Genomic DNA, 220,874 nt, shown 5'->3' on the forward strand with positions numbered 1-220,874 from the left:
AAAGTGATCGGCGTGCGGGGATGGATGCCACCGAAGCCTACACCACCAACGCCATCGGAACCGCCGCCGGAATCGCCGCAGGAGCAGCCCTAGGCGCAGTCGCACCAGTCATCGCAACAGCAGTACTTGCAACCGGCGCTGGCATGGCGGCCACAAGAATCGCTAAATGGACATGGAACAACGCCGCCAACAAGCCTAAAAGGAACCAAGAATGAAATATTGCGGAACAGTCGTATACTGGATGTTGCTAATCGCGGGATTATGCTGCATCCCTATTGGCCTCGCGGAATGTGAAAGTGTTACAGAATTAATTTCAATAGCCGGACTGCAAGTTTTTGGCGCCGGTATGTACATTTCTTTCGGCGCAGCAATGATTCCGAAGGCGATTCCTTCGAAGATGTGGAAATTAGAAAAAGGTGATTATTTCATTCAGCAGTATAAGGGCGGCTCGCTAATCTGGATCGGGTTTATCGGCGCTACTGTTGGCTTCATATTGCCTTTATTTTATCCGCATCTACTCTCCGAAATTAACCCAGGGCGCGACATTTTCGGCGGAATATTGTTTTTGCTTTTTAGCCCTTACCTCATAATAAGACTGCTCTTAATGCCGCATTATAACATCATATTCGAATTGTCTGACGATAAGATCACATTCGACCAAACCGGTTGGGTGTCAACTATTAACTATAAGGACATTTCTCGCGCCATTATCACAGCTAGGTTCTTTTTATTTCCTATGATTGAAATTTACGGAGATGGCACTCTCACAAGGGAGTATCATCCCATAACCACATGCCGCCAAAAGAGTATAAAATCCTTTCCTCCAATAGCGGGAGTGGCGTATGGCCATGTTGAATTAAAGGAATTTGTGAGAATTCTCGAAGAAAAAACACAAGTACCTGTCGAGCGAAAAGGGTGGGGGATAAATCGGTTTCTCGATTGATTCTGTAACCCCGGCTTGCCTGAATGGAAGATTGGTTGTCACGCTGCACAGATAGGTTCAGCGCAATCCACCTTCTCCCAGGCCGGATCTAGGATCTAATCCGGGTACTGTTCTAGTTCAGAAAGGACAGATGTACCACTTCCGTGAACTTGGCCCAGCGTTGCCATATATATTCCACACATTACTACCTCAAACTCAGCCAGGAAGAGAGTGTTTATTACCGGAGACATGATTTTCTTCGCCTATACCCCTTCATAGGGAATCCCTATCGACTAGAGTTAAGGATCGTTGAATATGGAATTAGACACCACTCAATGGGAGCCTCCACATGGTTTAATTATGAAGACATTAAAGATATTCAGACCAAGCCTATCGGAACTTTTAAAAATACATTCTCAGTCTACGGAAAGGGAACCAAAATAGCACGAACTGTTTTTTCCGGTCCTAAGGTCGAAGAAGTTAACTACTTAGATTTAAACGGCTTAGCGTTAGGGCATTATTCTCCCCAACAAATAGAGTCGCTCATCAAAGAACACACCATGCCACCTGCAGACACAACGCCTCCCTCGTCGTGAGTTAAGCTATACCCCATGAGCACTACCGCCCCGCGCACCGCGTTACTATTCCTCTCCTTCGGCGGCCCCAACAAGGCCGATGAAGTGGTCCCCTTCCTAGAGAACGTAACCCGCGGGCGCGGCATCCCCCGCGAACGCCTCGAGCACGTCGGCGAACACTACTTCACCCTCGGCGGCCGCTCCCCCATCAACGAGCAAAACCTGAAGATCATCGAGAACCTCGAGCAAGAGCTCCGCGCACGGGACCTCGACCTCCCCGTCTACTTCGGCAATCGCAACTGGGAACCCTATGTAGAGGACACCCTCCTCACCATCGCCCGCGACGGCATCGAGCACGTATATGTCTTCGCCACCAGCGCCTGGGGCGGTTACTCCGGCTGCGGCCAATACCAGGAGGACATCCGCCGCGCACTCACCGCCGTCACCAACGCCGGCGAACAAGCCCCCACCATCGAACGCCTCCCCCAATTCCACTCCCATCCCGCATTCATCGCCTCCTTCGCCGCCGCCGTGGACGCCGCCCGCACGTCGCTGGGTGACAAAGGAACCGACGCCGAGCTCATCTTCACCGCGCACTCCGTCCCTAACGTAGCGGACGCTACCGCCGGCCCCCACAGCTTCGGTGGTAACCTCTACTCCCAACAAGTATTAGACGCAGCCCGCCTGGTACAGCAAGCTTCCTCCTTCGCCAACCAGCCCGGAAGCTTCGCAGACCACGGCTGGACCGGGCGCCTAGCCCGCCACGAACCCGTCGGCGGCCGTGGAGACGGCCCAGCCCACACCGGCATTGATGCCGGTGTGGACTGCGGCGTCGGCACACCTCTCGATGTAGAAACCACCTGGCAATCCCGCTCCGGATCCCCCCACGTCCCCTGGCTTGAGCCCGACATCTGCGACCACATCGAAGCACGCGCAGCAGCCGGCAACACGCGCGGCATCGTCCTCTGCCCCATTGGCTTCATCACCGACCACATCGAAGTCATGTGGGACCTGGACACGGAAGCACAAGAAGCCGCCGACAACGCAGGCATCCCCTTCGTCCGAGTCGCCACCCCAGGACTCACCCCAGAGTTCGCAGCCATGATCGTCGACCTCTTCGAAGAATGCCGGCAGCCCGGAAACGCGCTGCTCAACACCGATAGCACGAGCACCGTGAGTAGGTTAGAGAGCTCTCAGATCGTGAGGTCGGCGTCGGGGATAAGGACGGAAGCACAGCAAGCCGCAGCAGACCTGGTCGCGCAACTCGGCACGGTCCCAGATTTCGGGCACACGCTCAACGGTCGCCCCTGCGCGCCCGGCTGCTGCGGTACGGACAAGGCGCTGTTCGACTGAGCTGTGCGCCGCTAAGAATTCGGCGCGGCGGTTTCTCCGCGTCGCGCTAGACCAGCAACTCCGCAATCTGAATCGTGTTCAGCGCAGCACCCTTGCGCAGATTGTCACCAGAGACAACCAGCACCAAGCCACGGTTATCCGGGATCGACTGGTCCTGGCGGATGCGGCCCACCAAAGAGTTATCCACGCCCGCAGCAGCCAGTGGCGTAGGCACATCAACCACATCCACGCCGGCGGCGTCGGCCAGAATCTGGCGAGCTTCCTCCGGGGTAATGGCGCGCTCAAACTCGGCGTGAATCGTCATCGTGTGACCCGTCAACACAGGAACACGCACACACGTACCCGCCACAGGCAGCTCAGGAATACCCAGAATCTTGCGGGACTCGTTGCGCAGCTTCTGCTCCTCATCCGTCTCATTGGAGCCATCGTCCACAAGATTGCCCGCAAACGGGAGAGCATTGAACGCAATCGGAGCAACATACGGGCCCAGATCCTCAGCAGACAACTGAGAACCATCGTGCACCAGCTTCTCCAGAACATCGATGTTCTCACGAGCCTGCTTCACCAGCGTATCCACACCAGCCAGGCCGGAACCGGACACGGCCTGGTAGGAAGACACGTGCAGACGCTTCAGGCCAGCCGCCGCGTGGAGTGGGCCCATCGCCGGCATGGCAGCCATCGTGGTGCAGTTGGGGTTCGCAATGATGCCCTTCGGGGTGTTCTTCGCCTCCTGCGGATTCACCTCGGACACGATCAGGGGAACCTCAGGGTCCTTGCGCCATGCCGAGGAGTTGTCCACCACGATCGCGCCGGCCTCCGCGAAGCGGGGAGCGTGCTCGCGGGAGGTGCCGCCGCCAGCGGAGAACAGGGCGATGTCGATGCCCTTCAGGTCCTCGGTGGATGTGGCGGCTACGTCTTCGATGACGATCTTCTCGCCGCGGAACTCCAGTTCCTTCCCAGCGGACCGGGCCGACGCGAAGAAACGTACCGTGTCAGCGGGGAAGTTTCGCTCTTCGAGGATGCTGCGCATCACGCGGCCGACCTGGCCGGTGGCGCCTACTACTGCGAGAGTGGTCATGGTTGGGCTCCTTGTGTGGGAAGTTTTGGCTGTTTTTACACAAATTGTTCGATCAAACCGCCAGATTTAGCCGATTTTTTGGCGTTTTGGTCGAACAATTTGCAGATGGGCAATTAAGAGGGAGACCTAGCGGCCGGTGCCGGCGTACACGGTAGCTTCTTCGTCGCCGCCCAGCTGGAAGCGCTCGTGAATAGCCACCACGGCGGTGTCCACGTCCGTGTCCCGGATCAGCACGGAGATGCGGATCTCGGAGGTGCTGATCAGCTCGATGTTCACGCCCGCATCGCGCAGCGCTTCACAGAAGTCCGCCGTCACGCCAGGGTGGGACTTCATTCCGGCGCCCACCAGGGACACCTTGCCAATGTGGTCGTCGAACAGCACGTCCTGCCAGTCAGCCTGGTTAGCCAGCGCCTTCAGCAGCTGCATCGCGCGGGTAGCGTCCTCGCGCGGACAGGTGAAGGTGATGTCCGTGCGGTTGTTGTCGATTTTGGAGACGTTCTGCAGAACCATGTCGATGTTGATCTCTGCGTCTGCCAGGGCGCGGAATACCTTAGCCGCTTCGCCTGGGCTGTCTGGGATGCCCAGAACGGTGATTTTTGCTTCGGAGCGGTCGTGTGCCACGCCGGTGAGTACTGCCTCTTCCACGGGAATGTCCTCCATTGATCCGGTTACTAGGGTGCCGATGTCGGTGCTGTACGAGGAGCGTACGCGCAGGGGCACGTTGAATGCGCGCGCGTATTCCACGCTGCGGAGCATCAGTACCTTTGCACCTACGGCTGCCATTTCGAGCATTTCTTCGAAGCTGATGGTGTCCAGCTTTTGGGCATCTTTCACGATGCGGGGGTCTGCGGTGTACACGCCGTCCACGTCGGAGTAGATTTCGCACACGTCGGCGTTGAGTGCGGCGGCGAGTGCTACGGCGGTGGCGTCGGATCCTCCGCGGCCGAGTGTGGTGACGTCGCGGGTTTCGCGGTTCACGCCTTGGAATCCGGCGACTAGGCAGATTTTGCCTTCGTCGAGGGCTTCTTGGACGCGGCCGGGGGTGACGTCCACGATGCGTGCGTTGCCGTGGCGTTCGGTGGTGAGCACGCCGGCTTGGGATCCGGTGAAGGATTGTGCTTCGGCGCCGAAGGATTCGATGGCCATGGCGACGAGTGCGTTGGAGATGCGTTCGCCGGCGGTAAGCAGCATGTCCATTTCGCGCGCGGGTGGGACGGGGTTGACTTGCTCGGCGAGGTCGAGCAGTTCGTCGGTGGTGTCGCCCATGGCGGAGCAGACGACTACTACGTCGTTGCCCTGCTTTTTGGTCTCTACGATCCTTTCGGCTACCCGTCGGATACGTTCCGCGCTTTCTAGTGAGGAGCCGCCGTATTTTTGGACGATGAGCGCCACAGGGGTCCACCTTTCGATGTTGTGTGCGGGTTGGGTCTACATAGTTAGGTCTAGATTACTGTGTCTGGTGTGAGTTGGGTAGCGCGGGGCTGGGTTTTTATTCCTTTTTATCCGACGCCGGGCGCACGTCCCCACCGCCGTCTCACCTATCCCCCGCTGTCCCATTTTTCACTTTCTGCACACTTTTCACATCTGTATCACGCGTGTCTAGTGTTATTCGTTCCTCAAGGCAACTACGCTACCTAAGCGATGTTTCACAACAATGCGCTGGCAGTCCTCTTTGCGCTGGGCTCTGCCCTGACGATCGCATGGGGAACTGTGGTGCGCCATCGCATTGCGAGAGCTGCGGGCGAGAACCGTTCGAACGCCATCATGGATGCCGTGAAGGTTCCTCTGTGGTGGGTCGGCGTGTTCAGTGCACTGTTTGGCTACTTTCTGCAGATCATCGCACTGTCTTTTGGAACGCTGTTGATCGTGCAGCCTATTTTGGTGCTGTCCTTGATGTTCACGCTTCCGTTGTCTGCGAAGTATGACGGCTTGCGCATCTCCAAGTCGGAGACTGCCTGGGCCGGGCTGTTGACCGTCGCCGTGGCGGTGCTGGTGATCCTGGGGAAGCCGAAGCCCGGCAAGACGGAGCCTGATCTGGATATTTGGCTGTGGTGCATCGGCATTGGGGTGGGCGTGATGCTGGTGGTCTACGCCCTGGCGGTGCGCCAGGCGCCGTGGGCGCGGGCGTTGCTACTGGGCTCTATTACCGGCGCGATCATGGGTTACTTGGCTGTGCTGTCCAAGGCTGTGGTGAATATCTTCGGCGCTTTTGGGTTGGTTGCGCTGTTGCAGTCCTGGGAGATCTACGGCTTGATTATTGCCGCGGCGTTGGGCACGGCGGTGCAGCAGGCATCCTTTAACGCAGGCCCACTCAAGAACTCCCTGCCAGCCATGACGGTGGTCGAGCCGATCGTGGCGTTTATCTTGGGATACATCGTTCTGGGCGAGAAGTTCCAGGCTGATGGAGAGCAGTGGATCTATCTGGGTCTTGCGATTGCGACGATGGTGGGCTCCACCATCATTTTGTCTCGGAAGTCCGTGAAGGCGTAAGCCTCACGGCTTGAGCGGCAGGGCGTTAAGCGCAGCGCGCAGCGCCGTAGCACCCCTCCATGAGCCGCAGCACCCCCATGAGGAGTACCCGCACGCCCCCACGCGCACCGCGGATTAAGCAAAAAAGTGTGACGTGCGCTATAGTGGTCAGCATGTTGACGCCAGCGCGCACTCTCCTTCTGTGCCGCGGCGGGGCTCAGGTCTAAGACATCAACGACCGGCACCCCGTCGCGGAGTTTGCTGTGCCGGTCGGATTCTTACACCCTCGTACACGTTTCGTACACCCTCGTAGTCAAGGAGCCCCAACACCGTGTCTAATGACAGCTTCATTTCCGCACCAGCCCGTATCACCAAGCCCGAAGGCGAGATCCCTTCCGGTCAGCCCGCATGGAACAAGCAGCGCAACTCCACCATGCCGAAGAAGCGCTACGTGCCCTTCTTCGAAGAGGTAGACCACATCACCCTGCCGGATCGTACCTGGCCTGATAAGACCATCGACCGAGCTCCTCAGTGGTGCGCCGTGGACCTGCGCGACGGCAACCAGGCCCTGATCGACCCCATGTCCCCAGAGCGCAAGCGCCGCATGTTCGAGCTGCTGGTCAACATGGGCTACAAGGAAATCGAGGTGGGCTTCCCCTCCGCGTCCCAGACTGACTTCAACTTCGTACGCGAGATCATCGAGAACAACATGATCCCGGAGGACGTGACGATCCAGGTTCTGGTGCAGGCTCGCGAGCACCTGATCCGCCGCACGTTCGAGGCCTGCGAGGGCGCGAAGAATGTGATTGTCCACTTCTACAACTCCACCTCCAAGCTGCAGCGCCGCGTGGTGTTCCGGAAGGATAAGGAAGCCATCAAGAAGCTGGCGACGGATGCGGCGGAGCTGATCAAGGAGATCGCGAAGGACTACCCGGACACCAACTGGCGTTGGGAGTACTCCCCTGAGTCCTTCACGGGCACCGAGGTGGAGTACGCGAAGGAAGTCTGCGACGCAGTGGTGGAGATCATGGATCCCACCCCGGAAAACCCGATCATTCTGAACCTGCCGTCCACGGTGGAGATGATCACCCCGAACGTGTACGCGGATTCCATTGAGTGGATGCACCGCAACATCAACCGCCGTGACTCTGTGATCATTTCCCTGCACCCTCACAATGACCGCGGCGAGGGCGTTGCTGCTGCCGAGCTGGGCTACATGGCGGGCGCGGACCGCATTGAGGGTTGCCTGTTCGGCAATGGTGAGCGCACCGGAAACGTGGACTTGATTACCTTGGGCCTGAACATGCTGACCCAGGGTGTGGATCCCCAGATCGACTTTTCCGATATTGAGCAGATCCGCCGCACGGTGGAGTACTGCAACCAGCTGCGCGTTCCAGAGCGCCACCCGTACGGCGGTGACCTGGTCTTCACGGCATTCTCTGGTTCCCACCAGGACGCGATCAATAAGGGTATTGACGCGCTGGCGGCGTCGGTCCGTGAGGGGGCCACGGCGAAGGATGTCACGGACGAGGAGCTGCAGGAGAAGCTGTGGGAGGTTCCGTACCTGCCGATCGACCCGAAGGACATTGGCCGTTCCTACGAGGCCGTGATCCGTGTGAACTCCCAGTCCGGTAAGGGCGGCGTGGCGTACATCATGAAGACGGATCACGGCATGGATCTGCCTCGTCCGATGCAGGTGGAGTTCAGCTCTGTGGTCCAGGCCGTGACGGATGCCGAGGGTGGCGAGGTCAACTCCAAGGCCATGTGGGACATCTTCGCTGGCGAGTACTTGGATCAGCAGAAGCCCATCGAGGCCATCAGCGTGACCGTGGAGGGTGCCCAGTCCGAGGGTGATGACGCGAAGGTCACCGCCCAGATCGAGAAGGACGGCGAGGTGCACAGCATCCAGGGCCACGGCAATGGCCCGGTGGCTGCGTACTGCAACGCGCTGGAGTCTTTGGGCATTCAGGTCGAGGTGCAGGAATACTCGCAGCACGCTCGTACCTCTGGAGACGACGCCGAGGCCGCCGCGTACATCCTGGCCGATGTGGATGGCCAGAAGGTCTGGGGTGTGGGTATCGCTGGGTCGATCACTCACGCTGGTCTGAAGGCTGTAACGTCCGCGGCCAACCGCGCCTTCAACTAAGAAGTAGCTGGGTGCTGGGCGATTGTCTGATCGCCCGGCACGGCACGTATCATTAGCCTTCATGACCTCTTCCCCGTCTTCCGCGTCCGAGTCAGAGCAGAACTCTGGATCTCGGGGTGCTCCGAAGCCTCGTGGTGCGCGGCAGGGTTCTTTGGGGACGTCGCGCCGCGGGGTTCGGAGCGCTGGGCGCCACGGTCGTACCGGCCGCCAGGGGCGTGAGGCGCACCCCGACCGTCACGTCCAGATCCCGTCTGTGGAGGAGGCTCCCGTGGTGTCCGTCAGCATCGCCACGACGGGCATTCACCCCACCACGGCGCGCATCGTTGCGATGTCCCTGGTGTTCTTCAGCGGGGAGTTTGATTACGACGACAGCGCCCTCACCGTAGGCGAGGAAGTCCTGTCCCTCACCCGCCGCTTCGACCCCGACGAGGATATCGGACCACAGCACATACACGGCTACATCCCAGATGACCTCCTGGAGGCCAAGGGGTTCCACAGCAGCGCAGAGATGTTGCGCCGTGCCCTGGATGGCCGCACGGTCATTGTGCATCAGGCCGGCATGACGTGGGGTTTCATTGCCCAGGAGTTCCGCCGCGCACAACGCATCGCAGCTCGCCACCGCCGCAACCGTACGCGTGGTCGCGCGCCTCGGAAGGTGGAGACTCCTCAACCGCTGCACATTATTGACACTCTCGGTAGTGCGCGCAGGCAGTCCATCGATTCGGTGGACCCTCGGCTTCGGGCGATTGCCGAGCAGTACCACATACAGGGTCACCCCAGCGTTGCAGGCCTTGAGGGGGCGATGATGCTGGAGGTGGGTGCGGCGGCGTCGGAAAAAAGGAATACAATCCCCGCCGACGATCTTCTGGAGGCCGACGCCCACCTCATCGCCCACCTGGCGCACGTCCAGGTGCTCAGCAGCGACGAATCGGACGGCATTGCTGTGCTGGATCCCAGCAACCTCATGCCGGACCAGTTCGGTATTCAGCGCTCCCACCAGCGTGTGCAGGCGGCGCGCGCCTCGCGGCGTTGGGTCAATCCCGGCGTGTGGACCCCCGGGGAGGCGCTGGTGCAGGGCATGGAGTTCGTCATCAGCCCGGACATCGCCACCAACCCCGACGAGCTGATCGAGAAGGCCACCGCCGCCGGGCTGGCGTATAGCGAGAAGCTGAATCGCCGCAGCTCCCTGGTGGTGTGCAATGAGAACTTTGAACTGCGCGGCAAGTCCATGCACGCGGAGCGCAAGAACATTCCGCTGATGCGGGACAGTGAGTTCCTTGAGCTGTTGGAGGATGTGCAGCCCGGGGAGCGCGAGCCGAAGCCGGTGCGGCCCGGCGTGGGCGTGCGGCCGAGGACGTCGTCTTTGTCGCACCGGGGTATGCGTCCGACGCAGCGCTCGGGGCAGGGTGATCGCGGTCAGTCCGGGCGTGGGCAAGGTGGCCGGCGGCAGGGCGGTCGCGGTCAGGGCGGCCGGAGCCAAGGCGGCCGGAGCCAGGGTAGCCGCGCACAAGGCAACCGCACCCGCGCCACCACCGCGAAAAAGAAGCCGGACATGCGGCGCAACCGCACTCACGGCCGCAACAATCGCACCTAAATAGCTCGGCGGCCGCGTCGCCTCCAGGCCTCACCCACAAACCCCCGTCAATTGACTAGGGTGGGGAGAGTGACTGACAACCCTCTCCTCAACACGGTGAAGACGCTCCGCTCGCGCGCAGCAATCATGGCTGCAGACGCGGCGACGTGGGCGTCGAAGAAAACAGGGCGCGGCGCCGGCGGCATGATCGGCGGCCTCATCGCCGGGGCGATCGACCCGAACCTGATGAGCAACCTCGGGCCCGACAAAACCGGCCGCCACCGCCCCACCGTCCTGGTCACCGGCACAAACGGAAAGTCCACGACCACGCGCATGCTCGCGGGAGCGGTGCGCAACGCGCGGAGCGTCGCCACGAACGAAGGCGGCGACAACATGGACGCCGGCGTGATTTCCGCGCTCCTGGCCGGGCGCGACCGAGACACCGTGGTGCTGGAGGTCGATGAGCTTCACGTTCCGAACATCGCGGACACGCTGGATGCGGACGTGCTGGTGCTGCTGAATCTGTCCCGTGACCAGCTGGATCGCGTGGGCGAGATCAACAAGATCGAGAATGTGCTGCGCGCCTGCGTGGAGTCCCGGCCGGACATGACCGTCATCGCGAACTGCGACGACGTGCAGGTCACGTCCGTGGCGTGGGATAGCCCGAATGTGGTGTGGGTGTCTGCCGGCGCCGGCTGGGCTGGGGATTCCACCAGCTGCCCGCGCACGGGCGGCCACATCGTGCAGACGCGTGATAGCAGTGGCCGTGTGCAGGATTGGCGTGCGGTGAAGCCTCTGCCGGATGGTCGTGAATTCCGACGCCCCACGCCCCAGTGGTCCGTCGATGCCTCCGGGCTCCACACTCCAGAGGGAGACGATATTCCGCTGTCCCTCACCCTGCCGGGCGATGCGAACCGTGGTAACGCGGCGCAGGCCATCGCCGCGGCCCTTGCCCTGGACGTGGGCGTGGACCTTCAGGAGGCCGTGGCTGCGGTCTCTGCGGTGGATTCCGTGGCCGGCCGCTACTCCACGGTCCAGTTCGGGGACCACTCTGTACACCTGATGCTGGCGAAGAACCCGGCGGGCTGGCAGGAAGCGCTATCCATGGTGGATCGCACGGCCGACTCCCTGGTCATCAGCGTTAATGGCCAGGTGGCCGATGGGCAGGACCTTTCCTGGCTGTGGGACGTGCGCTTTGAGAACTTCGAGGACATTCACGTGGTCGCCGCCGGCGAGCGAGGCACTGACCTGGCTGTGCGCTTGGGCTACGCGGGCGTGGAGCACAACTTGGTGAAGGATACCGTGGAGGCGATCCGCTCCTGTCCCGCTGGACGCGTTGAGGTTCTGGCTAATTACACGGCGTTCCGTGATCTGAAGCGTGTTGTGGATCGCGAGGGCCGCCCCTTGAATGGAGGACACTGATGACTTCCCTCAACAATTCTGTGACCATTGGGCTGATTTTGCCGGATGTGCTGGGCACGTACGGCGACGATGGCAATGCTTTGGTGTTGCGCCAGCGTGCACGGATGCGTGGCCTAGACGCGGAGATCCAGCCAATCACCCTGGGTGACCCCGTGCCTGACAACTTGAGTATGTACACGGTCGGCGGCGGTGAGGACGTCGCCCAAATTCTTGCGGCGGAGCACCTCCAGTCCGATGGCGGGATCTTCGGCGCTGCGGAGGCAGGACGTCCGATTCTTGCTATTTGCGCTGGTCTGCAGGTGTTTGGTCATTCCTTCAGGGCGTCGGGCCGCATGGTCGATGGGCTGGGGCTGCTGGATGCCACCACGTCCTCGCTGGAGAAGCGCATGATTGGCGAGATTGCGTCCACGCCTGCCGGTGGCACTACGAGCGGTACTACAGGCGGTACTAACGGCAGCACTCAGAGTGGCACTACGGGCAGTACCGAACTCACGCCTTCGGAGCGCATTGTCGCCCAGCTGACGGAACCCTTGACCGGCTTCGCAAACCACATGGGGGCCACGATCCTGGGCCCGGCCGCCAAGCCCCTGGGCAGGATCACCCGTGGAACTGGAAATACCGACGCCCACGGCGCATCACTCGCCGCCTCCTCTCAGAATGGCAGCGCAGATGTGTCGCAGGACGACCTCTCGAAGCAGGTGGCCTACGAAGGTGCGATCCAGGGATCCGTGCTGGCCACGTACATGCACGGTCCAGCCCTGGCGCGTAACCCCCAGTTGGCGGACGCCATTCTGGCAGAAGTCCTGGGCACCACCATCGACCAGCTGCCGGAGATGACCAGCAGCTTCGCTGAGCAGCTGGACGGCGAGGTGCGCCGTCTGCGCTCGGAGCGCTTGGGATAAACACAGCCCTCAAGGAGAAACACACCATGAGCATCACGTTCAGACGCGCCACCAACGCCGACAGGGAGTTCATCCGCCAGATGAACCTGGAAACCGAGACGTGGGGCGACCCCACCAGGGAACTAGGTGAGAATTGGCGCGCGGACGAAGTGCGTTATGTGGACCACTGGTCGGAGGATCAGGGAGGTGTGATTGCGGAGGCCGGCGTCGAAGATGATGACGGTACAGACACTCAGGCGACAGCATTGGGTGCGGCATGGCTGCGCTCGTTCACGGCGGAGGATCCCGGGCACGGTTTCCTCAGCGAGGAGTACCCGGAGGTCGCGATTGCGCTGAGCCCCGCCAGCACGGGCAAGGGCATTGGGCGCACGCTCATGACCAAGACGCTGGATCTGGCGCGGGAGCTCGGTGCGCCGGGGGTGAGCCTGTGCGTGGAAGATGGCAACGACCGGGCGAAGCACCTATACGAGTCGATCGGGTTTGAGCACGTGCGCAGGGACAGCACCGGCAGCTACTTTGTGATGCTGTACCGGTTCTAGGCGCGGCTAGTTCGCGGTGGATCCGAGCCGCAGCACGCTGCGCATCATGGGGATCTGCATCGGCACGCGCGCCACCGCAATGGCCTTGGCAGTGGTGCCGATCTTCGGGTTGCTGGTGGTGAGGTAGTCCACCATCATCTTGATATTGCCCGGCCACACGCCCGCCAGGAAAATCGCCGTGGCGGGGCCGACGACCGTGTGCAACGTGCTCCGCAGGGAAGGAACCGTGGCCGTGGTAAGGATCGACGCCCCCAGCCCAATCTCCATCACCCCACTGGCTAGTGTCCAGTCTCGTCGGGTGCCGGGCAGCTGCGCAGGCACGAGGGAGTCAAACGGTTTCGGCTTCACGAAATGCAGCACCCCTGCGCCGAGGAAGACGCTGGACCACACGGCCACGCGGGCAATGTCCGAACGGTCGAGTGTTGATGTGTTGCGGGAGGTGAGAGTGCGTTTATTCATGGGCGTGTTTGTCTCTGTGGTTTCTTAGCTTCCCACAATGGTCCGGCCGGCAAACGCGCGGGACAGCGTGAGGTCATCGACGAACTCCAGGTCGCCTCCCATGGGGATGCCGCTGGCCAGCCGAGAGACGGTCAGGCCGGGGAAGTCCTTAAGCAGGCGACCCAGGTAGCTTGCGGTAGCTTCGCCTTCGGTGTTGGGGTCGGTGGCGATGATGACTTCGGTGACGTCCGGGGCGTCGTCGTAGACGGTGTTGCCGTGCTCGTCGGGTTCGGTGAGCGCCACGTCTGGCAGGGCGCCGCCGATGCGCTGAACAAGCGCGGTGACGTTGAGTTCTTTCGGACCGATGCCGTTGAGGGGGTCAAGCGCGCCGCCGAGGACGTGGTAGCGGCCGCGGTATTCGGCAGTGCGCTCGATGACTTGAATGTCTTTGGATTCTTCGACCACGCAGACCTGGCTTTTATCGCGGCTGGAGTCCGCGCAGATGCGGCAGACATCCTCTTGGGAAATGTTGTGGCAGATACGGCAAAACGCCACTCCACCTTGAAGGCGTCCCAATGCTGATTGGAAGCGCTCAAGGTCTTCCGGCTCTACCTCCAGCAGGTGCAGCGCGATGCGCTGGGCGCTTTTCGGGCCGATGCCGGGGAGGCGGGAAAACTCATCAATGACGTCTTGAAGGGGGCCTTCGAACATAGTGAATCTTCACCGGCACGCAAGGATTGTGCCGGTGGTCAGTGAGAGTGGGTTAGAGGCCCAGGGAGTTCATGCCCTGGGACAGTGGGCCCATCTTCTCTTCGGCGAGGCTCTGGAGGTTCTTGTTGGCGTCCACGAATGCGCCGATGACCAGGTCCTGCAGGGTTTCTACGTCGTTGGGGTCCACGACCTGTGGGTCGATGCTCAGGGAGTTGATAGAGCCGGAGCCTGCCATTTCGATTTTGACGAGGCCGTTGCCGGATTCGCCGGTGACGGTGGAGCGCAGGATCTCTTCCTGTGCTGCCTGCAGCTGCGCCTGCATCTGCTGTGCCTGCTGCATGATCGCCTGCATGTCTGGCTGGGTCATTGTGTGTCCTTTCCACAAGAGTGTATTTCTTCCGACCACTGTACCTGTCCAGTCAGACACTGTGGTGTTCCGCGGTTCCGCGCGCCTGTCTTAGGTCACGCGGGTGCCGCCGAGGTAGGTTTCCACCATCTCGCTGGCAACCTCCAGCGGCCGCCGATGGTCTGCCTGACCTGTGCCTTTGTCCAGCTCTTCGACGTAATGTTGTTCTTCCTGTTCCCGCGCCTGCTCGGCCTTACTGATGTTATTTTCCCCCGACGCCGAAGCGCCGTACTCTGGCGGCGCCGCGTTAAAGGCGGCGTCGTCATAGTCGGGGTCAGCGGGGGGCTCGTCGGGAAGGGGAACGTCGCCGAAGCCGTTGGCGCGGTTGTACTCCACCTTCTCCTGTGCCTTTTTCATGCGGGCGCGCCAACCGGATTGGGGTTGCTGATCCCCCTGGGCATCCTCGCCGGATGCTGAGGAGGCGCTGTTCTGTTGCCGGTTCTTCAGCCGGTCGCGTGCCTGCTCGCTGGGCCTTTTGGCGTGGGATTCCGCCATCGCGCGCGCCCGCTCGAGGGCGCTGAGCGGCCGCGATGATGGGGCAGGATCAGGCGCTTGCTCCGAGGTTTGCTCTGGCGCCGGTGTCTCGCCTTGAGTCTGTGCGGAGGCCTGCTGTGCTGCTGGCGCCTGTTGCTGAGCCTGCTCTGGAGCAGGCTCAGCTTTTCCCGAGGACTCACCACCGTTCGCAGGCTCCACGCGCGTGCCGCCCACGAACGCGACAACGCGAAGATCGGAGTTGTTCTGCGATTGAAGGGCTCGCTGGAAGGCCTGCTGCGCTGCGTCACTGGAGATGTAGCGCGCCAGGGCTAGGGTGCTGTGGTCCACGTGAAGTTCACCGGCAATGCTCTGCTCAGCACGTGCTGTGGCGGAGCGCGCAGCGATCCACACATCCAGGCTGTCTTCCTTCAACGCCGCGAGCGTGCTCTGCCACAGCGCTGCATAGTCCTGAGAGGACTCCGGCTTAGCAGTCGGCTGCTCCGAAGTTGGCTGCGCTGGGCTCTGCTGTGGCACCTTTGGCTCTTGTGGCTGCGGCTCCTGTACCGGTGAGTCCTGCGGCTCCGGTACCGATGAGCCTTGTGGCTCTGGACGGCGCGAGCGGCGATTGCGGTCCATGATCTCCCGCGCCCGGCGCGCCTCGGAGACCTTGGGATCCTCGTTCGCATCCTGCGATGAGTCCTGCTGCGTGGCCTGCGGTGCTTCCTGCGCCGTGACCTGAGGCATCTCCTGAGGACCAGTGCCCGTTACGCTGCCCGATGCTTCGCTCTGCGCCCGGCGGCGCGACGGCCGTTCAAAACGCCGCGAGCCTTCCCGGCCACCAGCACTAGCACCAGCTCCAGCAGCGCGAGCGCCAGCGCCGCCACCCGGCGCCACCCCAGCACCAGACTCCAGCGCCTCCACACGCTGCGCCAACGCCTCCACCGTCATGCCCGCACCCGGCAACGCAATCCGCGCACACAGAATCTCCAGCAACAACCGAGGAGCCGTCGCACCCTTCATCTGCGCCAAAGACTCATTCACCAAGGACGCGCAGCGCGTCAACGTCGCCTGCCCCAGCGCATCAGCCTGCGCAGTCAAACCGTCCTGAGTTTCCTTCGGGACGTTCACGAGGCCGCGCGCATAGGCGTCGGGCACAGATTGGATGATCATCAGATCGCGGAAACGATCCAGCAAATCCTCAGTGAATCGGCGCGGATCGTAGCCTGCCTCGATGACATCATCGACCACGGTGAACAGGCCAGATTGATCCTGCTGCGCCACCGCCTCCACGGCCCGGTCAATCAAGGACGCATCCGTCACACCCAGCAGACCCAACGCCCGCTGATACGTCACACCCTCCGGGCCGGAACCTGCCAAGAGCTGGTCCATGATGGACAGAGAATCACGCGGCGACCCGCCACCGGCGCGGACCACCAGCGGATACACCGCATCCTCCACTGGCACGCCCTCATCCTCCATCACGCGGGACAGCAGGCTGCGCATGTCCGGCGGTGTGAGCAGACGGAACGGGTAATTGTGGGTACGGGAGCGGATCGTGGTCAGCAGCTTCTCCGGCTCCGTGGTGGCGAAGATGAAGATCAGGTGCTCCGGCGGCTCCTCCACGATCTTCAGCAGCGCGTTAAACGCCTGGTGCGTGATCATGTGCGCCTCGTCCAGAATGATCACACGGTAGCGGGACTCCGCCGGCGCGAAGTATGCCGATTCCCGCAGCTCACGCATGTCATCCACACCGTTGTGGGTGGCGGCGTCCATCTCCACCACGTCGATGTGCCCCGCCCCACCCGGCGCGAGGGCCACGCAGGAATCGCACACACCACACGGAGTGGACGTGGGACCCTGCACACAGTTCAGGGAGCGCGCCAAAATGCGAGCCGAGGAGGTCTTGCCGCACCCGCGGGGGCCGCTGAACAGGTAGGCGTGATTGATCCGCCCGTTGTCGAGCGCGATGGACAACGGCTCGGTGACATGCTCCTGGCCGACCACCTCAGAAAAACTGGACGGACGATACTTCCTATACAGCGCCACGGTGACTCCCCTCCCCTACTGTCGCCACAGATCGTTGACGTTGATGTTGTTTTCCACGATGTAGCGCTGCGCCGCGCCCAAGCCTTCAGATTCTACGACGGCGAACTCCTCGTCCGTCAGCATCACCAGCTGAGCGGGGACGGTCATGCGTCCGGGATGCGTGAACTCCTCCTGGGTCTCCCCGTCGGCGTTCTGCGCCACCTCCAGGATGTGCGGCACGCCCTGCGACCACACGAACGGAACCACCAGAACACCATGGGTGGCGGTGATGGAGCCATCCACATGACCCGCCAGCCCAGGAAGCGTGAGACCCGGCTGCGGGGAGCGTTCCATCGGGTCCTCGGAAATCATGGTGGCCGCCGTCGCCAGAAGGTCAGGCCCCACGCCCGAGTGGCCCTGGTGCACGATCAGCAATTCCACGCGCACGTCCGCACCGTCCTCGGATTCCAGGCCGGGGTCGATGCGGCTCATGTCCAGCGTCATCGCCACAGACTCCTCCGAGCCCTCCTCCCCGATGTGTGCCGAGGCGATGTTGAAGATGGGGAAGGACTCCCCCACCTGGCGGCTCACCACCGTCATATCGCCAGGCAGCAGGTCCTCCACCCAATAGAGAGTTTCCTTGATATTGATGGCCCTACCCCCTCTTACTCAGCGTTTTCTGCAGCTGCTTCCGCAGCCTCAATGGCTGCCAGAAGAACGCACGTTGCAAAGCCATCCATCGCCAGCTCCACCTGCTCAATATCAGGCATCGACGGAGCCAGGCGCAGATTGCGATCATTCGGATCCTGCTTCAGCGGGTAGGTGGATCCCGCCGCCGTGAGGGCAACGCCTGCCTGCTTCGCCAGCTCGACCACACGAGCCGCCGTGCCATCCACCACGTCCACGCTGATGAAGTAGCCACCCTCCGGGGTAGTCCAGCGGGCCACACCAAAGTCGCCCAAGCGGCGCTCCAGAATCTCGATCACGCGGTCGAACTTAGGAGCCAGGCTGCCGGCGTGCTTCCGCATCTGCGCACGCACGCCCTCCACATCCTTGAAGAACTGGTAGTGCGCCAGCTGGTTGACCTTGTTCGGGCCAATGCCACGCACGTTAGCGATGCGGTTGTACCAGTCCAGGTTCTCCTTGGAGGAGGTGAAGAACGCCACGCCCGCGCCGGCGAACGTGATCTTCGAGGTGGAGCTCAACGCCCAGAAACGGTTGGGGTTACCCGCCTCAGCCGCGAGGTCCAGCACATTGATGATCTCCGGGAACTCTGAAGTGAGTGTGTGGACCGCGTAGGCGTTGTCCCACATCACGCGGAAATCCGGGGCGGCGGTCTCCATGCTGGCCAGCTCCTGCGCGATCTCCCGACTGAAGGTCACACCCGTGGGGTTAGAGAACATCGGCACCGCCCACATTCCCTTCACCGCAGGATCCTTCACCAGCTCACGCACCGCGTCCATGTCCGGTCCCTGATCCGTCATCGGCACCGTCACCATCTCAAAGCCGAACAGCTCCGTGATGGAGTGGTGGCGGTCGTAACCGGGAACGGGGCAAATCCACTTGAGCGGACCCTGCTCCGCGGACCACGGCCGCTGCGAATCATTGTTACCGAAGGTGTAGCTCCAGTTGATGAGGTCGAATTGAATATTCAACGAGGACGCATCCGCGGCGATCGTCAGCTCAGGATCCACACCCAGAACCTCGGACCACAGCTGACGGATCTCTGCAATGCCCTCGCCACCGCCGTAGTTACGGGTATCCACGCCGGAGGGAGAACGGAAGTCCTCCCCCGGAAGGCTCAGCAGCTCCGTGGAGAAATCCAACTGCTCCGCCGACGGCTTACCACGGGTCAGATCCAACTGCAGACCGCGGTCTTTAAACTCCTGATACGCCTTGGTGACCTCAGCCTTCGCAGCAAGAAGCGCGGCGGTATCAACGTCATTGATACTGAGTCCTGCTGGGTTGGTGCGGGAATCGGACATGGAAGCCTCCTGTGGTAGAGCCTGTGTGAGCGTGGGCACGAACCGGCGCTCATCCCCCGGGTGTTAAGGGGGCTGTTGTGTGATCCTCTACAACGATAGTCGACCCGTCCCACATTGCCTATGGCAGCATGTTCGAACACCCGCCACCCACCGCGTATCGTGGGGTTTTGTTTTACTTCTTGAACTGCTGCTCGATGGAATCCAGCAACAGCATCGCGGAGTAGTAGTCCAGACGGAAGGTCTCACCTGGGGTGTGGTACAGCTTTCCGTTCTTCACAGCTGGGGAGGTGTTGAACGCAGGCTCACTTTCGATGGTCTTCTTCGTCTTCTCGTTGGACGCCACAGAAATCCAGGTGTCGCCCGGCAGGCCCTTCTGGATGTTCTCCATAGACAGCTTCACGATGTCACCGCGGTCCTTACCCATGGAGGTATCGCCCTTCACCTCGTCCGGAATGTCGGCCAGGGTGAAGCCCAGGCGGGACAGGATCTGGGACTGTGGGGACTCCTTGGTCAGAGCCGCAGCACCCGAGCCATCAGGGAACACGATGAATGGGGAGGTAGTGCCCTCCGGCACGGAGATGTTCTTCTTGACCTCCTCCAGGCGGGAATCGAAGTCAGCGATGATCTCCTTGGCCTTGGCCTCGTAGCCCGTCGCCTCACCGATCTTGGTGGTCACGTCCTGCCAGGACGCATCGGAGTAGTCCACCACCAGCACTGGGGCGATCTTGCGGAGCTTGTCGACCTGATCGAACACGGAGTCGCCGGAGTTCTTTGATACGACGATCAGGTCTGCGTCGTACTCAGTGGCCTTTTCCACATCCGGGGAACCGTTCTGCCACAGCTTCTCCACCCCAGCCTTCTTCGCCTCATCGGCCCACTGGTTGAAGAATCCCTGATCGTCAGAGAGGCTTGGGGTGTTCGGTGCGGCCACGCCCGTGGCAACCACAGGAGCACCCACGGCCAACAGCGCGCCGGTCAAGGTCGTGGAGGTGGAGACAATGCGCTTGGGCTGTGCGTCCAGCTTCAGCTCGCCATCATCAGTGGAGATGGTCCGTGGCCACTGAGCAGTCTCGGCGTTCGAGGAGCTGTCGGACGCAGACTTGGCGTCGGAGGAAGAAGAATTGTCCGAGCTGCTATCGGACGAGCAGGCAGCCACGCCCAGGCCCAAGGATCCGGCCAGAGTTGCGGCAACAACTGCCTTCAGACCGCGCATCCCGGCGCGGCGCTGGGATGGGCGATTCATGAGATGAGACATGAAAGTCCTTTCTAGTAAGGTACGTCGAAACAATGAAGTCTGAATGACGGCGCCGGCGCTAATTATCAGGCCGACGCGGAATCACCAAAGGAGTACTGGTGATCGGATCCTCGATCACCAGGGATGGAAGATTGAACACGTCCTCCATCAACTGCGCGGTCATCACCTCGTGGGGATGACCCTGCGCCACCACAGCCCCGTCCTTCATCACCACAAGGTGGGTGGCATAGCGCGTCGCCAGATTCAGGTCATGCAGCACGGCCACCACCGTGCGCTGTTGCTGCTCATACATCCGGCGGCACAATTCCAAAATGTCCACTTGGTGGGACAAATCCAGGTAGGTGGTGGGCTCATCCAACAAGACCGTAGGCGTATCCTGCGCCAGCACCAACGCCAACCACACGCGCTGACGCTGCCCGCCGGACAGCTCATCCACACTGCGATCCGCCAGGGCCGTGATGCGAGTCAGCTCCATCGCCTCCTGGACCGCGCGGTGATCCTCCCGGCTCCACTGCCGGAACAACCCCTGATGCGGCGAACGGCCCCGAGCCACCAGGTCACGCACCCGCATCTTCTCCGGCGCCACGGCAGACTGCGGCAGCAAGCCCAGCTGCTGCGCCAACTCCTTGGACTTCATGCTGTGAATGTCCCGCCCATCCAGCACCACGCTGCCTTCCGCGTGCTTATGGATCCGCGCAATGGAGCGCAGCAAGGTGGACTTGCCGCACGCGTTCGGACCGATGATCACGCTGAAGCCGCCCTCGGGGATCTCCAGGGACAGGTCTTTCGAGATCACGCGCTCGTCATAGGTGGTGGTGAGGTTCTTCACCGCGATGCGCGGCTGGTTGCTTGTCATACGCTCTTCCTCGATTCCACGATCAATAGCCCCATGAAGTACACGCCGCCCACCGCGGCCGTGACCACACCCACGGGCATGCTTTCCAACAGAGCCTGGCTGGCCATATCCGCTGCCAGCAGCAGCACCGCCCCCGCAAGCCCGGACGCCACCAGCGGCGCAATAGAAGCCCTCGCCATTAGCCGTGCAAGATGCGGCGCCACCAGGGCAATAAAGCCGATCGGCCCCGCGACGGTAGTGGCAATCGCCACCAGCGCAGTGCCCAAAATAACCAGCACGCCCTGCGCGCGCTGCGTGTTCGTTCCCAGCCCCGCCGCCAGATCCTGCCCCAGCTCCAGCGTGCGCAGGTCCCGCGAGCACAGCAGAATCAGCACCAGCACCACCAGCGTGGCGCTCAGCGAGAAGGTTGCGACGGACCATTCCGCCCCTGCCAGCGTTCCCGTCACGGCCCGCAGCGCGGCATACGCCGTGTCCGAATCCGCCTTGACGATCAGCCAACGGTTGAAGGACCCAATCATCGCGGAAATGGCGATACCTGCCAGGATCAGCCGCAGCCCGCCGAAGCCGCCCTTGAAGGACACCACGAAAATCACCGCGCCGCACAGCACGCCGCCCAGCAGCGCCGCGAAGGACACGCCCAGCAGCGAACGGCCGAACAGCACCACCGCCACCAGCACGCCGGCCTGGGCGCCCATGGTGAAGCCGATGATGTCCGGACTACCCAGTGGATTGCGCGTGATGGTCTGGAAAATCGCGCCGGCCACGCCCAGCGCCGCCCCCACGATCACGGCCAGCAGAATCCTGGGCATCCGCCATTCCAGAATCACCAGGCGCTGGCTACGCGTGCCGTGCCCGGTGAGCACGTTCCACACGTCGGCATAGCTTAAGGACGACCCGCCCACACCAATCGCGAAAAACATCAGCACCGCGCACACGGCCGCCAGCGCCAGCGTCACCGCCAGGGTGCGCGCGCTCAGCAGCACCGACCACCGGCTGCGCGAGCTCAGCAAGATATGCCCCGTGGGCGTCATATCCTCCGACGCCGAACCGTCCTGCATCGCACCCGTCGCACGCGAACTTCCGATGCTCATCGTCCATCACCCCGCATGCGGTGCACCATCAGCAGCAGCATCGGAGCACCCACGAAGGCGGTGAGTAGTCCCACGGACATCTCGGTCGGCCGGGCCAGCAGGCGGCCAATGATGTCCGCGGCCAAGACCAGGCATGGCCCCAGTACCACGCACAGGGCGATGATCCACCCACGGTGCGGGCCCATCAGCCACTGGGCCACGATCGGCACCACCAGCCCCACATAGCTCAAGGGGCCGGCGGCGGCCGTGGCGGACGCACACAACACGGTGATGGCCACCAACGCCACGGCGCGGGTGAGGGTGACGTTCGTGCCGAGGGCAGCCGCCGCGTCGTCCCCCAAGGCGATATTGGACAGGCCACGGATGAGCAGCACGGACAGGGCAAGCCCCACCACGATCGGGCCCCACAGGATAACCAGTGGGACATCCATGCGGGTCAGGGAGCCGACTTCCCAAAAGCGGAAGGAGTCGAACACGTCCGGTTTCGCCAGCTGGATCGCGCCGATGATGCCGCCGGCCGCGGCGGAAAACGCCACGCCCGCCAGGATCAGGCGGACGGGAGAGGCGCCGGTGCCGCCAGCGGATCCGACGGCGTAGACGAAGACCGTGGCCAGCAACGCGCCCACCAGAGCCACAAAAAACTGCTGCTGAGCGGCGGTCAAGCCCAGGTACGCGGAGCCCAGGACGATCGCCAGGGACGCGCCCGAGTTCACGCCAAGCAGGCCCGGATCCGCCAGAGGGTTTCGGGTGATAGCCTGCATGATCGCGCCGGCGACGGCCAGGGACACACCCACCGCGATGCCGATGATGGTGCGCGAACCGCGGAGGCCGTTGATGTTGTAGCTGTCCACGGAGTTATCCGGGTAGCGGAGGTAATGCCACACGTCGGCGAGAGGAATGTGGGAGGAACCCCAGACCATGGATGCCACGCAGGTAGCCAGCAGCAAGACGGCGCCGAGTACGACGACGAGGGCTCGTGGCACGGATACGCGCGCGGGGTCTCCTGCTGGGTCGTGCGAAGCCTGCGAGACCGCCGTGGTGGATGGGGGCTGATCCATAATTGTGGGAGTATAGTAAAGCGCCCCTTAGTTATGAAACCCTTACCTAAAGCAGGGCTGGGCTTACCCCCTTGCTGGCGGTGAAGTGACTCGTAGGAAGCCTGCGGAGTGCCGTGAAACCCCCGCGCGCACCGTGCGGAATAAGCCCCCATGACAATCCCCGCGCACTACCTAAAAACTAAAGGGACCCCGCGCACCCGTCAGAGCTCGTTGACCCTTGCTGCATTCCTGCCCTGGGGGAGTTCACAAGATACACGCCGCGCGGAATCCGGAGTTCAGCTTATCTTACAGGTCGGCAGGCGGGCAAACGGATCGACTGGCGGGCACCAGGTGGGCTACAGGTGAGCACCAGGTGAGCAGACCTTCCCACCACGCCTATAAGGCCACCATGGGAGTCGATTTGGTTTTTGGAGGAGTTCTTGTGTACCCTTTTTCAAGAACGCTCAAGCACGGCTCCCTGCGAGCAAGGTTTGAACGTTTGGCCTGGAGGATTCGACTAGCGGCCTATGTCACACGCCTGGAACGCGTGCGGGAGTCACATCCCTCAGGGGTTCAAATCCCCTATCCTCCGCCAGAAACTTGCCCCAGTTCAGCAATGAGCTGGGGTTTAGTTGTATCTGTGCAGGTGGGGTGCTGTTGTGACATATTCCATGCAGGACAATTTTAGACAATCCCCCGGCAGTCAAAGTTTGATCAAAATAATCGGGTTATGCGACAAAATGTGTGTCGGCTGTCAGCGTGTCGCAGGCGGATTGCGAGGCGTCCCGGCACAACCATAGGATTATTTCGCTCTTTCGAGATTTTGTCCTGGGGAAATGCTCAAGAGCTGCGACAAAGTCCTATGGTTGTGCCAGCGTCCTTACTGCCGGCAGGGCTGGCAATGTCCTAGCCGGTGCAGTGAGGACCGTCACGGCCACTGCACATGTGGATTACAGTCTTATCGACGCCTAGAAAGCGCGTCCCTGTTCACAACAGTAACCGACAGGTCTTTTGGAGTAGATTCCTGAGCTTATGAAGCTACCTAGATCGCCCAGTGAAGCGATTACCGAAAATGGCGGCGATCATGAACCAAAAAGTATAGTAGAAATACACCGGAAACTACCGCTGCCACTATTCCAATAATTATCCCATTCATAGCGATTTCGAATGCCAGCATAAGTATCACAGCCAAAACAGCAATACGAAATATGGCTACCTCTTTCTTATTGTTGTTATTCCTCATAATTCATCACCATAGTCGGATACAAGCAGCGTCGGAACCCATTCCGCTGCCCCGAACGCAGCATAGGCGCGGATGCATGTTGCACATGGCCCCTTCGAAATAACTTCTGGAGCGGCGCAGAAACCAGCACACGCCCCAGCAATTACGTATGCGGCTAGCCCGCCAATGCCTGCAGCGCCCGCGAAGCAAGGATTGACTGCTGCCAATGCTAGCACCTCTCTCCCCAAGCTGCAGAATGTCTTGGACCGACTTAGGCAACAACGTAAGGGCATTCCTACGCTTTGGAGACACGCTCTTCCCTGGAAGCCTGCAGGCTGGCGAGTTGTTGAGGACTTGCCTCATTAAGGTGAGCTTGAAGCGCTTACACACTTTCTTCAAGTGAAGTTGTTTTTATTAAACCGACGGGATAAGTGCTGGTTGTCTCTGCGGCGTCATTATCGATAGTTGCGGCCACTTTACCGTATCCGCCCACTGACAAGGTTTGAGTAGTAAGTTCGCGAAGTTTTCCGCCGTGGAACGCGGGGGTTTGAGAAGGACTCTTAATTACTGGACGTGCACCTGTGAGCGTTTGTGATGGTGGGGTGTGAGCTGCCATCGCTGCATACCACAGAGCGGCCTCATCACCGGGACATTCAGCATGTAGGTTATTTAACAAAGCCAATTCGCCTACTTTTCTAAATTGACGAAACGGCCAATATATTAGGGTTTATTTTTCGAAAATAGAGCCCGAAGCCCTTTTCCTTGTAGTTCTGGATTATTTTTCATTCGTTTTTTTAACCCGTTAGCGATGCCGATGCTGCCTCCAGCAAAAACTACAACTGCAGTTAGCCACAGTGGCATGATGCTCTCCTTTTAGCAGTGAGTGGATATCCATGTCCACAATACCGTTTCATCTGCAGCCGCCTTGGCTTCGATCTAGAGAGATGACAGCTGTTGATGCTAGCACTGAAGCGCCTCATGTTTCGTTCCGTGTGAATAGATGGGAAAACCTGCTCACACGGAACACAACTCGGGATACTTCGTACGGGCCGCGGCACAACCATAGGATTTTGTGGGAGCTCGCGCTGCAAAACCCCAGGTCGCGATTTCCTAAAGGTCACAAAGTCCTATGGTTGTGCCGTTGCCTTTCGACCGCGACCCACCTACCGTGAGTATGTGCAGCACGCTGCCGTACACCCCACCGTCGTGCAGTACGCGGCCAAAACCGTGCATTACGTCGCCACAACACTGCAGCACGCCACCACAACCGCACAGCACGCTGCCAAGACATCACATGGAGGAGAACATCACATGTCCCAAGGAGACCAGCACAATGCGCCCACGTCCTCTCCTCCCCAACCACACGCCTCCCAACCACTCGACTCCCAGCCTCACCCACCCCAGCTCAGCACCCTGGACAAGTTCCTACCACTGTGGATCCTGCTGGCGATGACTGCCGGCATCCTCCTCAGCACCTACGCCCCCAGCGTCCCGCACGCCCTAGAAAGCGTTACAATCGGCGGCACCAGCCTTCCCATCGCGATCGGCCTGCTGGTCATGATGTACCCGCCGCTAGCGAAAGTCCGCTACGACAAAGCCGCGAAGATCGCCGCCGATAAGCGCCTGATGGCCCTGTCTCTAGCACTGAATTGGCTGTTCGGACCACTGTTCATGTTCGCGCTCGCCTGGCTGTTCCTGCCTCAGGATCCAGAGCTGCGCACCGGTCTGATCATCGTGGGCCTGGCGCGCTGCATCGCCATGGTCTTGGTGTGGACGGATTTGTCCTGCGCGGATCGGGAGCTGACGGCTGTGCTTGTGGCTATCAATGCCGTGTTCCAGGTGCTGATGTTTGGCGTGTTGGGCTGGTTCTACCTGCAGGTTCTGCCGTCGTGGCTGGGTCTTGAGACCACGTCAGCGAAGTTTTCATTCCTGGCCATCGCCGCGTCCGTCCTCATTTTCTTGGGCATTCCGCTGCTGGCTGGCGTGGCGTCTCGCATTATCGGCGAGCGGACGAAGGGCCGCGAGTTCTACGAGAACGTCGTCATCCCCAAGATCTCTCCCCTCGCGCTCATTGGTTTGTTGTACACGATTGTGTTGTTGTTTTCTTTGCAGGGCCAGCAGTTGGTTGCACAGCCGTGGACGGTGGTGCGCGTGGCTGCGCCGCTGTTGATCTATTTTGTGGTGATGTTCGGGGTGTCACTGTGGGCGTCGAAGGCGGTGGGCTTGAATTATGCGCAGTCGACCTCGGTGGCGTTTACGGCTGCGGGTAATAATTTCGAACTGGCGATTGCGGTGTCGATCGGCACGTTTGGTGCGTCTTCCGCGCAGGCGTTGGCGGGGACGATTGGGCCGCTGGTGGAGATTCCTGTACTGGTGGGTTTGGTCTATGTGGTCCTGTGGTTGGGACCGAAATTATTTACCTCCGACGCCACAGCGCCCCATTCCCCAGCCCCACCCCAACGTCAACCTCGTCGGAGACATAGCTCCCCCGCTCGCGGAAGCTGAACACAGATAGCCTTCCAGTTAACAAACACGTAAACACAGCAAGAACTTATTGTGACAAAAGAGCCGCGCGCGCCGGCACTGAAGCAACGCGAGAAAGCAGCATCACTGCAGTTAGCAGCACCACGAGCGAGTTCCACGCGCGCCACTCGCACCATTCCGGCAGCATATTCTTTCCATATAAAAAGTGTTGTGGTAGCGGCATTCGGGCTTTACCCTCCTGAAGTAGATTGGCCCGCGCAATCGAACGGCCAATCGCCGTATTGTCCATTGACCACACCCTCATAGCGCGAGCCCACACTGTGAGCCACACACTGTGACCCCACGCCATGAGCCTTCGTCAGGAGTAACCATGTCCGTTTTCCGCCGTTCGGTTGTCGCATTAGCTGGAACCTCCGCTGTTTTAGCTGGTAGCTCCGCACTTCTTTCCGGCCCGCTCGCGCCCAGCGCGAACGCCGAAACCGTCACAGAGTCCTACCCAGAAACCCCCGCTATCAACCCAGCGCTGCCGATCATCCACACCTCCCACGGCAGCGACCACCAAAAGGCCAACATTTTGAACCCGAAGCCGGTCTGCAACGCGTGGGAGGACTACCGCACCGTGGTGTACAAGGCAACGGATAAGTTCATGCCTGCCGGTACGATCTCCACCACGAATCAGACGGACAAGGACATTCCGTTGCAGCAGGATCTGTCCAAGACCCAAAGCATTTCTGTGGAGGTCAATGGCGATCGCACGGAGACCACATCGGTGAATCTGGGTGCGTCGAAGGAGGGCGGATCTGCCGGTATTTCTCAAGAGATTGCCAAGAAGATCGGGGTCTCGGCGTCGTATTCCCTATCGTGGGAGGCAGGTCAGTCGATCGGGCCCTACAACGTCCCTCCGAAGCACACGGGCGAGGCCACGTATGGTTTCCGCGTGCTGAACATGACTGGTACGCAGCAGTACTGCAAGCCGAATGGTACGTGGTCCACGCCGACGTTCTGGTCGGCGCTGCAGCCGGTGAAGAACGAGGTGCGGGTGAAGCTGTATGACAAGCTGGCTGATTCTTACGCGCCGAACAAGGATGCGCAGAACACGAAGCCTGTGGTGCAGGAGTCCGAGAAGGATCCGAAGGCGGATGCGGAGGTCATCAAGGACACGGAGGTGCCTGTGGAGGGCGAGGTGGCGTCGGCGCAGCAGGGTGATGCCGAGGTTGCTGCGGATAAGCAGAAGAAGACCGACGCCGAAGCTCCCGCCAAGAAGGAGTCCGACAAGCAGGAGGCCTCCAACCCCGCGCTGGATCTGAAGCCGTTTTTGACGGTGTCCTCCGCGAAGGCCCCTGGTTTCGCCGGCACGGTGGCGCTGCACGTGGAGAATGTGGGCTCCGAGCGCTACTACGGCGACTTCCCTGCAACCCAGTTCAAGGTGCAGGTGAAGACGGAGGAGGGCCCGAAGGGTGTGGATCGTCTGATCACTCCGCGCTCGTCGAATGGTGCTCACATCCGGGACTTGGGCTTTGATGAGAAGACCTCCACCCGCACCTTTGAGGTGACCCTGGCGAACCCCGTGAACCCTGGTGAGAAGGTGCGCGTGGCGAACTTGGACTTCGGTGATGGCGGCACGAAGCTGGGTCGTGTGAAGAACTCGATCACGGTGACTCAGACCGCGCGCCTGAAGGGCGACACGTCCACGAGCAACGATCAGAATGTGAACTCCAAGAACGCCACGGTGAACGATTTCGGCAAGAAGCACCCTGGCATCTTCTAAACTTGGGGGTTATGACTGCTGATTCCCCTAACACTGGCGCCCCGGGCGCGAGCACCTCGAGCTCTGCGTCCGCGGGCGCTTCTGGCGCTGCGTCCATCGGTGCTTCTGGCGCTGCGCCCAGCGCCACCATCCTCAGCTCCGAGACCACAGACAACATCACCCTCCGCATCTCTGACGAGGGCATTGCCTACGTCCTGCTGGACCGCCCGGAGAAACTGAACGCCCTGACCATCCCGATGCTGAAGCGCATGATCCAGGTGTCCCGGCAGATTCAGAAGGATAAGTCCATCCGCGCGGTGATCCTCACCGGCGCGAATGGCAACTTCAGCTCCGGTCTGGACTTCGGGGCCGCATTCAAGAGCCCGCGGGAGATTGTCGCGAACTTCGCCAGCCGTCCATGGCGCGGCACGAATACCTTCCAGGAGGGGCCGTGGTGTTGGCGCCGGCTCGACGTGCCGGTCATCGCGGCGGTCCCGGGTTATTGTTTTGGGGGCGGTCTGCAGATCGCGCTGGCGTCGGATTATCGATTCACGTCGGCGGATGCGGCATGGTCGGTCCTGGAGGCGAAGTGGGGTCTGGTGCCGGATATGTCCGGCGTGCAGGCGCTGAAGCAGGTGGTCGGCGCGGATGTAGCTAAGCGGCTGTCCATGGGCGCGGAAATCATCACCGGTGCTCAGGCCGTGGAATACGGCCTGGCCAGCGAGGTGGCTGAGGATCCGTTGGCCGCCGCGGAGGAGCTGGCTCGGGTGTTCATCGATCGTTCCCCCGACGCCGTAGCGCAGTCCAAGAAACTTATCGACGAAACGTGGACGGCGGGGCCTCGGAAGACTTTCTTCTTGGAGCGTCTGCGTCAGGCGCCGTTGCTGTTTGGGCAGAATGCGAAGGTGGCGAAGGCGCGCGCGGCTGCCGCGAAGGCGGGGAAGAAGTTGCCGGGCTATAAGCCGCGTCGCTCGCGGCACGTGTTCTGAGGCGCGCAGGGCGTCGCGCTCGGCGCGCGGCGCGGAGTGTTATGGGGAAATGAAGTGGTCGGGGTCGAAGGGGACCGAGTCCCGCGGGAGCTTGCCCAGATCAAAGGACTCTAGAGCCTCGAGGAGCACGCGGTGGTTCCGGTCCGCGAGGCTCTCGGCGCTAGCAGCAGCCTCGGCAGCTGCGGCGTTCGCGGCGGCTCCCCCGGCTGCGGCGCTAGAGCTCGCGGCGGCTGTATCAGCCGGCGCGGGGGCCGCGCTCGTGGCGGCCAGACGCTCCGCGGCTCCCGCGGAGCCCGCGGCCGCGCCACCCAGCGAGCCCAGAATCCACTCCAACACCCGCGCCGACGCCCCCGGATCCACCGCCCTCAACTGCGCCAGCGTCACCGCCCCATCACGCTTCGCCAAACGCCTGCCCTCCGGCCCCACCACCAACGGCACGTGCACATACTGCACCTCCGGCAGACCCAGCAGGTGCGCCAGGTACGCCTGGCGCGGCGCCGAGCTCAACAGGTCGTCACCGCGGACAACCTCGCGGACGTGCGCCAGGGCGTCGTCCACAACAACGGCCAGATTGTAGGCGTAGTCCCGCGCATGCCCGCCGGCGCCGTCGTCCCCCGGCTCGCCCGGCGCGCACCCCGGAAGGATGTTCCCTCCCCGCCGTAGAACCATGTCGTCCACGTCCCCGGCGTACACCCGCGTTAGCGGGTCCGCCTCCGCCGCGAAAAGCTCCGTGACCTCCCACGATGACACGTCAGAGCGCAGCCGCAAGGCCGGCACACGCCCACCCCGGGAACCCCCGGCGGCCAACTCTTCCCTCTTCCGCCCGGCCTCCTCCACAGACAGGTCCCTGCATGTCCCCGGATAGCGCCCCGGGATGGCATGGGGTGCCCGCACTGCGTCCTGAATGTCCCGGCGCGAACAGAAGCACTCGTACACCAGCCCGCGCCGCTGCAAGTCCTGCAGCGCGGACTCGTAATGCTCATACGTCTCCTGTTGGCGCGCCACCGGCCCCACGAAGCGCAGCCCCAGCTCCTCCAAGTCGGCCCGTTGGCGGGAGGTGAAGTGTGGGGAGGTGCGCTGGGCGTCGATATCATCAATGCGCAACGCCAGCCTGCCCGCAGCGCGCAACCACGCGATCACGGCGGTGCGGAGGTTGCCGATGTGCAGGTCGCCGGAGGGGCTGGGCGCGTATCGGCCGGCGGGTTGGGTGCTGGTGCTCACTCCCCCAGCCTAACCCGCGCGCGTCGCACCCCGCAGTAGACTGGGTTCCCATGACCGCCGAACAGCGCCACACAGACACAACCTTCAGCTTAGGCACCCGCCTGGAGGAGGACACGCGCCTGCCTGACTCCGCCCCGCGGCAGACCGCCTCCGCCATCGACGCCGCCGGTAACCCCGTGACCAGCGTGAACACCGAAAACCAGGGGCATGGGCGCACCGGGGTGATTCACACGCCGCACGGCGACATCCACACGCCCGCGTTCATTCCCGTGGGCACGAAGGCGACCGTAAAGACCCTCACGCCGCAGCAGGTGCGCAGTACCGGGGCGCAGGCGGTGCTGTCCAACGCGTACCACCTGTATTTGCAGCCAGGCCCGGAGATCGTGGACCAGGCCGGTGGCGTGGCCGCTTTTGAGAATTGGCACGGACCTACCTACACGGACTCCGGCGGGTTCCAGGTGATGAGCCTGGGCGTGGGGTTCAAGAAGGTCCTGGCGATGGACACGAAGGGGCTGGATAAGAAGGACATTGTGGCGCAACAGTCCAAGCGCATGGCCGTGGTGGACGAGGATGGTGTGGATTTCCGCAGTGTGATTGATGGGTCGAAGCACCGGTTCACCCCGGAGGTGTCCATGCAGATCCAGCACCAGTTGGGCGCGGACATTATCTTCGCGTTCGATGAGCTGACCACGCTGGTGAATACGCGCCACTACCAGGAGCGGTCTGTGGAGCGGACGCATCGGTGGGCACAGCGCTGCCTGGAGGAGCACTACCGGCAGACTGTGCTGCGCGAGGATAAGCCGCTGCAGTCTCTGTGGGGCGTGGTGCAGGGCGCGCAGTACGAAGACCTGCGGAAACAGGCCGCGCGCGGCCTGGTGGAACTGTCCGACGCCGCAATTGCAGACGGGCGGCGCGGCTTCGGCGGCTACGGCATCGGCGGGGCGTTGGAGAAGGAGAACCTGGGGACGATCGTCAACTGGGTGTGTGAGGAGCTGCCGGAAAACATGCCGCGCCACCTGCTGGGGATCTCCGAGCCGGACGACCTGTTCACGGGCGTGGCCGCGGGGGCGGACACGTTCGATTGTGTGGCGCCGACGCGCCTGGCCAGACGTGGCGGGGTGTACACGTTGGATGGTCGGATGAACTTGACCAATGCGCGTTTCAAGAATGATTTTTCTCCCATCGACGCCGAAGTGGGCGGCGAAGTCTCCGAGAACTATTCGCGCGCGTATATCCACCATCTGTTGAAGGCAAAGGAGTTTTTGGCGGGGACGTTGTGCACGATGCATAACCTGCACTTCATGATCACGTTGGTGGATAACATCAGGCGGTCCATCGAGGAGGGGCGTTTTGTGGAGTATCGCGCGGAGTTTATGAGCCGGTATTACGGCGAGGGCTGGGAGGCGCGGCTGGGCTAGCCGCGCTAGTCGCGCGCGGCGCCCTCGTGGCGCGTGATCTTCCCGGAGCTAAACGCCTTCTCCAGGGAGGACCCCTCCACGTCCAGCGTGGGGAGTACCTTGTCCAGCCACTTCGGCATGTACCAGGTGGCTCGTCCGGCCAGGAGCATGAGCGCGGGGATGGCGGTCATGCGGATCAGGAAGGCGTCGAAGAGCACGCCGGCGCCGAGCGCGAAGCCGAAGATCTGAATGAACGGCAGGGGCTGGAAGATGAAGGACACGAACACCGCGATCATGATGAGCGCGGCCACGGTCACCACGCGCGCGCCGAGGCCGAAGCCGTGGATCACGGAGTCCTCGGTGGCGCTGTAGGTGTAGTCCGGGTCCTGCGCAAGGCGTTGGGATTCCTGGATATAGCGTTCCCTCATGCGGCTGACGATGAACACTTGGTAGTCCATGGCTAGCCCGAAGGTCACGCCGATCAGGAAGATCGGCATGAAGCTGATGAGCGGGCCGGGAGAATCCCACAGGTCCCACAGGCCTTCCTGCCACACCAGCACGGTCACGCCGAAGGCCGCGCCCACGGACAGCAGGAAACCGCCGGCGGCCATGAGTGGCACCAGCAGAGAGCGGAAGACCATCATGAGCAGCACCAGGGCCAGCCCCACCACCAGCGCGAGGTAGATGGGCATGGCCTTCTTCAGCGTGTCTGTGACGTCTTGTTGGATGGGGATCAAGCCTGTGATTCCCATGGTCACGCCCGTTTCGCGTTCGATGTCCGCCTGCTGTTCCCTCAGGGCGTGGATCAACTGCACGGTGGATTCTTCCCGTGGTCCGTGCACGGGGGTGACCACGAGCTGTGCGGTGGTGCCGTCCTCGGATTGTCCGACTAGCTGCGCGTGTTCCACTTCCGGGTTGTTCTGCAGCTGGTCCATCGCGTAGATGAACGCGGCCTGTTGTGGCGAGGCGGGCGCGTCCGCCGCTGCGTCTGCCTCCGGGCGCGCGTCCGCCCCGCCGATGTACGGCGCCAACACAGTGGCATCTGCCCGCGCGTGCTCAGCATCCACGAGCACCAGCATCGGAGCATTGCGGCCCTCGCCGAATCCTTCGGCGAGCAGGTCCGCCGCTTGCCGCTGCGTGGACGTGACACTACTGGTGGTGTCATTCGGCAGAGACAGCTGCAGGTTCAACGCCGGCAGCGTGAGCAGCGCCAACACCGCCATCACCACAGCCAGCGCCACACCGGGGAACCGGTGCACCAGCTTCACCCACCGTGTGCCCAGGTTCTCCTTCGTGCCGTGCACCTGCGGCCCCGTCGCGCGGCCGTCCTCCCGCACGCTTTCCCGCGGCGTGCAGCTCGCCTCGCTCTTGAACACCCGACGGCCCAGCAGCCCCAGCAGCGCGGGCAGGAACGTCAGGGACAGCAGCACTGCCACCAGCACGAAGGCCGCCGCGAAGTACCCCATCGCGGACAGGAACGGGATGTTCACTAGCCTCAGGCCCACCAGGGCCACAATCACCGTCACTCCGGCGAACACCACCGCGCTACCTGCCGTGCCGCAGGCCAGCCCGATCGCATCCGGCCTAGACCGGCCGAGCGCCAGCTCATCCCGGTAGCGCGCCATAATAAATAAGGCATAGTCAATTCCCACGGCCAGGCCGATCATGAGCCCCAGGGTGGGCGTCATGGAGTTCAACGGCACGAAGGCGGTGGCGCCCACGGTCAGGAACGCACCAATGCCCACGCCCACCAGCGCGCTGATCAGCGGCAGCCCCGCCGCCAGCAGGGACATGAACGTAATCGCCAGGATAATCAGGGCCACCACCACGCCCACGATCTCGGAGATGGGTTCGATCTCAATCGGGTCTCCAAATCCAGGCCCACCGATCTCCACGCGCAGCCCAGCATCCCGGGAGATTTGGGCGGCGGCTTCCACGGCAGCGCGGTCGGCGTCGGTCACTTCGGCGGGGAGGGCGACGTCGAAGGAGAAGGTGGAGGTGCCGATGGTGGCGTCGTCGGATAGGACACGTTGCGTGTAGGCGTCCTTGGTGGCGGTGGCTTTCGGCAGGCCCTGGTTGGTGAGTTGGTCCACGATCGCGTCCGTTTGCGCGTGGTTCACGGTGACGGGGTTGCCCCAGCGCAGGGTGCTGCCTAGTTGCGGCACGGTGTCCTTGATCGTCTGGGTGGTGCGGTCCATCGCCTCCATGTAGGCGGGTTCGTCCAGGCGGTGACCTTCGGGGGCTTGCCACACCATGTTCACGTCCGCGGACGCCGCCGGGTTGTCCGTACCGGGGAACTTGTCCATCAGGATCTCGGTGGCCTGGGTGGAGGGCACGTTGTTGATGGCGAAGATGTCGTTGAAGCCTTTTTGGAAGCTCAGTGCGCTGCCTGTCACGCCGAGAAGCGCGAGCAGCCAGACTAAGATGACCACCCATTTGTGCAGGTAGGACCATCGACCAACGTGAAAGAGGAATTGTGCCACGATCCCCACCCTACACGCGAGGCCTCACATCACCCGGTGGCGTGGCTGGGTATCGTGGGTGGGTATCGTGCCCCTGGTTGTTAAGAGTGTTGATGATGTCTGATGTCCCTGGCGAGTCCTCCCCCGCGCCATCCGCGCTGTCTGCGCTGTCTGCGTTGCCCGCTGGCCCCGATCATTTCCTGGAGATGACCGAACTGCTGCGTGCTGCGTGGGAGGGCCAGCCGTTTGTGTCCTTGCCGCAGGTCTGGGCTCAATTGGCGGGGCTGGGTGTGGGGTCCTTATCCTCCGACGCCGAACTGTCTCTTGCCCTCACCCACCTGTCCGAGTTGCACCCTTGTAGTGTGACGGCCGCTGGCGCGGGTGTGACGGTGTTGGTGGAGACGTGCGAGCCGGTGCGTCGGGTGACGTTCACGGCCGATGGGATGTTGATAGCGCGTTCTGGACAGATGCAGCCGGTGGTGTGGCCGGTGGGCCGGGTGTTGAGTTCACGGCCGGGTGGAGAGTTGGCGGTGGAGGATCGTTCCGGGTTTGTGCATTCGTTGGGGCGGGTGGTGCGCATGACCGTGTTGGAGAAGCAGTGGGAACTGTTCGGCGATACTGCGGGTGACACTGCCGGTGGTACTGCTGGTGGCACTTCCAGCGCTGTGGATCTGTCCGGGTGCTCGCGCTCAGCACTAGGTGGTGCTGTTTTTGTGGGGGTGTTGGATTCGGGTGATGTGGTGGTGTGTGATCGGGCGATCCAGGTGGTGACTGCTCAGCGGCGCTCGGCTTCGGTGGAGGTGCTGCGCGGGTGGCAGCGTGTGGTGGCCGGCCGGTGTGGGGAGCCTGTGGTGGTGCGTCTGGCTGGTGGTGAGGATCGGCAGGTTGGCGCTGGAGTGTTGACCGCGATGTGGCGTGTGGAGTGAGAGCTTCTCAGCGTGTAAGTACTGTGCGGTGGGGATGTGCTGCGCGGTAGGCACTGGGTGGCGCTCAGTGCATGGTGCGCATGGGTAAAGCCCACCGTCTGTCCACGCTGGTAGTGCGTGGACAGACGGTGGGCTTCATACCTTGTGCTTCAGCAGTGTCCGGCTAGCCGAGGGGCTAGCCCGCCGGGTAGTGGGTCACTACCCGGCGGTTACCGGGGTGAGCTGGTGTGCAGCTTTTTAGTTGTTGCTGTCACCTGCTGCGCTGTCTGCGTCTGCAGCTGGCTCCTCTGAGGTCTCTGCGGGTGCAGAGGCGTCAGGGGTCTCAGTCTCGGTTGGAGCGGAGGTCGACTGGTTGGCCTTCTTGTTGCCGGAGCCGATGTTGTTCTTCGGATCCTCAGCCAGCTTCTTCAGTGCTTCTCCGGAGCCGGTTGCGGAACCGTTGCCCTCCTTCTCAGGTTCGACTGGACGTCCACCCCAGTCACATCCCAGTGCAACGTAGGCGCTGGTTACTGCCAGGCCGGCTGCGATGATTGCACCTCCCAGCAGCTGACGCTGCTGTTCCATGGTCAGGTAGGTGTTGATGTTCAGTGCAGCTGGGACCTCGAAGTGAGGCAGGCTGATACCGAACTTCTGCAGCTCCCGAGTGATCGTGGAGTTGAAGTTAGCAGAGATGGAGTCAATCTGCTGCTGGATCTGTGGTGGGATCTTGATGAAGGACAGCAGTCCCAGTGGCACCAGCCACAGGAATGGGTTCTTGACATTCATCTGTGACGACGTGTCGAAGCAGTTCTCGAGCTTCTTCCAGGATCCGGAAGTATCTGGGTTAGTGCCAGCTGGCTTCTCTTCAACCTTCAGCTTCGCCTCGACCACATCCTGAGACTGATCAGGATAGGTCACCACAACAGTGACGTTCTGCTCACCAGGCTTAGAAGTATCCGGAGTCTTACCATCCTTGTACTCAACCGTCGTACCCTCAGGCAGCTTGTCAGCATCAACAATGTTGCCCTTCGGATCTGGGTTCTCGCCGACCTTAACGGTCTGATCCTGACCCTTCGGATCATTCTTGTCAGCATCAGTCCTGACCGGAACCTTAACCTCAACCTTGCCCTCAGGAAGATCCTTATCAGTGATGGTCACAGTAATCGGACCTTCAACATCAGCGCCCGGCGTGACGGTAACCTTACCGTCCTCACCAATCTTGGCAGGAACATCCTTACCATTCTTATCCTTGGCAGTAGCCGTGGTCTTATCGTCATTGTTCATGACAACAATACCCGTATCCTGCTCCTGACCAGACGGATCAACAGGCTTCACATTGCCAGAGTCAACCGTGGTTGGGTTCTTCTCAACCTTCAGCTTCGCCTCGACCACATCCTGAGACTGATCAGGATAGGTCACCACAACAGTGACGTTCTGCTCACCAGGCTTAGAAGTATCCGGAGTCTTACCATCCTTGTACTCAACCGTCGTACCCTCAGGCAGCTTGTCAGCATCAACAATGTTGCCCTTCGGATCTGGGTTCTCGCCGACCTTAACGGTCTGATCCTGACCCTTCGGATCATTGAGGTCGGCCTGGGTCGGATTCTCCTTAATCTGGAGCTCCTTAGTAACGGAGCCCCTCGGCAGGTCCTCGTCATAAATAACCAGCGAGATTCGTTCCACGACATTGGTTCCCGGAATGACGTAGATCTTTCCAGTCTCCTCATCGACCTCAACCTTGGGGTTATTACCTACTGCATCAGTAGCAACGATCCTGGTACCCTCATCTTTGTTGTGAACGACGATGCCGGTGTCTTGCCTATCCGTAGTTGGCGCAACAACCTTCGGGTCACCAGTCACATAGGTTTTGGTATCGAATGGATCCTTCGGGTGATGGTTCGGGCCAGTATCATCCTTATCTTTCACACCATCGCCGTCATCGTCATCGTCGATAACATCCGGGATACCATCGCCATCGGTGTCGAGATAGAAGACAGCGATTGCTTCGTCTTCTTCAGCGCCGTCAGTGTAAGACACAACGACCGGGACCTCAACAACCTCTTGACGAGCACCATCCTTACCAGCTTCAACGACATCAACGGAGATCTGGCCAGTCTCATCGTCGAGAGTTATGGTGTAGCCTTTAGGAGCTTCGAAGCCTTCTTTCAACTTATAGGAGGCAACGTCCTCGCCAGGCTTATTCTCCACGCCACCTTCCTTAGTCTTGTAGACCACGTCGGCGTTAGTGAGCTGGCCGGCAGGCGCCAAGTAGCCTGGCTTCTCAGTCTTCAGCTCTTCACCACCGTCAGGAGTGTAGGTGAAGCTCTTGCCTGGGTACTCAGGGGTGTAATCAGGCCCCTTTTCCTCGTCAGTTCCCTCTTCAATATCTGCTTCAGTAACTTCGAACGTTGCGATAGCGTAGCTCTTGTTACCGTCCAGCGTCATCTCTACCGGAACATCGAACACGCCAGTGAAAGGAATCTGCTGAGTCGGCTTCTCCGGATCACTCTTGGTCTTCGGAGCCTTGAACGTTACCTCGCCAGTGTCCGGATCGACCTTAAAGGCGTAGCCAAAGTTTTCTTGGTTCGTCAAACTGAACTTTTGGCCAGTAATGAAGCCCTCCTCATCCGTAATCCATTCAGCCTCGTCAGGCTTCACAGCTGCAAAGGTAGCCTCTTGCGGAACGGGTTCCTTCTCCACCTCAGGAGTCGAATTGTCATCGAGACCCTGAACTGAAGACAACGCGGTAGTGCCAGGCTTTAGTTTGACATCATCATAAAGAGGAACCTTTGCATCGACCTGTGCAAGGAAACTGTCAACTGCAATCGGGATGTCTGAGCGCGTGCCATTATCGTTGATCGAGTAAAGCGTCGCGGTGAATACAGTAGAATTCTGCAGATCCTCCGGCACCGTGATGGAGCAAGATGGCAACAATCCTCCGTCAGTAGGGACCAAGCCCTTACAGACGCTCGATTCCGGATTCAATTCCACTTCGTTGCCAGAACTATCCACGGCAGTCCACACGATGTCATATTTGGTGCCACCGAGGGTTGGGTAGCCACCTCCTTGAGTATCCACCTTGTCACCAGGCTTTGCGACATTAGCGGATGTATCATACTTCACTACTTGGAAGGTGGATTGAGCCAAAGTGTGGGCGAAATTCACTTCCCGCCATTCAGCATCGTCGGTATTGATCCCGACAGATACCCTCTCATCGTGAAGGTAATTGAATGCATTCCACGCAACGTCACCCAATTCCCTGTTCTTGTAGAAGTTACCGAAGTTAGACCCCACGCGTCCAGACCAGAATCCACCGCGCCAAGGATCAACTAGGCCTGCACCTTCAACAGGACCCAAAGTTCCGTCCTCCTGCACAAGAGAGACCATCATCCATTCCCAGTTGATGTGCTTCGAGCGCGCAGTAGAGGAAGCTTTACCCTGCCTAAAGTCTCCTGCCGACGGCGTGGAATCCACGTTATGGAAGTAGTTTTCCTGATCCGATGAGGCAGGCTTGAGTGGGACGCTTCCGGCTTGGTCCCAGGTATGGCCATAAGTTCCATTGAACTGGATAGTGTATTGACCATCCTGACCACTAGTCGTCACCACAGACTCAGCGATCCACGGAGTTTCACCATTCTTGTTCTCAGCAATTTGCTGCTTGATCCACTCCTGCAGCTTGGCCTCATACTCGTAAGTCCAACCGTCACCGCGCAGGCTCTTGCCCCCGAAAATGGTGCCCTTATTCTCTTCCACGTACTTCTTGATCTGAGAGATCGCGTGATCACTTAGATACGAAGCAACAACCTTCTGCCCACCAATGCCCCTGTCATTTTCGGCATCGTAAGACACAATATTCTTCCAGGCATTTGCCGGCGGAGCATACCCACCGTAATCCCAGTAGATGCGGCCAGAAAGCTGTCCCAGCTTATCCGTCCGATGCCGGGTATCATTGTCAGCCCAGTCTTTCTGTGGCTTATGGAGAACTTCCTTCTCTTCCTGGTTGTACTTAGGGAAAAGGAACTGATCGGCACCGGTTACACGCTCACCACGCCAGCGCGCGTCAATCGAACGATCCGCAACGAAGGTCTTGGGAGCTAGGATATTGGCATAGCCCCACCCAAAGTTGTACTTGTCTTTAAGATCCTCTGGGATCTCCACCCAGATACGAATCTTCTCACGCCACGTTGGCGCCACATCAGCGTTTGCACTGAAAATTCTGTTCCTGCCGGTAGCGTCCCGGAAATCCTTCATCTTAATCCGGTAGTTACCTTGGGCGTCGGTCACCGCATAATATACCGGAGAAACGGCCGGCCGAGGACCCTTGTACCCATCAACCCACTGAACAAAAACTTTGACGCCTTCTACACCAACATCCTGCTTGGTGTTGGAGGCGAAGGTAAGCGAGTCTTTACCTCCACCAGGAATGTTGCCGCGCTCGGCCCAAACCGTACCGGAAACAGTGTTGCGCTCACCCTCGTTGGCCGGAGAGTGAATCGCGTTCTTGCCGATTCCATTGATGTCCCCCAGCGGCTGCGGCGATGCAGAGGCACCCAGGTCGATGCCACCGTCTTGCGCGGAGGCCACCGGAGCCATGGAGTTGTTGACAACGACCACGCCAGAAGTGGCAATAGCTAGCGCGGCCACTGCGCCAGCGACCGACTTCATGCGGTCCTTAAAAGCCAGGCCCAAAACGGAGCTTCCGGCTGCACGGACATTACGTCCACGAAGATTAGCCATAACTAGTCCTTTGAAAAACGTCGCTAGCCTCCGCAGCGTGTTGCGCGGACAGAGACTAGCTCTTGCGAAGAACCCGACGTATGTAGGGAACGGCAACAACTTAATCACTTCCTAAGAAAAGCAACAACAGATTTCCCAGAGAACTGCTCCACCCTTCATCCTTACGGGGGTAAAAAATTATCACTTGAGTAACAGAAGCAACCATGAAAGCATCGGCGTGTCAGCATCAATGCAGGTCACAGCGGGTATAGCATATCCCCACAGGGGTAAAGTGAAATGAGTCTCATTTATAACCTTTCCTGTGGGATACAATAGGTATGGAAATATATTAAGAACGTGATTAAACTGTGATATTCTTATTATCAAATTCAAAATCCTCAGGAACGGGCCCAGGCACACGAAAAAGCCGATGGCCACCAACTCAACGAAGTTGGTGGCCATCGGCCTGAACAGAGCGAAAAACCGCTCACTGTGGGCGAAGGGGGACTTGAACCCCCACGTCCCGAAGGACACTGGCACCTGAAGCCAGCGCGTCTGCCATTCCGCCACTCGCCCGAGTGCGTTTGAAACAAACCGCAGAAGCTGCCGTAGCAACGAAAAGAAATACTAGCAGCACATACTCACAACACACAAATCGAGCCCCAAAACACCACAAAACAGCAGGTCACAGCGCACGCACGCCCCGCCACACGAACACGCACCCACGCCGCAAATATCTCACCTGCAGCAGCCGTGCCCTATACTAGGCAGCAATGCCTCAACACACCTCAGGCACACAGAAAGGTATGACATGGACTTGTTCGGACGCTTCAAAAAGCTGGACAACTCTCTGCAACGCGGCCTAGAAAACGGCTTCGCGCGCGTCTTCGGCGGCAAAGTAGTGCCCATCGAAATCGACGAACTCCTCAAACAACAGACCGAAGAGTCCATCATGTCCGACCAACACGGCAACCTCCTGGCCCCCAACACCTTCAACGTTGAAGTCAGCCAGCAAGACCTGGACAGCATGCTCGCCAGCCGGCCACGCCTCACCGAAGACCTAGCCGACCGCCTCACACGCTTCATCCGCAACCAAAACTGGACCACCACCAGCCCCGTGCTCGTCAACGTCACACCACAACCCAACCTCCACACCGGCCAACTCCGCGTAGAAGCACGCTTCGAAACCCACAACGCCCCCAACCCCACCACACACAACGCCCAGGCGGCAGCGGAACAGCAGTGGGACGAGAGGTGGGCGTCGGACAATAAAAATAACGAACAGCTCGCCGACCTCATCAACAACAACCAGCCCACCCACAACAACCAACCCAACCAGGCAGACATCGCCAACCCACCCACCAGCTACCCCGGCACCGAAGTCATCGCACAAGTAGCACCACATCAACCCACCCAAGGCGGCCACGGCTACACCGGCGAAAACCAAGAAATCCGCGTCACCCTCGTCCTCCGCGACGGATCCGACCGCACCTACACACTCAAAGACGGCGCCAACATCATCGGACGCGGCAACGGAGTAGACCTCCGCATCCCAGACACAGGAGTCTCCCGCCAACACGCCGAAATCCAATGGGACGGATTCGACGCAGTCCTCACAGACCTCAACTCCACCAACGGAACCTCCGTCAACGGAACCCCCGTCGACAACTGGCTCCTCGCCCACGGAGACATCATCGCCCTCGGCCACTCAGAAATCGAAGTGCAATTCAACTAAACACACAACCCCAAAAACATCTTTAAGGATGTCACCCGTCTGCAGTAGGCTGTTCACGTAAGCCCCCGCCCGGAACCCCGGACACAGAAGGAGTCAAAGGAACAATGCAGACCACCCTCTTACTGCTGGCCAAAATCGGCCTGCTGCTCCTCCTGTGGCTATTCATCTGGCTCAGCATCCGCGCACTCCGCAAGGACACCAACGACGCAGCCGGACTCAGCAAAGACCTCCAACCCATCCACGGCGGCCCCGGCATGCCCGCCCCGGCGCGACCAGAGCCACGCAAAGAACTCGGCAACAAACCACCACACAGCCTGGTCCTCACCACCGGACCACTCACCGGCACCACCCTCAAACTCAAGGGCTACACAGAAATCACCATCGGACGCGCCCCCACCTGCACACTCATCCTGGAAGACGACTTCGCCTCCGGCACACACGCGCGCCTGATCCGCCACGGCAACGCCTGGTACCTCGAAGACGTAGACTCCCGCAACGGCACCTGGATCGGCACCCAACGCATCGACCAGCCCGAACGGCTCTACGCAGGCTCCGAATTTAGAGTGGGACAAACCTCCGTAAGGATGGAACAGTGAGCACACTAACCCTCAACTACGCCGCCTACTCCGACCGAGGACTCGTCCGCGGAAACAACGAAGACAGCGCCTACGCAGGCCCACGCATGCTCGCACTCGCCGACGGCATGGGCGGACACGCCGCCGGAGAAGTCGCCAGCCAGCTACTCATCAACGCACTCCGGCCCCTGGACTCCCCGCTGCTGGACGAACCCACCATGCACGACAGGCTCACCACCCTGCTCGCCACAGCCATGGACGAAGGCAACCAGGCCATCGCGCTGCACGTGGACGAAAACCCACAACTGGAAGGCATGGGCTGCACCCTCTCCACCCTGCTGTTCCGTAATAATGAAGCCGCCCTGTGCCACGTGGGCGACTCCCGCGGATACCTCCTGCGCGACGGCGAACTGCAACAAATCACCAAAGACGATACCTTCGTGCAATCCCTCGTGGACGAAGGAAAACTCGCCGCCGAAGACGTCAGCAACCACCCGCAGCGCTCCCTGATCCTCAAAGCGCTCACCGGCCGGCCCGTGGAACCCACGCTCACCACCTTCCAGGTCAAAGCCGGTGACCGCTTCATGCTGTGCTCCGACGGCCTCTCGGACCCCGTCAGCTTCGACACCATCCACGAAGCCCTCTCCACCGGCACGCCCGACCACTCCGCCCGCCGCCTGGTGGAACTCGCGTTGCGCTCCGGCGGGCCGGACAATGTCACCGTGGTCATCGGGGACGTCATTGAATTCGACGCCGCCTCCAACCACGCCACAGACCCCTCCATCACCCTGCCGGCTGCGCCCATCGTGGCCGGCGCCGTGGCCGGGAAAGTCACGGACACCGAACGGCCGAACACCGCGGCCTCTCGCGCGGCCGCGCTGAACCTGCAGACCACCAGTAGGCCTGCGCAGAGTTCTGGGGATGGTGCTGGCGCTGGGGAATCCGCCAAGGCCGGTGCTGAGGACGGCACCAACGCTGGTTCTGAATCTGGGACTGATGCTGCGCAGAACAGTTCCAAGAAGTCCGCACAGGAAGCCGGCGGCGGTGCTGCCGATGCTGCGAGCTCTCAGGCCGCTGGCGCTGCGGCTGGCGCTGCCGCCGGTTCCCGCGCGCGCGGACACACCGGCGCGCGGAAGGCTTCACGTTCAAAGGGACGCGGGAGGGACGTGAACCTCGGCGTCGATGACGATAAAAACAGCCACCCGCGCACCGATGAACAACCAGCAGTCAGCGCCGAACCCGCCCGCGGCCGGAAGAAAAAGCGCGGCCTCACGATCGCGCTGATCGTCACGCTCGTAATCCTGGCAGGCCTCGCGACCAGCGGATACATCCTCTGGAACAACGCCAAGAACAGCTACTACGTTGCCGAAGAGGACGGCCGCATCGCCATCTACAACGGCAAGCGAGACAGCATCCTCGGCAACACACTCAACAGCAAATACCAAGAAATCTGCCTGGCGGAAAACCAAAAAGTCACCACCTACCCCGCCGGCACCAAGGCGCCGAAAATGGGCAGCAAGGACTGCCACCACTTCCGCACGGACGACCTGACCCCCGTCGCCCGCGGAGCCATCAGCAACCTCCCCAACACCAACTACGACGAAGCACTGAACCAAGTGCACAGGCTCGCGGAACGCACCCTCCCCGCGTGCGTCACACGAACATCCAACTCCAGCAACCCAGAGGACCTCACCACCCCCGGAGTGTCCTGCCGAGAGGTGAAGTAAATGCTGATCTTCCGCCGAAAAACCGAAGCACTGCTGCTGCTCGCCACCGCGGTGCTCATGCTCGTCGCCAACATCGCACTGGACCTCTCCCGCGCCAACGGAGCCGGCATCCCCCAAGGACCCGACGGGGACACCACCAACGCCACCATCAGCTCCTCCGCACTGACCGTCACCGGCGGCTTCTTCGCCATCTTCCTCATCGCACACCTCGTCCTGTGCTGGCGAGCCCCCAAGGCCGACCAGATCATGCTGCCCATCGTGGCGCTGCTCAATGGGCTCGGACTGGTCATGATCACGCGGCTGGACATGGCGACGGACTGGAACCTGGCGAAATCACAGATCATGTGGACCTTCGTGGGCGTGGGCCTGATGTGCGCCGTGGTGATCTTCCTCAAAGACCACCGCAGCCTGCAGAACTACACCTACATCATGGGCCTTGCCGGGCTGATCCTGTCCGCGCTGCCCATCGTGTGGCCCACCAGCCTTAATGCGGACGCCAACGTGTGGATCTCCATCGGCCCGTTCTCCATCCAGCCCGGAGAGTTCTCCAAACTGCTGCTCCTGCTGTTCTTCGGCGGACTGCTGATCCAAAAGCGGCGCCTGTTCACCGTGGCCGGGAAAACTTTCATGGGGCTGCAGTTCCCGCGTCTGCGTGACCTGGGGCCGCTATTCCTGGTGTGGGGCATTGCGCTGGTCATCATGGCCGCGCAAAACGACTTCGGCCCCGCGCTGATCCTGTTCGGCACCGTGCTGGGCATGCTCTACATGGCCACCGGGCGCGCCTCCTGGCTGATCCTGGGCTTCGGCCTGGCCGCCATCGGTGCGGTGGGCGTGTACCAGATCAGCGCCAAGATCCAGGACCGCGTGAACAACTTCGTGGACCCCCTGGCCCACTACGACGGCAACGGCTTCCAGCTCTCCCAAGCCCTGTTCGGGATGTCCTTCGGCGGCGTGACCGGCACCGGCCTGGGGCAGGGCTACCCCGAGAACGTGCCCGTCGCCCACTCAGACTTCATCCTTGCAGCCTTCGGTGAGGAGCTGGGCCTGATCGGCCTGGCCGCCATCCTGCTGCTGTACCTGGTGCTCATCAACCGCGGCTTCCACACCGCCATGATCGCCCGAGACTCCTACGGAAAACTCATCGCCGCCGGCATGGCGCTGACCATCACCGTGCAGATCTTCGTGGTCACCGGCGGTATCTCCCGCCTGATGCCGATGACCGGCCTCACCACACCGTTTTTGTCCCACGGTGGATCCTCCCTGCTCGCCAACTACATCCTGCTGGCGCTGCTGCTGAGGATCAGCGCCGACGCCCGCAGCGCCGCGGAGATCCGCAGTGCCGCCGAAGTCCGCACCCCCTCAACTCCAGGAGCTGATGCACGATGAACAAAGCAATCCGCAACGTCACCATCTTCGGCTTCCTCCTGGTAGTAGTCCTCCTGGTCAACCTGACCTACATCCAGGCTTTCTCCACGGACTCCCTGGCCAACAACCCGAAAAACTCCCGCCAGTTCCTGGCCGCCAAAACGCAACAGCGCGGCGCCATCACTGCCGGCGGGCAGCTCCTCGCGGAATCCACCGCGGACGCGCAGGGCTACTACCACCGCAGCTACCCCGCCAATCCCGGCACCTACGGCAGCGTGATCGGCTACCTGTCCGACCGCTACGGCGCCGCTGGCGTGGAGCTGTCCCAGAACTCCATCCTGACCGGCGAGGACCCCTCCCTCTTCGCCGCCCGCACCTGGGACCAGCTGACCGGCAAGAAGGTCGCCGGCGCGAACGTGGACCTCACCCTGGTCCCCGCCGTGCAGCAAGTGGCCTACGACCAGCTCGCCAACAACGGCTACTCCGGCTCCGTCGTGGCGCTGAAGCCGTCCACGGGCGAAATCCTGGCCATGGCCTCCACCCCGTCCTACGACCCCTCCACCATCGTGCAGGAGGACACCGAAGCTGCTGATAACGCGTTTACCGCCTATAACACCGACGCCAACAGCCCACTTTTGAACCGCTCCACGCAACAGATCCAGCCCCCTGGATCCACGTTCAAGGTCATCACCACGGCCGCGGCGCTGGCCGCCGGGGAGTCCCCGGACACATCCGTCACTGCGGCTCCGCAGATCACTCTGCCGGACACCACCACAACCCTGGAGAACTACGCCGGCTCCACCTGCGCCGGCGGTGGCACCACCACCCTGCGCCAGGCTTTCGCAGAGTCCTGCAACACTGCCTTCGCAGATCTGGTGAACCGTCACAGCATCGAGGACTTCACCAACATGGCCCGTGCCTTCGGCGTGGGTGAGAGCCTGGATAACGTGGGCATTCCCGTCGTCGATTCCAGGATCGGTGACATCCAAGATCGCGCCGCCCTGGCACAATCCTCCATCGGCCAGCGCGACATCGCCCTGACCCCGCTGCAAAACGCGGTCATCGCCGCCACCATCGCCAATGGTGGCCAGCGCATGGAGCCGCACCTCATCAAGCAGATCACCGGCGCGGACCTCTCCCCCATCCGCAAGACCAAAGCCAAGAAGGTCAACGACCCCATCACCCCACAAGTGGCACAGCAGCTCAAGGAGCTGATGATCGGGGCGGAGCAGCACGCCGGCGGCGACGCCTCCATCGCCTCCAAAACGGGCACCGCCGAGCACGGCGAGGACTCCCGCAACTCCAACCCACACGCCTGGTACATCGCCTTCTCCACCACCGCGGACGTTGCCGTGGCAGTGCTGGTGGAAAACGGCGGTAACGCTGGGCAAGGTGCCACCGGTGGATCGGTGGCAGCACCAATCGGCCGCGCGGTGATTCGCGCGGCAGAACAGGGGCAGTAAGCATGAGTACTGACGACAATCTCAATCCGACGAACCCCGGCGCGGGGTCCGTGGACCGCTCGGACATCGACCACTTGCAGCGCCTCCTCGGGCAGCGCTACCAGCTCCAATGGATCATTGGGCACGGTGGCATGTCCACCGTCTGGCTCGCCAAGGACACCAACCACACCCCACCCAAGGACGTGGCCGTCAAGATCCTGCGGCCCGAATACACCGAGAACACCGAGTTCCGCACCCGCTTCCGCAACGAAGCCGAAGCAGCGATGCGGCTCAACAGCCCCAACATCGTCACCACCTACGACTACGGCGAAGTGCACGAGGACACCGGCTACAAAGGCCTGATCTTCTGCTACATCGTCATGGAATACATCAAGGGTGAAGCGTTAGCGGACGTGCTCGGCCGTCAGAAGACGCTCTCCGAGCCGCTGGTCGCGGACCTCCTCGCGCAGGCCGCCACCGGCCTGGAGGAGATCCACCGTTCGGGCATGGTGCACCGTGACATCAAGCCCGGCAACCTCCTCATCACCACCGACGGCAGGGTCAAGGTCAGCGACTTCGGCATTGCCAAAGCCGCTGAAGCAGTCCCGCTGACCCGCACAGGAATGGTGGTCGGCACCGCCCAGTACGTCTCCCCCGAACAGGCCCAAGGCCTGAACGTCGAGCCGGCCTCGGACGTCTACTCCCTGGGAGTGGTCGGCTACGAATGCCTCGCCGGACGCCGCCCCTTCACCGGCGAGACCACCGTGTCCGTCGCCATCAAGCACATCTCCGAAGACCCCAGCCCACTGCCCCACACCGTCAGCCCGCAGATGCGCGAGTTTATCGCCATCTGCCTGCGTAAGGATCCCGCCAGCCGCTACGCCGACGGCAAAGAAATGGCCAGCGCCATGGCTTTGGTCGCCGACGGCCACCGGCCACCCCAGCCGGACCACGTCCCCAACGTGTCAGTGACCCATCCACTCACCGAGCAGCTGGGTGCCGTCGCCACCGGCACCGGCACCAGCGTGCCGCCCATGCAAGGGCCCACGCAGCAAGCCCCAGCGCAACAAGGGTCCACGCAGCAAGGCGCTGCGCAGCAAGGCCCAGTGCAGCGCAATGCCAACAACCCACGCAACAACTCCAACAACCAAGGACGCCCCACCAAGAAAAACAAAACCAACACCCCCCTCATCCTCACCAGCCTGCTCGCACTCGCAGCCATCGGCGTAGCCGGCTACCTCTACCTCGCCGACCCCACCTCCGACACCAACGACACCGAAACCACCACCATCACCAGCGAAATCACCACACCCGAAACCACCACCAGCCCACTCACCACCACCGAACGCACCACCCGCCAACGCACCACAGCCGAGACCACCACCTCAGACACCCCAGACACCAACACCACCACCAACGAACCCACCACACCCACCGAAGAACCCAGCCGTCCACAACCAACCACCACCCAACCCCCACACACCACCCGACCCCAAACACCTCCCACCAACCCCCTCCCACAACCCGACGACCCAAGCCCCAACAACCCACCAGCCGACAACCAACCATCGGCCGCGGCGATAGAAAACCTCGGCGTCGAAGAAGGAAAAGAACAACCCCCAGCCAACGACGCCTAACCCCAAACCCCCAACATGCACTAACATCGATAGGCTAGAGTCCCCACACCCCGGGTCACACACAAAGGAGCAACACCGTGGATCGCATCGGCACAACCCTCGGCGGGCGCTACCGCCTCAGTGCCAAAATCGGCACAGGCGGCATGTCCGTTGTCTACGCAGCCACCGACGAACTCCTCGGCCGCGACGTAGCCGTCAAAATGATGCGACCCGACCTCGCCCGCGACCACAGCTTCCTGGAACGCTTCCGCCGCGAAGCCCAAAACGCCGCGAAGCTCAACCACCAAGCCATCGTCGCCGTCTACGACACCGGCGAAACCCCCGAATACGACGAAGCCGTTCCCTACATCGTCATGGAACGCGTCCACGGCGAAACGCTGCGCGACATCATCCAAGACCGCGGCACCATGAGCCTCAGCGAAGCCGCCACCATCATGGCGCAAGTCTGCGACGCCCTCCACTTCAGCCACGAAGCCGGCATCATCCACCGCGACATCAAACCCGCGAACATCATGATCACCAACACCGGCATGGTGAAAGTCATGGACTTCGGCATCGCCCGCGCGCTATCCGACTCCTCCTCCGCCATGACGCAAACCGCCGCCGTGATCGGGACCGCGCAATACCTGTCCCCCGAGCAAGCACGCGGCAAATCCGCCGACGCCCGGTCTGACATCTACGCCGCAGGCTGCGTATTGTTCGAACTCGCCACCGGCCAGCCGCCATTCCAGGGTGAATCCCCGTTCAGCGTGGCGTTCCAACACGTCCAAGACCAGGTAAAAAACCCCTCCAGCGTACCCGGCATGCACCTGTCCAAGCGCGAGGCGCTGTCCCTGGACTCCATCATTCTGACCTCCATGGCGAAGTCTCCGTCCGACCGGTACGACGACGCCCAACAGATGGCCACCGACCTGCGGCGCCTCGCCGACGACCAGCTGCCGCTGGTCGCGCAGCCGTACACGGAGGAAGCGCAGGGCGATGGCACTGCGGGTGGTACTGGTGCTGGCGGCGCGGGCCGGGCCGGCCTTGCCGGCTTGGCCGGCGGTGCTGCCGGAGCCGCAGGCGCTGGATTAGCTGGAGCTGCCGGTGCAGCTGGCTCTGGTGCGGACGCTGCCGGCGCTGCTGGGGGCGCTGACAACAACCCCGAAACCACCATCCTCCCCACACAACAGCCCGGCGCCAACTCAGCCAATGCCTACCCAGAAACCGCCTACGACCAGGCCGGACAGAACACCTCCGGACAGCCCAGCAACCCCAACTACAACCACGCCAACCACACCGGAGCACCGTACGGAGGCCCGGAAGAGGGCGAGGCGGGCGTCGTAGAAGAAAAAGACAACGCACCACGCCGCAGCAAAACCACCATCGCCCTCTGGACCATCAGCACCCTCCTGTTGCTCGGCGCGGGCGGGTACATCGGCTACCGGGTCATCGACGATAACAACAGCAGCAGCAACAGCAGCCACGACGTCACCCTGCCAAAAGTCGCCAACAAACCACGCGACATCGCCGAAAAAGAACTCACCAACCTCGGCCTGAAAGTCACCACAGAAGAACGGCCCGACCACGACATCGCGCGCGGCAACGCCATCGGCACCGACCCCGGCGAAGGATCCACCCTACCGTCAGGCTCCACCGTCACGCTGCTCATTTCCGCAGGTAAAGAACTTACCGAAGTTCCCGACCTCACCGGCATGAACACCTCCGAAGCCTCCGACGCACTACGGCACGCAAAACTGCAGCTCAATTCCGAAGTGCGAGAAGATACCTCCGACGACGTCCCCGCCGGCAACATCATCACGCAAAACCCGCCGCAAGGGACGCACGTGTCTGTGGGAACGAAGGTCACGATCACCGTCTCCACAGGCAAGGAAAAAGCCACCGTGCCGACGGTTTCTGGTCAAGACCTGGACGACGCGCGCACCAAGCTTGAAGCAGCCGGTTTCAAGGTGACCGTCAAGCAGGTGGACTCGCCAGAGCCGCTGAACAAGGTGCTCAGCGCCTCCGGCGAAGGCCAGCGGATGGAACGGGACTCCGAAATCACCCTGACCGTGTCCCGTAACAACCAGATCTCTATGCCGAACTTGACCGGCATGAAGTACAGCGATGCTGTGGATGAACTGCGGCGCGCCGGCTGGACCGGCGGTGGCGTGGAACGCACTGAGACCAGCACAAACGACCTGCTGAAGGTCGATACCGTGGCGCACCAGTCCATCTCTGCAGGCACGACTATTGATAAGAACGCGCAGGTGCGCGTGGACGTGTTCGTGTTCGCGCTGCTGCCGTAGGCTTTGTGGCTGGTTGTGCTTGCGGCGAAGCTGCTGCCGTAGGCTTTTCTGCTGGCTACAAAGGGAAGTGTCTTAGAACGTAGTTTCGATGAAACGCGGTTTTCCAAAACCGCAGGTCAGAGAGTTTTGGATTTTTTGGAGGCTCATCGAGTCGACGTTCTAAGACACTTCCTCGTTGAGACGCTGCCGATGAAGCAGCGCTGCGCGGCTGGGAAACTGCTGCGCGGCTGTCATACAGCGCGCTGGATGGCACAGCATCTATAGAAGCTGCGCGCGGCGGCACTGCTTCGCTACCAGCAGCTGCCGCGCCGCGCTGCGCACCTACTTTGCGACAATATTAACCATACGGCCAGGAACAACGATGATCTTGGCGATCGTCTTGCCCTCAATATGCACTGCAACGTTAGGCTCGGCCAGCGCTGCCGCCTCAACCTCATCCTGGGAAGCATCCGCCGCGACCACAATACGGCCACGAACCTTGCCCATGACCTGTACAGGGAGCTCGATGGTGTCATCCACCAACCACTTCTCGTCCCACGTTGGGAACGGCTCAAACGTGATGGTGTCCGAGCCGCCCAGAATGGACCACATCTCCTCCGCGATGTGCGGCGCTACTGGGGACAGCATCTGCACCAAAGGAACCACAGCCGCGCGCGGCGCGCCCTCAGCCGCCGACGCGTACGTCTTCGTCAAGTAATTCACATACTCAATCAGCTTCGCCACGGCGGTGTTGTCCCGCAGCTCCGCATAGTCCTCGTGCACTCCGGCAACCGTGCGGTGCAATGCGCGCAGGTCGTCATCGGTCAGCTCAGCGTCGGACACCCGCGGCTGGCCCGTGGCCTCGTCCACCACCAGGCGCCACGCGCGCTGCAGGAATCGCTGCGCGCCCACAACGTCCTTCGTGGCCCACGGGCGCGACGTGTCCAGCGGCCCCATCGCCATCTCGTACACACGGAGCGTGTCCGCGCCGTAGCTGTCGCAGATCTCGTCCGGGGACACCGCGTTCTTCAGCGACTTGCCCATCTTGCCGTACTCCTGGAAGACCTCAGCTTCCTGGCCCACAACAAATCCGGACTTCTCCGCGCCCTCGGCCGGCACGTAGTAGAACTTGCCGTCCCGCTCCTGGACTTCCTCGGCGGGCACGTACACGCCGCGCGCATCCGTGTAGGCGTACGCCTGGATGTAGCCCTGGTTGTACAGGCGGTGGTACGGCTCGAACGAGGAGACAAACCCCAGGTCAAACAACACCTTATGCCAGAAACGCGAGTACAGCAGGTGCAGCACAGCGTGCTCCACACCGCCGACGTACAGGTCCACACCACCCGACGGACGCCCCTCACGCGGCCCCACCCAGTAGCGCTCGTTCTCCAGGTCCACGAACTTCTCGTCATTCGTGGGGTCGATGTAGCGCAGCTGGTACCAGGACGAGCCGGCCCATTGCGGCATCACGTTCGTATCGCGCACGTACTCCTGCGGGCCGTTGCCGTCGCCCAGATCCAGCGTGACATTCACCCACTCGGTCGCCTTCGCCAGCGGCGGCTGTGGCACGGACTGCGCGTCCTCCGGGTCGAAGCTGACCGGCTTGTAGTCCTCCACTTCCGGCAGCTCCACCGGCAGCATCGACTCCGGCAGCGCGTGCGCCACCCCATCCTTGCTGTACACAATCGGGAACGGCTCGCCCCAGTAACGCTGCCGAGCGAACAGCCAGTCGCGCAGCTTGTACTGAATCTTCCCATGACCTGCGCCGTTGCTCTCCAGCCACGCGATCGCGGAGTCAATCGCCTCCGCCTTGCCCAGCCCATTCAGGTCCAGCCCGGCGTCATTCTTCGAGTTGATGTGCGCCGCATCCCCCACGAACGCCTCCTGGCTGACGTCGCCGTCCAGCACCGCCACGATTGGCAGCCCAAACACTGTCGCGAATTCGTAGTCGCGCGTGTCGTGCGCCGGCACGGCCATGATCGCGCCGGTGCCGTACCCCGTCAGCACGTAATCGGCGATGAACACCGGCACCTCCGCGCCGTTCACCGGATTAATCGCGTGAACGCCCAGGTAAACGCCCGTTTTTTCCTTATTTTCCTGGCGTTCCAGGTCGCTCTTCGCCGCGATCGCCGCACGGTAGGCCTCTACCGCCTGAGATACCGACGCCGAGCCGTACGTCCACCGCTCATCAACCCCCTCATAGGCGCCCTCGCCAGCGGCTTCTACCAACTGATCCACCAGCTCATGCTCCGGGGCGAGCACCATGTACGTCGCACCGAACAGGGTATCCGGACGGGTCGTGAACACATCAATGCCGCCCGCTGGGGACTGGAACGTCACCTCCGCACCACGGGACCGCCCGATCCAGTTGCGCTGCATGGACTTGACCTTGTCCGTCCAATCCAAATACTCCAGATCATCGATCAGACGGTCCGAATACGCCGTGATACGCATCATCCACTGCTGAAGATTCTTCCGGAACACGGGGAAGTTGCCGCGCTCCGAACGGCCATCAGCCGTGACCTCCTCATTCGCCAGCACAGTGCCCAGGCCTGGGCACCAGTTCACCGTCGAGTTCGAGCGGTACACCAACCGGTACTCATCCAGAATCTCCTGCTTCTCCGCAGCGCTTAAGGTTGCCCAATCCTCGCGCTCAGCAGCCAGCTTCTCCTCCAACTCCGCAATCGGACGAGCAGCACCCTTCCCACCAGCAGGGTTCGTGGCCTCCGGATCAAACCACGAGTTGAAAATCTGAAGGAAAATCCACTGAGTCCAGCGGTAATACTCCGTATCCGTCGTCGCAATCGCACGGCGCTTGTCATGCCCCAATCCCAAACGCCCCAGCTGACGCTCCATGTTCTCAATGTTCGCCATCGTGGTCGTCCGGGGATGAGTGCCGGTCTGAACCGCGTACTGTTCGGCTGGGAGACCGAAGGCGTCGTACCCCAACGTATGAAGCACATTGGCGCCCTTCATCCGGTGGAAACGCGCAAACACGTCCGTGGCAATGTAACCCAACGGATGGCCGACATGCAGGCCAACGCCCGACGGATACGGGAACATATCCTGGATAAACTTGCGATCCTGCGGCAAATCCGAACCATCAGACAGCGGGCCAACAGGGTTCGCGGCATTAAACGTTCCCTGGTCAGACCAATACTGCTGCCACTTCTTCTCAATCGCAGCCGCGAGCTGAGGAGTGTAACGGAACGCGCTGTTTTCGGGGGTTGCGGAATTGCCAGGGTTAGTCATGTTTAGCCATTGTAGTAGACCGGGTTTACACTGGATAACATGATTGTCTTGACCGTGATCCTGGCAGTGCTTGGCGTGGCGATTCTGGCTATCGGCGCCGCGGGAATTGCCGGTATTTTGCCTGGTAACTCCGTGATTGGTTTGCGAATCCCGGAGGTTCGGAAGTCCAAAGAGATGTGGGTCATGGGGCACAAGATTGCCGGGCCGGCATGGGCCGGCGCGGGACTGGCGCTGCTGGGGGCTGCCCTGGTGTCCCTGAGGGCGTCCGGGTTCCTGTGGCTGATTATCGCGATGCTGGTGATCGGCGCTCTGGTGCTTCTGGGGATGGGTGCCGGGATGGCGGCGCATGCGCTTGCTCAGATCGATGCACGGCGTAAGGCGGCGGAGGCTTCGGCTGAGGGCGGCTGCTGCTCTGAGGATGGGGGCTGCGGCTGCGGATCGGCTGATGGTGATGCTGGAGCGTGCGGCACGGGTGAGGCTGGTGCTGGCGATGCGTGTGCTGATGGAGCGTGCGGTGACCATGTTTCTGCGAACGGCGCTGCTGCAGGTAGTGCTACTGCAGGTAGCGCTGCTTCGCAACACGGCTGCGGCTCTAGTAACCAGCCAACCGCCGCGGAATGTGCCAGCGGCAATGCCTGCGGCTCCTGTTCTTTGAATGGTGCCTGCGAAGGCGGCGGAGCTGCCTTCGACACCGCAGGCACTGCACGCGTCAGCACCGCCACCCCTGATGTGGCGGCTGCGCGTCAGGCGGCTGCTGTTCAGGATCAGCGTTAGAGGTCTGCTGCTTAAAGCTTGCTGTCTGATGCTGTCGCCGACAGCCAGCTATTCATACCTGATGCTGTCGCCAGCTGCCTGAAGCTTGCTGGCTGCTGTTTAGACCTTCTTTTTCACAGAGAGTGTCTTAGAACGTCGACTCGATACATCGCATTTTCAATGCCACTTTCCTGACCTGGGCTTATTGTATTCTCAGGAAAATCCATTCGACGTTCGCAGACACCCTTCGACATACAAACAGCAATCAGGCAGTGTTAGCGTACATCCTATGAGCACCACAGTCGTCGTCTGCGGAACCATCAACGTAGACACCTTCGTATCAGTCAACAAGTTCCCCGTCGCAGGCGAGACCATCATCGGTGAGCAAGGGCCCCAATCACTGGGCGGCAAGGGCGCCAACCAGGCGGTGGCCTGCGCATTGATGGGTCCACACACCGTGCTGCTCAGCGCTGTCGGCAACGACCCCAACGGCGACATGGCCGTCGCAGAACTCCAAGACCGCGGCGTGAATGTGGAGTATGTGGAGCACACCGATCTGCCCACTGGCCAGGCGTTCATCATGAACGACTCGGAGGGCGAGAACATCATCATCGTGACCTCTGGTGCGAATCAGGTGGTGAACCCGTCGCTGCAAAGGCCCACAGTCCAGCGACTACGGCAGCAGGGGAGCGTGCCAGTGGTCTTGGCACAGGGTGAACTCACCCCTGAGCACAGCGCGCTTCTGCCACGCCTGGTGCAGAATTCAGACTCCAGGCTTGTGTTGAATCTGGCGCCGGTGACCACGCGTGACCAGGACTTATTGCGCACCGCGAACCCTCTGATCGTCAATGCCACCGAGGCTCGTGACGTGCTGGAACTAGACTTCGACACGCCTATCGAGCAGGTGCTAGAACAGCTCACGAAACTATCGCAGTCGGTGGTCGTGACCCTCGGCGCGCAGGGCGCAGTGGTGGTCGACGAAGGCCGCTCGGCCGCAGAAGCCGTCTGGATTCCTGCGGTAAAGCTGGACCAGGTGGTTGACACAACGGGCGCCGGAGATGCCTTCGTTGGCACAGTCGCAGCCGCCCTGGCGGAAGGTGCGACTCTGGTTGAAGCCTGCCGCCTCGGAAACGCCGCCGGCGCTTTGGCCACGCAAAAGCGCGGCGCGGCAACCAGCTACGCAAACGCCGCTGAGGTGAAAGCCCTCGGAGCCCAGGCTCAGCAGCGCGACGCTTGACACCACAGCAGCGCGCCCCTGCTCACAGCCCACACCACAGCACCGCCCACATCGCGCCGCCCCTCGCAGCGCACCACAGCACCGCACCGCCCCTCGCGCCGCGCCGAAACTTCAGGCACCATGAATATCATGACTACCGATCAGCATTCACCACCACGCACACCGCAGAAAATCATTCTGGACTGCGACCCCGGCCACGACGACGCCATCGCCCTTCTCCTCGCACACGGCAACCCCAACCTCGACCTGTTGGCGGTGACCACCGTCGCCGGCAACCAAACCTTGGAAAAAGTCACAGCCAACGCCCGCGCCGTCGCGCGCGTCGGCAACATCCACGGCATCCCTTTCGCCGCGGGCGCGTCTCGCCCTCTGCTGGGCCCGCAGCTGATCCCGGAGGAGATCCACGGCGATTCCGGCCTGGACGGCCCAACCCTCCCAACTCCGAATGTGGAGCTGGCCTCCACGCATGCGGTGAATCTGATCGCGGAGATCATCGAGGCCCACGCCCCCGGCGAGGTGACCCTCGTCCCCACGGGCGCGCTGACCAACATTGCGCTGTTCGCGCGCATGTATCCGCACCTCGTGGAGCGCGTCGGCGGCGTGACGTTGATGGGCGGCGGCCATCACACGGGCAACATGACTCCCGCCGCGGAGTTCAACATCCTGGCCGATCCGGAGGCTGCTCAGATCGTGTTCGAGGAGCCGTGGCCTGTGACGATGGTGGGGCTCGACGTGACGCACCAGGTGCTTGCGGTGCCGGAGCGTTTGGAGCAGTTGAAGACTGTGGGCACGGATGTGTCCCAGTTCGTTGCGGAGTTGATTGAGTTTTTCGGCGCGGCGTACATGAAGGAGCGTCACTATCCTGGCCCGCCGATGCATGATCCTTTGGCCGTGGCGGCGGTGGCCGATCCGTCGGTGCTGCGGGTGGTGCGGGCGCCGGTTGCTGTGGAGACGCAGGGTGCCCACGCGCGGGGCCAGACGATCGTGGACCTGCGTCGTACGTGGAATGCGCAGGGTGGTGGGAACTCGCCGTCGTCGTTAGGAATTGCCGACGACGCCGAAGCCTCCGATTCAATAGTTCCCATCCCCAAGCATTACGTTGCGTGTGATGTGGATGTTGAGAGATTTTGGTCGGTTTTGGTCGATGCGCTGACGCGCATCGGTGACACAGGTTTTAGGGAGTAGAGCTTATGAGTGTTCATGAGAGTGTTGGGCGTGAGGCTGGCGTCGGGGCAATAAAGGATCCGGTGGATTCTCGCCGCGGCGGTTTACCACTGTTGATGGTGGTGTTGATTGCGGCGGCGGTGGCGTTTCAGCTGAATGCGTCGATGTTGTCTCCGGTGCTGAGCACGATGGCGCGGGAGTTGAACACGGATGAGGCGACGGTGGGGCTGACGCAGACCGCGTTTTTCACTGGCGGTGCGCTGTGCGGGCTGTTCTTGCCGAGGTTGTCCGACATCGTGGGGCGGCGGCGGATTTTGCTGATTATGTTGTCGGTGATGGCGCTGGGTGGTTTGGCCGCGGCGCTGGCTCCGAATATTGGGGTGTTGTTAGTGGCGCGTGCGCTGCAGGGTATTGCGGGGCCGACGATTCCGATGACGCTGATTATTTTGCGGAGCCAGGTGAAGAACGAGGTGCGCCTGGGTACCTTGATGGGCTTGATTGCCGCGATCAATGGGGGAGTGGCTGGTTTGGATGTGCTGGTTGCTGGCTGGATGGCGGACCATTGGGGATTCCGTTCGGTGTTCTGGCTGATCGCGATTGTGGGGGCGATTGCAGTGGTGTTTGTGGCGTTGTGGGCTCCGGAGTCTCGTCCGTCTGAGGGTGTTCGGATGGATTGGTTGGGCGCGCTGTTTTTGGTGGTGTCCGTGTGCGCTGTGACGTTGGCTGCGAATGAGGCCGGCAAGGCAGCGGCTGCGAACTGGGCTTTTGTGGTCGGTGCGGTGGTGCTGTGCTTGGTGATGTTCGCTGTCTTTTGGAAGTGGGAGAAGCGGCATGAGCAGCCGTTGGTGGCGCCGAAGTATCTGAAGCGTCGTCATACGTGGGGCCTGTTGTTGACGACGGTGTTGACGATGACGGGTGTGTTCGCTGCGGTAAATGGTGTGGCTGTGTCTTTGGCTCAGAACCCTTCGGCTGGTTTTGGTTTGAGTCCGAGTATGGCGTCCTTATTGCTGTTGACGCCGTATGCCCTGATTGGTTGGTTTGTGGGTCCGTTTGCTGGAAATCTTGCTCCGAAGGTGGGCTACGGGCGGCTGTTGCGCGTGGGTAATGTTTCCTCGGCAGTGCTGCTGCTGGTGCTGGCGCTGGTGGGCGTCCAGTCTGTGTTTGTGCTGGTGGCTGCGGTGATTCTGCTGGGTGTGACGTATGCGGGCATTGGAAATATTGTGTTGAACAACTTGGGTGTGGTGAACAGCCCGAAGGAGTACGAGGGTTTCTTGCCGGGTATGAACTCGGCGGCCTTTAACTTGGGTGCTGGTATTTCCTTCGCGATCCTTCCGGTGTTCCAGGTGGCCGGTTCCCCCGAGGGCGCTACGTCCTCGGGCGGTTACACCACGGCGTTCCTTGTGGCGGCTGGCATTCTGGCGCTGTCTGTGGCGAGCTCCTTCTTTATTCCGAAGAAGACTGCTGCTCAGGAAGAGGGCGAGATTGTGTAGCCTGCGGCTGCGCCGGCTGCTCGGGCTGCGCTGAGTGCCCCGGCGCGGCCGGCTTTGCGGGCTGCGCGCCCGCTGGCAGCTTTGCGGGCTGCGCGCCCGCTGGCGGCTGCGTGCGCCTGCCTCGCGGAGCTGCAGTGCGCGTGCCCTGCTGCGCAGGCTCGTACACTAACGCCGCTCCCGCCACGCTCTGCGGAGGCGCTGCCACGAGCGGCTCATCCGGAGCAAGCGGGTGTTCCGGCGGCAGGAACACCCGCGTCCGGTCGCCTTCCCACATCTCCTTCAACTGTCGATTCCACAGGAAGAAAATCGTCAGCACGATCGTCAACCCGGAAGAAAAGAGCACAGACTCCCAAGGAATCTCGGTGGCATTCACATCATTAACCTCGAAGACTCCACTCGAAAAAACCATCACATTATTGGCAATGTGCAAAGCCATCGGCAGCTCAAGGCCACCCGTCTTATGCGCCAGCAGAGCCATGCACGCAGCAAACACCGTGATGTCGATCAGACCCACCCAGTTGTAGTCGTGCGCTACCGTGAACAGCACCAACGGCACCAGATAACAAATCCACGGGTTGCGAACATACGCTCCCAAGAACTGGGGGAGCACACCTCTAAACACCAGTTCCTCCGCAATGGCCTGCGCAGGAACCATCGTAAAGACCACTATCAATAGGCCGAGGGCCTGAGGTTGGAGAACCGCGGCGTCGGGGCCATTATCGGCAATTGACGCCCCCCTGCCAATCAGGAACAGACCAAGAAACACAAACGCCATTCGCCACAACCCGGCCCAGAACAAGCGCCAACGCACTCGGCCGGCCACCGACCAGGCGAAACCCCACGCGCGGCCCGAGCCCAAGCGGATGCCGAACCAGCACGCAGGGATCAGAATCGCCAGGGACCCCAACAGGAAAAATATGAATACGGGATCGCTCATGTCATCCATGGGGAGTAGTGAATCGTCAGACGACCCGCTCTCGCTGGGGTCCATCATCAGATATACGACAACGAAGAGAAGAACGCTGAGCACTCCGTACAGCACCGCGGCGATTAGCAGCTCCAAAACAGGGCGCCACCAGCGATAACGCTCATTCAACAGAGCTACACGGTGGAAAGGAACCGTTGTCTCTACATAGGCAGAATGATGGAACGGAGCGGTCTGCACGGCCGGTGCTGCGTCATCCGGACGGGCTGCACGAGAGTTCAATTCGGACATGCACTTACAGTAGCAGGCAGGCTACACAGGCTCTACAGCGAAATCGAACACAAGATAACAGCGAGCTGAAAACGCTATCTGACCTGGCGTGTTCGAATACTTTTCGGCCAACTGCACACCAATGTAGGGCGAGGTCACTAAAGTAAATCCCGTGATGCAGACGAACCGAACTTCAGAACCGACGCAGCCCTCGCTGCTCAGCAGAATCCTGTCCTACCGGCCGGACCTGCTCATCGTGCTGATTCTGGCCGCCGTGGCTCTCGCGCTCATCGTTCCCGTGCGCGGGCAGGCCGCGGACATTGCAAACACCATCGTGACCATCGCGATCGGCTTTTTGTTCTTCCTCTACGGCGCGCGCCTCTCTCGCGAAGAAGCGTTCAAAGGCCTCATGCACTGGAAGCTGCACCTGCTGATTCTTGTGTTCACCTTTGTGGCATTTCCGCTGATAGGGCTTCTGCTGACGCCGCTGCGCGGACTCGTCGGCGACGACATGTTCATGGGCATCCTGTACCTGTGCCTCGTGCCGTCCACAGTGCAGTCTTCCGTGGCGTTCACCTCCATCGCGCGCGGACACGTGGCTGCATCCATCGTCGCCGCGTCGGTCTCCAGCCTGGCCGGCGTGTTCCTCACACCACTGCTGGTCCTGCTGCTGATGAGCACCTCCGGCGGCCTGCACATCGACGCATCAACCTTCCTGAAAATCGCCGTGCAGCTGCTGCTTCCGTTCCTGCTGGGACAGATCCTCCGGCCGTGGGTACACAAATTTGCAGCCAGCCCGCTCACCAAAAAAGTGGACCAGATCAGCATCGGCATGGTGGTGTACGTCAGCTTCTCGGACGGCGTGACCTCCGGGGCATGGTCCAGCGTCAGCATCTGGACACTGCTCGGCCTCATCGTGGGATCCGTTGTGTTTGTGTACGCAATGCTGTGGTTCACCAGCACCGTAGCCCGACGCCTCGGCTTCGACTACCGAGACCAAGTCGCCATCCAATTCGCTGGAACCAAAAAATCGCTGGCCTCCGGCCTGCCGATGGCAGCCGTGATGTTCGCCGGAGCGAACCTTGGCCTACTGATTCTGCCGCTCATGATCTTCCACCAAGTGCAGCTCATGATCTGCTCGGCTCGAGCCTCCAAGTATGCGAAGCGCTACGAAGCGTGGGAGCGGTCAGGTACTGGCAGTCCAACAACCTGGTAGCTGTCAGAAGCGTTTAGTCACCACGCAACTTATCCCCATTACGCTTCCGATAACCCATCCGAGGACGGAACCCCGCCGGATGCTTCATCTGCGCCACCGCATCCGCAATCACCAAACGAAAGCGAGGCTGCATCGGCGGCAATTGCGCCACCGAAAACCATCCCACATCCACAGACTCGTCATCTCCGACGATGGGTTCATCGTGGTGAGGCGTGGCGTCGTTTTTCATCACAGAAAGACGCATCGCAGTATCCATGTAGCTCGACACGTCCCCATTCGGATACTCCACCGGGCCCACCTGGCCCACGCCCAACAAGGCCTCCACCTGCACAGACAGGCCAGTCTCCTCCAAAACCTCCCGCACCGCCGCAGCATCCGGCTCCTCGCCAGGATCAACAATCCCCGTCACCGGAGTCCACTGGCCATTGTCCGCCCGGCGCACCAGCAACACCTCCGGCACCGCCCAGATCGGAGCGTCCGCCGGCACATCACGAATAACCACCGCCGTCACACCAGGCAACCACAACGGATCATGACCGATCTTCTCACGCAGCTTCACAATGAAATCAGGAGTTGGCATGCCGACCAGTTTAGCCTCATGTGCGGTGATAGCCTCCACAGCTGATGTCCACGACTGATGTTGTCCACAGCTCCGCCGGAAGACAGAATCACTCCCAGGCCAGGCCGCCACCGGACCTCTGCTTCGACGGAAAGCGATAGCCCGTCTGCGACAACTGCGCATGCAACTGCTTCAAATGTTCAATGTCAGCCCCCGACGCAAAACTCGCCTTGTCCGCCCGCACCACCACACACCCCGCGGCCATCAACGCCCGCTCGCGCGCACGCTCCTGCTCCACAGCCGCAGCAAACCTCACGGGGTCCCCGTGGCTGTACTTCTCCCGACCGTCGTACTCGCCAACAATCCCGTTCTCCCAGAAAAAATCCGCGCGACCCACGAACTCACCCGCCGAATTGTAGATCTTGACCTGCTGATACGGCGCCGGCAAGCCTGCCAGAAACATCTGCACCTTCCACTGGGACTCGCGAGGACTCTCGCTCAAACCATTAATCAAACGGCACGCCGTCCGGGCAACCCTCACCCCAGGCACTCCACGCAACTCATCCACCCGATCGACGAAATCTTGCTTGGTGAACAGTCCCTCACGGACGCACCACTCGGCAGCCACCACACAATGATCCAGGCCATGGTGCAAAGCGAGGTCGACTGCGGTTGTTAGGGGATCCGTCGCGGTCAGCCGGCCAAACTCCGTATGCACCACCGTCAAGCCACCGGACTTCGTCAGCGCCCGAGGACGAATGAACTTCGAACGACACGTATGAGCGGCGATGACCTCCGCACTGTCTGTGGGCTCCCAACCCACCAACGGCATCCCAATCGCAGCAGCGGCAGTTCTTCCCGCTAACGGACGCGGCTGAGTAATACGCGACGACCCAGCCGTCGCAGCAGCCATCGCCGCCGCCTGACGCTTCTTGCCCTGAGGGTCGCTCCCAAGCTCTTCCCACATCTGGACGCGCATGTACACGCCCGGCGCGAGCTGCCGGACCTTCCCCTGCTTCTTCAACCGATTCAACAATCGCTGGTGCTTCTTGCTGAGCTGGCTGACTTGGATCAGCGGTGGCCCCAGCACCAGCTGCCCGGTCGTTAATGACTCTTCTGAGAAGTTACTCATTCTGTGTTCCCCCTTGATGTTTATACGGTGCGGCAGTGCGTAGCCTGAGCAGCCGAGACAGCTGAGCATTTGAGACAGCCGATGCGGCTGAACCTGTTCACACTGCCGAGTCTCTACGAGACTCTGAAAGCAATTGTCTGTGCTGAATGAGGGATTGCGCTAGGGGTGTGCGCAAATTGTGGATAACTACTTATAGCAATATGCTCGTTCTCGGTTTTCTGTGTATTTAGATGTGGAAAATCTCTCAAGGCTATAGGGAGCAGTGTCTTAGAACGTCGACTCGATGAACCCCCATTTTCCAACACCGCAGGTGGAAAAGCCTGCATTTTTGAAGCCCCACTATCGAGTCGACGTTCTAAGACACGCCCCCAGGAAGAACGCTTCAAGATTCTTGGAAACTACAGTCAGCCTGCGCACATAGAAACCAGAGCCGAACGCAGTTGCCTTCCATCAGAAATCAGAGAAGCTCAACGACACGCACACAGTACCTATACCTACAGCAGTACCCAGCAGAAGCGTTGTGAAGATCAAGAAGCCGTCATCCGCCGTCAACTACACCGCGGAGGGAATTGTCAAGAGCTGTGAGCAAATTGTGGATAACTACTTATGGCAACATCCGTTCTTTTCCCCAGCATGTGTCATTAGCTGTGGAAAAGTGTTGCGCCATGCCAATGGCGCCTGACTGCAGCCTCATCTCAGCCGCACTCCACCCGACTGCAGCCATTCCTCCCCCCCCTCCTCGCAGCTATACCTCGCAGGCTGTCTTAGAACGTCGACTCGATGAACCCCCGTTTTCCAACACCGCAGGTAGAAAAATGAGCATTCTTCATGCGTATTATCGAGTCGACGTTCTAAGACGCAGCGCCGCCACCCCAGAACACACCCTCAGAAAACAAAGTTCACCAACACCGCATAAAACGCCGTCCCCAGCAGAATCGACAGCGTCGCGGACTTCCGCCATAGATGCAGCACCACGGTAAAAGCCAGCGCCAGCCCCACGGCCACATAACCGCCCGCCTCCGAGCCGCTGGAATGCACGGCGTACATCACCAGAATGGTCATCACGCCCACCGGCATCGCCAGCCCCAGCCACGCCACAATCGCGGAATCGCGCAGTTTACTCAGCGCCGCGAACGGCAGCGCGCGCAGCAGCAGCGTCACAATGAACACCGGAATCAGCACCGCGGCCACATCGCCGACGGTCACACCCAGCGGCAGCCCATGCTCGCCCAGATTCATCGGCTGCTCCACCGTCTGTTCGGCCAGCAGCCCCGGCGCCGTCGCGTGGTCGTTAGCGGTGAACATGCGCGCCTCCGTTTGTTCCCCATGTCAATATTTTGTCGACGCCAGGCGCCACATATCGCAAGATCAGTAACAAGAAGTAGAGTGTCATGCCGATCATGAGCATGTTGCTGGGGCTCACAACAAGTCCGATGAAGCCTGTGATGAGTGCGGTGATGGGGAGGGATACGTCGCGGTGGGTTTTGAAGGCTTCGATGGCGAGGACTGTGAACAGTGCGATGAGTGCGAATTCCATGCCTTTGATCTCGAAGGGCAGGGCTTGTCCGAAGAGGCTGCCGAGGATTCCTCCGCCGACCCAGCCGATCTGCAGCAGTACTTGAGCTGCGATGACGCGCGGTCCTGTCCATGCTTGGTGGTTTTTTGTGGAGAGCACGGCGTAGGTTTCATCGGTGAGGGAGTACACGCCGTAGAGGCGGCCTAGTCGGCTGGTGATGTTTCTGAGCGGGTAGTTGAGGGCGTAGAAGACGTGCCGGAAGTTGACGAGTAGTCCGTAGAGTGCGGCGCTGAGTGGGCCGACGCCCGCGGTGACCAGACTGACGGCGAGGAACTCCATGGATCCGGCGTAGATGACGAAGCTGAAGATGGGTGCCCACCACCAGGCGAAGCCTACTTGTGTGATGAGGAGTCCGAATGCGAGGCCGAGGGGGACCATGGACAGGGCGACGGGCCATACGTCGATGAGGCCTGCTTTCACCTCGGCGCGCCGGTCGATCGCGTGGCCATCAGTCCGGTCGATCGCGTGGCTGCCGGCTTGTCCGGCCTGACTGTCGGTGGGATCGTGGGGTGGTTGTTCGGAAGTCACTGGGTCCACTTTCTTAGGGTGGTGTGCATTCTCGGGTTTTCTGCGTACAGCCTATACCCGCCGGCTCAGTTCCTGAACGGGAAGCTCGCCCATGTGGACAGGAGGTTCTCCGGGAAGGGCCGCCTCCGCATCAGCGAGCGCCATATGTCCGCCGGCTTGGATGTGAAGACATCTTGAAGCGTTGCGTCTTGCGTTTCCAGGAGCCCGCCGTCAAGGAGGAGCTGCACGTGTTCAGTATCAAGCTTCTCAAAGCCACGGAACATCCGGATGCTCACAATGGTCGCACCATCCAGTTGATCCTTGAAGCCGGGATCACCTTTGTGCACCACCAGGCCCATGATTTCCCCGTCGACTCCTCCGTCGCTCTCAGGGTCGGAGTCTGGTCGCCGCACGTGTGCCAAAGCAATCGCCAGATCTTCCTCCCTGCCTCCGTTGAAGACCACTGTGGGTTTCGGCGCCAGGGGAGCAAGTTCGGGAAAGTGCTCGGCCAGCGGGATGTTCCACATTTCGCCCAGGCGCAGCGCCCAGAGTTGGCTCTGATCGCCGGGTGCGAGCCCCATCGTGAAGAGCACGTCGCTACCAACTTGACCTGGGCCGACGAGTTCTGCGGGATTGTCGTGGACGCGCCCAAATGCCTTGAAGGCGCTCAGCGCTTCTGCGTGCTGCGAAGATTGCGCCGCGAAGTCCTCCACCATGTCCGGGTTGAATATCAGGTGTGGGGAGGGGAAGAGGAGGTTTTTGATGTCATCCGTGCTTGTCATGATGTGCCCTACCTTGTGGCTTTACTGTGCCCTACGTTGTCCCTACGTTACGCGCCGTACCGACCCGATCGACGCCAACCTCGCCTCACCCTAGCCCGCGCGTTCTGCCCACCACGCGCGTAGTTCGGCTTCTGCGTCCTCTTCGCTCATGGGCCCGCGATCCAAAGCAAGTTCCTTCAGGAACGCCCAGGCTTGTCCGACCTCCGGCCCTGGTGTCAGGTCCAGGATTTTCATGATCGCGTTGCCGTCGAGCGCGGGGCGCACGGCGGCAAGGTTTTCCTTTTCTTGGAGTTCGGCGATTCGTTGTTCCAGCCCATCATAGGTGCGCTGCAGGCGCCGCGCTTTGCGCTCGTTGCGTGTGGTGCAGTCAGCTCGGACTAGGAGGTGGAGTTTCGGGAGCAGCGCGCCGGCGTCGTTGACGTAGCGGCGTACGGCGGAATCGGTCCATTCGGAGTTGCCGGCCTGCCCGTAGCCGTGGAATCGCATATGCAAGAAAACCAGTTGGGAGATGTCGCTGGTGAGCTGCCGAGAGTACTTCAGTTTCTGCAGGCGTTTGCGCGTCATTTTCGCGCCGACCACTTCGTGTTGGTGGAAGGTCACGCCGCCCTTGTCGGTAATTTTCCGTGTGGCTGGTTTGCCGCAGTCGTGCATGAGCGCGGCGAAGCGCAGTTCCAGATCAGGCTCCCAGCCGTTCTTTTTCTCCTGCTCAACGGCGTTTTCCAGCACGCGGAGGCTGTGCCAATACACGTCCTTGTGGTGGAAGTGTTCGTCTTGGGTCATCTTCAGCGCGGGCAGTTCCGGCAGGACGATGTCCGCCAGTCCGGTCTCCGTCATGAGCTCGAGCCCCTGGGCCGGCCGGTCGCCCAGTAGCGTTTTGTTGAGCTCCACGGCCACGCGTTCCGCGGTGATCCGGGACAGTTGTTCGTGCATAGTATGCATGGCCGTGCGGACGCGCGGGGCGACGTCGAAGCCGAGTTGCGCGACGAATCGGCAGGCGCGGAGCATGCGCAGCGGGTCGTCGTTGAAGGAGATCTGTGGGGTGGTGGGTGTGTCCAGGATCCCGGCGCGCAGGTCGTCGAGCCCATGGAGTGGGTCGTGGATCTGGTGTTCGCCGTCTGGCCGCAGCTCCACGGCGATGGCGTTGCAGCGGAAGTCACGCCGGATCAGGTCGCCGTCGAGGTCATCGCCGAACTGCACGGTGGGGTTGCGCGATTCGCCGTCGTAGGTGTCTGCGCGGAAGGTGGTGATTTCCAGCATTGCGCCATTAACCAGGGCGGATACCGTGCCGAAGTCGATGCCGGTGTCCCAGATCGTTTCCGCGTGGGGCTCCAGGATGTCGATGATCTGCTGCGGTCGGGCGTCCGTGGTGAAGTCGAGGTCGTGGGACAGGCGGCCCAGCAGGGCGTCACGCACACTGCCGCCGACGAGATACAGGCCGTGCCCGGCCTCCGCGAAGGCCGCGGCGAGGGGGAGGAGGTTGTGGTCTTGGTTTCGCAGGGCGACCCATGCGCGGGAGAGCTGTTCGGCGGGCGTGGCCGGCCGGTCCGCTGTCGGCTGGGTTGGCGTGGGTTGTGCCGGGTGCCGCGTGGGTTCTTGGGTATCCTGCGTTTGTTTCACATGGCGATTCTACCCGCATGTGGGTTGATCGACTATCCTTTATGGAATGAATGATAACGAGCGCTCACGGGGTGGCCAGTCGGGCCGCCAGGGTCGTCGCTCGTCGGTTGGTGCGTCTGGTCGTCATGATGATCGACGCCGAAAGCCCACTCGCCAACGCTCCCCCCACAAGGATGGGGCGTCCGATAGTGGCGGTTCTGGTGGCGACTCGCGTGGTCAGAAGCGCGGCACTAAGAACGCTAACACCAATAAAAACAACAGCCGCAATAGCGGCACTCACAACACCCGCAATACTAAGCGCAGCAGCAATAACGACAATACCAACAACAAAAGCAGCACTAATAGGAGCAGCAACAACCGGAACAACAAAAACAGCACGAACCGAACCGGAAACAATAAGAACGGAAATAACCGAAACAGCAACAGAAGCAACAATCACAACAGAAACAAAAACGGCAACAACAACCACGGCCGTCGTTCCCAAAACTCCCAGAGCCACCAGGATCCTCTCTATACTTCACACTCTGACCTGCCCGTTTCTGTAGAAACTTCCGCCGGCGGCCTGGTCCTCTCCGGACTCGCCGAGGCCGTCCAACCGGACGGATCCGTGGATCTATCCACGGTGTATGTTGCGTTGATCGGCCGCCTGGATCGCCGCGGCCGCCTGCTGTGGAGTATGCCGAAGGGCCACATTGAGCCAAATGAGTCCACCTATGTCACCGCCGAGCGTGAGGTATGGGAAGAAACGGGCGTGGAGGGCACCGTCTTGTCCGAATTAGGCACCATTGATTATTGGTTTGTCTCCGAGGGCATTCGCATTCACAAAACCGTTCACCACCATTTGTTGCGTTTTGTGGACGGCGAGCTCAACGATGAGGACCCGGAGGTCACGGAGGTGCAGTGGCTGCCCGTGAATCAGTTGGTGGAGCGGCTGGCGTACGCGGATGAGCGCCGCCTGGCCCGCAACGCGTTCGATCAGTTGCCGGAGCTCGCCCGCGCGGAGGCTCGGGCCGGCCGGGTCACGCCACGCTAGGGGAGTGCCATGGTGCTGTTTCCTTCTCCGTCGCCGTCTCTACACCGACGCCCACCTCTCGCCCCCACAGCCCGCACCCCCCTGCGGGCGTTGAGTGCGGCGGCGCTGGCGGCGTCGTTGATCGTGGCGGTTCCGACGGCAACGGTTGTGCCTGCTCAAGCCATGTACGACCCGCATGTGCAGGAGAACGCGGGCGTGTGGGCGAACCCGAATGGGCGGTCGACGGATCCGCAGCAGCAGGTGTCCGTGGCGATTGAGGACGTGCAGCCGCGGCTGGTGACGGCGGGGGACCGGAGCGTGGAGTTTAGTCTGCGGGTGCAGAATCATCGCGATACGCCGGTGGGGAATGTGTCTCTGCGGCTGCAGTCGTTGCCGGCGGTGCAGACGGCGGCGGGGGTGCGGCGTGCGTTGCTGTCGAATTCGGGGGAGTATCCGGAAGTCTCGGCGCCGTCGGATGTGGATGGTGTGGATTTTTTGGGGCCGGGGGAGCAGAAGACCATTCGGGTGCGCGTGTCCCGGGGGGCGGCGGGTGGTCCAGGCGCTGACACTGCCGGCAGTACTAGCGGCTCTGGCACGAGCGCTGGCTCCGACACAGCCGGCTCCGACAGCGCCCCCGACGTGACCTTCACCCTCCCACAGTTGAAGGACGAAGGCCCGCATCCGATCATGTTTGCGCTGATGGGGGACACTCTTCAGGGCACGCAGGACATTGTGTCCGTGGCGCGAACCACGGTCACGGTCACAGCACCGCCCAAGGAGGATCAGGCCCCCGCGCCGATGACTCTCGTGTGGCCGCTGTCCGCCGATACGGACGTCGCTCCCGGCGGAATGGGCGACGCCCCAGAACGCGCGCCGTTGGTCTTGCGCTCGGAGAACCTCGCGAAGGAGTTGGCCGACGGGGGTCGCCTGCGGGGCCTTCTGGACGCGTACCGGTCGGCGGGGGAGGGGCCGCAGGGGCGTGCGCTTCGGGCGTCGAGTTGCATTGCGGTGGACCCGGATCTGGTGGACACGGTGGAGCGGATGACCCACGGGTATCGGGTGGGGGAGCAGGATACGTTGATGAAGTCGCAGCCGCGGCGGCTGCGTGATTCCTGGGGCGAGATTTTCGGCACGGACGCCCCGAACCAGGTGGAGGGCACCGGCGTGGAGGATGCGCAGGTGTGGCTGGAGGACCTGCGCGCGCTGGTGAAGGACGCGTGCGTGGTGGTGCTGCCGTACGCCGGCACGGATTCGAATCTGCTGGCGGAGGGCGCGCCGGATCTGGCGCAGCGTGCCCGCGAGCTGGGCGTGGACGTGGTGCGTCGCGTGCTGGGCGTGGAGCCTGTGGAGGCCGTGAACATTCCCACGAATGGTTACGTGACGGAGAAGGGAATGGCGGCCGTGGCGGGGCAGACTGCCGTGGTGGCGTCCAACTCCATCACCGTGACGCAGGAGGCGCAGCTGCCGGAGCCGGATGACGCTGATGCCGATACCAACGACGCCGCCAGCGATGATGCCACTGACGCCGGTCAGGCGGCTGACGCTGATCCCGAGTGGGCGCGACGGCTCACGACCGTGGAGGCGCCGGCGGGGGCCGGTGGCGCTGGCGCTGCCGGCGCGGGCTTCACCGCGTTGCCCTTCTCCGATGATCTCGCGGCGGTGCTGCGCTCCACCGGCTCCCGCCCGGAGGTCGCGGGCTTCTCCAACCCGGACTTGCGCTACGACCCCACCAAGGATTCCCCCGCCGCGCGCATGGGTGATGCGCTGGCGGTGCTGGACCGGGAAGTGGCCTCCGGCAATCCTGTGTTGGCGGTTCCGCCGCATGATTGGTCGGTGTCCCAGGAGGACGCCGGCGCGTTCCTGGATGCGCTAACCAGCATGTTTGCTGAGCACCGGATCACTCCGGCGCCGCTGACGGACGCCGTCGCTGTGAGCGCCGGTGCCAGCGGCGCGCCTGCCGGCCCCGCACCCGCTCCCGAGCACCCCGCACGCCCCGAGCTCGCCAAGGGCACCACCTCCAGCCCCTTCGAGGACCCGGTCACCACGGCTCCCGAGTTCCTGGAGTCTCTGGCCCACGCCAAGGACGAGGTCATGAACCTGCGCAATGTCATGGTCAACGACGAACGCATCGCGCTGACCCGCGAGGTCTACACGCGTCCTCTCCTTCTGGACCTGCTGCGCGCGGCCTCCTCGGCCCGGGCGAATAACCAGGATTCCTGGGCGCACGAACGCAAGGTCGCGCACGAGCGCATCTCCACCGTCACGGACACCGCCCAGGCGTTGCGCTCCACGATTGCGCTGGTGCCTCCCGGCAATGTGATTACCCGCTCGTCGAATGGTTCGCCGATTCTCATCGTGGCCCGCAACGGCCTTCCGCTTCCCGTGCCGGTGAACGTGGGCTATCACACGGACGAGGGCCTGAACCTGCAGGTGCCAACGCAGCAGGTGATCCCAGCGGAAGGCTCGATCACGCTGTCGCTGCCCACCACCGAGGACTCGGATTCCGTGCGCCGCACCAACCTCTCCCTGTGGTTGGCGGACCCCAATGGCCAGCCGATCTCCGAGCCGGTGAGCCTCACGGTGCAGAAGACCCGCGGCCTGGGCGTGCAGGGCGTCCTCATCGTGATGGGCCTGTTGGTGGCCCTAGGCGTGGGGGCGAAAGTGCTGTGGTCGCGGCGTACCGCCAGCCGGCCCAGAATGCGCTCCATGCGAAAAGTTAAGAGCGGGCTGCAAAGAAACTGACCTATGAGACTCTAGTATGGTGATGTGACTTTCGAGCCAGAGCAGGATGACCCCCATACTGAATCAGCGCCAGCGGGCCTCCGCGGCCGTTTCCGAGACACGCGCCCTCCGGTGGTGTCGCGCTCGGAGGCGTCTGCGGAGCCGTCCGCGGGGCCATCGGGTTCCACCGCCGCCGAGTCCGGGGTGGGCCGTGATGGGTCGCGCCCGGCGTCGGGGGGATTTATCGCCGAAAAAAATCCCGACGCCAGCTCGCGTGACCACAGCGCGGGCGACGTAGCGAACGCGCAAAAGGCCAGCGATGAGGACGTGGTGCGCGCGGGTGGTTCGATGGCTATCGCCACCTTGATCTCCCGCATCACCGGCTTCCTGCGGACCGTGCTGATCGGTTCGGCGCTGGGGCCGGCGGTGGCGTCCGCGTTTAATACGGCGAATACGCTGCCGAACCTCATCACGGAACTGGTACTAGGGGCGGTACTAACATCACTGGTGGTACCAGTGTTGGTGCGCGCGGAGAAGGAGGACCCGGATAGGGGAGCGGCGTTCATCCGGCGCCTGCTGACCATCACCTTCACGCTCACGATCAGCATCACCCTCATCTCTGTGCTGGCGGCTCCGCTGCTGGTCAGGCTCAGTTTGGACGAGACCGGCCATGTGAACATCGGCATGTCCACCGCCTTTGCCTACCTGCTGTTGCCGCAGATCGTGTTCTACGCCATGTTCGCGGTGTTCATGGCGGTGCTGAACACCAAGGGCATTTTCAAACCCGGCGCGTGGGCGCCCGTGGTCAACAATGTGGTCACGCTGGCGGTGCTGAGTTTCTATCTGCTGCTGCCGCAGGAGACGAAGCTGCAGCCGCAGGATAGTGTGACGATCCTGGATCCGCATGTCCTGCTGCTGGGCCTGGGCACCACGGTGGGTGTGGTGGTGCAGGCGCTGATTATGGTGCCGTACCTGAAGAAGGCGGGGATCGATGTACGCCCGCTGTGGGGTATCGACGCCCGGCTGAAGTCCTTCGGCGGCATGGCGATTGCCATCGTGGTGTACGTGGCGATTTCCCAGGTGGGCTTCCTGTTGAATAACCGCATTGCCTCTGCAGCGTCTGCGGAAGCGCCGACGATTTACATGCAGGCCTGGCAGCTGCTGCAGGTGCCGTACGGCGTGATTGGTGTGACGCTGTTGACCGCGGTGATGCCGCGCTTGTCCCGCAACGCCGCCGATGGCGACGACAAGGCCGTGGTGAAGGACCTGGCCAGCGCCTCCAAGCTGACGATGCTGGCCTTGGTGCCGGTCATCATCTACTTCACGGCCTTCGGCACGGTCATCGCGCGGGCGCTGTTTGCCTATGGTGATTACGACGCGAACACCGCCGATATTCTGGGCTGGACCATCAGCTTCTCCGCCTTCACCTTGATCCCGTACGCGCTGGTGCTGCTGCACCTGCGCGTGTTCTACGCCCGCGAAGAGGTGTGGACGCCCACGTTCATCATCGCGGGCATCACCATCACCAAGCTAGTGCTGGCGTACGCGGCGCCACTCATTGCGTCCGAGCCTCGGCTTGTGGTGGTTCTGCTGGGTGCCGCGAACGGCTTCGGCTTCGTGGCCGGTGTGATCATCGGCGACCGTCTGCTGCGCCGCTCCCTGGGGCACCTGCAGTCCCGTTCGGTGTTGGTGACCAGCCTCTGGGCGGCGGGTGCCGCCGTGGTGGGCGCGTTCGTGGCCTACCAGCTGGACCGCCTGGTGATGGACATCCTGCCGGTGGTGCTGCGCCTGCTGCTCAGCGGTGTGGTGTTCCTTATCATGACCGGGCTGGTGCTGTCCCGCTCCAAGCTTCCCGAGGTTCAGCTTCTGGGCCGCACGCTGTCCCGGTTCCTGCCCGCGCGCTTCCGGCCCGCACACCTGCGCAGTACGCCTGAGCAGGAGGATGAGGAGCGCGAGCTATCTCCAGAGGAGTTCGCTGCCCGCGAGACCGCCGCTCTGGACCGCATGATGGGCGGCCAGTCCATGGGTGCCGGCGCGATGCTGCCACCGATGAACACCACCGCGATCCGGGGACCCCGTCTGGTGCCCGGCGCGCCACTGCTGAACGGCCGCTACCGCCTACTGGCGGATCACGGCGGCACACCAGCCGCGCGCTTCTGGCAGGCCACGGAGATGGCCACCGGCAAGACCGTGGCGCTGACCATCATGGACCCCACCGTGTGGGCGGATACGGCCAAGGCCAAGGACGACATTCTGCGCCGCTCCGCGAAGCTCAAGGAGTTGAAGTCCAAGGGCATGGCCACGGTCACGCGCGTGATCGACAACGGAAACGTTGTGGTGATTGTGGCGAAGTGGACGGAAGGCTCGCCGCTGGCGACGGTGGCGAAGACTGCGCCGGAGCCGCAGGCCGCGTCCCGCGCCGTCGCAACGCTGGCGGATGCCTGCCATCAGGCCGACGAACTAGGCATTGCCCTGGGCATCGACCACCGCGACCGCCTGCGCCTGTCCCTGGACGGAGCCGCATACGTTGCCTTCCCCGGCGTGCTGCCGAACACCACGCTGAAGCAGGATTCCAAGGGCATCGCCACGGCGCTGCGCGTGCTCATGGACCAGGTGGCCGCGGAGGACATCCCTCAGGAGCTGCACGATATTTACCAGGAACTGGAAGAGCTGAACGCCTCCCAGGAGGAGGTGGACTTCCAGGTCGCTGCCACGCACCTGCGGGAGATCGCCGGCGACACGGACGCCCCAGAGATTTCCGTCAGCGCGGACCACACGCCGTCGCCGAACCACCGTGCCGGCTTCGGCGCGGCGGCGAACGCGCCGGGCCGCTTTGCCAGTGCCGCGATTTCCGCGTTCGTGATTGTTGTGGTCGCGGCGTCTGTGGTGGTGGCTTTGCTGGGCTTCGTGGGTGGCAACCGCGAGGATTCGCCGATCACCCCGGATTCGATCCGCCAGGGTGCCCAGAGCGTGGCGGGCTCCACGGAGCCCGCCAGCGTGACCTTGAGCAACGCCCGCGAATGGCGCCCTGATACCGCCCGCGGTACTGCCGATAATCCGGAGCGCGCCCCCCTCATCATCGACGGCGACAGCGCCACCCGCTGGCAGTCCGATTCCTACCTGCAGCCGCTGGGACCCAGCGGCGCGAAGAACGGCATTGGCCTGATGGTGGATCTTCCGAAGGACACCTCCCTCACGGAAGCCACGCTGGCTGGCCTCACGCCGGGCATGCGCGTGGAGATCCGTGTGGCCGACGGGGACGTCACCTCCCTCGATCAGACCACGCTGTTGGCCACCCAGGACGTCACCGCCGAGGAGCACACGATCAGCCTGCCGGCATCCCGGGCCGACGATGCGGCCGGCGTGGACGGTCGAGACGGTGCAGCTGCCTCCGACGCAGCACGCACCCCAGGTACTTCTACAAATGGATCCACTCACACCACGGACTCCCAGCCTTCCGGGGGCGAACGCGGCGCCCGGGCCGAGGGAGAGTCCCCGAAGGCCAACCGCGTGATCTTGTGGATAACTAAGCTCCCTGACCCACAGGGCCAAGCAAGCATCGGCGAATTGTCCCTGGTCGGACGCTATCCCGGCGCGGCAAAACACAGCACCCCCACCCCCACAGCACCCGCCAATTAGCGCCCGCGAAGCCCGTCCCCCTGTCCTTCCAGCCTCCAGTTATCCACAGGCTGAGAAAGACAGGGGGACATTTATGTACGCCTCCGCTAGGGTTAAAAGCACAGCGATCGGGGGATCGCCACCAGCCGCCACACGAGGTGGTGGATACCAATACTGACAACCTTTGGGGGAGGGGAAAGACCCATGACCATCGCACTGCACAGGGCAATGATGGCGCCGATGAACCACGACGCTTGGCGTCGGGATGAAGAAAGATTGAGCATCGCACTCGACGACGTAGAACTACTACGTCGGCACCTCGACGGCCATCCATGGGCGTTCACGGCGCTGGTGCGCAGGTATCACCGGCAACTGTGGTGGGCGATCCACAGCAGCTGCGTACCCGCCGACCACCACATGGATGTCCTGCAAGAAGGCCTGCTGCGCATCCACCGCTTCGCGCGGAAGTTCCGAGGCCTGACGGCGGAGAGCACCTCCACGGTCGGCACGTGGATGGTCGCCATCATGCGCAACGCCTGCCACACCTTCCTGCGGGCACAGACGCGCCACGCGCCCAACCTGCCTCTCGAAGACAGCATCCTGCGCGTGGAGCATCGGGGTGGGGCTACGCCTCGGGCGACGATGCACCTCGCCGCGGATTCAGACAATGCGTTAGAGCGCGCAGTCATTCGGATGGATGTTCACCGCGCGCTCAAGCAAATGAGCCCGGAGCTGCGCGACGTGCTCATCAACACCAGCCTCAGGGGGATGAGCGTGGACGAGTACGCCCGGCGCGAAGGCATCCCCGTCGGGACGGTGAAATCGCGGCGCAGTCGAGCAAAAAAGCAGCTCGAGCGGCTGCTGAACCCTCAGGAATACTCTGTGGCCTCCGCTGGTTAGACTAAGGGAAGAATCAATACAGGAACAACACAAGGACCACCTGAGAGGACTGTCTTCCACATGTCGGACAACCCAACCATCCACGACGTCATCATCGTCGGTTCCGGACCAGCAGGCTACACCGCAGCCGTGTACGCAGCCCGCGCGGAACTGAAGCCACTCGTCTTCGAAGGCATCGAATACGGAGGACTGCTCATGCAAACCACCGAAGTGGAAAACTTCCCCGGATTCCGCGACGGCATCATGGGCCCCAACCTGATGGAAGAGATGCGGGCCCAGGCGGAGCGCTTCGGCGCAGACCTGCGCAGCGAAGACATCGAGAAGATGGACCTGTCCGGCGACATTAAGAAGGTGTGGGCCTACGGTGAGGAATACCAGGCACGCGCAGTGATCCTCGCCACCGGTGCGGAGCCTCGCTACCTTGGTGTTCCCGGTGAGCAAGAGATGTTGGGCCGCGGTGTGTCCGCCTGCGCCACCTGCGATGGCTTCTTCTTTAAGGACAAGAAGATCGCCGTGATCGGTGGCGGAGACTCCGCCATGGAGGAGGCGGACTTCCTCACCAAGTTCGGCGAGAGCGTCACGATCATCCACCGCCGCGAGGAGTTCCGCGCCTCCAAGATCATGCTGGAGCGCGCGAAGGACAACCCGAAGATCTCCTTCATCACCAACGCCAAGGTGGTTGAGGTGCTCGGCGACGGTGCCGTGCAGCGCCTGAAGCTGGAGGACACCGTGACCGGCGAGCAGCGTGAGGTGGAGATGGATGCGATGTTCGTGGCCATCGGTCACGATCCTCGCACCTCCGTCTTCGACGGCCAGGTGGACCTGCAGGACAACGGCTACGTGAAGGTTGACGAGCCGTCCACGCGCACCAATGTTCCTGGCGTGTTTGCCGCCGGCGACCTGGTGGATTCCCACTACCAGCAGGCCATCACCGCCGCGGGCTCCGGGTGCCGCGCAGCCCTGGACGCTGAGCACTACCTGGCGTCGCTGGGCTAAGCGCCGAGCATCTCGTACTCAGCAAGAAAGCTAGTGAAGGAACTCACATGTCCAATATTGTGAAAGTCACCCAGGAAACCTTCCGCACAGAGGTTGTGGAATCCGATCAGCCCGTGCTGGTGGACTTCTGGGCCGAGTGGTGTGGACCGTGCAAGCGCATGGACCCTGTGCTGGAGGAGCTCGCCACGGATCTGGACGGCACCGCCAAGGTCGCGAAGGTGAACGTAGACGAGCAGCGCATGTTGGCCGCCATGTTCCAGGTGATGTCCATTCCGGCGTTGATGGTCTTCAAGGACGGCAAGAAGGTCGCCGAGTTCAAGGGCGTGAAGTCCAAGGAAGAGCTGAAGGAAAAGCTGGAGGAGCTGGCGTAGCCTCAGGCCTCTGTGAACGCGTTTGTGCAGCTCTCGGCGCGTTTATGAACATCTGTCCCGTCTATGGGTAAAGTGGTTAGAGCACGGTCCCTGTGAATGCAGTGTGACCTCTTTGTTCCTGTAGTCCTTGATACGAAAGTGGTGCCTAAGTGGATCGACTTGTTCTCCAAGTCGGCGACCGTAGCCCGCGTGTCGCGGAGGTTCGTGCAACCTTGGCCCGTCTTGGACTTCTGGACGGTTTTTCCGGTGAGGTCTCCGGGTCTAACCAACGGTGGTCTCCCGAGGATGAATTTTTTGACGACGCCCTAGCGCACGCCCTTCGGGCCTTCCAACAACAACGCGGCATCATTGCCGACGGCATGATCACCAATGGAACGCTGCGTGCCCTGCGGGAGGCGTCCTACACCTTGGGCGCCCGCGTGCTGTCCTTGAACACCAACCAGCTGGTGGGCGACGATGTCACCCAGCTTCAAACGCAGCTTCATGATCTGGGTTTCTACACCTCCCGGGTGGATGGCCACTTCGGCACCAGCACCCACAATGCGGTGGTTGCCTATCAGACGGATTATGCCCTGAAGGCCGATGGGGTAGTGGGCCCGGACACTCTCCGTGCGCTGTCCTACCTGGGGCGTCGCATCACCGGCGGCTCCCCGCAGTCCATTCGTGAGAAGGAACAGATCCGCTCGTCCGGCCCTCAGCTGTCCGGTAAGCGCGTTGTGATTGACCCGGCGTTGGGTGGCTCAAACACGGGCTACACTGCCCAGGGCCCCTTCGGTCAGGTCACCGAGGAGGAAATCCTGTGGGATCTCGCCGGCCGCATCGAGGGCCGCATGATTGCCGCAGGCATGGAGACCATCATTTCCCGGCCCCGCTCCGCGGATCCGTCCTCTCAGGACAGGGCGAATATCGCCAACGCGTTCGGTGCGGACTTGTTGATCTCCCTCAAGGCCGACATCTATCCGAACGAGAAAGCGCACGGCGTGGCGTCCTTCTACTTCGGTTCACTCAATGGTTATTCCTCCCTGGTGGGCGAGCGGCTCAGCGGTTTCATCCAGCGCGAGATCTGCGCCCGAACCCCGCTTCAAAACTGCTTTAACCATGGCCGCACCTGGGATATTTTGCGCTTGACGGGCATGCCTGCCGTGCAGGTGGTGCCTGGTTATATGACAAACCCGGGGGACCTGAACGTCCTCACGGATCCCGCGATGCGCGACAAGATCGCCGAGGCCATCGTGGTTTCCGTGAAGCGCCTCTACCTCATGGACAAGGACGTCCACGCCACCGGCACGTTCAACTTCGCGGACATTCTGAAGGCCGAGGGCACCCACAAGTAGCGGCTAGTGCAGGCCTACGCCAGTGCGCACACTGCTAACTCCCGCGCGCCAGCGGCCCCTGAGCGGGCAGCTAGCGCGTCGCCTCCAGCACAGTGAACGTAGCGTCCCGGCTCACTTGAATCACCGTACCGAAACGCTGTTCCACCACGGGCCGGTAGCGCAGGTGCGCATTGTGCACGAACAGCAGCGTCCCACCGGGCCTGAGCAGCCGCGCGCTCGCATCCAGCAGCGGCTGCACCAGGGTGGGGTCGATGCGGGTGCCTTCATGAAACGGCGGGTTGAGCAGCACCAGGTCTTGAGTCTCGGCCTCCAGCGCGCCCGCTGCGTCGTCCCACGTGACCGTCACCGCGCTGTTGCCCTCCATCGCCCCCGACGCCGACAGCACCGCATCCAGATCCACATCCGTCGCCGCGATCCTCATCCCCGTGTGACCCGACGCCAGCATCGCCGCCGTCACAGTCCCATTTCCACATCCAAGATCCACGATATTCAGGTGACTGCGCCCGGCACCGCTTGCGCCGTTGCCATCACTGGTGCTGCTGCCGTTGCCGGTGCCACTCCCGCTTCCATCGCGGATAGTGCCTGCGCGTTCGAGCCACTGCAGTGCAGCTGCCGCCAGAGCCTGGCCTCCACGGTCTGGCTTCGCCCCTGAGAACACTCCGCCGTGGCCATGCAGCGTTGCCCCGCAGTACCGCTGCGTTGCAGGCTCGTAGGCCTGGACTCCATCTTTCGGAACCGTTGCCTCCAGGCAACGGTTCTTACCTTTGCCTCGCAAGCCATGCACCACGGAGAAGAAACGCTCCATCACCGCGTTCATGGACTTAGTCATGTGTTTGTTGACACCGCCCAGAATGAGGCGGGGCACGCCGTGGCGTGCGCAGCCGGTGGCCCATTCCTCCAGCGCGCTTAGGGCCTTCGGCAGGCGGCCGATCGCCAGGACCGGCTGTTGTTTCACGTGGGTGGCTAAGAACTCTTCCAGGCTCCCCGGGGCGCCGTCCAGGCCCGCGATCGTCACGGGCACGTCAGCGCTCTGCGCCTCATTGTTCTGCGCCTCAGCGCTCTGCGCCTCAGCGAGCCGTTCCACCGCCCGAGCCTCCCTCAGATCGCGGCAGCGGACCAGCACGGCCCCGCTGCCCCAGGCTTTTACGCGCTCCATCGCCCAGGCCGTCAGGCTGCCCGTGTGATCGTCCAGCACGATGATGGTGCCGGCTGGGGGGTCGGAGGCTTTGGCGTCGCGGATAATAAGACGATCGAGGGCGTCACTGGCAGGGGTAGCAGCGGAAGCGGCTGGGGAGGGGGACATGGCCTACAGTCTAGCGGCGGAAGAGTCGATCATCGCCAAGGCGCAGGAAGGTGGGCTGCGGCGTGCGGTGCGCGCGGCCACCCATGACGGTACCAAGGGCCTCGCGGCCGGTCAGATGCTCGTGGTCATCCGCCTCCACGCGGCCGAATAGTCCGGCACCCGCATCGATCTCCTTGCGGTATCGGGGGAACCGCGGATGCGCCTTCACCACAGTGAAGCCCTGCTCCTCCAGGATGTCCTCGGACAGCATCGGCGCGTGCTCCAGCTGCGTGCTGGTCTTCTCATTCGCCGCGGACTCCTGCGGCGGCTCCCAGCCCCCGTATGCCTCCGCGAAGAACGTCGGCGTTGCTGTCTCCTGCTGCGTACCCACATGCGTATCGACGCCGCCTGCGGCGGGGTCTGTGCCGGCCTTCTCCCCGGCGTTCATCAACTCCTCGACCAGGGAATGGTCAAGGTCCTCTGCGCGCGCGAATGCTTCGACAGCTTTCACGCCGCGGCGTTTGGCTTCCTCCAGGACGGTGTCGATCAGGCGATGCTCGAGGTAGAGCCCCATGTACGGCAGAGCCACGTACACGTTGGTGATGAGGATCGCATCGGGGGACACCGGAGCGGTGGGCAAGGCTCCGCTGCCTGGGAGGTAGTTGCACGGCGCAAACACCACAGTCGCGGCCGGGAGGGGAGTGGATCCTTCGTCTCCGGTGGAGACGAAGGCTGTGTAGGCACACGTGCCCCATTCCATGAGGACGCGTTGGATCCACAATTCTTTTTCAAATTGTGGATCCTCAATGCTGTCACAGATGTTGGCGTCACTATGGGGAATCTGCCAAAACATGCTCGACAGCGCCGTGGACTCAATGTCCCGCGCCGTGTCATAGCGGATACCGCGGATGCTGAGTTCCATCCCACCTCCCTTCCGGACTGAAGCGTCAACCGTGTGGCGCCGTCACGTGCGTTCTGGCGCCACTGGTTGCCACTGCGGTTCTCTTCTTGTGCTCGCGGGCTGCTGCGTATGCGTCTGCGCCCATAGTATCCCTGCGGGACGCCCATGGGTGCAGGATTGAACTTTTTCGAATGTTTCACGTGAAACATTGGGCGCCGGCAACGCTAGCGTCCCCGCCGCAGTCAGCCAGCGGCCATACACCATCGCCCGCTAAATAGCCGGATCCGAGCAGCCGGACCCATGCGGCCGGAGCCGAAGAGTCGGCAATGCCGCCGGCTTAGTAGCGATCGTTCACTCGACGATTCGCCGCGCGGCCCGGGTGAGCAGGCTCCTCAGCTGGGTAACCAGCAGCAATAACCAACGCGATCGAACGGTCGTCCCGGTCACCGATTCCGACGGCCTCTTTGACTCCCTGCTCATCCCAGCCAGTGGTGGGGGAGGTCGCCACGCCTTCGTTCTGAGCGGCGATCATGAGGAACGCAGCTGCCAGAGACGCATCCTTCAGGCCAGCCTCGCGCAGGAACTGTGGGGTCTTGTCCTTCAAGTAACCGGCAACAAATTCAGCTCTGTCGGCGCCGAGAATCTCGTTGGCGTCCTCTGGGAGCTTCTCGGAGCGTCCGACGAAAACGAACACCACGGGAGCATCCAGGAACTGCTGCTGCTTGCCCGCGTCATAGATAGCCTGTTTCACTTCCTGATCGCGAACGACTACGATATCCCGAAGCTGGGAGTTGAAAGCGCTCGGCGCCTCCAGCGCAAGGTTCACAATACGGTCAAGAACTTCATCGGAGATAGACTCCGACGAGAACTTGCGGACCGCCCTGCGATCGTTGATGACCTGATCGACGGTGTTCGCCATAGATTATTCTCCTATAGTCTGGGGATTCATTAGTTATTCTTCGAATAATTGATAAGCTCAATTATTCTTTCGAAGTCCTCGGGGCCTCCGAACTCTACAACAATCTTGCCTTTTTTCTTGCCCATCTGCACGCTCACCTTGGTGTCCAGCGCATCGCCGAAGTCATCCGCCCACTGCCGAACATCAGCCGGAAGCTGCCGCGTGGTGGCCTTCCGCTTCGGCGTGGCCTGCTCGCCCCCTGTACGGTTCAACGCCGTCACTGCCTCTTCGGTCGCACGAACAGACAGACCCTCGGCCACGATACGCAACGCCAACCGTTCCTGAGCATCCGCCCCGACCTTCACCCCCAGCAGCGCACGCGCGTGACCAGCGGAAAGCACGCCTGCTGCGACCCGGCGCTGGACCGCCACCGGCAGCTGCAGCAATCGGATCATGTTGGTAATGAGGGGACGGGAGCGTCCGATGCGCTCGGCAAGCTGCGCTTGGGTCACGCCGAACTCTTCCAATAGCTGCTGGTAAGCAGCGGCCTCTTCCAGGGGGTTCAGCTGTGCGCGGTGGATGTTCTCCAGCAGGGCGTCACGCAGCATCGCGGAGTCATCGGTTTCGCGCACGATGGCGGGGATAACATCCAGGCCCGCTTCCTTGGACGCACGGAAGCGACGCTCACCCATGATGAGTTCAAAGTCCGTCGAACCATCGGGGGAGTAGCGCACCACGATCGGCTGCATCACACCGAACTCACGAATGGAGTGTACCAGCTCGGCGAGCGCCTCCTCGTCGAAGTTGCTGCGCGGCTGTTTGGCGTTCGGGCGGATGGAGGCCAACGGTAACTCTTGGTACGTGGCGCCGAACTCGTTGGTTGCCCCGGCAGCGCCGGCACCCTCGTCAGCACCCGTAGCTCCTCCCTTCCCGGACGCTGTCGCCGACACCTTCGCGTCCTGCATTCCACCACGCGCTCCATCGGACACCCGAGAACGGGAATTCTCACCCTTCTCAGCTCCGCGCGCCCCACCCTTGTCCGCAGCACCTGCTTTGTCACTGTTACGTTTCGAAGCGCCCCGGGCGGAATCAGATGAACCACCGCCTGTAGCCCCCGACGGCCCCAAAATAATGTCGGCCGCACCGTGACCCAACCGAGGCTTCTGATCGCCGGTAGGAATCAGAGACGCCAGTCCGCGCCCCAATCCACCACGCTTGGCCTCTGACCCTATCGTGCCACCCATGTTCGGCATGGCTGGTTTTTTGGACGTGGCCATGTGTTAGATCATCTCCTTGTGTAGTTCCGGTGCAATGCCGATTGGGGCAGTGGATTCTGTTGGCAGGTAGTCGCCGCGCTGTGCGAACTCCACGGCGGCGTCGAAGTAGGCGAGCGCTCCCGGCGACCCGCTATCGTATTGCAGCACGGTCTGCCCGTAGCCCGGTGCCTCGGACACCTTGACGGACCGAGGGATATGGTTGTCCAGGACCACGGAACCGAAGTGGTTACGCACCTCGTCGGACACCTGCTCGGACAGCTTCGTGCGACCGTCATACATCGTCAACAGCACGCCAGAGATGTGCAGTTCCGGATTCAGGTTCTGCCGGATCATCGTGATGTTGTTCAGCAGCTGACCCACACCCTCCAGCGCGTAGTACTCACATTGGATCGGCAGCATCACTTCATTCACTGCGGTCATCGCGTTGATGGTCAGCAGCCCCAGCGATGGGGGACAGTCGATGAAGATGTAGTCGAACCCGTATTCGTCGATGAACTCCTCGTTCAAAGCCTCGACCAGCCGGTACTCACGGAGCTCCATAGAGACCAGCTCAATTTCGGCTCCCGCGAGATCGATCGTCGCCGGAATGCAGTACACATTCTGGTTGACCTCGTTCTGCTGGATCGCGTCGGCAGCCGTGATCTCACCGATGAGCACTTCGTAGCTGGACGGAGTGCCCATGCGGTGCTCTGCGCCCAGGGCAGTGGAGGCGTTGCCCTGCGGATCCAGGTCGATCACCAGCACCTTCTGGCCGTGCAGCCCCAGCGCCCACGCCAGATTCACCGTAGACGTGGTCTTACCCACGCCGCCCTTCTGATTGGCGATGGTGATTGTGCGGCATCGCTCCGGCCGCTCGAGCTTCAGCCGCGACGTATTCTGCAGCTTCGCCGCCTGTCGCGCCGCGCGCGCGATGGGCGTATCGTCCCACTCCATCTCAGCCATCTCCGTCCTTGTCATGCTCGTCGTGCGTGTGTTCAACGCCGTATTTCGTCCTTTAATATCCGACGCCCAGCGTTCCGTTATCCCAGCCAATGTTTCACGTGAAACATCGCGGTGTGAAGAGAACTCTATTCTATGTTCTAGCCCCTACAACCGCGAGACTACGTGAAAAGACGTTCGAGTGAATTACTTGATCCGCGGAACCACGACCACATGGGTGCTCTCCGCGAGAGTCTTCGCGCCCACTTCCAGGACCCTAGGCTGTCCGCCGCCGGCCTTTTTGATGATCGAGGCATCTCGTTCAATTTCGTCTGCAACACTCGAACCCTTCAGCGCCCTCATGTCGCCGTCCTTCTTCACCAGAGGCAAAGACCACTGAACAAGCTTGCCCAGAGGTGCGACAGCGCGAGAGGTGACAATGTCCGCACCGCCCAGCTGAGCAATGGTGTCCTTGTCTTCGGCGCGGCCGCGGATGACTTCCGAATTATCCAACTCAAGCTCAGTGACGACTTCGTTCAGGAACGTCGTCCTGCGGAGCAGGGGCTCCAACAGTTGCACCGTCAGGTCGGGACGTGCAATGGCCAGCGGGATACCCGGAAGACCGGCTCCCGATCCAACGTCAATGACACGGAGGCCGGCGTCGATTGCCTCGGAGAGGACGGCGGAATTGAGGATGTGACGGTCCCAGATCCGCGGTACTTCCCGCGGGCCGATCAAGCCGCGTTCGGTAGCGACAGTCTCCAACAGTTCAGCGTATCGGACCGCAAGCGGGAGCCGATCCCCGAAAATCTGTGCGGCTGCATCTGGATGTTTCACGTGAAACATTCTAGTGCCGGTTGGCGCTCATTCCTAACGCGAAAAAGAAAACCGCCCCGATGCTCGCGGTGAGCGTCGGGGCGGGGGGAGTAGGGGCGAGGCTACTTCTTCTTTTTCTTCTTCGGGTTGTTCGGGCGAACACCAACCTGAGGAGCGGAGGTGCGCTTTGCAGCGGCCTTAGCCTCGCGCTCTTCAGCCTCCTCGCGATCCATCTTGTCGAACAGCAGTTTCTGCTGCACGAAGGTCCACGTGTTATTAGCCAGCATGTAGGTTGCCAGGCCCACCTGCCACATGAAGCCACCCAACAGGTACAGGACAGGCATGACCCACAGCATCATCTTCTGCATCATGTCCATCTGCATCTGCATCTGGGCGGATTGAGGGGTCTTGTTGGGGTTAGCAGCCTGACGAGCCTTCTGGCGATCCAGAGACATGCGCGCGGAGAAGTGCATCAGCACAGCGGAGATCAGCATCATCGGAACGATCAGAAGGATGATGTTGGTGCGGGTGAAGTCCACGGAGCCATCGGCCGCGAAGGCGCCGTAGTTTTCCTCGGCCATGGAGATGTACGCAGACAGTGGCGTCCCGAACAGGCGGGCGTCCAGGAAGGACTGCACATCTTGAACGGAGAACACGTAGTTACCGGTGTTACGCGTCTCCTCGATGGTCATGCCCAGCTGACCGGTACCGGTGCCGGTGCGGTTGAAGGAGCGCAGCACGTGGAACAGACCAATGAAGATAGGGAACTGAACCAGCATCGGGAGGCAGGAGGCCAGAGGGTTCACGCCCATGTCCTTCTGCAGCTTGCGCATCTCCAGAGCCAGAGTCTGGCGATCGTTTTTGTACTTAGCTTGGAGCGCCTGCATCTTCGGCTGGAACTCGGCCATCTTGCGGGCCGAGCGCATCTGATTGGCCATAGGCTTCACCAAGAGGATACGGATGGTGAACACCAGGAAGATGATGGACAGCGCCCACGCTACGCCGGACGCTGGGTCAAGAACAAGGCTCCATACCTTGTGCCAGAACCACAGCACCGCGGAGATGGGGTAATAAACAAAATTCAGCACGGGTGACGGTGCCTCCTAGTTGTAATCAATAGTGAATTAATGCCGTTGTGTGCGGCGAGGAGGAACGGGGTCCCAACCGCCCGGATGCCACGGCCCACAACGAGCCAAGCGCTTGACCGTCAGCACAGCTCCTCTGAGAAACCCGTGACGGGTGAACGCCGTCAGGGCGTAGTTGCTGCACGTCGGATCAAAACGACACGTCGAACCCATCTTAAGGCCTGACAAGTGCTCTTGGTAAAAAAGGATCAACCGGCGCGCCGCAGGAGCGCCGTCGCCGTCGATGGCGGTGTGCTCAGCGTAGGCATCGCGCGGCTCACCGGAGCGGTTACAAGCTCCGCCGGATGCAGCTGTGCACATCTGCCTTAATCTCCTGATACGTCGCGTTCCCACTGGCGGGGAGGGCGCGAAGAACGATGTGGGCGCCCGTAGGAATATCCAAGGAGCGGAGGGCCTCTGCGCTGGCGTGGCGCAGCAGGCGGGACGTGTGGTGACGAGCCACCGCATTTCCCACAGCCTTGGACACGATGAGGCCCACGCGCGGGCCCCCCACGGACGCGACGCTCGTTTTATCCACGAGGGTGTACGCCACCACAGTGGCCGAGCCCTTTTTGCGACCCTTCTTCACGGTCCGGCCGAACGCCGCGGTGGAGCGAAGCCGGTGTTGTGGAGGGAGCATGTTCAATCCTTAGAGTGACGGGCACAAAGTGACAGACGCGAAGTGACAGGTGTGGGATGAACACGCATCACATACGCCAAATCCCCCGCATCGCCCTCCAGTGCGGAGGGCGACAGCGGGGGAGTACCAACTACCTTAAGCAGTCAGGGACTTACGGCCCTTACGACGACGTGCAGAAACGATTGCACGGCCAGCGCGAGTGCGCATACGGGTACGGAAGCCGTGTACGCGAGCACGGCGACGGTTATTTGGCTGGAAAGTACGCTTGCCCTTAGCCACGGTACTTCACTCCTTTTTCCGACGATGATGGACAATTCAGCGGGCCGATCTCACAAACGCTGGATAGTGACTATCCGCGAGGCCCGCGCGCAATCCGATGCAGGGTGTGCACAGGAATTGCAATCGACCGCTCAATGATACGCCCGCACACCCCCGATGACCAAATCTGTCCAGCGGGCAGAATCCTGTGTGGTGATCTGCGGTTCCTGTGCAGTGTCCTGCACAATTTCCCCACGAGCTGTGCAAAACCTCACGCCTCCTGTGGATAACTTTTCTACCCCCGAACCCTAAACCCTTACTTTAGGTTTAATCTTCGCAGGTCAAAGGCGTTTACCAGCGGTTTTAGAGTTATCCACAGGAAGGCTGTATTTTGGGTGTATCTTGTGGAAAACAGTTATCCACAGCTGTGCACAACTCTGGGGAAACGCAGGATAACCCGAAAAACTGCCTGTGTACTATCCCGTGTACAACCCCTGAAAAGAAAGAGCGCCATGTCCAACGACCAGCATGCTGACCTGAACCAGCACTTCCCAAGCATCTGGACTGCCATCGTTCAGGAGTGGACCAATGCTCCCCACGATGGCTCTACCAGCGGATATCCCAAGCTCTCGGCCAAACAGCGCGGCCTCATCCGGCAAATTAAGGCGCTGGCACTTGTCAACACCGTGGCGGTGTTCACTGCCCCTACTCGGTGGGCCAAAGAAGAAATCGAACGCACTTTGGCCCCCCAGATTCGGGACGTCCTGGACCAAAAACTCGGGATGCACGTCATCATGGCGATCTCCGAAGAAGAGGTAGGAAGCGCCGACGCCCACGGCACCGAGCACGACAGCGCGGACACAAACACTGATCACACCGAGCACAGCACACACAGCGCTTCCGCACAGCACCAGCACCAGCGCGAAGAGGACGACTACAGCGGACAAGGACGCACCCCGTCCTCACAGAACGCGCAGGAAGCCGGCGCAACCTCCGCCTCGCAGGGGGAGGGCGCTGGTAGGCGGCAGGCCGGCGTCGGAGAAAAAAATCACAACGGACCCTCCGACGACCCGCAACTATTCGGCCTCCCTAGCCTCGCCAGTGATGAATCGCCGCGGGGCGAGCAGCAGGCATTGGATTGGTCTGCCCTGCCCAAAAACCAAGAACGAGCAGGTCACAAGCCCGCAGCGCCGAAACCCAGCACGCCCGTGTTCGGTGAAGACGGCCAGCAGATTAAGAAGAATCCCAACTATCCACGGCTCAACGCGGACTACACTTTCGAGCGCTTCGTGGTGGGATCCTCCAACCAATTCGCCGCAGCCGCCTGCCGCTCCGTCGCTGAGCAACCCGCCAAGGGATTCAACCCGCTGTTCCTCTGGGGCGAATCGGGACTGGGCAAAACGCACCTGCTGCACGCCATCGCGCACTACGCGCTGGAGCTGCGGCCCGAGATGCGGGTGATGTACACCTCCACCGAGGAGCTCACCAATGACTTCATCAACAGCATCGCCAACGACACTCGCGAGGCCTTCAAGCGCCGCTACCGCAGCCTCGACATGCTGATCGTGGACGACATCCAATTCCTGGAAGGCAAAGAGTCCACCCAGGAGGAGTTCTTCCACACCTTCAACGCACTGCACCAAGCTGGTAAGCAGATTGTGTTGAGCTCCGACCGTCCGCCCATGCGCCTCACCACGCTGGAAGATCGCCTGCGCACACGCTTCGAAGGCGGGCTGATTACCGACGTGACCAGCCCAGACCTGGAAACACGCATGGCCATCCTTACTAACAAAGCCAAGCACGAAAAGATGATGCTTCCCGAAGACGTGAAGATCATGATCGCGGAGCGCTACGATCGCTCCATCCGTGCGCTGGAAGGAGCGCTGACGCGCGTCATCGCCTACTGCTCCCTGGAAAACCAGGAGATGAGCGTGGCCAACGCGAAAATTGCACTTCAGGACATCCTGCCGGACGAGGTAGAGGTGAATCCGCAGGTGGTGATTGAGGCCGTGGCCGAGTACTTTGACCTGACCTTGGAAGAGCTGACGGGGAAGGGGCGCTCGAAGCACCTGGTGTACGCCCGCCAGATCGCGATGTACCTCTGCCGCGAATTGACGGAGCTGTCCCTGCCAAAGCTGGGAGCGTCCTTCGGCGGACGCGACCACACCACGGTGATGTACGCCGAGCGCCGCATCAGGGAATCCATCACGGAGGACAAGAAGACCTTCGATCAGGTGCAGGAGTTGCTGACGCGAGTGAAGTCTCGGGCGCGGGCGTAGGCGGGGAGGCCGGACGCACGCGCGCCGCCGCGCGCCGCCGCGCGGCGCCGCGGTCCGCACATCATTATCGAACACACACTCGCATAACCCCTGTTCGAGGCCACACCGTGCCCCGCACACCCCAACTTTTCCACAGTTATCCACAATTATGCACACTTATCCACAGGCAAACTGTGGATAAGTCACACGGTGATGACCTGAGTGTTTACCCACCTATCCACAGTTATCCACAATTCCACAGGGTTTTCCACAGGTGTAATTACAATCTTGTAATTTAACTGTGGGGTGAACATCGATCGAATATCACTCGAACACCGCCCTCCACAGGCCGATACGTGCATAACAGAAATGTAATTCACCGTCCGATCTGTGGATAACTACCCCTCAGATGCGCACTGTCTTGTGCCTATCCTGTGGATAATTGCCCACCCCACTGAGTTATCCACAGGGGCCCCAAGTTATCCACAGGCAAGTGCACCGTGTTTCTACAAGCGCCCGCCCCGGCTACACTGCACAAACAAGGGTTTCCCACAGATTCCACACCGCCTACTGAAACTACTGGTTCTATAAATCTCCTTAAACAACAGAAAGAGGTGTGTGGAATAATGGCGGGGTAACACGTGCATCACGCGACCGAGTCACAGACGGACACAGGTCCACCGAACGCACGACGCACGCAAGAGAAGCACCATCACATCAAGGGAGTAGACCAGTTACATGGAGCCCAACGACGTTAAGTTCATCGTTCCTAAAGATGACTTGGCATCCGCTTTAAGCTGGATCGCCCGATCCCTGCCGGCGAAGCCAACTCAACCCGTCTTGAAGGGCATCTTCATCGAGGCCAGCGATGAGGGCTTGGAGCTGTCCGGCTTTGACCGGGAGACCTCCAACAAGATTCGCATCAATGCCCAGGTGGATGTCCCTGGCCGCATCCTGGTGGCCGGTAAGTTGGCCGCAGATATTGTGGGATCGTTGCCCGATAAGCCGATCACCATGGAGTACAACAGCACAAAGGTGCTGGTCACCTCCGGTAACTCCCGCTTCGAGCTGCCCGCCATGACCATCGAGGACTACCCGGTGCTGCCGGAAATCCCACGCGTCACCGGCACGATCGACCCACACCTGTTCAGCGAGGTGGTGGGCCAGGTTGCCATCGCCGCCGGCAAAGATGACACGCTTCCGATGCTGACGGGTGTGCACCTGGAGATCGACGGCGAGCAGGTAGTCGCCGCTGCTACGGACCGTTATCGCTTGGCGCTCAGGACCTTCACCTGGAACCCTGCTGATGCCTCCGCGCAGGCCGAGTTGTTGATCCCTGCCAAGACGTTGAGCGACGCCGCACGCTCGCTGGACCCTCACTACACCGACCCGATCGAAATCGCAGCGGGCTCGGGTGAGGACATTGGCCAGGACGGCCTGCTGGGCATTTCCACGGACACGCGCCGAACCACCACGCGCTTGCTGGATGCGAAGTTCCCCCAGGTCCGCCCTCTGCTGCCGACCACACACAAGTCCATCGCCACGGTGGAGTCCGGCCCACTGTTGGAAGCCATTCGCCGCGTGGCGCTGATGTCCGATCGAAACTCCCAGATCAAGATGGATTTCGACGCCGACAAGGTGGTCTTGTCCGCCGGTGGTGGCGAAGTCGGTACCGCCACGGAAACCCTCCCCTGCGCGTTTGCTGGCGAGCCGCTGTCCATCGCGTTTAACCCCACGTACTTGCGTGATGGGTTGAGCGTGATGTCCACGCCGCGTGTGTTCTTCGGATTCACGCTGCCGTCGCGCCCTGCCATCATGGTTCCCGAGCCAGCGGAGCTTCCGCAGGCGGATGAGGAAGGCAACTTCGCGACCCCGGACACGGACTTCACCTTCCTGCTGATGCCCGTCCGCCTTCCGGGTTAAGGCGCGGCTGTGATCCTTGTGCCCTGCCTGAAAGCACGCTAACGCCCGATGTATGTTCGCCGTGTTCAGCTCGCCGATTTTCGTTCCTGGGCTCAGCTCGACCTGGAGCTTCACCCTGGTGTGAGCGTGTTTTCGGGCCCCAATGGCCACGGGAAAACCAACATCGTGGAGGCCTTGGGCTACCTGGCGCACTTAAGTTCCCACCGGATTAATTCGGACGCCGCCCTGGTGCGAGAGCAGGCGTCGGTGGCGAAGGTCTCCGCCACGGCGGTCAATGACGGGCGGGAATTGACGGCGTCGCTGGCGATTCGACCTCATGGGGCGAACAAGGCGCACATCAATCGCACGGCGATGCCGTCGCAGCGCGATTTGTTGGGGATTGTGCGCACCACGTTGTTCTCGCCGGAGGATTTGGCGTTAGTGCGGGGTGAGCCGGAGCAGCGTCGGTCGTTTCTGGACACGATTATGGTGGCGCGTTACCCGCGTCTGGCCGGCGTGAAGTCCGAGTATGACAAGGTGCTGCGGCAGCGTAACGCCCTGCTGAAGTCCCCCGAGCCGGATGATTTTACGCTGGAGGTATGGGATGCGCAGCTGGCGGCGTTGGGCGGTCAGCTGATGTCCGCGCGTGTGCAGATTGTGCACGATATCGCCCCTCACCTGCAGGAAACGTATCACCGTTTGGCGCCCGAGTCCCGCCCGGCGCATCTTGCGTATTCCTCTACCATCGACGCCCAGCTTCACGATGTGGGAGTGCACTTGGGGGAATCGAAGCCTGATGTGGAGCCGGCGTTGTTGTCTCCCGATATTGCCGAAGCCGTGCTGTTGGAGGGGTTTGCGGCGAAGCGTTCCCAGGAGTTGGATCGGGGGACCACGCTGTTGGGTCCGCATCGGGATGATGTGGTGTTGATGCTGGGCACGCAGCCGGCGAAGGGCTATGCGAGCCATGGTGAGAGCTGGTCTTTTGCGTTGTCCTTGCGGCTTGCTGCGTTTTTTATGCAGCAGGGTGATGGGGCGGAGCCGATTGTGATTTTGGATGATGTGTTTGCGGAGCTGGACACGGGGCGCCGGCAGCAGCTGGTTCATCTGCTGGACGGGGCAGAACAGGTGTTGATTACGGCGGCGGTGGATGAGGATATTCCCGCTGACCTGCGCAGTATCGCTCATTTCTATTCGGTGGAGGCTGTGGTGACGGAGGAGGGGCGCATTTCTACGCTGACTCCGGAGGCGTCCACAGAGTCTCCGGAGGAGTGAGGGCGGGTGCGCAGCGCAGGGTGTGTAGGACGTGCCGACTACACTGTGGAGTATGTCGGACATGAACACACCTACCCAGCCAGCTCACGAGGAACCGCAGTCCTTTGAGCGGGCTGACCAGGCATTACAGCCCTTTCCTGGGGATTTGGTGTCCGAGGCGCTGGGTGCCATCCGCGCAGCGGGCGCTCGCAATGTCGGTGAAAGTTCGGTCGCGAAGCGGAGGAGGGAACGCTGGGCGTCGGGGGTAAAAAATAGAACAACGACCACGCAGAATAAGGTATGGCGGCGGCCCACGCGGCTGGATGGGCGGGCGGATACCCGGTATCGCGACCCTGCGCGGGCGGGGGATCTGCTGACGAATCTGGTGCGTGAGCAGCGGTGGAGCAAGAAGATCTCCGTGGGGCAGATCATGAATGCATGGCCGGAGCTGGTGGGGGAGCAGGTGGCTCAGCACACCACGCCCACGCGCTATGACGATAAGACCATGCAGCTGACGGTGCAGTGCGATTCCACTAGCTGGGCTACAAACCTGCGGCTGATGCAGACGCGGGTGCTGCAATCGATCGCGCGGAAGGTGGGGCCGGACGTTGTGGCGGAGGTGAAAATACTGGGACCGAACAACCGGATGCGCAGTTACGGGAAGCTGCGTGTGAAGGGCCGTGGTCCGCGTGATGATTTTGGATAGCTGATAGAATAGGCGGAGTTTCTATTGCAATTTCAAGGAGTTAATCCACGTGGCTGAAGCAGCTAAGAGCAATTATGGTGCGTCGTCGATCACCATCCTGGAGGGCCTGGAGGCCGTTCGTAAGCGTCCGGGTATGTACATCGGCTCCACCGGCGAGCGTGGCTTGCATCACCTGATCTGGGAGGTCGTCGATAACTCCGTGGACGAAGCCATGGCAGGCTACGCGGACACGGTCTCTGTCACCCTGCACAAGGATGGCTCCGTGGAAGTGGAGGACAACGGCCGCGGCATCCCCGTGGAGAACCACCCGTCCGGCCCGCCGACCGTGCAGGTTGTGATGACGCAGCTGCACGCTGGCGGTAAGTTCGACTCGGACTCTTATGCCGTCTCCGGTGGTCTGCACGGCGTGGGTATCTCCGTGGTGAACGCCCTGTCCACCCGTGTGGAGACCGACATCAAGCGCGATGGTTACCTGTGGCACCAGGAGTTCACTATGGCCGTGCCCGCGGAATTGCAGAAGGTGAAGAAGGCCCAGGGCACCGGAACCAAGCAGCGCTTCTGGCCGGATGCGGAGATTTTTGAAACCACGGTCTTTAACTTCGATACCGTGGCGAAGCGCCTGCAGGAGATGGCGTTCCTGAACAAGGGACTGACCATCAACCTCACCGACCTGCGCGAGGATGCTGCGGAGAAGGATCTTCTGGATGCTGCGGCTGAGGATGCCGAGGCACCGAAGTCCGCTGAGGAAAAGGCCCAAGAGGAAGAGAAGAAGAAGGGCCCGCGCACGCGGACGTTCCACTACCCAGAAGGTCTGAAGGACTATGTGGAGCACATCAACCGCAAGAAGACGCAGATCCATCCGTCGATCATCTCCTTCGAAGCCAAAGGCGAGGATCACGAGGTAGAGGTTGCTCTGCAGTGGAACAACGGCTACTCACAGTCCGTGCACACCTTCGCCAACACCATCAACACGTTTGAGGGCGGCACGCACGAGGAAGGTTTCCGCGCAGCACTGACCTCCTTGATGAACCGCTATGCCCGCGAGCACAAGTTGCTGAAGGAGAAGGAAAGCAACTTAACCGGTGACGATGTTCGCGAAGGTTTGGCCGCGGTGATTTCCGTGCGCGTGGGAGACCCACAGTTCGAGGGTCAGACAAAGACGAAGCTGGGCAACACCGAAGTGAAGGGCTTCGTGCAGCGCGCGGTCAACGAGCACCTGTCCGACTGGCTGGATGCTAACCCGGCTGAAGCGAAGGCGATCATCACGAAGGCCGTGGCCTCTGCGCACGCTCGCGATGCCGCGCGCAAGGCCCGCGATATGGTGCGCCGCAAGTCTGCGTCCGACCTGGGTGGACTGCCCGGAAAGCTGGCCGACTGCCGCTCGAAGGATCCGAAGCTGTCCGAGCTTTACATTGTGGAGGGTGACTCTGCAGGTGGTTCCGCTAAGTCCGGACGTGACTCCATGTACCAGGCGATCCTGCCGCTGCGCGGAAAGATCCTGAATGTGGAGAAGGCGCGCATGGACAAGGTGCTGAAGAACAACGAGGTCCAGGCCATCATCACCGCACTGGGCACCGGCATTCACGACGAGTTCGACATCAAGAAGCTGCGCTACCACAAGATTGTGCTGATGGCCGACGCCGACGTGGACGGTCAGCACATCGCCACCCTGCTGCTGACCTTGCTGTTCCGCTTCATGCGCCCACTCGTGGAAGAAGGCTACGTGTACCTGGCACAGCCACCGCTCTACAAGCTGAAGTGGAGCAAGGGAGAGCCAGGTTTCGCCTTCTCCGACCGCGAGCGCGATGCTCAGTTGGAAGAAGGCCTGGCTGCTGGTCGCAAGATCAACAAGGACGACGGAATCCAGCGCTACAAGGGCCTGGGCGAGATGAACGCGAAGGAGCTGTGGGAAACCACCATGGACCCCAGCGTGCGTACTCTGCGCCTGGTGACCTTGGAAGATGCGGCTGCCGCTGATGAGCTCTTCAGCATTCTGATGGGTGATGATGTTGTTGCTCGCCGTAGCTTCATCACGCGCAACGCCCGCGATGTGCGCTTCCTGGACGTGTAAGCACTGACGTCCTTCGCTGTTTTTACAGCGGAGGGCGTACGCGTAGGGCACAATATCAAGAGTGACTGCTGATAGCCCTATACATAACCCAGAAGACAAGAACGCCAGCGATGCGGCGGCTAGCACTGATAGAACGGCGGCTAGCACCGTGACGATGGAACAGCTCCCACTGACCATGTGGGATGAGTCCACCTCCACGCTTCGCCTCTTTAGCCCGCTGAACCAGAAGTCCTCCGCGTCCACTGATGAAAATTCCCGACCGCTCGTAGTCATCTGGCCCGGCTGGGGCGTGGGCGCGCGCTACTACGACCCCATCGCCCGAGAGCTCGCCAGCCGCGGTTTCCCCGTGGTGACTGGGGAGCTGCACGGCCAAGGCTCCTCCACTGCGGAGGCCAGCAAGAAGCACCGCTTCGGATACCATCACATGGCCTCCGGGGACTTCCCGGATACCATCCGTGCTGCAAAGAAGCACTTCAACCTGCCTGAGGATCATCCCACCTACCTGCTGTGCCACTCCATGGGCGGCCAGGTGGCAAGCCTGTTCCTGGCTCGCGAGGAAGCGACCACCCTGGGCGTGCGCGGCATGATGGGCGTGGGCGCCGGCAGCCCCCACTGGCGCGGCTTCGAGGGCAAGGCCGCGGCGCGACTGCGCTGGGGCACGTCCTGGATGTGGCTGATGGTGAAGATCTTCGGCTACCAGCCCGCCGGCCGCCTGGACCTGGCAGGCTACGGCCGCCAATCGGGCGCGCACTTTAGCGAGTGGCATCGTTACGTCCACACCAACCGCCTCCACAAGCTGGAGGATCAGGACCTGGATTATGAAGCGGCGAAGCTGGGCATTTCCGTCCCTGTCCTGTTGACTCGTTTTAGTAACGACGCCGACTGCACCCTGGAATCCTGCCGTAACCTGGCGAAATCGCTGCCGTCAGGGGTTGTCGAGGTGGAGGAGTTGCCGGAGACGTTGGGTCATAACCGGTGGGCTCGTGAGCCACAGCGGATTAGTGATCGTTTCGAGGCATTTGTGCGTGGCTAGCGTGTACTTATTTTCACGATGAATTGAACACTGGTGCCAGATATAGACTAAGTGGTCTACTTTGGGGCATGACTTCAACACATGACATCACTTTGCACTGGTTCCTTCCCACCTACGGAGACTCCCGCTCCATCGAAGACGGCGGACATGGCTCCGGATTTTCCTTCGGTCAGCGAGAGACAAACCTTCACTACCTCACCCAATTAGCTCTCTCGGCTGAGTCCAACGGCTTCGAGTCCGTCCTGGTTCCCACTGGCCTGTGGTGCGGTGAGGGATGGACTACCGCCGCTGCCCTCATTGCCCGCACCACCCGCCTGAAGTTCCTGGTGGCCTACCGTCCGGGTCTTATCTCCACCCCGCTGCTGGCGCAGCAGACCCAGAGCCTTCAGGACTTGTCCGACGGTCGCTTGAACCTCAACGTGGTTGTGGGTGGCGAGGATCACGAGCAGCGCGCCTACGGCGACTTCACCACCAAGGAGGAGCGTTACGAGCGCGCCAATGAATCCCTGGAGCTGGCTCAGAAGCTGTGGACCCAGTCAGAGCCGGTCACCACGGAAGGAAAATACGAAAAGGTAGAAAACGCGCAGCTTGCGAAGCGGCCCAACGTGGTGCCGCAGATTTACTTCGGTGGATCCTCGGCCCCGGGAATTGAGGTTGCCGCGCAACAGGCCGAGGTCTACCTGACCTGGGGTGAGCAGCCCGAGGACGTGAAGGCCAAGATCGACCATGTTGCCGAGCGCGCCGCCGCCTACGGCCGCACCCTGGAATACGGACTGCGCGTGCACGTCATCGCACGTCCTACGGAAGAGGAAGCCTGGGCGGAGGCTCAGCGCCTCCTCGATGAGATCGATCCGGAATTGGTGGAACGGATTCAGGCAGGCTTGGCGAAGAGCCAGAGCGAAGGTCAGCGTCGTCAATCAGAATTGCACAAGAAGGGCAAGGCCTTCACGCGCGGCACGGACGCCAGGGATCTGGAAATCGCCCCGAACCTGTGGACGGGCGTGGGCCTGATCCGCGGCGGTGCCGGAACGGCGCTGGTCGGAAGCTATGACCAGGTTGCCGAGCGTCTCAACGAGTACAAGGACGCCGGCATCAACCACTTCGTCCTGTCCGGCTACCCACACCTGGAAGAGGCCTGGCACGTGGGCGAGGGCCTGGTTCCCGCGTTGCAAAACCGGGGCTTGAGCGTCAAGAACCACAAGGATCCAGACGTCGGTGCCGCGGAGAAGGAGGACGCAGGACGCACTCCGTTTGTGTTTGATACTGCGTCGAACGCAGGGGCAGACTCCACGCCTGACTCTGAGCCAGAACCAGCATCCGCAGGAGTATAGGAATGACTACCCAAGCCTTGCCGGACACGCGCCGGGCTGAGAATAGTCATAGCCAGTCATATATGAGACGTGAGATCACAGACCAAGCCCCGCCCAGTGCCCGCCAGCGATTTCTTAAACTGACGACGCACAGGCGTGTCCTTCAAATCGGCAGCGTGCTGGTGTTCCTGCTTGCATGGTGGGCCATCACCCGCTTTGGGAACATCAACCCCACGGTGCTGCCCTCGCCGATTGATGTGTTTCACCAGCTCATCGTGACCAACCAGTGCACCACGTCCGAGACGGGCCGCGTGCGCTGTGGTGCTCAAGACTATTACCTGTGGCAACACCTGCTCGCCACGCTGCAGCGAATCGGCGTGGGCGTGGGCGCGGGAACTATCGTGGGTGTTCTCCTGGGATGGCTACTGGGTATCTCCGCTAATGCACGCGCGGTGGTGGAACCCTACCTGGGCTTCCTGCGCGCTCTGCCTCCTCTCGGATACATCGGTCTGCTGATCGTGTGGTTCGGCATTGGGGACGTCTCCAAGGTGGTCCTGCTCTTCGCCGCGGTGTTCCCCACGGTGGCTGTGGGCACGCTGGCCGGAGTGCTGTCCGTCAAGCAAGATTGGATACGCGCTGCAAAAACACTGGGTGCCAACTCCCTGCAGATTCTGCGCAGAGTGACCATCCCGGCGGCGTTGCCACACATCATCACCAGCATCCGCATCGGTACTGGCTTGGCGTGGTCCGCCATCGTCGCTGCTGAATTGAACGACGGTATCCCCGGCATTGGTGGCCTGGCGTATATCTCGGGAACTCAGCTGGATACGGCGCTCACCATTGCCTGCATCATTGTCATCGGTATTACGGCCCTTATTATTGACCAATTACTCATCCGCCTCGAGCGACGCTGCACCCCGTGGGTGGGCAAGTAAAGAGACTCATCATGAATCACGCGAAGAACACCTCGATAAAACCAGCCGCCTGGAAGGTATCTCTGGCGACGATGGTTGCCGCAGGCACTGTGTTTACCCAGACTGCTTGTGTGGGTGGGCCGGCAACGCCGAAAGCCTCGGCGTCGGAGTGTCCGGTACACGTTAATGAGGATTCAGCAACGTTGAGGATCGCCTATTTGGGTTCGCCTTTGCAGGATCTTTACGTGTATGACCAGGGATATTTGGATGCCTGCTTGCCGAATGTGGATGTGCAGTGGGCGCGTTATCCCACGGGTCAGGATATTGTGCAGGGTTTTGCGGCTCAATCGGTTGATGTGGGTGGCCTCGGATCAACTCCTGCGGCAAAGGCATTGAGTAGCCCGTTGGATTTGGACGTACTTGTGCCGCGTGTGAATACCATTGTTGGTAGCACGGAGGCGCTGGTGGCGAAAAACGCCAAGTCCATTAAGGACCTGAAGGGAAAGAAAATTGCGGTGCCATTTTCTTCCACCTCGCACTACAGCCTTCTGAAGGCGCTGGAGGATGCCGGATTGGACCCGTCTCGTGATGTGACGATCACGAATATCTCGCCGGATAAGCTGCCCGCCGCGTGGTCCTCGGCGGATATCGAGGCCGCGTATGTGTGGGACCCTACCCTGCAGACTTTGAAGGAGCACGGCGGACACGTGGTCCTGACCTCGGAGGATGTAGCGAAGTTGGGCGCCCCCACCTTTAACGTGACGATGGTGTCCCGCCCATGGGCTGAGACACACGCCGGCGTGCTGGACACGTGGCTGAAACTTCAGGATTACGTGACCACCAAAGCTGCCGACGCCGATCCCGGCTACGTGGAGGCCGTCTCTATCCAGTCCGGTATGAAGGTAGAAGACGGCCAAAGGCAAGTCACCGGTCAGGAATATATCCCTGGCAATAGGCAGCCCGAAGAATTGAAATCTTTGGGACATGCGTTGTATGACACGGCGGATTTCTTGTCCCAACAGTCGGAGGTATCCGGCGCACACGAGGAAAAGAAATACGTGGATGCGACCACACAATGGCCGTTTTATCGGGACACGTTTGGCAAAAAGTCTGCCGACCAAAAGTCCGATGATAAGAGGTAATCATGGTTCACGTTGTTAATGTATCCAAGGTTTTTGACTCGGATAAAGGACATCCCGTTCAGGCGATTGACGGCATTTCTTTGACCGTGCCCGAAGGACAAATCCTGGCCGTGGTGGGCCCCAGTGGCTGCGGTAAATCAACGCTACTTAAGCTCATCGCGGGCTTTGAAAAGCCGACGTCTGGCGCGGTGTATGACAAACAGGGTGAGGACATCACCGGGCCCGGGACTGATAGGGGAGTGGTGTTTCAACAACCCACACTCTTTCCCTGGTTGGACGTGGAGGCGAATGTGGAATTCGCCGCCACGGTCCGCGGTGCGGACGAAGGCCGGGCTATTAAGGAAGCGGCCGCGCAGCTCATCGACATTGTGGGCTTGTCTGCCGCGCGCACGCGCTATCCTCATGAGCTGTCCGGAGGAATGCAGCAGCGCGCGCAGATCGCACGCGTGTTGGCCACGTGCCCGGAGGTTGTGTTGATGGACGAGCCCTTCGGTGCGCTGGACCCTTTCACCCGCGAGCAGCTTCACGCCGAGCTGTTGCGCGCCTGGAATCGCTACCGGCCCACGATTGTGTTTGTGACGCACTCTGTAGAGGAGGCGTTGCTTTTGGCCGATCGGGTCGTGGTGATGGCGCCGAATCCGGGACGCGTGATCCGGGAGATTGAGGTTCCGGAGTCCGTGCGTGCCACGAAGATCTCTGAGGACGTGGTGGCTGACCGCCAGAAGCTGCAGGCAACCTTGCGCGAGCATGCCAGCGATCCTGTGTTGGTAGACCTGCGGCATGCGCTGAAGGAAGCCATCGTCGATGCGCACGGTCTGGTGAGTCAGTAGCGGCGTCGGATATCTTCGTTGCGCAACAACGTTTCACGTGAAACATCGGCCTACCCGGCGTCTCCGTCAGCCACTCTAGTTAACTGTGAAAAGCTAAATCTTTGGTAGAATGGCTGAGTTAAATACGTCAACAGAAAGGCCCTACGCACGTGAGTGACGTAACCAACGACGGCGAGACTTTTGACAGGATCAAACCGATCGATCTGCAAGAGGAAATGCAGAACAGCTATATCGATTACGCCATGAGCGTGATCGTGGGCCGTGCTCTTCCTGAAGTGCGCGATGGTCTGAAGCCGGTGCACCGTCGCATCTTGTACGCGATGTATGACAACGGCTACCGTCCCGATCGCTCCTACGTGAAGTCCGCCAAGCCCGTCGCGGACACGATGGGTAACTATCACCCACACGGCGACTCCGCCATCTACGACACTCTCGTGCGCCTCGCCCAGCCATGGGCCATGCGCTATCCGATGGTTGACGGCCAGGGCAACTTCGGCTCTCGCGGTAACGACGGTGCCGCCGCCATGCGTTACACCGAGTGCCGCCTGACCCCGCTGGCGCTGGAAATGGTGCGCGATATCCGCGAAAACACCGTAGAGTTCCAGCCCAACTACGACGGTAAGACCTCGGAACCCACCGTGCTGCCGTCCCGCGTGCCGAACCTGCTGATGAACGGTTCCGGCGGTATTGCCGTGGGCATGGCCACGAACATCCCGCCGCACAACCTGAACGAGCTTGCCGACGCCATCTTCTGGTTGCTGGACAACCCCGAGGCTGAAGACGCGGACGCTCTGGAAGCCTGCATGGCTCGCGTGAAGGGCCCGGATTTCCCGACCGCCGGCCTGATCGTTGGTGATAAGGGCATCGAAGATACCTACCGCACCGGCCGCGGCTCCATCCGCATGCGTGGCGTGACGGAGATCGAAGAAGAAGGCAACCGTCAGATGATCGTCATCACGGAATTGCCGTACCAGGTCAACCCGGACAACCTGGTGCTGAACATTGCGGAGCAGGTCCGCGACGGCAAGCTGGCCGGCATCGCCAAGATTGATGACGAGTCCTCCGACCGCGTGGGTATGCGCATCGTGATCCGCCTGAAGCGCGATGCCGTGCCACGCGTGGTGCTGAATAACCTGTACAAGCATTCGCAGCTGCAGACCTCCTTCGGCTCCAACATGCTGTCCATCGTGGACGGTGTGCCACGCACACTGCGTCTGGACCAGATGCTGCGACTGTACGTGGATCACCAGATTGACGTGATTGTGCGCCGTACCCAGTTCCGCCTGGATCGCGCCGAGGAACGCGCCCACATCCTGCGTGGTTTGGTCAAGGCCCTGGACGCCCTGGACGAGGTCATCGCCCTGATCCGCCGCTCCCAGACCGTGGACATCGCCCGCGAGGGACTGAAGGACCTGCTGGATATCGACGATATCCAGGCCGATGCCATCCTGGCCATGCAGCTCCGACGCCTGGCCGCCCTGGAACGCCAGAAAATCATTGACGAGCTGGCGGAAATCGAAGAGGAAATCGCTGACCTGAAGGACATCCTTGCGTCCCCCGAGCGCCAGCGCACCATCATCCACGATGAGCTGGCGGAGATCGTGGAGAAGTATGGCGATGAGCGCCGCACGAAGATCATCGCCGCGACGGGCGATGTGTCTGAAGAGGACCTGATCGCCCGCGAGAACGTGGTGGTGACCATCACGTCCACCGGCTACGCGAAGCGCACGAAGGTGGATAGCTACAAGTCCCAGCGCCGTGGCGGCAAGGGCGTGCGCGGTGCTGAGCTGAAGCAGGACGACGTGGTTCGCCACTTCTTCGTTTGCTCTACGCACGACATCATCATGTTCTTCACGAACTTCGGCCGTGTGTACCGCCTGAAGGCCTTCGAGCTGCCGGAGGCATCCCGCACGGCCCGCGGCCAGCACGTGGCAAACTTGCTGGAGTTCCAGCCGGGTGAGCAGATCGCCCAGGTTATCCAGATTCAGTCCTACGAGGACGCTCCGTACCTGGTGCTGGCGACCGCGCAGGGCCGCGTGAAGAAGTCTCGCCTGACGGACTATGACACCGCGCGTTCCGGCGGCCTGATCGCCATCAACCTGAACGAGGGCGATTGCCTGGTGGGTGCGCAGCTGTGCACGGCGGAGGATGACCTGCTGCTGGTCTCTGAAGAGGGCCAGGCGATGCGTTTCACCGCCGACGATGAGACGTTGCGCCCGATGGGCCGCGCGACCGCCGGCGTGAAGGGTATGCGCTTCCGCGAGGACGACCAGTTGCTGGCTCTGACCGTTGTGGCTGAGGATTCCAGCCTGTTCGTGGCGACGTCCGGCGGTTACGGAAAACGGACGCCGATGTCTGAATACCCGTCGAAGGGCCGCGGCGGCTTGGGCGTTGTGACGTTTAAATACGACGCCAAGCGCGGTAAGTTGATCGGCGCGCTGACCGTGTCCGAGGATGATGAGATCCTGGCTATGACCTCCGCTGGAGGAGTGATCCGTACCGAGGTGAAGCAGATTCGCTCCACATCCCGCGCGACGATGGGCGTACGCCTGGTGGATCTGGGCAAGGATGTCGAGTTGGTTGCGGTGGATCGCAACGTGGAAGACGAGGCTGAGGAGACCGCGGCTGTGGTGTCCGAAAAGGGCCTTGAGGCGCAATCTGGACAGGACAAGCTGCTCTAGGTCTCCCGGCCGGATGCCGTGAGGTAGGCAGGCCTTGAGCCTGACCTGCTTCAGGGTAACGGTTGTGATGCGAATGGCCCGGCTTATGGCCGGGCTTTTTCGCGTTCTGATTAACTAGGGGTGTGAGCGAGGCCGGCATAACCCAAGGAGAAGAACCAATGGCTTCAGATGATGAGAAGCAGGAGCAGGCGCGTGCTGCGGTGACCACTGAAGTGAACACTGAGTCCCGCACTGAGAGTGGTGCCCGGGCGAAGCGGGACGGCCAGGCGTCGGCCCCTTTGGAGACTCGGCAGCTGACGGTGTTCCGCGTGAATCCAGTGAGCGCGTTGAAGGTCGGTGCGGGGTTTGGTGTGGCGCTGTTTCTCGTGTGGATGATTGCCGTCACCATTGTGTGGATTGTGCTGAATGCAGCTGGGGTGTGGGACCGGCTCAATAATCTACTGTCTGACCTCTTTGGGCTGGATACCCTCGGGCCGGGAGTGTATTTCGGCCTGACGGGGCTTCTGGGCGTGCTGGAGGTGCTTGTGGTGGTGATGCTGGCGCCGTTGGCGGCGGTGGTGTACAACGACGGGCAGAAGCTGTGGGGTGGTTTGAAGGTGGAACTTGCCGAGGATGTTTCGCCGGCTGGGCATGAGGGTGCGGATGAGGATGCGCTCGGAGGTGTGCTTGGGGGCGCGCACGAGAATAAGCACGCGGGCAAACATGAGAGTAAGCATGGCAATAAACACAAGAAGAAAGAAGACTAAAAACAGGCTATGACCTGCAGATTTGTTAAAATTCTCTGCACTATGTAAAGTTACATTCTGTTCAAAGGGCCTATAGCTCAGGCGGTTAGAGCGCTTCGCTGATAACGAAGAGGTCCCAGGTTCAAGTCCTGGTAGGCCCACCATTTGAACAAACGGGGCATTAGCTCAATTGGTAGAGCATCTGCTTTGCAAGCAGAAGGTCAGGAGTTCGATTCTCCTATGCTCCACAGTCACCCGGCTGAGAGAACATCCTTTCTCTCAGCCGGGTTTTGCGTTGCGTGATTGCGGGTTAAACCGCTTAACCCTTCATTTGTCTCAGCAGTACTTGTGTAATAAGATGAACTGCTGTCTGGGGCATTAGCTCAATTGGTAGAGCATCTGCTTTGCAAGCAGAAGGTCAGGAGTTCGATTCTCCTATGCTCCACATTTTTATAGGTTCACCAGAACTTTGCCGTGAGGCTTTCCGGTGACCGTTGTGGCCAGAGCATCATTAAGCTCCTCGAGGGGGAACACTGGTCCTACCTGGGGCTTAAAGATGCCCTCGTCGGCCAGCGTGGCGATGCGCTGAAGGTCCTTGCCGCTGGGCTGGATGAAGAGGAAGCGGTAACTCACTCCATGCTTCTTAGCTAGCCGTCGAACTTTGAAACTTAACCCGGCAATAGCTAAGCGAATGAAAGGGTTCAACCCCAAGCTTTTTGCAAAGTGTGGCTCTGGTGGGCCGGTGATACCAATGACGGTACCGCCCGGGGCAGTGAGACCAAGCGACTTTTCCAGGACTTCTCCACCTTGGGTATCCAGCACCAGGTCGAACTGTTGTCCTTCAAGCTCCTGTGCAAAGTCTTGGCTTCGGTAATCGATGAGCGTATCCGCTCCAAGGTCCTTGAGGTAGTCGAAGTCTCGCGCTGAGGCTGTGGTGGTCACGCGTGCTCCGAGGTGCTTGGCGAGCTGGATCGCAGCGGATCCCACACCACCGGCGCCGCCGTGGATCAACACGGAGTTTCCTTGTTGCACCTTGCCCATGGTTACGAGGGCTTGCCATGCTGTCAGTCCTACGACGGGCAGCGCTGCGGATTCCTGTGTGCTCAGCGTGGTGGGCGCCAGAGCTACCTCTGAGGCATCAACCGCTACGTATTCGGCATAGGCGCCGCTCCCGCCCACGCCGACGTAGGCGTAGACCACATCACCTTTCTGGTAGTCGGTGACGCGCGCGCCAGTCTCAACGACGGTTCCGACGAGCTCGCCGCCCATGGTCTGGGGAAACGAGAGGGGGAAGAGTGCCTTGAATTCGCCGTCCCGAGTGCGTGCATCTGCATGATTGACTGCCGCGTACTCTACTTTGATGAGTACCTGATCCTCGGTTGGGGAGGGCTTAGGTTGCGTGATGATGTCCAATGGTTTCTTGTATGCGGTGAGAACGCCTGTGCGCACGTGTGCTCCTTCGGGTGATCTCCGGCGACCAACCGCCAGAGTGATTAAACTATGTAACTACTAAACCCCGATGCTAATATGAGTAGTTAAGAAAAGCAACCACCTAGGACGAGTGATGATCGACACCCCACGCTCCACCTGCCCCATCAACCGCTCACTCGAGCTGCTTGGGGACCATTGGAGCCTGCTCATTCTTCGCGACATTGCGCTCTACGACCGCCGCTCGTTCCGCGACATCCTCACGCATTCCGAAGAAGGAATCAGCGCCCCCATGCTCTCCCGGCGCCTCAAAGACCTGGTCAGCGCCGGCCTGCTCACCAAAGAAACCGCTGATCGCGGCAAGAAAGGCCGCTACAGCTTTACGGACAAAGGCCTGAGCGTCGTCCCTTTGCTCTTTACCCTCGCCGACCTGGGGCTCACCCTCGACGATCGAACTCGCCCTGTATTCACTGATTATCAATCCGACGCCCAAGCGCACCTCCCCACCGGTGTTCGTCGAGCCCTTCAGGACCTCAGGCGACAACACCTTGGAGAACCCACCAAGCCCGCACAGCAGTCACAGTGACCACACAACCCTCACATGGTTAGGAGCCATTTATGCTGAAGCCTGCCTCCACTCCACACACTCAGCACTGCGCATTTTCCCGCACATTCCAGGAGGGCCATCTCACGCTGGGTCTTGCCTATCCACTAGAAAACGTGGGCACCGATATGCGCAGCGAGCAGCATCCTCGCATGGATATCCAGGAACACGTGGCACTCACCCAACTCGCTGAAAAGGTCGGCTTTTCCGCAGTATGGGCGCGGGATGTTCCTCTCCACGATCCCGATTTTGGGGACGTTGGCCATATTTATGACCCCTGGACTTTCCTGTCCTACATCGCAGCATCGACTGAGACTATTGGGTTGGGGACTGCGGGCGTCGTATTACCACTACATCATCCCATTGACATCGCTAAACAATCCGCATCGCTGGATCAGATCTCGGGCGGGCGATTCATCATGGGCGTGGTCAGCGGAGATCGGCCTATTGAATATCCCGCGTATGGAAAAGATCAGGGGGCGCGCGGGGAAGATTTTCGCGCGAGCTTGGACTTCATCACCAAGGCCCACTCGGTCAGTTTCCGGCCGATTAACACCTCCAGCGCAACGCTGCGTGGCGCCGATGTGATCCCCAAACCCACCACTCACCACGTGCCCATGCTGGTTACGGGATCAGCCCAACAATCCATGGAATGGATTGCAGAACACGGCGACGGGTGGATTACATATCCCAGGGGGCCGCAGCAGCAAAAGGAATTGGTGGGGAATTGGCACCAGACAGTGCGCGAGCTCACCGGCGGATTTAAGCCTTTCGCACAGTCACTCGGTGTGGACTTGGCGGAGGATCCTGATGCTGAAATGCAATCGCGGCACATGGGATATCGCCTGGGGCGCAATGCTTTGGTGGAGTTTTTGAGATTCCATCGGGACGCAGGGGTTAATCACGTGATTCTGGGACTACGCTCGAAGGACCGCCCGATGCAGGAGGTTATTGAGGAGCTTGGAGAATACGTGCTCCCGGAGTTCTCGGCGGCACAACCGTAGCAGGCTGTGCCGCGCGAGCCTCGACGTACAGCTCCGGCCTAGGGCTGGGGCTGCTTACGCGCCAGCGGTTAGCGCTTCTGAGCGCGAGTGGCCTTTTGGGACAGGCTTTCCAGCTGAGTTCCCAACACACCGAACTTGGCCAAAGATACGGCAGCCGGCGAATCCGCGAAGCGCGCCACCATCATCTGCGTGAACTTCTTGTACTTCGCCTCCGTCAGCGGATACCAATTCGCTTCCAGTTTGTCGCCGTCCTTGTCCACAATCACAGACTTCACGTTGCACCAGCCGTGCAGGCCCTCCACGCCCTTGTGGCGGCCGAAGCCAGAGTTGTTCACGCCACCGAAGGGCAGCTCGGCGGTGGATTCGGTGGCCATCACGTTGTTGATGGAAATGCCGCCCACATGCAGGGCGCTGGCGACGCGGCGGGCCCGCTCCTCATCGGCCGACCACACGGAGGCGGTGAGTCCATATGCGGAATTATTGGCCCGCTCAATGACCTCCTGCTCGTCCGAGAAGGAGAAGACCGGGATCGTTGGGCCGAAGGTCTCTTCCGTGGCAGCCAGGCAGTCATCCGGAACGTTGGTGAGCACCATCGGCGGGATCAAGGCGCTCGTCCTATCCCAGTCCTGACCCGTGAGCAGTGTGGCGCCGCGTTCCAGCGCATCCTCCAGATGCTCGCGCACAATGTCAATCTGCATGGGCACAATCATCGCGCCAAGATCGTTATCTTTACTGTGCGAATCCTCCTGCTTGAGCAGCTTCACCTGGCGGACCAGCTCGTCCACAAACCTGTCGTGGATGGACTCGTGCACATACAACCGCTCCACCGACGTGCAGGACTGGCCCGTGGCCGTCAGACCACCGAATAGCAAGCCAGAGACCGTGCGGGCGATATTCACATCCTCAAACACGATCATCGGATCCTTGCCACCCAGCTCCAACTCCACAGGAATCAAGTGCTGGGCCGCCTGGGCCATGATCTTCTTACCCGTCCGCGTGGAACCCGTGAACATGATGTAATCCGGTTTCTGGTCAATCACGGCCTCGCCCACGGATCCGTCACCGTAGACCACCTGAACCCAGTTGGGTGCGAAGCCCGCATCCTCTAGCAGGGACTCAATGAGTCCCTGCAGCGGCGTGTGCTCCGAGCCCTTGTACACAATCGCGTTACCGGCCGCGAAGGCTGCAGCGATCGGCACGATCGCCTGGAAGAACGGGTAGTTCCACGGGCTGATGATAAACGCCACGCCCTTGGGCTCGTACCAGATCTCCGACTTCTTGCCCATGAGCGTCAGTGGGGTAGGAACCTTGTGAGGCTTCAGCGCCTTGGCGGCGTTATCCTCCACCCATTTCACGTTATCCAGCCCGCCGAACATCTCTGACATCAAAATCTCACTGCGGGATTTATGCGTATCGTCCTGAACGCGGTTGAGGATTTCTTCCCGGCGCTTCAGAATCACCGCGCGCAGCGAGGCTAGATGCTCTAATCGCTCTTCGACGCTGAGCGCGCGAATGGATTTCTGTGCCACGCGCGCACGCGCGACAACTCCTTCCAGGTTTTCTGACTGCTCGTGTGGTGTGCGAACTGTGTCATTCATCGTTACTTCTCCTCTTCTCCAGCGGTGCCGGCATGGTTAGCGGCGACCTGACCAGCGGTGGCGGCTTCTTCTGCATTTTCGGCAAGGTATTGCTCATACGCCTCGACATTCATCACCGGGTTATAGCGCAGCCGCTGGTGAATACTCGGCGTTCCCCCCACCTGTAAATCTGAGTAATACAGCGAATGCACAATGCCCTTAATTCCCACATGCGCCAGCCGAAACACAGCAGCAAGTGGGCCCGGAACCTTGGCATGCGCCGCCACCATCGTCAACAGTGCTGTGATGACCGGCCGGGGAAGATACGCACAGGCAAAGAGCAAACCCTTCAAGGGATCACGATCGCCCGCGTACATGTAGGGCAACATCCCGTCGATGCCCCGAGCCGCCCGGGATTCAGAAAAGCTGGGATACCCATGCCCACCAGGAATCACCAGGTCACCCAGGCGGTTCAGGCCTTTGAGTTGTGTCGCGTTAAGAGAATAGTCGTTGCTCATGGAATTAGCCTTCCGGTGTAATCTCTGTGCTGTTAGCTCTCCGCCAGGATGACTTCGCTGGCCATAAGAGACAGGGACATAATGGTCAGCGCCGGATTAATACCCGGAGCATTCGGGAAGATGGACGAATCCGCCGCGAAAATCCGCTTGGACCCATGCAACTGGAAACCAGGATTCACCACGGAGCGTGTTTGACTGGTACCGATGCACAGTCCACCCATCAGGTGAAGACCAATACCCATTTCGCCTTCGATGATCTCCCGCGCCCCCGTGGAATGGAAGAGGTTACGGATCGCATCCTTACCGGCCTTCACGCGCCGCTGGTCTTCCTTATTCAGCGACTTTTTAATGATCGGCTGGCCCTTTCGAGAGATCGTGATCTGCCCGGGATTGGTGTCCCGAATACAGACCTCCACGCAGCCCATATTTTCGTACTGATCCATGACGTGCTGGTGATCGGCGCCAAAACCAGGCATGAGCAGTGCAATAGAAGCAGGGCCCGCAAAGACATTCTCCAACTTATAACCTTGCCGGCGGAATCCGGGGTCATTGGACTTGTAATTTTGGAGAGGCCCTTCAAAGGCGCGAACCGGGGCGTCGTATATTCCCACGTTCATATATTGCGGGTGAGAATAGAAATGACGGCCGAGCGCGGGGAGCCGCCGCCCGTAACCGGAACGCAGCAGCAACGCGGAGTTGCCAATCGCACCCGACGCCAGCACCACGCGCGTGGCGGTGTACGTCACCGTCTGCTGCGCATCCAGAGGGCCACCCACCACAGCGGTCACTTCCACATGATCCGAACGCTCCCTGATGGTGCGGACCTCGGTGCGATCCTGGAGGGTGAAGCCATAGGCCTCGGCCACGGGCAGGGCGGTCACGGCGGTGGACTGCTTGGAATCGATACGGCACCCAGACAGGCACTCGATGCAGCAGTTTCCGTGCTCGAAATGGCAATCAGCCTGGGCGCGGCGCAACGGCGCGTACTCGTAGCCGTTGGCCTCGAAGCCCTTGGCGAAGAACTCCGCATTCTTATTGCGGTTGTCCTCCGGCACGGTCTGCAGGGCCATGTTGCCCTCGGCGCGGGTGTAGTACGGATCCAGGTCGTCCTCGTTGAGGAATGTCACGCCGGATTTATCCCGCCAGGAGCTAAACGCTACCTCGTCGAAGCGGTCCATCAGCGCCTGGTTCAGGATCGAGCCGCCGCCGACAACCTTGGGGCGCAGGATAGCCAGCGAGGCTTCCGTGTTCAGCTCAATGCCGCCGCCCCAATACATCTGGCTGGAGCCATAGGCTTCCTTTGTGGGGTAGGTGTGGCGATTGTAACGCGTTCCGGCTTCGAGCCCCAGGCAGTTCCAGCCTGCGCGGGAGAGTTCACGGGCAACGTTGAGACCGGAGGTGCCCGCTCCGATGATGATCGCGTCATAGCGTTCGGTGCTATCCGCGAGTGGTCGTTGTTGCTCTGACATGGCTACACAGTAGAACGCCAGTGGTTTCCATGTGCCATATTTAAGATTTTGATGACAAAATGGTGTGATGAGCCTGGTGAACGTGCCCCGTTTGTGGGGGAACAGGCTTTGAAAGTGTCAGTGTGGGAGGGGCATCTTGCGTTTTACATATTTAAACTTTCACACTGTGACAGTATAATGAGTAAGTATGGCAGCCAAGATAATCCGATCGGATCAATTGCTCGAGCTTCTGGAGGGGCTCCGCGCCCACGGTGGCGATCGCGCCGACGTGGAAGTGAAGCGGGCGCAGGGCGGGTTGCCCAAGAATTTACCTGCCACTACCTGCGCTTTTGCCAATATGCCCGAAGGTGGCACGATCATTCTTGGTGTGGATGAGCGCACTAATTTTTCCATCACAGGGGTGGATAATCCTGCGGACATGGAAGCGGCAGTTGCAAGTCAAACTCATAAAACTGTGGTGCCAGCTCCGGTCATTGACATTCACACTGTGACAGTATCCGGTGTATCGGTAGTCATTGTGCATGTCAATGGCCTGGGAGCGGTGGATAAGCCCGCGCGTTACAAGGGTGTGGCCTATCTGCGCCAAGCAGACGGAGACTATGCCATTCCAGAACCTGAGCTGAGAATGATAGAGGTCGCAAAGCTGCACGCTTCTGAAGAGGCGATGTATGATTCCCGGCCTGTGCCTCTGAGCAGCGTCGACGATCTTAATCCAGCGGTGCTGAAGCGCTTCATCCCTGACATTAAAAGCTCCATTGAGCAGTTGTCGCGCGAAGACGATGAGTCGGTGCTGCGCCTCATCAAAGCCATAACTCCCGATGGTGAACTCACACTCGCAGGGCTGTACGGTCTGGGAACATTTCCGCAGGGCGAGTATCCGGCGTTAGCAGTGACAGCCGCTGTGCGGCACAGAACTGGAGAGGCAGCTCGCACATCAAACTTGAAAACGTTCCATGGTTCTGTGAGCGAATTGCTGAGCCAGACCATGAATTGGATTTCTCGAAACATCACCACGCGACAGGTTTACCGAGCCGATGGGCACATGGTTGATGAGCCAGAGATCCCGTTGCACGCCATCCGCGAGGCCGTGTCCAATGCCTTGATTCACCGTGACTTGGGGCCGAACACCGTGGAACTGGGTAAGTCCATTGACGTTCGGCTGCTGCCAGATCGCTTAACCATTAGCAGCCCCGGTGGCCTGAAAGCGCTGTCCACATCTCAGCTAGAAAGCAGGGAGTTTACGCGCGTTGAGGTCAACCAACGCCTGTACAGGATCGCCAAGGAGCTCGTGGATGATCGTGGCCGCCGCATCATCGAGGGCGAAGGCGGTGGAGTGCGGGCCATGTTTGCTGCCATGGAAGACGCTGGCTTGCCTCGCCCAAAAATCACCGACACAGGCGTGAAGGTGACCGTCGAATTCTTCCGTGTCGATGTCCCTCGCCGACGCGCGACGACGCCATCCAACCCAGCATCCACCTGGACAGAGCCGACGGGTACCACGTCCCGTCAAGCGCAAGATCCCCGGCCGCGATCGGATCAGGCACAATCTGGCCAGCTGCACTATGGAATGGCAAAGAACTCACCGGCAATCCTGGCAGCGGCGCGCACGTTGCCGCGCGAGTTCACGCTGCGGGAGCTTGCGCACCAAGCCGGATTGAAGGAAAACCAGGTGCGCTACGCGCTTAAACCACTGTTGGCCGCTGGCGCGATCATTCGGCACGGCGGCCAGGGCCACCGCACGACAACGTACGAGCTGGCCCCGGAGGCACAGGCCTAGCAGCCTTCTCGCAGATTCCTAGCGGTGAAGGTCGAAGCGGTCTGCTTCCATGACCTTGACCCATGCCGCCACGAAGTCCTCGAGGAACTTGTCAGCGGCATCGTCCGCGCCGTAGACCTCCGCGATGGCACGCAATTCGGAGTTAGCGCCGAAGACCAGATCCACGCGGGTACCCGTGTAGGTAGTACCGTCCGCAGTTGTACCTTCGTAGCGGGCGTTAGACTCTGGGGCACCATCGTCCACGCGGGTCCAGGTGGTGTCAATGTCCAACAAGTTCACGAAGAAGTCGTTGCTCAGCTGGCCAGGGTTGCTGGTGAACACGCCATCGGCAGAGCCATCGTGGTTTGTGCCCAGCACACGCAGGCCACCGACCAGCACCGTCATCTCCGGAACAGTAAGGTTCAACAACGCAGCGCGGTCAATCAGCAGGTGCTCCGCAGGCAGGGCGGACTTACCGCTGTTGTAGTTACGGAAACCATCGGCGATGGGCTCCATGTACTTGAAGGACTGCTCGTCCGTCTGCTCCTGGGTAGCGTCACCACGACCCGGAGTGAACGGCACAGTAATGGAGTGGCCAGCTGCCTTGGCAGCTAGCTCCACACCCACGCCACCAGCCAGGACCAACAGGTCTGCGAAGGACACGTCCACGCCGGCGTCGTTCTGAATAGCCTCCAGCTTGTCCAGCACGGTCGCCAGCTCCTCCGGCTTATTGACCTCCCAATCCTTCTGAGGGGCCAAACGCAGGCGCGCACCGTTAGCGCCACCGCGGAAGTCCGTGATGCGGAAGGAGGACGCCGCAGCCCACGCCGTGGTCACCAACTCGCCAATCGTTACGGTGGACTCATCCACAGCGCGAGCGATCGCCTCCTTCAACTGGGCCACTTGATCCTCGGAAGGAACGTGTGCCGGTGGGTTCACAGGATCCTGCCAGTCGAACTCGTCCTCAGGAATTTCCGGTCCAACGTAGCGTGCCTTCGGACCCAAGTCGCGGTGGATCAGCTTGAACCACGCGCGGGCGAACGCATCCGTGAACGCCGCCTGGTCGTCCTTGAAACGGCGAGAAATCTTGTCGTACTCAGGGTCGTAGCGCAACGCCAAATCGCTGGTCAGCATGCGTGGCTCAATGCGGCCGTCACCGTGAGCCATCGGCACCATATCGGAGCCGCCACCATCAATGGGGCGCCACTGCTTCGCGCCGGCCTTGGACTCCATCAGCTCCCACTCGTAGCCGTAGAGAATGTGGAAGAACTCATTGTCCCAACGGGTGGGGTGGTAGGTCCACGTCACCTCTGGGCCGCCGCCCATGGTGTCATTGCCCACCGGGCCACGCCAGCCGATGCCCTGGTGCTCCAGCGGAGCAGCCTCTGGCTCTGGGCCGATCACATCAGGGGAGTTATTGCCGTGCGTCTTACCGAAGGTGTGTCCACCAGCGATCAGAGCCACGGTCTCTTCGTCATCCATGCTCATGCGCGCAAAAGTCTCGCGAATATCGTGCGCAGAAGCCTTCGGATCAGGATTACCGTCCGGACCTTCAGGGTTGACGTAGATCAGACCCATCTGCACAGCGGCCAGCGGGTTGTCCAGGTCGCGGGTGGAGTCCTCCGTTCCCGAGTAACGGGCGTTGCCCAACCACTCGGACTCCGGGCCCCAGTTCACCTGCTCTGGCTCGTAGGTATCCTCACGGCCACCGGCGAAGCCGAGGGTCGGGAAGCCCATGTCCTCCAGGGCAACGTTACCGGCAAGAACAATCAGGTCAGCCCAAGAAATCTTCTTGCCGTACTTCTTCTTCACCGGCCACAGGATGCGGCGGATGCGGTCAGTCAGAATGTTGTCCGGCCAAGAGTTAATAGGCGCGAAGCGTTGCTGACCCGTGTTAGCGCCACCGCGGCCATCCTGGGCTCGGTAGGTTCCCGCGGAGTGCCATGCCATGCGCACCGCGCCGGGGCCGTAGTTGCCGAAGTCAGCGGGGTAGAAGTCATGGGAGGTCACAAGAGCCTCGCTGATGTCCTTCTTCAACGCCTCGTAATCAATGGACTCGAAGGCAGCCGCGTAATCGAAGTCTTCCTCGAAGGGGCGGCGGGCCGGAGGATTCTGAGCCAGAAGCTGCAGGTTCAGGCGCTCTGGCCACCACTTATGGTTCTCGCTACCGGTGGTAGGGGAGCCGGCCGCCGGGCCGTGCATGACAGGGCACTTGCCTTCGGATGGGGCATTGTTCTGATCGGACATATACTAATCCCTCCTAGGAGACTGGTGTGGGAAAATTCTTCTATGGCGAGGCTCAATGTGGTGACAGCCTCACAGCCTAAGTGTCCGCCAGTCTACGCGTTTTTGTGGACTCGCGACGGGGCTTCAACTTCAGCCGGCCCGATACGGTCCTTAGCGTCCTGATCACACTTCGTTGGTATTCTCCAGGTTTTCCCATCTACTCACACGGAACAAAACCTGGGACACTTCAATTACATTGCTGCCGCATTAAGAATGAGAACGACAGCGCTGAGTGCCGTCATGCCAAGACAATTAACCCAGAATTCCTGCTTGAGGAAACCAGCCCTAATGTGGGCAATGATGGCGAAGATAAAGTATCCAAGTACGCCTGCAGACACTGTTGTCGTGACCGAAGCATCACCGATAGCAGCTCCGGCAATGAGGCCTGCTGCTGCGAGTGACTTGATACCGATGAGGGCCCACCACCAGTCCTTAGGGAAGTTGACGCCACTCAGGCATCGGCTGATGAACTTCGGAGGCCTAATCGACATCAGTGCATCGCCGGCAAGGACCGCGGCCAAGAGGTAGCTGCCACCAATTGCAAGTGAACTCATGTGGGCACCTTTCTCAGAAAAATTCTTAAAGCTAGCTGATCTCCCAGGGGGTAACGTTCTTCTCTAGGGAACGCGATAGTGATCTTACGCTCACAACGGCCAAGCCCTTGGGATCGCATGCTGTGTCCGTCCGATTGTTGAACATGCTTGGCGGTAGCAGTTGCCGTTGCATCTGTAGATCCGCTCCGCGCTGGAGACACTGTGCGCTTCGGCACCATCACAGCACCGCCCCAGCACCACCCGTGCTACCCCTTGTCTGAAAAATTTTGAGAAAAAATCCCCATTTCACACATAAACAAAACCAACAGTAGTACGTTCTTATGCCATGGGTCACATTAAGAAAACTCGATTTGCCGCAATCCTGGGCGTTGGACTGCTCGCCACCGCTGGTACAGGAGTAGCTGTTGCACAGGGCGGACTGTCCGCACACCTGGCATTGTCCAACCAAATCTTCAACCTCCAAGTCAGCCAGATGGACGGCGATAACATCAGTCTGTTCACGGACTCGGACAAAATGCACAATGGAACCGAAGCCATCACGCGCCTGCGCATCAGCAAGGTGAAGGTGAAGGACGTGTGCATGGCCGCACCGATGGACGTTCCGGGAATGGGACACAAAACCTTCCAAATGCAGGTTCCAGGCCAGAACTTCGAGGCAAAGAACCTGGTCATCGGCGCTAAGGACCTGCAGGGTGGCCTGAAGCTGGAGGGTGCACAGATTGGTATTGACACCCACCAGGTCGATTCCAATGCCGCCCCCGGAACCTGGGGTATTGCCGCCAATAAAATCCAGGCCATCAGTCAGAAGATTAAGGTGACTTCCATGGCCGCCGACGAACTCACCGCAGCAGGCGGAAAGATCAAGATTGTCAACGACGAAGACGCTCAGTGCTGATATGGCAGACACCAACAAAGCAGCCCTTAAAAAGCGCAATCGCCGTTTCGCCAGGTGGCGCTCCCGCAGGCCTTTCGCCGGCGGCTTGCTCCAATTAATGGCGGGCATCATTATCCTCACCCCGGCGTATGCGTCCTTTGAGGTGTCCAACTTCATCATTCAGATCTCCGCCATCTCTGGCGTATCCACCATGCTGATCGGCGCGTTGCTGATCGTGTGCGGCCTGTGCTCCTGGTTCACTCCGGACACGCGCATTCTGACCGGTGTAGCGGGAATGCTGCTGGGCATCGTCGCCTTGCCGATGTCCAACATCGGCGGGTTTGTGGTGGGCACGTTGTGCGCCGTCATTGGCTCGGCGTTGGTGCTCTCCTGGACGTCTGCGGATAAATCTCCTCAACCCGACGCCAACAGCGCGCCCCCCGCCGAGGAACCCGAATCGGACGGGGTTGTGCCGGACAGTTCCGGGGCTGACTCGGAGGCTGACTCCGCTGCAACCGTGGACACGGACGCAGCCGTAGACACGAGCACCGATTCCGGCACCTCCTCCGGAAAGTCCCCGGGCCTGCGCGTTCTGGCTCTGCTGACCACCCTGGGACTTGTGGCTGCGCTGGCCGTGGACGGCCGCGATGACTCCGTCGCGGAGGCTCAAGTGAACCTCCCCGCCCTGCCGAGGCCAGAGGACCTCCCGAAGCCAGAGGATCTGCTGCCCCAGAACAACCCAGAACTGGAGAAGCTGCTCCCACCAGCACCGGCGCTGCCTCTGCCGAACGCCAACGAGCTCATTGAGAACCCCCCGATCGACGTAGCACCACCCGAGGATATCCAGGGCGAAATGCCCCTCCAATACGGAACCTACGTCATCCAGACGGACTCAACCGCGCTCAAGGGCAAGGTGCGGATGTCCCTCATCCAACAAAACACTCCCAACGGTCCTGCGCCAGCGTTGCGTATCGACGCGGACAAGGCAGTGTTGGACAACCTTCGAGTACAGATGCCCGGCGTCGGAGGAATAAAGGACATGAACCTGTCCTCCGGCCCAGGCGAGATCACCACCCTGAGCGGCAATTTCCACATTGTGGTGCGGAAGATCACCATCTCCCCGGAACTGGCTGGAGTGCCCACCTTCCCCATCACCATCGACGCCAGCATGACGCCCGAGCAGATCACCCAGCAGCTCGCCCCGATCGGGCTGGGGCTCGGCGAGGAAGTTAGCGACCTGATGGTCATGAAGGACTGCTACATCGACACGTACTTCGTGAAGGCGGACTACCTCGAGGCGCCGCTGTCCAACCGGATCTCGGAGTAGCCGCTACAGCTCCTCGATGCGAGCGCCCAGCGCCTCCAACAGCGCGGACGCCTTCGTCAACGTCTCCTGATACTCCGCCTCCGGATCCGAATCCGTCACGATCGCACCGCCCACACCAAACGTGGACGCCACACCATCATCCACCACCGTGCGAATCGTGATGGACAGATCCCCCGCACCATTCGGCGACAGCCACCCAATCGCGCCCGAATAAAATCCCCTAGCCCGCCGCTCCAGCTGGTCAATAATCTCCATGGTGCGAATCTTCGGCGCGCCCGTCATGGACCCGCCCGGGAAACTCGACGCCAACACATCCACAGCCCCCAGGCCCGCGCGAAGCCGACCCTCGATCGTGGACACCAGCTGGTGCACATGCGAATACGTCTCTACATCGAAAATCTTCGGCACTTGCACGGTTCCCGGCTGGCATACACGCCCCAGATCATTGCGCAGCAAGTCCACAATCATTAGATTCTCCGCGCGATCCTTCACGCTGCGCGCTAGCTCGGCCATCACAGCGCGATCTTCGTCCTCCGACGTCGCCCGCGGCCTCGTGCCCTTAATCGGCTTCGCAGAAACCTGGCCGTCCGGAGTGACCCGCAGGAAACGTTCGGGAGAGGCAGACAGAACACTGAACCCCGGGAAAGACAGAAATGCGCCATAAGGAACCGGGGAGATTGCCCGCAGGCGCACGAAGGCCGCGAGCTCCGGGTGCTCCTGCCCGGCGAAGATCTCCCGAAGGGCAGGGCCGGTGGCCGTGTTCGTCAAGCACACCTCATAGGAATCCCCCGCGGCGATGAAGTTCTGGCACGCCTGGATGCTGCGCAGATACTCCTCATGGGACTGATCGAATACGAAGGAGGCGCCCGGTGAAGACGGTGCCGGCACTGGGGTGTCACGCTGATCGAGAGACAGCTCACGAAGCCGCTGAACCGCCCAGTCCAGCCACATGGTTTGGCGCTGGGTGATGGAAGGCTGGGCGTCGTCCACAAGAACGGCAACCAGCGCACCCTCAGCATCCAAGACCACGGCACGATCAGCGAACAACAGGGCAACGTCGGGAAGATCGGACGTCCGCGCGCCGGGCGAGGCAGGCTGGCCCAGCGCATGATGACGGGCCTCGTAGCCCCACGCACCAAGCCAGCCCAAGGCGAACGGATGCGGCCACTGCTCGGGGATGCGCATCGGGCGAAGGCCAGCGCGCACGCGATCGAAGATGTTGTCCGTGAGCGGGGAATCGCTGGCCTCGGCACAGAACAGGGAACTCAACGGGCCGCCGGTGCCCGCGATGATGGACACGGAGCCGGCCGTGGCGAGGGACGAGTCCAACCACACCGCCGCGTGGCCAGGCTGGCGGGAGAGGCCTTCCGGGAATAGAGCCTGGAGGATCGCGGAGCCGTCGGGGGTTCGGGGTGGTGTGCTTACGCCTGTGGCTGCGCGTGGGTCAGTTGCGCCTGCGCTTGTGCCGGTGAGACCGTCGACACCGTCGACACTGTCGACACGGCGAAAAACGAGGCGCAAGGGGACTGTCATGAGCACATCATGACCCCTTGCGCCTCGCGGAGCAAATTACCTCAGGTGGGAGGTAGCAGCCGGGATGTAGCGACTACTTGTCGTCGGCCTTCTTCGGAGCTGGAGCGCCAGGAGCGCCCGGTGCACCTGGGGCGCCCGGAGCTGGAGCAGCAGGCTTGGAGGCTTGAGGCTTCTGGGCTGGCTTGTCCTCAGCCTTGTCCTGAGCCTTGTTCACAGCGTCCTCTGCCTTGTCCTGGACCTTCTCAGCCGTCTCGGCAGCGGTGTCCTTAGCTTCCTTGGCCTTCTCCTGAGCCTTGTCGGCAGCCTTTTCGATCTTCTCGGATGCGGTCGACGCGGTGGCGGAGGCCTGCTCCTTCACCTTCTCCGCAGCGCCCGTAGCCTTCTTGGAAAAGTCCTGTACCTTCGGGGTGGACTTCGGCGCAGCGTTACCCTTGCGCAGCGTTGCGAACGCCGCACCACCGGCAGCCAACACGGTCAGCAGGACAAATACCCAGCGCCACGCGGTGTTCTTCTGCTGCTTTTTGTTCAGCTTTGCCTGAGCCTTCTGGGCCTTCTTGGACACCTTCTTCTCAGCCTTAGCGAAGCGCTTCTTGCTTGCCTTGGCGTTCTTGCGGGCAGCCTTCTCGGCCTGCTTGCGGGACTTCTTCAGCTCCTTGCGGGACTTCTTCGCGGAGTCCTGAAGGTTCTTCTGAGCATCCGAGGCGAACGCCTGAGCAGACGCAACAGCCGCAGATACGCGTGGTGCCACGTCCTTATCCACGGTCTTCTGAGCATCCTCGCGCAGCTGCTGACCGGCCTTCGATGCCTTCTTGAAGAAGCTCTTAGAACGCGCCGTGAGCTTCTTGTTGGCCTTCTTGGAAGTCTTCTTCGCATCCTTGGAGGACTTCTTCAGTTGAGCCTGAGCGTCAGCGGTGCGCTTGTGGGCGTCGGATACAACCTGGTCAGAGAACTCGCGGGAGTTCTCCGCCACCCCCTGAGCCCGATCCTGGGCAGCAGCGGACAGTTCCTGGAAACGCTGCTTCGCCTGCTTACGGGCATTCTTCAAAGCCTTCTTGTTGGCCTTCTTCTGGGCCTTCACGGCCTTCTTGATCTCGGCCTTCTTATCAGCCTTGGTCAGCGTGGTGGACACGTTGTTCTCCTTAGAGTTGTTGGTGGACGTCTGCGCGGCCGCTTCGTTGCGCTCGGCCTTGGCCTTCTGCGCGCGCTGCTTCTGCTCACGACGGCTAATCTCCGCGATCGCGGCGGCCTTGTTCTTCGCCTCAGCTGCATCGTTTTCTGCAAGGAGGTACTCGGCAATGGCCTTGTTGTGAGCCTTCGACCCGGCGAGGACCGCCTGGCGTCGTGGGTCATCGGGGGAGGAGGATCGGAGCTCGACGAGGGCGTCGTACTCCCGACGATCCTTGTCTTTCTTGCGCTTACCCATCGCCGAACGTGCAGTGGACGCAGCGTTGAGTGCCATGCGCAGGGTTGCTGGGTTCATGAAGAACTACCGCCTTTGATCGCTGTGAATGTCTTATTTTGTGACTATTTCTCTATACGATCTTAGAGAAAACTAGACCACGGCGTGGGCGATATGGCTGGAAAGTGCGTACAATCGGACAACGTGAGTATTAAAACTGCAACAGCAATCATGCACACCAACCAGGGCGATATCAAGATCGACCTGTTCGGAAACCACGCCCCTGTCACCGTCGAGAACTTCGTTGGCCTGGCACAGGGCACCAAGGATTACTCCGAAGCCAACGCTTCCGGAACCAACGAAGGCCCGTTCTACGATGGCGCAATCTTCCACCGCATCATCGACGGCTTCATGATCCAGGGCGGCGACCCAACCGGCACCGGCCGTGGTGGTCCGGGCTACCGTTTTGAGGATGAGTTCCACCCAGAGCTGCAGTTCGACCGCCCATTCCTGCTGGCTATGGCCAATGCTGGTCCGGCAACGAATGGTTCCCAGTTCTTCATTACCGTGACGGCTACGCCTCACTTGAACAACCGCCACACCATTTTCGGTGAGGTCACGGACTCTGAGTCTCAGAAGGTTGTGGCGAAGATTTCCCGTGTGGCAACCGACCGTATGGACCGCCCGCACGATGACGTGGTGATCGAGTCTATCGAGATCCAGGAGTAGTTCTTCCCACTACCCCTTCACACATTGTTCGACCATAACGCCAGATTTTCCACGAAATCTGGCGTTATGGTCGAACTTTTTTGGGCGTGCGGGTGCGGAGTGCAGCAGCACACTAGCTAGGATGAGATTTATGCCGCAGTCGACCCCTGAGCACAGCCCAAACACCCCGGACTCCCCGGACGGTCAGCATGGTTCACACACCGTGCATGGCTCGAACACCCCGGACACACCGGACGCCCCGAGTACCCTCCAGCGCACCCGGACCACTGTCCGCACCCTCGTGAAGGAAGCCCCCGTAACCTGGACTTTCCTTTTCCTGTGCCTGGGCGTGTACCTGGTGATGCTGGTGCAGTCCCGAAGCCTCACCGATACCATGGGCGGCTTCAGCTACGTCACTGATCAGTACGGCCACTATGTGAGGATGCTGGATCACGGCATCGGTTGGGATCTGATCTTCGCGTCCATTTCTGTGACCAAGGATCACGAGTGGTGGCGGATCTTCACCGCGTCTGTGGTTCACCTGGACGTTTTTCACCTGATGATGAACTCACTGATGATCTTCCTTCTGGGCAAGGAAGTGGAGAAAACCTATGGCGGTTTTGCGATGCTCTGCGCCATCGTGGCCGGTGCTGCTGGCGGATCGTTGGCCTGCATGTACGGCGCGCCGAACACTCCGGTGGGCGGCGCGTCCACCGTGGCGTACGCGTTATGTGCCCTGTTGGTTGCGGTGAGTGCGCAGACTCGTCAGCCTCTCAGCAGTCCGATGGCGCTTATCGGGGTGAACTTGGGCTTTTCGTTGTCGATCCCCGGGGTGTCTTTGTGGGGTCACCTGGGCGGCTTGGCCGCCGGCGTGGTCTTGGCGCTGATCTTTTATGACCACCACGCTCGCGTGCCAACGGTCTGGCTGTCCATCGCCAAGACGGCCTTCATCAAGGGGTCGCCGGTGCGACTGGCGTTGGCAACGCTGGCGACAGTAACGGTGTCCGTTGCCGCGGTGTATGTGGGTCTGAACGGGCTGTATTAGCTGGATCAATAGCCCAGCTACTCACAGCCCAACCATTGACAGCCCAGTTACTTCCATCCCATCGTCATCAACAGCCCCACGATCAGCAGCGCGAAGCCGATGAGGTAGTTCCAGGCGCCGAGGTTGGCCATGAAGTCGATGGAGGGTCCTGCCAGGTAGTTGACCACCAGCCATGCCAGGCCGAGGATCATGAGTCCCAGCATGAGGACGATGTACCACCGTGGGGTTCCGGTGGCGTTGAGTTTTACGGGGGTGCGGCTGGTGGTGCCTGCGGGTGCGGTGTAGTTGCTTGCGCCGCTGTTAATCTTTTGCTTTGGCATGAAGACCTCTTCTACAGTTCAGCCGGTTTGTCTACCCAGCGATTCTAGCAGTTCAGGCAACGCGCTAAAATCAGGCTCATGCGCATTCTTGTCATCGACAACTTCGATAGCTTTGTTTATAACCTGGTTCAGTACATTGGCCAGCTGGGTTTCGCTGGCGATGAGTGCACTGTGGTGCGCAATAATGCTGCGGAGTTGGGGGAGACCACGGAGGAGCTGGAGGCGTTTGTCTCCCAGTTCCAGGCGTTGTTGTTGTCTCCGGGTCCGGGTGAGCCTGCGGCCGCTGGTCGCATGATGGCCGCTATTGAGATTGCGGTGCGCCGGGGGATTCCTACGTTTGGGGTGTGCTTGGGTCACCAGGCGATTGGCCTTCATTTCGGGGCGGATGTGGTGCGCGCGGATGAGTTGTTCCATGGCAAGACGTCGCCGGTGGAGCATGATGGTTCGGGTGTGTTGCGGGGGATTCCTAGTCCGTTTCGGGTGACGCGGTACCATTCGCTGACGGTGGATCCGGCGACTGTTCCGCCGGAGTTGGTGGTCACCGCGCGTTCTGATTCTGGGATGATCATGGCGATGCGTCACCGTGATCTGCCGATCCATTCTGTGCAGTTCCATCCTGAGTCCGTGATGACTCAATATGGTCACCGGATGCTGGCGACGTGGTTATCCGACGCCGGGTTCCAGGTTGATGAAGCCCTCGTTGACCGTTTGGTGGCTGACCAGTTGGCGGTCACTGGCGTGATTAGTGCTGAAGCGTCGATGCTGTAACGCGGCAGTTCTGTCTCTAGTGCCCGAGGAGCAGTAGGCTTCCGGTGCCGGTGATCCATGCGAGTGCAAAGGGCATGGACAGCCAGACGACTGCGATCCACCACCGCCAGCGCTGCTGGGTTCGCCACTTGTAGTAGGTGATGTAACCGGCGAGGAACACGCTGCCCATGGCCACGAGGCCGGGCAGGAGGCTGAACCAGATTTGGGCGCCGCGGCTGCAGAGCCATTGGGCGTCGCCGGCTTCGCAGAGCGGTCCGCCGGTGGCGCGTGAGACCACCAGCACGATCCCCGCGAGGGCGAAGACCACAATGGGGACGGTGAAGAAGTAGATGAAGGCTTGGCGCGTGGAGCGCTGGTTGCGCTGTTCTTGTTCTGCGGCGGTCAGGCCTGCGGGGCGAGTGGAACTTCCCGAACCCCTGCTGCCTGCGGCCGTGTTGCCCGCGTTGCCACTGTGTTCGCTACCGTCCCGGCCGCCGCGACCACCGCGACCGCGGCCGTGCTGCTGTGGGAAGTTTTCGTCCAGCCCGATCTCGTAGGGCGATGGTACTGGTGGTGATTGTGGTTGGGACGCCCGGGATTGAGACTGTGGCCGGTGAGCGGACGGGTCAGAGGATTCAGGGTCGGTAGACATCACTGTTCACTTCTACCCGGTTTACACCGGGCTGATCAAGACGGGGACCTGGCTGTGGCGCAGGATTTGATTGGTGGAGGGGCCGATGAAAACTCGGTTGAACTCGCCCAACGTGGACGAGCCCATGACCAGAAGGTCACCCTTCTTCCATTTGAGTGCATTGATTGCCCCGGACCATCCGTAGCCGCTGCCGGTGGCGGTTTCGACAGTGAGGTGGCTGTGACGGGCCAGCGCCCGGTCGCGTCCCCGGTCCAGGAGCGCCAGGGCCTGTTCACGCCATTCCACCATCATGTCCGAGGAGCTATCGAAGCGAACTTGGGTGGGGTACATGGTGGCACCCCGAGGCGTGAAAGCTACGAGTCTGAGGGGTACGTTCCACCGGGCGGCCAGGTCGGCCGCGTTGCGCAGCGCCTGATGTGATTGGTCCGTGTCCACGTAGCAACAGTTCACCCGGGTCACGCCGCGCTTGGAGAGCCGGGGCGCTTTCGGCGCGAGCAGCAACGGGTAGGGGGAGCAGTGCAACAGGGCGTCGGCAGTGGAGCCGATGCGGAATTGCCCACGGGGTGCGGACGGGTGAGATCCGATGACCATGGCATCGGCGCCGAAGTCCTTCGCGGAGGTGATGAGCTGCTGGGTCTCGGAGTGATCCACAGACACCATGGCGGGCGTCTCGGCGTCAACCATGGAGCCGGGGAGCCCGGCGTCGTGCAGCGCTCGGGCGCTTGCGTCGGCACACGCCTGGGTTTCTTTGCTCAGCCATCGCTGATACGCGGTGTGCTCTTGGGAACCCGGTTGCTCGGACCACGTGCGGGAGATGACGGTGGCCGAGCGCACGCTGAGCTGTTCTGTCCGCGCCAGCCAGGCAACAACCTGCGCGGATTCGTCCCCGGGAGAGTCGGGCCGCCATGTCATGAGGACACGCAGTGGCCGACGCTGCCGGGTGGACTCAGCCGCGCTGTGCGCCGAGGGCTGGGAGGAGTGTTTGCTCATGCGGAGCCTAGCGGCCTACTTGGATTCCTGCTTGCTCTTGCTCTGGTGCTCGGTGAAGCGGGTCAGCAGGGTCTCGATCAGCGGAACCAGCTGCTCTGCCTGCTCCAGTTCTTCCGGCTGCAGGGTTTCCAGCATGGTCGCGAGCTGCTCGCTGCGCTCAACGGCCAAGTTGTTCAGCTCTGCGCGACCGCGGTCCGTGAGGTCCACGCGCACACCGCGGCGGTCACTCACGTCGCGAATGCGGGTGACCAGGTCCATGTTCTCGAGCTGGTTCACCGCATTGGAGGCGGTAGGCATACGGATGGATTCAGCGGTTGCAATCTGGTTGATGCGCATCGCGCCGTTTTCCTGAAGGATCATCAGGATGGACAGCTGTGCCTGGCTGATCTGCGAGTTGATCGTCTGACGGAAGTAGAGCAGGTACAGACGAAGCAGAGCGGGGCGTAGTCGCGTTGCGATCTCCAAAGGTGTGGTGGCCATAAAACTAAACTACCTCAAGTTTTCTCATGATACTAACTAATAACGTTCTACCACTATTTTTGACATAATGCTGAACTGGCAGGCCAGAAGCCTAAGAATATCTTAGGGAGGGGACGATAATGAGCAGATCATGCGCCACAGTACCGTTGCTACCTGAATTGCTGTCCGACCGCGCGCGCCGGGCGTTAACGATCCACCATGTAGGCCATGACGTAGGACGTGCCAGGGTTCTGCGCCAGCTGCGGATGGGTGAGCTTCGGCGTCGGGATATATGCGACGCCAAGCCCCACCTCCTTCACTCCGCTGACGTTCTAGGCGACGCACTGGCGGGGGCATGTCCCGTCTGCGGGCGGCACAGGCTGCGCATGATTCGGTGGATTCATGGCGTTGTGTTGGGGGAAAAGTCAGGAACAGCGCGTAATGTAAGAGAAATACGCAGCGTGGTTGATACCTTCCTGGATGAGGCGGATGGATCCGCGGACAGTCAGGAAATGTCCATCCACACTGTGGAAGTGTGTCTGGGCTGCAAGTGGAATTACCTCCTAGCGGAGGATATTCTACGAGTTCAGCAGTGACATATTTCTCACCGCTTCACACCTGAAACTCACGAACTGGAGCTTGACTAGTTTGAGTACCGACGACAAGAAACCGTCTTTGGCGAAGAACGCTCAGAGCAATGCCAAGAAAACGGCAGGTCAGAAGGCGAAAAAGAAGCAGAGTAGCCGAACCGTCAACGCCGGCGACTACACTGCCCGCACCCGCCGGAAGGCCAGCGTCCGCGACCGCGTGTTCATGGCGAGCGTCCTGAAAACCTGTGCCGCGTTGCTGGTGGTGGCCATCGCTGTGCCCGCCGTGGCCTTCATCACCGCGTACGCCGTGACCAAGGTTCCGGAGCCAGAGGAGTTGGTGAACAACCAGATCTCCACCATCGTGGCAGACGACGGCACCTCCGAGATCGCGCGTATCGTCCCGCCGGAGGGTAATCGCCAGAATGTGAAGCTGTCCGAGGTGCCCGCGCCGGTGCGCAACGCCGTGCTGGCCGCGGAGGACCGCGACTTCTATAAGAACCCCGGCTTCTCCGTCACGGGCTTCGGGCGTGCGGTGCTGGGCCAGCTGACCGGCAAGGATGACGCCGGCGGTGGTTCCACCATCACGCAGCAGTACGTGAAAAACGCGCTGGTGGGCGATGAGCGTTCCGTCACCCGTAAGGCTAAGGAGCTGGTGATCTCCTCCAAGATGGCCCGCGAGTGGACCAAGGACGAGATCCTGGAGGCGTACCTGAACACCATCTACTTCGGGCGCAGCGCCTACGGCATCTCGGCGGCATCCAAGGCATACTTCAACAAGCCGGTTGAGGAACTCACCGCGGAGGAGGGCGCAGTACTTGCCGCGTCCATTCAAGCTCCATCCGCGCTGGATCCGTGGATCAACCGGGAGAACGCTGAACGCCGCTGGAACTACGTGCTGGATGGCATGGAGTCCTCCGGATGGATGTCCTCGGCAGACCGTGCGGCCGCGAAGTACCCGGAGGTTGTGGACCCTGCGACTGTGCAGACCCAGTCCGTGGCTAACGGAGCGAATGGCTTGATCAAGTCTCAGGTGATCGCGGAGCTCACGGCTGCCGGCATTACCGAGGATCAGGTGAACACGGGTGGCTTGAAGATCACCACCACCATCGACCCGGCGTTGCAGCAGCAGGCCGTGGACACGATCCACAACAACCTGAACTACAACGAGGACATTCGTGGCGCGCTGGTGTCCATCGACCCCAAGACCGGTGCCGTGAAGGCCTATTACGGCGGCGACGATCCCGTGGGCTGGGACTACGCCGGCTCCGGACTGCAGACCGGTTCGACCTTCAAGATCATGGGCCTGGCCGCGTACCTGGACCAGGGAGGAAGCCTGAGCGACCTGTTCGATTCCTCCCCAGTGACCACGGATGGCACCACCGTGAACAACGTGGGCGGCGAATCCTGTGGCACCTGCTCCATCGCGCAGGCGCTGAAGATGTCTCTGAACACCTCCTTCATCCGCTTGGTCCGCGACCTGCGGGGAGGCGCACAGGATGTGGCCGACATGGCACACCGCCTGGGTGTGGCCACCGAGTTCCCCGGCATGGACAAGACCCTGACGGAAAACGGCGGCGCGCCCTACGAAGGCATCGTGCTGGGCATGTACCAGTCCCGTGTGCTGGACATGGCCTCCGCCCTGGCGACCCTGTCCAACGAAGGCGCCTACAACCGTCCGCACTTCGTGCAGAAGGTGGAGAACTCCGACGGCGAGGTGCTGCTGGATAACTCCCCAGCACAGCCGGAGCAGGTAGTGAGCGAAGATGTGGCCAATGACGTGGTCTCCGCGATGCAGCCCATCGCTGCCTACTCCAACGGCAAGTCCTTGGCCGGTGGACGCCCATCGGCTGCCAAGACCGGTACCACCCAGCTGGGAGACACCGGAGAAAACAAGGATGCGTGGATGATCGGATCCACCCCACAGCTGGCAACGGCTGTGTGGGTTGGCTCGAACAACAACACGCCACTGCGTAACGCCTACGGCGGAACGATGTACGGTGCCGGCGTGCCGGCGGACATCTGGAAGACCTTCATGGACTCCGCCCTGGCCAACCAGCCCGTGGAGCAGTTCAGTGGATCCACCAGCTACAACTCCTACGGTGGTGGCAGCTCTTCCGGAAGCAGCTATGGAACGAATGATTCCTACTCCTCCAACTCCAACACGGGTGACACCACCAGCCAGCCTGTGGAGGAAGCTCCAGCGCCAGCCCCAGCGCCCGCTGAGCCGGCTCCTAACGCCCCTGACCCAGGCGAGGCCGTAGGAAACATCAGCGACTTCGTTAACGGCCTGCTCAATCCCTGATGACTCCGCGTAGAGTTCTGCCATCGCGGACAGAACCGATGGCCAAGGACATCGTGACCTTCCTGGGAGGCCCTCCGGGTGCCCACGCGGCCATCGGAGGCGCCCGATGGTGGACTCCCGTGCGAGTCCTCCTGGCCCTGGGCTCCTTCGTCCTGTCCCTGGCCTACATGCAGAAAGCCCCCTGCCTGCGGGTCACCACTACCGCCGGGGGAAGCCCGGCGTTGGACTGGGAGGGCAACCGCGCCTACACCGCGGCCTGCTACACGGACGCTATCCCGCTCTACCACGGGCGGGGCCTGGACGCCCTGCACTTCCCCTACATCTATTCCTGGGTGGACCATGGCCACACTCGCTACATGGAGTACCCGGTGCTCACGGGCCTCCACCAGTATCTGGCCGCCCATCTGGGCCGGGGCATCCACGCCGTGTGGGAGTTTTTGCACCTACCGGCCGTGCCGCAGGTTGCCACCTACTGGATCGCCAACTGCATGATCCTGGCCGTGGCCTGGATGCTCGCGATTATCTTTCTGGTGAAGCTCACCAAGAACCGCGTGTGGGACACCGTGGTGGTAGTCGCGAGCCCGTTGGTGATCGTCCACGCCTTCACCAACTGGGATGTTCTGTCCATCGCCGCGTGCTTGGCGGGCCTGTACCTGTGGTCCCGGCACAAGCACCTGGCCGCCGGCATTGGCCTGGGTGTGGGCATCGCGTTCAAGCTCTGGCCGCTGTTCGTCTTCGGCGCCCTGTGCTTGCTGTGTTTGCGCCATCGCCAGTTTCGCGCGATGATCCTGGCGACTCTCGGCACCGTGGGCTCCTGGGTGGCGATCAATCTGCCGTTCTACCTCATCGCGCCGGACGGCTGGGGCGAGTTCTTCCGCATGTCCCGCACCCGATCCTTCGAAGGCTCCACCATCTATCAGGTGATTGCCGATATCATCGAGCAATTTTGGGGACGCGACACACTCACGCAGACCGGGTTGCTGTCCGTCGACTCCCTCAACACCCTGAGCCTGGCGTTGCTGATCGTGATCCTGGCAACGCTCAGCTGGGTGGTGCTCCTCAAAGCCCCTGTGAAGCCCGACGCCCCCGGTCCGCGCGTGGCCCACGTGGTCTTCGTCGCTGTGGCTGCGTTCGTGGTGACGAACAAAGTCTGGTCGCCGCAATTCTCCCTGTGGCTGCTCCCGTTGGCCGTCCTGGCGCTGCCGCGGTGGAGGCTGATCTTTGGGTGGGCCACCGTAGAAGCGGTCTTTTGGTACCTGCGGATGTGGCAATTCCTTCCCCACGACCTGGCACCGCCACCGGCGATCATTGATCTGATGATTCTGGTCCGCATCGCTCTCATCGGCTACATGTGCGTGGAGGTATTCCGCACCATGCTGGGACGCATCCCCGACCCCGTGCGCGACGCACATGCCGGTCACGACCCCGCCGCAGGGTGGGACGAGGGCATGGGGGACGAGCGGCTGGGCGTCGATGATAAAAATAAACAAGAATCACCCAGCGTCACCACGACAGAAAAGAGCAACACATGAATGCGACGATGATCCTCACGATGGCCTCCGTGCTGATCGGGTTCCTCTTCTTCGGTGCGGCGTTTGCCACCTTCTCCTATAAGAAGCCGCCGAAGCTGGTGTGGAGCCTGTTCGTGGTGGCTATCTTCTTCGTGACGATCATTCCCGTCACGTTGGCGATCTTCGTGGCGGCCTAGGCGACGGGGCTGTCACGTGCGTCGCAGTGGGGTCGCGGGCCCTGGTCGTGTTGGAAAATCCCCCAGCATCACGTAGAGTGAAAGGGTTGCTTGACGCAACGACCCTCCTGCCATGCCCAATCCGGGGCGTGGCCGAAAAACACTAGACCATAGGAGGTGATGAGGTCCGTGCGTCAATACGAGATGATGATCATCATCGACCCTTCACAGGATGAGCGCACCGTACAACCATCGCTGGACAAGTACCTTGAGATTGTCCGCAAGGAAAACGGTACCGTGGAGAACGTCGACATTTGGGGCAAGCGTCGCCTCGAGTACCCGATCAACAAGCAGAACGAAGGCATCTACGTTGTCCTCGACCTGAAGTGCGAATCGGCTACCGTGCAAGAGCTTGACCGTGTTCTGAACATCAACGATTCCATCATGCGCACCAAGGTTCTGCGCAAGGACCAGTAGACACGGCACGTGCCCCGCGCACGTACGCGCCTACACGCACGAATCCAACACCACACCACAGCCCGAAACCACACATAAAGGATAGGAACTATGGCACAGGGAGACACCCCGATCACCGTGGTCGGCAACATCGTTGCAGACCCCGAACTGCGTTACACCCCCAACGGTGCAGCAGTAGCCAACTTCCGAGTAGCCTCCACCCCACGCCGCTGGGACTCCCAAACGAACCAGTACGTGGACGGCGAGGCACTCTTCCTGACCTGCAACGTGTGGCGACAGGCCGCTGAAAACGTAGCCAACACCCTCAGCAAGGGTGATCGCGTGATCGTCACAGGACGTTTGCGTCAGCGCAGCTACGAAGACAAAAACGGCGAGCGCCGTCACGTCTTCGAGGTGGAGGTCGACGAAGTCGGCCCATCCCTGCGCTTCGCGACCGCTCAGATCACCAAGACCTCCCGCGGAGGCCAAGGTGGCCAGGGAGGCTACGGCGGAAACGCTGGCAACGGTGGACAGGGAGGCTTTGGCGGCGGAAACGCTGGCAACGCCGGTAACCAGGGCGGTTACAACCAAGGAAACCAGGGTAACCAGGGCGGCTTCGGCGGCAATGGTGGCCAGGGTGGCAACGGTGGGAATGCTGGAAACGGTGGAAACAACCAAGGATTCACCGGCCGTAACGCGGCCATGGACGATCCCTGGAACTCCGCTCCACAGCAATCTGGATTCGGCAATGGTGATGAGGAGCCACCGTTCTAACATCCTGCGACGCACCATCGGGGCTACGGCCTGTGGGCTTACATCCCGAGGAATGCACTCAAAGGATCACGAACTGACCGTGGCAGAACACAAGTAATCAGACACGTTGAGATAAAACGTCACACACTCTCGCACAACGAAAGGCTGGATCATGAAGCTGATCCTCACCGCAGCCGTTGATAACCTCGGTGTTCCTGGTGACATCGTTGAGGTCAAGGCTGGATACGGACGCAACTACCTGCTTCCACGCGGCTACGCAATCCTCGCAACCCGCGGCGCCGAGAAGCAGATCGAAGGCATTAAGCGCGCACAGGAGGCACGGAAGATCCGCGACCTCGACCACGCACGCGAAGTGAAGGAAGAGCTGGAGGCTCTGACCGGTGTGACCATCGCCGTTCGTACCTCCGATGCAGGCAAGCTGTTCGGCTCCGTCAGCGCCGACGACATCGTCGCAGCTGTCAAGAAGGCTAACGGCCGTTCCCTGGACAAGCACAGCATCGCGCTGTCTAAGGGCCAGGTCAAGACCACCGGCAACTACGCCGTGGACGTGAAGCTGCACTCTGACATCGTTGCTTCCCTGAACTTTGAGGTTGTAGCAGCCTAAAGGCACCCCTTCAGCTCGGCCATCAGCAACCCCATGGCTTCACGCACTGTGGACCTTTTATACGGCGCGCGCCTAGACACCGCGCGCTGAACCCCCAGGGCGACAGCGCCTAGACAACGCTTGACCCCAAGCCAGGACGGTGAACCAGCCGAGACTGAACGCTACTGACCTAACACGTACTTAGAGGCTTACTCTAGACAACAGCACACCACAGCCCCTACCGATCACGGTAGGGGCTGTGGTGTTTGCCTTTACGGTGTTGTTCAGAGGGTGGGTGCCGGGTGATCGCGGTCCCGGCACCACAAGGTTTAGTTTAGAGCCTTAAACCAGAAGATGTCAGCAACTTCAGGCTAATTTTTTAGGCAACCGATGCAACAGGGCCGGTCGCGCTCACGGCCGCGGCGCGGGCAGCGTCGTCAAACGCCATGTCCTTCAGCACATCGCCACGCTCGATCACCTTGCGTTCGCGCACATAGTCCTGCTCCATGCGCCATGGGTCGGCGTCGCCCTGACGGGGCAGGGAATGCACGGAGCGCTGGATGTAGCCGGAGCTCATCTCCATCATCGGGCGGTCGCAGGCCATGCCCTCCGGCACCACAGGGGCTGCCAGGGTGAGCCCGTTGGCCTCCATGTGCTTCCACAGGCGGATAAGGTAGCGACTGGTCATGTCCGCACGCAGCGTCCAGGACTGGTTCAGGTAGCCAATCGTGTACGTCAGGTTCGGCATGTTGGACAGCATCAGGCAGCGGTAGGCAACCATGGATGGACGATCGACCTCCACGTTGTCCACGCGGATGCTGGTGGCGCCGAAGGCCTGAAGCTCCAGACCGGTGGCGACAATCAGGATGTCTGCCTCCACCAGGCGGCCATCCTGCAGGCGCACGCCCTCGGGAACGACCGTGTCGATCTTTCCGGTCACGACCTCCGCGCCGGACTGCAGCGCCTGGTAGAAGTCACCGTCTGGAGACTTACACACGCGCTGATCCCACGGGTTGTACGGAGGACGGAAGTGCTCCTTCACGCTGCTGGCGGAGAGGTAGCGGCGAGCCCACAGCCAGAAGATTCCCTTCGCCAGGCGCGGAAACTTCTGGCACAGGTAGTACTGGGCCATATCGCGGTAGATATGCACATTTCGGGCGATGGCGTTGCCGCGCGCTCCCAGAGGCTTAAACAGGGCACTGATCTGGTCCGAGTTCGGCAGCGGCGCGATGTACGTGGGGGTGCGCTGCAGCATCGTGGTCTTCGCACCCATCGCGTGCAGGGACGGGATCAATGTGATGGCCGTGGCGCCGGAGCCCACAACCACACACTTCTTGCCGCGGACATCCACGTCATCCGGCCAGCGCTGAGGGTGAATAAGGGTTCCCTTGAAGTCCGACAGCCCCGGAATTGGGGCGGTGAAGCCGCTGCTGTGGCGGTAGTAGCCGCTGGCGAAGTGCACGCGCTTTGTCCACACCGTGACCGTTTTCTGCTGGTCCTCGCTGGCTCCCAGGCCTTCGGCGTTGTTGATGCCCTCAGCAGCCTGGCGCCCCGTGATTTCCCAGAGATCCTTGTCGGCGTGGAAGTTGGCGTCGGAAATCCACGTATTCAGCGTGAGACGGTCAAGCACGCCCGCGTCCTGGGCGACCTCACGCACATAGGTTTTGATCTGCTCGGCGGAGCCCAACGTGTTCGGGTGAGGCCACGGCTTGAAGGGGAAGGCGAAGGTGGCCATGTCCGAGTCCGAGCGGATGCCCGGATAGGTAAAGGTGTTCCAGGTGCCACCGATGTCCGAATTGGAATCGACGATGGCCCAATTCCACTGGGGGAAATCTTTGGAGATGTGGTGGGCGAGGTCCACGCCGGACACGCCTGCTCCGATGATCAGCAGGTCCAAGGGGGCGTCTGCAGAGGTGATGGGAAGTTCTTTCGTTTCTGACATGAAAGCTAACCTATCGCACTTATTGACGCGTGTGTGGAAAACTGTGGAAAAAGTTCAATATTTTTGGCGGCAGCGGAAATGCTACAGTGACCAGCGCTTATGTAAATAGGTGGAAGAGTGTGGCTTCTGAACGGGGGTAGAGGGAAGTTATCCACCGCTCGGGCGTTTCCCCAGGACAATGTGAAACATGCTCTGACCTGCTGTGATATACGTTTTCGCAGGTCAGCGAATCGCGTTTCCACAGGTTTTCCACAGGCCGAGCTGGGGAAAAGCGTGTTGTGCACAATTCATCCACACGTTTTCCACAACCCCCCTGTGGATAACTCGGATTTGAAGTTTGGATACGGGGTTGTTCTAAGGGGTCAGCGCGTGTGCGTGGAGGGGCCCACAGCCTGTGTAGGACGTAGGCACTAGAGTTATTGAGCATGAGCCCACACGACAACACCTCCGCCTCGAGCGCCGCCTCCGACGCATCACACCTCACGTCCTTCGACGATGTGCCGCTGCCTCCCCCTCCGGAGGAGCCGCCCATGCCGGATCAGGATGCGTACGGCAGTGGCGGGTTCTCGGGGAACGCTGGACAGGGTGGCGCTGGACGCGGGAACTCCGGTGGCCGCTCGACCTACCGCTCTGGCGGACAAGGCGCATGGAAGGACAGGGGCATGCAGCAGCTGAAGGACGCTGGCCGCGAGATGCCCCAGAATCCCGAGGCTGAGCAGGGCGTGCTGGGCGGCATGCTGCTCAACAAAGACGCAATTGCAGACGTGGTCGAGGTTCTGAGCAGTGATGACTTCTATCGCCCCGCTCACGCCACCATCTTTACCACGATCCTGCAGCTATTCGGCGAGGGCAAGGAAGTTGATCCGGTGATCGTGGCTGGGCGCCTGGATCGAGATAATCAGCTGGAGGCCGTGGGCGGCGCCACATACCTGCACAGCATCATCTCCAAAACTCCAACGTCTGCGAACGTGGGTTACTACGCAGAACTGGTGAAGGAGAAGGCTACCCTGCGGCGCCTCGTGCAGGCGGGTACGCGCATCGTCCAATTGGGCTACTCCGGCATTGAGGGTGCCGAGGTGGCCAACGTGGTTGATAATGCCCAGCAGGAGATGTTCGCCCTGACAAACTCCCAGGCCAGTGAGGACTACGACGTCTTCGGCAACCTGCTGGAGACCGTCATGGAGGAAATCGATGAGCTCGATGAGGTCGGCGGAAAGGCCATGGGCATTGAGACCGGCTTCGCTGACCTGGATGATCTCACCAATGGTCTGCACGGCGGCCAGATGGTGATTGTGGCGGCCCGTCCAGGTGTGGGTAAGTCCACGCTGGCGCTGGACTTCATGCGCTCGGCGTCCATGCGGCAAAACAAGGCGTCCGTGCTGTTTAGCTTGGAAATGTCCAAGTCCGAAGTGATGATGCGCATCCTGTCCGCCGAGGCGGAGGTGCGGCTGTCCAGCATGCGCGGTGGCAAGATGGACGACGACGACTGGGCGCGGCTGACGCGCCAGGTGGGTCCCATTGAGCACGCGCCGCTGTGGATCGACGATTCTCCGAACCTGACGATGATGGAGATCCGCTCCAAGGCCCGCCGCCTGAAGCAGCAGGTGGACCTGCAGCTTGTGGTGGTGGACTACCTGCAGCTGATGAGCTCCGGCAAGAAGGTGGAGTCCCGTCAGCAAGAGGTCTCCGAGTTCTCCCGCCAACTGAAGCTGCTGGCCAAGGAGATCGACGTTCCGGTGATCGCTATTTCGCAGCTGAACCGTGGTGTGGAAAATCGTGGTGACGACGCCCTGCCGCGCGTCTCTGACCTCCGCGAATCTGGTTCCCTGGAGCAGGACGCGGATATGGTGATGCTGATTCACCGCCCGGACTCGCAGAACCGTGACCATGAGCGCGCCGGCGAGGCGGACATTATCTTGGCGAAGCACCGCGGTGGCCCGATCGGTACTGTGACCGTGGCGCATCAGCTGCAGTTCTCGAAGTTCAGCGATATGGCGCGGGATTACACGCCGATGGCGTAAGCGGTGGGCTGTTAGGGGGTGAACTGGGCGTCGATTTTAGATAGGAGCTCACCCAGCTGAGCAGTTTCTTTCTCGGTGAGCGGCGCAAACAGGTTCTCCCGGACCTGTGCGACGTGTCCGGGCGCGGCGGCCTGGATGGCGGTGAGACCCTGCGGCTCCAGTTGCACGAAGGCGCCGCGGCCGTCTTCGGCGCAATCGGTGCGGCGGACGAAGCCGCGTTTGGTCATGCGCGTGATCTGGTGGGAGAGGCGGGAGCGGTCCCATTGGATCATTTTCGCGAGCGCGGCCATGCGGAGGCGATGGTCGGGGGCTTCGGAGAGGACGACCAAAACCTCGTATTCGGCGAGCGTGAGGCCGCTTTCTTTCGATAGCTGGCGGGACAGGGCTGCGTTGAGGCTGACGTGGGCGTGAAGCCAGGTGCGCCAGACGGTTTGCTCCTTGTCGTTGAGCCAGGGGGTTGAGGTAGTCATGCTTTCGAGTATGGCACACATGGTCTAAAAATGTGACATATCAACAAACGGGATGTGGGCTGAACGGGTGTGCTGGGCGGTCGTAATGAGTGGGGTGCCGAACGTTAGTTGACATATCAACAACGCATGCCTAAGGTAGTTGATGTATCAACAAATAAAGCAACGAAGCGCACAGCGCGCCAACGACACAGCGCACCAGCGCGAAAGGAACACACCATGAGCACCCTGAACACCTACTCCGGCACCTACACCATCGACCCAACTCACTCTGAGATCGGCTTCACCGCCCGTCACGCCATGATCACCAAGGTTCGCGGCGCATTCAACACCTTCGAAGGCACCGCTACCACCGGCGAGAATCTGGACGGCGCCTCCATCACCGTCACCATCAACGCGGACTCCATCGACACCCGCAACGCCGACCGGGACGCCCACGTCAAGGGCGCCGACTTCTTCGACGTGGAACAGTTCCCACACATCACCTTCACCTCCACGGACATCACCGCCGACGGCGAGACTCTGATCGTCACCGGAGACCTCACCATCAAGGACACCACCAAGTCCGTCACCATCAATTTCGACTTCGAGGGAGCCGCCACGGACGCTTTCGGCCAGGACCGTGTGGGCTTCTCCGGCAGCACCACCATCAACCGCCGCGAGTACGGCCTGGAATGGCAGACCAAGCTGGACAATGGCGGCGTGATGGTCTCCGACAAGATCACCTTGAACTTCGACATCTCCGCCATCAAGCAGAGCTAACGGCCAAGACTGCCACCGGGCCTCTCACCGCACTAACGGCCGAGCCTTCCAGGCTTTTCCGCGCCCCGCGTCCTGCGGCGAGGACGCACGGATCTAGACTGGTTCGCATGAATCCTGAAACGCGCCGGGCAGACACGTCCATGTCTGCGCGGCGTTGTTCTGTGCGTAGTTTTGCGCGCTGCCCTGTGCCGCTGGCGGTGTTCTTGGGCGGCACGCTGGGTAGCTGCACCCATTGGTTGTTCCAGGAACTGCTTCCGGATGCGTGGGATAATAATGGCCTGACGTTGCTGTTGATCAACATTCTGGGTGCGTTTATGTTGGCGCTTATTAACGTGTTTTTTATCCGACGCCCAGCTTCCTCCCCACCCGCCTTCCGCCCCTTTCTCACTACTGGATTTTTGGGGGCTTTTACCTCTTTTTCTGCATTATCGGCACAAAGTTGGGCGGCTACGGTGGCGCACCCTGCCCATGCTTCTAGCTCTGAACGGGCGGGCGTGTTCCGGTCCCTGGAGGGGTGGATTGGAGAGTCTGCGTGGAGTGCGGTGAGTGTAGCTGCGATGATGGGCGGCAGTATTGTGCTTGGTCTGGGTGCTGCTGTTCTGGGGGTTGCCTGCGGCCGCGCGTTGTGGGGAAAGAGCGCGCGCTGACATGATGAGCACTGTTATGCGTGAGGAGTGGTGGCTGCGGTGACTGTGGGAGCATGGGTTGCGTTTTCGGTGTGCGGCGGTCTGGGGGCTGTAGCTCGTTATGTGGCGGATACTAGTGTGCTGGCTGGGAGGCTTCGGGAGCCGTTAGCGCGTCTCACTGTGATCAACGTGGTGGGGTCGCTGCTGCTGGGAGTGGTGTATGCGGTCTTTTATGTGGACTACTACGTGGGATTCCAGGCTGTGCCCGTTGGGGGTCAGTTGGGTTATCGGGTGGACGAATGGAGCTGGTTACTGGTTCGGTCCTCGTGCGTGGGATTCTTGGGCGGGTTCACTACGTTTTCAACGGTGATGGTGACTGCCGTGACAGATGCTCCGCTGCGCAAGTCTCTTGGTTGGTTGGTGCTGATGGGTACCTTGTGTGTTCTGGCCTGGCTGGCGGGCTGTGTTGGCGCGTCAGCAGTGCTGCGGTAGGGGTGTGACGGTAGGGCTGCGATGTGCCAAGTGAGCTTAATTGTCATTAGGCTCTTGATAATGTGATGCACATCACCTAGCCTAGGATGTAGGTCACGATAGTGATTCGCCTCACACTACAGTTCCCGCCTTTGGGGAAAGGGAGATCGATGAACGGCTGCGAATGCCGGTTGCATTCGATCTTTGGCACAACCTAGGAGGATTCAATGTTGTGCATACATAAACCATTCATGCGATGGGCAACTGCCTTCATTGCTGCATTGACTGCTGTAATGATGCTTGTCATTACTGTGCCTTCTGCATCTGCAGAAGAGTATGTTTCTACCACTAGTACCTCCCCAGATGGAGATCAGTACGCTATTGGATGGACTGTGCCGTCAGTTCAAGGAACGTCCTTGCGCTCCAAACGAGAAAGCACCGACTATACCTTCGAAACAAACAGTCTGGACAATGGAATGCAGACGCTAATCCATATCGAGAATTCGGATGCTCCTACGGAATATCGTTTTCCTCTGACCATCCCACAAGAGGCAGAAGTGATTACCTTTAATGAAGGGGGCGACGACGTAGCGGGAATTCTCCTCAACGGTGAATTGCTTGCTACCATCGCCAGGCCTTGGGCCCATGATGCGATGGGTGAGTCGATTCCGACCTTACTCACCATTGAAGATGGTGTGCTGGTACAACGAGTGGAGTATGATTCGAACACAGCTTTCCCAATCACAGCAGATCCACAGATTGATTGGGGCTGGACCAAAACAACCATTAAGTTGAGCAAGAAAGAAACGCAAGCAACTGGAGTTGCTGGCGGAGCTGGAGCAATTGCAGCGCTCCCATGGGTGGTCGCGCTTGGCCTCACTGGACCTGTCGCGATCAAAATCTTGGGAAGTGCAGGAAAACTAGGGTATGATGCGATACAGGCGCACCGCCACGGAAAATGCCTGGGGATCGTTGTTAATCTAAATATCTTGAGTAGCAACGGTGGAATCTCAACATGGGAGTATATCTGCTGATGAGTTTCATTAAAAGCAAGTGGTACAGAACCGACAGAAACAAGAAGCTAGCGGGCGTCTGTGCCGGTGTAGCCGAGGTGTATGGAGTACATCCGGATACGGTCAGGCTTATTTACGCATTCCTTGTTCCTGGCATGATTACCGTGTACCTCATACAGTGGATGATTTATCCAAAGAGGTAGCCTGTCGCTGAGCAACCAATACTCTTCGGTTGTCTGGCACATGCCACATAGCCCACGCCCCTGACCGGCGTGGGCTATAAGCTATCAAGCGAATCCCATTTAGTTGGCTAGCTTGTTGCGACGGGTTAGAGAGTGAAGAAGTTGAGCGCTGCGAAGGCTAGTGCACCGACAATGGTGAACAGAATCGTAGCAATCGTAATGCCAGCAAATACCTTTAGTCCGGTCTCCAAACCGTCATTGTCCTCAGTGGTTGGGGACTGGTCGGTTTTCCTCGGTGCCGGTTGCCTGATCCGTCCACTCGGCCGACGGTGATTAACTTTTCGCCGTGACCCAAATGTCGATGGTGGCGGTCATTGGCTCCTGGCCTGCGTCGTCGACAAACTTAATGGTGACAGGAATCCGGCGGCCACCAGTCTCCTTCGTAATGGTGCTGAAATCTGGAAGATCCATCGTCGCAGTCAGAGTCAGTCCGCCAGTGGACTTTGCCTTGTACTCCGTGGTCATGCCCTGAGGCAGCCAACGGTGAGTATCAGGCAGAGAAATCTCGGCAAGGCAGCCCATCGCGAACTCCGCACCATTCAACGCAGAAATCACATGGAACGTACCAATGTGGTTCTGCATCAACCACCACTTCGTTAAGCGCACCTCCGCCAGACCCGGGCGAAGCGTCTTCAACTGAGGCTGGGACGTCATGAAGAACGGTGCCTTGAACGCCACAAGCGCGCCAAAAAGGCGCGTACCCAGGGGTTTCTTGGCCAGCTTCTCGTACAGCTTGGCGTTGGCATTGGGACGTGGATTGCCTGCTAGGGGTGAACTCATAACTAAAATGATAAAGGCTGGAATAAATCCGCGTGCAGCTATCGTTGGAAGAACCAGAGCGCTCACGAAACCCAAGAACTTAGCTGAGAACGCAATCGAGAACGACCACTCCAGAAAGAAGGACACACACATGGCAACGGTAGAGATCACCACCGACAACTTTAAGGACACCATCACCGCAGAGGGCGTTACCGTCCTCGACTTCTGGGCAGACTGGTGCGGCCCATGCAAGCGCTTCAGCCCCATCTTCGAATCCGTATCCGACCAGCACGAAGACGTCACCTTCGGCAAGGTCGATACCGAGGCGAACCAGGACCTTGCCGCCGCCCTGCAGATCCAGTCCATCCCCACCCTGATGGTCTTCCGCGACGGCGTGCTCCTGTCCCGTGAATCCGGAATCCTTCCAGAAAAGCCACTGTATGACCTGATTCAGGAGGCAAAGGACCTGGACATGGACGCCGTCAAGGCACAGCTGGCCGAGCAGCAAGCCGCAGCAGAAGAATAAAACAACGAAGAATAAGACAACAGCGCCTCCCGCAGCACAGGGTGCGGTGCGCGGCGCTGGTCGGCGTCGAACAGAATAATCCACCCCAACCCCGCCAACAATGAAAATTGGTAGGTTGGGGTGGACTCGTTGACGCAGCGACCGTCACCCCCGACCGCAAGGAGCGTGCACCATGGCCAACCCACTATCCAAAGGCTGGAAGTACCTGAAGCAATCGCTGGACTCCAAAATCGACGCCAACGCCGACCCCAAAATCCAGATCCAACAGGCGCTGGAAGCGGCGAAGAAACAGCACGCTCAGGTCACCGAAGCTGCCGCGGCCGTGATCGGGAACCGCAATCAGCTCGAGATGAAGATGCATCGGCTGCAGGAGGATCAGAAGAAGCTGGCGGCGTCGGCGCGCCAGGCGATCCAGCAGGCAGACGCGGCCACCGCCGCGGGCGATGCAGCCAAAGCGCAGCAACTAAACCAGACCGCCGAGGTGTTCGCCACCCAGCTCGTCACAGTGGAACAGGAGCTAGAGGACACGAAGACGGCCCACGCCGCGGCTGTGGACAGCGCGAAGCAGGCCGAACAGCAGCAGAAGCAGTCGGAGGCGCGCCTGCAGGAACAAATGGCCCAGATCAATCAACTGAATACCCAGATCGAACAGGCGAAAATGCAGGAAGCCACTGCAGACTCCGTCCAGAAAATGCAGGGCCTGACCACCGACGACAACGTGCCGTCGCTGGACGGAGTGCGCGACAAGATCGAAAGGCGCTACGCCACCGCGCTGGGAGCGCAGGAACTGGCGGAAAGCTCCGTGGATGGGCGCATGGCTGAACTAGAGCAGGCCACCACGGACTTTAAAGCTAGCTCCCGGTTGGAGCAGATTCGTGCGGAGATGGCTGGGGATGCTGGGGAGCTTGGCGGGTCCGCGGCCAGTGAGCTGCCTGAGGGGCACGGTTCGAAGTAAGTAGTCGTGGGGGATAACGACCACCCAGCGGCCGTAAAAGCCGTGGTAAACTCCCCCGAGTGCATAGGGCGCGCTACCTGCATGGGTAGCGCGTTTCTTTCGCCTTTAAGGCGTGTTGTAGAAAGTTTTATGTAAAGGAAAGATTTGTGAATCATTCAGAGAAGAAAGCGCCCGAGAGCCCGGACGCGCTCGCTGCCTCTGCGCTTCAGCCGGCCGAGGGCGTTAATGTGAAATTGTTGATCGGCATCTTGGTCTCCGCGGCATTCGTGGTGATTCTGAACGAAACCACATTGTCCGTGGCGCTTCCTGCCTTGATGCAGGAGTTCAATATCACGGCATCTGCTGGGCAGTGGCTCACCACCGCCTTCATGCTCACGATGGCTGTGGTGATCCCGATGACCGGGTTCATTATGCAGCGGTTTACCCTGCGCAGTATTTACATTATGGCGATGGCCACGTTCCTGGTCGGCACTATTGTGGCGGTATTTGCCACGCATTTTGCAGTGCTGCTGCTCGCGCGCGTGATTCAGGCTACCGGTACGGCTTTAGTGATGCCTCTGCTGATGACCACCATTATGCGACTGGTGCCAGTTGAGCGCCGGGGTAGCGTGTTTGGCCTGGTCACCGTTGTTATTGCAGTGGCTCCTGCGTTGGGTCCAACATTTTCCGGCATCGTCCTGGAGACGCTGGGGTGGCGCTGGATTTTCGGCCTTGTTGTGCCGCTGGTTGTCATTGCTCTTGTAGTGGGCGCGTTGCAGGTTCGCAATTTTGAGGAGCCTTCCCGTCCTTATCTGGATGTTATTTCTGTGGTGCTGTCCGCGGTGGGCTTTTCCGCCACGCTGTACGGAATCGCCGGAATGTCCGAGCTGCCCAATGGTGTTCCATGGGACCGCGTGATCATCCTGCTCGCAGGTGTGTTGGTATTGGTCCTCTTTTTCCGACGCCAGCTGTCACTTGCCAAAACCGCCGAGAGCACGGGCAAGAATCCTCTGCTGAACCTTGCTCCGTTGGCGTCGCGCGAGTACACGTTGTCCATGATTCTGATGCTGCTGTCCTTTTCCATGCTTTTCGGCTTCATCATCTTGATGCCGCTGTATGCGCAAAACGTGATGGGTCTTTCCCAGATGGCAGCCGGCATGGTGTCCCTGCCCGGTGGCTTGATTATGGGACTGATGGGCCCATTTGTGGGGCGTATGTACGATCAGCGCGGTGCCCGTCCGCTGATCATTCCGGGTTCTCTAGTCATGTTGGTGGCGATGCTTGGCTTCGCCAATCTTTCCCGGACGGAGAGCTGGTTTGCCGGCTTGGGGAGCCATGGCTCGCAGGTTCACCTGGTGGTGTTGACCATCTTGCTGAACGTGGGTGTGTCCTTGATGCTTACGCCTTTGATGTCCAATGCGTTGGCTTCTGTTCCTGATTCCTTGGCATCCCACGGCCAGGCCATTGTGAACACCTTCCAGCAGGTTGCTGGTGGTGCAGGTACCGCTGTGTTTGTGGCGATCATGTCCTTTGCCTCTGCGTCCTATGCCAAGAGTCTCGGCCTGGGCAAGGTTGCTGGACAGGCCTCTGGCGAGGGCGCCGGTGAGGCTGCGGGAGGTACTGCGGGTGACGCAGCCGCTGGGGCCGCGGGAGGAGCAGGAAGCGCCACAGGACACGCGCCGTCTCCTGAGCAGATGGCTCAGGTGACTGCGGACATTGTGGGCCACGGCATCGAGGTGGCCTTCTGGTTCGGTGTGGCTGTGTCTTTCATCGTGGTGGTAGCTGTCTCGGTGCTGAAGATTGAAGCTCGTCCGGTGGCGAAGGGACAGGCTACTGCTCAATAGGTAGTGCGTCACGGGCCTGCATTTCGAGACGATCGACCCGAGCCCAAATGCTGGATGCATGGATAACTCCTCCACGATTTCAATTCGTTTGGTATACTAAGTGTAGGCTGTAGGATGAATTCGTGAGACGAATAGGAGAGGACGATGGCCACACTCAAGAAGATTGGGCTCAAAGTGATCGTCATGGGATTCCCTCTTAAGCAAACTGCATGGATTGAAGTGAAAATTGTGAATGGTAACCCTGTATTGTCTTGGAATTAATTGGCCATTCACGATTTTAATGTAACTTAGGAGAAGCAATGGAATCAATTTTGATTATTTCAACGGTAGTTTCCCTAGTCCTGCTTGTATTCGTTTTATTTTTGTTGGTGTCGATTACGGTCATCATAATGCGGCTACTGAAAATAACACAACGTTTAATGGAGGAGTCTCAGGATAAGGGGGAGTCTCCTCGAGATGGTTCAGAAGGACAAATTCTACTCTGACGTTACTTTTGGAAATGATTTAGGTAAACGAATCATACGACCAGGGATATCGGGACGGTGAGAATTGGAAGCGTCCATGCCGCGTCATACGTGAGGAAGCCTGCGATGGGCAGAGCTTCCATGAAGTACCATAGAATACTAGAGACGACAGCGAGCGTTATAAGTAAGCTAATGCCTTTTGCTATGACTGCCTAAAATTATCCCTCTGGGTTTCCTATAGAGAAAACCAGCAGCCTGGCGTTTTCTGCACGCAGATCAGCAAGACTCCTATCATCACAGCCCAGGCGTTCTCGCTCGTTTTTGACCCATCTGCACAGCAGCCCGGCAGACATGCCGATCCCTCCAGCAACCCGGGTGATTGGCCTTTCAGACTTGATGACTAGGCGAACCGCCTCCCGCCGAAACTCGGGAGTGTACTTCTCCCTCTGTTGCTTACTCATAATGAACACCCTCTCCTACGAACACAAAAATCCGTATTAATTGGGTGTCCACTAAACGAGGGTAACCTCAAGAGCATCAAGATAGTCCAAAGTGGCGACATGGCAGTCGATCCAGTTGTCCATCTTTTCGTTCTTGGCTGCCTTCGCGAACAACATTCCTGAATACGGGTAGACAGCCACGAAAATTGATGCTCGAAACGCCGTCTTGCCCGTCGCAGGATCTGTGATAGCGACTTTGTCGCCAGCCTAATCCACATACAGCTCCTCACCGGGTTCATGGTCGATGACTTCGGTGAGTCCGTGGGTTTGGATGTAGGGCGCCAACCCATTACAAAACTGGGCGTACTGGTATTTCACCATCCCTGGCTCGGCTGGCAAGGAGTAATACTTCTCCCACAGCATGCACCTGGTCAGATGCTTGTTCTTCGCCGGCTTATCCGCAAGAGCCTTATAATCCGGCTGGACATACGCTGCTTTCCGCGTTCGGCGTCCATCCGGAAAATGCTCGTTAAAGAACTCCGGGGACAATCCCGCAAACGCCTCAGCAGTGATGCCATAGGCGTTGATGACATCGATCATGCGAGCGATATCGCGATTGGAGCACCCCAAGGCAGAAGCAATCGCGTCATAGCTTTTGCCTTCCAGCCGCATCGCCATGATCTCTTTGAATTCAGCCATGAACATGGCCTCCTTAGTCATGAAAACGTGTCACGATGCCGCAGAATTGACGACACCGCCAGACAGATCATGACCCGACCACCTAGCCAGAAACACCTCTACCACCTATGCGGGCTACCCCAACCAAATACCCGAAAACGGCACGCAAGGGTGATCAGTTGATTGTGTCATTCATGGATCGCCTCGCCCGCTCGCCGTCCGATCTGCATTCCATCGTTGATGACCTCACTGCACGCGGTGTCTCGGTGAAGCTTCTCAAAGAGGGGCAGATCTACTCGAAGGATTCGACACCTGTAGCCAAGCTCATGCTCGGTTTGCTTGGCTCAGCGGCCGAGTTTGAGCGTTTCATTATTCGCGAGCGCTAGGCCGAGGGCATTGCCCGGGCTAAAAAGCGCGGGGTCTGTCTACAAGGAGCGAGCGAAAGCACTGACTGCGGAGCAGGTTGATCAGGCAAAAAGGTGGATTGATGAGGGGATGCCGAAGACAAAAGTGGCTGAACGTCTCGGGGTGGGGCGTATGACATTGTATGAATACATTAAGTTTGGCAATCCTTGATTCCGTGGTGGAGGGACATCCAAAGGAAAGGGAAGCATTCTCCGAGTCGTATCTCTATTTCATTTTGCTGTGGATGGTTATTCCTTGCTTTCGATTCTTCCGATTAAAAACGCTACCGCAAGTAGAACGAGAGACGCCTCAGGAAAAGATATCTTCGCGATCGCTAATACAATAGAAGCGATCGCAAAGATGATGCTCAGATAGACAGGTAGGCTCTTCAATTTGGGCACTTTAGCACTTCTCCACGGCAAGGCCGATTCCGCCAGCACATTCCCAAGCGTTACGCGTCTGAACGCCCGTATTGTTCCGCAGATATGCGGCTAGCTGTTCATCCGTACTGTTCTCAACCACATCGTCTGGAATCGTGTCGATGTAGGCTAGCAGTTCGTCGATTTCCTGTTCATCCTCTGCGGTAAGTTCTTGTGCTTGCGCAGAAAGGCTTTCTGGGGATTGTTCGACGTTTGTGGTTGCGCCTGCGGCGTGTGCTGTTCCGACTGGGATGGTGATAGCAAGACTTAGGGCAACTAAGCGAGAAAGAGTCTTCTTTTTCATCTCAAGCTCCTGTTCTGGTGAGTTTTAGGGTGAGCGATTTCAAACTTAGGAGATTCTTCATTTTTCCTAAACAGGTGCACGGTTTTTATATCGCATACGATACCCCTTAATGGAGGTGGGACAATCAATAAATTGAGATTGTCTCTTGTCAGGGGGAGAGGAGAATATTTGCTTGAGGTTGATGTTAATATGAGTGTTTGATCGAGAGGTATTTGATGGCGAGGTCTACACGGTTCTTCGCGGAAAAGCGAAGAAAGAGTTGCGAGATTATTTTCCTGATGGTGACCTCTGCTAGTCGCATTGATTCGCCAATTTCTACATTTGTTTTACCCTCGCAGATCAGGGATAAGACAATCTGCTCACGATTAGTGATTTTTGGCATATGAAGCTCACTACTAGCGGCCTTAGCGTCAAGAAGTCGGCTGAGGAAGCCGGGAGAGAGATCTGTTCCTCCGTGCGTGGCATCGCGTAGACCGCAGCGTAATCCGTCTAGTTGTTCTGTGCTCCAGTCGAGGCGTTGGATTACTGCCGAGAGACGGTGCGGGTGCCCGTTGAGCCACTGTGTCACTGTCTCAGCATCAAGCGGGGCATCGACTTCAATGATGCGTTCGACAACCTTCGTGGCGACCTTGCCCTCCCTGGCAGCGCGGCGGATTTCGCATGCTCTGCTCCGACAGGTTTGGCTGCAATACCGGGGGCGGCGACCGAGTCCTGCGTAGTACAGTTCCGTGCCGCATTCGAGACATGTTAAGGGCGGGCTACTAGTACGTGGAGGCATGGGCTTTAGCCTACCTTTTCGTTACAACGTTTTCCGACCCGCATGATGTGCATACGGTGTGGTGGTTTGTGCTGCCGGGTTGGCGGCAGCAAAAAAGCGTGTGTGTATGCGCGGTGCCGGAGTAAAAAGATCGTCAAATGGTCTTGTGGAGACAAGCCGAAGGTGCTGTCACACAAGTGTGCCGAGGCGTGTGAGGGGTGTTTTGTTCGGCTGTCAACCCCACAAGGCCTACAACAGCCTGACGCATCTATCCCAACCGACTACAGTCATAACCTAGGCGTACCAAAAGGATGGATAGGAACCTAATCCCCGACATGGGGTAGCCACTCCGGACACACATTGTGTCGCATAACCCCTTAACTCCAACTCCGGAAAAGAAGAAGATATAAGTGGATCCCGTGGAGCAGCCCTAAAGGGGGGGATCGTGGGCGCTCGACACGGGATCCGGGATACTGAAGGGGGGTCACTAACGCTCCATGGATGCGCTAGTATCAGTACCCTCCTCCATTATACGCATGCTCGCGCGTTTGTCTAATCCGTCCGCGTAGCTTTTCCCGTGCCGAACAAGACTCCAAGTCCGTTCCATAGCTTTAGGAACCAAAAACAGTTTTGACCAGCGCAAAGTTTGCACAGCGAGATCTTGGGCAGGGAAGACATAAACCCCCGCACCGGCCATCACGGGCAGATATGGGGGTAAAAATCGGGGGTGATTGAGATCTTGCTGTAGACGCGTTTCGCGTTGGTGCATCCGCAGAGTGCCAGTAGCTCTGCAGATTAGCCAGTACCGCAGCAGAGTGCCGGTGCCTCCGCAGCGCACCGGCACAACGTCCTGCACTCCTACAAAGGAAGCTTCCGAATAATCGGCAACGGCAAGTGCTTCAAGATCATCATGATCGGGCGGAACAGCGGATGCACCCAAATCAAGGACTTGTTGTTATCTACAGCCTTGGCGATAGCCTTCGCCACGTCTTCCTTATCCACAGTCAACGGAGCATCGTCCAGATCCTTCGTCATATTGGTACGAACCTGGCCAGGACGAACCGTCAGAACCTTCACACCAGAACCGCGCAGAGCCTCGTTGAGCATCCGGTAGAAACCATCCAAGCCGGCCTTCGTGGAGCCGTACACAAAGTTGGATCGGCGCACCATCTCACCAGCCACCGTGGAGAAGGCAATGATTTGGCCGTGTCCCTGCTTTTTCATGTAATCCGCCAGCAGCACGCCCGCAGACACAGCGCCCGTGAAGTTCACCTGAGCTGCCTGAACGGCAAGCTTCTGGTTCGTCCACTGGGCTTCGTTGTCGCCCAGGATTCCGAAAGCCACGATCGCGATGTCGATGTCACCGTCAGCAAAAATCTCCTCAAAGACAGCCGGGTGAGAATCGAAGTCCACAGCGTCAAACTCCACACGCTTCACTTCGGTGGCGCCGGCCGCGCGGACGCGCGCTTCGGCGTCGTCCAAAGATTCCTCAGCACGTGCCGCAAGGACAACGCGAGCGGGGCCGCGGGACAAGAATTCCTCGACGACCGCCAAACCCATGTCCGACGCACCGCCCAGCAGAACAATAGACTGCGCTTTTCCTACAGCATCAATCATGACAAACTCCTTATAGCTCGAGACGGCGGGACATATCGGACGCGAATACGCCCGTGGGGTCAATATCACGGCGAGTTTTCAACCAACCAGGCAAACCTGGGTACATCTGGTGGAAGTTCTCCGCGGACGTGCGGGATTCCTTTGCCAAATACAAACGGCCACCAAATTCCATGACGCGGCGGTCCAAATCATCCAAGAATGCGCCCAAGCCCGGCTTAATGGGGAAGTCCACGCACACATTCCAGCCCGGCATTGGGTAGGACAATGGCGCACGGTTACCCTCGCCGAACAGCTTGAACACATTCAACGCAGAGTAGTGGCCGGACTTCTGAATATCCTTGATGATCTGCTTGAACGGCTCCACGGCGTCCGTGGGAACAACAAACTGGTACTGCAAGAATCCCTTCGAGCCGTAGCCGCGATTCCACTCGCCAATCAGGTCCAACGGCTGGTAGAACTGCGTCAGGTTTTGCACCTTATTGCGGTATGTTCCGGACTTCAGCCACCACAGCTCACCGATGGCGATCATCGACAGCTTATTCATGGTGAAGTTCGGGAAAATATCCGGCACGGTCAGCAGCTGGGGAGCGTTAAACTTCAGAGGCTCCTTCGCCAGCTTCGGAGCCAATTCCTTCAGCTGTTCCAGCGTGGCCAAAGAACCACGGGAGATTGCTGCGCGGCCTAGCTTTGGTTCGGGAGAAATGGCGTCGAACCAGGCGGAGGAATAGGTGAAGTTATGCTCCGAGCCATCGGAATGGAATTCGATGGTCTCATCAAGATTCTGGGTCAGATCGCCATCGGCAATGAAATATGCCGTTTCCGTCTTCGTCATCTTGATCCGGGCGCGCAGGATAATGCCGGTGAGGCCCATGCCGCCCACGGTTGCCCAGAACAGCTCGCCATCTGGGTCATCTGCCGAACCCTCCGGCTCCAGGTGCAGGACACGGCCGTCGGCCACCAGCAATTCCATGGAGATCACATGGTTGCCGAAGGAACCCGCGGAGTGGTGATTTTTGCCGTGAATATCTGGACCAATTGCGCCACCAATTGTGACCTGACGGGTGCCCGGCAACACAGGAACCCATAGACCATAAGGCAGGGCAGCCTTCATCAATTGATCCAACGTCACACCGGCATCCACATCAACAATGGCCGAATCCGGGTCAATGGAATGAATATGATTCAGCTGCTGCATGTCGATCACCAAGCCGCCGGCATTCAGCGCAGGATCGCCATAAGAACGGCCCATGCCGCGGGCAATCACGCCACGCTGTAAATGGGAGGGCTTATCCGCATTGTCATCTGCGACCTGGGCAACTGCCTGGGAGATGACCTCAATATCGGGAGTGGACAAAACCTCTGCGGTGGATGGCTGCGTTCGGCCCCAACCGGTCAGAGTCTTCGTGCTGGTATGCAAAGTCATATCTTCCAGACTAGACCGATACAGCCGGAGCTTGGGGGAAGCGGCGCTAGTACAGATCCATTATGTCCCGGATCTCCTTCGGTAGCTCCTCCACGCTGGTGATCTCTGGGCCGTCGTAATTCTGCAGAATCTCCCGGACTATCCGGCGGCTGGTGGAATCCAGAATGGGCAATTCCTGAGCCATCATTCGGGTCATATATTCGTTGAGCGGCAGGTGCGTCCGCGAGGAAGCCTCGTAACTGGATTGCTCACCAACGCCGCCCACGCGGATGGGATGTGCGCGTTGCTCTTCGTCGGCTTGGGTGCGCTTTTTCTTGGTGAAGAAATCAAAGACTGCCATGAGCCTCATTTATAGCTGCTTTCGCCCGACGCCGCCGCGTCCCTAGCCTCACCGTGTGTGCCCGAACGTGCTGTCTCCAGCCGGAGTTGCCGCCTTCACCCGAACTCCCAGCCTCCACCCGGAGTTGCCGGTTTCGTAGGCATTGCGTGGGTGGGCAGACTAATGTGTGATCCATGCAAGACATCTTCAGCACCGTGATCGGTGCCATTAACTCTTCTTTGTGGACGTGGGTCCTGCCCTGGGTACTCATCGCCGCAGGTGTATTCTTTGGTATCCGCACGGTCGTGGTGCAGCTGCGCATGGTGCCGGATATGTTCAAGGCCGTGACCGAACGCCCGGACGGCGGTAGCTCCGGGGCGGATGAAGACGCCGAATATGGCGGCATTTCCGCCTTCAAAGCCTTCACTATTTCCGCGGCCTCCCGTGTGGGAACCGGAAACGTCGCGGGTGTGGCTGTGGCTATTTCCGTGGGTGGCCCCGGCGCCGTGTTCTGGATGTGGATTATCGCCATCCTGGGTGGCGCGACGTCCTTCGTGGAGTCCACGCTGGCTCAGCTGTGGAAAGTACGCGATGGTGGTGCCTACCGTGGTGGGCCTGCGTACTACATGTCTCGCGGTCTGGGCTGGAAGCCTTTTGCCGCGGTCTTTTCCGTGGCTATTGCCATTACTTTCGGATGGTTCTACAACGCTTTCCAAACCAACGCGATCTCTGAGTCCTTGGCTACGTCTTTTGGCCAGGAGGGTGAGACGTTCAAGATTCTGGTTGGTGTGGCCGTGGTGCTGGTCTCCGGAATTATCATCGTGGGTGGCGTGCAGCGTATTGCAAAGATGACTCAGCTGATTGTCCCGTTTATGGCGGTGGCGTATTTGCTGGTGGGCATCATTGTGGTTGTCCTGAATATCGGCGAAGTTCCTGGGATGATCGCGGATATTGTTGGCTCTGCTTTGGGCTTCCGTGAGGTTGCTGGCGCCACCGTGGGTGCTGCATTGATGAAGGGTATCCAGCGTGGTCTGTTTTCAAACGAGGCTGGTGAGGGTTCCGCTCCGAACGCCGCGGCGACCGCTACTGTGTCTCACCCTGTGAAGCAGGGCCTTGTTCAGACGCTGGGCGTGTATTTCGACACCCTTGTTGTGTGTTCGATTACCGCCTTCATTATTTTGCTGGGCGCTGATCTGCATACGTTCGGTTCGGATGAGATTGAAGGTGTGGCGTTGACGCAGTCGGCGTTGGCGGACACTGTGGGAAGTTGGGGTACCCACTTCATTACCTTTATTTTGTTCTTCCTGGCGTTTTCTTCGATTCTTGGTAATTACTACTTGGCCGAGTCCAATGTGGAATATCTGTCCGAGAAGAAGAGCGTGTTGTGGGGTTACCGCTTGATTGTTCTTGCCTTTGTTTTCTATGGTGCTGTGGCGCCGTTGGGCACCGTGTTTGACTTGGCAGATACCGGTGCAGCGGTGATGGTGCTGCTGAACGTGTGCGCTATCGTGCCGCTGTCTGGCATTGCGATCAAGCTGCTGAAGAACTACAACGAGCAGCGACGCACGGGCGTGGATCCTGTGTTCCATCGTGACATGCTGCCGGAGGCGAAGAACGTGGAGTGCTGGGATGGATCTGATCCTGTTACTCGCCGTAGTGAAGAAGATCGACGCCAGCTTGCGCATCGTCATAGCACTGGCGACCGAAAGAGCTTGCGCGAGTATTAATGGGTGTCATGACTGATTCCACGAGTACGTCCGGTCAGGTTGCTAGCATGTCGACCACGTCCACGTCTGTAGATCCTGTGATGATTGCCTGCGTGGTGAATGGGACGTGGGCGATCTGGCAGGTAGAGACTGACCCGGATGTTCAGGTGGGTGACTTCAGCGGCGCGTGGATCATCGGGCAGGAGGGCATCCAGGGTTTTGCGGCGGATGCCGACTGGATTGAGGGGCGCGATGATCCGCTCACGATGCTGAAGACGGTCATCCGCTACCCGGTGTTGCCTGTGGATCCTGCCACGCGCGTGGCACTGGAATCTGCCGGGTTTAAGGATGAAGAGATCATTGACTGGGCTGCAGTTCAGGACAATGCGCACCGGTGGTTTGACCGGGCTAGGAAGGATTTTTCTGAGGAGTTTCCGGGCAAGAAGCAGCCTCCATGGGGTACACCTCCAGTGTGGGAGGAGGCAGAGGTTGCGCCCATCCCAGGGCTCGAGGGTCACGCCGGTGTGGCAGCACGCAGTGCTCTGGCATATGCCAGAGCACTGCGCGGATGGATTCGGGAGTGGAATGCTTTCGATAAGGTCCGCGTGCGCCGCTTGGGCCCCACGATGACTCGCTATTCTGAACTCTCAGGCCTCCCGTTTACGGCGCCGGTTTCTTGAAACGGGGCGGAAAAGATAGGGCTTTTGGGCGCAGGGCACTAAGATAGGTTCAGTTTTGAGTGAGCTTCAGTAGGTTCACTGTTAGTCTTCCCGTAGTCGACGCGAAAAGAACATATGACCAGCATTGAGCAGACCGCCCATCAGGTAGTGGTGGGGCGTAAGCGGCGCATCTTCCGTCAGTTCATACAGTTTGGCGTAGTGGGAGCGTCTGGCTTTGTGGTGAACCAGGTTGTGTTCGTGTTGGCGAAGAAGCTCACGGAATCTGGGTGGGATATTCATGTGGAAGACCCGTTCATGAATCTCCTGGGCAGTGAGTTTCATATGCGCTGGTACCACGTGTTTTCTATCGTGGCGTTTCTCGTAGCGAATATTTGGAACTTCTGCTTGAACCGCTTTTGGACCTTCAAAGGTGAGCACAAGAATGCCTGGTGGAAGCAGCTTCCTCTCTTCATGGCTGTGGGGGTGTTTGGGTTGGTCATCACCCTTATGGTGCAGACTGCGCTGGTGAACCCCGAATCGCCGATTGCGTTGCCGAGTGACATTTTTGATAATTCCACTGGGCTGCGCACCAAGTCCTACTGGGGTAACTGCATCGGTGTGATTGTTGCCGTGCCTGCGAACTTTGTGTTCAACAAATTGTGGACGTTCCGAAACGTGAAGGCCAAGCCGAGCACGGTCAAGGCTGTGAAGCGCGTGGCGCCGCGTACCGCACAGGGCGACAGCTAGGGGACGAGCCGTGGGAAGCAAGAACATGGATAAAAAGCTGGTTGCCCTGCTTGATTCACAACTGGTGAAGTTTGTACTGGTGGGTGGTTTTTCTGCCATCGTAGACTTTGGTTCTACGGCGTTTTTCACATTTGTGTGCGGCTTCAGCGATGGTGTGGCCAAGGCACTGGGCTTTGTATTGGGGACGCTTACGGCTTACTTCATTAACCGGCGATGGACGTTCCAGGCAGAGGCATCCACTAAGCGGTTCATCATCACGATGATTACCTATCTGGTGACCTTCGTGGTGCAGTGGGGCCTGTACAAGATCAGCATTCCGTGGTTGGAAGGCTTCGATCTGAACGCGTTTTGGGTGCGTTTGATTTCCTTTGTGATTGCTCAGGGAACCGCGACGGTTCTGAACTTCCTGATCCAGAAGTTCGTGATCTTCAAGAAGTAGTCCTGCCGATCGAGTGCGTGAAGTCAGACAACTAGCGCCCCACACTGTCAGACAACTAGAGCCTCACACTGCGGTTCCGAGCACTGAGAACGAATGGTGGCGACCACGCGTTGGCACCACGCTGGAACCGAGTGGCGGGCTTGTGGTGTATCCGGATATCGGACCCGTAGGTGCATCCCATCGTCATTGGAGACAAACCACGCCATCACGCCATTAGTCTTGATATCTGCAGATATATGCTGAGGTTCTAGTCCCGGCTCGATATCGACAGGAAGTTTTCTATTGTCCAGCCAGGACAGCGCGAACATTCCTTCGGTTGGGGGCATCGCACCACCCCATGGTTCCATAATCGGCGCCAGTGGGTACGACCCCAGCTGGATAGCGTCCCGGATAGCTTCCTTGACTCGTGTCGTACCTCCACGATCTAGATTGGCCTCTGGACAATCGAGGATTGAATTCGTAATAAACCACCCTAGGGCATTCTCCCATGTCCCAGCAGGGGTGGAGGGCTGCCGGCGGGAATGAATGGGGAATACGGCACGCACTGGCGCCATCGCCGCCACTGCCAACCCCAACATCGAACAGTTCCGTCTGGCCGCGGCATCCTCAAAGCGAGCGAGCCCTTGGGCATCCAACACTTCGATGACGTCCACTACCTGCTCTCGAGGTTGGGATACATCTCCCAAGTCGCCGGGAAACACAGGCATGTGCCCGCTTTTCAGGTGCTCATGCCACTTCTCGACAACATGATTCGGTGCCTCGTTGCGATCTAGAAGCTGCTGCGAATGCTCGCCGAAGCTCAACGTGGGCTCCAGGGCCACGGCCGGGTCATCGCCACGTACTATCGCATCAAGCAACGTGGTGAAGTCTCGAATAGTGAGAAGTAGAGACCAGGCATCTGAGTGAGAATGATCGAAGCCGAGCACGATTGTCGCGTCCTCCACATAATCGCCACCCGGCTTGCCGCATCCAGTAACCGTTTCGCTATCCAATTGGCCATGATCGTTATCATGAACAACCACACATAATTGATGCGATGGGCTCGCGAAGGGGTTACACTGCTGATCGAAAATGTCCCTGAGGATCAGCCGCGGATCTAATGCGTCCGAACGATTGTCGGCACGAGCACCCTTTTCCAGGCGCCATGTTCCTGGATACACATTAACCACGTGCAGCTGCGGATTGTTCGGATCAACCACCACTGTCCGCAACGTGCCGTGCTGAGTGATCAAGTGATGGTACGCGGTAGAAATCTGCGCCAGGGTCGCTGTTCGGGGGAGACGAAAACTGACCGCCATCCAGCTTCCAGCGCGAGGACCCCGCGCACAGTGTTGCCGCTGGTCAAAACTGATCGGCGGCGGTGTTATTCCCGTCCTTGCTTGCGTTTTTACTCCGTAGGCGTACACGCTGCCTGGACGCAGGTGCATGGTATTAATCGTGGTTAGTCGCATAATGGAGACATTAGGTAGGAAATGTTTCAGGGAAGGGTCAGGCGCGTTGACATTATCGAAACTTACTGTGGGGAAGTGGCGTATCGCCTATGATCTTTTTTCCGACGCCGGCCTCCACCCCCAGCACCCTCACTCTCTTGATCGGCCTCGGGTGGTGCAGCTTCATGGGCTCACCAGTTCCATGCAGCGCGATCAGGTGCTGGGCCTGAACTTTCTGTCCTCTCTGGGGGAGTTCGAAGGACTGCGCTTTGATGCGCCGGGTCACGGGCAAACCCGCCTCGTTGATGGGGCCGAGGCCGTTGAGGATGACTTTGTGTGGGGCGCTTTAGCCGAGACGCTGCATGGGGTGTTGGGACAGGTATGGCCTGAATGTATCGAAAAGAATGCGGGCAGTTCCGCCCCTTTGGTGGGTATAGGCCAATCAATGGGGTGTGCGACCTTGCTGACAGCCCAGGTCCGCTACCCAGGTCTTTTTGACAAGCTTGTTCTGGGTATTCCGCCCACGATCTGGTCCACTCGGAGCGAGCGAGCACACGGGTATGAGCTTTCAGCTGCGTATGTGGAGGAGCATGGCCTGGAGGCCTATTCCGAGTACACGCGCCAAGAAGCTCTTCCTCCAGCGGTACGCCCTGATCGGCCGCACACGGCTCCCGATGTCCTGGAATCGATCCTTCCCATTGTTTACCGCGGGGCCGCCCGCGCGAACCTTCCTGCTCAAGAAGATATTGCGGGTATTGAGTGTCCCGTGCTGATTCTTGGGTGGGTAGGGGATGCCGGTCACCCTGTGGAGAGCGCGGAAACATTAGCGGAGGTGCTGCCGCATGCGCAGATGCATATTGCTCGCACGCCGGAGGACGTGGATGCGTGGCCTCAGTTGATGAGGGACTTCATAAGATAGCGGATTAGCTGGGCCGGTTAAAGCGCTCTTGGCGACCTGCCTTGTGCAGGTTGAACCACTCTCGAAAGCCCTTAACGTCCCTATTTTGCACCAAGAAGAACCACGCAAAGCGGGCATATTCTTGGGGAAGCAGCCGGCGCATTCCCGGCTGGTTCATGATGTAGCCGCGATTGCGGTATGTGAAATAGCGCTTGAAATCACTATCGGGATATTGGGTGTGCATCTTCCCGCCCAGAATGGGCTTAAACTCGTCGCTGCCATCCGGGTGCAGGTACGCCGTGGTCAGGCACGTTCCGAATGCCAAGCCGCTGCGCACTAGGCGGCGGTGATACTCCACCTCGTCACCGCGGATAAACAGGCGATAATCCGGCACGCCGATGATCTCCATCGCCCGTGCGCTGATTAACGCGCCATTGAAAAGGCTGGCTATTCCCGGCAGGAAATCACCGTCCAATTCATCCCGACGCCTACGCCACACCACTCCCTGACGCAGAGGGAACGCCAGCTTGTCTGGGTTGTCGATATTGCAGACTACCGGGCTGATCTCATCTAGCCCCTCCTTGGCGGCAACTGCTTGGAGGGTTGCCAACACATGGGGGCCTTCGGGCCGACCATCATCATCGGCGCACCATACAGCGTCCGCGCCCAGTCGCAACGCGGTTAAGAAACCTAAAGCGAAACCGCCTGCGCCGCCTAAGTTCGTCGCGGAGCCCACGTAGTGGGCACGTTCCCCCGCAACTTCTGTCACCAGTGCCTCGACCTCTGGATCGTTGCCATTATCCACTACGATGATGTGCTGGACATGTGCCCCTTCCTGATTCGCTACTTGAGTCAGGGAGGCTCGCAGAAGGTCCGCTCGGTTGTGGGTGACAATAACTGCAGCAACTGTATCGGTGGTGCGAAGACTCATGGCTTCTAGTGTGCCATGACGCAACCCTTACTGCGCGCATCCTCCGCCAGTTCATGCTGTGTGACACGGGCGAAGTGTCTGGCTTTCTGGTCAATCAGGCTGCGTTTGCATGGTTTGAGAAGCTCATGAACTTTATTTTTGGAAAAACCTGTGCGCAACCTGTGTGCTGTCTGTTAGCATGGTGTTTATGTAGTACTTCTATACTAACCACTGAGGAGTGTGGGTAGGTCATGCAGGTAAAACGTTCATGTCTAGCGCTATTGACGAGTGTGGTCGCGGTGATGGGGCTCGTGCCTACTGTTGCTGCTGACGAGGAGAAGCACGCGGCCGGGGTCACTAATCCTTTTGCAGATGTGGTTGCCCCGGGTCGTGAGGGGTTGGTGCCTGGTGAGGCTGGTTTTGGTGATAATATGATTGATAATCATGCTGGTGCGGGGTGGGTTCCTACTGCTGATCCGAAGTCTCGGGTGGTGGCCGGTGGGATGCGTTCTGATCGGGAGGAGGTTCCTGGAGGTTTTTCGAAGGAACAGGCGGATCGGGCTGAGGTGCAGGAGGCTGCTGAGAGGCGGGGTGTGCGTTTTCGTGGGGTGGGGCAGGATTGTCGGACGTATTGGCCGAGTCCTTTTAGGGTGTGTGGTGCGATTCGGGTGAAGTATGATCAGTTGGGTGGGCCGCAGAGTTTTTTGACGTGGCCGAAGTCGGATGAGTTGGGTGTTCCGGATGGTGTGGGGCGACGCAATGAGTTTGTGAATGGGTTTATTTACTGGCATCCAACTACCGGAGCGCACCCGGTTACTACTCACTTTTCTACGGTGTGGGCGCGTAATGGTTGGGAGGCTGGTCGGATGGGGTATCCGGTCAGTGATGAGTATGGTCTTGGTGATGGTGTGGGTCGTCGGCAGGATTTTCAGCGGGCTCATGTGTTTGGTTCGTTGGCTGGGTTGGCGTCTGTTGAGGGGCGGATTTTTGATCGGTGGGTTGAGACTGGTGCTGAGGGGGGTCCGTTGGGTTATCCGGTTGCTGATGAGGCGGGTACTCCTGATGGGCAGGGAAGGTTTAGTCGGTTTACCGGGGGAATGGTTTACTGGCATCCACGTCATGGGGCACATGAGATTCTCGGTTCCGTATTAACCCAATGGTCACAGATGGGCTACGAAAGAAGTAGATTGGGCTATCCGGTAAGTGCGCCAGAGTCTAACGGAGCATTTCGTCTTACCCAAGCCTTCGAAAACGGCAAGCTCAATGGCTACGAGTCCCCCGTGCCCGAGTTGGCGCAACTACTCGAGATAGACGAAGCAGAAATCGACGCCTTCTATCAAGAACTTGAAGAAGACTTTAAGGCGCATGGTATCGATGTGAGGGAAGGATTCCTAGAAGCCTTCCGCCGTGGACAAGAATCTCTTGACTTCACTGGTTCTTTCAATCCTGATGAGTATGGGATAGATCCGGACCAAATAGTGCGCAAGGACTCGTTTACTCTCAGTAGGGCATGTACCCCTCCTGACTTTGTTAAGCCGGGTAATGAAAGGACCAACCGAGGCGATCTATTTTACTCAAAAGCGGTGAGGTACAAAGTTATAAACCATGGCCACAATGGAATATTTGTCACGCAGGGAAATGAAGATCCAAATAAGATCGAAACTGTGGAGGCGGTAAACGCAGAAAGGGGAGTAGAGCGCCTCATAGGAAGCAAGCGAATCGGAGTATGTAAGCCAGTATATTTATCTGTAAACACAGATAATGCAACTAGGGAACGTGCGGCAGCATGGGCGGAAAGTAAAGTGGGAAAGGGATATCAGAGTAACTTTGCAACTACGCGCATCGGAAAGATCGATCGAGATTCATATAATTGTTCTCAGCTAGTGTGGGCTGCGTATAAGCATGCATCTGGTGGAGGGCTAGACATTGGAGAGCGTTTTCCTTACGAGCCATATCAACCTGCGGTCTATCCTAAGGATATTCTGGATTCGCATAATACAAGGATTTTCAGATGATGTTGCGCCATAAACTGACAAGGCGCCAACGACTGATAGCGCTGTCTGTGGTTGTTGCGTTAGGCCTCGTAATAGGTGGTGTGTATATCTGGAGCAGTGGACCAGAAAAGGTTCCGGTTCCTGAGTCTGACTCGGCTACAGCGAGAACGTTCGTCGGCATTTCTATGGAAACGGCCTTGCCCCTTAACCGCTCAGATAAGAATAATGTATTCTGGTCTGCGGAGGACGGCTCGGGAGGGAGAGTTCATTCGATCGCCCCAACGTATTTTCCCTCCATAGAGAGGATAGATGATGGCTTTATCGCTCCAGATAGAGATTCAATCGTTATATATGATGACAAACTGAATGAGCGTAATCGGTTCGAGGTTCCAGATTTGGGAGCTGGCATGCAATCTTTCTCGAAAAGCTCGAATAATGGGCAATATGCTGCATTTGTGTTTTACGAATCTCCTGCTGATGGTGATGTCAAGTCCCAAGTTGTTGTTGCCAACTCAGAAGAATCGAGAACGACTGATCTCCCCAGAGATATTGACGGCTTGACCATGTGTGATGACGGCACCGTTCGGTGGGTTGAATTCGATCCGAAAAATGAAAAAGATAAATTTGGTGAGGGATCGCTGAAAGTGACGAGTTGGGGTCAGGAAGGCGAGCCAACAACTATAGAATTGGCTAATTCTTTCCCTTCAAGGCCAACTGATGCAAATCTATTGCCTTGCGGGTCAGGGAAGGGCTACATATTAGCGACTGATGCCGATGGTAAACGACTTGCGTTCCCAGTATTAGAAGGAGAGCAAGGATTACACATTGGAAGTCCAGGCACCATAGTAGATGTTGAATACCCCTCGTTGTCGCGGTTCGATGTAGTGCAAGGCGATGTATTCTATAGCCTTGATGGCGAAAGCTTTCTCACGGCCACGGATTTGAACACCGGAAAGCTCATATACAAGCATCAGCTTGATGTTAAAGGGCCGAACCCAGTCTCAGTAACATACGACAACGGCAAAGCTTTCGTGGTTGCCCGGCCAACCGAGTTCGACAACGGGCAGGCGATCTTACCTGTGGATCTCAAGAACCCAGAATGCGTAGGAGAGCTCATCAGGCTGCGTGGATATAACGAAATTCCCAAAAAAGCCTATGTTAAACGGTTCGGGGAATCATTTATGGTCGTGATGAACGTGCTTCCCGTTGATAAGGACTACACTGTACGTTGTTCTTAGGCCAAGGCTCTCCCGCTAGCTTTCCCGCTCAGTCTTCTCTACCAGCTCCTGCACCTCGCGGCGACGCACCTTACCCAACTGATCCGCAGGAAGCTCACGGAACGCGTGGAAACGACGCGGTACCTTGTATCGCGTCAAACGCTCCGCCGCGAACTCGCGGAACTCAGCCGTATCCACGGTGGCGCCATCCGCCAACACCACGGCCGCCACCACGGTTTCTGAACCGTCACCACGCTCAACGCCCACCACAGAGGCCTGCTCAATGGACGGGTGCTCGCACAACACCTCTTCCACCTCCGCGGGGTACACATTGAACCCGCCGGTGATGATCATCTCCTTAATACGGGAGACTATTTTAATGAAGCCGTCAGGCTCCATCACCGCCATATCGCCTGTTCGGAACCATTCGCCGTGGAAGGCGGAGGCTGTGGCGTCGGGCTTATTCAAATATCCCTTGAACACCTGTGGCCCGCGGACAAGCAGTTCCCCCGCCTCGCCATCCGGCATGGTGACATCAGGATCATTCGGGTCGGCTATGCGCACCTCCGTGGAGGGGAACGGAACGCCGATGTAGCCCTCGCGGCCGCGGCCCATCGGATTACCGACGATGATCGGCGCGGTTTCCGTCAGCCCATATCCCTCAACGATCTTGCCGCCGGTGAGGCGCTCCCACTTCTCTACGGTGGAGGCGGGTAGCGCACTGGCGCCGGAGAAGCTGGCGCGGATTCCGCTGATGGAGATGTCCTGCTCGTCTGCGGTTTCCATGATCTTTTCGTAGAGAGTCGGCACACCCGGCATCCACGTAGGCATGTTCTTCTTCATCACCTTCATCACCAGATCCATCTCCGGCGCAGGAAGAAGCTGTAGATGCCCACCGATCAACGGGGCCATGGTGATGTTCATCGTCAGGCCGTACGCGTGGAAGATCGGCAGCGCCGCCAGCATAACCTCCGGCTTCGGACCCGTGCCTAGACCCTTGACCCAGGCGAGCCCTTGTCGCAGATTCGCAATGAGGTTCCGGTGAGTCAGCACAGCGCCCTTCGGCTGGCCCGTCGTGCCGGAGGTGTACAGGATCAGCGCCGGATCCTGGGCCTCGATCTTCTGCCCGCTGGTTGTCTGCGCGTAGGCAAGGCCGTCCGCGCGGATCTGGCCGGCCTTGTCCTCGCCACGCTTCATGAACTCCGTCCATGCCAACGCCGCCGGTGCCGGGCCCGACAGCTTCGCCCGCGCCTTCTTCAACGCCGGCACAGGAAGCTTCAATGCCTGGCGCAGCGGCCACGGCATCTCGTCCATCAACGTGACCGCAATGATGGTCTCCACAGGGGAGTTCAGGCGCAGCTTCTCCGCAACATCGGCGGACTTATCCCAGAAAAACGCAACCTTCGCCGCGTGATCCTGGAAGGGGTGCTCCAGTTCCTTCGCGGTGTACAGCGGGTTATGCAGCGTGGGGATCGCGCCTAGGGTCTGTACCGCGTAGAAGGCGATCAGCGCCTGGGGGCAGTTCGGCAGAACGAGAGCCACCGTGTCTCCCGGACGCACGCCGAGTCCTTGGAGGGCGGCCGCGGCTGTGGCGACCTCAGTGCCAAAGCGCTCATACGTGCTGGACCTGTTGAAGAAACTAAACGCCGTGCGGGTGGAGTAATCGCGCACGCCATTCCAAAAAATCTCCGGAAGCGTGAAGCCGCGAGGGTTGTCTGCGGGGTCATCCAGATCGATGGTGTGTGCTGTCCAGGGGGTGTACTGCTCGAGCCATGCCTTGGTGTCGTAGGCCTGCGATCCGGTAGATTCCTGCTGGTCGGGAGTGTTTCCGCTGCTGTTGTCTGGATGTGTCACGCTTGAGCTCCGCTTTCTGTGCGGGGATGCCGCACGAGCGTTGTTTGATGGAGTTGATGTCTCGGGGTCAGGGTCGAGCATACGCCCGTGCGCCAACGAGTGGCGCGAGCTAACGGCGCCCCAAGTCCTTCAGCACCGTGCGCACGTGCGCCCCAGCCTCAGGGCCTTCATAGGCTTCCACCACGTCATCCACGGCGCCATGCTGGCGGATCTCCCCATGGTCGATCCACAGTGCGGAATCGCACAATTGCGCCAGGAACTCATTGGAGTGGGAAGCGAACACCAGGATTCCGGAGCGTTTCACCATCTCCTCCAGCCGGGTGCGAGCCTTGGCCATGAACGCGGCATCGACGGCGCCGATGCCCTCATCCAGAAGCAGAATCTCCGGGTCAATGGACGTCACCACGCCCAACGCCAGGCGAATACGCATACCTGTGGAATAGGTGCGCAGCGGCATCGCCAAATAATCGCCCAGCTCGGAAAACTCCGCAATTTCGTCCATTTTCTTGTGCATCGCACGGCGCGTCTGACCCAGAAAAAGGCCGCGGATAATGATGTTCTCGTAGCCAGAGATTTCGGGGTCCATGCCCACACCAAGATCAAACACGGGCGCCACACGGCCCTTCACCACAGCGGAGCCGCGGGTGGGTTCGTAGATCCCAGACAGGAGGCGCAGCAGCGTGGATTTACCCGCGCCATTGTGGCCCACCAGGCCCACGCGATCGCCATCCTGGAGGTGGAGATTAATGTCCCGCAAGGCCTCCACCATCACTGTATTGGACGCGTTTTTGCCGATCACACCACCGGCCGCGCCCAGGACGGTTTGTTTCATGGAGCGAGTCTTGGCGTCGAAAATAGGGAAATCGACGCAGGCGTTATAGGTATCGATGGAAACCATAATGAAAAGTCCTGACCAGTTTGTCCTGCTTGTGTTCTCTTAAACCCAATAGCTCACGCGGAAACGCCACCGGCGCATCACCAGCAGCGCAGCCACCAGGCCCACCGCGGTGAAGCCCAGTACGATCCACCAGTGATACGTCTCCAGGTGCTCGCCGATCATCGGCGCGCGGACAATCTCCAAATAGTGGTAGAGAGGATTCAGCTCCGCAATTTTCGCGCGCTGAGCAACCTCACCACCCTGCTCTTCCAGCGTTTTCGTGGTCCACACAATAGGGGTCATGTAAAACGCCAACTGCACCAAAGAATCCAGCAGCGGCGCCACATCGCGGAACCTCGTGGCAATGATTCCGAAGAACATGGACACCCACACGCCATTAATAACCAGAAGGATCATCGCCGGAATGGCCAGTGCCAACTCCCAGCCCAAATGCGGCCGGAAAATAAGCATCAGAATCACCCAGATCACCAGGTTGTGCAGCAAGAAAAGAAACTGCTTCCACACCAGGCGATACACATGCACCGACAGTGCAGAGGGAAGCTGTTTAATCAACCCCTCATTGGCAATGAAGACCTCGGAGCCCTCCTTAATACAGCCAGAGATAAAGCCCCACAGAATAAGTCCCACCGCCACGTGAGGAAGGAAGACCTTAATATCCTGCTGGAACAGCAGGGAGTACAGCAGACCCAGAGCCAGCGCCATCACACCGGTGGCGATGGTGATCCACAGGGGGCCTAGCGTGGAACGGCGATACCGCTGCTTAATGTCCTGCCAACCCAGGGCCAGCCACAGTTCTCGTTGTTGGAAGCCTTGGCGTAAGTCGCGCCACGACGCACCGAAGGTCTGGGAGCGGGACGAGGGGGTTTCCGAGGCATCCGTCTGCGCAGTCATGCGCGCAAAGTCGGGTGAAGGAGTGGGCGTAGTACTCATTGCACCTAATTTACTCCCGCGGTGCCTTATTCTTAAGAATTCTCACGCGGTAGGCGTGTGGCGGCGTGGGCGCGGAGGGGGCTGGACGGCGTCGATAGTGATGGGGAGCGGCTGCATACGTGAGGTATTACGAATGTAGGAGTGAGGCGCTAAGATCATGAGGACGTCGATCGGCGGCAGGCTATGGCACGTCTGCAGCGCAGGAGCAACGAGGAGGATGTGTGTTCGATAATCCCAGGGTGCGCGGCCTCTATGCGTCCTTGTCGGATGGATGGACCTATGTCAATGCACAGTCACACCCCCAGGTTCCCGAGAAGGTTTCCGCGGCTGTGGCGCGGGCCTTCCGAGTCTCCAACTTGCAGCAGCCGATCGAAGTGGGATCCGGATTCCACTCCCGCACTGAGCAGCCGGGGCGCCGCCTGGGAGAAACCTTCGAACATGCAGCCCGAGTGGCAGCGGCCGACCTCGTGGGAGGCCGCCCCGAATGCGTGATCCTGGGGCCTTCGCGCGCAGCGCTGCTGGATGGGCTGGCGCAAGTGATGGGCCACAAGCTGCGCTTGGGCCAAGAAGTTGTTCTCTCTCGCGTGGATGACCCGGCCAACATCACGCCGTGGACCCGCGCCGCCGACCTGTTCGGCGCGCATGTCCGCTGGGCCGAGCCCGAACTGGCTACCGGCGCGCTGCCCAGCTGGCAATTCGCGGAACTGGTGGGGGAGCACACCGCCCTCGTGGCCGTGGGCGCCGCCAACCGTCACGTCGGCGCGGTGAACGACATCCCGGCGATCACCGGAGTTGTGCGCAAGAAAACGCCGCAGGCCCTGGTGGTGGTCGACGTGGACAATATCGCGCCATACCGCATCATTGACCTGCCGACGCTGGGCGCCGACGTTGTGGCAGTGGACATCGCCTCCTTGGGCGGGCCGCAGATCGGCGCCCTGGTGTTCCACAACCCAGAGGTCATGGATCGCCTCCGCCCCTTCGGTGGGCGCAGCCTGCGCACCGTCCTGGAGATCGGCGGAGTATCCGAGGGCCTGTTGGGTGGCGTGCCCGAGGCCGTGGAGCACCTCGCCTCCCTTGACGGTGAGGCGCGGGGGACGAGGCGGCGTCGATTGGAAACAACGTTGCCGCAGGTCAACGCCTACACGGGCGGCCTGGCGCGCCGGGCGGTAGAAGGTCTGCAGGCGCTCGGCACGGTCCACGTGGTGGGAGTGGACGGAGACTTCCACGCCAACCCGTCTTTCGACAACATCGACCGCATCCCGCGCGTCACCTTCATCGTGGACGCCGTCCCCGCCGACGTGGCACAGCAGCGCCTCGTGGCCCACGGGGTCGTAGCGGATGTCGTGCGGCCCTCCCAGTCCGAGCTGCTGCGCGTGATGGGAGTGTTCGGCGACCCCGAGACGGCCGACGCGGGACGACGCGCACGGCGAGTCCGACCGGGGCGGCACAGTAGTGCGGCGGCGGTGGCGTCGGTGGATGATCCCTACCGCCGGGCCGCATGGGGCGAAGAGCCCGCGGACGAGGCAGGTGCGGTGACGCTGTCCTTCTCGCCGCACAACACGGCCTACGACGTGGATCAGGTCATCCGGGCGGTGGCGTCCCTGGCGTGAGCGGGGCGGTGCAGTCAGTCAGCGTGATGAGCGCCGCTAAACCTGCGGCACCTCCAGCACGATCTTGCCCGTGATCTCGCCCGCGAGCAGCGCCTTGTGTGCCTCGGCGGCCTGCTGAACCGGCAGGACCCGGTCCACGTGCGTGCGGATCGTGCCGTCGGCCAGCAGCGGCCAGACGTTTTCGTAGGTGGCGCGCACGATGCGGGCCTTATCCTCCGGATCGCGGTAGCGCAGCCCGGTGGCGCTGATGGTGCCGCGGGTGGCGAGCAGGCGTCCGATGTTCAGCTCGCCCTTCACGCCGCCCTGCATGCCGATCGTGACGATGTGCCCGTCCGGCGCCAGGGCCTTGATGTTCGAGTCCAGGTACTTCGCGCCGATGATGTCCAGAATCACATTCGCGCCGCCCTCCGCTGTCAGTACCTCGGCGAAGTCCTCTTCCTTGTAGTTGATGAGGATGTCCGCACCATAGCGCGCGCAGGTATCGAGCTTGCTTTGCGAGCCCGCGGTCACGGCCACGCGCGCGCCGAGGGCTTTGGCGGTTTGGATGCCGAACAGGCCGATGCCTCCGCCGCCGCCGTGGAAGAGTACCAGGTCGCCCTCGTTGACGTGGGCGGTCATCATGATGTTGGACCACACGGTGGTGGCGACTTCCACCACGGAGGCGGCGTCCCGCAGCGAGTAGCCCTCGGGCAGCGGCATCAGCTGGCCGTGCGGGACCGTGACGTGTTGCGCGTACCCGCCGCCGGAGAGGAGGACCGCCACCTGGTCACCCGCCTGCCATGGTGATCCGTCCGGCCGTTGCGCGCCGTTGGGATCTTCAACGACGCCAGCAGCCTCCAACCCGATAGTGTTCGTAGTGCCTTTGGGTGGTGGGTAGTGGCCGGCCGCTTGCAGCGTGTCCGCCCGGTTCACGCCCGCGAACTGGATCGCAACCAGGGCTTCGCCGTCTTTCGGGGTGGGCTTGGTGACGGGTTGCCAGGTGAGGGAGGAGGGGTCGTTGGTGTCCGTCTGCACGATGGCATGGGAAGTGTTGTCGGTAGTGGGGGACGTGTTGTTGTGGGAAGCGTTGCTGTGAGTCATGTTTCCCACCCTAGCTATTTTCCCCTGGGTGCTGTGGTTGTGGTTATGGGAAGCCAGTGTTGTAACATGGTGCCTGTTCACTACGTGAGGTTGTTCGCGTGTACCGCCAGGTGGCGTGGCGAATCGAAGTGTGAATGCCTGGAAGTATGGCAGAGCGGCCGAATGCACTGGTCTTGAAAACCAGCGTCGTGAGAGCGACCGGGGGTTCAAATCCCTCTACTTCCGCCAATCACTTTCCCCAGTTCAGCGATGAGCTGGGGATTAGTTGTATCTGTGCAGGTTGGCGGGGGAGGAAGAGTACGTCGTGTCGAATGCGCGATCAAGCGATGCTGACCGGAGATACGAGTGCCGGAAGTCAAGAACCTTATGGACATTTCGGCAGCCAAGCGCTAGGTTAAACTCTATATTTGTTTACCCAACTACCAATATCGATAGGAGATCGTCTCATGCATAGCATGCGAGGGCGTATCGCAATACTAATGGTATGTGCTGTATTGGTGTGTATGGGAGCATCGGTCAACGCTCAAGAACATACAGTTCCCAAGGATGCAACAGGAGACGCTGCAGGGGTGGTTGAGGATGCCGATATTCATACCGTCTCCCCGGGTCGTGAGGGGTTGGTTCCTGGTGAGGCTGGTTTTGGGGATAATGTGATTGATAATCATGCTGGTGCGGGGTGGGTTCCTACTGCTGATCCGAAGGCTCGGGTTGTGGCCGGTGGGATGCGTTCTGATCGGGAGGAGGTTCCTGGGGGTTTTTCGAAGGAGCAGGCGGATCGGGCTGAGGTGCAGGAGGCTGCTGAGAGGCGGGGTGTGGGTTTTCGTGGGGTGGGGCAGGATTGTCGGACGTATTGGCCGAGTCCTTTTAGGGTGTGTGGTGCGATTCGGGTGAAGTATGATCAGTTGGGTGGGCCGCAGAGTTTTTTGACGTGGCCGAAGTCGGATGAGTTGGGTGTTCCGGATGGGGTGGGGCGGCGTAGTGAGTTTGTGAATGGGTTTATTTATTGGCATCCGGATACGGGTGCGCATGCTGTGACGACTCATTTTTCTGTGGTGTGGGCTCGTAATGGTTGGGAGGCTGGTCGGATGGGGTATCCGGTCAGTGATGAGTATGGTCTTGGTGATGGTGTGGGTCGTCGGCAGGATTTTCAGCGGGCTCATGTGTTTGGTTCGTTGGCGGGGTTGGCGTCTGTTGAGGGGAAGATTTTTGATCGGTGGGTTGAGATTGGTGCTGAGGGGGGTCCGTTGGGTTATCCGGTTGCTGATGAGGCGGGTACTCCTGATGGACAAGGAAGGTTTAGCGACTTTCTTGGTGGGAAAATCTATTGGACTCCGCATACTGGTGCCTGGGAGGTAACTGGATTACATCTGCTGGAGTGGGCCAATGAGGGATATGAAAGAGGTCACTATGGCTATCCAGTTGGGCCGGTGGGTGACATTGAGCACATGGAGGCAACACAGCCCTTCCAAAACGGAAATATTCGCCAGTACGTTCCTGGTAGCGCAAATGTGGGCGCTGACCTAAGTCAATTATTTACCTGGAATATTGAGGAAGATTAAGAAATTTGGGAGTTTAAAATGAGCATTGGGATAAGATTCGCAGCGCTATGTTCAGCGGTGATCGTTAGCTTTAGTATTGTTTCTCAAGCTCAAGCGGAACCGCGCAACAAAAGTAATGATGATCCAGTCACACTATCAAATATTGACTGCGGTGGAAAGGCTGGGCAGCCTCACGTGTCCGCCACTGCAAAAAGCAGAAATAAATATGAAATACATGCTAGAGCTACAAACTGGTGTAACAATTTGCCTAACGAACTATATTTGGGAGGAGTTCTCAAAAGAAGCTCTTGGCGCGGGTGGCTAATACAACAAAATTATGGAAATCGCGGTAACCCTGCTACTAAAATTAATGCAACTTCAAATCGACCGAATGTTGTAGTGCTTGTAACGCCTTGTACTAAGGGAACTCGATACCGTTGGAAGGCGGAATTCGACAACGCGGCCATTATCCAAGGCAAACGATGGGGAAGCGTAAATCCGGTTATGGTACGACAGACTGACAGTGAAATCACATGTGAATAGGAGGCAGTATATGAACTATCTTCCAGGCGTTAGGCGCTTTTACTCAAGGCGAAATTTAGCGTTGTCAATCGTTATTTTAAGCGTGATGATTGTGATAAGTTCTTGTGTTGTAAAAAATCAGCCAACGAAGGACTCGCCTCGCGGCGATTCGAATGCTGAAGCTTCTATTAAGATAAATACAAGTTCTCCTAGTGTTATTCTTATCGATAAGGGATATATAGATAATAATCATGAGTATCGGTCGGAACTGCGGCTCAATGAAGATGAAATAGAATTCCCGGACCCGGTTATGCAGTCAGTAGTTCGAGATGTTGCATTAGAATTCGGCGGTTATAAAATCCGCAATATGGATATTTCTTATTTCTGCCTCGATGATTCTGGTAATCCGCAACTGGTCGATACACTGAGTTGTCTGAACGACAGTGGAGAGTTTCAGGATAAATGCCCAATTGCCGTAAAAGAGAGCAACGATTCGTCTTTAAGGGCAGCGATAGACATTCCCGCGCTTCAGCAGGCGACCCTGCAGGTAGATTTTCAGCCTGAAGATTATCCTGGCAAACCTGTCCAGCGACGAACCTGGATACTCTGAACTGATGGGTTGTTATTAGGATTCAGATGAGAAATAATACCTTAGATTCAGATACTTCCCTCGTTCCTACATGGAACTTTAGCAATGAAGTTGAAATTCCCTTTTCTGATCTATTGCCATACGATATGCTCAACGATACCTTCGTCCTTGCTCTAAAAGATCAGTACAGGTTTTGCGTAATAATGCTACTGGAGGTGGACATTAGAGACAATTCTAATGTTTGCCGCGGTGCTACTTGGCAAGAAGTTGCCCGTCGATTCAAATTGAAATTAGACCCTACAAAACCGTTCGGCGAGGCATTTGTTGCTGAGCGTGAATCCACCTTATATAGCCAGTTTGAACGTAAAGTTATTCCTCCAGATTATGTGGATTTGGATGTTCCTTGGCAATTTTTAAGGCCAATAATGGGATTGCCCGATGGGGGATACATTATTGATGAAGGCGAAATTCCTAAGGGTGTAAATAAAAGGATTTTCAATGGGTGGGCTGTTGCTACGGCTTTTTGTACCGGCGAGAGGATGGATGTTGAAAAAACGAGAAGTACGCTGACAACAGCGTGCTGGAAAGCCAGTGAATGGCTGTACTTCGTACCGATTGACGGCACTCGCGTGATTATATGCACGAATCTCCAAGAGCAGGTTGACGAGATACTCAATGAGCCTGAGATCGAAAGCGCCCTGTTGTGGTCTCCTCCGGGGACCGGATAGCCGCGGGTGTGCGGATGGGGTTAATTGAAAATATTGCGTTGCCTCGGGGGTACGTCGAGGGGTAGGTGTTACCCCTGGTCAGGGCTCACAGCGGCTGTTATTGACAACCTATTGAACATGGACTATTTTCAATAGTAGAGCAACAACGATCGCAAAGGAGCGAACAATGAGCTGCACCACTCACGCAGAACACGACCACAAGCACGGCCCAGACTGTGGCCACGTCGCAATCCCACACGGCGACCACACCGACTACGTCCACGACGGCCACCTGCACCGCGAGCACGACGGCCACTACGACGAGTGTGAAACCACCGAACACCACATCCACGAGGGCCACGACCACGAGCACGGACCCAACTGCGGCCACGTCGCAGTTCCACACGGCGACCACGTGGACTACATCCACGACGGGCACCGCCACGCCGCACACGACGGCCACTGGGACGACCACTAAACCGGCCAATCCTCGCTACTGAGGTAACAAAAGGCACCCTCCATCAGGAGGGTGCCTTTTATTGTGCGCAGAACTCGATATTTTGACTAGGCTCGAAACCGAAAAAGAACAGCACAACTGGAGGCAGCATGATCATCCGCAATGCCACCCTAGAAGACATCCCCTACATCACCGACATCTACAACGAAGCCGTCGAAAACGGCACCGCCATCTGGGACGAAGTCGTTGTCGGCGTGGACAACCGAACCGAATGGTGGCGCAAACGCACCGGCGAAGGGTTCCCGATGTTTGTCGTAGAGGACGACGACGCCAACAGCCCCACTCACGGAGAAGTGGTCGGTTATGCCACCTACGGCCGCTTCCGCCCATACCAGGGGTACCGGTATTCCGTAGAACACTCCATCTACATCCGCTCCGATCAGCGCGGCAAAGGCATCGCTGTCCCGCTCATGGAAAAGCTGATCGATCGCGCGCGGGAAGGCGGACAACACGTCATGGTTGCAGCCATCGAAGCCAGCAACAAGCCATCCATCGGGCTCCACGAAAAGCTGGGCTTTGAGCACGTCGGTCACATGAAAGAGGTGGGCATCAAGTTCGGAGAATGGCTGGACTTGGTGCTGATGCAGCTCAAGCTGAACGACGACCCAGCCCCCGGAGCGAAGCAAAGCGACGAACGCCATGCGGTGCCCCAACGCGACGAAGCGGCTGAGTAACAGCCGCTTCGGTTGGGGGTGAGGTTGGCGCGGGAGTGCGCCGGCTCGGAAGGAGGCCGGCGTCGGGATTAACCCGGGTGACCCGCGCGACCCGCACGGCCCCTGGATTGGGTGGGCAGCGCAGGAGTGGGCGGCGTCGGGATTAACCCTCTACGCCATTGAGCTCGTTCAACGCCTCGGGCGTCTCCACGGTCTTGATGATCTTGCCGGACTTAATGTCCACAGCATGCAGCTTCTTGGACTGAGGCTCGGAAACGTACGCCACATCACCCAACACGAACAACGTTGGGCGCTCCTTCTGCCACTTCTCAGGCTCCTTCCACTCCTCGGTCACCTTGTACTTGCCCGTGATCTCGCCAGTCTTCGGGTCAATCTTGCGCAAATTACCATCGGTGCCGAGAATCAAAGCCTCACCCTCCGGGCCACGGCCCAGAGAACGGAAACTGTAGCTCGCCTCCACATCAACGATCTTCAGCTCACCAGTCTCGGTGTTCGTCAAGGTCACACGCGTAGGACGCTCCAGCTCGGCGTCCTTGTCCACCTTGTAATCACCCAAGACCACAGGGGACTCCTCAGAACCAGCCTGGTTACCAATGCGCCCATAAGAATCCTTGGACTTCACCTTCTGGAACGCACCATTCTTAAAGATCACGATGCCATCCTGGCAACCCACCGTGATCGCACCGGCCGCGGGGGCCTCGCCGTGCACGCCTGGGCAGTCCTCGGTACGGGCAGTTTCCTTGCCGTCCTTATCCACAGCCACCACAGTGTGGCGCTCGTCCTCCGTGCCCTCAGTGTGCACCATGCCACCATCCGGCAACGCCACAGCAACACCGTGGTGAGGATGAACCTTCGTCGTCTTTTCAGGCTTCGCGAATCCCATACGCTTGTTCGCGCGCTTCACATCCGACAAGGAAATGTCCTGGATGGAACCATCACCATCGCCAAACAGCAGCGCGCGGCCCTCATGAACAACCACGTGACCAGGCTTCACCGCTTCATACGTATGGTCCTTCAAGGACGGCGTCACAGTGTAAGAGTGAGTATGGTCGCCATGCGGTTCGGTCCACGCGCCGGCGTCGAATATTTGGAAACCATCCTTCGTGGACACCAGAACAGTACGGCCATCGCCCAACTGGTTAAGGCGGTTGAAGCCGTCCAGCTTCGTATCGTTAATGACCTCCAGGGTCTCCGCGTCAAGGGTCAGAATGCCGCCATCGTACGTTGCGACCAGGCGAGGCTGAGGGCCTGCAACCTCTTCCTGCTTGGAATCGCCTTCGTGGTCGTGGGCGTGGTCGTGCTCGTGGGAGGCATCGGCCTGAGCGGACTGGTTAGTGGAGTTGTTGGAGCCGTTGGAGCCGTTCGAGTCCTTTGAATCCTCGGAAGAGCAGGCGGTCAGTACGAGACCGCTGGCCAGGAGGGCTGCCAGAAGAGTGCGCTTTGTAGTCATGGTTTTCCCGTCGATCTTTTAAGGAGCATGGTCCTAAGGGGGCATGGTGGTCAGGGACTTGATGTCCGGGGGCTTGGTGTTCGTGAACATGGAGTTCGTGAACATGGCGTCCGTGAACAAAGAGTTCGTGAACATGGCGTCCGAGAGCATGGCCTTAAGGAACATTGGTGAGAAGGAACATCATGTTAAAGAACATGGTGTTCGAGAGACTGACTATAGACGAGGTTAGAAAGTTTTGGAAGCTATTTTCAATAGTAGTTCAATTAGTGGGGGTGGTGGCGGGTTGGGTTGTGGGTTTGCTTGCTGCTGCACGGGCGCACCCACCACGTTCTTGGTCCCACTTTCCTGGATCGAGGGCAAACTGTCGTGATTCTAGCCAAATCACAACACAGTGCCCTCGAAAGAGGATCTGAAGCCGCGTAAAAGGAGGGGCCGCACGGGAGGGCCCGGCTTTGCGAGTGCGAGGAGGAGCGTGCCTGCGTTGGCGAGAGCATAAGCACGGGAGCGACGGGCCTGCGTTGGCGAGAGCATAAGCACGGGAGGGATGTGCCTGCGTTGGCGAGAGCATTAACCACGGGAGGGGTAGGATCCGCAGCCGCACGGGAGCAGGAGAAGGAGGTGCTGCAGTGAGTGTCAGGGTAGTTCCTGAGGGCCGAAGAGCTTTCGGTGCAGCACCTCGTCGAAAAGCGGGAGGCTCCGAAGCACCTCGATAGAAATACGCTGGACAACCAAACCATAGGAGTCGCACGTAAGGTTAGAACGCGTATCGAAATCGCGCTGAGCGCGATTAAGATGATGCTGGCCATCATATTGCAAACCCACATGCCTGGAAGAACGTAACAGCTCTCCTACCTGCGCTAATTCCAACGAATATTTCTCTCGCGCATACGCCCATAAAGCACTTCCCACCTCCACAATCAACAGATCCATGACCGTCACACGCACACCGCCGCACAGAATCTCCACTTGAGGAAAGACCTCAAACCGAGATCCGCATCTACTGCGGGATAAAAGTCGTAGAGCAGTCTCCGGAGGTGAATCCGCTAACGAGGAAGAAAGAGTCCACACTTTCTTAAATACCTTTTGATTGACCACCCCTAAAGCCTCGGCGAACGCAACCTCCTCAGTGGCGTGAGGTGATAAAAAGCGCCGCACGGCATCCATCACCTGCACTTGCTGCACCTCTATGTCGGTCAGTCCTGGAACGAGAGGCGTAAACCATGGATCAACACTCGGCCGATTATGCTCCAACGCATCAATCACAGATGCACATGCAGCCATGGGAGTTAACGCATATAAATCAGGAGATGAAGCGTCCGGAGAATGGGTAGATAAACGCCGAGTATTCATGGACCGTCGGCGTAAGATGAGTTTATTGGCGGGAACTGTGGCGTCGGATAAAAAATAACGAATTTCCGTAGTCCCAATGGTCAGAAACGAGGTTGGTTGTTCATTAATCCACATCGATAAACCTGCTAGCGCTAACGCAGAAAAATGCGTGGCGACGCTGCGCGGATTAATGAGAAAATAGGCTCGCGTGCGCGTGACCTGCGAAAGGCCGTCGGTGGCGGCGTCTTTGGGAACAAGCACCCCACGGCCCACGCGGACGAATTCTCTATTGGCTCTCCAACGGCTGATTGTGTCCGCGCGCACGGGCATGATGTCCGTCGGCGTGCGTTTCTGCGGTCGATGGCGTTCTGCTTGATCCCTCCACATAAGGCATACCCTGCCAAGAATCGGCAGTAGTGCACAAGGGGGTTGTGGAATTTTGCGAAAATCTGTGGATAACTTCGCTTGGAGGCGCCGTGTGGGCGCAATGGCTGTGGATAACTCGCTGCGCATGGGGGCTTGGAGTGTGGCGGGGTGCTTAGTGGAGCTTGTTGTGGAGTGCGTTGTGGGCCCTGTCGTGGGGGCTCGTTGTGAGGCGTGTTGTGGGGTGCGGCGGGAGTCAGCTTTAGGGCGCATATGCTTTTTGCCGTGGCCTCTGCACGGCTGCAGATCTTCTTTTGAGGGCACTTTGTAGTGATGTGGCTGGAATCACGACAGTTTGCCCTCGATCCAGGACGGCCACCCTCGCACAACGATAGTTTGCCCTCGATCCAGGAAAAGTGAGGCGCGGGATCGGCGTGGGAACGGGGTGGGAGCGCCCGCGCACTGGCATTCCGTCCTCGATTTTGGATGGTCAGTTCGCTGTGCGCAGCTGCAGATCTTCTTTTGAGGGCATTTTGTAGTGATTTGGCTGGAATCACGACAGTTTGCCCTCGATTCAGGACGGCCACTCTCGCACAACGACAGTTTGCCCTCGATTCAGGAAAGTGGGGTGTGAGATCGGGGTGGCAGCGCCCGAACGTAGCGCCCCAACACACGGCCCTAGCGCTCGAACTTCTGCAAGTACTCCTCAGGAATGCCCAAGGCAAGAAGGTCGTTGCGGGACTTCGTGGACTTCTCCAGCGCGGCGTTGATGACGTGTTCCATCTGCTTTTCTGGGGAAGGGATGCGTCGTTGTTCAGACATCAGGATGGTCAGGATCTCGGGTTGGTCGCGGAAACAGTGCCACACAACGGCCGTGGCCAGGGACTCCAGGACCAGTCCGCGTGGCTCGCGCGCATGCTTCGGGGCGGCTACGCGGGTGGCGTTTTTGCGTGGTCGGACGTGGAGGTCTTGTTGCCCGATGCCCACCACGGAGCCGTCTTTGTTTTTCACGATGGAGGTGTAGGGCACGTTGCAGTAGCCGTCTTCGGCGACGGTGTTGCGTACCCATTCCAGCATGGTGTCGCTGAATTCAACTTCTAGGTATGCGCCGTTGCGTCCGGGGGAGATGTATTGGAATTCGCCGGTGCGTGTCCAGGCTTCGTAGTCCCGGCCCATGCGTCCCATGACCATGGTTCCGAACATGACGTCGGTCATGGCGAAGAGGGATCCGCCGAAGGCTGCGCCGTGCATGTTTTGTGTCCAGGGCCGTAGTTTGAGTTCGATGCGTGCGGTGGACCAGTCGTCGGCTACGTGGGTGATGCGGATGCCGGATCCGAACAGGGGTGCCCAGGCGTTGAGGAATCGGCGGGTGAGCTGTGGGTTTTCGATGCCTTGGGTGGCGATGTTGCTGATAGTTTTGCGTAGGTTCATGACATCACATCCTTCTTATATTTTTATCTACAATACCCAATGGGTCGCGGCGCCTCGGGATCGCCCGCCGCCCCGTGGAACGTATGTCCGAATATGCGAGGGGTGTGTAGGAGCCGCCCGCTAGAGTGTTTGACATGCGTACCTCTTTCCTTGCCGTGTTTCTTGTTGCGATGGTGGGCTTGTGCGCGGCGGCCTGTTCTGATGTTTCTGAATATCCGACGCCCAGCGCACCGTCCTCCCACCTCACCCACGATGCTGAGTCTGCTAGTGAGAAGGCTTTTGAGACTCAGGATGAGGCGGCCGAAGATATAGATGAGCGCCCTGGTGAGGACGCTTCCGAGGCTCAGGATGAGGTGGGGGCTGGTGGGGACGAGAGGCGGGCGTCGGGGCAAGTATGGGCGCATGTGGTCGGCGTCACGGGAATGAACACGGCGGACGTGTGGACGCAGTGGGAGACGCTGGCCGTGGCCGGCAGGGCCCCGAAGACGGGGTACGAGCGTGGCCAGTTTGGCCAGCGGTGGAAGGACGTGGATCGGAATGGCTGCGATCAGCGCAATGACGTTCTTGCGCGCGATATGACAAACATTGTGGCGCCGAAAGGGTGCAAAGTGCTGAGCGGGCATTTGGTGGATCCGTTTACTGGAGAGATTATTGAATTTCAGCGAGGGCCGAAAACCAGTAATGCGGTGCATATTGATCACGTGGTGCCGTTGGCGGATGCGTGGCAGAAGGGGGCACAGGGATGGACGCCGGAGCGCCGGGAGCAGTTCGCGAATGATCCGATGAATTTGCTGGCGGTTGATGGGCTGCAGAATCAGAAGAAGTCTGCGGGAGATGCGGCGACATGGCTCCCTCCGAACAGTGCTTTTCGTTGCCAATACGTGGCGACTCAGATTCGTGTGAAGCATGAGTATGGGTTGTGGGTGACGGAAGCGGAGAAGGACGCGATGGCTCGTGAGCTGGGGCGTTGCGGCGACAGGGTTGCGTAGAGGCGCGCGTGTGCAGCACTTTTCTTCACAGAGTGTTGCCAGGGAATGGTTAAGGGGCTTTTAATCCCAGGTCATGGGTCTGCAAGGTCGAGGCATCACTATAGAAATCACTGCGGTTGAGCGCATCGGCCGCACAGAAGATTGGTTAATGGATTGGTTAATCCGTCAATATGGATAATACGTTCGCTAGTGTCGTGGTGAATGTCAGCACAACCCTGGGAAGTCAGAAGCCCAGGGTTTTGTTGTGCGCGGGGTCGGGGCTGGAAGGGATGGTGGACAGTTCCGATGGGGCGGTCGTGTAGAGCTGTGTGTAGGACAGGCAGGGTAGGCTGCTCCTCAAGGAGTCGGTCGCAACCAACGCACCTTATATACAGCCACCTGAGGAGGCTTACGCCATGCCACCAGCCAGCCGCATTCAACGACGCACCGTTCGAAGGACGGGCGGGAAAACCGCCACGGACGCGCGGGCGGGAGTTGGGCAACACAGTTCCACGGACGCGCGGGCGGATGTCGAGCGCCGTACCGTTACAGACCCGCGCGCGGACTCAACGAACACACGCGCGGAGGCCGAGCACTACAGCTATCGAGTTGCTTGGGACCCCACGCACGAACAGTTCCTCTGCACATCGGTGGAGTTTCCGGATGTGAGAGTGCTGGCGTCGGATTCGGAAGGGGCATTGACCCGCGCACAACAGGACGTCGCCCGCGTTCTGGAGCGCGCAGCCGCAACAGGCGCGGACGTGCCACAGCCGCTGTCCACGCGGACATATTCCGGAAGGCTGCAGGTCAGGCTGGGGGAGGACCTGCATCGCGCGCTCGCATACGAGGCGGCGGAGAATGGCATCAGCCTCAATCAACTCATCCTGAAAAAGCTGGCCGCTGGGTAAGCGCCGCGTGTGCGGGTGCTACAGTTGCAGTACATCAAACGATTACAAACCCAGTCGGACGCGCTGCCGCTGGGTTTTGTTGCTCATTGTTGCACAAGGGCTGGCCGCGCCCACATAGGAAGAAGGTGTCCGCAACGTCCGCTTCAACGTCTGCCTCGAAGTCCGCGAAAACATCCGCGACAACGTCCGCGAAAACGGAGAAGATCATCTCCCCAACTTTTGTGCTCGCCTGGCTGGTGAACTTCGCGCAATTCATGGTGTTCTACCTGTTGGTCACCACGATGGCGCTGTATGCGGTGCAGCAATTCCAGGCGTCTGACACTGCGGGTGGTTTCGCCTCCTCGTCCTTCGTGGTGGGCGCGACGTTCGCCCGCATGTTCTCCGGCTACATCGTGGACGCGATGGGTCACAAGCGCACGCTCCTGTTTTCCCTGGTCGCGGTGGCTATTTCCTGTGCGCTGTATTTCCTCGCGCAATCACTGCCACTACTGATAGTTGTACGCATTCTGCACGGCGTGAGCTACGCCGTGGCCTCCACCGCCATCATGGCCGTGGCGCAATCCCTAATACCGAGCAGCCGTCGCGCCGAAGGTACCGGCTACTTCACGTTGGGTGTGACGCTGGCGACCGCGCTGGGACCGGCAACTGGCCTGGCGCTGTCGCAGCACGTGGGCTACAGCGCAATCTTCGTGACGGTGCTGAGCCTGTCCGTGGTGGCGCTGGGACTGGGGTTGCTGTTGAAGCTGCCCGAGCCGGGCGACGCGCAGGCTGGTCACGGCCCCGCTTCTGGCAATGCCGACAACTCCACCCCACGCAAGCGCTTCTCCCTGGCGTCAGTGATCCACCCGAAGGTCGCGCCGATCGGCTCGTTCATGCTGCTGGTGGGTGTGGCGTACGCCGGAGTGATCACGTACTTGAACGCGTACTCCGAGGCCAACGGCCTGATGACCGGCGCCAGCTTGTTCTTCCTCGCGTATGCCGGCGTGTCCTTGGTGATGCGTTTCATTCTGGGTCGCGTGCAGGATGCGCGTGGGGACAACGTGGTGATTTACATGGCGTTGGTGTCCTTCGTGGCGGGCCTGGCACTGTTGGCGTGTGTGTCTACCGATTGGCAGGTTGTGGTGGCTGGCGCGTTGGTGGGCTTGGGGTATGGTTCGCTGATGCCGGCTGTGCAGGCGATTTCCGTGCGTTTGGTGGATGTGCGGGAGATGGGCGCCGGCATTTCTACGATGTTTTTGCTCATGGACGTGGGCGTGGGATTCGGCCCGTTGCTGTTGGGTCTTGTGGTCACCCAGCTGGGCTTTTCCCCGATGTATTGGCTGTTGGCGGGCCTGACGGTGGTGGCTGCGGGCGTGTATTTCGCGGTGCATGGCCGCAAGCCGGTGGCGCGGGCTGATTATTTCGAGGAGTCGGAGATTGCGTCGCGGGTGACGGTGGCGCCACGTGCGGGTGCTGCGGATTCCATTGATCCTTTAGAAACCGACGCCGAACCTCGCACTCCATAAACCTCCCCTTAAAGTGAACAGCTTGGTCTAGTTGCGATACACTGCGTTCATGTACCTGTGCGCAGTGGCACCCGCCAGCGCACAGTGGTTCGCTCCAGCGCATACTAGTGCGCCGGCGCGCTGATAGCCCCGATGTCTCGTTTAAGGAAGGTCTTCCATGAGCGCCCACGATTCCCACGGCTCTGATTCCCACGGAACTCATGAGTTCAGCGGCTTCGACACCGCCGCCATTCACGCTGGTTGGACCCCCGATCAGCATATGGGTTCCATCAACGTTCCTATCTGGGCGTCCACCACGTTCGCCCAGAATGCCCCGAACGACCTTCGCGGTGGGTTTGAGTATGCGCGAGTGGCGAATCCCACGGTGGCGTCGTTGGCACAGACGCTCACGCGTCTTGAGGGCGGACGGTACGGCCGAGTGTTTGCGTCGGGTATGGCGGCGACGGATATCCTGCTGCGGGCGCTGCTGCTGCCGGGGGATCACGTCATCATTGGGCACGACGCCTACGGTGGCACCTACCGCCTGCTGAACACGTTCTTCCGCGAGTGGGGCGTGGAGCTGACCGTGGTGGACACCACCGACGTGGACGCTGTCGCCGGTGCGCTGCAGGAGAACACCAAGGTGGTGTGGCTGGAGACTCCTACGAACCCGCTGATGGCGGTGACGGATATTCAGGCCGTGGCCGAGCGCGTGAAGGCACACAATGTGCGCAATGGTGTGGTCGCTGAGGAGGCTGAGGAAGCTGAGGGTATCGCTGGTGTCGGCGCGCCGGGCGAGGGCGCTGTAAACACGGCGAACCCAGCGAATGCCGAGAACCCGGCCGAGGCTGCGGACGCTGCCGGTGCTGGCGAGAATGCGAGCCCCGTGAAGGAAGCCCAGAACCTGGTGCACGCCACGAACTTCGACGCCATCATCCCCGGCGCCCAGCTCATCGTGGACAATACCTTTGCCTCCCCATACCTGCAGCGCCCCCTGGAGCAGGGCGCGGACGTGGTCCTGCATTCCACCACGAAGTACATCGGCGGCCACTCGGATGTGGTCGGCGGAGCGGTGATCTGCAACAACGAGTTGCTGGACCAGAAGCTCGACTTCCTGCTCGGTGGAGTGGGGCCGGTTGCCTCGCCGTTCGACGCCTACCTCGCTGCCCGAGGAGTGAAAACCCTTGGTGTGCGCATGGAGCGTCACAGCTCCAATGCGCTGGCGATTGCGGAGTACTTAAGCGGCCGGCCTGAAGTAAAGGAAGTGCTGTACCCCGGTTTGGAGACGCACCCCGGCCACGAGGTGGCTGCCAAGCAGTCCACGGGCAAGGGCTTCGGTGGCATGATGTCGGTCCGCTTCCACAACCAGGAGGCGGCGCTGAAGTTCTGTATGTCCACGAAGCTGATCTGTCTGGCGGAATCCCTGGGCGGTGTGGAGTCCCTGCTGGAGCACCCGGGCACCATGACGCACCAATCTGTGAAGGGATCCCAGCTGGAGGTGCCGGATGACCTGGTCCGTATCTCCGTGGGCATTGAAGACATCAACGACCTGCTGGCGGACGTGGAGCAGGCGCTCGCGCAGCTCTAGCGCGGGCGCCGCGAGCGGCGCTGAGCGTTGTCGCGCGGAGCCTACTCGGCGCGCAGCGCTGGGTCGCGGCCAGCGTCAGTGCGCTGCACGGCGCTAGTGCGTCGCTGTGATCGCAGCCCGGACAATATCCAGAGTTTTCGAGCTGCTCACACCCACGCCAGGGGAGAATCCCTGGCGCACCACGATCAGATTCTCCGACGGCACCACCACCATGAACTGGCCATCGTGCCCATCGGCCCAGAACATGTCCGCAGGAAGGTCTGCGTAGGTGCGGTCGTCGGTCTGCGTGCGGCCACTCGTGCCCGCGCTGCCGGTGGTAGCCGCACTCGCACTCACGCTCTCGCTTGCGCTGCCGTTCGTGCTGTACGCGTCATCAGTCTCGCTGCCGAAGGCCGCCTCGCCCGTGGTGGCGCTGTTTAGCCACCAGCCGGAACCGTAATGCCCCGGATCCGAGCCATCCTTGTTCTTCTGCACCTCATCCACCTCATGCTCCGTCAAGGAGGCCTTCATCCACCCGGCCGGCAGCAGCTGCCGCCCATTGACCACACCGTTGTTCATGACGAACTGCCCGAACTTCGCCCAGTCACGAGGCGTGGCATAGGCGCTGGAGCCGCATTGGAGTGTGCCGTGGGCGTCGGGGGAAATCATGGCACTGGCCATCCCCACCGGCCTGAACAGCGTTTCCCACGCCAACGCCACGCCAGCGCGCTGCGCCACGGTGGATTTTTCCTGCATCGCGGCGCACGCCAGCGTGGTGGAGCCGGTGGAGTACTCGCGGTACGTGCCGGGCGCGTGCTCGAGGTCCTTGTCCGCGACGAACTTGCCCATGTTCGAGCTGGTGTAGAGCATGCGGGCGACATCACCGGTGGTGTCATAGGTTTCATCCCAGGCCAGGCCGGATTGCATGCGGAGCAGGTCAGAGTAGGTGATGTCCGCTTTGGTGGCCTTCTTCTCGCGCGAGGTGGTGGTACTACCGGCAGTACCGTCCGAATTAGCAGTACTATCAGCAGTACCATCAGCAATACCACTGTCAGTATCAACCCAATCCAACCCAGTCAGCGCCGAATCCTGCACAGAAAACTCCGGATCCAGCTGCTCCACACGCCCCATCAGCACATTCGCCACAGACTTCGTCATCGACCACCCCAGCTGCGCGTTATACGCCTTATAATCCTTCGCGTACTCCTCCGAAATCAGATTCCCATCCTTCACGACCACCACACCCCGCGTGCCGTCCACCTCAAAAGCCTTCTTCACCGCAGCATCCACCGCACGCTGCGCCTCCCCATTAGCCAAAGGCTTCTCCGGATGCCCGATGCCCTTCGCCTCGATCACCTGGCGCACACGCTCATCAATATCCGGCACCTCGTTCTTAAACTCGGGCCGCTCCTGGGCGACCGTGCACCCCACCCCCTCGGTATAAAAAGCCTCAGACGCATACAGCCCAAACACACTGGCCTGCACCTTATCCTCCGGGACGTTGAAGCTGGTGCTAAGCAGGTTCGCGATCGGCTCATCTGGCAGATCCGGCCCCGAGCCGGTCTTGTTAATGAAATGCTGCACGCAGGACGCCTGCGCCGCATAGCCCGTACCCACCCGAGCCTCCGGCGCGGCTTGAGTGCCAACGACCGTGCCCAGGATGACAGCCGTGGCCACCACGCCGCCTCCCACTCCCGCGGCGATTTTCGTGCCAGTGCGCATGCGTCCTCCTGTGAAAAGCGCCGGTGACAGCGCCTGTACAAAGCTTCGTGTATGACAATACCGCCGATCCGCGAGGCGACTCCGCCACGCCACCCACTGGGTTTAAGATTGGCGACATGGGTAACAACATGGATATTAACAACGTCAATCTCCCCGTCGGCGGCCGAATTGCTGTGGTGACGGGGGCGTCGGCGGGAATTGGGGAAGCCACCGCGAAATTGCTTGCGAAGGACGGATGGATCGTTGTCCTGTCTGCCCGACGCCCAGCGCACTTGAATCGAGTCGCCGACGAGATTAAGGCGCTCGGCGGGAAAGCATGGGTGGCCGAGACGGACGTGACGGACCTGGAGAGCGTGCAAGCGCTGGCGAGCACGGTGGAGGAGATCGTCGAGGCCGAAGGCGCGCAGGGCGTGGACCTGCTGGTCAACAACGCCGGAGGCGCGCGCGGGCTGGAGCCGATCCTGGACACGGACGCCGCCGATTGGCGCTGGATGTACGAAGCGAACGTGATGGGCACGCTGGAGGTGACGCGCGCTCTGTTCCCCGCCTTGGAGAAGGCGGAGGCACCGCAGGTGATTAACGTGGTGTCCGTGGCGGGGCGCGGCGCGTACCGCAACGGCGCTGGGTACAACGCCGCGAAGTTCGGAGAGACGGCGCTGACCGATGTGATGCGCATGGAGTTCGCGGAGCGGAACGTGCGCGTGTGCCAGGTGGATCCGGGGCGCGTGGCGACGGACTTTTCTTTGAACCGGTTCAAGGGCGACCAGGAGCGTGCGGATTCTGTGTACGCGGATGTGCAGAACCTGGTGGCCGAGGATATCGGTGAGACGATCCGGTGGATCGCTGCGCGACCAGCGCATATGGATGTGGAGTCCATTATGATCCGGCCGATCGACCAGGTCTAGGCCCAGCTTCTTACAAATTGTTCGACCAAAACGCCAATTTTCGCCCCAAAATTGGCGTTTTGGTCGAACTTTTTTCGGTTGGCCGCGCCCCACATGCCTGCCGGGCGGGCTGCGCCCAGTCTGGGCCAAGGTGGCCGTGCCAAGGCGACCGCACCCGTTGGCTGGGCCCGGTGGCCGCGCCCGTTATGGAAACATAACTGAAACACGGAGGCCCGCTTCGGACGAGAGTGAAACACACCTGTTACCGAAGTAGACCTAGAGGTGAAATATTGCCCTCATACAGTGCAGGGCATGACTCAATCACTCACACTCAACACAGCAGACACTCCAGCTGCTGGACCATCAGGCAAAGCACCAGCTGGACCATCACCCGCAGGCACGCCTGATGCCTCGCAAGCTGCCGAAGCTCGCAAAGCCGCAGCAAAGTCCTCCGAGGACTTCTCCTTAAGGTTCGCACCGCGCCATTACCGCAGGTGGACCCCAGCTGTGGTGGCGGGATCCGCTCTGGGTGGCATCGCCTACCTGGCCGATTTCTCCATCGGCGCCACGATTGGAATCCAGCACGGCACGGTCAATGCGCTTGGCGGAATCCTCATCGCCACAGTCTTGATCTTCATTTCTTCGTTCCCGCTGGCCTATTATGCGGCCCGCTATAATGTGGACTTGGATCTCATTACCCGCGGCTCAGGTTTCGGGTACATGGGATCTATTCTCACGAACCTGATCTTTGTCTCCTTCACCTTTATTCTGTTCGCCACAGAAGGCGCGATCATGGCCCAAGGCTTGAAACTGGGCTTCGGGCTGCCCCTGTGGGCGGGCTATCTTGTCTCCTCTCTCATGATCATTCCGCTGGTGATCTATGGAATGAGGTTTCTCGCGAAGCTGCAATCCTGGACTAATCCTCTGTGGTTGGTCATGATGATTCTCCCAATGGTCTACTTGCTCGTGAAGGAGCCGGGATCCATCTCGACATTTCTGGAGTACTCAGGGGAAAACGGTTCCGGTGTGTCTCTCGCGGCTATGATGCTGGCGGCGGGAGTGTGCTTGTCTTTGGTAGCTCAGATTGCTGAAAACATCGACTACCTTCGCTTTATGCCAGCCAAGACGCCCCAGAATCGGCGAGCATGGTGGACAGCAGTGATCCTGGGTGGCCCGGGTTGGGTGTTTTTTGGAGCGACGAAGCAGATCATCGGCGCGTTTCTGGGCGTGTACATTATTGCGACTCTGGGTCAATCTACGGACCTGGCTATTGAGCCGGTGAACCAGTTCTTCTCACTCTATTCTGACCTTATGCCCCCGTGGTTGGCTTTGGTGCTTGCTGTGTTCCTGGTGGTTATTTCGCAGATCAAGATCAATGTCACCAACGCGTATTGCGGTTCAGTGGCGTGGACCAACATTTACTCTCGATGCGTTAAGCGCTATCCGGGTCGTGTGACGTTTGTCCTGCTGAACGTGGGTATTTCTTTGGCGTTGATGGAGTTCAACCTGTTCCAGGTTTTGAGTTTCGTGCTGGCTTTTTATTCTAATTTCGCGATTGCCTGGATCTTCACGGTCGCCGCGGACATTGTGTTTAACAAGTATCTGTTGAACTTGTCCCCGCGGCAGCCGGAGTTCCGCCGTGGGATGCTGCACGACTACAACCCGGTCGGCATTGTCTCCGTGCTGCTGGCCGGTGGCGTGTCCGTGGCCGTGTTCTTCGGCGCGTTCGGTGCGCCCCTCGCGGCGTTTGCTCCTTTGGTGTCCGCGCTGCTTGCGGTGGTCGTCACGCCCCTGATGGCTGTGCTCACGCGAGGTAAATATTATCTTCGACGCCGGTCCGATGGCATCGACCTCCCTATGCTCGATGAGCATGGGAATCCGAGCGCGGAGACGCTGACCTGTGCGATCACCGGGGAGGAAGTGGAGCGGCCGGATATGCTCGCGTCACCGCAGCATGGTCCGGATGGGGAGAGGCTCTATGTGTCTTCCATTGCGCTGACATTGGATAAGGAAGGAGCGCATATCTTGCCGGCGGACGCCGACCGCTGATCCCCACACTTCTCTTTCACAAATTGTTCGACCATAACGCCAGATTTCGCCCCAAATCTGGCGTTATGGTCGAACAATTTGTAGAAGCCGTGGATAGGAGAGCTATTCAGGGCGTAGGGTCACCGCAGTGCCGGTAGCAGTGACCAGCATCATGCCGCCCGTGCCCACGGATTCGTAGTCGATCTTCACACCGATCACACCGTTGGCGCCCTGCTCGATAGCACGATCAACCATCTCCGCTAGTGCGGTTTCGCGTGCCTTACCGATGGAATCCTCGTAGCCCTTGGAGCGCCCGCCGAAGATGTCGCGGAATCCTGCGCCGATGTCTTTGAGCATGTTGATGCCCACGACCGTCTCACCAGAGACGATGCGGATGTAGTCATCGACGACGTGGTTTTGCACAGTCGCAGTTGTGCTGACAATCATGATATTCTCCTTAATCCTTAGTCTTCGTTGATTGTTTCCTCGAAGCATGTGTCTTCCTTCCCCATCCTAGAGAAGGGTTTCCTGCGCGTCATGCCCCAGCAACCTGCCCAGACCTCTTCACAGCAACCGCCCCGTCGCATCACGATCCTGCTCTTCGACGGCTTCGAGCTTCTCGACGTTGCCGGCCCAGTCGAGGTCTGGTCCAAGATCGATGACCTCGAGCTCGAGTACGTGACGCTTGACGGGCAACCAGCCAGAAGCTCCCAAGGTGCGGTCTTCCAGGCTGACCGCGCCTTAGTTGATACAGCCTTAGCCGACACAGCGCTAGCCAGCAACCCCCAGACCAGCACCACACAACCCAACACCACACAACCCAACGCCTCAGGCCACGCCCTTCTGGTCCCCGGCGGATTGGGAACGCGCACGCTGATCGAAGATCCAGATTTCCTCCAGGCACTCACAGACACCGCGAAGAACGCCACGCTCCTCACATCCGTCTGCACGGGCTCGGCCCTGCTCGCCGCGGCGGGCCTCCTGGACGGCTACCGGGCCACCACCAACAAGCGCGCCTACGACTGGGCGACCAGCTTCGGCCGCACCGTGGACTGGCAGCGCCGTGCCCGCTGGGTCCACGATCGCGACCGCTGGACCTCCTCCGGTGTGGCCGCGGGGATGGACATGGCCTGCGCTTTCGTCGCCCATTACTGGGGCGCCGCCCGCGCCGACGCCATTGCCCACGCCATCGAGTTGCGCGCCCAGACCGACCCTGAGGATGACCCCTTCGCCTAATTTTTGTCCGACGCCCGCCTCTCAACCACGCCACCTCACGCCCCACTACGGCCGTCCCATCCCGTCCCCAACACCACACCAACACAACCGCCATCGCCTCCCCGTCCCCATCGGATTAGGCGCGTTCCTAAGAAAACCCCTAAACTGTATTTTGTTATGGCTACCCCCACTGGCCGCTCGGGCGCTTATAGAAACGACATAGATGGGCTACGCGGATTCGCAATTTCGCTGGTCGTGATCTTCCACATCTTCGTAGGACGTGTGTCCTCAGGTGTGGATGTCTTCCTGTTCGTCGGGGGTGTTTTCTTCTTCGCCTCTCAGATTCGTAACGCGGTGAACCCCCAGGGCCTCACTGTGGTGCAGGCGATCGTGCGCATGCTCCGCCGTCTCTTCCCGGCGCTGGTCACGGTCGTGGGGCTTAGTTTCCTCCTGGCCCTGCTGGTGTATTCACCTGCCAGGTGGGGTCCGGTAGGGCAGGACGCGGTGGCGTCGATGACGTATTGGCAGAATTTCCAGCTGGCGTTGAACAATAGTGATTACGCCGCGATCAGCCGGGACGTCAGCCTGTTCCAGCATTTGTGGTCGATGTCGGTGCAGATGCAGATTTACGTGGGTGGCCTGCTGGTGATCGCCCTGATTGCGGCGCTGACCCGGCGTGCGCACTGGTCGGCCACGGCGCTGCGGACGCTGGTGGTGGTCGCGACGATCGCGAGCTTCGTCTACGCGCTGTACCTGCACGGCACGGACCAAGGCTGGAATTATTATTCGCCGCTGTCTCGTTTCTGGGAGATTGGCCTGGGCGGCATTTTCGGCATGTGGGTGATTGCGAAGCCATTGCCGAAGGCGCTGGATGCGTTCCGGCTCCCCGCCGCGGTAGTGGGTCTGCTGCTGATTGTGGGGACGGGCGTGTTCCTCAACGGCGCCGAGCAGTTCCCTGGCCCTGCCACGCTGATCCCGCTGGCTGGTGCGGCGCTGGTGATCCTCGCGGGAAATCCTTCCGCGACGGGGGAGCATCCGGCGGGCGTGCGCGCGCTGTTGGAGTCCGGTCCGCTGCAGTTCCTGGGCAAAACGTCCTACAGTCTGTATCTGTGGCACTGGCCGCTTCTGGTGCTCGCGACGTTCTATTTCGCCGGCGATGACCGCCGCACCGTGCACAGCGGCATGGGTATCTTCGCCACGATCCCGGGCGGCCTGGGTGCGGCTGTGGGCGTCGGGACGATCCTGGTGTCCCTGGGTCTGGCGTGGCTGACCTACCGTTTCGTGGAAACTCCGCTGCGGCAGGTCGTGAAGCCGCGCTCGCGGAGCTGGATTTTCTTCGACGCCGCCTACATGAAAACAGCCTTCCACTCCGGCCATCGCCGCCGTCTTGGAGCGGCGTATGTGGCCGCCGCCGCTGTCGCGGTGGTGGGTCTGTCCGTAGCGGTGGCCCCGCGGGACGTGGATTCCGAGGCCGTGGTCAGTGCCGAGCCTGAGGTGTACCCCGGCCCCCAGGACCTCCTGTCTGGGCAGAAGGTGTCTAGCGCCACACCGATCCCGGATGCGAACGCGAACGTGGATTCGATGTATCCGAAGACTCACGTGGATGGCTGCTCGGCCTTGTTCGAAGAGGCCGAGCCGGTGCTGACCCACGACCGTAATAGCGGCTCGGACCCCTGCGTGTACGGCGATGTGGATTCCGATCGGACGATTTACCTGTTCGGTAACTCCCATGCTGAGCACATGCTGCCGGCCCTGGATTCTATGGGCAAGGAGCGCGGCATCAAGATTAAGGTGCTGGTGAAGATGAGCTGCTACCCCGGCGGCGGTGCGGTCCGCTCTGATGGCGGCGATTACCCGGAGTGCGGCGAATGGCAGGAATCCACCACGCGCTACATCCTGGACAACCCGCCCACGGAGGGCGTGTACCTGATTTCCACGCATCCTGAGCCGGGGACGAAGGGGCCGGAGGAATTCGCGCCGGGTGTGCGGGATCTTGTGACCCGTTTCAACGACGCCGGGATTCACGTATGGGCGCAACGCGATACCCCGTGGCCTCACGATGACATCGGCGATATTGATGTTCGTTTGTGTGTGGCCGATGGCCTGTACGACCCGGAGGATGTGGACGCGAACTGCGGCATGTCCCGCCAGGCGGCCTTCCAGGATGTGAACCCTGCATTGGAGGGCTTGGCCGGGTTGGATGTGACGCATGTGGATCTGACCGACGGGTTGTGTGACGAGCATGTGTGCCCCGGTGTGATTGGTAATGTGCTGGTGTACCGCGATTCTTCGCATCTGACGAACGTGTTCTCCCGCATGTTGGCTGGGGAAGTGGAAGCGCAGATGTTCCCGCACGCTGCCTGAGAGTTCTCAGGCGCGTGGGCTAGACTCTGGGGTGATGAAAGACAGCGCGCACTCCAGACTTGGTACTTTGATTGATTTTTTGACTCGCCCGTCCTACCTGGGCGATGCTCAGCACGGTGGTCCGGGCAGGTCTTTGGCTGCGAAGTTTCTGTTTGTGGTGGCGGGAGTTGCCGTCCTGGTGGCCGTTGTGTTGCAACCTTTAGGATCCTCCGGTCCGGATTTCGACCCCATCTGGAACGCGGTCACCAAGTACCTCTCCGGCCAGCCGGTGTACGACGAGGACTATTCCACACAAGACCCTCACTATCTGTACTCGCCCGGAGGAACCCTGCTCATCAGCCCTCTTGGCTGGCTTCCGGGCCGCGATCTGGCGCGCTGGGTGATGCTGCTTGCCGGGGCCGGCTGCATTCTGCTGGCGATGTACCTGCTGTCCAGGGCGGTGGCGGGACCGGGGCGCCGCGCGCTGGTGGTCTGCGCTGGCTTCGTGACCGTCACATTCTTCTTCGCGGAGCCCGTGCGATCGACCTTGAAGTACACCAACATCAATGGCTTCTTGCTGTTACTTCAGGTCATCTTCATTCTGGCGACGGTGTCCCTTCTGCGTGCTCGGCAGGCCAGCGACGAGCCGCTCGTTCCGTGGATGGTGAGTAGCCTCAAGCGACCCGATACTCTGGTTGCCGCGGTGGTGCTGTCCGTGGCCTTGAGTATTAAGCCCCAGTTCGTGGCGCTGGCGGTGCTGTCTGTTCTCACATTCCAGTGGGCGGTGCTGCTGGTGGCTGGTCTGTTGTTCTGCCTGTACTTCGCGTTGGGTTATGCCACCATGGCCCGCCCAGGGGACTATTTCGAGCGCCTGCTGCCGTACATCGGCGAGCCCCGGGATTACAACAATGGCTCGCTGGACGGCATGGGCCTGCAGCTGGGGTGGAACCCCGAGCTAGTGCTGGGACTGAAGGTTGTCTTGATGCTGGTCACTCTCGGCGCCGTGTGGGCACTGTTCGCTTGGCGGCATCACGACCCATTCTTCTGGGCTGCTACCAGTGCGAGCGTCCTGTTCTGCGGTCTGCTCATGTGCAGCGGGCTGGTGCAGGGCTACTACTGCATCTGGCTGTTCCCGCTGCTCATCACGGTGCTGCGGCCGTCCTCTCCCATGCATTCCGTGTGGATGTGGTTAGCCTACTTCTGCCTGGTGTTTGCCTTCGAAGTGCCGGAGGACTGGGGAGTTATTCATAGCGTGCTTCGCTGGCAGGCGTCGATCGCCTGGATGTTTATCCCTACGTTTGTCCTGGGCTGGGCGCTGAAGAACCGGCCCTCGCAGGCTCGGGTGGCGCACAGCCAGGCGGCGCACAGTCAGGCGCAGCGGAGCTAGCCGGCGCTGAGCCGCGGTGCGCAGCGCGCCGGTCGACGTGCGCCGGTCGACGTGCGCCGGCCTTTAGTCGACAGTCACGCTGCCGAACATCTGGCGCTCAATTTCCTGCGCCAGGGTGCGCGCGAACACGTTCGTGTAGTGGTGGCTGTCTCGGTACACCACCACGTTGCCGATGATGCCCGGGCACCAATTATCGCGGCACAGGACTGGCGTGAGGTCAAGGTTGGTCACGCTCAGGCCCTTGTAGGCGCCGTTGTTGGGAAGAGCCTTGGTGCCAGAGTCGCGCTCTGGTTCGGCAGCATCGCTGCTCGTGCTCGATTCAGTGCTCGTGGCTGTCTCGCTGGAACTGCTCGAGGTGCTGGTGGCACTGGAGGAGCTGGACGTGCTGGAGCCGTTCGAGTTCTTGTCTGAGCCCTTGGACTTCTTTGAGTCCTTATCGGAGTTCTTCGACGAGTCGCCCTTCTTCGACGGTGCGCTGGACACCAACATGGAGTTTCCATACGCATCTTGCTGGTACAACGCGCCCGCAGGGGTGGTGTAGAACACCGCACCAGCGCTGTTCACGTAGAAGCGGTTGCCCGACGGATCAACATAGCCCGTGGGAACCAGTCCCGCCATCGGCGCTGTACCGCCCGTGGCGCTTGCACTTGCACCATTCGTGCCTTGTGCTAGCGTGCCCTGCGCCAGCGTGCTCTCGTGGGCACGCAAGGACACCTCCGGGGAGGAGTCCTTACCCCAGGCAGACGCAGCTGTCTTCGAGCCCGTCGCCGGATTAATTTCCTCCAAACGGCTGCGAACAGTATTGCCGCACACGGAATTAATCTCGGAAATCTCCTCGGAGGTCACCGACATTTCATTGTGGACCCCAGGGTAACCACTGCCGGCGTCGTTTTCTCCCCGCTTTCCCTCCATCATGTCGGCAACGCACAGGCGCATGTCCATCAATCCCTGAGAATCATCGGAATTATTCATGAACCACACATTGTCGCGAACAAGGTAGGAATGAATGCCCCACGAATCGAACTGCTGAACAGTTTTCAAAAACTCATCGGGAACGACCTCGGGACCCTGGCCGAGTAGACCGGTGGGGCGGGTGCCCGTCATGAAAATGCCCTCGGTGGGAGGATTATCGTGGATGTACTGCATTACAGCTTCCGACCACACTGGGCAGGTCGGGTTCGGGGAACCATCGGCCAGCGGCAGGGAAGAATTAATCGGGCAGGCCATTTTCATCAGCGGCACCAGCTTAATTCCGCGAGATTTCATCACCACGTCCAACGCCGGCAGGAAATGCTCCGAGTGGGACGCACCCACAAGATACAGCGTGCGGTCACTATGCACATCTCCATATGCGCACGGCACAGGGGAGCGGTTGTAATCCTGCGTCAGAACCAAGAATGATTCCGTGAATCCTTGCGAGCAGCCATCAAAAGCTGTCTGAGGCGTGAGTGCATCAAAATCCTCCAGCGGTGGCACCAGCGGAAGATTCGCCCGCACATCCTCATTGTTCACGTTGGCGCGCGCGCCCGGATACATGTCCGCGTTGGAGGCATATTGCCACAACAAGTCGCCCTTATCGCGCGCACGGGAATCCACCACAGTCGGCGCGTACAGAACCGCCGCCACAATCCCCGCCAACGCTACGGCCGCCGCCACCTTGAACGGCTTCACGCCGCTAAACAGCTTCACCCACGAGCGCTCCTGCTTGGACTGCTGCCGCAGCGGCTTCTCCACCACACGCATCGTGATCCACGCCAGCACGATGGACCCCGCGATCACCAGAAGCCCCAGCATCGCCGGGACCTGCGTGCGGCCGGACAGGTTCAGCGCAAGAACCAGCAGCGGCCAGTGCCACAGGTACAGCCCATAGGAAATGCGGCCGAAGAACTGAAACGGCGCGCTTTCCAGCAGACGGTTCACCGCGATCGCTTTACCATCAGTGCCCGCGGTCTCGTACTCAGTGCCGGTGCCCGCCAGCACAATCAGCACCGTGCCCAGCAGAGGAATCAGCGTCCACGGGCCAGGGAACTGGTGCGCACCATCCAGGAACAGGCCCGTGAAGATGATGCCGGCGATGCCGACCACACCCATCACCCAGCGAGTCCACCGCGGCGCCCGCGCCATGAGCAACGCAGGGCTGCCGTCGGTGCGAGTGCGGCTGCGTCGGCTGGTAATGACAATGCCCAGCAGGCCGCCCAGCCCGATCTCCCAGAAACGTGAGAACGTGGAGTAGTAGTTCAACGTTTGATCGTCGACGTGGAGCCATGTGGCATAGATAAACGACGCCAGCGTTGCGACCACCAAGGTGACCGTAAAAATGGGGCGTGAATACTTCCGCACCACCAGGGCAAACAGCCAAATGAACAGCAGACTGCCCACGTAGATCTGGAACTGCACCGCCATCGACCACAGGTGCTGATACGGGCTGACCTGTTGCTGGATGGCGGCGTACTCACGCCCTGTATTCGCAAGCGACCAGTTCTGGAAGTAGCCCAGGGACGCCACGGCGTCGTGAGCAAGGTTGGAATGCTGCAGTGTGGACAGCGCAATCAGGCCGCCACCAAGCGTCGCCGCGACCACCACCACAAGATGCGGATACAGGCGGCGGATAATGCGCACCAGGGACTGCAGCAGCGTTTGCCCCTTCGGATTCAGCGCATTATTCAACTGGCCTGAGAAGAAGAACACGCCACCGAGGAGAAGGAACACGTCCACACCAGAGGACACTCGTCCCACAAAAACGTGGAAAACAACAACCAGTGCGATGGCGAATCCACGGAGGCCTTCGATATCGGTGCGGAAACGCCGTGTGGGCGTGCTGTTCCCTGATGTGCTGCTAGACATAACCCTTCAAGAGTATCCGGGGACTAGGCCCTATTCAAAGAAGACATCCTCTAAACGCAGCACTTCTGCGTTCGATCCCGTTGCGCGCGCCTGCGCCTTCGCGGTGTTCACGTATTTCGCGGCATGGGTGATGAAATACTCGGACTCTTCCGTGCTGAGCTCCCGGCGGACCTTCGCCGGAACGCCTGCGGCCAGAGACTTAGCCGGGATCTCCTGGCCCTCCAGCACCACGGCTCCCGCGGCGATGAGGGTGCCCGGGCCCACGTGGGACCGAGACAGCAGAGCCGCCTTCATCCCCACCAAGGTTCCCTTCTCCACGTGCGTGCCGTGGAGCAGAGCCATGTGGCCCACGGTCACGTCCTCTTCCAGGATGCAGGGAGCAGAGGACTCCTCGTGGATCACGGAGTTGTCTTGAATGTTCGTCCGGGCGCCGATTCGGATGGAGCCGACATCAGCACGGAGGACGCATCCATAGAACACTGAGACGTCGGGTCCAATTTCCACATCGCCGATGATCGTCGCATTCGGGGCGATATACGCCGAGCGGTGGATACGGGGGACTTTGCCGTTAAACGGCAGGATGAGTGGTTGAGCGTGTGGGGGCGTGTTCATGCTTTTTAAGGATAATGGGAACATGACCTCTACGCGCACGATTCTTGTAATCCATCACAGCCCCACGCCCACAGCTCGCGATGTCGCAGACACAGTGTTGACGGCAGTGCGGGAGGCGGCAGAGACGATCAACGCCAGTAGCGACTTCGATGTCCACGTGGACGTGGTGGAACGCACCCCGCTGGAGGGCAAGACAGAGAAGGAACTCGCTGAGGAACTGGTGGCCGCGGACGCCGTGATTTTCGGAACCACCGCGAACTTCGGCTACATCTCCGGCGCGCTGAAACACTACTTCGACGTGGTGTTCGTGCAGGCGCACGAGCGCACCGAAGGCAAGCCCGCCAGCTGGTGGATCCGCGGCGGCTACGACACCACAGGTGCCGCCAAGGCCATGCGCACCCTCACGACGGGCTTCAGCGTGGACGTGGCTGCTGAGCCCGTGGAGTTCTGCGGTGAGGTGGATCCACACCGCGAAGCGCTGACGGAGATGGCGCAGACCATCGTCGGCGCGGCGTTGGGGTGAGGTGCTGACGGGGTGAACCGGCGGCGTCGGTGTTATTGGGAATCAGACAATGCGTAAGCCAGCCCCGCGACCGTGCCGGTCACGGTGAGCACAGCAGGCCACGCCCCGATCTTCTTAGCTAGCGGGTGAGACGCACCGAAGGCACCCACGTACGCGGCAGTCAAGCCCGCAGCGACAGGAGCCCCGGCCTTCGCCGCCCAGGAGCGAGCCGCGTAGCCGCCAGCAGCAGCCAGGATCACGCCACCAAGAGGACGAATGCCGGTCTCGCGGGCGGTGAGCCACCCACCAATCAGGCCGGTAGACACCACAGCAACAGTGTTGACGTCGTGGGCGGACTTCAGGGAAAACTGGTTGTTCTTAGCCATAGTTGTCATAGTACTGCCTGGCCCCTACACACGCGCTGAAGTAGGAGCGGTCGCCACCCCTTAAACCGGGGCTCTCGCCACCCCTTGCACGCGCTCCACGTGGTTGCTAGTCTGTGGCACGCACTTCAGTGCCGAACGCCATGTGACAGTAGGCACGCATCGTTATAACGTCTAAACTAATAGGTATGAGCTCTTTCACTACTCGACTGACTAGATTGTGGGGTATCGACAAGCCCATCGTCTCCGCCCCTATGGCCGGACGCGCCGGAGGCGAGCTGGCTCGAGCAGTCAGCCTCGCCGGCGGCCTCGGCACCTTTGGCGTATCCGCTTCGGCATCGCCCGAATGGATCACCGAGCAGGCCGCCATCGCCCGCCAGGGCGGCGTGTACGGCATCGGCCTTATGCTCTGGGCGATGGAGAAGAACCCAGAGCTGGGTGAGCAACAGTGGAAGGCTGTCTTGGACGCGCGCCCAAGCGTCGTATCTCTAGGATTCGGCGACTCCACCCGCTACGTGGAAGAGGCGCACGACCACGGCATCAGCGTGGTCCAGCCCGTCAACACCATCGCCCAGCTCCGCACGGCCCTGGCGGCCGAGGCGGACGCGATCACGGTGCAAGGCACAGACGCCGGCGGTCACACCGGACGCCTGGGCACCACCCCATGGATGCAGATCGCCCTGGACTACATGGAAATCCACGCGCCGGCGATCCCCGTGGCTGTGGCGGGTGGCATCGGCTCGGGCCGCGGTGTGGCGTCCGTCCTGGCCGCCGGCGCCGACGCAGCGTGGGTGGGCACCGCCTTCCTCGCCAGTCCCGAATGCCTCGGCGGCGAAGAACTGCAGAAGGCGTCCGTCAACGCCCGATCCACCGACGCCGTGCTCACCGATATCTACGATATTGCGGAACAGCAGGCATGGGACACCGAAACCTGGCCCACCCGAACCATCCGCAACTCCTTCGTGGATGCGTACGCTGAGCTGCGGGAACGTGGCGAAGTGAGCGACGACGAACTCATTGCCGCCCGCGCGCCGGGTGGTGACTACGCCGATGAGCTGAAGCTTCACGCGGGTCAGGGTGTGAGCCTGCTGCGCTCGCGCATGCCGGCGGGCAAGGTGGTGGACATGCTCCACGACGACGCCATGCATTTCCTGGAGCGCATGCGAACCCGGCTGGGTTAGTGGTGCGGGCTCGGCTGGGTTGAGGATGCAGGCCTGGCTGGGTTGAGGATGCGAGCGCGTCTGGAATCGTAATAGCGTGGAGTCCATGAGCATGTCAGTGGATCGTGTGTACAACGTCCGAGATGAGCAAGACTCCGCGAAGGTGTACTTCCTTGTTGATCGGCTGTGGCCGCGCGGGGTGAAGAAAGAGTCCCTGTATCTGGGCTTCGAGGGCGATGACGCGGGGTGGTTGAAAGAGCTCACGCCGTCATCAGAGTTGCGGAAGCGTTTTCATGCGGAGTCCGGCGGAATCGACTTTGAGGAGTTCACCGGCCTGTACCTCCAGGAGCTGGAGGACGCGCAGAGCACAGGGGAGTTGGACGATGCTGTGGAGCTGGTGCGGAGGGCTGTTCGGGGTGGTGGCCAAGGTGGTCAGGGAGACGTTGTCCTGCTGACGGCCAACAAGGACGAGAGTGAGAATCACGCCGACGTGTTGCGGACGTGGTTGGAGGAGCAGCTGTAGGCAGAGGATTCATCGTTTCGTCTTAATCGTTTCAGCGCCCACGACCTGTGCCGCGGGATCCTGGTACCCTGGTTCGCATGGAAAATATTATTCTCGCAGCAAGTGCAACTCCTGCCCTCGGATTCTTCGGCTGGATCATCATCGGTGGTCTGGCTGGCTGGATCGGATCCAAGATCATGGGCACCGATGAGCAGATGGGCATCTTCGCCAACATCGGAGTCGGTATCGTCGGTGGTTTCCTCGGCGGTTGGGTCTTCTCCCTGTTCGGCATCGAATCCGGTGGAAAGTGGTTCTCCTTCCTGACCTGTCTGATCGGTGCATGCCTGTTCCTGTACATCCTGAAGCTGGTCACCGGCAAGAAGTAAAACCCCTCAACCTCTCACAACGCACGGCCGACCGATCACCGGCTGTGCACCAGACAACCTGGCTGGCAGATGAAGTTCATCTGCCAGCCAGGTCTTCTTTATAGGAAGCTTCCGTCATCGCGGGAAGCTCCTTTCATCGTAGGAAGTCTGTCATCGGCGCTTTCCAGATCGGCGGAGGGTCAACGGGGGAAGCTGATGGTGAACGGTGTGGCACAACCGTAGGATTATGGTGAGTTGTCGCAAACATCTTTCCCTCGGAGGAGGAATCGTGAAGAACAACAAGCATATGGCCACGCTCGTGATTGCTGCTGTGACCTCTGCACGCGCAAGCGCTCCGGCTGGAGCCGTGGAAAGCGCAACTATAGCCCAAGCCTCCGAGCTCCGATGAAGGCACCCGCTTACGCATCATTGAGCAACATATTTTGGCTCACGTTAGCTGTCTCGACCTTCGGGTTTCTTCTCCTCACGATTGCAGTGGGACGCCACACGCCAGCTGCCGACTCATATCTGGGCGACTACTGGGGAATCGTCGCGATTGGGATTGTGCTGGCAATTGTGTACAGGTACCTCGACGGCCGTCGCCTGTCTCGCGCACCTCATGACACTCAGAAACACACGGGTGAATCTTTAGTGGTCCTTGTCATCACGATCATGGCAAACCTTATGCTTTGCCCTACTCTTATTTTCACTTCGGTTCCCCGTCTACTGTGCCTTGCTGCCTGTGTCTTCCTCGCCGCTCTACCGTTGGCCCAGGCCCGTGTGCGTACTTAGGCCTCGTTTCTTTGCTGCACCGTCAACGTCTTCTAGAAGAGTAGGCCCTGACAGGGGTTGTGTGGCCTCGAGATGCAGGAAGCGTCATTTAGATCTGTGACAGGAGAAGTCCCACCAGGACAGCCGCCAGGACCGCGAGCACGCATACGCTGATGCCCGCCACGATTGACGGGTACTTCCGCACGAAGGATGTGATGAATCCTGAGGTGGAATCCTCTTCAGCGTCGCCCGGTGAATTGTCTTCCACGTCAAGCGTGTGCTCATCAGCGGAAGCGTGGGATTTGTTCCCCGTATGGGAGCCGTCGCTGAGAGGATGAGCGTTCAGCACATGATGACTCTTGTAGACCTCCTGCGAAGAGGAAGGGGGAGCAAGCTGAGTCACAGGAACGCCCGAGGACGTCAGAAAACCACCACGCTGCAATGGCGCGGCAATGAACGTACCGCGATCGCCATTGTGCTGTTCCTGGACACCATGGGGCATAGCTTCCTCCGTAACTTTTTCCCTTAGCTTATCCATGCAGGTGAATCGATAAAAATGTGCAGGCGGGGGGCTATGGGCACCGCCGACGTCACCGTGAAGGATCAAGGGTGTTCGATTATGGAAACAGTCTATGTAGGACGGTGCCGTTAGGCTAGGGGTAACGATCAAGGGGTATCGATAAGGAGGAGATCGCATGACTACACCCGAACCGCTCGCCATCACGTCAGGTGGCCAATTCATGGGACCCGACGGAACGGCGCGCCCAGAGTGGGCCTACCGCAGTGACCTGGACCAGGATTACTTTGACAATGAATGGGGACGACCCGTCATCACCGAGCATGGGCTGCTGGAAAGAATCACCCTCGAAGGGTTCCAATCCGGCTTGAGTTGGGCGACTATTTTGCGCAAGCGCCCCGATTTCCGGCGTGTGTTCCACATGTTCGACCCGGAGCGAATCTGCGCCATGACGGAGTCTGACAGGCAGGAGGCTCTGGCGGACACGCGCTTGATCCGTAACGAACGCAAGCATGCGGCGCTCTATGCCAACGCTCAGGCTGCCCTGGAGCTTCGGGAAGACCCGCGCTGGCAGACTCTCCCAGAGGACGCTCGAGCTCGAGACATTCTGCAGGGCGCGGCAGAGCGCCTGGCTCCCGGATTGCCGGTGCTGGTGTGGTCGTTCGTGCCACAGGAACACCGGCGACCCAAACACGTGGCAGAGGTTCCGAGCCAGAGTGCCGAATCAAAGGAGCTGGCGAAGACCTTGAAATCCTACGGTTTCGCTTTCGTGGGACCCACCACCGCCTACGCCCTGATGCAGGCGATAGGCATGGTGAACGACCGCGTGGATGAGGCGCCAGGGGGTGGGGCCTAGATCTTTGCCGCTGTTTCCACCGCTTGGCGGATGGCGCGCTTGGCGTCCAACTCCGCTGCCACATCAGCGCCACCGATGATGTGAACGCGAGGATCGTGGGTATTGGAGGCTGGCTCCGGCGCGGCGTTGGAGGAGGCATCGGAGGATGCGCCCTCGGAAGCCCATTCGGCCGACAGGTCATCGGACTTCTCCGGTGCCGTAGGCTCCCAGCCCTCGGGGCGCACAGACTCCTGGCCGGTGCACAGCACCACGGTGTCCACCGGCAGCGTGATGGCGATGCGGTCCTGGCCCTCGGCTGCAGCTGCTTCTGCAGCCTTCGCCGCGGCCTGCTCGCCAGCATCGCCACCGCCGAACAGGTACTTCAGCGCGCGGGAATCAGAAGGCACAGTGATGTGGAGGCCGTCTTTGGCTACCTTCTCGTAGCTCACGCCCGGCACCTGCAGAGCACCACCCATCAACACGGCAGCGCGGTGAACCCAGCCGGTGGTCTTACCCAATCCCTTACCCAGAGAGGAGGTTTTACGTTGAAGCATCACAATCTGACGCGGTGCCTTGTGTGGCTGCGGGCGGCCCAAATTGCCGACCACATCGGTGCTATCCACCACGCCCCACTGCGTGCGCCACTCGTCAATGGACTGCGGATGAGGAACATAGTCCTGCTCAGAGGAGGCATCTGTAGCCGACGAGGCAGTTTCCCCAGGCTGTGCCACGGGAGCATCCAGCAGGAACTCCGCCACGTCGAAGCCAATACCGCCGGCGCCGATGACAGCCACAGCCTGACCTGCCTGCTTCTTGCCGCTGATGAGGTCCGCGTACGTTATCACCTGAACGCCCTGACCATCCGCGTCCAGCAGGCGGCCAGCAAGGCCGTCCTCCACTCCCTCAAACTTCGGGATGCGAGGGGACACGCCGGTGGCCACGATAACCTCGTCGAATCCCTGCTCCAGCAACTCTTCGGGAGTCTTGCGCTGGCCGTACTCGATGTACACATCGGCGCGCTTGAGGCGTTCCTGCACCGCGGTCAACGTGGACACGAACTCCTCCTTGCCGGGGATGCGCATCGCCAGCTGGAACTGGCCGCCCGCCCGGTTCGCCGCCTCAAACACGGTGACCTTGTGGCCTCGCTCCGCCAGAGCTTCGGCGGCGAACAGCCCGGCCACGCCAGCGCCGATCACACCGACGTTCTTCGTGGTGCGCGTAGGTCCCAGCACCAGCTCCGTTTCGTAGCAGGCGCGCGGATTTACCAGGCAGGTAGAACGCTTATTACTGAACGTGTGATCCAGGCAAGCCTGGTTGCAGGCGATGCAGTGGTTAATGAGCTGCGCATCACCGGCGGCCACGCGGTTGACGAACTGGGCATCCGCCAGCAGCGGACGCGCCATGGACACAAAGTCCGCATGCCCGTCAGCCAGGACGTTCTCGGCCACATCCGCGGTGTTGATGCGGTTCGAGGCAACCACGGGCACGGAGACGTGCTCGCGCAGCGCCTTCGTTGCCCACGTGAACGCGGCCCGTGGAACAGACGTGACGATGGTGGGGATCTTCGCTTCGTGCCAGCCGATGCCGGAGCTGAACATGTCCACTCCGGCCTCCTCCAGGCGGCTGGCGAGTGCGAACACCTCCTCCTGAGTCTGGCCATCCTCCACAAGCTCCAGGACAGAGATGCGGTAGTCCACGATGAAGTCATCCGGGACCGCAGCGCGGACCGCCTTCACGATCTCCACGGGGAAGTTCTGGCGCTTCTCAACGCTTCCGCCCCAGTTGTCCTCACGAGAGTTCGTGCGCGCGGCCAGGAACTGGTTGATGAGGTAGCCCTCGGAGCCCATGATCTGCACGCCGTCGTAACCAGCGCGCGCCGCGTAGGAGGCCGCGGTGGCGTAAGCGTTGATCGTGTCCCAGATCTCTTCCTCGGTCAACGCGGACGCGGGGAAGGGGCTGATGGGGGACTGGGTGTCCGACGCAGACTTCGCCATCGGGTGGTACCCGTACCGTCCAGAGTGCAGCAGTTGCAAGATAGCGAGCGCTCCGCCGTCATGGACGGCGGAGGTCACGGCGCGGTGGGCGTCGGATATGTCCTCGTTATCAAAGGGCAAACCATACGGGGTGAGGTTGCCGGCGAGAGTGGGGGCGTAACCGCCGGTGACGATGGCGGCCACACCACCCTCGGCACGTTCTTTGAAGTAGGCCGCGAGCTTCGGGATGTCGTCGAGGCTGTCCTCGAGGCCAGTGTGCATCGAGCCCATGATCACGCGGTTGCGGAACTCGCGGCCGCGGATGCTGAGCGGGGAGAGAAGTTGTGGAGTCGTCATGAGAGTCATTGTGGCGGAGATTACGGAAAAAGTCAGGGAAAGACATGGAATTGCTGCATTGGGGTGCGAATTGGGGTGTGCCGGACGGTGTGTCGGGCGGCGTGTTGCGCGGACGTGGATGCAGGTGTGGATGCGCATGGGGAGGCGCGCGTGGATGCATGCGCGCATGCGCCCCCACGGACGCCGAGGTGCCCTCAATGCACGCACTTGCACATATGCGCATAAATGTGAAGCCCGCCATAGTTCTCAGTAACGCAAAAGTTAATTGAGGCTGGCCTAATTTTACATGGTTGCGGAATTGAGTGAGTCTATAAACCCATTCTTATGAAAAGAAGAGTTAATGAGAGTTAGGCCGTTACTCATGAATAATTATCCTGCACGCCAGGGTCTCTACGACCCGCAGTTCGAGCATGACGCATGTGGTGTTGCTTTCGTTGCAGACATGCACGGTCGTAAATCCCGCGACATCGTGGAAAAAGGAATCCAGGCACTTGTCAACCTGGACCACCGTGGAGCAGCCGGTGCTGAAACCAACACCGGTGACGGTGCCGGAATCCTGATCCAGATCCCAGACCGCTTCTACCGCGAAGAAATGGCAGCCCAAGGCGTAGAGCTCCCACCCGCCGGCCAATACGCCGCCGGCATCGCCTTCCTGCCCAACTCCCGCATGGCCGCACTGGACGCCCAGCGCGACATCGAACACATCATCTCCGAAGAAGGCCTCACCTTCCTTGGCTGGCGCGAGATCAAAACCGACGACTCCTCCCTCGGCGCCATCGCCCGAGACGCCGAACCGATCTTCACTCAGCTCTTCCTCTCCGGAACCGACGCCAACGGCGAACCCCTCGAAGGCCTCGAGCTGGACCGCCGGGCATGGTTCGTCCGCAAGCGCGCAGAGCGCGAACTCGGATTGAAGGGGCCAGGAGTAGGAACCGGCGCAGACACCGTCTACTTCCCCTCCCTGTCCTCCCGCACCGTGGTGTACAAGGGCATGCTCACTACGCCACAGCTGCGCGACTTCTACCTGGACCTCCAGGACGAGCGCGTGGAGTCCGCACTCGCCATCGTGCACTCCCGCTTCTCCACCAACACCTTCCCCTCCTGGCCACTGGCACACCCCTACCGCATGCTGGCCCACAACGGTGAAATCAACACCGTCCGCGGAAACGAAAACTGGATGCGCGCACGCGAATCCCAGATCCACTCCGAGATCCTGGGCGACATCAACCGCGTCCTGCCCATCTGTGACCCAGAAGGCTCGGACACCGGCCGCTTCGACGAAGCCCTGGAGCTGCTGCACCTCGGCGGCCGCAGCCTGCCACACGCCGTGCTGATGATGGTGCCGCAGGCCTGGGAGCGCGCAGAAAATCTGGACCCAGAGCTGCGCGCCTTCTACGAGTACCACTCCACCTTCATGGAAGCCTGGGACGGCCCAGCCGCCCTGGCCTTCACCGACGGCACCATCATCGGTTCCGTCCTGGACCGCAACGGCCTGCGCCCCGGACGCATCTGGATCACCAAAGACGGCCTGGTTGTCATGGCCTCCGAAGCCGGCGTGCTCAACATCAAGGACGAAGATGTTGTCAAGCGCACCCGCGTGGAGCCCGGCAAGATGTTCCTGGTGGACACCTCCCGCGGTTGCATCGTGGACGATCAGGAAATCAAGAAGGAACTCGCCTCCCAGCCATACAAGGAATGGGTAGACACCCAACTGGTCCAGGCGGACAACCTCCCTGCCGGCGAGGTGGAGCAGATGAACCACGAGCGCGTGGTTCTGCGCCAGCGCGTCTTCGGCTACACCGAAGAAGACCTCGAAATCCTCATCCGCCCCATGGCCGCCACCGGCGCCGAGGGCATCGGATCCATGGGAACGGACACGCCCATCGCGGCCCTGTCCGACCGCCCACGCCTGCTCTTCGACTTCTTCGCACAGCGCTTCGCGCAGGTCACCAACCCACCACTGGACTCCATCCGCGAGAAGATGGTGACCTCCCTGTTCACACACCTGGGTGCACAAGCAGACATTCTCAACCCAGGCCCAGAAGCCGCCCACCGCATCCACCTGGATACGCCGGTCCTTCTGAACGAGCAGTTGGCGTCGTTGAAAAAAATCGGTGAGACGGCCGAAGATTCCGCATTCCGCTCAATCACCATCCGCGGCCTCTACCCCGTTGCACACGGCGGACCCGGCCTGCGCCAAGCGATTGAACGCATCCGTCGCGAAGTCTCCGAGGCGATCAACAAGGGCATTTCCCTCATCATCCTTTCCGACCGCGAATCCGACGAGCGTTACGCACCGATCCCATCGCTGCTGCTAACCTCCGCGATCCACCAGCACCTGGTGAAGGAAAAGACCCGCACCCGCGCCTCCCTGATCATCGAAGCCGGCGACGCCCGCGAGGTACACCACCTCGCCATGCTCACCACCTTCGGCGCCGACGCCCTGAACCCATACATGGCGCTGGAGACCGCAAAGGAACTCGCCGAGCAGGGACGCCTGAACACCGGCGACGCCACCGTGGACGCCGCGACCGCCCAGAAGAACCTGGTGCACGCACTGTCCTACGGGCTGCAGAAGGTGATGTCCAAGATGGGTATCGCCACCGTGGCGTCCTACCGCGGCGCCCAGCTCGCCGACGTCACCGGCCTGCACCAGTGGCTGCTGGACGAGTACTTCACCGGCGCCTTCAGCCCGATCTCCGGCATCGGCCTGGATGCCATCGCCGAGGACGTGTCCACCCGCCACCGCGCGGCATTCCTGCCACGCCCCGAGGAGCAGGCGCACCGCGAGCTGCACATCGGCGGCGAATACAAGTGGCGCCGCGAAGGCGAATACCACCTGTTCAACCCAGAGACCGTCTTCAAGCTGCAGCACGCCACCCGCACGGGTCAGTACCGCATCTTCAAGGAGTACACCTCCAAGATCAACGACCAGTCCAAGCGCCTGGCTACGCTGCGCGGCCTGTTCGAGTTCACCTCCGACCGGCCGTCGATCCCGATTGAGGAAGTAGAGCCCGTCGAATCCATCGTTAAGCGGTTCTCCACCGGCGCGATGTCCTACGGCTCCATCTCCGCCGAGGCGCACGAGACGCTGGCCATCGCCATGAACCGCCTGAAGGGTATGTCCAACTCCGGTGAAGGTGGCGAAGACCCTGCGCGCTTCACCCCAGAAGCCAACGGCGACTGGAAGCGCTCCGCGATCAAGCAGGTGGCGTCCGGCCGCTTCGGTGTGACCAGCCACTACCTGAACAACTGCACCGACATCCAGATCAAGATGGCCCAAGGTGCCAAGCCCGGTGAGGGTGGCCAGCTGCCGCCATCCAAGGTCTACCCATGGATCGCTGAAGTGCGTGTGACCACCCCAGGTGTGGGACTAATCTCCCCACCACCACACCACGACATCTACTCCATCGAGGACCTGGCGCAGCTGATCCACGACCTGAAGAACGCCAACCCAGACGCACGTATTCACGTGAAGCTGGTGGCAGAGCAGGGCGTGGGAACCGTCGCAGCAGGTGTGTCCAAGGCTCACGCAGACGTTGTGCTGATCTCCGGCCACGACGGCGGAACCGGTGCCTCGCCACTGACCTCCCTGAAGCACGCCGGTGGCCCATGGGAGCTGGGCCTGGCTGAAACTCAGCAGACCCTGCTGATGAACGGCCTGCGCGACCGCATCACCGTCCAGTGTGACGGCCAGCTGAAGACCGGCCGCGACGTAGTGGTTGCCGCGCTGCTCGGCGCCGAAGAGTTCGGATTCGCCACCGCGCCGCTGGTGGTGTCCGGCTGCATCATGATGCGCGTGTGCCACCTGGACACCTGCCCCGTGGGTGTGGCAACCCAGAACCCAGAGCTGCGTAAGCGCTACACCGGCCAGGCGGATCACGTGGTGAACTTCTTCACCTTCATCGCTGAAGAAGTCCGCGAATACCTTGCCGAGCTGGGCTTCCGCTCCATCGAAGAAGCCGTGGGCCACTCCGAGTGCCTCACCGGCGGAAGCATGGACGTGGAGCACAAGACCGCTGGCAAGCTGGACCTGCGCCCCATCTTCGCCCGCCCAGAATCCCCATTCATGTACCAGGATCTGCACCAATCCAAGAAGCAGAACCACAACCTGGAAGCGGCCCTGGACAACCAGATCCGCGCCGAGGCCAAGGAAACCATCGAACGCGCCGCCCGTGGCGAGAACGTTCAGATTTCCCTGGACTACCCGATCACCAACGTCAACCGCTCCGTGGGAACCATGACCGGATCCATGATCTCCCGCGTGGCCGGCCGCGACGGACTGCCGCTGAACACCGTGAACCTGAACTTCAACGGCTCGGCTGGTAACTCCTTCGGCGCCTTCACCACCGCGGGCATGACCCTCACCCTGAACGGTGACGCCAACGACTACGTCGGCAAGGGACTGTCTGGTGGACGCATCGTGATCCGCCCAACGGATCGCGGCGAGGCTGCCCTGGAGGACACCCAGCACGACGTCATCGCAGGTAACGTGCTCGGATTCGGTGGCGTGACCGGTGAGATGTTCATCCGCGGTACCGTCGGCGAGCGTTTCTGCGTCCGTAACTCGGGTGTCACCGCCGTCGTCGAGGGAATCGGCAACCACGGATGTGAATACATGACCGGTGGCCGCGTGATCGTGCTCGGCTCCATCGGCAACAACTTCGCCGCGGGTATGTCCGGTGGCATTGCCTACCTGCTGGACGACGGCACCGACGTTGCCTCCCGCATCAACCCTGAGCTGGTGGAGATCGAAAAAATTACCGACGCCGATGAGCTCGCATGGCTCACCGAGACCATCGATACTCACCGTAAGCTGACCGGCTCCACTGTTGAGGTAGAGCCACAGAACATGATCAAGGTCATGCCACGTGACTACGACCGCGTTCTGAAAACCATCGCCCGTGCCGAGGCCGCCGGCCTGGACAAGGACGGCATTGCAGCCGCAATCATGGAGGAAGTGAAGTAATGGCTGATCCAAAAGGCTTTCTAAAGCACACCCGCGAAGAAGCAGAACACCGCCCCGTGCCGCTGCGCCTGCTGGACTGGAACGAGATCTACGAGGACTTCTCGGACTCGAAGGTCCAAACCCAGGCAACCCGCTGCATGGACTGCGGCATCCCCTTCTGCCATGACGGCTGCCCGCTCGGAAACATCATCCCGGAGTGGAACGACCTGGTGCGCAAGGGTGAGTGGAAGCAGGCATACGACCGCCTGCACGCCACGAACAACTTCCCGGAGTTCACTGGCCGCCTGTGCCCCGCACCGTGCGAAGGCGCATGTGTACTGGGTATTGCCGACGACCCAGTGTCCATTAAGTCCGTGGAGCTGACCATTGTGGAGCACGCCTACGCCAATGGGTGGGTTCAGCCGGTCAAGCCCACCTTCAAGACCGGCCAGTCCGTCGCCGTGGTGGGCTCCGGACCTGCAGGAATGGCGGCAGCTCAGCAGCTGACCCGTGCGGGTCACGACGTGACCGTCTTCGAGCGGGCCGACCGCATCGGTGGCCTGATGCGCTACGGCGTGCCAGAGTTCAAGATGGAAAAGAAGTGGATCGACCGCCGCATCGAGCAGATGGAGGCCGAAGGCACGAAGTTCGTGGTGAACACCTCCCCAACCGGTGAGGACCTGAAGGACTTCGACGCGATCGTCATGGCCATCGGCTCCACTGTGGGCCGTGATCTCCCCGTCCCGGGCCGTGACCTGGAGGGCGTGTACCAGGCTATGGAGTACCTGCCTCCCGCTAACCGAGTGGGCTACGGCGACATGGAGACCTCCACCATCGACGCCAAGGGCAAGAACGTGGTCATCATCGGTGGTGGTGACACCGGTACCGACTGCTTCGGTACCGCGCTGCGCCAGGGTGCGAAGTCCGTGCACCAGTTCGACATCATGCCGAAGCCACCGAAGTCCCGCGCGGCCTCCACACCATGGCCTACCTACCCGCTGAAGATGCGCCTGGCAAGCGCCCACGAGGAAGGCGAGTACACCGTCACTGGTGACGAATCCGCCGACCTGGCAGAGAAGCTGGCCTTGGCCGAGCGTAAGCCCGGTGAGGCTTTGGGTGAGCGCCGCTGGCAAATGAACACCGTGGAGCTCATCGGCGAGGACGGCAAGGTCACCGGATTGAAGGGTGCTCAGTGCCAGTTCGGCCCGAACGGCCTGGAGAACGTGGAGGGCACCGACTTCGAAATGGACGCGGACCTGGTGCTGCTGGCCATGGGCTTCGTGTCCGTGGAACGCAGCGCTGCCGTGGCTGACCTGGACCTTGAGGTGGATCAGCGCGGACGCCTGGTGCGTGACGAGAACTTCCGGGCAACGCCGCAGGCGCCGGAGTTTGCGAAGAAGAAGGTGTTCGTGGCCGGCGATGCGGGCCGCGGACAGTCCCTGATCGTGTGGGGCATTTCCGAGGGACGTGCCACGGCGGCTGCTGTGGACCGGGCTTTGATGGGTGAGACGGCTCTGCCTCGTCCGATCAAGCCGACGGATGTCGCGATGCGCGCATAGCACCACCTTCTAAGCCTTACCTTCTAGGCTCTACCTTCTACCTGAGCCCGGGGAATCCTTGCCCCGGGCTTTTGTTTACCCAGGCTCCCACAAATTGTTCGCTCAAAACGCCAGATTTGACCCCAAATCTGGCGTTTTGAGCGAACAATTTGTCTAGACCGGTGCTGAGGCGCCCGCCGGCTCAGTGCCCCACACCCTCCGGGTAGACTGGCCTGCATGCATATCCCCGAGATCTCCATCCGAGACCAAGAGATCAAACTCGGCCAGTTCGTGAAGCTCGCCAACCTGGTAGAGACCGGAGGCGTGGCCAAAGAAGTCATCGCCTCCGGAGCCGTGAACGTCAACGGACAGACGGAAACCCGCCGAGGAAAAACCCTCAGGGCTGGTGATGAAGTGACCCTCGTCGACCTCACCACCGGCGAAGTGTTGGTCGGGGCGCGGGTTGCGGTGAACGAGAACTTCGGCGTCGATGATGATGACGACCTCGGCGAGTACTTCGACGAAGCCACCGCAGACGACGATTTCGACCCCGAAAAGTGGAGGAACATGTAATGCCAGCACTCATCGCGCAGCCCGGAATGCCCATCTGGGTGGACCTAGCCACCACGGACCTCGACGCCGCGAAGGCCTTCTACGCCGGCGTGCTGGGATGGGAGTTCCAGCAGGTCAGCCCCATGTACGCCCTGGCGAAGAAGGACGGCATGTCCGTCGCCGGCGTGGCCCAGGTGCCGAAGGACAACGTCTCCCTGTGGGGCATGATGCTCTACACCCCCAACGTCGCAGACGCCCACGCGAAAGCCCTCGAGGCCGGCGCCACCAGCGTGCTCGAGCCGCAGGACATCAAGGACGGCTCCTCCATGGCAATGATCGTCGACCCGTGCGGAGCGACCGTCGGGTTGAAGCGCCCAGCCGATGAGATCGCCCTGTTCGCCGCCGGCGAGCCGTCCACCCCTGTGTGGCACGAGCTGTTGGTCGGCGCCGAGTGGGACAAGACCCTGGAGTTCTACCACACCCTCGCGGGCTGGGATATTCGCGCGATGGGTGGCGGCAGCAACGGCGATGCAGGCGCTAGCGATAGCGATGCCAGCAGCAGCGCCAGCTCCCGCTACGCCGTGGGCGAATACGACGGCGCCGCGCTGGTCGGGATGTGGGATACCTCCCGCATGCTGACCCCGGACACCCTCAATACCGACGCCACCAGCGCCGCGGGCGTCCCCGAGGCCACGGATGCTTCTACTGTGTCCATGTGGACGTTGTACATGGGCGTGGGAAACCTGAGTGAGGCGATCGGCAAAGCCCTGGAGCTCGGCGGCACGCTGGTGCGCGAACCATGGCTGTCCGAATTCGGACGGATGGCCACGATTCAGGACGCCCAAGGCGCGCTCCTCAACCTCTGCGAAGTGGAGGAGTACGTGCCGAGCGAGGACGAGGTGCACGAGCCAGACTTGTTTGCGCCGGAGGACTTCCGGGCGAACTAGCGCTGCGGCGCCGCGCTACCAGATCGTCACGCGCTGATCCTCATCCAGCCACATGCCGTCGCCAGGGGCCACATCGAAGGCCTCATAGAACTCGGCCACGTTCGAGCTGATCACATTGCACCGGAACTCCGCCGGGGAGTGCGGATCAATGGACGCGTACTGCGCGGCCATCTGCGGACGGATCGCGGTCTGCCAGATCCGCGCCCAGCGCAGGAACACCCGCTGCAGGGCAGTGAACTCTCCCTCCATGCCCTCCACGGGGGCGCTGGGCGCTGTGTCGAAATCAAGCCCCTGGTCCGCCAGGTAGCGCCGCAGCGCCACGATCGCGATGCCCAGTCCTCCCAGGTCACCGATGTTTTCACCCAGCGTGAAGCGCCCATTGACCGTGTGGTCCTCAATGCCGCGCTGACGCAGACCCGTCGGCACCAGCCCGTCGAACTGCTCCACCAACTTGTCCGTCAGCGCGCTGAACGCAGCGCGGTCCTCCTCCGTCCACCAGGAGTTCAGGTTGCCGTCGCCGTCAAACTTGGAACCCTGGTCATCGAAGCCATGCCCAATCTCGTGGCCAATCACAGCACCAATGGCTCCAAAGTTCGCTGCTGCATCCGCGCCGGCGTCGAAAAATGGGGGACGGAGGATCGCGGCGGGGAAGGTAATGTCGTTTTTGACGGGATTATAGAAGGCGTTGACGGTCTGCGGGGTGCAGAACCACTCGTCGCGGCGGGCGGGCTTGCCGAGCTTCGCGACCTCGTAATCGTGGTTGAACGCGGTGGCCGCGCGCACATTGGCCAGCACATCCGCGCCGGTGGGGGAGAAGGACAGACTGTCGAAGCTGCGCCACGAATCCGGATAGCCGATGTTCGCGGTGAACTTCTCCAACTTCGCCAGGGCCTTGTCCTTGGTGGCGTCCGTCATCCACGGCAGTTGCTCGATGCGCTCGCGGTACGCGGCGATAAGGTAATCCACCAGCTCCAGCATCTTTTCCTTATTCTCCGGTGGGAAGTGCTCGGCCACGAAGTACGTGCCGACCTCTTCGCCGATCTGGCTTTCGACCAGGCCTACGCCGCGCTTCCAGCGGGCGCGCTGCTCGGTAGCTCCGGAGAGGGTTTTGCTGTAGAACTCCCAGTTGCGGTCCACGATGGGCTTCGGGAGCAGGCCGGCGCGGGAGGTGAGGACGCGCCAGGCGGCCCAGAGCTTCCATTCGCTGAGATCGCGGCTGGCGAGCGTGGCGACGTGCTCCAGGTAGCTGGGCTGGTTCACGATGATGGTGCCGTGGCTGGCGGGCACGCCGGTGGCTTCGAGCCAGGTGGCGAAGGGGAAGCCGGTGGGCAGGTCGGCGATGGCGGTGGGGTTGTAGGTTTTGTCGGCGTCGCGGCTGGTGACGTTGTCCCAGTGGCCTTCGGCGAGGGCGGTTTCGAAGCCGATGAGGGTGTCCGCGAGTTCGGCGGGGTCGCCGGCGAACTCGGGGAGTTCCTGGGCGAGCGCGATCATGTCCGTGACGAAGGCCTTGTAGGCTTGCCGGGTTTGTTCGTGTTGCTGCTCGCGGTAGTAGGCCTCGTCGGGGAGGCCGAGGCCGGTTTGCACCAGGTAGAGCTGCGTGAGGCCGCTGGCGCCGAGGCTGTCGCCGGAGTCCTTTTCGATGTAGTAGCCCACCACGCCGCCGATTCCTGCGCGGTCGAGGTGGCCCAGCGCTTCTGCTAATTCTTTAATATTCGACGCCGAGCGCACCCCCTTCAGGTCTTCTTCCAGAACTGCGAGGCCTGCGTTGTCGATGCCTTGGGCGTCCATGAAGGAGGAGTAGAGGGCTCCGATGCGGCCGTGGGGGTTGTCGGCTGCCTGCTGTTCGATGATGTTTTTTACGTCTTTTTCGGATTGGTCGCGCAGGGTGTGGAAGGTGCCGTCGACGGGGCGGTCGGCGGGGATGGTGTGGGTGGCGAGCCAGTGGCCGTTGACGTGGCGGTAGAGGTCTTGGGTGGGGGCTATGGGGTGGCTGGGGCCTTCGGTGATGTTGTCGGGGAGGGTGGTGGTTGCTTCTTGTGGAGTGTCTTGGGTTGGTTCTTGGTTTGGGTCTGCGGTTGTGTCTTGGGAGTTGGTTGCTTCTTGGGTTTCGTTAGACATGCTTGCCAGCCTATAGAAAACCTCTAGACAAGGTGTGCAGAACAGTGTCCGGACACTGTCCTGCAAATTGTTCGCTCAAAACGCCAGATTTGGGCCCAAATCTGGCGTTTTCGTCGAACAATTTGCAGAGAGCACTGGGAGAAAAGTGCAAAAAGTTTACTCACGTTGCGCGTGTTTTACGTGTTAAAACTGTGACGGATGTGTAGTGTGTGGCTCATGTTCTCTATCTCTAAGCGCCGCACCAAGCGCACAACCCCAGCACGCATCACCGCAACCGCACTCGCGGGAACTGGCCTGACCGTCGCCGCCCTCGTCGCCACCGAAGTGGTAGCAGTCCCATCCTGGGCAGACCTCGACGGCGTGGACGTCGCCAGCCACCAGCACCCAGGTGGCGCCGCCATCGACTGGCAGCAGCTCGCCGCCCAAGGCCAAAAGTTCGCCTTCGTGAAGGCCACCGAAGGCACCGGCTACACCAACCCGTTCTTCACCACGGATAGCCAAAAGGCCCAGGAAGCCGGCATCATGCCTGGTAGCTACCACTACGCAAAGCCGGGCAACCGCGACCCTCGCGGCGAAGCCCGCTTCTACGCCACCACTCTGGCCACCGGCCCTCAGCCATCCCTGCCGCCAGCCCTGGACTTGGAGGAGACCGGCGGACTGAGCACCCCAGAGCTCCAGAGCTGGGTGCGCGAATGGGTCGATGAGATCAAGAAGCAGACCGGCCGCAAGCCGATCATCTACACCTACTACGCCTTCTGGAAGGGCCAGATGGGCAACACCACTGAGTTCAGTGAATACCCACTGTGGTTGGCCTACTACAACGACACCCCTCCAGGCGACATCCCAGGCGGATGGGATGAGATGACCTTCTGGCAGTACACCGGTCAGGGACGTCTGCCGGGCGTCGTGACTGATGTGGACCTCAACACCTACTACGGCGACGACGCATCCCTGAAGGCCCTGGCCTCTGACATGCCAGCCAACACCACCGCGGGCGCTATCTCCCAGGCCCTGAAGCCGATCAAGAAGGCGACAGGTAAGGAGGCGCAGGTGGCAAACACCATCGAGCATGTCACTGGTGTGGATGTGCCTCTGACCACGGACTTCATGATGCTGGTCCTGGGTGTTGTGGGCGGCCGCCTGCCGGCCGAGACCCTCCTGACCCAGGGGGCTGTGCAGACTCAGACCCAGGGCAAGAGCGGCACCAATGCGTCCGGTTCCTCTAACGGCGACACCATCACGATCCCCACCGCCGAAGGCGCACGCGGCTCCGTGGTGTCCAGCCAGCAGATTCTGAAGGCTGTCCAGGCCCTGGCTCATGCGCTGAATGAGACCAATGCGAACGGCAAGCAGATCCCTGTGGATCAGCTCCTGGCTCTGGCGAGGCAGGCTGGCATCAATCCTGGCGCTGGCAACAAGGTCAGCGACGTCAACATGGGCCAGCTGCTGAAGCTGCTGCAGCAGTACGGCGAGACGCAGGACTGGGCTGGCAAGCTGGCCGCCGACGAGGTGGACGCTGACCCGATGGCATACGTGAATCTGGCGAAGGCGCTGCTGGGCGCCACCCCGACGGAGGCTGGTCGCCAGGCCGCGGCGGGCCTGGATCTGCCGGCGCTGCTGCGTCCTATCGTGGCGGCCGCTGCGGAAAATGGCGATCTGCCGCCGGAGTTCGCTCAGCTGATGAACGCGGGTAGTGCCGTGTTCGGCGGCTCGAGCAGCGAGGCTCCGGACGCGAGCGCCGAAGAAACCCCCGAAGCCCCTGCCGCTCCAGAGGCTGCGGAGGCTCCGGCTGCTCCGGAGAACACCGATGCTCCGCAGGGTGCCGACGCCGCAGCGGAGTAGCCCCGCGGCGTAGCTACGCGAACTCACCCAGCCGCGTGGCACCGCGAAACCACCCAGCTGCGTACCTCCGCGAGGTGACCTCGCGAGGTACCACAGCTGGTACTACAGAAAAATGCCTTGAGGGAATCGCCAGATATGGCAGAGAACAGGTTCCCTCAAGGCATTTTCTGTGCGCCCCGTCCCGCCGGACCGGCTTCAGCCACTCCGGCCGGCCGCGCCGGGCTACTTCTGCTTGTACTTCATCGGCCCCGGGCTCCACAGTCCGGAGTGCGTGGTCTCACCCAGTTCCAGCTCGGCCTGCTTCGCTGCCTCGCCGGTACTCCGCGAGTGCGTGGTCAGCTCGTCTAGAACTCCCCAGTCGCGCTGCCAGTCGTTGTTCAGGTACGTAGGCATCTCGTTGGCGGTGGCCGTCATCTGGGTCAATCCCACGGAGCCGCCTCCGTAGTAGTCCATCACGGGCGTGTGAATCTCGCGGGATTCGTGGCTTGGGGACACCCGGTAGTGGGGAACTTCCGCCACGCCAGCGTGGTGATCGTACGGCTTCAGGCATGGGAATTGGAAGGCCACGGACCAGTCCAGCAGGGTTGGTACATCGGAGCCGATGTGCTTCTGTATGCTCTCCAGCTCCGGCGCGCGCGGTGGCGTGAAGGCCACCCATTGGTCTTCGGTCAGGTTGGTGTCCACGGCGCGGATGCGGATCACTGTGGCGTCTTCGGGGATCTGGTCCATGGGGACGCGCATGTTGCGCCATTCGGGCTCGGTGCCGATGTCGAGCGGCTCCAGCTCGCCCATGGAGAGGAAGCGATCTTGGGATTCGGACCGTCCGGGTTCGTCGCGTTGATCCTTGGATTTTTCGTCGCGGGCTTTCGTTTCGGCGAGCTCGGCGTCGGTTTTTTCACGTCCGTATTCCACAACGACTTCCTGGCCGTATTGCTCGACCCCATTCATGTCGTGGTGGTAGATCGCTCCGGCGGCGCTGAAGACAACCAGCGGGTGTTGCTCGTCGCGGGCGGGCAGGGTGAACCATTTTGTGGTGGCGTAGGACGGCTCTTGGATGCCGTCGGTGAAGGAGCCGATCACGGGTACTTTCTGCTCGTCGAGGCCGAAGGGCAGCTTGGCGTAGGAGCCGTTGATGCCCTTGTCGCTGGTCACGCCGCCTGTGGTGCCGGTGTCTTCCTTTTTTGTTGCATTCGACGCCGAGCTTGCGTCATCACCGGACTTCGCCGAATCCTGGTGTGTTTGTCCGGAGGCATTGGCGGAGCTGGATGCGTTGCCGTTGGAATTATCGGACTGGTTGGCGTGGTTGGAGTTGCCCGCTTGGCTGTTTTTGTAGAGTTCTTGGGCGGAGACGGAGGTTTGGTCGGAGGAGTCGCTGGAGCCGGTGCCCGGGTCGATCTTGGTGGGGATGTTGTTCGGGTCGAATCCAGCGGATTTGCCTGCGATGAGGGAGTCCTTCAGCTCGGAGCCGTCGGCGACGGGCAGGAAGGATTCGTTGGTGTTCTTTTCGACCATGACGTCGTTGGCCATGAGGCAGGTGTTGCCGCTGAGGGCTTTGATGTTGCCCTTTCCGATGGAGTAGGCGGGCCATTGGGCCACGAAGCCCTTGCCGAGAGAGGCCAGGCTGAACAGGACAACCAGGGCAGTGAGGGCCGCGATCGGGGCGGTGGCCACGGTGCGGAAGCGCTGCAGTTTGCTGGATTCCTTGCGGTCGAGTTCCTCGATGTCGCGGGAGTCCGTGAGGCGAGCGTGCTTGGCGTCCGAGAGGAAGCCGACAACTACGCCCCAGACCAGAACGATGAGGGAGGTGCCCAGCATGACGGTGGACGCTTCGATGTGGTTGACCTGGATGGACTTGTCCCACCAGGGTACTCCGAAGGAGCCGACGTACCACCAGCCGTTGCTGCCGGAGAGGCAGAGGGCGAACAGCATCAGGGCGGCTCCGAAGAATACGATGCGGTTGCGTTGGGAGCTGACGGTGATGCGGGAGGCCGCCACGGCGGCGAGTGCGGTGACTGCGGCGCCCAGTCCGGCGTACACACCGAAGTGGTGGGTCCACTTGGTGGGGGTGAACACCATGAAGAACATGGTGCCGAGGAAGATGAACGCCAGTCGGTTGGTGGGGCCTACGGCGGCGCCGGGTACGCGGCGGTAGCGCAGGAGGGATGCGATCACCACGCCGAAGCTGAAGAACAGCATGAGCACAGCGAAGCGGCGGGTGAAGGAGCCGTCGACGGTGCTGTCCAGGAGGCTGGTGTAGCGGATGTATTCCTCGTACCAGGGCAGGGATGGGCCGATGGCGCTACGGACGCGGGTTGCTTCCATGACGGAGGCGAAGGTCTGGTCTGCGAACATCCCGGCCAGGATGGCGGTGCCTGCGGCCAGGAAGGGGGCGATTTGGGCCATGATGGCGACGATCAGTTTTCCTCGTGGGGCGCCGGCGGGCGCGCCGAGCGCGGGGAGGCGCTTGATGAGGATACGGATCATTGCGCTGAGGGAGACCAGCAGCGCGGCCACGGCCATGAGGCCGGTGGGGCCGGCGCTGAGCGCCAGGGTGGCGAACATCGTTCCGATGGCGGCGGGGAACAGGCGGTGGCTGGCGATGGCTCGTTCGAAGCTGACCCATGCGAGCAGGGAGAACATGGCGATCACGGGCTCTGGGCGCGTGCCGTTGTTGTATACCATCCACAGGAGGAGGAAGGTGGAGGCCATGGTGATGTGGGCTACCTTGCGCTGGTTAATGCGGGTGCCCAGGCGCGGCAGGATTTCACGGGAGAGCACCAGCCAGACCACGATTCCTGCGATGAGGGATGGCAGGCGCATCACGATGGAGGTCTCGGAGAAGCGGGTTATCACACCCAGAAGGTCGTAGAAGGGGAATCCGAAGGGGGATTCAGACACACCGAACCAACGGTAGTAGTTGGCCATGTAGCCCGAGTGTTTGGAGGCTTGGGCCATGGTGCGCAGGTAGCCGTCGTCGGCGGTATTCGCGCCGATGAAGTACCAGATGAGGAGCACGCCACCCACCACTGCGTCGAGTGGGCGTGGCTTGAAGAAGCCTGGGGGCAGCAGGGCAGCGCGGCGGGAGGAGCGGATGCGGCCATCGAGGGTGTCGATGGAGTGGAGGGACCACAGGGCTACGATCAGGGAGATTAGTCCTGCCACGATGGCGAGGATCTTCACAGCCGTGGGGCTGGAGGTAAAGCGGGAGTCTACGGTGACGGTGGCTCGGAGGTCGCCGCTGGCGGAGGCCTGGTGGGTGGCGTCGGTATCCCGAATCTCGGAGTAGATACCCGTCAGCATGGGGCGGATATCGTCGTTGATGGTGGAGTCGAAGGGAGTGCCGTCGGATCGTTGTTCGTTGGGGATCCACACGTGCGTCGACTCGTGGTCGGAGGTGATGCGCAGGTTCGCATCCTTGGGGAGGGCCGCGAGTTCTTCGTCGGTGATGGAGAGGGGCACCACGTTGCGCACGATGACGTCCACGCCGTTGTCGGTGGAGCGGACGAACATGCCTCGGAGGGACGCTTCTTCTGAGGTTTCTGGGACGGTGGACACAATGGTGGTCTGGCCGTCGTTGAGGTTGGTCAGCTGCTCCACCGGGATGGAGATGTCGATGTCCTGGGGCATGTAGGACATCAAGGGGGCAGTCAGGTTGGTGGGGTTGCCCTGTTCAGGCCAGGTGAAGCTGGCTTCGGTTTGTTTGACAGGGAGAAAAGGCACCAACAGGAAGAGCAAGAATCCCAGCAGGCCGCTGACGATGCTGACTGTGGTCAGCTTCTTGCGGTGCGCGTGGGAGGTTGGTGCTGTCCTGTCTGTGGGTGGGACAGGGGACTTCTCTCTATCTTTTACCTGTGACACGATTAGTTATCCTACGGCACTTCACGTCTTAAGAAAACTGAGAAAATCATTAAGCGGCGTGTCATAAGTAAACTCCTGTGAAAATTGTGTTTAGGTTTCCGCCGCCTGACGGACCGCCACCACGAACGGACCAACCTGCGTGAGGTCCCAGCCCTCAGTGAACGCCTGCGGCTTAAAAGTCACCGTCCGGAAGCGCACATTCGGGTTGTTCGGGTAGATGTCATCGGCAATCTTGTAGCTGAAGCCGTCCTTGCCCACTCCCGTGGTGGTGGGGAATTGCCCCTCCTCTGGTTTGAGCTCCGCCAGCTGCTTCGCGCTCTCCTTGAGCTCCAGCTGGCCCCGCAGCACTAAGGCATCCGGTTGCTTGAAGCCATGCTCCCTCTCAGCCGTGGCCATCGCGTCCTGGAGCTCCTGAGGATCGCTGATGGTAGTCCATTCCTCAATGTCCTGGGCGCGCTTGGAGTATTGCCCCAGCGGGTTCGCGTAGTGGGCCGTGAAGGCCTGGAAGCTGTTGTAGGGATAGTAGGCCAAGAAGTTGGACTCATCCGTCAGAACCACCGAGCCCGCGCGTTGACCAAGCGCGTCGTGAAGCACGCGGTCAATGTACTGGTAGTAGGTGGTTGCGTCGGCAGGGAACTTGTCCCCGCGGTTGCCGTTGCCATCCGAGTCCGTGTATGCCAGATCAATCTTCTCCTCATTTTTCTCAGGAATGAGGGACGTGTAGCTCACGCAGGCTAGGGCCAAGACGATCACCATCAGACGAGTAGCCAGCGTCGATTCCCGCAGATTCCCCAGCTCTGGATAGAACTTCTTCAGCCCGTTCAGCCGGAATTGTGCCACGCCCAGAACACCCGCCACGGTCAGCAATACCGCGATGGGGCCGCCCACGCGGAAGCCTAGAAGCGTGGATCCCGCCAACGGCATCAGCATGGACATGACGACCCACAGGAAGCACGTGGCCAAGCCGATGGTGACGGCGCGCGTATCCTCGTCGCGGTATCGCCAGATCAGCCAGAACAGACCGATCAGGCTGGCGATGGCGATCGTGGGATCGTCGAAGAAGGGGGTGGGCAGTTCTGTGCCTGCTTCGGGGAGGTAGTGCTGTGCGGTGCCCGCGGGGTCGTGCGGGTCGCTCAGCAGGCGCAGGATGTACGGTCCCCATCCCACGGCTGCGATGGCCAGGGAGCTCACACCGATGATCACCAGCCGAACAATCGGGGCGAAGGCCTTGCGGCTCCAGGCAACACCCAGGGCAATCATCACCACAGCCAGCGCAGAAATAGCGGTGAACAGCGTGTACAGGTTTGCTGACAGCCCCAGGTAGGCAATCGTTGCAATCAGCGCGGCATTCCCGCCCGTGACCGCGCGCCGGGCGAGGATCAGCCCCGGCGCCATGCCCAGTGCCACCACGGCGGCGTACGGCTCCTCAGGCGCGACCACCAGCACCACGGCCGTGCTGGCCAGGGCAGTGGCGACCGCCACCACGAAGGACCCCAGAATCCGGTGCCACACCACGGCAACCATGGAGCCTGCCATGGCGATGGTGGCCAGAGCCCACGGCTGGAATACTGCCCAGCCGGACATGCCCACCAGATGCGCCAGGGCTCCGCCGCCGAAGAACCACAGCCCTGGGTAGAAGCTCGGGATGTCCACGTAGGCCATGTCCGCGTGGCTCAAGCTATCGGCCATGCGGGTCAGATACTGCGTGCGGAACTCGTTGTCCACGCTGATGCCGTCTAGGTAGAGATGCGTGGCCGCCAGGGGAATGGCCGTGGATGTGATGACTAGCCCGGCGGGCGCGAGGTAGCCCAAGAACTGGAGGATGAAAGCCGCAACCCGCGAGCGTTGCGGCTTCGCCGTCCCCTGCCTGTCCGCGGCCTCCGCTTGCGCATCCTCCGACCGACGCCGAGTCCCCGTCTGAATCCAGCGATAACAAATCCAGGCCGTCGTAACCGTGACGATCATGGACCCCGCGGTGGCCAGGGCGCGCAGCACCCAGCTGCTGTTGTAGGCCGGCCAGGAAATGGAGCGCAGCACGGCCCAGGCCATGAGAGTCACCACAGCTGCGGTGATGCCCACAGCGATGAGGCGCAGAAAGGTTTGTTTCAGGCTCAGGGGGTCCACGGCGTAGTCCGCGTGAGCATGAGTTTCTTCAGGCACGTCGCAGGAAGTAGTGCGGTCACGCACATCCACATCAGTCATGCCACATATTGTGACACACTGCCCCTACATCGCCATTGTTCTCACAGCCTCGCCGCAGTCCTGCCGCCGGCTTTCGGCAGCCTTCCCGCGGTTAGTCCAGTGGATTCTTGATCAAAATATTGCGGATGCCGGAGTGGAATCCATCGCGCAACCCCACGCGCTGATTCTCCGACAGCGTGTATTCGTGCAGCGTTTCGCACGCGAATTGCAACAGTGGGCGATCGATTTCAGGAGGTAGTCCGCCTCCGGTGAGCAGGTGGGCGTCGTCGATTTGGTGTTCCTCGGCGCCATGTTCCCACCACCAGACGGCATATTGTTCGCCGATGTCGAACGCGTTTTGGCTGCCCGCAGCGGCCCAGACCTCGCTGGGCAGGGGCACGTAGCGGCTGCGGAGCTTGCGGTGCCGCGCCATCATGCCAGGGTTCGGCCGGGTGCTGCCGGAGCTCTTTCCACTTGGCTCCACCTTCTTCGACGCCATGTCTGCCGGGCTCGGCGACGTTCCAGTGCTCCCTGAATTAATATCCGACGCCGGCCTCTCGTCCCTCGCGGCTTCCTCCCGACCTGGTGATTCCTGCTGGGTGGCCTGCTGCGCTGCGTTATTCTGCTGCGCTGCACTCTCCTGCTCCGCAGTGCTGCTCGGCTCCGCTGCGCTGTTCTGCTCCGCAGTGCTCTCCTGGGGCGCGGCCTGCTGTGCCGAAGCCTGCGAGGCCGCCTCGGCACGCACCGGTGCCGTGCGGCTGGTATCCGCACCGTAATGCGTGGGCATAGGGATCGGGCTTGGTCCCGGCTCCTCAGGCTTCTCCGCGTCGCCCAACGGCTTTTCGATCACAGGGGGAGGAGTCTGCCCGTCGAACAGGCTGTCCTCGGGATTCTCGGCGGTAGCGGTGCGCGGTGCCGAGAAGGCAGTAGAAGAAGGCGACGACGAACTTGAAGACTCAGCGGTGCCGCCGTCGCCATCAGTCGTGTCTTGATCGGCGAAGTTGTCCGCGATCAGCGCTTCGGCCTCGTCGGCTCCCTCCGGAATGACCGGCTCGTCGATAATCTCCAGGCGCATCGTGTCCCGGAAGTCCTCGCGAGGATCAAGGATAGTGACGGAGTCGCAGGCGAATCGCAGCGCGCTGGACATGGAGTCCCAGCCGAATCCGTAGAGGTGCACGCGAACGCCATTGTTCGTGGCTTCCTCCACACCGGGAAGCATGTCGGCGTCGCCAGAAAGAAGGATCATGTCGCTGGTGGTGCCGCGCATCGAGTGCATCACCATGTCGGCAACCAAGCGAGTGTCCACGGCCTTCTGGGTGCGGCGATCTCCCCACTCGATCAGCTGGCCAGGGCGAAACTGAACGCCGGATTCGGCGCGCAGCGAGCGTTGATAACGATGGGGCCCGGCCTCTGGGACGCCGTCGTACCACAGTTGTCGGTGGACAGGCTGTTTGAGGTGCTCAGTGGCCATTCTCTTGAGGGTGCAGACTACCTCGGGTAAGTCGATCTCTAACTGGGAGCGAGCCCCTATATTCCAGGAGTTATAAAAGCTCGCCAAGAGATAGGAGGTATCGACGTAAATCTGAGTGCGTTCCAACATTGCTAGTCCTTTTGTCGTTCGGGTTAGTTCTTAAAAAATTCTTCCCTGTCCTCCCAGTGTGCCTCAAATCGTGGCCGGGCGGTATCGAGGGGCGCAGAACGAGGCGGCTAGGGAGGCGGTGGGCCGTTGCGTGACCTAGTGACTGCTCTGCTGTTTGTAACCCACGTGAGATGCCTATGCCGGCTGATGCGTGGGAGCTCTGCTGGTTGCGCCGTTGGTTGTGTTTTTTGGTGCTGTTTTTGGTGTGTTTGTGTGTGGTGTTTTTGGGGCTTTGAGCTGGGGATTTGTGTTGTGTGTGGGTTGTGTGTAGATTAGTTCAAGTCAGAGCGACCGACACCGGCTCCCGGACAGGCCACACAGAGTGATTGTGTGGGGTTGTTGTTAGGGGAGGGGCAGGAAAACGGCCCTGATGATCTGTACCGGAACGTGTTTGTTTCTGGTTTTGCTTCATGATTTGCATTCAATGTTGTTGGGTGTGGTTGTGTGTGCGCAGGTTGTTTGAGAACTCAATAGTGTGATGAACCAAGTTTAATTTGTTTCCACAGTACTGATGCACCGTGTGGTGTGTTGGTGTGAGGACATGGTTGGTGAATGCCCCTTTTTGCATGTTGTGGTGGCCTGGCGTCGTGTTGCTGGGTGGGTGTTCATTCTCATGATGATGCTGTTTGTGGTGTTGTTGTGGGGCTGTTTGTGTGCCAGTGTGCGGTAGCGCGCATGTGACACGGGAATAGTAATCGATGATGGCGCATGCTGGTTTTTGTGTGTGTTGTTGTTGTCTGACTGTGGCTTGTTGTTGTTGGAGGTCCCTTCTTCCCGTCGGGGCTGGTGATGGCAGTGACAGGTTTTTGAATGATTTATTTTGATTCTTTTGTCAGTAGT

182 protein-coding genes, 6 tRNA genes and 1 other RNA gene are annotated in these 220,874 nt (G+C 60.4%); 109 read left to right on the forward strand and 80 right to left on the reverse strand.

The window, feature by feature from the left end:
* The 4 genes from GC425_RS08905 to GC425_RS08920 form a co-directional block, all read left to right on the forward strand.
* A partial coding sequence (locus tag GC425_RS08905; RefSeq protein WP_374707648.1) for a hypothetical protein occupies positions 1-215 on the forward strand: 215 nt, incomplete at its 5' end.
* 26 nt (positions 216-241) lie between these two features.
* Positions 242-943 (forward strand): hypothetical protein, encoded by a 702-nt coding sequence (locus GC425_RS08910; RefSeq protein ID WP_231699796.1) that lies wholly within the window; start codon positions 242-244, stop codon positions 941-943.
* Positions 944-1,257: 314 nt separating this feature from the next.
* A complete protein-coding gene (locus GC425_RS08915; protein ID WP_151844779.1) occupies positions 1,258-1,518 on the forward strand; it encodes a hypothetical protein in 261 nt (86 codons plus the stop codon).
* A 15-nt stretch (positions 1,519-1,533) separates the two neighbouring features.
* Positions 1,534-2,850 carry a ferrochelatase gene (locus tag GC425_RS08920; protein ID WP_151844780.1) on the forward strand — a complete coding sequence of 439 codons (1,317 nt, stop codon included), beginning with the start codon at positions 1,534-1,536 and terminating at the stop codon, positions 2,848-2,850.
* Between the two features lie 46 nt (positions 2,851-2,896).
* Here GC425_RS08920 and GC425_RS08925 read toward each other — a convergent pair whose 3' ends face one another.
* Together GC425_RS08925 and GC425_RS08930 are read right to left on the reverse strand one after the other, a co-directional pair.
* Entirely contained in the window at positions 2,897-3,928 is a 1,032-nt protein-coding gene (locus GC425_RS08925) for an aspartate-semialdehyde dehydrogenase (RefSeq protein WP_151844781.1), read from the reverse strand.
* A 126-nt stretch (positions 3,929-4,054) separates the two neighbouring features.
* Positions 4,055-5,320, reverse strand: a complete 1,266-nt coding sequence (locus tag GC425_RS08930; protein ID WP_151842872.1) for an aspartate kinase — start codon at positions 5,318-5,320, stop codon at positions 4,055-4,057.
* A 249-nt stretch (positions 5,321-5,569) separates the two neighbouring features.
* Between GC425_RS08930 and GC425_RS08935 the strand changes: the two genes are divergently transcribed.
* The 6 genes from GC425_RS08935 (at position 5,570) to GC425_RS08960 (ending at position 12,979) form a co-directional block, all read left to right on the forward strand.
* Entirely contained in the window at positions 5,570-6,418 is an 849-nt protein-coding gene (locus tag GC425_RS08935) for a DMT family transporter (protein ID WP_151844782.1), read from the forward strand.
* 310 nt (positions 6,419-6,728) lie between these two features.
* Positions 6,729-8,543, forward strand: a complete 1,815-nt coding sequence (leuA, locus tag GC425_RS08940) for a 2-isopropylmalate synthase (RefSeq protein WP_151842870.1) — start codon at positions 6,729-6,731, stop codon at positions 8,541-8,543.
* Positions 8,544-8,604: 61 nt separating this feature from the next.
* Positions 8,605-10,137 carry a BRCT domain-containing protein gene (locus tag GC425_RS08945; protein WP_151844783.1) on the forward strand — a complete coding sequence of 511 codons (1,533 nt, stop codon included), beginning with the start codon at positions 8,605-8,607 and terminating at the stop codon, positions 10,135-10,137.
* Between the two features lie 126 nt (positions 10,138-10,263).
* The gene (locus GC425_RS08950) at positions 10,264-11,538 is read left to right on the forward strand and encodes a MurT ligase domain-containing protein (protein WP_151844907.1); all 1,275 of its coding nucleotides are present in this window, start codon (positions 10,264-10,266) and stop codon (positions 11,536-11,538) included.
* Entirely contained in the window at positions 11,538-12,440 is a 903-nt protein-coding gene (locus tag GC425_RS08955; RefSeq protein WP_151844784.1) for a type 1 glutamine amidotransferase, read from the forward strand. The genes GC425_RS08950 and GC425_RS08955 overlap by 1 nt, the downstream gene beginning before the upstream one ends.
* 26 nt (positions 12,441-12,466) lie before the next feature.
* Positions 12,467-12,979 carry a GNAT family N-acetyltransferase gene (locus GC425_RS08960; RefSeq protein WP_151844785.1) on the forward strand — a complete coding sequence of 171 codons (513 nt, stop codon included), beginning with the start codon at positions 12,467-12,469 and terminating at the stop codon, positions 12,977-12,979.
* Positions 12,980-12,985: 6 nt separating this feature from the next.
* Here the strand turns inward: GC425_RS08960 and GC425_RS08965 are convergent, their stop codons facing one another.
* The 11 genes from GC425_RS08965 to ffs form a co-directional block, all read right to left on the reverse strand.
* Positions 12,986-13,438 carry a hypothetical protein gene (locus tag GC425_RS08965; protein ID WP_151844786.1) on the reverse strand — a complete coding sequence of 151 codons (453 nt, stop codon included), beginning with the start codon at positions 13,436-13,438 and terminating at the stop codon, positions 12,986-12,988.
* A gap of 24 nt (positions 13,439-13,462) precedes the next feature.
* The gene (recR, locus tag GC425_RS08970) at positions 13,463-14,128 is read right to left on the reverse strand and encodes a recombination mediator RecR (RefSeq protein WP_151844787.1); all 666 of its coding nucleotides are present in this window, start codon (positions 14,126-14,128) and stop codon (positions 13,463-13,465) included.
* Between the two features lie 52 nt (positions 14,129-14,180).
* Complete coding sequence (locus GC425_RS08975; RefSeq protein ID WP_151842864.1) at positions 14,181-14,495, reverse strand: YbaB/EbfC family nucleoid-associated protein; 315 nt, start codon at positions 14,493-14,495, stop codon at positions 14,181-14,183.
* 90 nt (positions 14,496-14,585) lie between these two features.
* On the reverse strand, positions 14,586-17,054 hold the full coding sequence (locus tag GC425_RS08980) for a DNA polymerase III subunit gamma and tau (protein ID WP_151844788.1): 2,469 nt from the start codon (positions 17,052-17,054) through the stop codon (positions 14,586-14,588).
* A gap of 15 nt (positions 17,055-17,069) precedes the next feature.
* Positions 17,070-17,657 carry a hypothetical protein gene (locus GC425_RS08985; protein ID WP_231699797.1) on the reverse strand — a complete coding sequence of 196 codons (588 nt, stop codon included), beginning with the start codon at positions 17,655-17,657 and terminating at the stop codon, positions 17,070-17,072.
* A gap of 41 nt (positions 17,658-17,698) precedes the next feature.
* Positions 17,699-19,018 carry an aminotransferase class I/II-fold pyridoxal phosphate-dependent enzyme gene (locus GC425_RS08990; protein ID WP_151844789.1) on the reverse strand — a complete coding sequence of 440 codons (1,320 nt, stop codon included), beginning with the start codon at positions 19,016-19,018 and terminating at the stop codon, positions 17,699-17,701.
* 172 nt (positions 19,019-19,190) lie between these two features.
* Positions 19,191-20,273 (reverse strand): Fe2+-enterobactin ABC transporter substrate-binding protein, encoded by a 1,083-nt coding sequence (fepB, locus tag GC425_RS08995; RefSeq protein ID WP_151842860.1) that lies wholly within the window; start codon positions 20,271-20,273, stop codon positions 19,191-19,193.
* 58 nt (positions 20,274-20,331) lie between these two features.
* Positions 20,332-21,129, reverse strand: a complete 798-nt coding sequence (locus GC425_RS09000) for an ABC transporter ATP-binding protein (protein ID WP_151844790.1) — start codon at positions 21,127-21,129, stop codon at positions 20,332-20,334.
* On the reverse strand, positions 21,126-22,220 hold the full coding sequence (locus tag GC425_RS09005) for an iron chelate uptake ABC transporter family permease subunit (protein ID WP_202879027.1): 1,095 nt from the start codon (positions 22,218-22,220) through the stop codon (positions 21,126-21,128). The genes GC425_RS09000 and GC425_RS09005 overlap by 4 nt, the downstream gene beginning before the upstream one ends.
* The gene (locus tag GC425_RS09010) at positions 22,217-23,278 is read right to left on the reverse strand and encodes an iron chelate uptake ABC transporter family permease subunit (RefSeq protein WP_151844791.1); all 1,062 of its coding nucleotides are present in this window, start codon (positions 23,276-23,278) and stop codon (positions 22,217-22,219) included. The genes GC425_RS09005 and GC425_RS09010 overlap by 4 nt, the downstream gene beginning before the upstream one ends.
* Before the next feature lie 178 nt (positions 23,279-23,456).
* Positions 23,457-23,551: signal recognition particle sRNA small type (ffs, locus tag GC425_RS09015), an RNA gene on the reverse strand.
* A gap of 212 nt (positions 23,552-23,763) precedes the next feature.
* Here ffs and GC425_RS09020 point away from each other — a divergent pair.
* A tRNA-Ser gene (locus GC425_RS09020) sits at positions 23,764-23,852 on the forward strand.
* A 1,347-nt stretch (positions 23,853-25,199) separates the two neighbouring features.
* Here GC425_RS09020 and GC425_RS09025 read toward each other — a convergent pair.
* Complete coding sequence (locus GC425_RS09025; protein WP_187767910.1) at positions 25,200-25,340, reverse strand: hypothetical protein; 141 nt, start codon at positions 25,338-25,340, stop codon at positions 25,200-25,202.
* Between the two features lie 450 nt (positions 25,341-25,790).
* Between GC425_RS09025 and arsB the strand changes: the two genes are divergently transcribed.
* Entirely contained in the window at positions 25,791-26,984 is a 1,194-nt protein-coding gene (gene arsB, locus GC425_RS09030) for an ACR3 family arsenite efflux transporter (RefSeq protein ID WP_257823255.1), read from the forward strand.
* Positions 26,985-27,030: 46 nt separating this feature from the next.
* Here arsB and GC425_RS09035 read toward each other — a convergent pair whose 3' ends face one another.
* Positions 27,031-27,252 (reverse strand): hypothetical protein, encoded by a 222-nt coding sequence (locus GC425_RS09035; protein WP_257823256.1) that lies wholly within the window; start codon positions 27,250-27,252, stop codon positions 27,031-27,033.
* Positions 27,253-27,333: 81 nt separating this feature from the next.
* Between GC425_RS09035 and GC425_RS09040 the strand changes: the two genes are divergently transcribed.
* The gene (locus GC425_RS09040; protein ID WP_151844794.1) at positions 27,334-28,731 is read left to right on the forward strand and encodes a hypothetical protein; all 1,398 of its coding nucleotides are present in this window, start codon (positions 27,334-27,336) and stop codon (positions 28,729-28,731) included.
* A gap of 11 nt (positions 28,732-28,742) precedes the next feature.
* Positions 28,743-29,699, forward strand: a complete 957-nt coding sequence (locus GC425_RS09045) for a crotonase/enoyl-CoA hydratase family protein (protein WP_151844795.1) — start codon at positions 28,743-28,745, stop codon at positions 29,697-29,699.
* A 39-nt stretch (positions 29,700-29,738) separates the two neighbouring features.
* Here GC425_RS09045 and GC425_RS09050 read toward each other — a convergent pair whose 3' ends face one another.
* Positions 29,739-30,920, reverse strand: coding sequence for a glutamate--tRNA ligase family protein (locus GC425_RS09050; protein ID WP_151844796.1), 1,182 nt, complete (start codon positions 30,918-30,920; stop codon positions 29,739-29,741).
* A 50-nt stretch (positions 30,921-30,970) separates the two neighbouring features.
* On the opposite strand from GC425_RS09050, the gene tgt reads away from it, so the two are divergent.
* Positions 30,971-32,338 carry a tRNA guanosine(34) transglycosylase Tgt gene (gene tgt, locus GC425_RS09055; RefSeq protein ID WP_257823257.1) on the forward strand — a complete coding sequence of 456 codons (1,368 nt, stop codon included), beginning with the start codon at positions 30,971-30,973 and terminating at the stop codon, positions 32,336-32,338.
* A gap of 5 nt (positions 32,339-32,343) precedes the next feature.
* Here the strand turns inward: tgt and GC425_RS09060 are convergent, their stop codons facing one another.
* A complete protein-coding gene (locus GC425_RS09060; protein ID WP_257823258.1) occupies positions 32,344-34,800 on the reverse strand; it encodes an MMPL family transporter in 2,457 nt (818 codons plus the stop codon).
* A 95-nt stretch (positions 34,801-34,895) separates the two neighbouring features.
* On the opposite strand from GC425_RS09060, the gene GC425_RS09065 reads away from it, so the two are divergent.
* On the forward strand, positions 34,896-35,705 hold the full coding sequence (locus GC425_RS09065; RefSeq protein WP_151844799.1) for a hypothetical protein: 810 nt from the start codon (positions 34,896-34,898) through the stop codon (positions 35,703-35,705).
* A gap of 237 nt (positions 35,706-35,942) precedes the next feature.
* On the opposite strand, the gene GC425_RS09070 is transcribed toward GC425_RS09065, so the two are convergent.
* Both GC425_RS09070 and GC425_RS09075 read right to left on the reverse strand, forming a co-directional pair.
* Entirely contained in the window at positions 35,943-40,421 is a 4,479-nt protein-coding gene (locus GC425_RS09070; RefSeq protein ID WP_151844800.1) for a Rib/alpha-like domain-containing protein, read from the reverse strand.
* A 472-nt stretch (positions 40,422-40,893) separates the two neighbouring features.
* Positions 40,894-40,976: transfer RNA gene (locus GC425_RS09075), tRNA-Leu, on the reverse strand.
* A 235-nt stretch (positions 40,977-41,211) separates the two neighbouring features.
* Between GC425_RS09075 and GC425_RS09900 the strand changes: the two genes are divergently transcribed.
* The 7 genes from GC425_RS09900 to GC425_RS09115 all read left to right on the forward strand — a co-directional run bounded on the left by GC425_RS09900 (position 41,212) and on the right by GC425_RS09115 (position 51,169).
* Complete coding sequence (locus GC425_RS09900; RefSeq protein ID WP_151844801.1) at positions 41,212-42,135, forward strand: DUF3662 and FHA domain-containing protein; 924 nt, start codon at positions 41,212-41,214, stop codon at positions 42,133-42,135.
* Between the two features lie 104 nt (positions 42,136-42,239).
* Positions 42,240-42,731: an FHA domain-containing protein gene (locus GC425_RS09090; protein ID WP_151844802.1), complete on the forward strand. Its 492-nt coding sequence runs from the start codon at positions 42,240-42,242 to the stop codon at positions 42,729-42,731.
* Positions 42,728-44,437 (forward strand): PP2C family serine/threonine-protein phosphatase, encoded by a 1,710-nt coding sequence (locus GC425_RS09905; RefSeq protein WP_269434235.1) that lies wholly within the window; start codon positions 42,728-42,730, stop codon positions 44,435-44,437. The genes GC425_RS09090 and GC425_RS09905 overlap by 4 nt, the downstream gene beginning before the upstream one ends.
* On the forward strand, positions 44,438-45,823 hold the full coding sequence (locus GC425_RS09100) for an FtsW/RodA/SpoVE family cell cycle protein (RefSeq protein WP_151844803.1): 1,386 nt from the start codon (positions 44,438-44,440) through the stop codon (positions 45,821-45,823). It begins immediately after the preceding gene.
* A complete protein-coding gene (locus tag GC425_RS09105; RefSeq protein ID WP_151844804.1) occupies positions 45,820-47,265 on the forward strand; it encodes a penicillin-binding transpeptidase domain-containing protein in 1,446 nt (481 codons plus the stop codon). The genes GC425_RS09100 and GC425_RS09105 overlap by 4 nt, the downstream gene beginning before the upstream one ends.
* A 2-nt stretch (positions 47,266-47,267) precedes the next feature.
* Positions 47,268-48,881 (forward strand): serine/threonine-protein kinase, encoded by a 1,614-nt coding sequence (locus GC425_RS09110; protein WP_151844805.1) that lies wholly within the window; start codon positions 47,268-47,270, stop codon positions 48,879-48,881.
* A gap of 77 nt (positions 48,882-48,958) precedes the next feature.
* A complete protein-coding gene (locus GC425_RS09115) occupies positions 48,959-51,169 on the forward strand; it encodes a Stk1 family PASTA domain-containing Ser/Thr kinase (protein ID WP_151844806.1) in 2,211 nt (736 codons plus the stop codon).
* A 321-nt stretch (positions 51,170-51,490) separates the two neighbouring features.
* Here the strand turns inward: GC425_RS09115 and leuS are convergent, their stop codons facing one another.
* Positions 51,491-54,400 carry a leucine--tRNA ligase gene (gene leuS, locus GC425_RS09120; protein ID WP_151844807.1) on the reverse strand — a complete coding sequence of 970 codons (2,910 nt, stop codon included), beginning with the start codon at positions 54,398-54,400 and terminating at the stop codon, positions 51,491-51,493.
* A gap of 39 nt (positions 54,401-54,439) precedes the next feature.
* On the opposite strand from leuS, the gene GC425_RS09125 reads away from it, so the two are divergent.
* The 4 genes from GC425_RS09125 to GC425_RS09140 all read left to right on the forward strand — a co-directional run bounded on the left by GC425_RS09125 (position 54,440) and on the right by GC425_RS09140 (position 59,044).
* On the forward strand, positions 54,440-55,174 hold the full coding sequence (locus GC425_RS09125) for an SdpI family protein (RefSeq protein WP_151844808.1): 735 nt from the start codon (positions 54,440-54,442) through the stop codon (positions 55,172-55,174).
* 268 nt (positions 55,175-55,442) lie between these two features.
* On the forward strand, positions 55,443-56,390 hold the full coding sequence (locus tag GC425_RS09130; protein ID WP_151844809.1) for a ribokinase: 948 nt from the start codon (positions 55,443-55,445) through the stop codon (positions 56,388-56,390).
* Between the two features lie 129 nt (positions 56,391-56,519).
* Complete coding sequence (locus GC425_RS09135) at positions 56,520-57,575, forward strand: nucleoside hydrolase (protein ID WP_151844810.1); 1,056 nt, start codon at positions 56,520-56,522, stop codon at positions 57,573-57,575.
* A 5-nt stretch (positions 57,576-57,580) separates the two neighbouring features.
* Entirely contained in the window at positions 57,581-59,044 is a 1,464-nt protein-coding gene (locus GC425_RS09140) for an MFS transporter (RefSeq protein WP_231699798.1), read from the forward strand.
* On the opposite strand, the gene GC425_RS09145 is transcribed toward GC425_RS09140, so the two are convergent.
* A complete protein-coding gene (locus GC425_RS09145; RefSeq protein WP_151844811.1) occupies positions 58,998-60,260 on the reverse strand; it encodes a CPBP family intramembrane glutamic endopeptidase in 1,263 nt (420 codons plus the stop codon). The genes GC425_RS09140 and GC425_RS09145 overlap by 47 nt on opposite strands.
* Before the next feature lie 154 nt (positions 60,261-60,414).
* On the opposite strand from GC425_RS09145, the gene GC425_RS09150 reads away from it, so the two are divergent.
* Entirely contained in the window at positions 60,415-61,455 is a 1,041-nt protein-coding gene (locus GC425_RS09150) for a bile acid:sodium symporter family protein (RefSeq protein WP_151844910.1), read from the forward strand.
* Between the two features lie 13 nt (positions 61,456-61,468).
* On the opposite strand, the gene GC425_RS09155 is transcribed toward GC425_RS09150, so the two are convergent.
* The 6 genes from GC425_RS09155 to GC425_RS09180 form a co-directional block, all read right to left on the reverse strand.
* Positions 61,469-62,035: an NUDIX domain-containing protein gene (locus GC425_RS09155; protein ID WP_151844812.1), complete on the reverse strand. Its 567-nt coding sequence runs from the start codon at positions 62,033-62,035 to the stop codon at positions 61,469-61,471.
* 88 nt (positions 62,036-62,123) lie between these two features.
* Entirely contained in the window at positions 62,124-63,146 is a 1,023-nt protein-coding gene (locus GC425_RS09160; protein WP_151844813.1) for a hypothetical protein, read from the reverse strand.
* 885 nt (positions 63,147-64,031) lie between these two features.
* A complete protein-coding gene (locus tag GC425_RS09165; RefSeq protein WP_308240246.1) occupies positions 64,032-64,451 on the reverse strand; it encodes an AzlD domain-containing protein in 420 nt (139 codons plus the stop codon).
* On the reverse strand, positions 64,438-65,250 hold the full coding sequence (locus GC425_RS09170) for an AzlC family ABC transporter permease (protein ID WP_374707649.1): 813 nt from the start codon (positions 65,248-65,250) through the stop codon (positions 64,438-64,440). Before GC425_RS09170 ends, GC425_RS09165 begins: the two co-directional genes overlap by 14 nt.
* A gap of 65 nt (positions 65,251-65,315) precedes the next feature.
* Complete coding sequence (locus tag GC425_RS09175; RefSeq protein ID WP_151842834.1) at positions 65,316-66,011, reverse strand: hypothetical protein; 696 nt, start codon at positions 66,009-66,011, stop codon at positions 65,316-65,318.
* 90 nt (positions 66,012-66,101) lie between these two features.
* Positions 66,102-67,628 carry a CCA tRNA nucleotidyltransferase gene (locus tag GC425_RS09180; protein ID WP_257823259.1) on the reverse strand — a complete coding sequence of 509 codons (1,527 nt, stop codon included), beginning with the start codon at positions 67,626-67,628 and terminating at the stop codon, positions 66,102-66,104.
* A gap of 46 nt (positions 67,629-67,674) precedes the next feature.
* Between GC425_RS09180 and GC425_RS09185 the strand changes: the two genes are divergently transcribed.
* The 7 genes from GC425_RS09185 to GC425_RS09215 all read left to right on the forward strand — a co-directional run bounded on the left by GC425_RS09185 (position 67,675) and on the right by GC425_RS09215 (position 78,580).
* Positions 67,675-68,661 (forward strand): NUDIX hydrolase, encoded by a 987-nt coding sequence (locus tag GC425_RS09185; protein ID WP_257823260.1) that lies wholly within the window; start codon positions 67,675-67,677, stop codon positions 68,659-68,661.
* 9 nt (positions 68,662-68,670) lie between these two features.
* Entirely contained in the window at positions 68,671-71,382 is a 2,712-nt protein-coding gene (locus GC425_RS09190) for a hypothetical protein (RefSeq protein WP_151844815.1), read from the forward strand.
* A gap of 24 nt (positions 71,383-71,406) precedes the next feature.
* A complete protein-coding gene (locus GC425_RS09195) occupies positions 71,407-75,000 on the forward strand; it encodes a murein biosynthesis integral membrane protein MurJ (protein ID WP_231699799.1) in 3,594 nt (1,197 codons plus the stop codon).
* Positions 75,001-75,183: 183 nt separating this feature from the next.
* Positions 75,184-75,879: an RNA polymerase sigma factor gene (locus GC425_RS09200; RefSeq protein ID WP_151844816.1), complete on the forward strand. Its 696-nt coding sequence runs from the start codon at positions 75,184-75,186 to the stop codon at positions 75,877-75,879.
* Between the two features lie 60 nt (positions 75,880-75,939).
* A complete protein-coding gene (gene trxB / locus GC425_RS09205; RefSeq protein ID WP_151844817.1) occupies positions 75,940-76,875 on the forward strand; it encodes a thioredoxin-disulfide reductase in 936 nt (311 codons plus the stop codon).
* A gap of 47 nt (positions 76,876-76,922) precedes the next feature.
* Positions 76,923-77,246 (forward strand): thioredoxin, encoded by a 324-nt coding sequence (gene trxA, locus GC425_RS09210; protein WP_151844818.1) that lies wholly within the window; start codon positions 76,923-76,925, stop codon positions 77,244-77,246.
* Between the two features lie 149 nt (positions 77,247-77,395).
* Positions 77,396-78,580, forward strand: coding sequence for an N-acetylmuramoyl-L-alanine amidase (locus tag GC425_RS09215; RefSeq protein WP_151844819.1), 1,185 nt, complete (start codon positions 77,396-77,398; stop codon positions 78,578-78,580).
* Between the two features lie 70 nt (positions 78,581-78,650).
* On the opposite strand, the gene GC425_RS09220 is transcribed toward GC425_RS09215, so the two are convergent.
* The 10 genes from GC425_RS09220 to rpmH form a co-directional block, all read right to left on the reverse strand.
* Complete coding sequence (locus tag GC425_RS09220) at positions 78,651-79,883, reverse strand: class I SAM-dependent methyltransferase (protein WP_151844820.1); 1,233 nt, start codon at positions 79,881-79,883, stop codon at positions 78,651-78,653.
* Between the two features lie 10 nt (positions 79,884-79,893).
* A complete protein-coding gene (locus GC425_RS09225) occupies positions 79,894-80,784 on the reverse strand; it encodes a hypothetical protein (protein WP_257823261.1) in 891 nt (296 codons plus the stop codon).
* A 316-nt stretch (positions 80,785-81,100) separates the two neighbouring features.
* Complete coding sequence (locus tag GC425_RS09230) at positions 81,101-81,682, reverse strand: nitroreductase family protein (protein WP_151844821.1); 582 nt, start codon at positions 81,680-81,682, stop codon at positions 81,101-81,103.
* Between the two features lie 29 nt (positions 81,683-81,711).
* Positions 81,712-82,938, reverse strand: a complete 1,227-nt coding sequence (locus tag GC425_RS09235; RefSeq protein ID WP_231699800.1) for a ParB/RepB/Spo0J family partition protein — start codon at positions 82,936-82,938, stop codon at positions 81,712-81,714.
* 3 nt (positions 82,939-82,941) lie between these two features.
* Complete coding sequence (locus GC425_RS09240; protein ID WP_192930435.1) at positions 82,942-83,880, reverse strand: ParA family protein; 939 nt, start codon at positions 83,878-83,880, stop codon at positions 82,942-82,944.
* Between the two features lie 183 nt (positions 83,881-84,063).
* A complete protein-coding gene (rsmG, locus tag GC425_RS09245) occupies positions 84,064-84,702 on the reverse strand; it encodes a 16S rRNA (guanine(527)-N(7))-methyltransferase RsmG (RefSeq protein ID WP_151844822.1) in 639 nt (212 codons plus the stop codon).
* Between the two features lie 92 nt (positions 84,703-84,794).
* Entirely contained in the window at positions 84,795-85,760 is a 966-nt protein-coding gene (gene yidC, locus GC425_RS09250) for a membrane protein insertase YidC (RefSeq protein ID WP_192930436.1), read from the reverse strand.
* 36 nt (positions 85,761-85,796) lie between these two features.
* The gene (gene yidD, locus GC425_RS09255) at positions 85,797-86,117 is read right to left on the reverse strand and encodes a membrane protein insertion efficiency factor YidD (RefSeq protein ID WP_151844823.1); all 321 of its coding nucleotides are present in this window, start codon (positions 86,115-86,117) and stop codon (positions 85,797-85,799) included.
* Complete coding sequence (rnpA, locus tag GC425_RS09260; protein ID WP_151844824.1) at positions 86,086-86,436, reverse strand: ribonuclease P protein component; 351 nt, start codon at positions 86,434-86,436, stop codon at positions 86,086-86,088. Before rnpA ends, yidD begins: the two co-directional genes overlap by 32 nt.
* A 135-nt stretch (positions 86,437-86,571) precedes the next feature.
* Positions 86,572-86,715: a 50S ribosomal protein L34 gene (gene rpmH / locus GC425_RS09265; protein ID WP_013889512.1), complete on the reverse strand. Its 144-nt coding sequence runs from the start codon at positions 86,713-86,715 to the stop codon at positions 86,572-86,574.
* Between the two features lie 491 nt (positions 86,716-87,206).
* Here rpmH and dnaA point away from each other — a divergent pair, with 491 nt between their 5' ends.
* From dnaA to GC425_RS09340, 15 genes are all read left to right on the forward strand, one after another.
* Entirely contained in the window at positions 87,207-88,973 is a 1,767-nt protein-coding gene (gene dnaA, locus GC425_RS09270) for a chromosomal replication initiator protein DnaA (protein WP_151844825.1), read from the forward strand.
* Positions 88,974-89,690: 717 nt separating this feature from the next.
* Positions 89,691-90,875: a DNA polymerase III subunit beta gene (dnaN, locus tag GC425_RS09275; protein WP_151844826.1), complete on the forward strand. Its 1,185-nt coding sequence runs from the start codon at positions 89,691-89,693 to the stop codon at positions 90,873-90,875.
* Positions 90,876-90,923: 48 nt separating this feature from the next.
* Positions 90,924-92,126, forward strand: a complete 1,203-nt coding sequence (recF, locus tag GC425_RS09280) for a DNA replication/repair protein RecF (protein ID WP_151844827.1) — start codon at positions 90,924-90,926, stop codon at positions 92,124-92,126.
* Between the two features lie 52 nt (positions 92,127-92,178).
* On the forward strand, positions 92,179-92,811 hold the full coding sequence (locus GC425_RS09285; RefSeq protein ID WP_231699802.1) for a DUF721 domain-containing protein: 633 nt from the start codon (positions 92,179-92,181) through the stop codon (positions 92,809-92,811).
* Between the two features lie 49 nt (positions 92,812-92,860).
* Positions 92,861-94,882, forward strand: a complete 2,022-nt coding sequence (gene gyrB / locus GC425_RS09290) for a DNA topoisomerase (ATP-hydrolyzing) subunit B (RefSeq protein ID WP_151842815.1) — start codon at positions 92,861-92,863, stop codon at positions 94,880-94,882.
* Positions 94,883-94,943: 61 nt separating this feature from the next.
* Positions 94,944-95,915, forward strand: a complete 972-nt coding sequence (locus GC425_RS09295; RefSeq protein ID WP_231699803.1) for an alpha/beta fold hydrolase — start codon at positions 94,944-94,946, stop codon at positions 95,913-95,915.
* Positions 95,916-95,983: 68 nt separating this feature from the next.
* A complete protein-coding gene (locus GC425_RS09300) occupies positions 95,984-97,246 on the forward strand; it encodes an LLM class flavin-dependent oxidoreductase (protein ID WP_151844828.1) in 1,263 nt (420 codons plus the stop codon).
* A 155-nt stretch (positions 97,247-97,401) separates the two neighbouring features.
* Positions 97,402-98,160 carry an ABC transporter permease gene (locus GC425_RS09305; RefSeq protein WP_225723568.1) on the forward strand — a complete coding sequence of 253 codons (759 nt, stop codon included), beginning with the start codon at positions 97,402-97,404 and terminating at the stop codon, positions 98,158-98,160.
* Between the two features lie 11 nt (positions 98,161-98,171).
* Complete coding sequence (locus tag GC425_RS09310) at positions 98,172-99,281, forward strand: ABC transporter substrate-binding protein (RefSeq protein WP_151844830.1); 1,110 nt, start codon at positions 98,172-98,174, stop codon at positions 99,279-99,281.
* Positions 99,282-99,283: 2 nt separating this feature from the next.
* Complete coding sequence (locus GC425_RS09315; protein WP_151844831.1) at positions 99,284-100,111, forward strand: ABC transporter ATP-binding protein; 828 nt, start codon at positions 99,284-99,286, stop codon at positions 100,109-100,111.
* A 149-nt stretch (positions 100,112-100,260) separates the two neighbouring features.
* Positions 100,261-102,792: a DNA gyrase subunit A gene (gyrA, locus tag GC425_RS09320; protein WP_151844832.1), complete on the forward strand. Its 2,532-nt coding sequence runs from the start codon at positions 100,261-100,263 to the stop codon at positions 102,790-102,792.
* Between the two features lie 158 nt (positions 102,793-102,950).
* Positions 102,951-103,538, forward strand: coding sequence for a DUF3566 domain-containing protein (locus GC425_RS09325; RefSeq protein WP_151844833.1), 588 nt, complete (start codon positions 102,951-102,953; stop codon positions 103,536-103,538).
* Positions 103,539-103,604: 66 nt separating this feature from the next.
* Positions 103,605-103,681 (forward strand) — tRNA-Ile (locus tag GC425_RS09330).
* A gap of 11 nt (positions 103,682-103,692) precedes the next feature.
* Positions 103,693-103,765: transfer RNA gene (locus GC425_RS09335), tRNA-Ala, on the forward strand.
* A 124-nt stretch (positions 103,766-103,889) separates the two neighbouring features.
* Positions 103,890-103,962 (forward strand) — tRNA-Ala (locus tag GC425_RS09340).
* Positions 103,963-103,967: 5 nt separating this feature from the next.
* Here GC425_RS09340 and GC425_RS09345 read toward each other — a convergent pair.
* Positions 103,968-104,966, reverse strand: a complete 999-nt coding sequence (locus tag GC425_RS09345; RefSeq protein WP_151844834.1) for an NADP-dependent oxidoreductase — start codon at positions 104,964-104,966, stop codon at positions 103,968-103,970.
* 115 nt (positions 104,967-105,081) lie between these two features.
* On the opposite strand from GC425_RS09345, the gene GC425_RS09350 reads away from it, so the two are divergent.
* Both GC425_RS09350 and GC425_RS09355 read left to right on the forward strand, forming a co-directional pair.
* The gene (locus GC425_RS09350; protein ID WP_151844835.1) at positions 105,082-105,531 is read left to right on the forward strand and encodes a helix-turn-helix domain-containing protein; all 450 of its coding nucleotides are present in this window, start codon (positions 105,082-105,084) and stop codon (positions 105,529-105,531) included.
* Between the two features lie 32 nt (positions 105,532-105,563).
* Positions 105,564-106,553 carry an LLM class oxidoreductase gene (locus GC425_RS09355; protein ID WP_151844836.1) on the forward strand — a complete coding sequence of 330 codons (990 nt, stop codon included), beginning with the start codon at positions 105,564-105,566 and terminating at the stop codon, positions 106,551-106,553.
* Between the two features lie 68 nt (positions 106,554-106,621).
* On the opposite strand, the gene GC425_RS09360 is transcribed toward GC425_RS09355, so the two are convergent.
* From GC425_RS09360 to GC425_RS09370, 3 genes are read right to left on the reverse strand one after another with little or no spacing between them, the layout of a single operon-like run.
* Entirely contained in the window at positions 106,622-108,151 is a 1,530-nt protein-coding gene (locus GC425_RS09360) for an aldehyde dehydrogenase family protein (protein ID WP_151844837.1), read from the reverse strand.
* A gap of 2 nt (positions 108,152-108,153) precedes the next feature.
* Positions 108,154-108,648 (reverse strand): hypothetical protein, encoded by a 495-nt coding sequence (locus GC425_RS09365; RefSeq protein ID WP_192930437.1) that lies wholly within the window; start codon positions 108,646-108,648, stop codon positions 108,154-108,156.
* Positions 108,649-108,680: 32 nt separating this feature from the next.
* Positions 108,681-110,117 carry an FAD-dependent oxidoreductase gene (locus GC425_RS09370; RefSeq protein WP_151844838.1) on the reverse strand — a complete coding sequence of 479 codons (1,437 nt, stop codon included), beginning with the start codon at positions 110,115-110,117 and terminating at the stop codon, positions 108,681-108,683.
* Positions 110,118-110,304: 187 nt separating this feature from the next.
* Between GC425_RS09370 and GC425_RS09375 the strand changes: the two genes are divergently transcribed.
* Positions 110,305-111,894, forward strand: a complete 1,590-nt coding sequence (locus GC425_RS09375; protein WP_151844839.1) for an ATP-binding protein — start codon at positions 110,305-110,307, stop codon at positions 111,892-111,894.
* 18 nt (positions 111,895-111,912) lie between these two features.
* Here GC425_RS09375 and katG read toward each other — a convergent pair whose 3' ends face one another.
* Together katG and GC425_RS09385 are read right to left on the reverse strand one after the other, a co-directional pair.
* Entirely contained in the window at positions 111,913-114,120 is a 2,208-nt protein-coding gene (gene katG / locus GC425_RS09380; protein ID WP_151844840.1) for a catalase/peroxidase HPI, read from the reverse strand.
* Positions 114,121-114,350: 230 nt separating this feature from the next.
* On the reverse strand, positions 114,351-114,713 hold the full coding sequence (locus GC425_RS09385; protein ID WP_151844841.1) for a DoxX family protein: 363 nt from the start codon (positions 114,711-114,713) through the stop codon (positions 114,351-114,353).
* Between the two features lie 325 nt (positions 114,714-115,038).
* On the opposite strand from GC425_RS09385, the gene GC425_RS09390 reads away from it, so the two are divergent.
* The gene (locus GC425_RS09390; RefSeq protein WP_151844842.1) at positions 115,039-115,608 is read left to right on the forward strand and encodes a DUF6230 family protein; all 570 of its coding nucleotides are present in this window, start codon (positions 115,039-115,041) and stop codon (positions 115,606-115,608) included.
* A 1-nt stretch (position 115,609) separates the two neighbouring features.
* A complete protein-coding gene (locus GC425_RS09395) occupies positions 115,610-116,914 on the forward strand; it encodes a DUF6114 domain-containing protein (protein WP_151844843.1) in 1,305 nt (434 codons plus the stop codon).
* Between the two features lie 3 nt (positions 116,915-116,917).
* Here GC425_RS09395 and pabB read toward each other — a convergent pair whose 3' ends face one another.
* Positions 116,918-118,447, reverse strand: a complete 1,530-nt coding sequence (gene pabB, locus GC425_RS09400; protein ID WP_151844844.1) for an aminodeoxychorismate synthase component I — start codon at positions 118,445-118,447, stop codon at positions 116,918-116,920.
* 73 nt (positions 118,448-118,520) lie between these two features.
* The gene (locus GC425_RS09405; protein WP_192930438.1) at positions 118,521-119,927 is read right to left on the reverse strand and encodes a hypothetical protein; all 1,407 of its coding nucleotides are present in this window, start codon (positions 119,925-119,927) and stop codon (positions 118,521-118,523) included.
* Positions 119,928-120,020: 93 nt separating this feature from the next.
* On the opposite strand from GC425_RS09405, the gene GC425_RS09410 reads away from it, so the two are divergent.
* The gene (locus GC425_RS09410) at positions 120,021-120,575 is read left to right on the forward strand and encodes a peptidylprolyl isomerase (protein WP_187767919.1); all 555 of its coding nucleotides are present in this window, start codon (positions 120,021-120,023) and stop codon (positions 120,573-120,575) included.
* Between the two features lie 130 nt (positions 120,576-120,705).
* A complete protein-coding gene (locus GC425_RS09415; RefSeq protein WP_192930439.1) occupies positions 120,706-121,599 on the forward strand; it encodes a rhomboid family intramembrane serine protease in 894 nt (297 codons plus the stop codon).
* Positions 121,600-121,646: 47 nt separating this feature from the next.
* On the opposite strand, the gene crgA is transcribed toward GC425_RS09415, so the two are convergent.
* A complete protein-coding gene (crgA, locus tag GC425_RS09420) occupies positions 121,647-121,919 on the reverse strand; it encodes a cell division protein CrgA (RefSeq protein ID WP_151842795.1) in 273 nt (90 codons plus the stop codon).
* A gap of 78 nt (positions 121,920-121,997) precedes the next feature.
* Between crgA and GC425_RS09425 the strand changes: the two genes are divergently transcribed.
* Positions 121,998-122,687, forward strand: a complete 690-nt coding sequence (locus GC425_RS09425; protein WP_151844846.1) for an aminodeoxychorismate/anthranilate synthase component II — start codon at positions 121,998-122,000, stop codon at positions 122,685-122,687.
* A 16-nt stretch (positions 122,688-122,703) separates the two neighbouring features.
* On the opposite strand, the gene GC425_RS09430 is transcribed toward GC425_RS09425, so the two are convergent.
* From GC425_RS09430 to GC425_RS09440, 3 genes are read right to left on the reverse strand one after another with little or no spacing between them, the layout of a single operon-like run.
* Positions 122,704-123,318: a hypothetical protein gene (locus GC425_RS09430; RefSeq protein ID WP_151844847.1), complete on the reverse strand. Its 615-nt coding sequence runs from the start codon at positions 123,316-123,318 to the stop codon at positions 122,704-122,706.
* A gap of 21 nt (positions 123,319-123,339) precedes the next feature.
* Positions 123,340-124,308, reverse strand: a complete 969-nt coding sequence (locus GC425_RS09435; RefSeq protein ID WP_151842792.1) for a universal stress protein — start codon at positions 124,306-124,308, stop codon at positions 123,340-123,342.
* A 15-nt stretch (positions 124,309-124,323) separates the two neighbouring features.
* A complete protein-coding gene (locus GC425_RS09440) occupies positions 124,324-124,788 on the reverse strand; it encodes a MarR family winged helix-turn-helix transcriptional regulator (protein ID WP_151842791.1) in 465 nt (154 codons plus the stop codon).
* 245 nt (positions 124,789-125,033) lie between these two features.
* Here GC425_RS09440 and GC425_RS09975 point away from each other — a divergent pair, with 245 nt between their 5' ends.
* The 7 genes from GC425_RS09975 to rplI all read left to right on the forward strand — a co-directional run bounded on the left by GC425_RS09975 (position 125,034) and on the right by rplI (position 131,180).
* On the forward strand, positions 125,034-125,363 hold the full coding sequence (locus GC425_RS09975) for a DUF5318 family protein (protein WP_374707650.1): 330 nt from the start codon (positions 125,034-125,036) through the stop codon (positions 125,361-125,363).
* Positions 125,364-125,580: 217 nt separating this feature from the next.
* Complete coding sequence (locus GC425_RS09445; protein ID WP_151844919.1) at positions 125,581-127,659, forward strand: transglycosylase domain-containing protein; 2,079 nt, start codon at positions 125,581-125,583, stop codon at positions 127,657-127,659.
* Positions 127,659-129,191 (forward strand): glycosyltransferase family 87 protein, encoded by a 1,533-nt coding sequence (locus tag GC425_RS09450; protein WP_151844848.1) that lies wholly within the window; start codon positions 127,659-127,661, stop codon positions 129,189-129,191. Before GC425_RS09445 ends, GC425_RS09450 begins: the two co-directional genes overlap by 1 nt.
* Positions 129,188-129,367, forward strand: a complete 180-nt coding sequence (locus GC425_RS09455; protein ID WP_151842788.1) for a hypothetical protein — start codon at positions 129,188-129,190, stop codon at positions 129,365-129,367. Before GC425_RS09450 ends, GC425_RS09455 begins: the two co-directional genes overlap by 4 nt.
* Positions 129,368-129,526: 159 nt before the next feature.
* The gene (gene rpsF, locus GC425_RS09460; RefSeq protein WP_187767922.1) at positions 129,527-129,823 is read left to right on the forward strand and encodes a 30S ribosomal protein S6; all 297 of its coding nucleotides are present in this window, start codon (positions 129,527-129,529) and stop codon (positions 129,821-129,823) included.
* Between the two features lie 90 nt (positions 129,824-129,913).
* Positions 129,914-130,576, forward strand: a complete 663-nt coding sequence (locus tag GC425_RS09465) for a single-stranded DNA-binding protein (RefSeq protein WP_151844849.1) — start codon at positions 129,914-129,916, stop codon at positions 130,574-130,576.
* Positions 130,577-130,727: 151 nt separating this feature from the next.
* Positions 130,728-131,180, forward strand: coding sequence for a 50S ribosomal protein L9 (gene rplI / locus GC425_RS09470; protein ID WP_151842785.1), 453 nt, complete (start codon positions 130,728-130,730; stop codon positions 131,178-131,180).
* A 358-nt stretch (positions 131,181-131,538) separates the two neighbouring features.
* Here the strand turns inward: rplI and GC425_RS09475 are convergent, their stop codons facing one another.
* Positions 131,539-133,101, reverse strand: coding sequence for an NAD(P)/FAD-dependent oxidoreductase (locus tag GC425_RS09475; RefSeq protein ID WP_151844850.1), 1,563 nt, complete (start codon positions 133,099-133,101; stop codon positions 131,539-131,541).
* A gap of 425 nt (positions 133,102-133,526) precedes the next feature.
* Here GC425_RS09475 and dnaB point away from each other — a divergent pair, with 425 nt between their 5' ends.
* Positions 133,527-135,122 carry a replicative DNA helicase gene (dnaB, locus tag GC425_RS09480; RefSeq protein ID WP_151844851.1) on the forward strand — a complete coding sequence of 532 codons (1,596 nt, stop codon included), beginning with the start codon at positions 133,527-133,529 and terminating at the stop codon, positions 135,120-135,122.
* 11 nt (positions 135,123-135,133) lie between these two features.
* Here the strand turns inward: dnaB and GC425_RS09485 are convergent, their stop codons facing one another.
* Positions 135,134-135,592, reverse strand: a complete 459-nt coding sequence (locus GC425_RS09485) for a MarR family winged helix-turn-helix transcriptional regulator (protein ID WP_151844852.1) — start codon at positions 135,590-135,592, stop codon at positions 135,134-135,136.
* Between the two features lie 216 nt (positions 135,593-135,808).
* Between GC425_RS09485 and GC425_RS09490 the strand changes: the two genes are divergently transcribed.
* The 5 genes from GC425_RS09490 (at position 135,809) to GC425_RS09510 (ending at position 138,664) form a co-directional block, all read left to right on the forward strand.
* Positions 135,809-136,351 (forward strand): YceI family protein, encoded by a 543-nt coding sequence (locus GC425_RS09490; RefSeq protein ID WP_151844853.1) that lies wholly within the window; start codon positions 135,809-135,811, stop codon positions 136,349-136,351.
* A 107-nt stretch (positions 136,352-136,458) separates the two neighbouring features.
* Entirely contained in the window at positions 136,459-136,998 is a 540-nt protein-coding gene (locus tag GC425_RS09495) for a CrcB family protein (protein WP_192930441.1), read from the forward strand.
* Between the two features lie 39 nt (positions 136,999-137,037).
* Positions 137,038-137,469 (forward strand): CrcB family protein, encoded by a 432-nt coding sequence (locus tag GC425_RS09500; RefSeq protein ID WP_192930442.1) that lies wholly within the window; start codon positions 137,038-137,040, stop codon positions 137,467-137,469.
* Between the two features lie 230 nt (positions 137,470-137,699).
* Entirely contained in the window at positions 137,700-138,482 is a 783-nt protein-coding gene (locus tag GC425_RS09505) for a hypothetical protein (RefSeq protein WP_225723566.1), read from the forward strand.
* Complete coding sequence (locus GC425_RS09510) at positions 138,482-138,664, forward strand: PspC domain-containing protein (protein ID WP_151842779.1); 183 nt, start codon at positions 138,482-138,484, stop codon at positions 138,662-138,664. The genes GC425_RS09505 and GC425_RS09510 overlap by 1 nt, the downstream gene beginning before the upstream one ends.
* Positions 138,665-138,976: 312 nt before the next feature.
* On the opposite strand, the gene GC425_RS09515 is transcribed toward GC425_RS09510, so the two are convergent.
* Positions 138,977-139,483 (reverse strand): hotdog fold domain-containing protein, encoded by a 507-nt coding sequence (locus GC425_RS09515; RefSeq protein WP_151842778.1) that lies wholly within the window; start codon positions 139,481-139,483, stop codon positions 138,977-138,979.
* A 130-nt stretch (positions 139,484-139,613) separates the two neighbouring features.
* On the opposite strand from GC425_RS09515, the gene trxA (GC425_RS09520) reads away from it, so the two are divergent.
* From trxA (GC425_RS09520) to GC425_RS09530, 3 genes are all read left to right on the forward strand, one after another.
* Positions 139,614-139,988: a thioredoxin gene (trxA, locus tag GC425_RS09520; protein ID WP_151844856.1), complete on the forward strand. Its 375-nt coding sequence runs from the start codon at positions 139,614-139,616 to the stop codon at positions 139,986-139,988.
* Between the two features lie 172 nt (positions 139,989-140,160).
* On the forward strand, positions 140,161-140,943 hold the full coding sequence (locus GC425_RS09525) for a PspA/IM30 family protein (protein ID WP_151844857.1): 783 nt from the start codon (positions 140,161-140,163) through the stop codon (positions 140,941-140,943).
* A 146-nt stretch (positions 140,944-141,089) separates the two neighbouring features.
* Positions 141,090-142,766: an MDR family MFS transporter gene (locus tag GC425_RS09530; protein ID WP_231699804.1), complete on the forward strand. Its 1,677-nt coding sequence runs from the start codon at positions 141,090-141,092 to the stop codon at positions 142,764-142,766.
* Positions 142,767-143,448: 682 nt separating this feature from the next.
* On the opposite strand, the gene GC425_RS09535 is transcribed toward GC425_RS09530, so the two are convergent.
* Together GC425_RS09535 and GC425_RS09540 are read right to left on the reverse strand one after the other, a co-directional pair.
* Positions 143,449-143,691 carry a transposase gene (locus tag GC425_RS09535; RefSeq protein WP_151842775.1) on the reverse strand — a complete coding sequence of 81 codons (243 nt, stop codon included), beginning with the start codon at positions 143,689-143,691 and terminating at the stop codon, positions 143,449-143,451.
* 246 nt (positions 143,692-143,937) lie between these two features.
* Complete coding sequence (locus GC425_RS09540; protein WP_151844858.1) at positions 143,938-144,369, reverse strand: helix-turn-helix domain-containing protein; 432 nt, start codon at positions 144,367-144,369, stop codon at positions 143,938-143,940.
* 173 nt (positions 144,370-144,542) lie between these two features.
* Here GC425_RS09540 and GC425_RS09545 point away from each other — a divergent pair, with 173 nt between their 5' ends.
* On the forward strand, positions 144,543-144,734 hold the full coding sequence (locus GC425_RS09545; protein WP_231699805.1) for a recombinase family protein: 192 nt from the start codon (positions 144,543-144,545) through the stop codon (positions 144,732-144,734).
* A gap of 109 nt (positions 144,735-144,843) precedes the next feature.
* Entirely contained in the window at positions 144,844-144,924 is an 81-nt protein-coding gene (locus GC425_RS09550; protein ID WP_231699819.1) for a helix-turn-helix domain-containing protein, read from the forward strand.
* 231 nt (positions 144,925-145,155) lie between these two features.
* Here GC425_RS09550 and GC425_RS09555 read toward each other — a convergent pair whose 3' ends face one another.
* The 5 genes from GC425_RS09555 to GC425_RS09575 all read right to left on the reverse strand — a co-directional run bounded on the left by GC425_RS09555 (position 145,156) and on the right by GC425_RS09575 (position 149,613).
* A complete protein-coding gene (locus tag GC425_RS09555) occupies positions 145,156-145,476 on the reverse strand; it encodes a hypothetical protein (RefSeq protein WP_151844860.1) in 321 nt (106 codons plus the stop codon).
* A gap of 184 nt (positions 145,477-145,660) precedes the next feature.
* The gene (locus GC425_RS09910; protein ID WP_151844861.1) at positions 145,661-146,254 is read right to left on the reverse strand and encodes a LuxR C-terminal-related transcriptional regulator; all 594 of its coding nucleotides are present in this window, start codon (positions 146,252-146,254) and stop codon (positions 145,661-145,663) included.
* A gap of 837 nt (positions 146,255-147,091) precedes the next feature.
* Positions 147,092-147,850 (reverse strand): decaprenylphospho-beta-D-erythro-pentofuranosid-2-ulose 2-reductase, encoded by a 759-nt coding sequence (locus GC425_RS09565; RefSeq protein WP_151844862.1) that lies wholly within the window; start codon positions 147,848-147,850, stop codon positions 147,092-147,094.
* 10 nt (positions 147,851-147,860) lie between these two features.
* On the reverse strand, positions 147,861-149,273 hold the full coding sequence (locus GC425_RS09570) for an FAD-binding oxidoreductase (protein ID WP_151842769.1): 1,413 nt from the start codon (positions 149,271-149,273) through the stop codon (positions 147,861-147,863).
* Positions 149,274-149,319: 46 nt separating this feature from the next.
* On the reverse strand, positions 149,320-149,613 hold the full coding sequence (locus GC425_RS09575) for a hypothetical protein (RefSeq protein ID WP_225723563.1): 294 nt from the start codon (positions 149,611-149,613) through the stop codon (positions 149,320-149,322).
* A 173-nt stretch (positions 149,614-149,786) separates the two neighbouring features.
* On the opposite strand from GC425_RS09575, the gene GC425_RS09580 reads away from it, so the two are divergent.
* The 4 genes from GC425_RS09580 to GC425_RS09595 all read left to right on the forward strand — a co-directional run bounded on the left by GC425_RS09580 (position 149,787) and on the right by GC425_RS09595 (position 153,143).
* Complete coding sequence (locus GC425_RS09580) at positions 149,787-151,319, forward strand: sodium:alanine symporter family protein (protein ID WP_151844864.1); 1,533 nt, start codon at positions 149,787-149,789, stop codon at positions 151,317-151,319.
* A gap of 8 nt (positions 151,320-151,327) precedes the next feature.
* On the forward strand, positions 151,328-151,978 hold the full coding sequence (locus GC425_RS09585; protein WP_151844865.1) for an N-acetylglucosamine-6-phosphate deacetylase: 651 nt from the start codon (positions 151,328-151,330) through the stop codon (positions 151,976-151,978).
* Between the two features lie 114 nt (positions 151,979-152,092).
* On the forward strand, positions 152,093-152,704 hold the full coding sequence (locus tag GC425_RS09590; RefSeq protein ID WP_151844866.1) for a GtrA family protein: 612 nt from the start codon (positions 152,093-152,095) through the stop codon (positions 152,702-152,704).
* Between the two features lie 10 nt (positions 152,705-152,714).
* Positions 152,715-153,143: a GtrA family protein gene (locus tag GC425_RS09595; protein ID WP_231699806.1), complete on the forward strand. Its 429-nt coding sequence runs from the start codon at positions 152,715-152,717 to the stop codon at positions 153,141-153,143.
* Positions 153,144-153,190: 47 nt separating this feature from the next.
* Here the strand turns inward: GC425_RS09595 and GC425_RS09600 are convergent, their stop codons facing one another.
* The gene (locus GC425_RS09600; protein WP_151844867.1) at positions 153,191-154,375 is read right to left on the reverse strand and encodes a hypothetical protein; all 1,185 of its coding nucleotides are present in this window, start codon (positions 154,373-154,375) and stop codon (positions 153,191-153,193) included.
* A gap of 286 nt (positions 154,376-154,661) precedes the next feature.
* Between GC425_RS09600 and GC425_RS09605 the strand changes: the two genes are divergently transcribed.
* Complete coding sequence (locus GC425_RS09605) at positions 154,662-155,492, forward strand: alpha/beta fold hydrolase (protein WP_192930443.1); 831 nt, start codon at positions 154,662-154,664, stop codon at positions 155,490-155,492.
* Positions 155,493-155,496: 4 nt separating this feature from the next.
* On the opposite strand, the gene GC425_RS09610 is transcribed toward GC425_RS09605, so the two are convergent.
* On the reverse strand, positions 155,497-156,402 hold the full coding sequence (locus tag GC425_RS09610) for a glycosyltransferase (protein WP_151844869.1): 906 nt from the start codon (positions 156,400-156,402) through the stop codon (positions 155,497-155,499).
* A 230-nt stretch (positions 156,403-156,632) separates the two neighbouring features.
* Here GC425_RS09610 and GC425_RS09615 point away from each other — a divergent pair, with 230 nt between their 5' ends.
* A complete protein-coding gene (locus tag GC425_RS09615) occupies positions 156,633-158,396 on the forward strand; it encodes a YiiX/YebB-like N1pC/P60 family cysteine hydrolase (protein ID WP_192930444.1) in 1,764 nt (587 codons plus the stop codon).
* A complete protein-coding gene (locus GC425_RS09620; RefSeq protein ID WP_151844870.1) occupies positions 158,393-159,613 on the forward strand; it encodes a hypothetical protein in 1,221 nt (406 codons plus the stop codon). The genes GC425_RS09615 and GC425_RS09620 overlap by 4 nt, the downstream gene beginning before the upstream one ends.
* A gap of 15 nt (positions 159,614-159,628) precedes the next feature.
* On the opposite strand, the gene GC425_RS09625 is transcribed toward GC425_RS09620, so the two are convergent.
* From GC425_RS09625 to GC425_RS09635, 3 genes are read right to left on the reverse strand one after another with little or no spacing between them, the layout of a single operon-like run.
* The gene (locus tag GC425_RS09625; RefSeq protein WP_151844871.1) at positions 159,629-161,527 is read right to left on the reverse strand and encodes a long-chain-fatty-acid--CoA ligase; all 1,899 of its coding nucleotides are present in this window, start codon (positions 161,525-161,527) and stop codon (positions 159,629-159,631) included.
* A gap of 28 nt (positions 161,528-161,555) precedes the next feature.
* On the reverse strand, positions 161,556-162,344 hold the full coding sequence (locus GC425_RS09630; protein ID WP_151842758.1) for an ABC transporter ATP-binding protein: 789 nt from the start codon (positions 162,342-162,344) through the stop codon (positions 161,556-161,558).
* Between the two features lie 39 nt (positions 162,345-162,383).
* Positions 162,384-163,274: an ABC transporter permease gene (locus GC425_RS09635; protein WP_151844872.1), complete on the reverse strand. Its 891-nt coding sequence runs from the start codon at positions 163,272-163,274 to the stop codon at positions 162,384-162,386.
* Positions 163,275-163,495: 221 nt separating this feature from the next.
* Here GC425_RS09635 and GC425_RS09640 point away from each other — a divergent pair, with 221 nt between their 5' ends.
* The gene (locus tag GC425_RS09640; protein ID WP_151844873.1) at positions 163,496-164,884 is read left to right on the forward strand and encodes an aminotransferase class V-fold PLP-dependent enzyme; all 1,389 of its coding nucleotides are present in this window, start codon (positions 163,496-163,498) and stop codon (positions 164,882-164,884) included.
* Positions 164,885-164,920: 36 nt separating this feature from the next.
* Here the strand turns inward: GC425_RS09640 and GC425_RS09645 are convergent, their stop codons facing one another.
* Positions 164,921-165,964 (reverse strand): NAD(P)H-quinone oxidoreductase, encoded by a 1,044-nt coding sequence (locus GC425_RS09645; protein ID WP_151844874.1) that lies wholly within the window; start codon positions 165,962-165,964, stop codon positions 164,921-164,923.
* 140 nt (positions 165,965-166,104) lie between these two features.
* Between GC425_RS09645 and GC425_RS09650 the strand changes: the two genes are divergently transcribed.
* The 6 genes from GC425_RS09650 to GC425_RS09675 all read left to right on the forward strand — a co-directional run bounded on the left by GC425_RS09650 (position 166,105) and on the right by GC425_RS09675 (position 170,511).
* A tRNA-Ser gene (locus tag GC425_RS09650) sits at positions 166,105-166,192 on the forward strand.
* A 341-nt stretch (positions 166,193-166,533) separates the two neighbouring features.
* Positions 166,534-167,523 (forward strand): LGFP repeat-containing protein, encoded by a 990-nt coding sequence (locus GC425_RS09655; protein WP_231699808.1) that lies wholly within the window; start codon positions 166,534-166,536, stop codon positions 167,521-167,523.
* Between the two features lie 532 nt (positions 167,524-168,055).
* Entirely contained in the window at positions 168,056-168,634 is a 579-nt protein-coding gene (locus GC425_RS09660) for a hypothetical protein (RefSeq protein WP_151844880.1), read from the forward strand.
* Positions 168,635-168,660: 26 nt separating this feature from the next.
* Entirely contained in the window at positions 168,661-169,341 is a 681-nt protein-coding gene (locus GC425_RS09665) for a hypothetical protein (protein ID WP_151844881.1), read from the forward strand.
* Positions 169,342-169,507: 166 nt separating this feature from the next.
* Positions 169,508-169,798, forward strand: a complete 291-nt coding sequence (locus GC425_RS09670; RefSeq protein ID WP_151842748.1) for a hypothetical protein — start codon at positions 169,508-169,510, stop codon at positions 169,796-169,798.
* 128 nt (positions 169,799-169,926) lie between these two features.
* Positions 169,927-170,511 (forward strand): GNAT family N-acetyltransferase, encoded by a 585-nt coding sequence (locus GC425_RS09675; RefSeq protein ID WP_151844882.1) that lies wholly within the window; start codon positions 169,927-169,929, stop codon positions 170,509-170,511.
* A 142-nt stretch (positions 170,512-170,653) separates the two neighbouring features.
* Here the strand turns inward: GC425_RS09675 and GC425_RS09680 are convergent, their stop codons facing one another.
* The 4 genes from GC425_RS09680 to GC425_RS09695 form a co-directional block, all read right to left on the reverse strand.
* The gene (locus tag GC425_RS09680; protein ID WP_151844883.1) at positions 170,654-171,961 is read right to left on the reverse strand and encodes a hypothetical protein; all 1,308 of its coding nucleotides are present in this window, start codon (positions 171,959-171,961) and stop codon (positions 170,654-170,656) included.
* 33 nt (positions 171,962-171,994) lie between these two features.
* The gene (locus GC425_RS09685) at positions 171,995-172,126 is read right to left on the reverse strand and encodes a hypothetical protein (RefSeq protein ID WP_257823262.1); all 132 of its coding nucleotides are present in this window, start codon (positions 172,124-172,126) and stop codon (positions 171,995-171,997) included.
* Between the two features lie 468 nt (positions 172,127-172,594).
* A complete protein-coding gene (locus GC425_RS09690; RefSeq protein WP_151844884.1) occupies positions 172,595-173,677 on the reverse strand; it encodes a hypothetical protein in 1,083 nt (360 codons plus the stop codon).
* A gap of 654 nt (positions 173,678-174,331) precedes the next feature.
* The gene (locus GC425_RS09695) at positions 174,332-175,084 is read right to left on the reverse strand and encodes a PaaI family thioesterase (protein WP_151844885.1); all 753 of its coding nucleotides are present in this window, start codon (positions 175,082-175,084) and stop codon (positions 174,332-174,334) included.
* A gap of 134 nt (positions 175,085-175,218) precedes the next feature.
* Between GC425_RS09695 and GC425_RS09700 the strand changes: the two genes are divergently transcribed.
* The 4 genes from GC425_RS09700 to GC425_RS09715 all read left to right on the forward strand — a co-directional run bounded on the left by GC425_RS09700 (position 175,219) and on the right by GC425_RS09715 (position 180,032).
* Complete coding sequence (locus GC425_RS09700) at positions 175,219-176,073, forward strand: HNH endonuclease family protein (protein WP_231699809.1); 855 nt, start codon at positions 175,219-175,221, stop codon at positions 176,071-176,073.
* 395 nt (positions 176,074-176,468) lie between these two features.
* On the forward strand, positions 176,469-176,960 hold the full coding sequence (locus tag GC425_RS09705; RefSeq protein ID WP_151842743.1) for a toxin-antitoxin system HicB family antitoxin: 492 nt from the start codon (positions 176,469-176,471) through the stop codon (positions 176,958-176,960).
* A gap of 125 nt (positions 176,961-177,085) precedes the next feature.
* A complete protein-coding gene (locus GC425_RS09710; RefSeq protein WP_202879028.1) occupies positions 177,086-178,465 on the forward strand; it encodes an MFS transporter in 1,380 nt (459 codons plus the stop codon).
* 157 nt (positions 178,466-178,622) lie between these two features.
* Entirely contained in the window at positions 178,623-180,032 is a 1,410-nt protein-coding gene (locus GC425_RS09715; protein ID WP_231699810.1) for a PLP-dependent transferase, read from the forward strand.
* A 93-nt stretch (positions 180,033-180,125) separates the two neighbouring features.
* Here the strand turns inward: GC425_RS09715 and GC425_RS09720 are convergent, their stop codons facing one another.
* Positions 180,126-181,733, reverse strand: a complete 1,608-nt coding sequence (locus GC425_RS09720; RefSeq protein WP_151844886.1) for a serine hydrolase — start codon at positions 181,731-181,733, stop codon at positions 180,126-180,128.
* A gap of 116 nt (positions 181,734-181,849) precedes the next feature.
* Between GC425_RS09720 and GC425_RS09725 the strand changes: the two genes are divergently transcribed.
* Both GC425_RS09725 and GC425_RS09730 read left to right on the forward strand, forming a co-directional pair.
* Entirely contained in the window at positions 181,850-182,638 is a 789-nt protein-coding gene (locus GC425_RS09725) for an SDR family oxidoreductase (protein ID WP_231699811.1), read from the forward strand.
* Positions 182,639-182,929: 291 nt separating this feature from the next.
* Positions 182,930-184,666: a cytosine permease gene (locus GC425_RS09730; protein WP_151844887.1), complete on the forward strand. Its 1,737-nt coding sequence runs from the start codon at positions 182,930-182,932 to the stop codon at positions 184,664-184,666.
* A 102-nt stretch (positions 184,667-184,768) separates the two neighbouring features.
* Here GC425_RS09730 and GC425_RS09735 read toward each other — a convergent pair whose 3' ends face one another.
* Complete coding sequence (locus GC425_RS09735) at positions 184,769-185,092, reverse strand: YbjQ family protein (RefSeq protein WP_151842740.1); 324 nt, start codon at positions 185,090-185,092, stop codon at positions 184,769-184,771.
* A gap of 90 nt (positions 185,093-185,182) precedes the next feature.
* On the opposite strand from GC425_RS09735, the gene GC425_RS09740 reads away from it, so the two are divergent.
* The 3 genes from GC425_RS09740 (at position 185,183) to GC425_RS09750 (ending at position 189,590) form a co-directional block, all read left to right on the forward strand.
* A complete protein-coding gene (locus GC425_RS09740; protein ID WP_151844888.1) occupies positions 185,183-185,881 on the forward strand; it encodes a DJ-1/PfpI family protein in 699 nt (232 codons plus the stop codon).
* 156 nt (positions 185,882-186,037) lie between these two features.
* Positions 186,038-188,224 carry an acyltransferase family protein gene (locus tag GC425_RS09745; protein WP_151844889.1) on the forward strand — a complete coding sequence of 729 codons (2,187 nt, stop codon included), beginning with the start codon at positions 186,038-186,040 and terminating at the stop codon, positions 188,222-188,224.
* Between the two features lie 67 nt (positions 188,225-188,291).
* A complete protein-coding gene (locus GC425_RS09750) occupies positions 188,292-189,590 on the forward strand; it encodes a glycosyltransferase family 87 protein (RefSeq protein ID WP_192930445.1) in 1,299 nt (432 codons plus the stop codon).
* Between the two features lie 63 nt (positions 189,591-189,653).
* Here the strand turns inward: GC425_RS09750 and GC425_RS09755 are convergent, their stop codons facing one another.
* Together GC425_RS09755 and GC425_RS09760 are read right to left on the reverse strand one after the other, a co-directional pair.
* Positions 189,654-192,434, reverse strand: a complete 2,781-nt coding sequence (locus tag GC425_RS09755) for an acyltransferase family protein (protein WP_151844891.1) — start codon at positions 192,432-192,434, stop codon at positions 189,654-189,656.
* 30 nt (positions 192,435-192,464) lie between these two features.
* The gene (locus tag GC425_RS09760; RefSeq protein WP_151844892.1) at positions 192,465-193,046 is read right to left on the reverse strand and encodes a gamma carbonic anhydrase family protein; all 582 of its coding nucleotides are present in this window, start codon (positions 193,044-193,046) and stop codon (positions 192,465-192,467) included.
* A 22-nt stretch (positions 193,047-193,068) separates the two neighbouring features.
* Between GC425_RS09760 and GC425_RS09765 the strand changes: the two genes are divergently transcribed.
* Positions 193,069-193,569, forward strand: coding sequence for a flavodoxin family protein (locus GC425_RS09765; RefSeq protein ID WP_151844893.1), 501 nt, complete (start codon positions 193,069-193,071; stop codon positions 193,567-193,569).
* A 32-nt stretch (positions 193,570-193,601) separates the two neighbouring features.
* On the opposite strand, the gene GC425_RS09770 is transcribed toward GC425_RS09765, so the two are convergent.
* A complete protein-coding gene (locus GC425_RS09770; RefSeq protein ID WP_192930446.1) occupies positions 193,602-193,934 on the reverse strand; it encodes a hypothetical protein in 333 nt (110 codons plus the stop codon).
* Positions 193,935-194,119: 185 nt separating this feature from the next.
* Here GC425_RS09770 and GC425_RS09775 point away from each other — a divergent pair, with 185 nt between their 5' ends.
* The 3 genes from GC425_RS09775 (at position 194,120) to GC425_RS09785 (ending at position 195,979) form a co-directional block, all read left to right on the forward strand.
* Complete coding sequence (locus tag GC425_RS09775; protein ID WP_151844895.1) at positions 194,120-195,112, forward strand: nitronate monooxygenase family protein; 993 nt, start codon at positions 194,120-194,122, stop codon at positions 195,110-195,112.
* An 85-nt stretch (positions 195,113-195,197) separates the two neighbouring features.
* A complete protein-coding gene (locus GC425_RS09780) occupies positions 195,198-195,614 on the forward strand; it encodes a DUF488 domain-containing protein (RefSeq protein ID WP_231699812.1) in 417 nt (138 codons plus the stop codon).
* Between the two features lie 77 nt (positions 195,615-195,691).
* Positions 195,692-195,979 carry a GlsB/YeaQ/YmgE family stress response membrane protein gene (locus GC425_RS09785; protein WP_151842731.1) on the forward strand — a complete coding sequence of 96 codons (288 nt, stop codon included), beginning with the start codon at positions 195,692-195,694 and terminating at the stop codon, positions 195,977-195,979.
* A gap of 859 nt (positions 195,980-196,838) precedes the next feature.
* Here GC425_RS09785 and GC425_RS09790 read toward each other — a convergent pair.
* A complete protein-coding gene (locus tag GC425_RS09790; protein WP_151844896.1) occupies positions 196,839-197,267 on the reverse strand; it encodes a hypothetical protein in 429 nt (142 codons plus the stop codon).
* A 157-nt stretch (positions 197,268-197,424) separates the two neighbouring features.
* Here GC425_RS09790 and GC425_RS09795 point away from each other — a divergent pair, with 157 nt between their 5' ends.
* A complete protein-coding gene (locus tag GC425_RS09795; RefSeq protein WP_151844897.1) occupies positions 197,425-198,102 on the forward strand; it encodes a DNA-3-methyladenine glycosylase I in 678 nt (225 codons plus the stop codon).
* On the opposite strand, the gene GC425_RS09800 is transcribed toward GC425_RS09795, so the two are convergent.
* Positions 198,099-200,411, reverse strand: a complete 2,313-nt coding sequence (locus GC425_RS09800; protein WP_231699813.1) for an NADPH-dependent 2,4-dienoyl-CoA reductase — start codon at positions 200,409-200,411, stop codon at positions 198,099-198,101. The two genes, GC425_RS09795 and GC425_RS09800, sit on opposite strands and share 4 nt — an antisense overlap.
* A 361-nt stretch (positions 200,412-200,772) precedes the next feature.
* Here GC425_RS09800 and gltB point away from each other — a divergent pair, with 361 nt between their 5' ends.
* From gltB to GC425_RS09820, 4 genes are all read left to right on the forward strand, one after another.
* A complete protein-coding gene (gene gltB / locus GC425_RS09805) occupies positions 200,773-205,380 on the forward strand; it encodes a glutamate synthase large subunit (protein ID WP_151844899.1) in 4,608 nt (1,535 codons plus the stop codon).
* Positions 205,380-206,918: a glutamate synthase subunit beta gene (locus GC425_RS09810; protein WP_151844900.1), complete on the forward strand. Its 1,539-nt coding sequence runs from the start codon at positions 205,380-205,382 to the stop codon at positions 206,916-206,918. Before gltB ends, GC425_RS09810 begins: the two co-directional genes overlap by 1 nt.
* Positions 206,919-207,134: 216 nt before the next feature.
* Positions 207,135-207,470 (forward strand): RNA-binding S4 domain-containing protein, encoded by a 336-nt coding sequence (locus GC425_RS09815; RefSeq protein WP_151844901.1) that lies wholly within the window; start codon positions 207,135-207,137, stop codon positions 207,468-207,470.
* Entirely contained in the window at positions 207,470-208,396 is a 927-nt protein-coding gene (locus GC425_RS09820) for a VOC family protein (RefSeq protein WP_151844902.1), read from the forward strand. Before GC425_RS09815 ends, GC425_RS09820 begins: the two co-directional genes overlap by 1 nt.
* Positions 208,397-208,411: 15 nt before the next feature.
* On the opposite strand, the gene GC425_RS09825 is transcribed toward GC425_RS09820, so the two are convergent.
* Positions 208,412-210,514, reverse strand: coding sequence for a M13 family metallopeptidase (locus tag GC425_RS09825; RefSeq protein ID WP_151844903.1), 2,103 nt, complete (start codon positions 210,512-210,514; stop codon positions 208,412-208,414).
* 216 nt (positions 210,515-210,730) lie between these two features.
* Between GC425_RS09825 and GC425_RS09830 the strand changes: the two genes are divergently transcribed.
* Entirely contained in the window at positions 210,731-212,356 is a 1,626-nt protein-coding gene (locus GC425_RS09830) for a GH25 family lysozyme (protein ID WP_192930447.1), read from the forward strand.
* A 222-nt stretch (positions 212,357-212,578) separates the two neighbouring features.
* On the opposite strand, the gene GC425_RS09835 is transcribed toward GC425_RS09830, so the two are convergent.
* The 3 genes from GC425_RS09835 to GC425_RS09845 form a co-directional block, all read right to left on the reverse strand.
* Complete coding sequence (locus GC425_RS09835; RefSeq protein WP_151844904.1) at positions 212,579-216,214, reverse strand: arabinosyltransferase domain-containing protein; 3,636 nt, start codon at positions 216,212-216,214, stop codon at positions 212,579-212,581.
* A 90-nt stretch (positions 216,215-216,304) separates the two neighbouring features.
* Positions 216,305-218,416, reverse strand: a complete 2,112-nt coding sequence (locus tag GC425_RS09840; RefSeq protein WP_151844905.1) for a galactan 5-O-arabinofuranosyltransferase — start codon at positions 218,414-218,416, stop codon at positions 216,305-216,307.
* A 91-nt stretch (positions 218,417-218,507) separates the two neighbouring features.
* Positions 218,508-219,995 carry an NYN domain-containing protein gene (locus GC425_RS09845; RefSeq protein WP_151844906.1) on the reverse strand — a complete coding sequence of 496 codons (1,488 nt, stop codon included), beginning with the start codon at positions 219,993-219,995 and terminating at the stop codon, positions 218,508-218,510.
* Between the last annotated feature and the right edge of the window lie 879 nt (positions 219,996-220,874).

The sequence above is a fragment of the Corynebacterium sp. zg254 genome, assembly GCF_024701495.1.
Lineage (GTDB): Bacteria > Actinomycetota > Actinomycetes > Mycobacteriales > Mycobacteriaceae > Corynebacterium > Corynebacterium zhongnanshanii.

What these genes read in the sequence shown, in the direction of transcription:
- trxA (WP_151844856.1), top strand. Translation starts at nt 139,614, where the DNA reads ATGGCAACGGTAGAGATCACCACCGACAACTTTAAGGACACCATCACC.
- GC425_RS09110 (WP_151844805.1), top strand. Translation starts at nt 47,268, where the DNA reads ATGAGTACTGACGACAATCTCAATCCGACGAACCCCGGCGCGGGGTCC.
- GC425_RS09415 (WP_192930439.1), top strand. Translation starts at nt 120,706, where the DNA reads ATGCCGCAGTCGACCCCTGAGCACAGCCCAAACACCCCGGACTCCCCG.
- dnaN (WP_151844826.1), top strand. Translation starts at nt 89,691, where the DNA reads ATGGAGCCCAACGACGTTAAGTTCATCGTTCCTAAAGATGACTTGGCA.
- GC425_RS09790 (WP_151844896.1), bottom strand. Translation starts at nt 197,267, where the DNA reads ATGGATAAGCTAAGGGAAAAAGTTACGGAGGAAGCTATGCCCCATGGT.
- GC425_RS09510 (WP_151842779.1), top strand. Translation starts at nt 138,482, where the DNA reads ATGAGTTTCATTAAAAGCAAGTGGTACAGAACCGACAGAAACAAGAAG.
- GC425_RS09515 (WP_151842778.1), bottom strand. Translation starts at nt 139,483, where the DNA reads ATGAGTTCACCCCTAGCAGGCAATCCACGTCCCAATGCCAACGCCAAG.
- GC425_RS09425 (WP_151844846.1), top strand. Translation starts at nt 121,998, where the DNA reads ATGCGCATTCTTGTCATCGACAACTTCGATAGCTTTGTTTATAACCTG.
- arsB (WP_257823255.1), top strand. Translation starts at nt 25,791, where the DNA reads ATGTCCCAAGGAGACCAGCACAATGCGCCCACGTCCTCTCCTCCCCAA.
- GC425_RS09575 (WP_225723563.1), bottom strand. Translation starts at nt 149,613, where the DNA reads ATGGCAGTCTTTGATTTCTTCACCAAGAAAAAGCGCACCCAAGCCGAC.
- GC425_RS09350 (WP_151844835.1), top strand. Translation starts at nt 105,082, where the DNA reads ATGATCGACACCCCACGCTCCACCTGCCCCATCAACCGCTCACTCGAG.
- dnaB (WP_151844851.1), top strand. Translation starts at nt 133,527, where the DNA reads ATGAGCCCACACGACAACACCTCCGCCTCGAGCGCCGCCTCCGACGCA.
- GC425_RS09285 (WP_231699802.1), top strand. Translation starts at nt 92,179, where the DNA reads ATGTCGGACATGAACACACCTACCCAGCCAGCTCACGAGGAACCGCAG.
- GC425_RS09660 (WP_151844880.1), top strand. Translation starts at nt 168,056, where the DNA reads ATGAACTATCTTCCAGGCGTTAGGCGCTTTTACTCAAGGCGAAATTTA.
- GC425_RS09685 (WP_257823262.1), bottom strand. Translation starts at nt 172,126, where the DNA reads ATGTTCCTTAAGGCCATGCTCTCGGACGCCATGTTCACGAACTCTTTG.
- GC425_RS09800 (WP_231699813.1), bottom strand. Translation starts at nt 200,411, where the DNA reads ATGACGACTCCACAACTTCTCTCCCCGCTCAGCATCCGCGGCCGCGAG.
- GC425_RS09145 (WP_151844811.1), bottom strand. Translation starts at nt 60,260, where the DNA reads ATGTCCGAATTGAACTCTCGTGCAGCCCGTCCGGATGACGCAGCACCG.
- GC425_RS09645 (WP_151844874.1), bottom strand. Translation starts at nt 165,964, where the DNA reads ATGACTCACAGCAACGCTTCCCACAACAACACGTCCCCCACTACCGAC.
- GC425_RS09395 (WP_151844843.1), top strand. Translation starts at nt 115,610, where the DNA reads ATGGCAGACACCAACAAAGCAGCCCTTAAAAAGCGCAATCGCCGTTTC.
- GC425_RS09035 (WP_257823256.1), bottom strand. Translation starts at nt 27,252, where the DNA reads ATGGACAATACGGCGATTGGCCGTTCGATTGCGCGGGCCAATCTACTT.
- GC425_RS09220 (WP_151844820.1), bottom strand. Translation starts at nt 79,883, where the DNA reads ATGTCCCCCTCCCCAGCCGCTTCCGCTGCTACCCCTGCCAGTGACGCC.
- GC425_RS09820 (WP_151844902.1), top strand. Translation starts at nt 207,470, where the DNA reads ATGCCAGCACTCATCGCGCAGCCCGGAATGCCCATCTGGGTGGACCTA.
- GC425_RS09125 (WP_151844808.1), top strand. Translation starts at nt 54,440, where the DNA reads ATGATTGTCTTGACCGTGATCCTGGCAGTGCTTGGCGTGGCGATTCTG.
- GC425_RS09175 (WP_151842834.1), bottom strand. Translation starts at nt 66,011, where the DNA reads ATGACAAGCACGGATGACATCAAAAACCTCCTCTTCCCCTCCCCACAC.
- GC425_RS09165 (WP_308240246.1), bottom strand. Translation starts at nt 64,451, where the DNA reads ATGTTCACCGCTAACGACCACGCGACGGCGCCGGGGCTGCTGGCCGAA.
- GC425_RS09190 (WP_151844815.1), top strand. Translation starts at nt 68,671, where the DNA reads ATGGTGCTGTTTCCTTCTCCGTCGCCGTCTCTACACCGACGCCCACCT.
- GC425_RS09455 (WP_151842788.1), top strand. Translation starts at nt 129,188, where the DNA reads ATGAATGCGACGATGATCCTCACGATGGCCTCCGTGCTGATCGGGTTC.
- GC425_RS09315 (WP_151844831.1), top strand. Translation starts at nt 99,284, where the DNA reads ATGGTTCACGTTGTTAATGTATCCAAGGTTTTTGACTCGGATAAAGGA.
- GC425_RS09160 (WP_151844813.1), bottom strand. Translation starts at nt 63,146, where the DNA reads ATGAGTAACTTCTCAGAAGAGTCATTAACGACCGGGCAGCTGGTGCTG.
- leuS (WP_151844807.1), bottom strand. Translation starts at nt 54,400, where the DNA reads ATGACTAACCCTGGCAATTCCGCAACCCCCGAAAACAGCGCGTTCCGT.
- GC425_RS09025 (WP_187767910.1), bottom strand. Translation starts at nt 25,340, where the DNA reads ATGCCACTGTGGCTAACTGCAGTTGTAGTTTTTGCTGGAGGCAGCATC.
- GC425_RS09590 (WP_151844866.1), top strand. Translation starts at nt 152,093, where the DNA reads ATGACCAGCATTGAGCAGACCGCCCATCAGGTAGTGGTGGGGCGTAAG.
- GC425_RS08925 (WP_151844781.1), bottom strand. Translation starts at nt 3,928, where the DNA reads ATGACCACTCTCGCAGTAGTAGGCGCCACCGGCCAGGTCGGCCGCGTG.
- GC425_RS09620 (WP_151844870.1), top strand. Translation starts at nt 158,393, where the DNA reads ATGATGTTGCGCCATAAACTGACAAGGCGCCAACGACTGATAGCGCTG.
- GC425_RS09760 (WP_151844892.1), bottom strand. Translation starts at nt 193,046, where the DNA reads ATGAACACGCCCCCACACGCTCAACCACTCATCCTGCCGTTTAACGGC.
- GC425_RS09065 (WP_151844799.1), top strand. Translation starts at nt 34,896, where the DNA reads ATGTCTGATGTCCCTGGCGAGTCCTCCCCCGCGCCATCCGCGCTGTCT.
- GC425_RS09765 (WP_151844893.1), top strand. Translation starts at nt 193,069, where the DNA reads ATGACCTCTACGCGCACGATTCTTGTAATCCATCACAGCCCCACGCCC.
- GC425_RS09525 (WP_151844857.1), top strand. Translation starts at nt 140,161, where the DNA reads ATGGCCAACCCACTATCCAAAGGCTGGAAGTACCTGAAGCAATCGCTG.
- GC425_RS08935 (WP_151844782.1), top strand. Translation starts at nt 5,570, where the DNA reads ATGTTTCACAACAATGCGCTGGCAGTCCTCTTTGCGCTGGGCTCTGCC.
- GC425_RS09675 (WP_151844882.1), top strand. Translation starts at nt 169,927, where the DNA reads ATGATCATCCGCAATGCCACCCTAGAAGACATCCCCTACATCACCGAC.
- GC425_RS09405 (WP_192930438.1), bottom strand. Translation starts at nt 119,927, where the DNA reads ATGAACCCAGCAACCCTGCGCATGGCACTCAACGCTGCGTCCACTGCA.
- GC425_RS09505 (WP_225723566.1), top strand. Translation starts at nt 137,700, where the DNA reads ATGCGATGGGCAACTGCCTTCATTGCTGCATTGACTGCTGTAATGATG.
- GC425_RS09840 (WP_151844905.1), bottom strand. Translation starts at nt 218,416, where the DNA reads ATGACTGATGTGGATGTGCGTGACCGCACTACTTCCTGCGACGTGCCT.
- GC425_RS09005 (WP_202879027.1), bottom strand. Translation starts at nt 22,220, where the DNA reads ATGAGCATCGGAAGTTCGCGTGCGACGGGTGCGATGCAGGACGGTTCG.
- GC425_RS09730 (WP_151844887.1), top strand. Translation starts at nt 182,930, where the DNA reads ATGACTCAATCACTCACACTCAACACAGCAGACACTCCAGCTGCTGGA.
- GC425_RS09310 (WP_151844830.1), top strand. Translation starts at nt 98,172, where the DNA reads ATGAATCACGCGAAGAACACCTCGATAAAACCAGCCGCCTGGAAGGTA.
- GC425_RS09495 (WP_192930441.1), top strand. Translation starts at nt 136,459, where the DNA reads ATGAATCCTGAAACGCGCCGGGCAGACACGTCCATGTCTGCGCGGCGT.
- GC425_RS09825 (WP_151844903.1), bottom strand. Translation starts at nt 210,514, where the DNA reads ATGTCTAACGAAACCCAAGAAGCAACCAACTCCCAAGACACAACCGCA.
- GC425_RS09090 (WP_151844802.1), top strand. Translation starts at nt 42,240, where the DNA reads ATGCAGACCACCCTCTTACTGCTGGCCAAAATCGGCCTGCTGCTCCTC.
- yidD (WP_151844823.1), bottom strand. Translation starts at nt 86,117, where the DNA reads ATGTGCACAGCTGCATCCGGCGGAGCTTGTAACCGCTCCGGTGAGCCG.
- GC425_RS09485 (WP_151844852.1), bottom strand. Translation starts at nt 135,592, where the DNA reads ATGACTACCTCAACCCCCTGGCTCAACGACAAGGAGCAAACCGTCTGG.
- GC425_RS08955 (WP_151844784.1), top strand. Translation starts at nt 11,538, where the DNA reads ATGACTTCCCTCAACAATTCTGTGACCATTGGGCTGATTTTGCCGGAT.
- GC425_RS09135 (WP_151844810.1), top strand. Translation starts at nt 56,520, where the DNA reads ATGACTACCGATCAGCATTCACCACCACGCACACCGCAGAAAATCATT.
- GC425_RS09325 (WP_151844833.1), top strand. Translation starts at nt 102,951, where the DNA reads ATGGCTTCAGATGATGAGAAGCAGGAGCAGGCGCGTGCTGCGGTGACC.
- rnpA (WP_151844824.1), bottom strand. Translation starts at nt 86,436, where the DNA reads ATGCTCCCTCCACAACACCGGCTTCGCTCCACCGCGGCGTTCGGCCGG.
- GC425_RS09705 (WP_151842743.1), top strand. Translation starts at nt 176,469, where the DNA reads ATGCCACCAGCCAGCCGCATTCAACGACGCACCGTTCGAAGGACGGGC.
- GC425_RS09715 (WP_231699810.1), top strand. Translation starts at nt 178,623, where the DNA reads ATGAGCGCCCACGATTCCCACGGCTCTGATTCCCACGGAACTCATGAG.
- GC425_RS09735 (WP_151842740.1), bottom strand. Translation starts at nt 185,092, where the DNA reads ATGATTGTCAGCACAACTGCGACTGTGCAAAACCACGTCGTCGATGAC.
- GC425_RS09185 (WP_257823260.1), top strand. Translation starts at nt 67,675, where the DNA reads ATGAATGATAACGAGCGCTCACGGGGTGGCCAGTCGGGCCGCCAGGGT.
- GC425_RS09565 (WP_151844862.1), bottom strand. Translation starts at nt 147,850, where the DNA reads ATGATTGATGCTGTAGGAAAAGCGCAGTCTATTGTTCTGCTGGGCGGT.
- GC425_RS09045 (WP_151844795.1), top strand. Translation starts at nt 28,743, where the DNA reads ATGACTGCTGATTCCCCTAACACTGGCGCCCCGGGCGCGAGCACCTCG.
- GC425_RS09130 (WP_151844809.1), top strand. Translation starts at nt 55,443, where the DNA reads ATGAGCACCACAGTCGTCGTCTGCGGAACCATCAACGTAGACACCTTC.
- GC425_RS09010 (WP_151844791.1), bottom strand. Translation starts at nt 23,278, where the DNA reads ATGGATCAGCCCCCATCCACCACGGCGGTCTCGCAGGCTTCGCACGAC.
- GC425_RS09535 (WP_151842775.1), bottom strand. Translation starts at nt 143,691, where the DNA reads ATGAGTAAGCAACAGAGGGAGAAGTACACTCCCGAGTTTCGGCGGGAG.
- GC425_RS09100 (WP_151844803.1), top strand. Translation starts at nt 44,438, where the DNA reads ATGCTGATCTTCCGCCGAAAAACCGAAGCACTGCTGCTGCTCGCCACC.
- GC425_RS09235 (WP_231699800.1), bottom strand. Translation starts at nt 82,938, where the DNA reads ATGGCCACGTCCAAAAAACCAGCCATGCCGAACATGGGTGGCACGATA.
- GC425_RS09225 (WP_257823261.1), bottom strand. Translation starts at nt 80,784, where the DNA reads ATGGAACTCAGCATCCGCGGTATCCGCTATGACACGGCGCGGGACATT.
- GC425_RS09490 (WP_151844853.1), top strand. Translation starts at nt 135,809, where the DNA reads ATGAGCACCCTGAACACCTACTCCGGCACCTACACCATCGACCCAACT.
- GC425_RS09755 (WP_151844891.1), bottom strand. Translation starts at nt 192,434, where the DNA reads ATGTCTAGCAGCACATCAGGGAACAGCACGCCCACACGGCGTTTCCGC.
- GC425_RS09635 (WP_151844872.1), bottom strand. Translation starts at nt 163,274, where the DNA reads ATGAGTACTACGCCCACTCCTTCACCCGACTTTGCGCGCATGACTGCG.
- GC425_RS09680 (WP_151844883.1), bottom strand. Translation starts at nt 171,961, where the DNA reads ATGACTACAAAGCGCACTCTTCTGGCAGCCCTCCTGGCCAGCGGTCTC.
- trxA (WP_151844818.1), top strand. Translation starts at nt 76,923, where the DNA reads ATGTCCAATATTGTGAAAGTCACCCAGGAAACCTTCCGCACAGAGGTT.
- GC425_RS09230 (WP_151844821.1), bottom strand. Translation starts at nt 81,682, where the DNA reads ATGGCGAACACCGTCGATCAGGTCATCAACGATCGCAGGGCGGTCCGC.
- GC425_RS09070 (WP_151844800.1), bottom strand. Translation starts at nt 40,421, where the DNA reads ATGGCTAATCTTCGTGGACGTAATGTCCGTGCAGCCGGAAGCTCCGTT.
- GC425_RS09570 (WP_151842769.1), bottom strand. Translation starts at nt 149,273, where the DNA reads ATGACTTTGCATACCAGCACGAAGACTCTGACCGGTTGGGGCCGAACG.
- GC425_RS09815 (WP_151844901.1), top strand. Translation starts at nt 207,135, where the DNA reads ATGCATATCCCCGAGATCTCCATCCGAGACCAAGAGATCAAACTCGGC.
- GC425_RS09630 (WP_151842758.1), bottom strand. Translation starts at nt 162,344, where the DNA reads ATGGTTTCCATCGATACCTATAACGCCTGCGTCGATTTCCCTATTTTC.
- GC425_RS09580 (WP_151844864.1), top strand. Translation starts at nt 149,787, where the DNA reads ATGCAAGACATCTTCAGCACCGTGATCGGTGCCATTAACTCTTCTTTG.
- GC425_RS08915 (WP_151844779.1), top strand. Translation starts at nt 1,258, where the DNA reads ATGGGAGCCTCCACATGGTTTAATTATGAAGACATTAAAGATATTCAG.
- GC425_RS09740 (WP_151844888.1), top strand. Translation starts at nt 185,183, where the DNA reads ATGCCCCAGCAACCTGCCCAGACCTCTTCACAGCAACCGCCCCGTCGC.
- GC425_RS09435 (WP_151842792.1), bottom strand. Translation starts at nt 124,308, where the DNA reads ATGAGCAAACACTCCTCCCAGCCCTCGGCGCACAGCGCGGCTGAGTCC.
- GC425_RS08920 (WP_151844780.1), top strand. Translation starts at nt 1,534, where the DNA reads ATGAGCACTACCGCCCCGCGCACCGCGTTACTATTCCTCTCCTTCGGC.
- GC425_RS09445 (WP_151844919.1), top strand. Translation starts at nt 125,581, where the DNA reads ATGGCGAGCGTCCTGAAAACCTGTGCCGCGTTGCTGGTGGTGGCCATC.
- GC425_RS09240 (WP_192930435.1), bottom strand. Translation starts at nt 83,880, where the DNA reads ATGGCTGAGATGGAGTGGGACGATACGCCCATCGCGCGCGCGGCGCGA.
- GC425_RS08950 (WP_151844907.1), top strand. Translation starts at nt 10,264, where the DNA reads ATGGCTGCAGACGCGGCGACGTGGGCGTCGAAGAAAACAGGGCGCGGC.
- GC425_RS09775 (WP_151844895.1), top strand. Translation starts at nt 194,120, where the DNA reads ATGAGCTCTTTCACTACTCGACTGACTAGATTGTGGGGTATCGACAAG.
- GC425_RS09450 (WP_151844848.1), top strand. Translation starts at nt 127,659, where the DNA reads ATGACTCCGCGTAGAGTTCTGCCATCGCGGACAGAACCGATGGCCAAG.
- katG (WP_151844840.1), bottom strand. Translation starts at nt 114,120, where the DNA reads ATGTCCGATCAGAACAATGCCCCATCCGAAGGCAAGTGCCCTGTCATG.
- gltB (WP_151844899.1), top strand. Translation starts at nt 200,773, where the DNA reads ATGAATAATTATCCTGCACGCCAGGGTCTCTACGACCCGCAGTTCGAG.
- GC425_RS08910 (WP_231699796.1), top strand. Translation starts at nt 242, where the DNA reads ATGTTGCTAATCGCGGGATTATGCTGCATCCCTATTGGCCTCGCGGAA.
- GC425_RS09430 (WP_151844847.1), bottom strand. Translation starts at nt 123,318, where the DNA reads ATGTCTACCGACCCTGAATCCTCTGACCCGTCCGCTCACCGGCCACAG.
- GC425_RS08960 (WP_151844785.1), top strand. Translation starts at nt 12,467, where the DNA reads ATGAGCATCACGTTCAGACGCGCCACCAACGCCGACAGGGAGTTCATC.
- GC425_RS09355 (WP_151844836.1), top strand. Translation starts at nt 105,564, where the DNA reads ATGCTGAAGCCTGCCTCCACTCCACACACTCAGCACTGCGCATTTTCC.
- GC425_RS09665 (WP_151844881.1), top strand. Translation starts at nt 168,661, where the DNA reads ATGAGAAATAATACCTTAGATTCAGATACTTCCCTCGTTCCTACATGG.
- GC425_RS09770 (WP_192930446.1), bottom strand. Translation starts at nt 193,934, where the DNA reads ATGGCTAAGAACAACCAGTTTTCCCTGAAGTCCGCCCACGACGTCAAC.
- GC425_RS08965 (WP_151844786.1), bottom strand. Translation starts at nt 13,438, where the DNA reads ATGAATAAACGCACTCTCACCTCCCGCAACACATCAACACTCGACCGT.
- trxB (WP_151844817.1), top strand. Translation starts at nt 75,940, where the DNA reads ATGTCGGACAACCCAACCATCCACGACGTCATCATCGTCGGTTCCGGA.
- GC425_RS09375 (WP_151844839.1), top strand. Translation starts at nt 110,305, where the DNA reads ATGGCAGCCAAGATAATCCGATCGGATCAATTGCTCGAGCTTCTGGAG.
- pabB (WP_151844844.1), bottom strand. Translation starts at nt 118,447, where the DNA reads ATGACAGTCCCCTTGCGCCTCGTTTTTCGCCGTGTCGACAGTGTCGAC.
- GC425_RS09465 (WP_151844849.1), top strand. Translation starts at nt 129,914, where the DNA reads ATGGCACAGGGAGACACCCCGATCACCGTGGTCGGCAACATCGTTGCA.
- GC425_RS09475 (WP_151844850.1), bottom strand. Translation starts at nt 133,101, where the DNA reads ATGTCAGAAACGAAAGAACTTCCCATCACCTCTGCAGACGCCCCCTTG.
- GC425_RS09615 (WP_192930444.1), top strand. Translation starts at nt 156,633, where the DNA reads ATGCAGGTAAAACGTTCATGTCTAGCGCTATTGACGAGTGTGGTCGCG.
- GC425_RS09695 (WP_151844885.1), bottom strand. Translation starts at nt 175,084, where the DNA reads ATGAACCTACGCAAAACTATCAGCAACATCGCCACCCAAGGCATCGAA.
- GC425_RS09540 (WP_151844858.1), bottom strand. Translation starts at nt 144,369, where the DNA reads ATGGCTGAATTCAAAGAGATCATGGCGATGCGGCTGGAAGGCAAAAGC.
- crgA (WP_151842795.1), bottom strand. Translation starts at nt 121,919, where the DNA reads ATGCCAAAGCAAAAGATTAACAGCGGCGCAAGCAACTACACCGCACCC.
- GC425_RS09105 (WP_151844804.1), top strand. Translation starts at nt 45,820, where the DNA reads ATGAACAAAGCAATCCGCAACGTCACCATCTTCGGCTTCCTCCTGGTA.
- recF (WP_151844827.1), top strand. Translation starts at nt 90,924, where the DNA reads ATGTATGTTCGCCGTGTTCAGCTCGCCGATTTTCGTTCCTGGGCTCAG.
- dnaA (WP_151844825.1), top strand. Translation starts at nt 87,207, where the DNA reads ATGTCCAACGACCAGCATGCTGACCTGAACCAGCACTTCCCAAGCATC.
- GC425_RS09690 (WP_151844884.1), bottom strand. Translation starts at nt 173,677, where the DNA reads ATGTGGAGGGATCAAGCAGAACGCCATCGACCGCAGAAACGCACGCCG.
- GC425_RS09555 (WP_151844860.1), bottom strand. Translation starts at nt 145,476, where the DNA reads ATGAAAAAGAAGACTCTTTCTCGCTTAGTTGCCCTAAGTCTTGCTATC.
- GC425_RS09140 (WP_231699798.1), top strand. Translation starts at nt 57,581, where the DNA reads ATGAGTGTTCATGAGAGTGTTGGGCGTGAGGCTGGCGTCGGGGCAATA.
- GC425_RS09150 (WP_151844910.1), top strand. Translation starts at nt 60,415, where the DNA reads ATGCAGACGAACCGAACTTCAGAACCGACGCAGCCCTCGCTGCTCAGC.
- GC425_RS09720 (WP_151844886.1), bottom strand. Translation starts at nt 181,733, where the DNA reads ATGCGCACTGGCACGAAAATCGCCGCGGGAGTGGGAGGCGGCGTGGTG.
- GC425_RS09440 (WP_151842791.1), bottom strand. Translation starts at nt 124,788, where the DNA reads ATGGCCACCACACCTTTGGAGATCGCAACGCGACTACGCCCCGCTCTG.
- GC425_RS09670 (WP_151842748.1), top strand. Translation starts at nt 169,508, where the DNA reads ATGAGCTGCACCACTCACGCAGAACACGACCACAAGCACGGCCCAGAC.
- GC425_RS09700 (WP_231699809.1), top strand. Translation starts at nt 175,219, where the DNA reads ATGCGTACCTCTTTCCTTGCCGTGTTTCTTGTTGCGATGGTGGGCTTG.
- GC425_RS09545 (WP_231699805.1), top strand. Translation starts at nt 144,543, where the DNA reads ATGGATCGCCTCGCCCGCTCGCCGTCCGATCTGCATTCCATCGTTGAT.
- GC425_RS09385 (WP_151844841.1), bottom strand. Translation starts at nt 114,713, where the DNA reads ATGAGTTCACTTGCAATTGGTGGCAGCTACCTCTTGGCCGCGGTCCTT.
- GC425_RS09390 (WP_151844842.1), top strand. Translation starts at nt 115,039, where the DNA reads ATGGGTCACATTAAGAAAACTCGATTTGCCGCAATCCTGGGCGTTGGA.
- GC425_RS09780 (WP_231699812.1), top strand. Translation starts at nt 195,198, where the DNA reads ATGAGCATGTCAGTGGATCGTGTGTACAACGTCCGAGATGAGCAAGAC.
- GC425_RS09040 (WP_151844794.1), top strand. Translation starts at nt 27,334, where the DNA reads ATGTCCGTTTTCCGCCGTTCGGTTGTCGCATTAGCTGGAACCTCCGCT.
- GC425_RS09795 (WP_151844897.1), top strand. Translation starts at nt 197,425, where the DNA reads ATGACTACACCCGAACCGCTCGCCATCACGTCAGGTGGCCAATTCATG.
- GC425_RS09370 (WP_151844838.1), bottom strand. Translation starts at nt 110,117, where the DNA reads ATGTCAGAGCAACAACGACCACTCGCGGATAGCACCGAACGCTATGAC.
- GC425_RS09845 (WP_151844906.1), bottom strand. Translation starts at nt 219,995, where the DNA reads ATGTTGGAACGCACTCAGATTTACGTCGATACCTCCTATCTCTTGGCG.
- GC425_RS09410 (WP_187767919.1), top strand. Translation starts at nt 120,021, where the DNA reads ATGGCTGGAAAGTGCGTACAATCGGACAACGTGAGTATTAAAACTGCA.
- GC425_RS09910 (WP_151844861.1), bottom strand. Translation starts at nt 146,254, where the DNA reads ATGCCTCCACGTACTAGTAGCCCGCCCTTAACATGTCTCGAATGCGGC.
- tgt (WP_257823257.1), top strand. Translation starts at nt 30,971, where the DNA reads ATGACCGCCGAACAGCGCCACACAGACACAACCTTCAGCTTAGGCACC.
- GC425_RS08975 (WP_151842864.1), bottom strand. Translation starts at nt 14,495, where the DNA reads ATGACCCAGCCAGACATGCAGGCGATCATGCAGCAGGCACAGCAGATG.
- GC425_RS09550 (WP_231699819.1), top strand. Translation starts at nt 144,844, where the DNA reads ATGCCGAAGACAAAAGTGGCTGAACGTCTCGGGGTGGGGCGTATGACA.
- GC425_RS09785 (WP_151842731.1), top strand. Translation starts at nt 195,692, where the DNA reads ATGGAAAATATTATTCTCGCAGCAAGTGCAACTCCTGCCCTCGGATTC.
- GC425_RS09365 (WP_192930437.1), bottom strand. Translation starts at nt 108,648, where the DNA reads ATGAGCAACGACTATTCTCTTAACGCGACACAACTCAAAGGCCTGAAC.
- GC425_RS09830 (WP_192930447.1), top strand. Translation starts at nt 210,731, where the DNA reads ATGTTCTCTATCTCTAAGCGCCGCACCAAGCGCACAACCCCAGCACGC.
- fepB (WP_151842860.1), bottom strand. Translation starts at nt 20,273, where the DNA reads ATGTCTCATCTCATGAATCGCCCATCCCAGCGCCGCGCCGGGATGCGC.
- GC425_RS09300 (WP_151844828.1), top strand. Translation starts at nt 95,984, where the DNA reads ATGACTTCAACACATGACATCACTTTGCACTGGTTCCTTCCCACCTAC.
- GC425_RS09155 (WP_151844812.1), bottom strand. Translation starts at nt 62,035, where the DNA reads ATGCCAACTCCTGATTTCATTGTGAAGCTGCGTGAGAAGATCGGTCAT.
- rsmG (WP_151844822.1), bottom strand. Translation starts at nt 84,702, where the DNA reads ATGTTTCACGTGAAACATCCAGATGCAGCCGCACAGATTTTCGGGGAT.
- GC425_RS08990 (WP_151844789.1), bottom strand. Translation starts at nt 19,018, where the DNA reads ATGTCCGATTCCCGCACCAACCCAGCAGGACTCAGTATCAATGACGTT.
- recR (WP_151844787.1), bottom strand. Translation starts at nt 14,128, where the DNA reads ATGTTCGAAGGCCCCCTTCAAGACGTCATTGATGAGTTTTCCCGCCTC.
- GC425_RS09200 (WP_151844816.1), top strand. Translation starts at nt 75,184, where the DNA reads ATGACCATCGCACTGCACAGGGCAATGATGGCGCCGATGAACCACGAC.
- GC425_RS09975 (WP_374707650.1), top strand. Translation starts at nt 125,034, where the DNA reads ATGGGTGAGCTTCGGCGTCGGGATATATGCGACGCCAAGCCCCACCTC.
- GC425_RS08945 (WP_151844783.1), top strand. Translation starts at nt 8,605, where the DNA reads ATGACCTCTTCCCCGTCTTCCGCGTCCGAGTCAGAGCAGAACTCTGGA.
- GC425_RS09360 (WP_151844837.1), bottom strand. Translation starts at nt 108,151, where the DNA reads ATGAATGACACAGTTCGCACACCACACGAGCAGTCAGAAAACCTGGAA.
- GC425_RS09610 (WP_151844869.1), bottom strand. Translation starts at nt 156,402, where the DNA reads ATGAGTCTTCGCACCACCGATACAGTTGCTGCAGTTATTGTCACCCAC.
- GC425_RS09625 (WP_151844871.1), bottom strand. Translation starts at nt 161,527, where the DNA reads ATGCTCGACCCTGACCCCGAGACATCAACTCCATCAAACAACGCTCGT.
- GC425_RS09000 (WP_151844790.1), bottom strand. Translation starts at nt 21,129, where the DNA reads ATGACAAGCAACCAGCCGCGCATCGCGGTGAAGAACCTCACCACCACC.
- GC425_RS09745 (WP_151844889.1), top strand. Translation starts at nt 186,038, where the DNA reads ATGGCTACCCCCACTGGCCGCTCGGGCGCTTATAGAAACGACATAGAT.
- GC425_RS09900 (WP_151844801.1), top strand. Translation starts at nt 41,212, where the DNA reads ATGGACTTGTTCGGACGCTTCAAAAAGCTGGACAACTCTCTGCAACGC.
- GC425_RS09585 (WP_151844865.1), top strand. Translation starts at nt 151,328, where the DNA reads ATGACTGATTCCACGAGTACGTCCGGTCAGGTTGCTAGCATGTCGACC.
- GC425_RS09725 (WP_231699811.1), top strand. Translation starts at nt 181,850, where the DNA reads ATGGGTAACAACATGGATATTAACAACGTCAATCTCCCCGTCGGCGGC.
- GC425_RS09810 (WP_151844900.1), top strand. Translation starts at nt 205,380, where the DNA reads ATGGCTGATCCAAAAGGCTTTCTAAAGCACACCCGCGAAGAAGCAGAA.
- rpsF (WP_187767922.1), top strand. Translation starts at nt 129,527, where the DNA reads ATGAGGTCCGTGCGTCAATACGAGATGATGATCATCATCGACCCTTCA.
- rplI (WP_151842785.1), top strand. Translation starts at nt 130,728, where the DNA reads ATGAAGCTGATCCTCACCGCAGCCGTTGATAACCTCGGTGTTCCTGGT.